The following is a 230686-nucleotide window of genomic DNA, read 5'->3' on the forward strand; positions in this document are numbered from 1 at the left end:
CTCATCACCTTACATCAATCTCAGCTAATAAAAAATTTAATTTCTCATTCGCAGTTATTAAGTTGTAAAAGAACTGATTATTTGCCTCAGCGAACCTATGTTTTTGAAGGAGAAGGTCTCCGTCTTTTGGACTCGCTTTAGCCTTGCCGGCGATCTCCCATACGGAAAAGGCCGTAAAAACCAATGTAGGGAATTGAGCCACCCGGTCAATGAAAAAGTAAAGAAAATCACTTTCATTTCTTGAAAATTTTACTGCCGAAACTTTTAAGCAAAGATAGTAATCTGCCCTTCTGCGAGCCTCTTATCGAATCGAATAACTCATCTGACTCGAATTTCTTTTTTCAAAAATTCCCCAGGCGTTACTTCGTATTGCTCCTGAAAAGCTCGTATAAAATGCGAAATATTTTCATAACCGATAGAGAGAGCAACATCCGTAACACTCGCTCCTCCGTTCTCCAACAGTTCTTTTGCTTTCTTCATCCGCTGAATGGTCAGCCATTTTTTAGGACTAAGTCCATAGATTTTTTTAAAGTCTCTCTGAAACGACGAAATGCTTCTGCCAGTAAGTATGGAATAATCTTCGATAGAGAGACGTTTATCGAAATTTTTTTCCATAAACGTTTTTAAATCCCTATGCTTGTTTTGAGTAACTTGAAAAAGCCAGTCGAAGAAGGTTCCAGTCTTATCGGAGCTTGATGCAATTTGCAAGGCCTCCAAGAGTTTGATTCTTAATAGGTCTTCTGTTCTCGGGGAAACGCTCTGAAACAACGGTTTTAAATTTTCTGCATAGAGTTTGAGCCCAGTCCCGTAATGCAGTCGAAAAATATCAGCAGGCTCTCCTGAAGAGAGACGAATTTTTTTAGTAGTTAGAAATTCCTCTATAATGGTATCCGGAAAAAAGAAAAGATAACTTTCAAAATCTCCTCCGCCTTTTACCGGAAGTAGATCCGAAATCATGTATAGATCTGGCGGCAAAAAAACCGCCTCCCCTTCTCGGATCTCGAAAAAATCTCCGTCGTAAGAAGTGACTCTTTTTGTTCCCCTACAGACGATAGTAAGCGAGGCGGCTCTAGAAAAGACCTCTTGGTCCGGCAACAGCTCTGTAACCTTTTTATATACAATTGCCGAATTACTTTTTTTCCCGAAAGCTATCGTTTCCACATTAGGCATGCTTAAAAGTATATTCGGGACGATCTTTAAAGAAGAAGGAGTCCGAGATTGAATTAAAGGTTTATCAATTTTCATTTTATCCAGACTCCCCGTTTTTCTTCCGTTACATCGAAGCGAATTGTTTTTCAATCTGTTTATGATCCTTCTTCCAAGCATCATAAACAGATTCAGACATAGGATCAGGAAAAACGTCTTCCTTTTCGGATTCCAATCCGGCGAGTATAGAATTTGCTACGTCTTTCGGACTCGTTTTTGCTATATCAACAGCTGATATCATATCCGTATCTACAGGCCCCGGAAAAACGTTCAACACTCGTATGCCTTTATCCTTTAAGGTAGCCCGCAGAGAAAGGCACATGGACCAAGCCGCGGCCTTAGATGCGTTATACACTGAAAATACGGGCATACTTGCAAAGGAAAGAATGCTTAGAATATTCACCATTGCACCACCCGTATTCTTTTCGATAATTGGTGCGAAGGCTTTGGCCATTTTCCACATTCCAAATAGATTCACCGAAAAGTTTCGCTGGAACTGTTCTTCGGACGCGTTAATAATGTCTACAAAGTCAACGACTCCTGCATTATTCACGAGTAAATTCACATCCCCTGCTTTTCCAACCAATGCATCGATTTGTTTTTGATCGGTTACATCCAATTCGACATGAATAACCCTATCGTTCATCGGTTTTTTCCCGTCCCAAGTCCGAGCAGCAGCGTAAACTTTTTTTGCACCGTTTGCCACTAGACTCTCTACGATCGCTTTTCCTATTCCTCGATTGGATCCAGTGACTAGCGCAACTGATTGATTTATTTTCATCTGTTCTCCTAATAGCAGTCGACTTATTCCTAAGAGTTAGAAAGTGAATAAGCACTACTAAATGTTCGAATAGAAATTAACTCTTATTTCTCCGTCTTGCTAACCGGAACAGGTATGAAATAGTCGAAATCGGTCAAAATAGAAAAAATATTACAAGAAAATAGGATCTCTGCGATTCACATCTCTTCTTCCGGATCAACCGAATAGTTTTCGCCGATCGAAAACGCACAAATGCGAGATAAGTGAGTATACGACAAGCCAGTCTCCTCGGCCCAAACATTGAATTGTTTTTGAATTGCGGATAGATCTTTTTTGGATTTTCCCGTGGAGGACAAAGGAAGACCTATATCACGCAAACATAATATAACATCTGAAGATAAAATAAAGGAATCCCTTCCGATAAAACGCAAGAAATACTGACCAGTGTTTCCACCCAATCTGGATCCATGTTTGGAAAGAAAATCCAAAAGCCCGATCTGATCTTGGATCGGCCAATCCGTCAGAAATTTTCCGAAACTACCATGTTCCCGGGCAATATCCACGACAAACTGTGCATTCTTTCTGACTGATGAAATCTTTTGCGCGTTGCGAATGATCTTCTCATCCGATTCTAAGGCGTCCCAAAACCGATTCGGCTGTTTAAGTAATTTTGCAGGGTCGAATCCTAAGAACGCCTCTTCGAATCCGGGCCATTTATTTTCCACAACCTTCCAAACAAAGCCGGCCGAAAAGATCCGCTTTGACATTTCGCTGAGCACTCGATCATCGGAGAGACGAGCGAGTTTGCTTTTAGGACTTACTTTGGGAAGAAGGGATTGTAGAACCTTCTCCCCGCCTTTTCTTTTGGCTGCTCGTTTTTGGATCTTGTCAAAAGAGATCATTCATACTCCTAAACACAAACGATACGTTCATAAAAGAAGATATCAGTGAAAAGAATGAATTTCCTTAGTAAAGGAAAAATCAAATTTGATCTGCCTTTCAAAGATGAACTTTAAGATTCTTCAATATTGCTGCCATTATGCTACTCACATACTTGCAAGAATGCTTGGCCGCCAAAAGTATAAGAATGAGAATATGAGTTCCTACAAGTTGACATGAGAAGTTCCTACAGGAACGGAGGAGGGAAAATTTTCCCCTTGCAAAGAATGTGATTTTGTGATATAGCAAGCGCTTGCTCCCACGGGCCACTCCCCCCACCCAAGCCCCGGGTGGGGGCGCCCTTTATCTCGCCTAACAAAGAGTTCCCACACTCTTTTGGAATTGACCTTCTCGCCGAGTCTTCTACTTTTTCATGTACTCGTATGCCGAAGAAAAAACTTTCGGGGTTCCTATTTCTCTTGGTCTTACTGAGTTGTAATACATCTCGGAGCGAACACCAAACCCCATCCGCAATAAACGGGACCTTAGACCTCAGAAACTGGGACTTCTCCAGCGAAAAGATCCCTTCGCTCTCTGGCGAATGGCGTTTCTATTGGAAAGAATTTCTGCCCAAAAATTCAGAAGAAGGCTCCGCCCCTATCTTAGTAAATGCACCGAGCGTTTGGAACTCCATCCAAGTAGAAGGACAAGAAATCGGCTCCCATGGATTCGCCACATATCGACTGCAAATCCTATTACCCGAATCGGCGGATCCATTTTACCTTAGAATCCCCGACCAAGGAACCGCATACGAACTCCATGCGAATGGAAAACTACTTACGAGTGCGGGCAAGGTAGGAAAAACCAAATCGGAAACAATCCCGAACTTCAAACATCATATCGCAGAGCTACCCAAATCCCAGGCCGTGGATATGATCCTATATATATCAAATTTTCATAATAGATGGGGAGGCTATTGGTATCCGATCCAGATCGGGACATTCGATACGATACTCTCGGCAAAAGAACGCGCCTCTATACTGACCTTCATATTAGCCACTGCGGAAGGGGTCATGGCTATCTTTAATTTTGTCTTATTCTCATTCAGAAAAAAAGACAGAAGTCCCCTCTTTTTAGGAATACATAGTGCCTTGATCTTTATCCGAACCCTGACATCGGACACTCGAGCCAGTTATGATCTATTTCCTTATTTGCCTTGGGAATTCCTATATAGATTAGAATATCTGTCTATTTATCTTACGAGCCCTTGTTTACTAGCGTTCATGAATGAGACGGTTCGTTCCGTTTTTTGGAAGAAATACGGTCAGTACATAATGCTGCCATATTATGCCTCTTCTTTACTTGTGATCTTTTCTCCGAATCAAATATTTACCCTGACCTTAGTTCCATTAGAGATCTATAATTTTCTAATCCCGGCCCCATTGTGGCTATTTCTTTTGGTCAAATCGGTTTGGTCGAAGACGGAAGATGCCGCTCTACTCCTCATCGGATTCGCAGGCGTAAACATCACCATAATAAACGATATATTATACCAGCACTATATAGTGAACACGGGTTATACGATCCCATACGGAGAATTAATCCTACTATTTACTTACTCAACTGTGGTCGCTAAAAAATCTTCTCTCTCCTTTGTCCGATCCGAAGGCTTATCTGAGAGATTGAAAATCCTGATCTCCTCCACACAAAGGATCATGTTATCTACTTCAGTTCAGTCTGCTTCTCAAGTTGCTTTAAATGATCTAAGCCTTTTTCTAGGATTTCTTCCTGATCATGCTTCTATGTATTTTCCGGAGAAGGACTCGTCCTCTTGGAAACGTTTTTTATTCCGGGAAGAAGCTGACCAAATAGAAGAAGGAAGATCAGAAGGTCCATTAAGTCCTCTATCAGAATCGGTTTTATCTTCTGTAGCATCGCCCAGCTTTATAGAGGATCGGATCATTCTTCCCATCAAAAGGGACGAGAGGACCTTCGCTCTCTTAGAGCTACCGATCCGAAATTCGGATTACTTAAGCAAAGAAGCGGATCTGATCGAAGGGATCTCCTATGCTTTAGCCTTATCCATCCAGAATTTGATCCGCTTAGACAGAGAAAAGTTAGCCGTAATCGGAGAACTTGCCGCTCAGATCGTGCACGATATAGGTCACCACACATTCCTACTTCAAAATCTTCTTAACAATATCATCCAAAACGCAGCCCAAAATCCAAGAGCAATGCTCGATCAGGCCAAAAGAGAAACGGATGCTTTGACGAATCTCTCGGTGGATATCCTAGAATTCGCAAAGAACAAGATCCTATTAGAATTGAAAGAAGTGAATTTGGAAGAATTCCTTTCCGAGATCAAGAAGGATCTAGAGTTATTCTTTCAAGAGAAGAATATAGATCTACTGATTCAATCCGATCCTATCGAGAAGATCTGGATCGATCCGATGAGGATCCGAAGAATGATCTTGAACCTCGCAAAGAATGCCGACGAGGCTATGGGAGGAAAAGGGATCTTTTCGATCCGAGTCGCAAAAGAATCCGGTTGTATCTACATGATCTTCGAAGATAACGGTCCCGGGATCAGCGAAGAAGCAAAACTTTCTCTATATGAACCATTGCTGAAAAGTAAAAAGCCGAAGGGAGCTGGCTTAGGTCTTTCTATCGTTCGAAAGATCGTGCTCGCGCATGGAGGAGAGATCCTAGTGGATTCGGAACCTGGAAAAGGCAGTAGGTTCACGGTCCTTCTACCCGAATAGGGATCAGTAGATTATGCCCTGGTTTATAGAAAGGCCACTCTCCCTTAAGCGAATAATGATCTGACCCAACTCCACTGCATTTTTGATCTGCAATTTTCTCATGATCTCACCTCGATGAGACTCTACAGTGCGAATGCTGATCCCAAACTCCTCGCCGATCTCTCGATTCATTTTTCCATTTGCGAGAAGTTCCAGGATCTCCAGTTCTCTTTTGGTCAGTAATTTTATCTTTCCATGCACATTTGCGAGAAAATCACTTTTAGGAACCAAAGGCTCGGCTTGATTCGGAAATACCTTCTCTCCATTTAATACTTTCTTAATGGACTCGAGAATATTCTGCATGGACTCGGATTTTAGGATATACCCTTCCGCTCCGGACTGAAACGCTTTTTGCAAGTAGGCCCAGTCACGATGCATGGTCAGAAAGATCACTTTTAATTCGGAAAACTTCCTCTTGATCGAATCTAATTCCTCAATCCCATTTTCGTCGGAGAGAGAAATATCGCAGACCATCAAGTCAGCCTTCTTAAAATCCATAGATCGTATAGCTGCTTGGATAGAACCTGCTTCGCCTACAAAAACCAAACTAGGATCGTTCTGGATCTCCACGCGGAGTCCAGTGCGGATCAAAGGATGATCGTCTACTATAAAGATCCTATTTTTCAACTCTTACTTCCGAATCGATATGTTTCGAATTTCAAATGATAAACAAACCTTGGACCTCTTAACCCAGAAAGGAAAGAAGAAAATCCTATCTTTCAATTATCCTGAAAGATTGCGTCTTCCACATTATAAGATCCGAAGCCAGGTAAAGTACAGGTCCCTTCTGCGTAGCCAACGTCGAAACCGAAGCCGGTTGAATCTATATAATAGCTTCTAGTAACAATCCCGCCGGAGGTTGGATACGTACAACGCCCCGTTCTAGTTCGATCAGGCACAGCATTATTCTGATCAAAACAATTATGATTACTAGGAGTGCTAGCTCCCGACATGAAATCATAACAACGATAATACGTCATTATCTCATTCGTCGTATGAACTCCGGCTATAATTCCGTCCGCTATCTGAATCACATTCTTCGTTCTCAAACCCGAAACATATCGGATCTCTATGATATGTTGCCCGGTAGAGGAAATGTTATATTTCTTAAATTCCGTATCCGAAGCGGAACTCTGCGCAATCGCAACAGGACTGGAGTTCGCATTGTCAAGGTAATATAAGTCTACGTTAGTAAACGAATATCCGAACACATTGAAAAGATGGTCTCCTGAAACACTAGAAGTAAACGAGTAGAAATTACTAATATCGGAAGAAGAGATAAAATTGCTATAACCATGAGGTTGCCCGATCGGGATCTCCACGAGAGAACGATACCGGACCGTCTTCGTCATAAAAGGTGTGCCGTTCTGTAATACGATCATGGTCGCATTCTTATTTTGGTTCACTCCTGGAAGTGTGGGCATCGTAAATTGCAAAGTAGTCGGATCGTTGAATGCTAAACCGGTAGCCGCTACGCCATCTATGCTGATCGAATAATCGGATGCAGTGCCAGTGAAATTGTCGTCCGTTATCGTATTTGCAGATCCCGGAAAACCTAACGTAAAGTACAGATCGGCAGGAGGATCCAACTGGGAAAGAGTCAGAGCAAACAGTATGCTATTGGAACTACTCCCTCCTCCGGTGCAAAAAGTGAGCGAGAGCACCATTGATACGAACAAAGTGAATATTTGCTTTTTCTGTTTCATATAATTTCAAATCCAAACTGCTTTAATTGGCGAATTATATGTGAAATAATCTTTCTTGTATATGAGCGGAAGTACGCGCAAATAGGAGCGAATTCCGTATTTATACGGATCGCCTTATTCGAATTGACCCTCATTAAAATCGTCAGAACGTTGGTCGTATGGCACTCTCGATCCTGAATCGGGTCTTTATTCTGGTCCTTACCCTTCTATTCGGTGCCCAATCTGTTCATTCTGCCTTCTTAGCTGTGGATCTGGAAAATATGATCTGCACTTGCAATCATGGTTCTACTCAGGAAAATCATTCAGCAAGTCCTGAAGATGCTTTTTTCAAGAAGGAGGGAGATTCTAAGTTAAGTCATTCTTCTTCTATTCATAAAGCTTCTAAACTGCCGAGTTGTCATTCTTCTACGGATAAAACGGATGTTCATACCTGCCCTTGCAAAAAACACGATAAATCCTCTCGCGCAAGGATCTCCAGCTCCACGTATATTAAAGAAATTGTATATTTGAGATTAAACCCGGATTATTCCGAGTCGGACCCATTTATAGATGCAAATTCCTCTTTAGCAAAAGGCTATCTTCCGAAATTCCTCAAACCACCCAAGACAAACTAACTCAGGCTAAAACTAGGATCCTTCCAAGATCCCAGTGAGGCTGGCGATTTACTTTCGCTTTTAGTTCCTTATGGATCCAGCCTCCGGCAAAGAATACCTACGGATCTTCGCTGAACCGACTGTTCCTTTGGGCCCGTTACAATAACGGACCGCTCTAGGTTCTTGCAAGTCCCCGATTCGATGCCTAGCCATATACCGGAACGAATTCGCAAAGAATGAAATACTCTGGTGAATATTATGTTAGTCAAACGGACGATTGTCTGTATTACATTTTTATTATTCATATCGAACTGCACCCTTTCCAAGGACGAAGGCTATAATCAAGGCGTAATGGCCTTGAATCTGTTTGCCGCGACACAAACCCAGGCAATCGCCTATGTCTCCAATGCGGGAAGCAGTTTCGGTGTAAATGCGTTAAGCACTACATTCGCAGGGGCGATGAATGTTTACGACCCTATCCAATCCTTAGGAATACCTACTGGTATACTCGCGACGGACGTGAGTTCGGGGCATATCCTTACTTCTATTCCCGGCAGCAATCGAGTGCAGGTCCTGGATGTTCGGAAATCGAACCCTATATTAAAAACCCTGAATGTAGGAACGAATCCTGGAATGCTTTTTGTAGATCCTGCGAATACCGACCACAACTGGTTGATGAACGACGGGGATGGGACGGGAGCAGATCCTATTCTCTGTCCAAGCCAGCCTACAAAAGGATCCTTTACCGTGATCCACGATAGTCCGGATCCTGTGATCCTAGCAAGCATCCATACTTCGATTTGCATCGGTTTGGGCCCCCACTCCGCGGCTTCTCAGACCAAGGCGCCATTTCTTGCAATGATCACGAACCAAGGTGATAACACGATCAGCGTTGTAGATAACGACGAAGATTCTCCTACATTCTTAAGTTCGAGCCTTCTGAATACGATCTCTCTCTCCAGCACCCCGAACGGTATCGTTTATTCCAAGTATACAAATAAGTTTTACACTTACTTAGCATCCGGTTCGGGTAGTATCGCAGTGATCGATCCGACAGGCAACGGGAATACCGGTGCATTGGGAACGAGCATAAGCAATGTAGGGACAAAGTATTCAGTACTTAAGATCGACTCTTCAGGACGTTATCTGCTCCTTTCCGGGACGGATACTTCCACATCTCCGAACAAGGGATTATTACTTGGGATCGATCTGCATACTGGGACTTTAGGGAATCCGATCTCGGTCTCGAACTCCGGGTTTTCAGATATCCAAGAGACTCCGGACGGCAAACGACTGTTAGTTGCTTCTGCTTCTACGGATCCAAGCACTACGACGGATCAACTTTATGTATATAGTATTCAGAACCTACCGGATCTAAATCTGGTCAAAAGCGTTTCGGTTGGGAGCACAAATCAGCCCTATCGTACCTTCTCTTTGAATTCTTCGGGAACTTCTCTATTAGGAGTCTTTGTCCCGAATTATACGGATGGTACGATTACTGTTCTAAGCCCAGGTTTGGATCCGATCCAAACCTTTACTGTGGGAGGAAATCCTACCTATACAACCGTATATTCGATGGGCGGTGGCTCTTCCATGGGCCACATGCATATGGGGGGAATGAATGGAATGTAGAAGATTCTTTCTAACATTCTTTCTTCTTCTCTGTATGCTCCAAACTCCACTCTTCTCTCAGGGAGGGATCTTCGATTCTCCTTCCGAGCCGGAAAAACCGAAAGAAGAAGAGAAGGATCACAAATCCCATAAGGGTTCTGACAAGGAAGCACATAAGGATGATCACTTACTGGAATCTCCCGCAGGTTTAATGGGAACCCATATTCACGAACCCGGGAAGATAATGGTAGAATATCGTTATATGCTAATGGGTATGCAGGGATTATACAACGGAGGCCAGACGATCAGTCCCATGCTTCCACTGAATGTCCCCCATACGACAGGAGTAAACGGCGGGACTGGAGGAATCTCCGGTTCCGGCACATACATGATGGTGCCTCAGAGAATGATGATGGAAATGCAAATGGCGAATGTAATGGCTTCTATCACCGAGAACCTTTCGGTGATGGTAATGATCCCTTATGTCCGCAATAGCATGGAAATGTTGAACGGAGGAACATACTTGAAGTCCTACATGAGTTCTAAAGGGATCGGAGATATACAAGGACAACTAACGTATAGATTCGTAAAAATGGAACATCATAATCTTTTGGTGAACTTCGGGCTTAGTCTTCCGACCGGTTCCGTTGACCAAAGGGATTCCATGGGATTGAGTATGGGAATGATCCAGGCCAAGGTTCCTTATAATATGCAGCCCGGAACTAGGACTTATAATCCGACTCCCGGACTCACTTATACCGGCAACTCGGGCGGATTCTTCTGGGGTTCGCAATTCTCGGCGAATCTTCGTTATGGAAAGAATGATAACGGATATAGATTCGGAAATCGATACGAGACATCTATCTGGGTTGGATTCAAGATCTTAGATTGGATGTCCCTTCTCGGAAGAATTCAATACCAGAAATGGGACAATATCACAGGCGTTGACAAGTCGTTGGATCAAACCATGGATCCTCAAAACGATCCGAACTTGCAAGGAGGAAGAAGAGGTCTCGCATTTGCGGGAATGAATATTAAACTTCCTTTTAGTTCAGGAACGGAAACTAGGATCAATTTGGAATACGGAACCCCGTTCTACCAACATCTGAACGGGCCTCAACTCGGAACAAAGTCCGTCTTTAATGTGACGGCCCAATTGGTCTTCTAATCAAGGAGAATATCGTGGAGGAAATAGCAAAGAAAATGAAGAAGAAAGATTTCGTTCGATATGCAATGATCGTATTGCTTCTATTTCAATCCTTCCTTTCCACGAACTGCGAGAACTCCGGTGCGGATCAAAAAAGGGATCCGCACCTTTTTAGCCTACTTGCCTCTTCTTCAGTGACGTACGTTTGTGCAGATCCTCAGCCAACGTTTGCCAGCCTAAACCAACAAGGGGCAATCGTCTCTAGTTGCGGAAGTTGTCATTCAGGCGGCACGATTAACGGTGGAGTGGATATCACTAGTTACTCCTCTGTCCGATCCCAGACTGTCTCCGGAAACGCAAGCATGAGCGTTCTTTATAGGGTATTACTTCCCGGCAATATAATGTCTGCTTATACTACCTCAGCTTTGAATCAAGCCGTGTATTGCTGGATCCAAGGAGGAAGCAATCCATGAGCTCCTTGACACATTCTTCGTTCCTCAAAACCAAAGATAGTTTTGATGGAAAAGCACACAGAAATGTAATATATACTGCGTTCATTTCCCAAAGGATATTACCCATTCTTACAACAACTTCCTACGGTAAATTCCATTGAAAGCTCCCAAACTTTGTTTCTTACTCAAAAGGCCCGCTTGCGGGCTTAAGGAGAATTACTGTCCTTCTCCGAGGACAGGAAACATGAAATGAACAGAAAATACTTTGGAACTCAATCCCTTCCCAAACAAGCAAGATACGGCATCTTCGCCTTACTATTGGCTTTTAGCTCTGCGTCATCTTTCTTCTGTGAGAATTCTAGTAAGAAACCGGACCCCGCTTTCAATTTGGTTACGGCAAATATGACGCTTCCGACTTACACTTGTACTTCAGTACCTTCGTTTGCGGATCTGACTTCCACTCCCGGCTTTAGCAGTTGCCAAGGTTGTCACGGCGCTTCAGCTCATGGAGGAGTGAATTTAACCGATTATAATTCCACCAAGGCAGATACGGTTCCCGGCCAACCTCATCAAAGTCGTCTCTTTCAAACTCTCTTCGGCATCATGGCAGGATACACAAATAACTCGGTGAAGCAAGCAGTGTATTGTTGGATACAAGGAGGTTCTTCTCCGTGAATAAAAGTTTTTATCTCTTTCCGATCGGGAGTCGAAGTGTTCTGCTTTGCTCGGTCATTCTACTCTTCTCCGGGCCGATACTTGCCGCTCCCTTGGAATTTCCTGGAACCAAACAAAGGATCATTCAAGGAAAGACGATTTTCAGAAGCGTTGCTCCTCAAGAAGAGATCTATGGAAGAGGAGATAACGTATCAGGAGAAGTAGACCCGGTCTCTAAATCTGTTCATGTTAGGATCGATCTAGGAGATCTTTCCACTGGGAACCGGCTCCGGGATTCCCATATGCATGATAATTATCTAGAGACAACTCTCTTCCCTTTTGCGTCCTTTACGGGAAAGATAGATTCTTATGATCCTGCTTCCGGTAAGACGAAACTTTCAGGGAGTCTCGTGTTACACGGACAAACTAAGGAAAATTTTATAATCGAAGGAACTCTTTCCTCCGAAGGGAATTCTCTTCGATTCGTATCCTCATTTGCGATTTTCTTAAAGGACTTTCACATCGAGATTCCAAGTCTTCTTATATTGAAACTAAACGAAAAAATTGAGATTAAAACGGACTTTCTCCTAGAAACCATTAAATGAAATCGGAACGAACACGCTTATTCACTCTTTTATCCTGTATCTTATTCTTACTGTCGGGATTTCGATCCGTCTTCCCTGTAGGCTCGACGTTCATGAGCCCTACCCTGATCAATATGCCCTCTACGGAAAATGTGGGCTATAAGAATCTGGACCTAAGGTTCAATCATAGATTCGGGGACGCGCAGAACGGTTTTAAGGATCTGTTCGGACTGGATTCGGGAGCAAACATCCTGATCGGAGGGGATTACGGGATCACCGAGAAGATCTCTGTAGGATTTGCCAGGATCTCCGACAATAAGACCTACGAATTCAGAACGAAGGCAAGGCTCTTTACACAATCGGAGAGCTTTCCTTTTACGGTTTCCTTTTGGGGAGTGGCTTCTCAGGATACTGATAGACAAGTGGTCCCACTTACTCCGAATATCCAAGTGCCAAGTACCGGAATGGCCGCAGTGGATTCCAAACTACAGCAAGACCTGAACCAATATGTTCTGAGCGACAATGATAAGCGAAGTTATATGGCGTCTCTACTCATCTCCAGAAAGGTAAACCAATACTTTTCCTTGCAGATCTCTCCTACTTTCGTTCATAGGAATTTCGTCAAATCCACTCTGGACAACGATCGCTGGGGAATAGATGTAGGGGGAAGACTGAAGCTATTCAGAAGAGTGGACTTCACATTCGAAGCGATCTTTACGAAACAAAGGGATTATATAGGAACAGATTACGCTTCCGCAGATAGACAATCTAAGATAGACGGATTCCAAACATTGACTGGGGACCAGATCAACTCGAATTATTCCTTACCGAAGGACCTTGCCGCAGTATATTTTCAAAACGTAATATTAGATAAACCCGTTCCACATTATTCCGTTCCTCTCAGCTTCGGCGTGGATTTTGAGACGGGAGGACATGTTTTCCAACTTTTCATCACGGACACCAGAACTCTTTCCCAAACCAAGCTACTGAACGGCGGCGACTTCGATTTCAACAAGAGACAATATTCCGTGGGATTCAATATCCACAGAAACTTCTCCTTTGATGAGGATAGCAAGAAGAGAGAGTGGGATAGCCCTAAAAAAGAAGAAGACACACAGAAGAAGGAACCTTCCCCTCCTATCCAAGAAAATCCGTCGGATAAAAAAGAGGAGAAGGAGCCTTAAATTCTAGATCTTATTCGCAGAGTTGCAAGGTGCCACCGGGATAATGAAAGCTAACGTCAGTACTACCACCGTCCGAAACCTCGTTTATCCATCCGTTGGCATCGTAAAACATAACGGAATCACTAAAGATCGCACTTGGTAAGGTAGGGCTATAATTATATTGGTAAGCAATACTTCCTCCACCACTGATATCCAGAGGGAACCCATTTATATCGTAATTTGAAAAAGTGATAGTTCCACCTCCCACTACATCCGTCGATGAAAGAAGCTGATGAAAAGAATCGTATGTAAATGTATAATCGTCATTCACAATCGAAGGATTTGCAGAAGGATGTGATTTGAGTTCTAGCAACCCCCTTTGCGCGACTTGAACGCCGAAACCAAAGGCCACGGAAGGAGGATCGATCACCCCCAAGCTTACTGCGCTTACCGATTCGTATGTTCTGCTCCACACTCGATCGTCATCAATATTGAGACAATTGTATTTAGTACCGGATACCGAACAATGAAATTCGTCAGTATCGTAACCCGATATTTCATCGTGATATATAATGATCCTCGGAACTGAGATACATTTCCTTGCAGCAAGTATGGCGAGGACTGAAGAGTTAGAATCTCCTCCGCCTTGGCAGTTTATCAAGATGGAAAGGGCAAGAAAGAGAGGCAGGGCATTGATTTTCATGATTGGTTTTCCTATATGAGCGAGAAAATTTTTTCGCTATGTAGGTGAATGCTATCATACGCACAAATTAGGGACAATATCGGGAAACACCTAAGCACCAATCCCCCTTCCGTAGAACTACGGAAGGATCAAAAATAAAAAACTTCTTCTCCGATACTGTAGGAACTCCCACATTCCGTCACAAACATTTCCGTTTCTGTCACAAACCAAATCCGCTCTCGTCTTCCTTTTAAAAGAGGAAATCAATGAGCACCAGATTTAACTATGCTAAAGTCTATCCACAAGTTCTAGAGAAAATGCTTGAGATGGAGAAATTCGCTAAGAGCACAGGGATCGAGCCTAAACTCTATGAGCTGATCAAGATCCGAGCCTCTCAGATCAACGGCTGCGCCTATTGCATAAATATGCACAGCGCGGACAGCAGAGCCTTAGGCGAAGAAGAAAGAAGGATCTATCTTCTAAATGCATGGAGAGAAACAACGTATTACACCGAGAAAGAAAAGGCCGCCTTGGAATTGACAGAGTATGTAACTCAGATCTCTAAAGCAGGAGTTCCGGATGAGGTATATGATCGGGTCCGAGCTCAATTCGACGAAAAGGAAACGATCGGACTCGTGATCGTGATCAATACGATCAATTCTTGGAATCGGATCGCAATCTCTACGAAGATGATGCCTCCGGCATAAAAAAGTTCGTCCCTGTTTGGGAACACATACGTACCTCTTTCAAACGACTTCAAAGTCGGAGGCAAGTATGAAAACGAAAACAATTCTAATTATAGTTTCTATCTCCATGATTCTTCCTTTCTTGGGAAATTGTGGAGGTGGATCCTCCAGCGGAAACTCTTCCACTGCTACCCTACTCTCTCTTGCAAGTTTGGAAAACGATCCGGTCGCTGACGCGTCCAGCTCCGGAATAGATTCCGTTATGGAATCAATGGAGACATTGACCATAGAGAATGCTCAAGTCGCAAAACTATATCATCCTCAACCCCCAAAACAACTCGCACTTTCGGACCGGATCGTCGAGTTTCTATTCCCTTCTTTGGAAGCATTGGATTCCACGATCTATTGCCTTGGTGGAGGAAGTTATACTCGCACGGTAACTTCGGGCACGGACTTTTATGATGGACCTTCCGCCAGCTTCTCCGTAACAAGATCCTTAAACTCCTGCAAATTCCTTCCTTTTGGAGCTTCGTATCACAACGGAGACACTCAAGTGTACTGGAATAATCTGTCGGCTAGCGCTCCTTATATCCAAGCGGGCACTCAATTGCGGATCGCACCCAATCGTTCCATCACAAATACGAGAAGGGTAAATAAGACTTTCACCATTATCGGGAACGGTTCCACAATTCCTTCTCCCGGAAACCAAGACATCGGGCTCTCAGTAGATTGGAGCTCCGCTTCTAGTTCAGGCTCTTCTTACACTCTTTCTATAAACGAGACTAGAGGAGTTAAGAATGATGAAGGCACCGATATAGTGCGCCATGTGGTCACAACTCCTAGCAGTCTCTCCATTACAACGGACAAGAATGCGGGAACAAGAGTAGTAGATGGAACCGTTAAGGTCGATCATCAGATTGCAGGATTCATAGTCACTCTTACATTCAATAGCGCTACTTGGAATTATACGAATTGTCTCCCAGTGTCCGGAGATATTTCTCTCACTGTGACCGGAACAAAGACTGCAACAGGAAGCATTGCTCTTAGCACAGGTTCTCTTTCCTATGAGTACAGCGGTCCGAGAAGAAATAGTTCAGGAACGATAGATCCCGGCGGATGCCAATGATTTAGGAAATAAAAAAAGGAGTCGGAGAAAATAAGATTGAATGGGTTTGGTAGTGCATCTTACAAAGAGAATCATTCCATTCTCCTTGTAAGATGCAAGAACCAGAACATATTTCTGAAATTTACGAAAAAAGTAAAAAGGCCCTATTCGTTTATTTCTATTCGTTAACCGGCGAAAAAGAAAAAGCAGAAGACCTGATCCAGGAAGTGTTCCTAGTCTATACCGACAACCCGTCCAAATACGATCCCCGAAAAGCTTCCTTTTATACTTGGGGATCCGTAGTCGGAAGAAATCTCTACTACGGCGAACTCAGGAAGAAAAAGAGAATGTCCGTCCAAGACTCTGCAGAGATAGAGACAGTGGCTTCCGCCAACCGGGATCCCGGGTCCGAAATCGTGGACCTTTGGGAAGAGGAGCATAGGCTAAATTCTCTCTCGAACTGTATGCAATTATTGCCCGAAGAAGATAGACAACTCGTAGGGGAAAAGTTCCGAAATCAGGCCACTCTAGAGGGAATCGGTAGCATATTAGGGATTACGAAACGTTCTGTCAGTCGCAGATACGCAGATATTTTAAAAAGACTGAAGCGTTGTTTGGAGGGGAAGGGGGTTCGTTTATGAGTTCGATACAAGACAAGATCCGAAAATTCGAAACAGACCCCGATAGCTTCGACGAACTCGTTGCAGAATTTCTAATAAGTGAAAAAGAGGAGCAGGCCCAAGAATTATATGAGCTAATCATAGGTTCTAAGATCCTTAGAGCGAGATTCGAATCCTTAACAAAAATCCATAGAGGGGTCGAAAGGATCCATCACCCGATCTCTATTACTAGTAATAAATCTGCAAAATACAAAACAATTTTATATTCTGCAGCGGCAATCCTACTCTTCTCTCTCGGAGCTTATTTCTACTCGGCAAATCTCTTCTCTCCTAGTCCTTGGGAATCCGTCAAAACTCTTTCCTTCGGGGATTGCAAAGAAGAATTTCATTCCGAAGTCAGATCTCTGCGTTCCGGGAGCCATTCTCTTTGCGAGTTTTATTTCCATAGCGAAGAAAAAGGAAAGAAATTCAAACTGAGACTATTACCAAATTCTAATGTTTCCGTTTCCAGAATGTCTGATGCCTGGGAGATCAGCTTCAGATCGGGAGAGATCCTGATCGATTCGCAATTCTCATCCTTTCTCTTCGGCAAGTATCCGAAAGATGTTCATTTGAACGTATACGGACATCAGATCAAATTCCTGGGCACAAGAGTGCGAGTATATTCTTCTGAAAATTCGGAAGTAAAAGTAGAAGTCCTGGAAGGAAAGCTACAGCTGGAATCGGAGAAGAATGTTCCGGAAATTCCGATCGCACAGGGCGAAAAGGCTCTGATCTTCCTGAATGCACCTACTCTGGTACAAAAACTAAAAGAAGAAGAAGAGAAAGACTTAGTCCGTGCCTTCTCCACAGTCTCGGTAGAGTCCGAGCAGAAAGAAGGATCTAAAAAAGAGATCCCAAGTCCTGCCAAGATACTCTATCCGGAAGCCACAGAAATCCCAGGAAATCGGATCATTCTTAAAAACGGAACTATTAAGAAAGGAACAAGTCTATTACAAAAAGGAGATATTTATATTTTGATCCAAGGAGACGACATGCAGGAATTCAAGGCTTCCGAGATCAAAAGGATAGAATTCGAATGAAGAAAAGAACCTATCTCATTATCATTTTTCTTTTTTTCTGTATATTTAAATCTTCTTATGTATTCTCAGACACTGTACGTCTGAAAGACGGACGTAGCCTTACGAACGTAAAGAGCAGAATAGAGGGAAAGGTAATCGTCGTCGAAAAAGCGGATGGCTCTAGCCAATCGTATCCGATCGAATCCTTAAAGGCGATCGAACCGGGAGAAGTGAAACCGAATCCTGCCACCCAACCCTCTAAAAAAGATGCTCCTCAAACGGTTGTGGAGAAAAAGAAACAAACCGAAATTCCAACTCCTTTAGAAGAGCCTAAACAAGAAGCCGCTCAACCTCCCCCTTATACTCCTCCAAAAAGAAATATTCTCTGGGCACCTGTTCCATTCTGGTCGGGATTAAATTCGGAGCCCCAGCAAAAATGGGGAGTTCCTATGTCTTTCTTCAAAGGGATTAGTTTCTTATTTGCGATTGCCTACATGAAGCAACCCGAATCAGCCAGAACTGAAAAGGAAAAGCTAGGACAACTATTACTACTTCGAAGAGCGAATCAAACGAGCGATGAGACCTTACTTGCCTTTACTTATCTTCGATATAAGAAATTCCAAGACGAAGTATATACTCCAAGCGGTGATAAAAGTATTACAAGAGAACAATACGCAAACAGAGCCCATTTCGTCCTAGGGCTCTTTGCGGCGGCGGTTTTAATCGATGGATTCCTAACTTGGAAATATTCCTCGAATTTAAGCATTCAAGGCACGCCTGGGTCCAGCGCCAGATTGAAAGTAACGCCGACAATCGAGTATTTCGGTAGTATGCACTCTTCCGGAATAAAAGCGGAAGCAAGCTTTCTCTTTTAGCGAATAAATGAAATAGTTTCCGTTATCATAATACTCTCATTGAAGATGAAATTTGACTTATAGTGAAAAATTACAGATTCAATATGTAAAAAATCTCACGCGATACCTCTCTCTCTTCCCAAAAGTTCTGCCAGGATCACTCCGGTCAGGATCAAGCCGCATCCAAGCAAACTTGTTCCCTCCAAGGTTTCTCCCAAAGTAAAGTAGGCAAGGATCGCGGAGAAGACAGGCTCCAAGGAAAAGATCAAACCCGCTCGGGTTGGGGAGATCCCTTGCTGGTACTTGGTTTGTAAGAACGTAGTTCCTACGGAGGAGATGATCCCATTGTAAAGAAGAGCGGGCATTACCTTCTCATTCAATTGAACGAACAAGGGTTCGAACCCGCTCGAATCCAAAAGAAAGGCCAGACCAAAAGAGAATATACTCGTAACCAAAGTCTGAGAGAGAAGAAGGACATCCAGAGGACAGGACCTACTTGCCTTATCCACATAAATAATGTACAAAGAGAAGAAGAAGGCCCCGCATAAGGTCAATACGTCGCCCAACCGGAAAGATATTATAAATTTATGATCTTCGGTCCATTCAGAGGAAAGGAAGAAAAGGCCGAGCATGACTACGATGACTCCCAATAGATTTCCCGAATTCGGCGTCTTCTTCCAGAAGATAGTCTGTAGGATGGGAGTGATAACTACCAGGGTCCCAGTCAAAAATCCGGACTTGGTTGCGCTCGTGAATCTAAGACCGACCGTCTCAAAGGCGAATCCTAGGAACATCCAGAAACCTAAGAGAAATGCCAAAAAGTACATTCCCTTGTTCTCTCTTAGGTTAGGGAATTTGGATTCCTCAGAACGTTGCTTTATAAAAATATAAATTAGAAAAATAAGAGACGCTATGGCAAACCTGATCCCGATGAACAAACAGGACGAAACGGAGATCAGGCTCATTTTGGTGGCGGAAAAGGTGCCACCCCAGATCATCGTGCAAAAGATAAGAGCGAATTCGTTCCTATAACGGTTCATTATTTCATTCTGCCGGATGGATCTTTTTTAAGACCAGATCCAAGGCAACCCAGGACTTCCAAGTATTTCCTTCCCAATACAAAGTCTCGTAACCATCCTTTTGGATCCGCATCCTTATTTTCTTTAAATGAGGGAAAGTCTGAAAATAGATCCCGTCCTCTTTTCTGGAGTTCCTGGTTTCCCCATGATAGAAATGCAAGTTTTCATAGATTACGTTTGCAGACAAAGGGTGGCCCGACTCGTCTTTGATCCTTAAATACAATTTATTCCCTTCTAAGATCTCTTCCAGTACCAGGCTCCAAGCGGGGCGTAAGGATTCCATGATCTTGGGAACATCCGCATACGGAGGATTCAAATGAGAAGACTCTAACAAATAAGCAAGCGTTCCATACTTAAAGAAATAATAATCCTGGTCTACTCCATCCACTCCGTAGATATTCTTTCTTGCGGAAAACTTTCGAACAGGGTTCTTACTCTCTACGGCGCTCGCAATCCTTTCCCCCAGATCCCAAACCAGATCCGGCTCGGGATTCACCGTTCCGTCGATCGTATAAGGAACGAGTAGACAATTCGCGAACGCATGATAACTGATGGAAGCGGCAAACCTTTCCTTCTCCGCCAATGCCATCATAGCCTGGGTCTCCGGCTCCGAGCCGGGAAAGGGTCCACGATAAAAAACGCTAGATGGAACAGAAGAAGTTTGGTTGGATTTTGTCTTTCCCCATTCGAAAGGATAATTGCGATTGATATCCACTCCCAAGTGTTCCTTTTCCGAAAGAGACCCTCTTCCGTTCTTTCTCCCCATCGCCAGATTCTCATGCCAGAAAATGCGGGAGCCGTCCGGATTTACGATGGGCACAACCCAGATCTTCAACTTAGAAAGAAGGCTCGAATTCTTCCTCTTAGCGGCTAATATCTCATAGATCACATCGTAGCAATGCTCTATGGAAACTACCTCGTTGGAATGATGAGCGCAATTGAATAAGACGGAAACTTTCTTCTCATCAGGGACATGAAGGTCCGTCAAGACAATTGCCGGGATCTCCCTTCCTCGACTGGATCTACCTATGATCCGAAAAGAAGAATGATCCGGAAACAACCGACTCACCCAAAATAGATAATGGGAATTTAATACGTTGTCCTTATAACCCTTACGTATATCGCCTAACGCGAATACCGACTCGGAGAGAGCGTCCTGGTAATTCCCAGAATAATATTTAAAAGGAAGGCTTTTGGAGAGACTGATCCCTTCTCTCGGAAATCCGTATTGCTTTACTTCTTCTTTCGAAAGGACCGCATACTGAATATCCTTTTCTATATAGGAGAAAGGTACCTTGCCTTCTGTGATCCTCAGAAACTCGTCCTTTGCACCTTTTTCGATCCGGATCAAAGAATGATAAGAAGGATCGTTTAAGGGTCTTGCAGGAATAGTCTCTCTCAAGGAGCAAGAGAGTAGAAATGCTGATAAAGAAGAGAAGAAGAGTAAGAACCGAACGAAACCGGACACTGTCGTAAAGTTTTAGAAGAAGATGGAAGAAGAAAAGAAAGAATTCTTTGTAGTCTTAGAATTTCACCGGATGAGATCCCCGTGGAATTCCATCCGATGCATCATAAGATCTATTTTTTGACCCAGAACTGAGAACGGCCAATGAGAGAGAAACCCACATATCCGCGGACTTCCAATTTCTTACCGCCCTCGACGGCTTTCAAATTGCATTTGTACCAAACTCCGTCGTTCGGATCCAGAATACGTCCACCGGACCACTTGTCTCCTTCCGGACCAAGGCCTTTGATAATCACCATGCCGAGCACAGGCTTATCTTTCTCCGCTCCGTCGCATTCCGTGCAACGAGCAGGCTTTCCGTCCTTATCGTTCGGATCCACAAGGGTCAATATCTTACCGAAGATCTTTCCGCCTTGCTCGTAGATCTCGACAGTGGATTCTTCTTTTCCGTTATCGCTGAATGTTCTCCAAACTCCAGTAACAGGAGCCGGATCGGCGGACAATCCTACATACGCGAAAAGAAATAAAATGGATAAAATAGACAGTCTGATTCTCTTCACGAATCACCTCTTATACATTGAAATGAAACGGGGAAGATCTCCCCGTTCGGATCGCATGATTATTTCTTCAGCCAGGTTTGGGTTCTTCCAATTAGGGCGAATCCGATAAACCCGCGAACGTTTAATTTCGCACCGCCGTCTACGGCTTTTAATTTACATTTATATGTTTTACCGTTGTTCGGATCCATGATGGTTCCTCCGGTATATTCGTCACCGTCAGCGCTCAAGCCTTTGATGATGACTAGACCGACAACAGGTTTGTCCTTATCTGCACCTTCACATTTGGTACAAACTTTAGGTTTACCGTCTTTGTCGTTTGGTTCTCTTAAGCTTGCGATCTTACCATAGATCTTTCCGCCTTGCTCATAGAGCTCCACTGTGGACTTCTCTTGCTTATCTTCGTCATCAATGGTCTTCCATTTTCCGACTACTGGAGCTGGATCTGCAAACGCCGATTCACCCACTAAGAAAGCCGCCAAAACGACAAATAGAACGAGTGATTTTCTCATCTTAGATTAACCTCTTAACGTTTCTGTTGAAATCGGTTATATTTCGCGCGAATTAGAAGCAAGCAAGCAACTTTCTAGAATAGGCTTTTTTTGCTAAAAAAACTAGGTTCTGGTGCATCTAAATTGGGATTTTCCGTAAAATAAAGCACGTCAGATAGGTTAATATAAGTAGAACTCCAGAGATTTTCTGTAATTTTGGACGTAACCCTATGCTTTCCAGGACCTATTTCCTTCCTATCTCCCTCATATTAGCGATCGGTTTATTGGCTCTGTCTTGCACGAATAAGAGCAAGAATTCCGATCAGGATAACAAACTTGCACTAGGCCTCTTAATCCAGAACGATAAGGTAGGAGAAGCATTGACCTCCGCATTCGATCCGGTCTCCGGTTCTATGGAAGGGTTAAGCGGGGAAGGAGCTTCTACCGCTCTCTACAGGACCAAGCCGGCATTCGGCGAAGAGGTCGCTTATACATTCTATAAACTTTGGCAGAAGGGACCGAGCCTAGGGGAATTACAGGCGTACAATATCTCTTTCGATTGCCTGGGTGGAGGAGATTACCAAAGACAGGTGTACTCCACCGATACGAACGCATACGATTTCATTGATTACTTCCTGAACGGAAATCATCCTTCTTCTTCTTTCTTCGCTTCTAAGGATTTTCAGAATTGCAAATTCCTACCGTTCACAAGTTGGAAAATCGACGGAGTCTCTGAGAATATTTGGAGCGGATTATCTTCTTCTTCTCCTTTCGTGCAGAACGGAACTGTCTTAAAGATCGGGATCAATAGGACCATAGAAAATTCTTCTAGGGGAATAAGTTACAAAGTCACAGGCTCCGGTTCCGCTCTCACCTACGGCGCGGGATCCCCTACTACAAATCTGGCTTACACTCTTACTTGGAATAATATACTTACGGGACAGATGTCCGGAATTTCTTCTTACTCTCAGGATGTCTCCGTCTTGAGAGAAGCTTACTCCGGCGCGGACCTAGTCTACTCTCATGCGATTACTACTCCAAGCTCCTTGCAGTACGGAGCGGATAAGAGCGACTCGAATCCTCTTTCCTGGTACAGACTCTGGAGTGCGGGCAGCATCCAAGTCCAACATGTCGAAGAGAATTTTACTCTCTTGGTATCGGTCACTTCTCCTGTGAAATGGAAATACGTGGATTGCCTTCCTAAGTCGGGAGAAGTTTCCTTTACTCTGAGCGGAAGTTTAACCGGCTCAGGGGTCATGAGTTTCAGCAACGGATCCGGGCATTATACATACAGTGTAACGGATGCGGACGGAAATTCTTCCTCAGGAAACGGATCAGTGGACTTTTCTTCCTGCGCTGTGCCACTCATTCTTCTTTAGTCCGAACGAAGAATTCAAAAAATAGAATGCATAACTCGCGAATTTTTCTCTTGCAGAAGTAAGAGTAGGCAAGAAATATCTGGAGAAGGTGCATTCTTTTCTCCGCCAAATGAATTCTTTTCGTCCGATTCATTTCACATTCCTAATCCTATCTCTCGCATTCTTACTCGCACCTCATCTATTAGGAGCCCCCGATCCTAAAAAGCCCTGTTTCGGAAAAAGGATCAAGGGAATGCAATGCATTCCCGCAGGAGAATTCATTCGCGGAAGCAATAAGCACGATGCGGACGAAATGCCGGAGCAGAAGATCTATATCAGCGACTTCTTCATGGATCTGTACGAGGTCACAAACGAGGACTTCAGCAAATGTATAGAAGACGGATCCTGTAAGGAATGTCTCTACAACGGGACCTGCGATACCATAGGTCCAGCGTACGGAGAAATTTATTTAAAACCGAAACAGCCTGTGCTCGGAGTGAGTTGGTATACTGCCAAAGAATATTGCGAATGGGCAGGCAAAAGACTCCCCACGGAAGCGGAATGGGAAAAGGCGGCCCGAGGTCCCAAAGGAAATCTGTACCCTTGGGGAAATAAGACCGCAAATTGCAGACTAGCAGTCATAGAGGAAGGCAATCGGAAAGGTTGCGTTTCCCGAAAATTAGATCCTCCTAATTTAATGCCCACCGCTCCTGTAGGTTCCCGACCGGCAGGAATGTACGGACTATTCGATATGGCGGGAAATTCCTGGGAATGGGTACAGGATTGGTATTCGGAAAGTTATGCGGCATGCGGAGATTCCTGTAGAGGAAAAGATCCAAAGGGGCCTTGCAATGGAGAAGAACCCTGTCCCGGTTTTACCAGAAAGATCCTAAAGGGGGGCTCTTGGTGGTGGCCTGCCGAATACGCAAGGGGTTCCAAAAGAAGGTCCCATGTCCCTCAGAATTTCCCGGAATACCACCATTTCGGATTTCGTTGCGCTAAAGATCCAGGCTAGTAAAAAGCTTTACCAACTCGAGGCAGTTTCGGAAAAAATTATGTAAGAGCTCAAAAGGGCTCATGCGAAATGAAAACGAAACTTAATTTGAAACGGACAGTTTCTGGACCGTTGCTATTCCTTTGTGGAATAGCGCTTTGCCTACGCATAGAGGCCCAGGAACCTAAAACACTTACCACAAAATGGGACCCCGCTCACGGGCCCTACGAACTCTCGGACTGGGTCTTTACCCAATTGCCAGTAGGTTCTCCTTTAACCAAGGCATTCGCCTTCGAAAAATTCCAAGACCCGGATCTAAACGAACTCGGATCAAGTTCGGCGAATATCCCGATCCTAAGTCCCTCGAGGATCGGAGACCTGGATCGCTTCGACAAGGATCTCACCTACGTATTCCTACATTCGGTCACAAAGAAGAAAGAAGACGAAGATATATTACTTTCCGCTTATATACCTTTTTGTCCCTCTAGATGTTTTTTTAGCGTACAATCCAAAGGACCTAATCAAACCATCGTTCCTTCCGAACTCAAAGAGTCCGCTAAACCAAGGATCGTACCGATCGCTTCTCAAAGCGAAGAGGTCATTCTCGCACTTTCCCTATTCGCCTTCGAAGGTCCGAGGAGCATTCTGGGAAATCCGATCATAGGGACGGTCTCGGAGATCCAAACAGTCTATCTATTAAAGGCCTTGCGTGTATTGCTCTTCAGCGTACTAGAGCTATTCTCTTTCGTATTCTTTGCCTTCATATACATACGAAGAAGAACAGATAAGTTCAATCTTTCCTTCGCTCTTCTCAATCTCTCTATGGCAATCTGGTATCCGTCCTATGAAGGATGGACCCAGTACTTGGTGGATTCTCCCTGGATCTGGGTCATTTTCGGTTACTCCTTAGGCGCCTTCTTGCCCATACTCTTTTACGAGTTCACGATCGGTATCTTCCAAGCCAAAGCAGGTAAACTCGGAAGATTTCTACAGTTCCTTTTTATCCTACTTACGATCTGGCCCACTTTAGAATATTCGATCATAGGAGGACATCCTTACTTCGGAAAATACGCATTTCAAACTTTTCTAATAGTGTTGGTCTTCTTTTATGGGAACACTCTCTATATTTTCTACAGATACAGGAGATCCAGTATCCTATCTTATCCCTGGGTTGTTTCCGGGCTTATTCTAGTTGCAGTGTCTTCTTTCTATACTGTCTTAAGTTTTGCGGGATTTAGCAAGTCCCAGCCTTGGGTAAACGAAAGCTTTCTTGGACTTACCTTATTATTCAGTCTGGCATTAGCCAAAAGATACGCCGAAGTATTCCGAGCTCTGGAAAAATCCCAACTCAAGTTGAAATTATTGAACGAATCCCTGGAATCCAAGGTAGTAGAGAGGACCAGGATCATAGAATTACAAAAAGCAGAGCTGGTACAGAAAGGAAGGATCCTAGAAAAGGATCTATCCATCGCTGGAAAAATACAAAATGCATTATTGCCTCGAGAACTTCCTGTCATTTCGAACGCAAGCATCTCCTATAGATACCTACCCATGATGGAAGTAGGAGGAGATCTGTTGGACGCATTGTACGATCCAAAAACGAATTGCCTGGGAATGTTTATCGGAGATGTAACCGGACACGGGGTATCCGCAGCCTTACTCGCTTCCATGCTCAAGATGACATTGGGCGAATGGTCAAAAAGATTAGCGGATCCTTCTTCCCTTCTGTTGCATATCAGAGAACAATTCGAAGGAAAGTTAGACGGTCATTTTATCACAGCGACCCTGGTCACGCTGGATCTGAATAGCGGACAGGCATTGATCGCAAACGCAGGCCATCCGGAATGTCTGATTCTAAGAAAGAAAGGAAAAGTCGAATTTTACAGACCGAAGGGAGTCGCGATCTACGAAGCATTCCCCACTACTTACCAAACGGAAGCAGTAGAACTTTTTCCGGGAGATAAGATCGTTCTTTATACGGATGGGATCCCAGATTCCAGAAATTCAGAAGGAGAATTTTTCGGAGAGGATCGACTGGCGAATATTCTCGAGAAAAATTCCGAAGCCTCTCCGGAAACACTTTGCGATTTCGTAATGAAGGGAGTGCAATCTTTTCAGGGAGAATCCCAACTGCAAGACGATATGGCCTTATTGGTGGTGGAGTTTTCAGGAAAATCGGAATAGAAAGTCGGAACCAAGCCCAGGATCGATCACTCGTTCCGACGCGACGATCTCAGGCGGGGCTTGGTTCGGAGATCATCAGAGACTTTAAGGATTCTGAATATTCTGTGAGATGCAATTCGTCGGCCATTCTCGCAGAATCGCTTAAGTAAGAATTTACTAGATCCGAGACCTGCTTTTCCAGTTGAATGTCTTGGAAGAAGCGGATAATCTCCTCTTTCTTTTCGCTTCCCCACTCCGATCGTTTGCCTTCGGGAAGAAAATAGGTCATGGAGGAAATCTCCTCATTCTCCAGATCTTCTTGCAGATCCTGATAATCGTCCAAAAGCCTCCAGGATATCCCGAAAGATTCATACATCTTTAGCACAACCTCGGCCTGGTCCTTGGAAAAATAAGAACGAGAGAGCAAGTACGGCTGCAGGGACCAGGTCGCCATTTGGGATCTAAATCTGGTTAGGTGAGCTTCTAAATTTTCCAAGAGAGAGGAATCATTGATCGTCTTGAAATACCTATCTATAAATTCATCTAAAATGGAGACTCCGCCATGGATCTCTTTACCGAATAATTTACTAGCTTGGGCGTACCTGGTCCAAGCTTCGGTTCTCAACTGCAGTATGGTATGATTGGCTTTCAAAGAACCGTCCGAAAGATGGTCGTCTAAAGAATGCAATAAGAGAGCACAAGAATGGGATTCTAGCAAAAGAGTCAGCCAAGAGTCCTCCCAAGGAAGCGCTTGGGCAGATTCGTTTATCCAATATAGGATAGAATAACTTGGCCCATAGTATCTCCTGAGAAAATCAAAGCCTCCAATCAGACTGCTTTCTGAGTATTTGTATAGAAAGAGTACAGCTTCCGTTCGTAAGGAAGTAGGCAACCCATAACAAAGGCTTAAAGTAGAACGATTCAATAGTTTACAGAAATCTTTTTCCTCATCCGAGGAATCCTTGCTTCCGAACTCTAGCCTTTGCATGACCACACTATGAACAAATTTCTTTTTTTTACCATTTCTTTCCACTTTTAAAGAAAATTTTTGTTATAAGTAAGTTGCAAAAAATGGAATATGAAAAATGGGAAAGATCCTATTTTGGAATTTTACATTCCGGCAATATGCTCGCATTCAAATCTCTGCATACGATCGTTTACGGAGCCGATATGCACATGATTATGTCCCGAAATAAGAGATCCAAGCCCATTAGAGAGAATTAGACCAATTTATACGTTATACACGCTCTATTGACAGCTCTCCTTCTAACAATCGAAGAACTCTCTTGCAATACAGCCCTTCCACATGATCCATATACGGCAAGGAAGGACGGGGATTTCTCGCCTCTCTGCATTTATTAAAAAAACTGCATGTGGGACAAACGGAATCGTCGTTCCGAGTTCTATACAGGTAGGTTTCCGACCTCAAGATCTCCTGAAATACTCCCGGCTTAAAATATCCGTATTCAGCCCTCGAAGAATGGGAATTTGTAATCTTTTCATCTACTAAGACCACGAACCGACCTTCCCCTTCTATATTGGGAGAATACGGAAGATGAGGAAGACCGATCTCTCGCGCCACCACATTCGATAAAGAATTATCTAATATATTCATGGGATATCCATAAAGAGACAAGAGAGAGGCGCTTCGAACCATCGTCACAAAGTCCTCCGGACTCAGCAGATCCTCACTTACATCATAATCGTCGTCCTCTACCCGATGCAATTGGATCAGGGTCAATCGATTCAATTTAGGAAAACGAGAAAAAAGAGAATGAGCGAACTCAGGCAAGAGGGGAAGGAGACGTTTGCCCACCACAGCGAATATCTCAACGGAAAGCCCGAATTCTTGAGCCGTTTGTAGGCCGAGGATCGCCGCTTGATAGCTCCCCTCTCCTCTGGAAGAATCATGGATCTCCTCGTTCCCATTCAAACTAATGGTAAGGCTGATCCTATCCCCATAAGAAGCGACCTTTGCACAAAACTCACGCGTTAGATGCCCTCCGTGAGTATTAAAGAAAAGACTTTTGTAGCCGATCCCAAATGCAAAATCAACCAGCGAAAAGAAATCCTTCCAGAGAGTGACCTCTCCTCCAGTCAAATGAAGCCTTTGGAAGCCTGCCAAAACACCTTCAGTAGCGATCAGTTTCGCTTTTTCTAGAGAGATGCTATACTTGCTCTCTAAGGCGGCTAACGCAAAGCAATGATCGCAACGAAGATCGCATTTTGTAGTCAGCTCTATGGTTAGCCATTGAAGGTTCAATTTTAATTTAAAAAGGTTCCCGGAATTTTGAATATCTGAAACTATATAAAAGAAATAGTTTAGAATTTAAAGGGTTATTAAAGTTAGTTTACCTTTGGCTTCAAGATAAAAATATGTCAAATATTCAATTTTTTCTTGATATGGTTTATCAAGAGAACATAATCTTTGGCTAATCTTTGTAAGGTGAAAGATTTGAGAACATTTATAGATTTCATTCAATCAGAACATGCAAACAATACCCAATTCATGAGCGTTGTTCAAAATTTAGACCCCGAATCCATGAAAGCATGGTTCGAGTATAACGGATATGAAGTCTCCAGTTGGGAATGTGCTCGGGTAATCGAAACGTATCAATCCGAGTCTGAATTCGCTGTCTGAAAGATCCTACCTACGAATAGTTTCATTAGGTCTATAATTTTAAAGTTTCCTAATATAATTTTAGATAGATCCGTATCGTATCTCTCCGATCTTTTTCCAAACAAGAAACCGAAGATCTGTTTTCTGAAAAAATAGTATTTCATTCCCTCCTTTCTCCTCAATTCCATTCGAATATTCTTCTCGCAAACTTCCTGATAATATTCGCCGAGGGACAGGTCCGCACGATTAGATCGAAAGGCTCGAATAATGTCTTCCGCTACGAGCGCTCCAGACTCCAATGCTAGATCGATCCCATCTCCGGTGATCGGATCCACCAAACCGGCGGCATCGCCGCATAGAAAGGCGCGATCCAAATACAAAGGACCCCTGCCGACTCTCATGGGGATATAATGACCTTTCGGTTCCGATTCCCAAATCCCACCCTGAAGCTCAGATCTCAATATGGGATTTTCCAAGAGAGAATTCCAAAACGTGAAAGGCTGAAATTCCCCTTTCGCTTCCAGACCGCAGGGAAAGCCAAATCCCACGTTTGCTCGACCCCCAGGCAAAGGAAAGATCCAGGCATAACCGGGAAATATATTTCTTTGGTAGATAAAATAATAACTATGAGGAAAAGAAAGATGCACATCTCGAATATAGGCCCGCATTGCAAATGACTTGCTTGCCTTCTCCCGTTTACGTCCAAAAACCGAAGAGGCAACCTGAGAATGGATCCCGTCCGCGCCGATCAATATACGAAACGTCTCCTCTCCCTTAGAGTGGATCGCTCGGAAGCCATGCGAAGTGGGAAGGATCTCCTGTACAGGTCTTCCTTCAACCACCTCAGCTCCAGCTTCTTTCGCTTTTTGTAAAAGAGTATGATCTAGATTCTTACGCGGGATCACTTGGAACGAATTCCCAAATAAGTTTGGTGGAAGAAGTAAATTTCTTTTTTCCCCGTTCCAATCGAAGAGTGCGATATCCGAAATCGACTGATGTTCCGGGAAAACGTCCCCTTCTTTGATCCCCATCCTGAAAAGAGTGTAGAATGCCTTGGCAGATACCGCGTCACCACAGGTTTTCTCCCTAGGAAAGAAGGCTTTGTCCCAAAGAGTGACCGACATACCTGCCTTTGCGAGGAAATAAGCGGCTGACGCACCGGCCGGACCACCACCTATGACTAAAATACGCTCTGAATTTTTCATAATGTTCTTTTTTTCAAAAATTTCAGTTGCATTTTGTCCTTCGAAGATTATTAACTTTTTCTCAATCTATTTATAGTGAAATCTAAGCAATTTTCGTAAATTAGAACATTACAAAAAAAGGACGTTCTCCATGGCCACATTCGTAAATTTCATTGCTGATGCCGCCGCAGACCCTGCTCTTGCAAAAGAGATAGTACAAGAGATCAACAACGGAACTCCTCAGAGTCTCCAAAGTTTATTCTCCAAGAAGGGTTATAATCTTTCGATCGAAGAATGCGAAACACTGATCAAAAACGCGCATCACATTGGACAAGAGAAGCTCACAGAAAACGTACGTTCTTATTAAATATCTAGCTTACCTGGCTCTGTTCTTTTTCTTCCTCCCCATCGCGAGTGAAGGAAAGAAAGAAGGGGCCAGTTTCGGAAGATACGAATTCACAGATCCTCAATTCCCGATCAAATTGCAGAAGGAGTGGAGATTTTCCTCTCAGGACGATCCCCAAAACTCTCAGCCTGGATTAGAAGATTCCTCCTGGTTCCCTCTCGCTACAAACGACGAATGGAACCGTCACCCGGAATTCGAAGAACATCATGGCATCGGTTGGTACCGTTCCAGTATACTTATCCCTGAAAATGCACTGCATTCGGGGTTAGGGCTACTCATGCCGGTCCGCGCATTCGGATACGAATTATTCGTAAACGGAAAGGAGATCTACTCATCCGAGTTTGATCCGAAGTCCAAAACATTCAGTAAGAATAATGCAAGGCCCATTTTGATCTCCGTTCCCGACGAGATCCTGAAACAGGGAGAAAACTCGATCTCTATCCGAGGTTATTCGGAAGACAATCTTTCTTCCTTCGAAGGAGATATCCTTTTCGGAAAGGTCTTGGATCTATCCCAGGAGCAGAATTCCAGGACGATCCGCGTCATTTCCATCACAGCAGTTCAGATCTTCCTTTTCATTTACGCCTTCGTTCTATTCTTGAATCGAAGAAATGAAGCCTATTACCTTCATTATAGTCTCTTAAATCTATTCCTTGCCTTTTGGCTTCTCGGTTTTAAAGGATATATCAGCCTGATCTCCGGATCGAAAACGTATTATATCTATTGCACATTCGTTTCTGCAATGTTGATCAACGTTTCTCTCCTGAGATTCGTATACGACTTCTTTTCGCAAAGAAGGGATAAGGTCCACGATGCAATAGTCGTCTTTTATGCTCTGATCGTATCGGAGATATTATTCGAATATTGGTTTAGCGGATCCATATTATATTTTATGAAGTATCTGTACGATCCTTTCATAGCTTCCGTTCCTCTCACTCTTCTATTTCTGATCTATAAATTGTCCCGCTTCTCCATTGCAAAGCTCCCTTTTGCATTCTCCTTACTTTTCGCATTCTTAGTTGTGTTCTCCTTTGTAGTGCATGGGGCCCTGATCTCCATAGACCTTATCGCGGATGATCCTTTAGTAAACGAAGGATTCTTCTTGATGAGCTTGATCTTCTCCTTCGTGCTCGCCAAAAGATATTCGAACACATTCCATGCACTCGAATCCGCTCAGGCTTCTTTGCGATCTTTGAACGAATCCTTAGAAACGAAAGTGATCGAAAGGACGCAGACAATCGCCGCTCAAAAAGAAGAGATAGAGCGAAAGACTCGGCTCTTGGAAAGAGATCTTGCGATCGCAGCTAAGATCCAATCTTCTCTTTTGCCTTCCGATCTACCAAAGATCCCGAATATAAAGCTAGCTTATAGATATGAACCGATGTTGGATGTGGGAGGAGACTTCGTGGATTCCGTTGTGGATCGGACAGGAAGAGCGATCGGGATCTTTATTTGCGATGTGACCGGACATGGAACGGGTGCCGCTATGGTCGCTTCTATGGTGAAAATGGCACTTGCTGATTGGACGGACTATCTAAGCGACCCGGGTCATATGCTCACTAAGATGAGGGCCCAATTGATCGGAAAGCTAAGCGGGAATTTCCTGACTGCTACGATCGCCACCTTCTTTCCGGAAACAGGAAGGCTACTGATCGCGAACGCCGGTCATCCGGAGACTGTGATCCTTCGCCGAAATTTCCCTAAGCCTGAATTGTTCCGACCTTCCGGAATGGCGATCACCGAACTCATGAAGTCCCCGTATCATACGGAAACGACCGTAATGGGTCCGGGAGATAAACTAGTATTGTATACGGATGGGCTTCCGGAAGCAAGGGAGCCTAACGGTGATTTTTACGGAGATGAGAAGTTTTTAGAATTATTAAGCGACTGTGCGAATTTGGAACCCGATCCGTTCTGCTCCACAGTCATACAGCAGATCCGCAGCTTCACACAAGAAGGAAACAACTCTCACGACGATATGGCAATGATCGTCTTGGAATATCTGGGTAAAACTGGAAATCCGACCGCTTAGACCGCTAGTCCGAATAGGATCTGCAATTGTGCCCCGTATGGATTCGAATGTTGTCTAGCTTCTTTTTCCGGTTCATTCCAATTCTTCTGCAATTCACGGGAATCCCAAGCAGCATTGCTATCATAAGCATCCCTTACGACACTCGTAGGTCGATTCGGATAGAACAGTAGATTCGCTCCCAAATGAATGAAGAATCCGGAAGGGAATATATATCTAAATCCTGAGCCCGCAGAGAAATACAATTTCTGCTGAGAAATACTCCAAGCGTAGTCCGTATACACTCCTGTAGGATATAGTGTTTCCGTTTTTCTTTGCTTCTCTAGATAGCTTTCGATCCCTACTCCTCCCGCAAAATAATACGGATTGGAAAACGGGAACCATTCCAGTTGTAGACTGGTTTGTCTCTGGATCTTTTCCGAATTTGTGAGAGTGAATGTCCCCGAAAGATTGGATTGCACTCCGCTTAGATCCAGATCGAACCTTTGGATATCTCTTTGCTCCTGCCATTGTAAGGAAAGAGCCAGCTTAGAAGAAAATTGGTATCCTGCCCCGAACCAACTCAATCCATTCGCAGTAAAACCTCCCGCAAAGATCTTTCGTTTCGCTCTTCGATCCGCTTGTTCCCATTCTCCCGGAATAGGAGCGAGTTCCTTTTCCTGAGAATAGGAGACTGTAGAAGCTAAAAGTAAAGCGACGATCCAAAATGTTTGCAGAAGGTTTTTCATATAAGTCCCAAATCCGAGCCAAGATCCGATCTTTTTACAGAAAGGTCAAGCTACTCGGAAGAAACATATACGCTAGCTCCTTTTCTCATGAATTCCTCGGATTTTTCCTTGAGACCTTCTTCCATTGCTTCGTCGCTGGAGATCCCTTTTTCTTCCGCATACTTTCTGAGTTCCTGGGTCAGATGCATGGAGCAGAAATGAGGTCCGCACATGGAACAAAAATGCGCTGTCTTCATTCTATCCTGGGGAAGGGTCTCGTCATGGAAGGACTGAGCCGTATCCGGATCCAGAGAGAGTGCAAATTGATCCTCCCATCTAAACTCGAAGCGAGCCTTGCTCAACAGATTATCTCTTTCTTTGGCTCCCGGATGTCCCTTAGCCAAGTCTGCGGCATGAGCCGCGATCTTATAAGCGATCACTCCTTGCTTCACATCTTCTCGATCCGGCAGGCCTAGATGTTCTTTAGGAGTAACATAGCAAAGCATTGCTGTACCATGCCAACCGATCATAGCGGCCCCGATCGCAGAAGTAATATGATCGTAACCGGGGGCTATATCGGTTACAAGAGGTCCTAACGTATAGAACGGAGCCTCCTTGCAGATCTCCATTTGCAGATCCACATTCTCCTTGATCTTGTCCATAGGCACATGCCCCGGACCTTCGATCATGACCTGGATGTCCTCTTTCCAAGCGATCTGGGTTAACTCGCCCAAAGTTCTCAACTCTGCGAACTGCGCCTCGTCGTTCGCATCCGCAATGCTGCCAGGACGAAGACCATCTCCTAAGGAGAAGGAGACTCCGTACTTTTTCATCACCTTGCAGATCTCTTCGAAACCTGTATAAAGAAAATTCTCCTGATGATGTGCCAGACACCATTTTGCAATGATGGAACCGCCTCTAGAAACAATGCCGGTCACCCTATTTGCAGTCAGAGGAATGTATCTCAGAAGGACTCCGGAATGAATCGTGAAATAATCCACTCCTTGCTCCGCTTGTTCTTCGAGAGTTTCCAGAAATACGGAAAGACTGAGATTCTCCGCCTTGCCCTTGACTTTTTCCAAAGCTTGGTAAATGGGAACCGTGCCGATCGGAACGGGAGAATTTCGGATGATCCATTCTCTTGTCTCATGGATATTCTTTCCGGTAGAAAGATCCATCACAGTATCCGCTCCCCACTTGGTCGCCCAACGCAGCTTCTCCACTTCTTCTTGTATGGAAGAAGAAAGAGCCGAATTCCCTATATTCGCGTTGATCTTGACCAGGAAATTCTTGCCGATGATCATCGGCTCCAATTCCAAATGTTTCTTGTTCGAAGGAATGATTGCCCTTCCCCTCGCGATCTCGCTCCTTACAAACTCAGGATCCATTCCTTCACGAAGAGCGACGTATCTCATCTCTTCGGTTATCAATCCTTGCTTTGCGAAGTGCATTTGGGAATGGTTTTCTACAGGCATTTGTCCCGTTTCTCGTGCGCGTACCCATTTTTCCCTGAGCTTGGGAATTCCCGCAGTCCAGTCGGAAGGATTCCACCCGTCCTTCCACGGACCCTCTGTACTATACGCGCTGTAAACGCTGCCGTTCGTTAATTTGATTTCTTTTTTGGGGATCTCGAACTCGGATGAGACCGTGCGTTGATTGGATTCCATAACATACTCCCTATGTTGAGGGGAAATTCCGGGATCCGACTAGGTGCAAAGGAAGAAGGAGACGAAAAAAGTTTATGCGAAAATTGTAATCTTCGGGATCCGTTCCGATCGAAAGACCGACTAGACTTTTTCTTTCCGTTTCCCTTCGCAGGCATTATCCTGATCAGGTTCCGGGGACTCTCTCAGAGACGAACTTCGTCCCACCCCCAACGGTTCCTTCCAGTAGATCCTAAGGTACTCAACTTGCAAGGAGTTTTCATATTTGAAAATTTGAATGAAAAAGACGAACTATCGTTCGTTAGTTTGTCACGATTCGATACAATCTAGTCACAAACTTTGTGTTGCGATGCTTAAATTCCGCTGCAATATTATTTTATCTAACTATTGTTCAAAATAAAATTCTAATCCAACAGACTTTTTTCCCTTACTGCGAATATCTGTTTGACACTCAGGTCCCGACCGTTAGAGTCCTGTCCTATGCTTGGGCCCAGTATAGACATAAATGGTTCAAGTGAAAATCTCTCTACAATACGAAAAGTTTAAGGAGCTATTTAAATGGTTCGTAACATTACGAAAGCTTTGCTAGTTTTCGCCGTCCTGTCATCTACTGCCGGCTTAAGCGCGAAAAGCTACATCACTGGAGGTTTGGGACTCCAATTCGACTTAGGAAGTTTGGGGCAAACAATTGCAACAGACGGTTTGGATGCTTCCAGCAATTACTCATCGACTGCAACTGACGGAACCCCAGGTATTTTGCAACGTCGTGCAATCATTCCTGAGAACAGATTGCTGACTCTGCAACACACTACCGACGGTTTGATCAAAACCAAAGCGAATGGTGCAATGTCCGGTCTTGTGATGTCCCTAGGATACGAGCAAGATTTCGGAAAGGCTTTCTTCTGGAGAGTGAACGCGCACTATACTCGTAAAGTAAGCGGCGGTCAGACCACTGCGAACTTCCTCGGATATCAATTCTATGATATTACTTGGGATTACAACGCTGTTCAGATCCCTGTGAACGTAGGTATTAAACTTTCCGCAACCGAAGATACTTCTTTCTATATCGGTGCAGGGGTTCACTACTTCAAAGGTGGATGGAGCTTAGCAGGAAGCAACAGAACAGAAGACGTTCACCAATTCTTGGCAACTGTTCCAGGTGCGACTCAGTTGAGTAACCTTGTAGCAGACGGAACTTCTCCAGTTGCAAACTGGGAAAACACTCGTTTCTCCGTTGCTGGATTCGCTCCAAACTGGGTGATCGGTGCTCAATCCAGAATTTCCGACAAAGGACATATTTACATGGAAGCTGAGACACTGTATTCCTTCAAATACGGTATCGCTCACCCATCTTCTTTGGGTGGTGCTTTAGGACTCGCTCCGAGCGTTGCTTATCCTATCGTATTGGGTGGAACTCAATACAGATTCGGATACAAGCACGAAATCTAATCATTAGATTTTCATAAAGTATGTAAAGGCTCTCCGAATGGAGGGCCTTTTTTATTTGTAGACCTTGGAACAAGGGTCCGTAATTCCAAAGGATTAATTTTTAGTTTTGTCTCCGGCCGTTGCACAGAGAAAGTAATACTGATTACGATCTTCCCGCTTGATCCAAGAGCTCACGGTTTGTTTGATGACGTATGATCCGAAACAAATGGGCCTCTCTTGCCCTTCTACTCTTAATACCGTTCGGCTACGCTGATGCAAAATCCTATGTCATGGGAAGCTTAGGTCTCCAGTTCGATTTGGGAAGCCTGGGAAACACCATCGCTACTGATGGATTGAATGCATCCAGTAACTACTCATCTACCGCATCCGATGGAACACCTGGGATCCTCCCTCGTAGAGTGATCATTCCCGAGGACAGGCTTTTGACCCTGCAACATACGACTGACGGTTTGATCAAGACCAAGGCGAGTGGCGCAATGTCCGGTATAGTCCTGTCCTTAGGATTTGAGCAGGATTTCGGAAAGGCATTCTTCTGGAGAGTCAACGCGCATTATACTCGCAAGGTAATGGGAGGAGATACTACTTCCTCATTTCTTGGATATCAATTCTACGATGTTACTTGGGATTACAACGCGGTTCAAATCCCCGTGAATGTGGGTATCAAACTTTCCGCAACTGAAAATACTTCTTTCTATATCGGCGCAGGTGCGCACTACTTCAAAGGCGGATGGACCTTAGAAGGAAGCAATAGAGCGGAAGACGTTCACCAATTCTTGGCGGCCGTGCCGGGTGCCACTCAAATCAGCGATCTTCTTGCTGATGGAACTTCTCCTGTAGCGAACTGGGAAAAAACCACTTTTACTGTGTCCGGATTCGCTCCGAACTGGTTGATCGGTGCCCAATCCAGGATTTCCGATAAGGGCCACATTTATATGGAAGCCGAGACTTTGTATTCTTTCAAATACGGGATCGCTCACCCATCCTCTTTGGGCGGCGCCTTAGGACTTGCTCCGAGCGTTGCTTATCCGATCGTATTGGGTGGAACTCAGTACAGATTCGGATATAAACACGAGATCTAAACATTCCATTTTTATAAAGCTACTTCTGGGCCTTCCGACGAAGGCCTGGGGAGTTTTTCTTTCTCTCGTAGATCGATCGTTCTAAAGATCAATGTTCGCTTTCTTATATTCGTTTACGAAAACCTAAAGAATTTCCGTCCTTCCTAGCAAAGGAACGAATTTCACGGAGAGTCGGTTCGTCTCGATGAGGCGGCCCTTCTCCTTTTTGAGCGTAAGTAGGAACTGGAAATTTTCCTTTAACTCCACCGGTAGGACTGCGATCCCATTCTCCTCTAAAGAATCGAAGAGTGGGCTTGTTTCAGAGGGAATTTTAGGAAAGCAAGCAGAGGAAACAAACTTGGTAAATCTCGTTTTTCCTTTGGTAAGCAGAAGAGCATCTCCTTCTAAGATGCGATTCCTGTTCGTGAATCCCGGAGACCAGGCTTCCAGTGCGGAGACTGCCCTTCTCCTTAACTCCGGAAAAATTTCCACGGAGAGGATCTTTGCCCCCATTGCATCCAGAATGGCGGAAAGATATCCGGAACCCGTCCCAATCTCTAACACAGTATCCGCCGAAGAAATCTGGAGCCGATCCACGATATACGCCACAATATAAGGCTGAGAGATACTCTGCTCTTCTCCGATCGGGATGGCTCTGTCCTCGTAGGAGAGATGTCGGACTTCTTCCGGAAGAAAGATATGTCTGGGAACTTTCAAAAAAGCGGCGAGTATTCTCTCGTCTCGGATCCCTCTTCCTGCGATCTGCTCCTGGACCATCTTCTCTCGTAAGAGGAGGGTCTCCGGAGTATCGAAGGAAGAGGAAGAGTCTAATTTAGGATTTTCCATTGACGCCTAGCCCCGACTCAGTAATTTGGTTCTGGGTTCGGCTCTGTAGCTCAGTCGGTAGAGCAGAGGACTGAAAATCCTTGTGTCGGCAGTTCGATTCTGCCCGGAGCCAAATCCAACTTATCCCTTCTTTCTTTCTTCTCCCAATTTCCATAGTTCCGTAAATACCAGATCCTCTACATGTTTGCAAAGCTCGGGCTTGTATAACTTCTTTACCGGTGGCTTGGGATAGACATGGATCTCGTCCGTGTCCGGAATATAAGTTAGCATTCTCAGAATCTGGTCCTCTCCTTCGATCTCGTACATCGTATAGGACATTCCTTTCGAAGGGATGATTTGAGAAGTTTCCAAGTATTTCATTCTTCGTATCTATCAAGCCGATCTCATTTGGAAAGAAGTAATTCTAAAATAGAAATCACGAAAAGGCTTGTACTAAAACAGCTTCTTCTATACGTTTTCCGAATGACTCGCTCTGCTTCCAGAACAGATGAGAGTTTTCTTGTCGGGATCACCGGCATGATCGGGGGTGGGAAGTCCACGGTTACCCGTATTTTCGAGGAGCTGGGAGCCTTTCGGATCAGTGCGGATGAAATAGCCCGAAAATTCACCGAACCGGACAGTCCGGTCCGAGAGGAATTGGTCCAAGCCTTGGGCAAGGAGATCCTAGATGATTCAGGTGCCCTGGATCGGAAGAGGATTGCCAAATTGGTCTTTGGGGATCCGGAGAAGCTAAAGGCGCTGAATGGGATCGTGCATCCCAGGATCCGCCAGGAATTCTCCGAGATACTCGCAAGGCAAACAAAGGACACTCTGGTTGCGTGGGAGGTTCCGCTCTTATTCGAGACGGACTCTTATACTCTTTGCGATGCTACCGTATGCGTGGTCTCGGATCTTGCCTCCTCCTTAAAAAGGGCTTCCGAAAGGGATGGGATCCGTCTGGAAGAAGTGGAAGCCAGGGCCAAAAACCAGCTTTCTCTTCAGGAAAAAGCCGAGAAAGCCGACTATACTCTTAAGAACCTAGGGGACTTGGGAGACCTTCGCAAAGAATGCGAACGATTGTACTCTGAATTGAGGGGAAGAATGAAATGAAAGAAAAAGTTTTCTACGTCATTAATCTAGATAATAAAAGGATCACTCTACTATCCCTATTCTTAGTGGGGCTTCTATTCTCCTTCTTCTTCTTAGGTGTTTCTGTGGGAAGAAAAAGAGGTCAGGTGCAGGATGATCTAACCCTGAACTCGAATCGAGAAAGCTTACAGGCGATGTCCTCTTCTTCTGTGACCCAAAACCTAGATGAGTCCGCAAAGCTCTCGGAAAGCAAACGAGAAGAAGAAGTGAAATTCAGAAATCTTCCGCCCGGAGCAGAAGTAGTAGATCTCAGAGCGGAGCCTTCTTCTCCTGCTAAGAAAGAAGAACCTTCCAAAATAGAGACTGAGGCTCCCGTTTCTTCTGAAAAAAAATTGGTTCGCAAGGAAAAGGAATCAAAAAAATCCGTTGGGACTCCGCATAAAAAACTTTCTCATAAAGTAGATAAGGACTTTTTCGTTCAGGTAGCGGCTTTCAAAACGAAAGAAAAAGCAGATGAACTCAAATCGTCCCTTGGTGGGAAGTCCTACGTGAAAAAAACCAAAAACGGTTATTTCACGGTTCGCTTAGGCAATTTCCCTTCTAAAGACGACGCGGAGAAATCGATGAAAAGACTTCCCGCAAATTTGAAAGAGAACGCTTTAGTCTCTAAGGAATAATCCGCTATCTCGGAGAACGTCTGTACATTTCTACGAGATAGAATTTCTTGAGCCCAAAGTCTTTCGTTTTTTCAATTGACCGACTAACCGGGGAACTTCAATTTCGTTGTTAATAGAAATGGATCAAAAAGAACTCGAACCAGTTCGTATAGCAGTTGTAAGATCCACCATTGATAGATTGCGTCACACGTATTCGGACTTGATCGGCTCGATCAAGGGATACGACGGAATCCCAGACTTCTTCGAAAATAATCTCTACGCCCCTAGCAATAAGGAAGAGAGAGACAGCGCTCTCGAAAATCTCTACGAGAAATTAAAGACGGTCGCCGGAAAATCCATGACGGACAATATCCATCAGATCATTCTTCTGAATCGGATCACCGACTCTTTGGATTTCGATACGGCAAAGGTCGTGGTAGAGAATAATCTGATCGAAGGCGGCATAATTCCTCAGGAAGGATTGTATGCCGCGTTAGGCGCTGTCGGCAGGTTCGACGACAGAAGGGAACAGGTCCGTATGGTAGGAGAGACCTTGAAATTCTTCTTCTCTCTTTCCAAACTTCCTATGGTTAAATTGATCATGGCTCCGATCAAGGTGGCGGCTTCGATGGTTGGCGCCACTTCTCTCGTGGATACTATGGAAGCAGGTTACAATCTATCCACAAGGATCAAGGATCTGCAACCGTTCATCGAATCTTTTGTCGACAGAGAGAACCGACTTTTGGGAAAACTAATGAACGGCGAAAAAATAGACGCCTGATCTTCCTTTCCTTCCCCCAACCCTTATTCCATTTCGAATCCCTCTTGCTATTTTTCCCGGACACTATCAAATCTTGTCCCGATCGGATCCTGGATCCGAGGAGGATGAATTCATGTTTATAGGACATTACAGCGTCGCGTTTGCGGCCAAGAAGGTGGAACCTAAGACCCCTCTTTGGACTACTTTCTTAGGGGTCCAATTCGTGGACATTTTGTTCATGATCTTCATTGTGTTCGGCATAGAAGGAGTTCGATTTGTTCCGGGGATCAACGAGGTCAATAGCTACGATCTCTATTTTATGCCGTATACCCATAGTCTCGTTGCCGGGATCGTTTGGGCGATTATCGTTGCGGTCTTCTTCAGATATACATTATTAAAATCTAAATCGTATTCCGATTCGAGTAAGAATAAAATAGCGGGGCTCATCGGCATCAGTGTTCTTTCTCATTATTTCTTGGATCTTCCCATGCATAATCAGGATTTACCTATCCTATTCGATTCCGGACCGAAAATCGGTTTCGGTCTTTGGAATCACAAGTTCTTGTCCATCGCTACCGAATTCGTTTTAACATTGATCGGGCTAGTTTTGTATTTTAAAGCGACCAAGCCTAGGCCCGGGTTCGCAGGTCAGTATGGAATGATATTGTTTTCGGGATTCCTATTTCTTTTAGTCTTTGTGACACCCTTTATGCCTCCTCCTCAAAGCATTGGAGAGTTTTCCACTTCTTCTTTAGTGGGATACATTCTTCTGATCGTTTTAGCCGGTTGGTTGGATAGTAAGAGAATTCCGGTTGGGGCTTAAATTGGAAGAAAGGAAAAAACATTTTCCAGGGGTAGCTGGTACGATCCCGCTACTATTACTCGTTTTAGTACTCAGTGTACTCATTCCTTATTCACTTTCTTTTCTCTCCGTAAGGTTAGAGCAAAAGATCCTAATGGGAATCACAAACTCTTTCGCCTTCGGGATTGCTATCCTGATCGGATTTAAACTGAGTAAAAGAAAGGCCTCCGAGGTGTTCCGTATGGATCCACCTCGTCCCTTGGAATCCTTGAGCTTCATCCTAACTGCGATCGGCCTTTCTATCCTCTTGTCGGAAGCGGATAATCTATTTTCCTTGGTCTATCCGAAGCCAAGATGGATCATCGATGCATTCGGCGGTTTATTCGACGGGGAGAATATGCTGCAGTCCTTTCTTCTTCTCTCGGTAGTAGCGCCAGTAACTGAGGAGCTTTTCTTTAGAGGGCTTTTGCTCGACGGATTCTTAAGGAATTATTCCGTGAAGACGGCCTTTTTGCTTTCAGCATTGTTGTTCGGTGCCATTCATCTCAACCCTTGGCAATTTGTAAGCGCTACCATGATCGGCGTGTATTTGGCCTGGATCCTGTATCATACCAACTCGATCTTTCAGACAATCCTCGTCCATGCGGTCTTCAATGGGATCCCTCTACTCGTGCTGCATGTTCTGAAATTGGAGATCGTAGGTTATACAACTATTTCGGAATTCGGAAGACCTCAGTCCTTACAGCCTGCCTGGCTAGATCTTTTGGGTTTACTCATTACTGGTTTTGGGTTATTCTCGACCCTGATTTTCTTTCGAAAAAGGAAAAGCGAAAGATCGGCTGAAATTTCCTATGCCGATTAACCTAACTCCGAAAAGTTTATTTTCCTAGTTAGGTTTGTGAAATTGTAAAATTAGAACGATTTCTTAAGTCCAAATCAATACGGCCGGAAACATATCCCTGTCCGTATTTTATCCAAAGAATTTTATTTAAAGAAAGGATCATAGTGATCATATGTCTTCCAGCTTAGTCCAGACTACTAATTTCTCCATCAAAGGAGCGATCAGCATCAACCGGATCCGGATCGGTTTTTCGATCGTAATGCTCTTCGTGAACCTGCTCTCCATTGTGTCGAATGCGCAAGGCGACGGTATCTCCCTAAGCACCATATTGAACTTACTCATCGAATTTACTATCCTAGGATACGGGATCGCTCAGATCGTAATGATCCGAAAAGATAAACTTTCTCCAGCCTTCGTGACGCTTTGCGTATTCCTGGATATCCTGATGTATTCCCTGATCTTCATCGTGGTTACAGTTACTGCAGCTTCTCTAGAGGCTATGGTGGGAACTCTGAAGATGCCTTTCTTCATTATGCTTTACTTTTTCGTAATGATCTACTCTGGGCTTCTTCTTTCGCCTAGAACCACCATGATCGTCGGGTATGTGGCCTTGATCGGGACCTTCTCCATGGATTACTTCGCTTGGCTAAATGGGGTCCAGTTCAAATACGCGACGGATAAGGCGGAAGAGATGTCCGTATTCTTCGAGGTGATCAAACTCGTATTCTTTATCTTGGGGATCCATATCCTTACTTCGGTAGTTAAATTCTTAGTGAACGTTTCCGATATTGCGGCTGCTTCTAGCAAAGAGGCAGAGCAGAAAACTGCAGAAGCGGAGAAGACAAAAGATAGGATCACCTCCGAAGCAGACGCCTTGAACAAGAGTACTTCCGAGATGAAGAATGAGATGGATACTCTAAACACGGAGATCCAGAGTCAGGTTTCCAGTATGGAACAGATCGGTGCTTCCTTAGAAGAATTAGCGGCTTCTACCGACAGTGCAGCGGAATTTGTTAAGGCTCAGTTCATCAAGATCGAAGAATTGAATAGGGAAAGCGATACTCTTCATTCTATCCTGAAAGAGGTCCGAGTTTCTACAGAATCTCTTTCCAAAACTACCGAAGAATCCAAAGTCTATAGCCGAGATGTATCTGCCGCTATGGAAGTGCTCGGAACGAATTTTAACGAAGTAAGTAAGTCCTTCCAAAAAGTGCAGGATGTAAACGATATTATGAGAGAGATCGCCGATCGCACAAACCTCTTAGCATTAAACGCATCTATCGAAGCAGCAAGAGCGGGAGATCACGGAAAAGGATTTGCTGTTGTTGCGCAAGAAGTAGCAAAATTAGCCGACAGCGCCTCCGAAAATGCTTCCACCATTTCTAAGATCATTGCAGAAGCCGCAAAGTTGATCACAAACGGAAACTCTGCTGCAGAAGAAACCAAGAGAAAGGTCTCCGTCCAAGAGTCCGGTTTTTCTTCTATCGTTACGAACCTGAACCAACTCCAGACTCGAGTGGAAAACCAAGGCCAGATCCACGATTCCTTCTTAAAATCGTTCCGTGAATTATTCGATCTCTCTAGACGGATTGAATCCGTCGCAAGCGAACAGAAGAATGGAACGAAGGAAGTGGTGCAGGCGCTTTCTTCTATTGAGCAGTCTTCGAACCTAATTTCTGAGGGCTCTTCCAGAATGAGATCGAATTTGGAAGAGCTTTCCGAGCAATCGCAGAGATTGGTTGGAAAGTAGGAACTCAGGGGATTTATAGTTCCCACATGCGTCAATTTGAGTTGCTTATTTGATGTTTTTCTGATATAGCGGCAATCGCGATCCCACGGGCCACTCCCCCCTATCCCGAGATGGGTGGGGGCCGCATTTTGCAGGCCTGGGGACAATTGGCGCTCCTGGAACAAAACAAATTCAATCTGCTTGACTGTAACTCGACTCACTACAAATTGTCCATAAGCCTCGCGAGTGTGGTGAAATTGGTAGACACGCCAGATTTAGGTTCTGGTGCAGTAATGTGTGGGGGTTCGAGTCCCTCCACTCGCAAAAATCCCATCCAACTTAATCATTCGTAATGTCCCTTTGCCTGGGTCAATATTCTCCAAGAATCTGAATAGAGCCTAACTTAAGGTCATCCAATAGTAATAATCCTTTTATCTAAACATCTCTTCCAGTCAGATCATATCTCAAAAAGGATATAACTTTTTCATTATTAGGAAAATTATGAAAAATGAATGTAAAATCTATTGCGCATTTTTTCTGTATTCATTCCTTTAAACAAAATTCCTTAAAGGAGATGAGATGAATATTTTTAGCAAGAGATTCACGTTACTTGCGCTTTCTTTAGTCGTGGCGATCGGATGTTCCACTACGCAAAGGGTTTCCGTACTTTCCTTCGGAAATCTGGAAGGAAAACAAATTCCAGACTCCACCGAGAAACTGACCGGAGGGGCAGTAGAAGGGGAGAATTGCGGTTTTGCCTATAGCCTGGCTCTAGCTGTCCATCAGGCTCTCCAAAAACTTCCCCAAGCAGACACTTTATTAAACGCGGATGTCACCCATAAGACGGGAATATTTGTTATAAGCAATTGCATTTCTGTTAAGGGATTCGCAACGAATAGCGCTAACTTAAAAGAGGAGAAAAAGAAATGAAGACGTTCAAACTTCTTTTGATTTTGGCATTATTTCTATCACTTGCCTGCCAAAGCGTTCAATATCCCGGTCCTTTAACGTACATTGCTGTCGATCAACCTGTAGGAAAAATCGATACCTCCCAGTCTCAAAAGGCCATTTTTAAAAAGTCGAGAGTCGGCTTTCTATATCGGAGCCCCGTTGGAGTCGCAGATTATCTGAAAGAAGCGGAGAGCAGAGGGGCAGGCCAAATCCAACGTAACGGGGATGTGGTAATGCGAGTTCCTTTTTGTATCCTTTTCTTCTGCATTGGATCTGACAGCATCACAGTGCGTGGAAAATAAGATCAGAAATATTCGGTTTTTCTAATTTTTTACGAGAGCTCGAAAAAGCGGTAAAATTGCCTCCGCTAATGCCAGATCCTCGGGCTGCGTGATTTTTAGATTGTACGGATGCGATTCCACAAGTTTGGACGGAATTCCCCGGAACTCCGTCCAAGTACATAGATCCGTGGGCTCGAAGCCTTGGATCTCTTTCGGCAACTTCTTCAGTATATCGCCTCGGATTGCCTGGGGTGTTTTCATGAACCAGATCTTCTCCCGATCCAGAAAATGAAAACTATCCTTTTGTTCCTCTAAGACTGTTTCGTAGTTTCGGGTCGCTAGCGTGGCCACTCCCTCAGTTTCGGCAGCGTGAGCGAGTCTATCCAGATCGTCCCCTAGAACGAAAGGCCTCGCGGCATCGTGAACCAGAATGATATCCTCGTTTGCGATCTGCAAACAGGAAAGACCGGCTAACGTAGAAGCGTGCCTCGTTTCTCCGCCTTCTACGATTCTGTCCCAGTCCCTCAGAAAAGGAGCACAGATCTTTTCAGTCTTTTCTATATAATCCCTATGAGATACCAAGATAATGCTCTTGGTCTTTCCCCACTCGAGCAAAGATTCTAAGCTATACAGTAATAGTGGCTTCCCTTGCAATTCCAAGAATTGCTTCGGCAAGGAACTTCCCATTCGGGAGCCTGTTCCTCCCGAGAGAAGCAGTACATGCACATTACCCGAGGGCAACCAGGACTTCATTTTGTAGGATCTGTTCCAGACTTTGTTTTTGGCGGATAAGCTTTAGGCTTCCGTCCGAATCGATGAGTACTTCAGGCGTTTCCGGATAAGAGTTATAGTTCTTCGTAGACATAGAAGAGCAGTAAGCGCCCGCCCCCTCCATCACGACCAGATCCCCGATCTCCGGAGTTTGGGTCGTTCTAAGTTGAGGCCCTCCTCCTTCTTCCTGAGTGATGAGATCTCCGCTCTCGCAACAATGTCCTACGTATACGAAATCCCCGGTTTCTGTTTTTGCTCCATCTTTCTGCGGAATAACAACTAACGGATGTTTGGCTGCATACAAGGCAGGCCTCGTATTTACATCCATTCCCATATCCAGTTTTACGAATGTAAATCCTCCATCTCCAGTGGTAACCTTATCGTCCACTTGGGCCAGGATGGCTCCATTATTCACCATTAAGTAAGAACCCGGCTCGATCTCCATTTTGAGTTGGATGCCTTTTTCTTTTGCGAAATTCTCGAATAGTTCTTTGACTGGCTTTCCGATCAATTGGGGATCCGTAGTCTTCTCCCCTTGCATCCTTCCTACTTTAAAGCCTCCGCCCAGGTTTACTGTTCTGCAATCCGGGAACTGAGAAGCGATCTCCAGAGTATAATGCGCCACTGCCTTCCAGACTTCCGGATCGGATCCGGAGCCTATATGAGTATGCACTCTTACGAGTTTCAATTTGTATTGAGAAAGTATTTCTTTGACCTTTCCGATCTCTTCATGCCAGATCCCGAAAGAAGAAGTATTTCCTCCCACATCCGTCTTCTTAGTAGCGCCTGAACCCAATCCCGGATTGAAGCGCACGCTCACTTCCCCGCCAGGAAATGCTTTTCCGTATTCTTCTAATTGTCGAAGGGAACAAGCGTTGAACTGCACTCCTTGGGGAATGAGTTCCTTTAAGGATTTCGCAAGCTGCTGAGAAGTGAGAAGGATATCGGAAGGTTTAAATCCCGCAAGAAGAGCCCTCTTCACTTCGTGTTCGGAAGAAGCGTCTATATGAATTCCTTTTTTTCTCAGGATCTCCAGGATCGTACGACCTGGATTTGCCTTCATCGCAAATCGGACGGTGATCCCGAAAGCGTTCGGGAATGCGAGCACGGAGTCGCAGCTGTTCTCGATTCCTTTTCGGCTATAAACAAAGATTGGAGTTCCGTACGTTGCGGCGATTTTTCTAGCTTCTTCCGGAGTCAAAAATTTAAGATTTTCTATTGATTGCATAGGGTTAGAGGGTTTTCTAGATAGTTCTAGGCCATCTTTCCGATCGGTCGGGGTTTTTTCAAAGGCAAAATTCCAATATGGCAGGCAAAATCACTCACCTCGAAGCTCTTTCTCAGGTCTGCAAACATTTGGACCATGGCACACCCGAACAAAGAAAGATCGCCAAATTGTTAAGAGAAGAAAGCACCCGCAAGTTTGCGAACATCGGCGCAATCGCTCCCGACATTTTTTATTTTTATCATGTTCTCTCTCCGGTCCGAACGAAAAAAGCCCTACCTTGGGGAGACCTAAGCCACCACGAAAATGTTTTGGAATTGGTCCTGAATTTTCTGGACCGAGTCCTGACTGTAGAAGAGGGAATTTATAGAGATAGATTCCTAGCTTTCACGTTAGGTTATATTATCCACTGCGCGGTAGACATCGTAACTCATCCGTATATCTTCTTCATTTCCGGGGATTATTATAGCGCGGACAAAGAGATCAGCGCCAAGGCGCAGTACAATCACATGAGGGTCGAGTTCGCACTGGATTCCTGGCTTTTGGATTTCCGCTGGGGAATGACTCCCAAGGCTTACGATTTCGTGCAACATGTGGACGTACTCTTCAAAGGCAAGGATCGAAAAGAAAAAATGGATCCTATGCTCTGGAACTTCTGGCTACGAGGATTGAAGGAAACCTTTCCGAACGAGTTCAAAACCAAATACATCGGCTCCGAAGAAAAGATCATACCGGGAGATATACTGAACGAATCTTTTTTAGGTTATCTATATTTTCATAAATACCTGGATTCCCGTAGTAAATTCATCCGTACCGCTCTCAGTCTCATAGACAAGATTACTTTTCATAGAGTGAAATCTTCCGTTCTAATGCTTCCTCTCAAAGAGCATATCGATAAGAGGATCATGAACGAAGAAAAAAGGGAATGGTCTTATCCTGCGGATCCAAGCATAATCCGTAATGATTCTTTCGTTGAATTGATCAATCGCTCCTGTGAGGCAGCCAAGGAAGCGGTCACAATGGCCTGGAACTATGTGCATGATAAGGCTTCCCGCTCGAATATGATCAAAGAATACCAAGGATATAATCTGGACACCGGCCTCAGATACCACGGTATAGATAAAATGCGTCAGTTTTCGCCTTTATAATTTGAAATACAAATCACTCAGATGAAACACGAACCAGTCGACTTTTTTACCAGATACTTTGTTGTATTATTCAGAGAAAGGATCCAGAGCCGCCTACATTCCTCAGATCCGATCCGAAACGTATTCTATTTAGTATTGATCCTTCTTTTCCTGAACGGATTCCTGTTCGTGTTCTCTATAAAAGATATTTGGAATGTTCCGAAGGCAGACCAATACGAAAAACCTTCTCTCTTATTTGGGATCAACTCCGAAGGGAATTACGAGCCGATCGCAGAGTTCTATCGTTTCTCTAGGATCGTGCTTACGGACGAAGACCTTCCCGGAGGCTGGGACAATAAAGTAATCCGTTGTTTCGAATCCACTGAGGATAATAATTTCAGATCTCACAAGGGCTTGGACCTGCGGGGAATTTTCAGAGCAGCCATGGTCAACCTTCTCGCAGGAAGAGTGAAAGAAGGTGCATCCACCATCACCCAACAGGTAGCTCGACTCAAATTCCTGAATACGGAAAGGTCCTTCGGACGAAAGATAAGAGAGGCCTGGCTCGCCCTTCTCTTAGAAGCTGTTTTTGACAAGAAGACATTGATGCATATCTATCTGAACGAGATCCCTCTCGGTCACGGGACCATAGGCGCTGGAGCTGCAGCTAGATTCTATTTTAGAAAGGATCTGAAGGATCTAAGCTGGGGAGAAGCGGCGCTACTCGCAAGTCTCACCACTCGTCCCAAGGAATTTTCTCCATTAGTAAATCCGAATACTTCCGCAAGTAAGGTGAGAGTAGTCTTTAAGAAGCTGGTGGAAAACGGGATCCTGGACGTGGATACCGCCGAAAAGGAATTTTCCGCCTTCTCGGAATATTATATAACCTTAAATCGTTCCCCTAACGATTCCGCGTTTTCGGATCGATTGAACCGATTTCCTTATTTTACGGAATATGTGCGTAAGAACCTTTCCCGTTATATTCCGCAGACCCAATTGTATGAGGGTGGACTCAAGATCTATTCTACCCTGAATATACAACACCAAACCCAAGCGGAGAAGGCGCTTATCTCCGGGTTGAAACAGCAAACCCAACTCTCGAACCAGAGGGCGTTTACTAAGATAGACGCATTTGAGGATTCTTACGGTCCGATATTCCAACTTCTTTCGGATCTGAACGATGTTCCTGAGTTCAAGTTCAAGATCTCCCGTTCTTATAGGACCTTCAATCGGGCCTGGCAAGAGGACCTAAGGGACGAATTGTCCGTATTGAATCTCATCTCCGGGACAGAAGGCTTGGGAGAAAGCATAGACCTGAACTATAAGACCCAGGCCACTCAGGATCACCTTCTCCCTGTAGAAGGAGCGCTCATCTCTATTCGACCGGATACGGGTTATATCACTTCTGTGGTGGGAGGATCCGGATTCCGCTCCGACAACCAACAGATCCGAGCCTTCCAAGCGTATAGGCAGCCTGGTTCCGCATTCAAACCGTTAGTCTATGCTTCTTCTATGGAATACTATCACCAACATCCGGATGATAAGAAGAATGTAACGGCGGCCTCCTTATTCGACGACTCCCCTCTTCAATATGTTTTGGAAGATGGAGACGAGTGGAACCCGAGCAATTATTCCGGAGAATATTCAGGATTTATAAGATTAAGACAGGCGCTCGAACTTTCCAGGAACAGCGTTGCCGTACGACTCTTGGAACATACAGGCTTGAATAATCTTCTTCCGAATTTGGAAAGAATATTACAAGTGGAGAACCGAAATCTACCTAGAGACTTTTCTATCGCATTAGGGAGTTTCGAAGTTTCTCCGTACGAACTCGCAAGAGCCTACTCCGTATTCGCTTCCGGAGGAAAGCAAGTCTTCCCTCTCAGCGTTCTCTATGTAGAAGACGAGAACGGGAATATGATCAAGGACTTCCGAACAGAATTCGAGACCAAGGAAAGAAAACGTTTAGTTTCTTCCGAGGTAAGCTATGTGATCACCTCCATGATGGAAGATGTGATCAAAAAAGGAACGGGCACAGGAGCTAGATCCTATGGGCTCACTCGACCTGCCGCCGGAAAAACAGGAACTACGAATAATTTTAGGGATGCTTGGTTTGCAGGCTACACTCCCGAACTCGTGGCAGTGGTCTGGGTAGGATACGATACGGGAACTCTTTCTTTGGGAAGAGGAATGTCCGGGGCTGTCGTCGCCGCTCCCATCTGGGGAAGGTTCATGGCAAACGCTCTTTCTAAAGAAAGATCCAAGCCCTTCGATTTCGGAGACGCCAAGATCGTCCGAAAAACGATCTGCTCTATCTCCGGAAAACTTCCGGGAAGCCATTGCTACCAAACGGAAGAAGAAGTCTTCGACTCCAAGACCGTTCCGAAAGAAGTCTGCGAGGACCATAAGGGGATGACAGGTCCGGAACCGAGTCACGAACCCAGCCCCCAAACTACTAAGAAAAAGAAACCGAATCTTTTCGAAGGCGACGAGGACGTAATTAGGTAAATTTTCAATGCAGCTTTCGCGATTCTAAGGTTGCCTAAGATTGCAAATTTGACTTTGCTTCGCTTCAGTCACCGATTCGCTTTCGCGGTCGTCTCCTCGTTCCCTACGGGTCGCTGCGGAGGGCGACGAGGACGTAATCAGGTAATCGTGTAGGATCTCCTACAAAAAGAGTTGTCGATTTCGGAAGCGCTCACCAAATAGATGAATCAGCAATCAGGAGTAACAGATGGCCATCGGTAAGGATAATAATAACAGCGTAATCGGCCCCGGTTCCATATTTGAGGGCAAATTCTATATCGCTGGTTCCCTACGTATCGACGGAAAGTTCGAAGGGGAAATTAAGACCGACGACGCATTATTCATAGGTGAAACAGGAAAGGTCCGCACCAATATCTCTGCGAGAGAAGTGATCGTAGCGGGAACCTTGATCGGGAACATTAAAGCGGAGAACGAGGTCAGACTCGAAGAAACCGGACGTCTCTTAGGGGACATCATCGCTCCTTCCCTTGCTTTAGCAAAAGGGGTCGTTGCCAAAGGAAACATTACTGTTACCGGCGGACAAAAGAAAGACGTGAAAAAGATCGTAGAAGAATCCTTCGGCGGGACCAGAACCCTGGACAACGGGAAGGAAGAGTAATTTTACGGCCAACCGTTCTTTTTCCCTCCTCTTAGGATTCGTCCCAATCAAAAACTCGGGTGGAAGCCCACCCCGTTGGCCGATACTGATACTATGATCTTCAAGAAGCCCAGGCAATTGACAGCCGGAAAGGAAATCCTCCGGACCGATAACTTCACTCTCATATACCTGGGCGCCTTTCACTTTCATTATTCCTTTTATTTTCGCGGCAACCTATACCACGGGAATCTCGACTTCAGAAGACGTAAGTTTCGCATCATTCCTGCAATCGCATCCGTTCTATTTGTATTATTATTCCTCGGACTCTGGATGAGTCCTTCTAACGCTTCTATGGAACAACATAACCATGGAGCAAGTACCGAAGTCACCGAAAACGACTCCGAAGACTTAAAGGCAAAAAAAGGCGACGAGAAGTTTTTAGAAGAATCCGAAAAGGCCAAGCTCACCATTCTGATGGCAAACGAGATCAGAAACTCTTCCGACAAGAAGAAGCAACTTAAAGTGGTTACTTATAAAGTAAAAAGGAATGAAACCCTCTCTGAGATCGCTACCAGATACAAGGTCTCCATGGAATCCATCGCAGGTTCTTCCAATATCAATATGGAAGACACCTTGTATCCGGGACAAATATTACAGATCCCGAATAAACAAGGACTTCTCTACAAAGTTAGGGTGGGTGACACTGTGGCCAAGATTGCGGTCCTTTACAAGGTTAACTTGGATGAGATCCTAGAAGAGAATAAACTCGACGATCTGGATATTCTTCGCCCAGGACAGAAAGTATTCCTACCGGGTGCCGTGATCCCGGATCCGACACCAAAATGGGTGGTGCCTGTCACTTCTCATGTGGTCACTTCCAATTACGGATGGAGAACCTTCCCTCAGCATAAATTCCATGAAGCTTTGGACTTAAAGGCCAACTACGAAGCGGTGATGGCGGCAAGGAACGGAAAGGTAATCTTTGCGGGATGGATGGGCGGTTACGGAAACGCGATCGTGATCGAGCATAATGACGAATTCAAGACATTATACGCACATAACTCCAGATTGAATGTGAAACGAGGAGACTACGTGGTTGCAGGAAAGAAGATCTCCACTTCCGGATGCACAGGTTACTGCTTCGGACCTCACCTTCATTTCGAGGTGATCCATAAGGGCAAATCGGTAAACCCCGGCAAATACCTGAAAGGCCTCGCGTATAAGAAAGGCTCCAAGCCGAACCATTAAGATCCTATTATGAAGAGACTCGCACTCTTTTGCCTACTTGCGGTTGCGCTCCTTTCTTTCGGATGCGGACCTTCTGTAGTCGAGTATTTGGAAAAGCGCACAGACCAGCAGTATTCCGCAACGCAAGGAATAGAAGTATTCTTTCTGACTTCCAGAGCGGTGAACCCAGGCTCTCAAGTCGCTTGCTCTAACGCGTATTTTTTGAATTTCGGAAATCACACCCAAAAGACAGGAAGCTGTCTAGTCAGCGTTCCTGCGGATCGGGAAGTAGGTGCGCTTCCCTTTGGCCTAGGAAATAAGGATAAATCCTTTCAATTCTTGGAACACAAGATCGGGAACCAAAGCCTGAATCCTGCAGAACAGGAAAGTCTTTGGTGGAAACGGATCGAAGAAGATCCGTTCGAAGAAGTGATCATATTCGTGCACGGGTTCAATGTAAACTTTGAAGAAGCAGTACTCCGTGCGGCCCAACTTAAGTATGATCTGAAATTCCCCGGTAAGGTCGCCCTATACAGTTGGCCTGCCGGAACCGATGGAAGCATGCTCGGTTCCCTCTTCTTAAAGAATACGTATGAAAAAAATCTAACTTCGGCAAGAAGCAGCCGAGATTCCTTTAAAGGTTTTATCAGAAGAATGTCCCAAACCAAGAAGAAGATCCATCTTCTTGTGCATTCCATGGGCCATCAGGTAGTACTGAATTCCATCGCAGAACTTTCCAAGGAAACCGGATCTCAGCCCTTCTTAAAGGAATTGGTATTAAACGCTCCCGACTATGATACAGGTGAGTTTATACTCATCCTCCAAAGTCTATTGAGATCCTCGGAAAGGATCACTCTCTATTGTTCCCCGGGAGATTCGGCATTATTCGCTTCGGCGCAGATCCACCAAGCTGGGCGCTTGGGTGCATGCTCTCGATTTCCTGGAGTAGACGTGGTAAACGTAAACCCGATCGATTCGTCCCTACTCTCGCTCGGACATGGATATTATTCTTCTAGACCGGTAATCACCGACCTGTACCAACTATTCTTAGGGCTCCATGCGGAGAAGAGATTGTTTATCCGAAGATCCTACGGAAACGAGAACTATATTCTCAGAAATTAGCCCTCCCTTCGCTTCCATCGTTTATCATTCGAAAGAAGAAAACACGTTAACCGATACACCGAAAGCCTCAGCATTCTAATCCGTTTGGATTAGATCCCGTTTCGCGGTTTGTAATCATCTTTATGTTAAGTTGTAAACGATATAATTACAATTCTCTGTTGTTTTTATCGATTTCCAGAAAGATTCTAAACAAAGAGCCCAAAGAAATCATTTTCGGAACAAAAAAATTCCCTTTTATCGATTTTACTTGCAACCATATAAAAAAAAATTCCGTGCCCATTCGCGCATCATTTTCGGAAATCATTTTATATTTATGTAGTTGAAACTAATAGTTTTCTTCGTAGATTAGAAGTATGCTTACGAAACCCAAGATCCTAGTGGTTGAGGATGAGATCATAGTCGCCGTTAACTTGGGACAGAAATTAAAAAAGTTAGGTTATGATCTTGTGGGCATTACTTCTTCCGGAGAAGAAGCCATCCAAAAGGCCGAAGAGAATCATCCGGATCTTGTCCTCATGGACATCAATATAGAAGGGAATTTAGACGGGATCCAAACCGCAGAATTACTCAGAAATCGATTTCAAACACCTGTTATCTATCTTACAGCATACGCGGATGAGAATACCTTAAACCGAGCCAAGAGGACCCAACCTTTAGGCTATATTGTGAAACCGTTCGAGTCGGACCAGCTTCGCTCCTCCATCGAGGTAGCTCTGTATAAGAATGAGTTAGAACATCGGAATCGTAAGAACGAAGAATCCCTCAAATCCACTTTGAACCAATTGGAGTCGGGGATCATTACAACTGACGAAAACGGACTCATCCTATTTTGCAATCCTATGGCCGAAAAGATCACCGGGGTCAGTTATGCCGAGTGCATCGGTCAATCCCTGAGCAAGATCCTGAAACTGGAAGAAGAGAGCTCCGCTTCCTACACGATCCCTATTTCCGAAGTACTGTCCGCAAATCATAGCGTAGAAAAGAACGGGATCTTTGCGATCGACGGCATCGGCAAGAAGACTCAGGTCTCACTGAATGTATCTCCTATTCTGAACTCTGACGGAAGAGCAAGCGGCACTATCACAGTCCTTCGCTCCGGAGAATCGGACGGGATCAATCAGTCGTATTTAAAAGAGATCCATCATCGAATTAAGAATAATCTCACGGTCATTTCTTCGCTCTTGAGCATGAATGCCTCTAATCTGAAGGATCAGGAGACTGTGGATATATTCAAGGACAGCCAACATAGGATACAGGCTGTAGCGTTATTACACGAAGTCTTGTATGAGAACCACGATCTTTCTTCCATCAGTTTCGACCTGTATGTAAAGAAGTTAACGGATCTTCTGTTCGAAGTGTATAAGGTGGACCGGGAGAAATTCAAACTCACTCTGGATATCAAATCTTCTCGCATTCCGAGCGAAACTGGAATGAACTGCGCGCTGATCATTAACGAACTTCTTACCAACTCATTTAAACACGGATTCAAAGGCAAGGACTCAGGTTCCATAGAGATCCATTTCCATAAGAATGAAGAGCATTACTTCTTAGAAGTGAAGGACGACGGGATCGGCCTACCGGATCCCCTTCCCCAAACCAGAGGCTCCAGTTCCTTAGGATTATCCTTAGTGGATTCCTTTGTAAAACTTTTGAGGGGCAAACTAATTCTGGAAAACTCGGACGGATGTAGGGTCACCCTGATCTTCCCCGTATAGATAGTTTTACAAAAAACGTTTTACTACTCTAGGGAATCGGGCAACCCTGATCCCGATGAAGACAAGTTTTGAGTTTTTTGAGATCGAAGAGAAAGAAGACGGAGTCGCCGTTGTCTTCTTAAACCGTCCTGATAAAAGGAACTCCATGAATTGGAGTTTCTGGAGAGACCTTCCGGATGTGGTCGATGAGATCAATAATAACTCTAAGATCAGAGCCTTCGTAGTCGCAGGCAGAGGTAAGTCCTTCTCCACTGGATTGGATCTGGATTCCTTCTTCCAAGAATTCGGAAGCGTGGTCCAAGGCCAATTCGGCGACGACAGAAGAAAATTCTACGAACTCATACTAAGAATGCAGAAAGGGATCAATGCAGTATATGATTCGCCCAAGCCTTCCGTTGCGGCAATCCAAAAGCATTGTATAGGCGGAGGCTTGGATCTGATCTCGGCCTGCGATATCCGTTATGCGACATACGATGCTTCCATTTCCTTAAGAGAGGCAAAAGTCGCCATCGTAGCAGATATGGGCTCTATCAATCGTCTTCCTTCGATCATAGGACAGGGACACACGAGAGAATTGGCTTATACCGGCAAAGACATAGACGGAGAAGAAGCTTACAGAATAGGACTTGTATCCAAACTCTTTAAGACCCAAGAGGAGCTATTAGCAGGAGCAATCCAAACTGCTACTGAGATCGCTGCGAATCCGCAAATTGTGGTGCAGGGGGTCAAAGAGGTTATGAATTTTGCCGAAGGAAAACCTCTTAGTGCAGGATTAAACTATGTCGCGGTTTGGAATTCTAGCTTCCTGGACTCCAAAGATTTCAGAGAAGTTCTGACTTCCTTCCGGGAAAGAAAAAGGCCAGAATACAATAAGGGCTGATCTATTACGCGTATAGATCCAAGAGCCGGGATTTACCTTCTGCAGCGCTTGCTTGCAATTGGGACTCTACGTTGAGCTTCAGCATTTTGGAGTTCAGATCGGACTGAGCCTGAAAGATCTCTCTCGGCAAATTGGCGATCCTTTCCAAAAGGAGAGATTGGCTGGTTTGGTTACTAATTTCCATTTCCTTTTCCTCTATTGAGATTCGGGTTTTTCTTTCTCTATTCCCCCAATTCAATCATCGGTTGATGCGAGGAAAACTTGATTATTTTAGCTTTTTTTTTAGCCTGTCCCAGTCGTGGGATTTAGGGAATTAATCGTTAGCGCAGTTCATAGGGAACGGCAAAGGGAATTTACGAAGGCATTCAACCTTTACAAGGAGTCCCTGAATTTTACCCAAAATCCGAAAACCATCCTGAAAGTGAAGAACCGACAGGCTTGGTGCCAGTATTATATTGGAAATACTAGAGAGACCTTAAATCTATTTCAGGAATTGCAGGATCGTTTTTCTTCCCATCCGGAGAGCCGCTTATACTACGCAAATTATCTGATCAAGGTCCATAATTATAAGCTGGCGAAAAAGATCCTTCTGAATGCGATCGAGCTATTTCAGGATCAGTTAGAACTATATCTTACTCTTGCAAGCTTGTTGAAAGACACGGACAGATCTAACGAGGCAATCACCATTCTAAAGCAGGCGCTCTCTCAGGAAAAACTTTCGAGAGGTAGAGGGATCAAACGCAAGGATATATGGGCGGAGCTTGGATATTTGTACTTTCAAAGAGGGGATTATAATTCGGCTCTCGCCTCCTTAAAGACTGCTATGAGAATGGATGAAGAGGAAACCTTCCTGCATTATGATATGATCGCGCAGTGCTACTTGAAAGTTGCAGATCATAAGAATGCTCTCAAGTTCATAGACCTATACATCAAGTATTTTGGGGAATCGGACGCGGACATCCTAGTGATCAAGGCGAGAGCGCATGCGCAACTGCAAGAAAGTCATCTCGCCTGCGCTTCTTTATTGCAGGCATATTCTATGGAGAATGGTCTTAAACTCTCCGCAGAAGATATGGTGGATTTCGGTCCCTTACTCCAAACAGGATTCTTTGATACGTTAGAGAACGTGGAAATAGACGAGGCCTGAAACCCCAAGCCTCTCCGGTTCTCGCGAATCCGAAATGATCCTTCTATTCTAAAAGCTATTCCTCTATTTCAAAAAGATGCAATCCTGATTTCCCAAGCTGGGAGATCGCGTCACTTTCCGGAACGGTTGCCCAAAGCCCATTGCTCGTAAAAACGGAGCCTCCCGGCTCCCAAGCCGCTTGGTTCGTTTGTAAGGAAGAGACAGGGATGGATTTCACGACCATCAAAGAAGGGACTGCCCTTACCTCGATCGCGCCTCCGTGAGAGAAAGCGAATAAGTATTTTCCAGTATTAGAAAATACTAAATAACGAGCCCCATGAATGGAATCCATGGTTTGCTGTTCCAATGTAGTTAAATTGGTTTTCACCAATTTTCCGGTTTCGTTACTGAGGATCAAAAAATACTGATTGTTCGGATCGAATGCGGCACCGTATGGGGACACTGGAATCGGAAAATCCACTACCTTTCCTTTCTTCAGATCCACTATATGTCCTTTTACGTGCTTCTTCAAAGAAAGTTCAGAATATTCTAATATTCCCAGCTTCGAGAAATCGGAGCTCGGGGCAAGTGTAGGCGAAAAATACTCGGAATCGGGGATCTTTTCTATCTGCAAGGAGACGATCTCATTCAAATCCTTGGACCCGATGGAAAATCCCATTATGGAAATGGAAGAGGGCCATCCCTTCTCTCCCCTCTCCTTTTCGATCATATAATAGAAGATCTGGCGATCCGAATCGATCCCGATCGGGATCATTAGATTCCGAAGAAACGATTTTGACTCGGTGACCCCTCCTCCCCTACTTATCTCTAGATTCTCGAATTGGTTCATTTCCGAGATTACCTTGTTCCAGGTAATCTGATTCGAACCGAGATCCCAATTCAAATAAATGATCCTTTCTTGGGTCCTTTTCTTATCCGAGTTGGAAATGTTTTTAAGAAGGATGCCTGCCTTATTCCCATCATAATAAACCAAGGAGGATCTGAATTGAATATAGGTCTTTCCGTTCGGATAGCTCACAACCGGATTTCCGTCAAAGAATATCTCGAGGTTCTTTTGAGCATAGTCTGCGATCGGAGGGACAACGGACTGCAGCTTCTTCTCTTTTACATCAAATATATGGAATGTGACCCTATGGCTTGCTAATACATCCCAGTTCTCATTCTTCTGGCCCACGAGAACATAACGGTTCGCATCCAATTTTACAAAGGAGCTCGCCCGGTTTTCGGTCTTAAAACTATCTATTTTCTTCAAAGATTGAGAAGAAAGACTAACGTTAAATACGGCAAAGCCAAGAATAAGAGAAATTATAAACTTACGTCTCATAGGAAACAGGTTCTCCGAAACTTCAACTTAAGAGACGAATTATATGTAAAAATCTTAAACTAACGGCTTAAATTAATTTCCATCCCGAATAGGTTTTATTGTTATGCGACCTATATTATACGCCCGTCCCATTGGCTTCTTTATATTAAAATAAAGAACATAAGAATACTTTATTCGGTTTCTTAAGAGGGTTCCAATTCTTTCACTCTTCTAACCGATTTCAATTTAGCATTTACTGTGAAGATACCGAAGATGACTAGAAAAGCCCCACCCAGATCGTATTTATTTGGGACATCTCCCAATACCCAGGAGGTCAACATGGCTATGACCGGAATGAGATTCCCAAAGATCACTGCCTTGTCAGGACCGACTGCTTGTATCCCATAATTCCAACAAAGATATCCGAGAAAGGTACTTAACACAGACATATACAAGATCGCTAGCAAAGCCGAACTTGGAATATCCCGGAATTCTATATTCCAATCTCCGTTGATCAGACTCAGGATGAGCAATCCTATCGTTCCGAAGAAGGCAGTGAAAGCAGTCGTTTGGATCGTAGATGCTTCCGGAATATATCTCTTCAATCCTACCGAATAGAAACTCCAACAAGTTGCCGCAAGGAAAATGAATAAGATCCCTTCTCCATGAAACGCATTCGTAAGAGCGTCGATACTTCCGTCGGAAATCACAAGTAAGACGCCTAAGAAAGAGATTAGGGTCCCCAGATAATGTTGGAACTTAAGCCTTGTCTTTAGTAAGAAATAAGAGAGAAAGATCGCGATAGCAGGACTGATGGCGACTACAATAGCTGCATTCATAGGAGAGGCCTTTTTCATTCCTATAAAAAAGAAAAAATTGAATCCGAAGACTCCTATGATCCCTAGAAAGATAAATGCAAGTAAACTTCTACGGTCTACTTTCAATAACTTCCTGTTCGTTATAAGCAGGAACAGGAACAAGAATAGTGTTGCTAGAACAAAACGCAAAGCTCCGGTGAGACTGGGCGAAAAGTAAGCTAACGCTTCCTTGGCCACATGGAATGTAACACCTGTAGTCAAAGAAAAATATAATAGAGAAAGATACGGTTTGATAGATTGCATTTTGATCCTTATTCTGTTCCTAAAAGAGTTTCGTATTCCTTTAATTTCGCTTTCGTGAGTTTGATCATGGCTTCCAGATCTTTTTTCTTTTGTTCCAAATTCACCAAATGAGTCCCTAAGATCCGGATCCTTTTGTTTAGAGGCGGCTTAAAGTTCTCCCCACTCTCTATCTTTTCCAAGATGCATCCTTCCAAAAAGAATCCTTTGATATCGTCCAAGGACATTCCGATCTCTTTCAACGTCTTGAGGACTTTTAGTTGTCGGAGTTCCTTTTCTGAATATTTGCGATCTTTTCCGTGTGCTCTTTCCGGTTTCGACAGAATCCCCACCTTCTCATAGTAACGAAGTGTATGAGGAGTGAAACTCGTTATCTGAGAGACTTCGGATATGCTTAGAAACTTACTCACTGATATTCCCCAGGCCCCTTTTAGACCTTATAGATCGGACTCACCTAGAGTTAGCTCTAAGTCTAAATTAATCGCATTCGCAGGAAAAAAAGGTACGAAGAAGCCGCTCAAACACGAATTTCGGTTATTCCACTATAGCCTTGGCGGATTTAGAAGTAGGTTATTGTCGAGTCGAAAGATTAGGCTGCGACCCTCTTATAGAGGATACCGCCGAGTATGACCACGAAAATCGAGGAAATCAGTAATATCGCAAAATCCAGAAGAATACCTAAACCGGAAGGAACTCCCAACATCAGGGATCTTAAGCCGTCTATCACGTATGTCAAAGGATTAATATGAGAAAGAAACTTTAGCCAGTCAGGCATCAGCTCGATCGGATAGATCGCGTTGCTCGCAAAGAACAAAGGCATAGTAAGTAATTGGCCGATCCCCATAAATCTCTCTCTCGTTTTCACTAAACAGGCAAGGATCAGAGAGAATGTAGAGAAGAAGATCGAACCAAGTATAACGAACACAAATACTCCAGCGATATGGAGTGCATCCCAATGAATGGAAACCCCGAGTATGATCGCAAGAAGATAGATAATGATCACGATCGGTATTGCTCGTGCTCCTGCCGAAAGCGCTTTTCCCAACACGATCGCTGTCCGAGGGGTGGGAGTAGTTAGGATCTTTTGTATCAGTCCAAGATCCCTTTCCCAAATAATGGCTATACCCGAGAATATGGAGACGAACAACACGCTTTGAGCCAAGATCCCCGGAGTCATGAAGGAAAGATAATCCGTATGGAAAGATTGGATCGGCATCTTAGCAAAAACCTGTCCGAAGATCAGAAGCCAGAGCGCAGGTTGAACGGATCGAGTGAAAACTTCTAGAGGATCGTGAATGATCTTTCGGATCTCCAATTCCAAGATCACCAAAGTTTTTCTTATAAAATCAAACATCTGAAAATTATCCTAGTCGCTTCGCTATCTTTCGCTCTCTACTCACGGAACTAAAGTCCTCGTCCGAACCTTTATTGTTTTCCTTAGCGTAATGGATAAAGACTTCTTCCAAAGTCTTTTTGGGTCCTCCCGCGGATTTTTTTAATTCTGCAGGAGATCCGATAGCAGCGAGCTTCCCTTGGGACATCAAAGCCATTTTGGAACAGAGTTTATCCACCTCATCCATAAGATGTGTGGTCATTATGATAGTCGTGGAGAATTCCTTTCTTAAAGCGGTGATGTGCTCCCAAACAACACTTCTTCCGATGGGATCCAAACCTACAGTAGGTTCGTCCAAGAAGAGTATCTTTGGACGATGGATCGTTGATTGAGCGATCTCCAATCTACGCACCATTCCTCCGGAATAATTTTGAACTAGAGTATCTCCGAAAGAACTCAATCCCATGAACTCTAACGCGTTCCTTACCCTTATTTCCCTTTCTCGCCTCGGAATATCGTAGAGCTTAGCGAATAACATTAGATTTTCATAACCTGTAAGGCTACCGTCCACAGAAAGCATTTGAGGAACATATCCTATGATCTTGCGGATCTCATTGGTTTGCGTAGCCAGATCGTGTCCGTCAATGATCGCCTCTCCGGAACTTGGCTCGAGAAGAGTAGTAAGCATCTTTATCGTCGTAGTCTTTCCCGCGCCGTTCGGCCCGATCAAGGCAAAGATCTCTCCCTGCTCCACGACCAGATCCAAAGAGTCCACGACCTTTCGGTCTCCGAAAGCCTTTGTTAATTTCTTCGTGACCAGGATATTCATTCTAGATTCACTTTGCCGTATTTAATTCATTCGTCTCCCATTCTTCTCGTTTTCGATCATAGAGGAGACTTTGACAATTATCAGTAGCTATCACTCCATTTCAATCAAAAGGGACAGCGGTAAGCCCGTGCTTCCAGCGTTGGTCGTTATAAATACGATGACGATACAACTGGGGAGACATTGATGGATCGAAATAGAACTTCTCTTTGAATTCATCGACGGCTTGCTCCAATTCGTCAAGCGAATCGGCGACGGTAAAACCGTACTGGACCAATAATTCTCTATCCTTATCAAAGTCTTCCGAATAAGATCGAGATATAAGGTAATCGGCGATACGAGTAGCAATAATCCTGTATTGCCCTTCCAGGTCCAATTCGACTACCGGAGCATTTGCAAGTTGTATGTTCGAAGGTCCGACCCAAAGTCCGATAAATCCCCCTACGTCCTTTCCGATCCAATAGATCAATCGATTTGTCTCGCTCATGGCAAATACGTTAGCCATAATATCCATATCCTGGCGATCGCTGTCATTTAAATAGCTCGTATCCGATGGGTCCTGCCAATTCAGATCGTTACATCTTTCAAATCCTATATCTTCCAAGAATTGAGCTAAATTCCCCTCAGCATTATTAAGAATTTGTAACTCGATAATAGCGTCTTTATTCATGATCATTAAGGCCCTTATAAAAATAACACATTCTGTCGTCTCGAATTGACTTACTTTTTAGAATGGGAATATTTACCTTTCGGAATTGGATCACTCCTATCTGTTTGTTTAAAATACGAACCTTGTAGAATATTCCGAAGAATTATCCTCTTATTCCTTAAATATTATTGTTCATTCCTGATCGAACGTACGTGCCACCGATAATGTTTTCAAATAAATCGAAAAGTCTGTGTTGAACTATCAGAACATAGAAACTGAATATTTCAGTCGAAGGAAGATAGAATGATCGAAAACGAATTTGAGCAAATAAATACAAGATCCAAATCAATTGCAAAATATGGGACCGGCTTTCTGGCAACTTTGCTAATCGCCTTCTTAAGCAATTGCGTCTCCACACAGATTAACGATGAATTTTACCGAGCTTATCTTACGAGGGATTTCAATTATCCAAAAGATAAAGTAATGCAAGCCACATTAGCGGCACTCAAGACCCAGAAGATCGGCGTAGAAAAAATAGATCTACAAAAAGGTGTGATCGTAACTGAAAGAGATGCGTTTTACAAGCAAACGACCATTTCAGGAAATCAGTATTATGCTACCGCTCAATCGCAAGTCGCAACTCACCAATATTATCTCTTGGTAACGGGAGACAAATCCAGAAGTACGGTCCAAGCTACAAGATACAGACTTTGGAATAACAATATCGAGCAGACGCATCTAAATGCGAACTGGGGCAAAACAAATATATGGGATCCGTTCTTTAAGGAAATCCAAGAAAAGTTAGAAGAATAAGCATTCTACGGAACGCGATTATGGAAATGTGAGCGACCAAAAGCGTCTCCGAATCAAAGCAGATCCCCATTGCCGGAACAACTTTGACAATTATCACTGGCAGATAACGTATCCCGGAACTTTGAGCGGATTGACTCTTTCCCAATCAAGGTGTTTAATCCAAATGGGTCTGATGGACCAAACATCGTTGGGGAGGCGAAAACGTATGTCGCATTGTATTCTATGGATCGACAGCTCGACTGCCAAAAGGATAACCTTTGATAAGACTTCTTCGGAGTCGCATGTCATATCGCATAAAACTAAACCGGAAAAGCACGATACGCATAAGGATCGTATAGGACAGATCAAGGCAGAAGATCTTAAACATTTTTTCGAGGACGTAGCCTCCGAACTTTCCGACCACCAGGATCTGTTAATAGTAGGTCCTGGTCTATGCAAGACCCTCTTCCGAAGACATCTAGAACAGCATCATCCCAATCTGGCAAAACTTGTGTTAACCGAGATTGGTGTGAATCACCCTTCTGATGCGGAAATCCTGAATATCGGGCGAACGTATCACAAACAGCACCCTCATAACATTTGAGATCAAACTATTGAATCGGATCGGAGTGCAACGCCGATCGAATGCTGTTCACCGAGAAAAACGGTCAGATCTTATAATTTCCAACGATATTTTGGGTTGTGAATTATAAGATCAGTCGAATATAATCTTCGTTTCGATTATTCTCGAAGCATGCTCAAAGAACATTTCGACGTCATCACTGTGGGTGCTGGACTTTCCGGGATCAGCGCCGGCTACCATTTGCAAAAATTCTGTCCTGGTAAGAAATACGCGATTTTAGAAGGCAGACCCGAGATTGGCGGGACCTGGAGTTTATTCCAATATCCTGGGATCCGTTCCGATTCCGATATGTTCACCCTTGGCTATTCATTTCGTCCTTGGAAAGAAGCAAAAGCGATCGCCGACGGTCCTTCTATCTTGAAGTATGTTCGGGATACTGCAAGCGAGTTCGGTATTGATAAGCATATTCGCTTCGAACATAAGGTATTGTCCGCGTCTTGGTCCGACAAGGATCTACAATGGACCATCGAAGTAGAAGTGGGTCCCAAGAAAGAGAAGCGCACTTATTCCGCGAGTTTTCTTTATATCTGCAGCGGATACTATAATTACGAGAAGGGATTTACTCCGAAATTCCCCGAGATCGAGAAGTTTAAGGGCAAGATCATTCATCCGCAATTTTGGCCTAAGGATCTTGATTATCGAGGAAAGAAGGTAGTGGTGATCGGAAGCGGAGCGACTGCAGTGACACTTGTACCTTCCATGGCAGATCAAGCCGCACATATCACGATGTTGCAAAGGTCGCCAACCTATATTACAAGTTTACCGTCCAAAGATATCGTAGCGGACATTCTAAGGTTCCTTCTTCCTGCGAAGCTCGCTCATCATATTACTCGGATCAAGAATATCCTGATACAAATTTGGTTTTACCAGCTTTGCAAAAGATCGCCTAACGTAGCGAAGTGGTTGATCCGAGCCAGATTGAAGGCCGCTCTTCCGAAGGGATACGACGTGGATACCCACTTTAAACCTAGCTACCAACCTTGGGACCAAAGGGTTTGCTTGGTTCCCGATTCGGATCTTTTCAAGGCAATCTCCAAAGGAAAGGCTTCTATCGAGACAGATCAGATCGATGGATTTACTGCTCACGGGATCAAGCTTCGATCCGGCAAAGAACTAGAAGCGGATATTGTAGTGACTGCCACCGGGCTGGATCTGGTTGCGGTCGGCGGAATTCGCCTCACCGTGAACGGTTCGCCTGTCGACATTTCCAAATTATATACCTTCAAGGGTTTGATGCTGAGCGATATTCCTAATTTTGCATTCTGCGTAGGATACACGAACGCATCTTGGACTCTAAGAGCGGATCTTACTTCTACCTATGTGGCTCGTCTGTTGAACCATATGGATTCCAACGGATATACCAAATGCGTTCCTCTTTGCGACGAATCAAAAATGGAGAGGGAGCCTATCTTGGACCTGAATTCCGGCTATATACAAAGAGCCATAGACAAATTCCCCGTGAGAGGAGCGAACAGACCCTGGAGATTCCATCAGAATTATCTAATGGATCTATTCGATATAAACTTTGCGAACATAAAGGATTCCAATCTTTCTTTCAGATAGATCGTAAATCCAATTCGTAAGAAGCAAAAAAGGAGAAGAGAATGAAAAGTTTTAAAAATAAAGTAGCCGCTATTACCGGAGCCGGTTCCGGAATGGGAAGGGAATTAGCGATCCAACTAGCAGAGCGAGGATGCGATCTCGCCTTATCCGACGTGAATGAATCCGGACTAGCGGAAACGATCCAGATCATCAAAAGCCAAAATAAGAATCATGTAACGATCACGAGTCAGAAACTGGACGTATCGGATCGATCCGCAGTGTTCCAATGGGCCGCTCAAGTTGCGAAGGATCACAATCGAGTTAATATGATCTTTAATAATGCGGGAATTGCATTCGGCTCTACGATAGAAGGTTTCGATGAGAAGGACTTTAAGAGAGTTATGGATATTAATTTCTGGGGAGTGGTTCATGGAACCCAGGCCTTTCTCCCCTTTCTGAAAGCAAGCGGAGAAGGACATGTGATCAATACCTCTAGCGTGTTCGGTATCATCGCAGTGCCTGGCACTTCCGCTTATAATTCCTCTAAGTTTGCTGTCAGAGGTTTTACGGAAACTCTCCGACAAGAACTGGATGTGATGAAATGCGGAGTTTCCGCCACAAGCGTTCATCCCGGAGGAATACAAACTGCTATCGCGAAGAGCTCTCAAACCAATGAAAGCGTGAGGTCCTTAGGTCTAGATCCGAATACGGCAAAGGAGAAAATGTCCGCTCAATTCATCACTACTCCTAAGAAAGCCGCTTCAGTGATCCTGAAAGGGGTTCGAAAGAATTCTCGTAGAGTTTTGATCGGACCGGATGCCACCTTTGTAGATCTTATGCAAAGGATCTTTCCGAGCTTTTACCAACTAGTCATTTCTAGTGTGCTACTTCGGCAAATGAAATGAATGCTGCCCATTCTTTCCAAGACGGAGAGAATGGACTGAACTCCCAATTCAGATCTATTGCATTACCTGTTTTATAATATCCAGGAATTGTGCTGGACGAAAAGGTTTCACGATCCATCCATTCGCTCCGGCCTCTGCCCCTTTTTGTTTCATGTTGTCCTCGGACTCTGTAGTGAGTGTCAGGATGGGGATATCGGAATTCTTCTTACGAACTTCTCGTATGAATGCAATCCCGTCCATTACTGGCATGTTGATGTCTGTAATCACCAGATCAAAAGGGGCCAATCCGAATTTCTCGATCCCTTCTTGACCGTCCGAAGCGAGAACCACGTCGTATCCTCCCATCCCTAAAGTTTGTTGAACGAGACTTCTCATCGTAGCGGAATCGTCTACAGCTAATATCCTTAAGCTTTCCATATATTATGCTCCTTTAATAAATAACGTAAAATTGGAAGGATTCAATTCGTAGAAACGGCATAGACCGAATTCACGAATAATAAAACTTTTCGAATATTCAGAGATGGATTCCGCAGATCCCAAGATCATGAAACTATCCTGGTTCAATGCCTTCTCAATCTTATTGAAAAGGTTCTTTCTTTCCTGATGATCGAAATAATAGGAAACGTTCCTGCATAAGATCACATCGAAGTTATCGGGATAAGGATCCGAGATCAGATTATGCTGCTTAAACTCTGTGATCGAACGTATCTCCTCGCTCACTCTATAAAGCCCGCCACCGATGGGATCAAAATATTTCTTGAGATGGGAATCCGTAAGTCCTCTACCTATTTCAAAAGTAGAATAGATTCCCGATCGTGCCTTCTCGATGGTTTCCTTTGCGATATCCGTGGCCAATATCCGAACATCCTTGAATAGATGCGGATATCTTTCGTGGATCGAGATAGCAATGGAATAAGGTTCCTGCCCTGTAGAACATGCAGCAGACCAGATCCGGATAGAAGGATTCTTGCCTCGTTTCCTTTCCAAGATCTCGGGTATGATCCTCTCCAAGAGTGCGCTGAAAATACTCTCATCCCGAAAGAAACGAGTCTCATGAGTGGTTACCCGATCGATAACCTTTTCCTTAAACTCCTCGTCCGGATCGTTCTTAAACTTCCTTGATAGCTCTCTGAAATCGGACAAACTGTAGTCGCTCATGATGTCCGACAATCTACTCTCTAAAAGATAGGTTTTTTCTGCCGTAAGGGAAAGTCCGGTCACCTGCTTAATCGCTTCCATCAATTCGAAAGTAGCGTCATCCATGTAAATCAACCTTTTGTAATATATATGCTATCTTATCCGCAATTCTTTCCACATCTAGGACTTCGTCTATTAAGCCTTCCTGGACCGGCCTGTTGGGCATTCCGAAGACGGTACATGATTCTCGGTTCTGAGCGATAAGATAGGACCCTTTCTTTTTCAGTTCCTTTAATCCTAAGTATCCGTCTTCACCCATGCCGGTCATTATGATCGCAACGGTTTCCTTGGCAAAATTGTCCGCCAGGGATTTGAAGAGTATATTAACCGAAGGCTTGCAAAGTTCCTCTTCCGGTCCTTGAAACACTCGAGTGCGAGGACCTTCGGGACCCGGGATTATTTCCAATTGCTTTCCTCCCGGCGCGATATATGCGACCCCCTTTTTCAGATCCTCTCCGTCTTCTGCCTCCTTGACCCTCATATTCGCCGCTTGGGAAAGACTCTCCGCAAGATAATTGGTAAATAAAGGAGGCATATGTTGAGCGATAACAATGCTCCCATTTAGATCGGAAGGGAGTCGCAGAAAAAGCTCTCGTAAAGCGATCGGACCTCCTGTAGATATTCCGATCGCGCAAAGAGAAAATTCTTTATCCTGCCTATTACGAAAAGGCAAGTAAGCGATAGGCTTCTTGTCCGGTAACGGCTTGCTATCCGATTTTTGCGATCGAATACTTTTAATCTTAGATGTTAAGGAATCTAACGTTTCGGACAACGCACCTTCTTGGGTACCGTCGGGCTTGGGAACGAAATCGATCGCTCCCATATCCAAGGCCTTCATTGTGATCTTTGCCCCTTCCTGAGTCCTCGAACTAAGCATAATTACCTGAGTTTCAGGGAATTGCGCCTTGATCTCTTCGAGGGTTTGGATCCCGTTCATCTGAGGCATTTCGACATCCAGGATCACGAAATCCGGTCTGAGCTGAGCAATTTTAGGTAAAGCGAATTTTCCATCGATTGCCGCTCCAAGGAATTCGATCTCCTCATCCTGGGTGAACATATTCCGCAAGAGATTCCGATACACTAGCGAATCATCCACGACGAAAACGGAAGTCTTGCGAGTCGCTTTACTTTTCTCTACAGGGACTTGCATAGGAATATCCTTCTATTTTCCCGTATTAGAGATCTTGAATTGGTTCACAAGCATGGTCAGACCGGCAGCCAGATCCTGCAAAGACTGAGACAACTTGGAAACACTGCTGGCATCCTTAGCCCCGTCGAGAGAAGCAGTGGAAATACCGTTGATATTCTTAGTTACATCGTTGGAAGTAAGAGATGTTTGACTTACGTTAGCCGCAATTTCTTTAGTAGTTATAGACTGTTCCTCTACCGCAGATGCGATGCTTCCACTGATCTCGTTCACTTCAGCGATCACGCTCGTGATCTTGCCAATCGATTCGATGACTTTCTCTGTACTCTTTTGGATAGCGGATATCTTGCTCTTGATCTCTTCGGAAGATTCTGCCGATTGACGAGCAAGCTCCTTCACCTCGGAGGCGACCACGGCAAAGCCTTTACCGGCCTCTCCCGCACCAGCTGCTTCAATTGCCGCATTCAAAGCCAATAGCTTGGTTTGAGCGGCGATATTGGAAATACTTTCGATCACATTCCCGATCTCGTTCGCATTCTCTCCGAGTTCCTTCACTACGCGGCTTGTCTCGATAGCAGTCGAATTTGCTTCTCTTGCGATCTTAGCGGAATCTGCGGCTTTCTTCGCAACTTCTCCTACGGATACGGACATCTCTTCTATAGAGCTGGATACAACGTTCAAATTCTGGTTCATCTGGGTTGCTGCCGCCGCGATCGTCTGAGATTGCTGGGACATCTCTTCGATCCCAGAAGAAAGATTTAAGCTCGCTCCGGAAAGATCTTGAGAAGATGCAAACAGTATATCCCCGTTTTCCTTCAGTCGGGAGATCAATGCAGCCGTATTGATCAGCATATTCAGGATCGCTTTACCTAATTCCCCAACTTCGTCGTTACGATTATGAGCGATATTGACCGAAAGATCACCAGTTGCAATTTTGTTCGTGATATCCGTTGCTTCTTTCAGAGGTTTTAGAATATAGGAAATGAAATAAAATCCTAAACCGACCTGTATCAATGCGAACGTACTAGCGATACCGATCGAAATAACCGGATCCATCTTGAATAGTTCCGAAACAGTGAGAAGCCCAAGTCCCAAGACGGTAAAAAGTACGAACGAAGTGAGCTTCATTCGAATGGATATTTTTCTCTTTCGCGTAGGCTCTAAAGTCCTCTTACCTGCAAGAATGTCCGTGTATAATTTTGAAGCGTCCTCTACCTGTTGGCGAGAAGGAGATCTCCGTACCGACATGAATCCTACGATATTCCCATTCTCCACCTTCGGCGCTACGTTTGCATCGACCCAATAGTGGTCCCCGTTTTTAGAGCGATTCTTTACTATACCTCTCCAAGGCTTACCGCTTTGGATGGTATCCCAAAAATCCTTGAATACGCTCCTTGGAATATCCGGGTGCCTAACAATATTGTGGGGCTTCCCGATGATCTCATCCTCTACGAGACCGGCAATATCCAGGAAATCCTTATTAGCATACGTTACTCTACCCTTAAGGTCCGTCATAGAAACGAGGGTAGTCCCCTCTTTCATGAGCCTTTCCTGGTCCGTTACGCTACCGGACATCTGCTTTCTCTCGCCTTCTTTTTCCTTGCTTTCAAAAATGAAACCTAACATATCGTCTCCTCACTCTTCTTCTAGTCGAAGCAATTCTTCCCTGTTCAAAATGATCATTGTTTTACTTTTTAAAATAGTTACGCTTTGTATAAACTTACCTTCTCTCTCGCTAATATGAGAAGGACAACTCTCGAGATCCCTATCCGCAATCTCGACGATATCCGCAATAGAATCGGAAAGGATCGCGAAAGACTCTTTCTTCCCCTTTAAACGAATGAGAGAATACTTCAGATCATTGTATCCTGCGGATCCTGTTTCTTTTCCCAAAAGGGATCGGAGATTCAGGATCGTTACTAGATCACCGCGAAGATTCACAATCCCTTCTATATAAGAAGGAGCATGTGGGATCCTTAATATTCTCTTATTGTGATCGACTTCCTTACATCCCTCCAAAGGAATACCAAAGGTTTCCGATCCGAGTAAAAAGGATAAGTACTGTCTTTTATCGCTCGATTCACTCATAGACTTGCTCCGAAGTAATTTCTCTCCTCGACGAAGTATTCTTTATTTCGTCGAGCATCCGTACTGGATCGATGACGATCACAGTTTGTCCGGAAACGATCCCGCTGCCGATCTCTCCCGAAGATTGATCCTCGTTCTTCGTGAAGGCGCCGATCTCCTCGATCACATTGTGGATTTCGTGAACTAGGATCCCTTTTTTACCTTTGCCAGTGTGAACCAGTATCATCGTACGTTCAGAAGCATGGTCTTTACACTGAATGCGGAAGTATCGATCCAATCTGCAAAGCTCTATCACTTCACCACGATATTGAATTAGCTCACGATCCAAGATCTTCTCGAAGTTCTGCGGATCGATTTGTTCGATACGGATCACTAAGCTGGAATCGGTCGCGAACAACTGAGGGCCAACGGAAAAAAGTAAGTAATGCGCTTTAGAGCTATCTTTTACTAACTGATTCGAACGAAGCTCATCCTTAATGTTGGCTTGCAACTTCAGGAATTTGCTAATTCCTGAAATATCAAGGATCAAAGCAACGTTCCCATCTCCCAGGATAGCTGCGCCCGTATAGAGATTTATCTTTGCGAGATCCTTAGATAGAGGTTTTACTACGATCTCTTCCGGGTTCTCTATCTCTTCTACGAGAAGTCCGAACCGATGCTTTTCGGTATGGACCACTACAACATATTTATTCTCAGTGACTTCGGAATCCGATGCGGACAATCCGAGTTCTTTCCCCATTTCGATTAAAGGAAGAAGATGGCCTCTGAGTTGATAGACTTGCTTATTCTCGACATAAGAGATCATCTTCCGATCCGTCAGGATCAGCTCGGAAATATTCTGTTGCGGGATAGCGAATAACATTCCCGATATGCGGACCATCTGACAGTTAATAATGGAAAGAGTCTGAGGAAGAGATGCGGTTACACAAGTGCCTCTTCCCTCTTGTGAAGTAATGGAAACAGTTCCACCAGCCTTCTGAAAATTCATCTTCACTACATCCATGCCGACTCCTCGACCGGATGTAGAAGAAACTGATTTTGCTGTGCTAAAACCGGGAGTAAAGATCAGCTCGGATAATTCTTCCTGAGATTTTCTCAGGATCTCCTCCTGGCTGAACAAGTTCTTTTCGAGTGCCTTGGCCTTGATCCTTTCGTAGCTCAAGCCTTTGCCATCATCTTCCACCTTGAGAATCACATTTCCTCCACGCAGCGATGCGGAGAGAAGCACCTTGCCCCTTCTAGATTTTCCTTCCGCCAAACGCTCCTTAGGAGATTCTATTCCATGATCTACGGCATTCCGGATCATATGAGTGATCGGGTCGGAAATGGAATCGATAATATTCTTATCCAGTTCTACTTCCCCACCCTCTAAGACTAAATCTATCTCTTTGCCTGTAGTATTTTCCAGATCGTGGATCAGCCTAGGAATTCTCTTATACAATGTCTCCAGCTTTTGCAACCGAGTTCGCATAACGCTTTCCTGAGAGGATGTGATCAATTGACTCAGGTTCCGTACGATAGAAAGCAAAGAAGGATCATCGTACGATTCGATCCTTTGCAGGAGTTGGTTCCGAACTATGATCGTCTCTCCCGCAAGATTGATCATATGGTCCAGTAGATGCAGCGGGATTTTTAGATATGTCTCCGCAGGCATTTCTTTTTGTTTAGACACGATGCTCGAAACAAGATTGGAAGCCGCCTCTTCCTTCTGGGTCGCCTGCACTGGAGAAGAAGAAGTTCGATCCTCCTTCTCTTCGAATTTAAAAATAGTAGAGGCTGATAAAAGGCGGATCGGAGAATTCTTTAAAAGGGTTTCTCTTTCTCCGGAATGCAATAGAAGCGCATAATCGACATTCTTATGAGAACCGTTAGAAGAATCTGAACTTGCGCTTCCGTTTACAAACGGTCCGTGACTTAGTATTTTTGCAAATTTTAGTAATGTGTCGACTGGAACAGAACCGTTTTTGCTTTCAGATCCCTTTGAGAGGAATTTCACCAGAAAAAGGCTTAAATGTTCCTGCTCCGCTATTTCTAGATAGCGTTTCGGGATTAATATCTTTCCATCCTTAAACGAAACATCCCCATTTTCGATGGGAGCGGTTTTTTTCTTTTTCGGAAGGGAGAAGAATCCGAATGCCGGTTTAGCATCTTCTTCTTTCTTTGTTTCCGGCGTTAGTAGAAATCCTTCTATCTTAGAGATCAATTCATCAACCTCTTTTGTATCTACGTTTCCTTGTTGCTCGTTCAATTCCTTAAGCATATCCAGACAACGCAAATACAGAGAGATCTCCTCCGACGAAGGTTTGGTTTCCGTCTTTCTCTTAATATTCAGTAGATTCTCGAAGGAATGAGCCAAGTTCGTGATAGAAGGTAAGTTAAAAATGGCCGAATTCCCTTTGATCGTGTGGATTGCCCTAAAAAGACTGTTCATTCGGTCAGGATGATATTCCTTCTCTAGCTCCAATACGGATTCTTCTGCGATATCCATAAGTTCTCTCGTCTCAACGAGATAATCTTTCAACAGATTTTCGTAATCAACTTCCATAACAATTTATCTACCGAATATAAATTCAAAAACAAAACTAACGTTAACTCTGCTTACTCAAGTCGCATCGGATAACGTATACCACTCTCAAGCACATTTTCGCAAATCGAACATTCCACACATCGCTTTCTATTTTCCAGACACAATTCCGCAGCTATTCGTTGGGAATTCCCGACATCCAATGATCTCACCTTCAAAAGCAAGAAGTATAGCGCTTCGGCTCTGGACATGAATGTTCTTTTCATGATCGAAGCCTCTTTCTCGGAATAGGCACTCTGATAGGAATCAGCCCATTCCGCTTCACCTATATTCCACCAATCCGGGACCGCATTCTGAATGTCATCGTAGAGCCGGTTATACCGATCCAGAAGGATAAGCACTGCATACTTTCTCAGCTTATCTTCCAAATCTCTGCTTCCTGAGGATCCAGACATAGGTTCTTAAACTTCCTTCTCGGACAGGACCGGTAGAAAGATCTCCGACATGACGCAAGGCTCTATGCAGGCCGAAGTATGGTCGGACACATTATGAATATTAAATATGCCCCTATGTTTGCTTACGATCAGTTCGACTGCCGTCAACCCCAGTCCCATTCCGTATTGCTCCAGGTCGGTAAATTCCTCTACAGGAGGAAGGAGCCGAAAGAAAGGACGAGTAACTAGTATTTCCTTGTGCTCCTCGTCGACAAGATGCTGATGGGTGATCACACCGTTTTTGACCGCTATGCAAAAATATCCGTCTATACGGCCGAAATAAATATCTACAAAAGTTCCTTTTTTAGAATATTTTAATGCATTTAAGATCAGTTCTTCAAAGGCGATCTGTATCCATTCCTCGTTTAATCTTAAGGATTCACAAGCCTTCGTGGATGAGAAACGCATCTTCAAGTCTTTCTTTTCAAGGTAGGGAAGAAATATCTGAGATCTTTTGCTTAAGGAGCTGATCAACTCGTTTATGCTAATGGTGTCCAGCTTAGGCTCTTCTGCGGCTAAGGTGAGGATCTTAGATAAGCCATCGATCTGTTTTCTCAGGACCTCTTGATTAGAATAGAGGAGATTGAGTATCTCATTATTTACAAGAGCCCCATTATCCGTAGTCTTATGGCCCATTTTCAAAAGATCAAGTAAGGAAAGAATGCTCCCAATACCGGATCCTTGAGAAAAAGAAGTGCTAAGGGATTTAATCGTGGAAATAGACAAAGCGCTCTGATCCGACTTTCGGATAGAATCTTTATACGTTAACCAATCCAACTGCTCCTTTAATACATCCCTGTTGGATCTTTCCACATTACTTTGGAAATCTCGTAAACCGTTGTATTGGTAAGCCAATGTAATAGCTCGATTAAATGATTCTCTATCCACCGGTTTGATCAAATAATCGAAAACTCCCAGCTTCATCACATCTATGATCTTGTCCGGCTCCTCCAGTGCGGATTGGACTACGATCACCGCATCCGGATCTGCTTCCTTTAAACTCTTGATGAAAGTAGCTCCGTCCTGCTCAGGCATAAACAGATCGATAAAATATATGGAGTAAGGCTCTTTTGCCGCCTGGACTTTTTCCATTCCGAGCTTTCCGTTCGAAACTATATCGAACTCCCAGTTCATCTTTCTACAATACTGATCGTAAAGTAACGCGATCTCGGACGAATCTTCGAGGATCAAAATTTTTCCCAAGCCCGAATGTCCGGAAACAACCTGCACATCTTCTACTTGATCTAACTCGCCGTTCATATTTTCTCTCTTTTGCAAACCCCACTCAATTTCTTCCGGAAGGAAGACCGGGATAGCGATTGAACAATTTTTACAGACTGGAGGTAAACCGAAAATATTACGGTTAGCTAATATTTTGTAATGAGCGAAAATCTCAACTCAATAGACCTGTGATTGAAGTGACACAAAGAGAACAGTGCTTGTGTAAAAAGTCATAAATTTAACTCCACTAGTAACGGATAAGTGGATAAAAATTGACAAAGATCAATATTTTACTTGGGAGACGAACCATTGAAAAAAGAGAAATTTTTTTCGATGGCTTATTACAATACGTTAGAACATATTATAAGATGATGTGGAGGTTATTTCATTTTTTCGTCGGACATTACTATATAGACTACGTTTGAGAAATCCAATGAGCGCCCGAAAAACACAAGGAAGAGAATACGATACTTTATCCGATCATTCCGTGATCTATAAGATCATAAAATCCTTCCTTTATATGGAAAAACTAGGGATTAAAGGCGGATCCAGCGCGGACAAATGCGAAATTATCAATATTTCCAACAATTCCGAAATGATAACCGTTCGTTTTTCGGACAACTTCCAACCGGCCTCAAACGAAAGGATCCTTCTGCAAAAGACCCTGAAAAAGCATATAGAGTTAAATTGCAGGACAATAAACCGTATCGCGAATAACGAATTCACACTCCAAATAGAATCTATTCATATAGCTAAAGAGAACCGAAAGGACGATCGTATCTTTATTAGAAACGATTCCGTATTCGCAACCAACGTAGTATATCATCCGAAACAATTCGAATTAAACCATCACACTTCTCCGAACCTTATGCGAACGATCTTGGAAACCTTTAGCCAGGACTTGAATCATCCGAAGTTCGGGGAAATAAAGATCGGGTCCTTCGAACGAGGCCAAGAACTAAAATTTAATATCGTTAGAAAGACCAAAAAGATCTTCTTCATTCCTGACACGAGCAAAACGAGTTCCTACACGGAGAACCTTCCTCAGTTCGTGAATTATATAACTTACTTCGGCAAGAATATATTGTCCGCCATCCGCAGATATAGGAACGAATCCATCACTTCCGAACTTATACTTCCTATCCTTTTCGATAAAAATGATAAGGATTCGTACCCGAAGGCATACCTGTGGGTACAAAGCAAGGTGGAGCCTATCTTAGCGGAAGATCTTCCCGAACTCTATGCCTTAGCCAATAAGGTCTCAGAAAAAATAGAAAGTTCCGATTCTGTCAAAGCAACCAATCGATTCGATATTCTGGACATTTCCGAATCGGGCGCCCGAATCAAGATAAGCGATAAAAATATAATATATTGTCTATATCCCTGTGAAACACTCAAGTTCGACTTAGTATTCAAAGGAAAGCCCCCGATCCCAATAAACGGAAAGATCTGCTGGCGCACGATGGACAGAAAGGGAAAATTATATCTTGGGCTCAAATTCGAACAGGAGAAAGAACTCCTACCTAGCTTAAGAAAACTAGAATATAATATCCAATCGCTTCGGAACAAAATGCACGCCAAGAGCGATCAGAACTCTTCGCTCGTTAAGATCTATCGGAGTCCGAACGCAAGAAAGAGAAAGTCAAAATAGGCGGTATTAGAAGAAGACATTCTTCCAGGAATGAACCTCGATGAATATGCAGATGGTGTGATCGCAGAGCTGCAAAAGAATAAATTGGAGAGCACTACGGAATTCTCCTCCAAAAATGGACAGGCATCCAGAGAGAAAAAAGATCAAATTTTTATACTGCCAAATTCTAGGAGATAGGGAAATATTTCTCCCGAATAATTGTATTTTTCTATTTGAGATAGCTGAAGCACACTGACATAAGAGCTTTATCTAGTTGCTTACATTAAGTCTCTGATTTTTTCATCGTCACCAATGTGATCAAAAAGAAAAAACCATCTCCTGCAGTAGCAATAATGCGGAATGAGATGGTTGTAGCAAGAGCAATCCCCGGATCAAATTGCAATCCCAAACCAGTTGCGAGAGCTGCATCCCTTACACCTAAACCAGCAGGTGCACCTGGAAGGAGATAGCCAATAATCCAAGACGATGCAAACACATACGTTAAGAATAAAATATCATTTGCAGGAACGTGAAATGCAAAGTTTATAATTAATGAAAGCAATAGCCCTGATATCAAGAACGTAAGTAAATCAAAGAAAACTACGAAGACTAATGCGTAGATCTTAGGAGCCTTAAGCGGGTTACCACCCGTAATTTTTAACAATAAGGGAATACGCATGCGATTTACTAAGGGAACGAAGAAAGGAAATAGAATTATTCCTAGTAATAGTAAAATTGGAATGATCTCTATTCTCATAGAAAAGGATCGTTCTTTCGAAAGGAGAAAGCCTAAAAAGCTAACAAAAAAACCTGTTCCGGTCAAGATAAGGGTTTCATAAAAGATAGTCTGCAAAGAAACAAACTTAGGCACCCCATGTTTTGCGGCCATATAAAGTCTTCCTAAATGATGGCCGACATTACCGGGCAAATATTTCCCGAACTGGGTCAAAAGACTGATTCGGATCGCATTGAAGGGTGAAAGAAAATCGCCGTATTCGTTAAGCAAAAGAGACCAGTTAAGTCCTGCGATAATCATATTTATACAGTATAAGAAAAAGCATACCGAGAAAATAAGCGCCGTCTTAACATTCCAATCAATAGACGGAAACCTTCCTATACTGCCTTTCAAATAATACGCAAAGTATAACACACTCGCGATCACAATAATCGACTTAATAATCGTTGTAAAAACTTTTGCTTTTGATCTTTCGCCGTTCTTTATACTATTACTTTCATTCATCTAACAATGTTTCCAATAAGACCATATTACATGCCTGCCAATATAATTGGTTGGCTTTTATTTTTTGCAGGATGTTTATATTCAAGTTCTCAGGCAACCTCTAAAAGCCAATCTATTTCGAATACTGGGGAAAACGATTGACCCAGAGATCTAACTCCACTTGAATTACAAATAAGATCATTCAAAAAGCTGGAAATTCTACGATAGATGGAAAACAATAGCTACCCGAGTAACGAAACCCCTCCTTTCGAGCAGTTGAATTTATTGCAAAAATTCATTCGATTATTCGAACCACTAGAAAATATAATACCTAGCTCTTATAGAATGCCCTTTCGATATTACGCGCAGTATTTCTTCAAAGCGTTAGAGCCCGAAATATTTATACTTTCCGATCTGATCCCTAAAAACGGTATTGCAATTGATATTGGCGCAAATCGTGGAATATACGCATACGCTCTATCGAAATTAGCGAGCAAAGTAGAATGTTTTGAACCAATTCCAAAATGTGTAAAATACCTACAGGACTACGGTTCAAATAAAATTACAGTACATAATGTTGCACTATCGGATCAATCAGGGTCAATGAAATTATATATTCCAATATTAAAAGGACGTACGACTCTAACTAGAGCATCTCTCAATAAACCTAATGGCCCGTATGTTGACCTTGAAGTGGAAATAAAAACACTAGACTCATTTAATTTTCCGAAGGTAGATTTTATCAAGATTGATGTAGAAGGATTAGAATCTAATGTAATCAAAGGCGCTTCCAAAACAATCTCACAGTACCGCCCTAAATTGTTAATTGAAATAGATCATCATAGAAATTCCGCGGAATCTTTCGGTTGGATTTTTTCCTTTTTTGAAAAATTAAAATACAAACCTTATTTACTTCGCAATGGAAAATTAGAGGAATGTAAAGACCCTAAACAAGAAGCTTTATTGCAATATAATTTTATTTTTCTTCCTACTTAAAGTAAAAGTAAATAACTTTATCTTAATATGCATAATTTTGGTTCCCTCTATTATTTTATTAAATGCATATTCATTCAATATAAAGCAAGTGTTCGATTCTATCTGTTTCTACTTAGGGAAAGGCATAACAGAGTTTTAAAGAATTTCATCAGCCTCTCACCTAACTGCTTAATTAAATCGTTCTACGAACGGTAAGAAGTATGGACGGCGCGGGCTAACACCGTTGGTCTCTTCCAATACTTGGTCACCGGAGCCACTTGTTTGTTGATCCCGAGCAAAGTATAAACAGCTAAGCGAGCGGCTCTAACGGAATATTCCTCGGTAAATACCATATCTTCTGGAATTTCCACAAACTGACTGATCAAGGCAAGATTCGTTGAGCCTGTAGGCACTACTGCGGGTCGATCGGACTTCTTTCTAGGCTGGAACAACGCATCAATATAAGGTAGCATAACGGGAATTACGTTAATGACACTCGATTTGATCTTAGATCCATGTTCTTCAAAATGAAGATGATGGATCAGCTCATCCAGAACCTCTTCGCCAGTACAATCGGACATCCGTTTTTTTACAAGATCCCCTATTTGATCCGGGAACAAACCGTAACCCCAAAGGATAGTAGTATCCTTATCTTGGGTCTTGAAGTGAGGTTGGGCAGCGACCACAATCGACATTCTCCAAGAAGAATCCTTAAATGTCATCAAGGCTCCACTGCCCGGCCTATTCTTCGTGAATTCTTCGATCAATCGTAAGAAAAATTGACCCTTAAAGGTTGCCGTAAAAGAAAACCATTTCGTTTCATCCGGCTTCTGGAAGAACGGGTTCGGGTTGCCTAACTTGCCAGGTTTTTTATCCGATATCTTGCGCCATAAAAGAAAACTCGGCGGATTTTCCGGTAAATATTTTGCCGGAGTATGATAGCTCCCGTTATTCGAGTTATCCGTAATGCAACCGTTCGTAAAGAAACAGAGATCTCCCTTGTCTAAACCAGTCTTTCCCGCCTTACCATTTTTATCTTCCCAATGGATATGGGTCACAGTGATCTCATCCGCATCCAGAAATTGAAGATCGATTACCGTCTTATCCAAATGATAATTCACACCCTTTTGATCTAAGTATGTTTTAATGGGTAGGATCACCGAATCAAATTGGTTATAAGGAGTTCTGGTCACTCCTTCGAGTGTATCAATTCTAGAAAATTCCAGAAGCATCCGCTTCATATATCGTTGGAATTCAAATAGGCTAGACCATTCCTGCCAAGCAAAAGTAGTCTGCCACATGTACCAAAAATTCGTGGTAAAGAAATGGTCGCCGAACCAATCTCGGATCGTCAAATCATCAAGATCGTTCTCATTCGCAAAGAATAGTCGGACTAATTTGGATCGGTCCTCCGAGTTGAATTGCATATCGGTGACTGAGAGTATATTTCCATCTTTATCGATCAGACGAGCAAGAGAATGCGTAGGATTCGCATGATCGAAGGTGAATATCTCTTCCTTCAAGGAAATACTAGGGTCTTCCAAAGAAGGGATTCTTTCCATAAGATCCCAAAAATTCTCGTATGTCTCTTCATTCAACATACGGCCTCCACGACATACGAAACCCTTAGACTCGGTCCCTGAGCCGTCGTTGCTTCCCCCAAGAATAGATAAAGATTCCATAATATGGATATTCTTCCCCTCGAAACCTGCGTCTTGGATCAGATAGACAGCAGCAGCTAAACTCGCGATCCCTCCTCCTACAAAGTAAGCTTGTCTTTCCGTATTCTTTTTTCTCATATTCGCATCCTCCGATCCTACAAATAAAGAACGAAGATCTTCGAGGTCCGTTCCTTCGTAATGCAATCTGGTTGACCTGCAGTCAGCTTGACCATCGAAATTCCGATCAGAGGACATATGATTAAAAGCAATTTGAATCGAAATGTCCTTCCAATAGGATCGGAACTAGTCACTCTCGAAAATGTTTGTAAGAGTTACAAAGAAAAGAAGGATTGACCTTTCATGCTTTCCACAATCCTGAATTGGTTTAAACCTTCTCCACCTATTAAACGGCTCCCACAAGAAAAGATACAAGATCTCTACCCAAGGTTAAGATGGAGGGTCTTAGAATCTACGTTCGTAGGATATGCGGTATTCTATCTAGTCAGAAATAACTTTCCCGTAGTCGCAAAAGAGTTTGCCCAAGATCTGCAATACTCACAGGAACAGATAGGCAATATCCTGGCCACTACGGCAATTTCATACGGGATCGGAAAGTTCCTTATGGGCGCGCTTTCGGATAGAAGCAATCCGAGAGTCTTTATGTCGGTCGGTCTCGTCTTCACCGCATTATGTAATATCGCCTTTGGAGCCAGCTCGAATTATGAAACGCACCTACTTCTGTGGGCAATCAATGGTCTTTTCCAAGGAATGGGATGGCCTCCTTGCGGAAGGTCACTGGGACATTGGTTTAGCGCAGAAGAAAGAGGACAAAAATTCGCGATCTGGAACATAGCGCATAACGTAGGAGGAGGCTTAGTCGGACTCATCGCAGCGGCGAGTGCTTCTCATTTCGGTTGGAGAAACGCATTCTATATACCGGCAGGCATTTCGATCGTTACAGCTATCTATCTTTATTTACGTTTATATGATACTCCTCAATCTGTAGGGCTCCCTCCGATCGAAGAATACAATTCCAAGACTCCTTTGGAGGGACAATCCGAAGAAGATAGGGAAAGAGAGCTCAGTTTCAAAGAGATCATTTTAGATTCCGTTCTTTTAAATAAATATGTTTGGGTCTTTGCCTTAGCGAATTTCTTCGTTTATATAGTGCGATATAGTCTCACAGATTGGGGTCCGTCCTATCTAAAGTTTGCCAAAGGAGCCAGCTTGGAAAAGGGAGGACTCAGTACTTTCATTTATGAATTCGCAGGGATCGGCTCTACTTTGTTAGTCGGGTGGTTCTCCGATAAAGTAGGAGGGAAAAGAGGCATGGTCAGTCTACTGTGTATCCTACCCATCTTGGCAGCCCTCTACGGGTTATTGTTCGTTCCCCAAGGTCATCTTTGGATCGATCTGACGCTTTTCGGAGTAGTAGGATTCTTTATATATCCTCCGGTTATGTTACTCGGAGTTGCCGGTCTTGACTTCACTTCCAAAAAGGCCGTAGGAACAGCTGCAGGCTTTATCGGATTGTTCGGCTATCTTGGCCGGACAACGCTCTCGAAAGCCGTTGGTTGGATGACAAGCCAAGAAGGCTTTCGATGGGAATATTCCATTTACCTTATATTATTCTCGGCGGTTGCCTCCATCCTTCTTCTGTCCTTCACATGGAAATGGAAGCCTAGATGACCGAGATCCGGATAAAAATGATATAGAATGCAAGGCGCTCTGTGAAATAAATCAGAAAACTTTCTAATTTGTCCGTTAGTCGGAATTTTTGGCTTGCAAATCCGATTTACATATCTATTAACAATAGATCAATAATTTTTATCCAATAAACAATTCTCCTTGTGAGAGAATGGATCGACTGAAAGGAGAATTTATGCTCACTTCCCTATATCGTTTTTTATTCATTATATTTTTATCATGCTGCGTCTTCTGTAGCATTCTTTGGCCAAATCAAATTTCGGCGGAGCAATCGAGTGCGAAACAATCCGCCGGCATACAGGTCATTCGACAATTCGGAGACTCAATTACTTACGGTTATGGTTTTGTCCAATGTGCCGGAATACCCGGATTTTGTATGACATACTGGAAATACAACAGCCAACTCTATCAATGTGCAAGCTGTGCAATCTATTCTTGGGGAGGAGGATATCGCGGATGGATGACCGAACTGGCCTTGCAACCTTCGAATCAATTTCTCTTTGCGACAGAGGGTTATCAATGTGGAGGATCCTATACCGCTCAATGGGAAACCAATTCCATGTCACACGACGGATACCCCGGCTTTCGCACCGATCAATTGGTACCGTTAGCTTTGCTCCCTAGTAATGCATCTATCACACTAGTTCATGCAGGAACGAATGATTTTGTGCAAGGCAAATCCGTCTCTTCAGCCGAGACCAATCTGACTCAGATCGTGCAAAATTTGATCTCTCAGAATGCAAACACTAAGATCTATGTAGCACAAATCGTCCGTTTTGTGAAACCTGCCTCCACCTGCACAGGGTGTGCAGACCATAGCGTCTTAAACCCGCTCGTCAAACAGTACAACGAATGGATCCAAAGCACACTGGCAAACAACTTCGCAAAACAAGTGGTAGTAGTGAACATGTATGATGCACTTCAAACGCAAACGGATTATTCACCGGATGGAGTTCATCCGGGCCCGGTCGGATACCAAAAAATGGCCTGTTCCTGGATTCGTGCGATCAAACAAATGCCTTCTTCACCTTCGGATCCTTGCAATGGGTTCTCCTTTGGCGAAACAAAAAAGCAGAAGATTCCTTCTGAACCTGAGCTACAAAAGTCTATGCCGCCCTCGGAACTCATGAACCAAATTATGCAGGGTAAATCGAAGAATGTCTTGGGTCCCTAATTAAAGCCAAACAATACGCATCTGAATGCCACCCCAAAAAAGAGAAACATCTTATGACTACGTTTGTTTCAGTGAACTAGTGTACGAATATGATAACTCGAAAGAAACGGAAAAGAAGATCAAGAGAAGGTTGAAATACTACGAGTTAGGAGACTATGACCAAAGCAGAATAGATACGATCCGGAACTTAAAGAACGATCTAGACGAAGAAATACAAAAGAATCAAGGATCAAAATATTATTTAGGATCGAAGGAAGAATATGCAGCCTTAGGCGATTTTGATTTCGATCTGTTACTTCGAGACTTTCAACTAAAGTATCAGAAGATTAACAAAGAGGATATGAATGCCATTCTACTTCTCGCAATTTACACTTTCTATCTTCGCTAATCTCTTAAATAAAAAACTTTTTATCCTCACTCATTCAGCGTTTCTTTTTGGAGCTTTTCAGACCTCTTATCCAATATAAATCCGATAGTACCCAATATCAGAACTAAAATCAAATGTCTCAGAGCGACGAAATAATAGAAGTCGCCTGCCGCACCAAACGCATCCCTAAAATCCATGCCGCGATCAGCTCTAGAGATTAACGATACTAACCCATACTCCACAAGCAATATTTCGATCCCCCAAATCGACGAGATTATTAAAGAAATCTTAAATACAGGGCGAGAAATCTCCTCTAAGATCCATGGGAGTAAAGCTCCCGCCACAGCAGGGACGAGGAAAAGTAGGGGAGCAAGTATTATTATATTCACTCCCATTGAGCAGCCACTTCCACGACTACAGTATAAGGCCGAAAGCAACACAACAAAGACAGTGACAATTGCAAGCACCCCAAACACAAAACCAAGTAACAGAACGGGAACAAGGATCTTTTTCATATCCTTACTCTGATCCTATTTGCGTTCATGTATATTGGAAAACTGAATCTCTTTAAGATTGTATCAACTATTGGTTTTCAATAGAAACAAAATCAAAGGGAATCGCGAAGATGTGATTTAAAAACGCTTTACGCATTTAGTATTTTAAGATCCTAAACTTTTGGACCTTCTAGAAATAATATTAGCCGCAACAAAAAAGACAACTCCGATTAAAGACGATAGAACGCAAAGGAAAGTAAACCAACGTCCTTTCAAAGTTCCCGTATGTTCTTTTAAGAATGCGAGGAAAGAAAGACCACCTGCCGTTAAAAAGAGAATCCGAGAAATAGAATCCAAAGATTTAGCAAATCGAGAGGAATTAGGAACCGAGGATGTGAACGAGAGCAAATTTAAAAAGGAAACGAATAGAATATAAATGTGATTCGCACGCATTTCCATTCTAGCGGTTGTCTCCGCAAGATGTTCTGGGCGAAAATAAAACTGCATGTAGAGTCCGGTAATCGGAAATGCGATCAAAAGAATAATACCCAGAGAAAAATTCAATTTACGTAACATTGTTTTTCCTTATTCATATATGGTTTCTTTTTTAACCTTGCACAAAGATCGATCAATTGGATCCCTCCATAAGAACAAGCGATCGACATAAGAATTGTAAAGGTTTTTAATTTTATATCCAAACGAAAAGGATAATCATTCCCCCAGTCTTGAATTAGGGTCTTTTTGAATTCATTGGGTTTGAGTTCGCTTCATAAAGGGAAGGAAGAAATCCTGCTAATATTCCCATTTCTTCCAAGCAATGAATTTGTAAATGCTCCGCAGTCGAACGACGCAAAGCTAAAAAGCGAAGAATGGGTAAGTTAGCTAGTAATGATAGATTGAATATTCCTATCGTAGCTCCGCGTGAACGGACATGTCCCAACCAAAAACGCGAGCGCATTTCCGCTCCTTCTGCGGTTTTCCGTACTGAATGACACAAAAAACCGAAATTTACTGGGTAATTAAGGTCACCTACAAATGCACAAACAACGAAGTGGTCTTTATTATTTGGATCGTATCCAAATAATATTTTAGGATCAATAAAATTGATCCTAAGCTTCATCAAAGTTGGACCTATGTATTCATGCACAAGATGACTCGCACCCACTAATATGCCTGGCTGTTTTGATTCCCAATCCATCCAAACATGAGCCCTAGGATGCCAGCGTTTATAATCTTCTGTAGTACGAAGATATTCCGAAAACCAGAGTCCTACCATTTCCGGCGACACTCCAGGCATGGGCGTTCGAACCGAGACTTGAAATGCTCCGTTTGAAAGTCTCTTAACGGAGGTTGTGAATTCCCCATCGAACAGATCGTCCAACCGACGAGGTTTTGAGAATATAAGTAACCCGAAATTCACTGCCAAGAATAGCGCTAGCAATGCAATAAGCCAGAATGATCCCATGGAGCGACTCTGACCGGCGGATTGGGAATTGTCAACAAATTAGATCATGTTCTAGTTTTAATTATCTGGCTCTTTCTAAAAAGGATTGAGCTTAGTCTCCATTTCTCGACGAGTAAAGATAAGGAATAACCTTCTCGGATTGGCCTGTTTCCTCTATATTATGCCGGATCCAGTTTTCGGCAGTTTGCTTCGAGTATATGAAAGGAAGGACCAACCAATTTATTACCCAACCTAGTAGAGGGATATTTATGCCGATTAATGTTTCCGCATAAAAATCGATCCCATCTTTAGATGGAGAGTAATAATGCTTTATATCTCCGACGGTCAGACCCCATTTTTTGATCAGAAAGGTAAACTCGGTTTCGTCTAACTTGGTAGTATATACTCTTGCGGAAATCCTTTCATGAAAATCGTTAAATTGCTCTTCGATCAGACTAAATGCGCCGACTGCAAAACCCTTATTTGTTTTGTTTTTCGGATTTGTTAACGGCGTTATTGCTATATGATCTCGATGGTGCCACAAATGATATAAGCTTACTTCCTCGCCATTCCAGGTTACTGTTTTTCCTAAATTCTCAAACCACCACTTCATCATCTCGGGCGTAACATCTTTTATTGTGTCGTGCTGGATCTGTATTCTTAAAGACCCGGTCCAATGTTTATAAATATCTACCCACTTAGCGGACGACTCCGCTTTGAATTCGGTCTTGCCTATCGATTCTAACATTAGCCGTGCCAAAAGCCTTTTTCTTCTCAATTCTAATTTTCTTCCAGGGCACCAAATTTCTCCCTTAAAGTTTAACTTTTTCGTTTTCGCCTTAAAGATACTTTTTAAAAATTCTAAGATCTTTCTCATTTCGTAATAAGCTCCCTGAAGCAAAGAGATTTATCAAAAACCATCGATCATTTCTCTTCAAACTTCTTCATCCAATCGAAAAAGTCGGCCTGCCATAAAGTAGGAGCTCCAAGTTGACAGTGTTCCGCACCTCCTGATTCTCGATCATAGGTGATTACTTTAACACTCCTTGCATTTGTTAAACTTTTCTTAAAGTCGTCTACTTGTGATATGGGAATAAAATGATCTTCAGCACCGGCAAAAATCAAAACATCTTGGTCTATTTTGTCTGCAACATCACTTAAGCTAAACTTCCTCATGGCTGAAAGAGTTTCATTCGTCGTTTTTGTTCCTAAAGTCCATCTGCCGTTCTTGATCCCCCAAGAAAATGTGGGAGAGAAAGAAGATTTAATCTTTACTAGAATTTCTATTAAACCGTAAAACTCATGCTTTTCCAGCCATAGCGCTATTCCCGGAGTTGCATTCTCCGCCACTTTTCCAAAATCATACATAACGTCATAAGCCACCAACCCGTCGAAACGCTTTTCAAAGGCCGCCGTTCTTGACGCAAGATACCCTCCCAAGCTGACTCCAACCAGGACCATCTTACCAGGCTTTGCGTGATTGGTTAGAAAAGTATCTAAGACCGCGGTATTCGGTTTTTCCCATTCAGGATTAAATGGTAAGTTTTGATTTCGTATGATAGAACCTTGACCAGGCCCTTCATAAGTAAGCACATTGAAGCCTCGCTCGTTCGCACTCTTTACCAGATCGAAATACAATTCTTCCATCGTTCCGTCGAAGCCATTCACCATAACAATAAGAGGTTTATTGTCTGAACCTTTGGGACCCGGGTAATAGATCGCATTCAGATAATATTTCCCGTACGGCACGTGGATCCTTTCGTATTTTATGGAAAGTGAATCTAACCCTAAAAGAAACGCTCTGACCTGTTTATCAAAAGCCTCTGGTCTCTTAGGGTCTTCCGGATCAAGGAAAAATTCGGCGGTTCTAAAGTAGTTATGCGCTCTCAGGTAAGCCTGACCTCGACTTATTGGATCGATGATACCTTCCGCCTTTTGGAAGATCCGGTCCCCGGTCTTCTCCCAAGCGTCAAACCAACTGCCTGCATTGCCTTCTTCAATATGGCTGATTGTCTCTAGGATCTCTCCCGTATCAGCACCATCGCTTCTTATATCGTTAAAGACTCTCAGAGTTTGGAAATGATACGCCTGATCATTGAAGAATCTTCCTTGTTTTACGCCCTTACAATTTTCGAAAGCCGTCAGGGCCAGTGCCAGCAAACAGAATACTTGTAATGCTCCGCTATAAACCTGTTTCTTAAATGAAAGGCTCTTCCGTATCCTTAGAAGTTCCATTTTCCCATCCCTCAATATTAAAATATGAACTTTGTTCATATTTATGAAACGCAGCGTTTTAAGAATGTAAATCAAAATTTACGTTTCCTTTGGATTTTCTATCTTAGGCAATTAGAGATGGGATGCGTTCCATTTTCGGTTCAATGCACCTGTGCGAGAGGAATTAATGGCCAATAAAAGGAAGAGTGTTAGAAATCCTGTCCAAGACCGTTCCATTGCCAGCAAGGAACGGATTATATCGGCAGCCTATCAACTCGTAAAAAAAAAGGGATATGCAAATACGGGAATTAGAGACATCGCAAGCCTTGCCGAAGTATCGGTGGGTACATTCTATATGTACTATAAAGATAAGAATGCGATCGGCTTCGAAGTATTGCGAAAATATGGAGAGGAATTCTACGGCAAGCTTGCTTCGGAAATTACCTCGCATCTTCCCAAAAAAGTGAATCTCACTCAGATCATTTTCGAGATATTGGTACGGATGAAAAAGGTAGCTTTAGAAAATACGAAGCTTCATAAAGAATTTATAATTTTATCTCTCAGCGACCGATCATTTGCAGCGGTTCTTAAACTGGCAGAACAAGAGCGCATACAAGCTGAATTACCGAAAATCATGGAGTATTTCGGGGATCAGATCATTCCCCGATCGAAACCTGCGGCAATATACTTAGCCCAACGCGTAATGGATGATATCACAACCTATATGGTCTTACAAGGCTTCTCCGTTTCCGATGATGAGATCTTGAAAGAAACGGCATTAATGATCTCTAGCTACCTTGAGAGAAAGGAATAGCTATCCAGGAGTACATCATTTCTTCTTCGAAGATAACCTGGATAAATATAGAAGCATTTTTAAAATCACTCAATCCTTGTCGCCTTATCCTAATTTCCGTAGCCTGGAAGCATCCCGAGCAGGGGACTCTCCGAAAAACCTGGAATATTCCCGATTGAATTGAGAGGGACTTTCGTAACCGACTTCATACGCAGCCTCTAAGACGGAAAATCCACTGTAGACCAGGAGTTTCCTTGCTTCTAACAACCGAAGTTGTTTTTGGAACTGAATAGGACTTATGCCGGTAATCTCCTTGAATTGTCTGTGAAAGGTTGTGACTGCGAGCCCTGATTTTCCTGCGATCCGTTTGATATCGAAAGGCTTCTTGAAATTCTCTCGGATCCAACGAATACTTTGGTGGATGCGCGGAGCCTTTCCATTCGCAAAACAGAGTTGCCTTAGTCTCCAACCCTGAGGTCCAAGAAGAGTGTGATAAAGGATTTCCCTTTCGTAGGCAGGGAAAAGCGCAGGGATATGTTCGGGAGTATTCAAAAGCCGTAACATACGAAGCCAGGCTTCCGCAAATTCCTGGTTAGCCTCGCAACCTATAAACTCTCCGTTAACCTTCTTTTCCCAATGATCATCGGGAACGTCACGAATCAATTGTAGAAGGGACTCTTGGTTCAGATATAAAGCAACGGATAGATATGGAAGACCATTCTTCCCCTGCTCCACTCTGCCTGCTGCCGGCATTTCCATAGGAATGAGAAAATAGGATGGAGACTTCATTTTCAAGGTCTGATCTCCGATCGAGATCGTTTTTCCCCCTTGAACAATGAAACCTATCATAGGTTCGTATACTGCGGAGAGTTGGTGTTGAGGAACTTCACCTTTAATGATCCATACTCCGGGTAGCTCCGTTTCCGTAGGTTGAGTGCTTGCGTGGTTAGCAAGTTCGGAAATCTCTCTTAAGATCTCTTCCATAGATCCTTTCTTATTAAGGCATTTTTAGGACTTTTAAAAGAACTAAATAGGTGAAAATTGAATTTTTTATAACTCCATAAGGTAGGATTAGGCAATTAAAAGGCAGTATCGAATCTTTACTCTTCCGGCAAATTCCCCCATAATCGACGCAGACATGATTCATTACAGGAGGATCAGCATATGAAAGTAGCGATAGTCACAGGCGGCAGCAATGGGATCGGCAAAAGCACAGCCCTCATTCTCAGCAAACGAGGGATAGGTGTAATCCTAACATATCTTTCTGACAAAAAGGGAGCAGAAGCAGTGGTTCGGGAAATCGAAGAGGAAGGTAAAGCGAGAGCGGTAGCCCTTCACTTGGACTTAAGTAAAAAATCCACCTTCCCAAGCTTTACTGAATCGGTGAGGAAAGTCCTGAAAGAGATCTGGAAGAGAGAGACTTTCGACTACCTTGTAAATAACGGAGGTGTCGGAGGGGGAATGCCGTTTGCGGAAATGAGTGAAGAATATTTCGATCAGATCCTGAATACGAACTTTAAGGGACCTTTTTTCTTAACACAATATTTAATCGGCTTATTGGAAGACGGAGGAAGGATCGTAAACACATCCAGTTCCTCTAGTAGAGGTTCGTTTCCGGGATACTCTGCTTACGGCGCTTCCAAGGCAGCGTTTACTTCTTGGACACGTTACTTAGCAAAGGAACTCTCTCCGAGAAGGATCCGAGTCAATGCGGTCTCCCCAGGTCCGGTTCACACGAATTTGGGCGGCGGAACCTTCGACAAACATCCGGAGTTCATTCAACCTCTCGCGGATCAGACCGCTCTCGGACGGATCGGCAGCCCGCAAGACATAGGAAATGTGATTGCGCAACTGCTTTCGGATGATATGGGCTGGATCACCGCGCAGGATATAGAAGTATCCGGGGGATTCCTACTTTAAAAAGACTCTGAAAGAAATTCCGGATCCGAGGAAGATTCCTGCAAAAGTAATTTATGAAAGGAGAATATACTCTCTTGCGGAGAATCTTCCTATTTTAACAAGTGAACGAAGTGAGAACGTCATGGTTATCGGAGAACTCCCGAAAAATAGAAGAAAAAGGAGTAAGGTCTTATAGTTTTCGATTTCAGATCACAAGATCAGTCAAGTGGATATTCTGCTTCCTATATTCTCGAAACAGAACCGAAGAGTATTTCGATGTTATCGCCGTGTTGATGCTTGGAATTTCGAGGTCGGTGTAGGTTATTTCCGAGAATTCTGTCCTGGCATGAACATACGCAGTATTGGCTCATCCATATTGCTCAGATTAAGAACACTCCAGATCCGACATTATTAGCTTTGGAAAAAATCGCCCTTCCTTCCCTGCAAGAGAAATAATTCCCTATAGAATGGCAATTCTAGGACATACAATGAACAATTTTAAGGCCAAATGAATAAAAATATTTACAATTAAAATAATTTAAAGAACTTCTGACTTCCATTACGTACGAATGCCAGGATTTAAACCGAGTGCCCAAAAGTACATATACCATTCTGGAAAGTAACGCCAGGCTATCGGAATCCAAAATATGGGAATATCAAAGAACATATTTTGAGCAAAGAGGGCACGGAGCTTGGCTAGAAGGCGAAGTCCCTTTTTATAGCACTTCAAATTCGTTTATCGCGGGTCGTTATGCGGAATTATTGCTCTCTATATTCGAGGACAAAGGGCATAAGAAACAGAAATTTAAAATAATAGAGATAGGGGGCGGAACCGGCAAATTTGCCCATCTAACCTTGTGTGCGCTGGAGCAGATCTGTCCTGAACTGCTAGCTGAAAAGAATATTCAATATATATTAACCGATCTTACTTCTACTAATGTGGGGGAATATGCGAAGCACTCTTCTCTCCAAAAATGGATCGAAGCTGAAATTTTAAGCTTAGCTATTTGTGACATAGAAAAAGACGAGAATATCAGACTAACAAACGGATCCATTCTACAAAATGAATCGGATTTTCTGCATATATTTATCGCCAACTATGTGTTTGATGGAGTTCCTCAGGACCTTTTCGAGATCGAGAATCAGGGTTTGAGAGAAGTCCGCATCACAACCGTTCATCAGGAATCCATTTGGAACGAGTTAGACGCTTACAACCTGGGAAGAATACAGATCCGATTGGATGAAAGGATCCAAAACGATGAACCATATTCCGATCCGAGTTGGAACAAGATCTTAAGAGAGTATCAAGAACAAATAAATAACCTGTTCCTTTCTTTTCCCACCACCGCAATACGTTGCTTGGATAGATTTTCCACTATATTCACTGATAGTATATTCTTTATTTGCGATAAAGGAACTCCCAAAATCGAAGATCTAACCTTGAGCGCCGCCCAAACGCCTGTCGAACATGGAAGCATTTCCATGCCGGTGAACTTCCACTGTTTAGGCCTTTGGGCAAGAGACAAATCGTGGATGGTTTTGGAGGATATTGAAGAAAGAGACTTTCTACGGCTTAATATATACACTCCTATTGGAAGCAAGTTATCCTTTCTGCCGAAAGAATACGCGAGATCCCAGCGTAACTTCTCTATAGATGATTTTATTCATCTCAGAAGAAGTTGGGAAAAATTGAACGAAGATATACCTCTTCAGGAAACGATTGCCTGCCTGAAAGTATGCAATTGGGATACTAAAGTCTTTCTGATGTTTTACGATAAAATCCTGCCTCAGTTCGATTCCTCACAGATTTCTTCCGTGCAGACCGAAATTCTCTCAGAAGGAATGCGAATTTTACGAAAGAAAAATTTCTTCGACACGGAAGAGGATCTATCTTTCTGCATCGGTATTTTGTTTGCTCGTTTAGGAAAATTATCTGAAGCGATCTCTTGTTTTCGGGAATCTATTGCCCACTACGGTGAAAATCCGTACACGCAATTTAATCTAGCGGTTTGTTTGTTCGATTCGGAACATAAAGAAGAAGCTTTCGAAATTTTACGAGAAGTTCGATCCAAACATCCAGATCTTCCCATTCCATTTCCATTACCTAAAGAAATGGATTTTGAAACATTCTCAAACGAACAAGTTATTCAGGGAAAATAAATATATGAGTTTTACAGTTTATCCTTATTACTTAGACCAAAATTATTTGCCTGTATATCTTTATACCGATACTGGGCGAATCGCTACCGACTTTATAGCTGCTTTCCCGGAATTAGATGGGGTCGGAGGGATGAGTGTCGCAAACCTCAAAACGGATTTAATCGATAAAGTCGCCGCAAATTTCCGCCCTTCGTACTTCCTGAGCGTCGCATTGAAATATTATAAGAATACTCAAAACATAGACGATCTACCGGCTGGGGATGATGCTTCTAAGTTGAATTTTGCCGATTTTAATGCGGAAGCGAATCCGTGCACGTTCACAATCAACTCAGGAGCAGCTCCTCTTACCGATCTGGAAAAGGCACAGTTGGACTATATATTCGGATTCACAGATCGACTGATGAATTTTTTCTCCTTCGAATTTTCATGCGATGATACGGAGATCCTGGATACGCAAGGAAATCAGGTCTTAGGAAACTTATCCATTCTGGGAATGCAAACTTCTTACAATCTTTTCCAATTACCAAATGCGGAAATAGCAAGTTTCAAAGATCGTTTAACACAATACGTCAACTTTGCGAATATGAAAGGGATAGTATTCGGGAACCAAATATATCGTAATCTATTCTATTCAGGAATAAGCCAAGGGATCTGGTATCCGATAGCAGGAAATAAAGTATTGGATAAATACAATATAAAAAACCTTATACGTTATAATAATCAGTCGGATGCCACCAAAGGACTATTGTTACTAAGATGGTTGTATGGAGCCGTTGCAGATTACGACACGTTACTTGCGATAGCCACTCAGATCCAACTATCTCCAAATCTAGATCCGAAAACCTTCATACCCGCCAACATAGACATAGGAACTCTATCTAAAAAAATATCCATTGATCTCGTAAACAAAACTCCCTATTACTGGGTAGATCAAAACAATGTTCTTGCTGCAGTTCTAGGGCGCTTTATTCCAAGCTTGGGAGGAGGAGGAGTCGGAGGAAGAGGAAGAGCGGATAATGTTGATGAAAATGATTTCATATGGTCGGGGAACGAAATTATAGGATATGCGATCGGATTACCTCTGAACAAACAAAACGCTATATTATTATTTTCTGATGATCATGGATTTTCCGCGGCGAATACGCCGTTCTTTGCCAGCAAGTCTCGCGAAAATCTGATCGATGCAGAAGATAAGAAACTCTATGGTGTTATCAAAAATAAGCCGACTCCGAATATAGATAAGCCCCTTTCGGCGCATCGACCTATTTTCTATTTCAAAAAATTCAAAGGGGGCGACACCAAAAGAAAGAACCTGCCAAGAGACGGGTATCCCCCTCCGAGGAATTTTAATAGTCCATTAAAGAATTTTAAATTTATTGAGGACGATAAAAACCCACTGCGTCTTCCAGATAAAAAGATGAAAGGGAGTGAAGTTAAGGCAGGCACTACCGGAGTTACTTTAAATCATCAGCAATCCATGGAAAGAGAGAATGCGGGAACTGTGATGGGAAAGTTCCTTTATAATAAAAAATTTAAAAAGGACGATAGCGGAGACAATGTAAAAACCGAATATAATGCATACTTTGCCGCAAATTATCAAACCGATCCGAGCAGTTCCCTACCGGCAACCGACTTCACAAATTATGTAGCCCAGAAAGATCCGAATTTAAAATCGAAAGTCCTAGATATATATCCGAAAGCCACACCCTATCTCAAACAAATGGTCGTTCCTAAAGGAGGAGCAAATGCGCTTCGAGTTGTAACGGATCAGGAATGGTGCCATCTTTACGGACACGGAGACGGCGGTCCGGATATCGCTGAAAACTTCGTGTCCGGAAGTAAGCATTGTAATACGGAACAGCTCGCTATAGAAACCGGCCAAAGAAAAAGAAAAATTGACGGTTTAACTGCTAAGATCACTGCATACATGCTTCCCGCTCGGACTGTATGGTATTCGGGATCCAGTTCCGAAGATTCTCAAGATGCAAAGGTAGACCCTGCGAATTTAAAAGAATTCCCGCTACCTTTGGCTCATGTAATACGCTACAAGGTTTACAAAGATAAAAATCTAGTATTTGAACATTGGTACGACGCTCAGAGCCAAAGTTTCGACTATAATGAATTTCTAATTTTAGAGGAATTCGTGGATTACACGACATCCGTCATGGGCGACCCCAGTAAATACGAATATAATGCTTCTCTAATATCTAGATTTTTAGAGAGACTATTCCGAGACTGTGCCAAAGTGGATCCTCCTATTGATTGCAGCAACGCTACATTTACTTCCTTTAAAGCGTTTCCTGCCGGATACAAAGCCGCTAAACAAGGTAAAAAAGCGGATCCAAATGCCATAAAAACGTACGTCACGACAGCTCCTGGAAAGACAATTTACGATCAGTTCAAGTTCGACGATAATGAAACCAAAATGATCCTTTCAGACAAAATTCCGGAACCTATTAACGCCACATTTCAGAAATTAATAAAAAAGCTTAATGCCTAAACCTATGCCAACAAGTTTTGCCTTACAATTATTAACCAGCTTATACAACCGAACCAAGAACGTTGCTGGAGATTTGCTCATAGACCAAACTCTGCTCGGACAAGACCATCTTACTTCGATGTGGAATATTATCTTTAGTGTAGATCATCTAAAACTAGGCAGCCCTCAGGTATCGGCTCAAGACAACGCTACCGGAAATTTTACGGTAAACGGAACGATAGATTTAATCCCATTTCAAAACAAAGGGATACAACTCCAAAACTTAGGAGCGCAGATCCAGTTTTTTGCCTCCAGTGATTCAACAGATCCGACTCAAATTAGCATAGAATGTATCATCGATTTCCAAGGTCTTCCGACTGAATGGGATATTATTTCCTTATATCCTTATCTTCCTTCTTACATGAACTACCAAACGGATATGTTGGCAGAAGGAGCCCAGGAATCTTTTTTACGAGAAATTTCCTTCCAGAACATCCAAACCCGTTTCAGCTCTTATGATTTTTGGCAGGTAGAAAATTTAGAAAAACAGACTCCAGGTCTGCAATTGCTTACTACTCTTTCTTCTCCTCCTCAATTGGGGTTGGAACTCCTACGTAGCGGATTCAACTTCTCCTCAACAATCCAAGCCGATGGGGATTTCTGGGATCAAGTCAAATTGATCCAACCTGATCTGAATACTCTCTCCGTCTTCGGAGCAATAGGAACAGATGACCAAGGAGAAGGTAACATTCTCATAGGACATAGCCTTCAAAATACAAGCACGCAACAATTCCCTTCCCTAAATGTCGGAGGGCTCAATATAGAATTAAGAAGACTCTGCATTTATTCCGGATTGAATAATATATCAGGATTACCTCCCGGATTCGCTTTCGAAGTCTATCTTGGACAAGAAGGGAACGGTTTAGATCTGATCGTTCAAACCGCAATCGGCTCCACTAGCGCTCGTATTTTAGGTATTTTTGATAAAGGAATTACTCTTTCCGATATGGAAAGTCTGCTTGGCCTTTCGGACCTGGCGAGTATGCTTCCAGCAGGACATGATCTTGGCCAATTAACTCTAAACTATATGGAGCTCGGAGTATCCATCTCTCCGATGAGGATGGATACTCTGGAGTTCCATATTACTACAGAAAAACCGATTTCGTTTTTCAATGATAAGGTAGAAGTTACTCCTACTCTGATTTGGAATCGAAGTTATTCCCAAGATTCAGATACTCCTACTACAGATCTAACTATCGCGGGGGATTGGATCTTAGGCGGAACGGAATTCTACACTTCTCTAGATCCTTCGTCTGGGGGATTTTTCGTTTCAATGAAGACCGGACAGTCCTTGGATGCTTCCGAGTTGATCAATCGCTTCTTCTCCACAAAGGCATTGCCCGAAATAGATATCGTAGATTTCGAATTAGATGGAAACTTCAAGGATTCTTCCTTTTCCTTCGAGATAGATTTCACGTCGGATTGGGAAATAGATTTTGGAGGAAATAATCCGGTCGTACTCACTCAGTTGGGCATCCAAGGAGAATATGGCCCGCCTAGTGATAATCCAAACGGCGAACCTACAAGCAGCGGTTCTATCTTAGGAGTACTTTTAATCGGTGATTGGAACTTAAATGTGGAAATCGATTGGGGAACCGAGTTAAGTATCGAGGCTCTAATTCCTAATATCAACGTATCTTGGTTAATAGATCAGCTTCTGCACGAAATACATATACCGATGGAATTGCCTGATTTTAATATCCAAGATCTGGATGTTAAAATCGTTCCGAAGACTAAAGAATTCTCAATCCAAGGAGGATCATCGGATACGATCGATTTCTTCTCCGGATTGGATCTTAAAATAGATTCTTTCCAAGCGGAACGTAAATTGATCGACCCAAACCAAGGACTCTACGAAAGCTCAGCTGCAATTCAATTGAGTATGGATGTGGGAGGAGTTGGACTGGCTCTCTCAGGAACTTATAACTCGAGCCCTTCTTCGCAAAGCGGAACTTCTACGACCGAATGGGACTTCAAAGTTCAACAGCAAGACACTCCGATTCCTTTCGGCAAGTTGATCGAAAAATTCGGAGCTTGGATCGGGTTGAATTTTCCGATGTTGGTAGGCGACCTTAATTTACAAAAATTTTATATGGAATTCAATGTCGGTTCGGCCAACAAGTATTTCATTCTATCTGGGTCGGTATACGATGGCACTACTCTCTTAGGAAGATTCAGCTTTTTTGCGGAAAAGAATGATCCTGCGGATACGTATATAGGCAGCGTTCAGGATTATCTTTCCGCAATGAATAATGGAACTTATCAGTCTCCTCCGGATACAAATTGGGATTACGTACTCGATTTGGAAGTGGATATTAATATCGATGCGGCAAATTTTCCGTTAGTCGGTTCCGAAATAAATTCAGTACAGTCGATGAAGCTTCAATCCATTTCCTGTGCAATCGCTTCTAGAAAATTCACGCAACAAGAAATGACCACATTAGTCAATCGACTGCCCCAAGGTGCGCTCATTCCGCCCGTAAAGGACATCGATCAAGGAAAGAACTTTTCCACCCAAGTACAGTTAGGCGGTTCGGCATTAACTCTTTCTATGCCTTTGGATGCTTCCCCCGGCGGAACAAATACCGGCGGGAATACGCCGATCGTTCCTGTGACACCACCTCCTCCCAATTATCCTGTTCCTACGACACAACCTAGCTCAGTAGATAAAACCAAATGGTTCGCTTTGAATCTACAATTCGGAGCGGTATCTCTGCCTAGGATCGGAGTTCGATTCGTAAATTCGAAAGTTACCTTCCTCCTAGACGCTTACTTAAATCTAGGCGGAATAGAGATCGGTTTAGCAGGCTTAGGCGTATCTAGTCCGTTCGACCATTTCCAACCTAGTTTTAGTTTGGACGGATTGAGCGTAACGTATTCGAATCCTCCGATCACTATCGGAGGAGGTTTCCTAAAAGCGGGAGAAGGTTTGTACGAAGGAGAAGCGATCTTGAGTCTGACTCAGTTCGAACTTTCCGCGATCGGTGCATATTCCAATCAGAACGGAACGATTTCCTTTTTCATTTATCTGGATTATTCCGAGCCTTTAGGAGGTCCTCCTTATTTCTACGTTATGGGTCTCGCTGGAGGATTCGGATACAATTTCTCTCTGAATATTCCGAGTGTAGATCAGATACGCAACTTCCCATTCGTTCAGATCGCGGAAGGATCGGAAACCTCCACGAATTCGGATCCGGTTGCAATGCTTCAATACTTGAGCGAACACAATATCACGGTGCCCCAATCCGGAGAATATTGGTTTGCAGCGGGCGTTCGGTTTCTCACCTTCCAGATGATAGATTCATTCGCTCTCGCCTCCGTTGAATTAGGCGACAATTTCGAAATAGATCTTGTCGGGTTATCTACTCTAAGTATCCCGCAGGGAGTTTCGAATCCGATCGCAGAAGCTCAGATGGCCTTAAAAGCTTCTTTCGATCCTCAAAACGGCTTCTTCGGGATCAGCGCTCAATTAACTCCTAGCTCCTACGTATTATCACAAGATTGTCATCTGACTGGTGGATTTGCGTACTATATATGGTTAGGTGGAGAACATGCCGGAGATTTCGTAGTAACTTTCGGTGGATACCATCCTAGCTTTCAACCTCCTTCTTATTATCCTAGTGTTCCGCGTTTGGGAATCTATTGGCAGATCGGCTCGAGCATTAGCATCCAAGGCTATTCCTATTTCGCATTAACTCCCGGATACCTTATGGCCGGCGGCGGATTGGAAGCGGTTTGGAGATGTGGAGATTTGAGCGCATGGTTCTCCGCTTATGTGGACTTTCTTCTTCGATGGAAACCATTTCATTATGATGCGGATTGCGGAGTGGACATTGGGGTCTCCTATAGATTTTCAATCGATCTTCTTTTCACCACAATTCATATTACTATTACAGTTCATATCGGTGCGGATATACATTTCTGGGGTCCTAACTTCAGCGGAATAGCGAGAATACATCTTTGGATCGTCTCCTTCTCCATAAGCTTCGGAGATAGCGGACAACATCCAGATCCGATTGCTTGGTCCGAATTTAAGACCTCCTTCCTTCCTCAAAGAGACGGGCAAACTCATGCTTGCGAAATTGCCGCGACATCGGGACTAGTAAAGGATCTGAGCAAAGACTCCTCATCCACATTGCAATGGGTAGTGAATCCACATACTCTGCGTCTTTCCATTAATACATCCGTTCCGCTTAGAACGACTTCTTTCGGAAATGACAGTTTATCCAGTACGAATCAGGTTTTCGGTGTAGCTCCGATGGATAGAAAAAGTTCGGATATTCAGAAATCGGATGCGAGTATTCAGATCACTCGGGATGGAGAAAGGGCTGAAGGCGATTTTATTTTGGATCCGGCCTATAAAAACGTCCCTGATTCTCTCTGGGGAGAAAGTATGAGCGCCGAATTGAATTCGGAAGCGGTTCGTTCCGGAATTCTAATGGGTTTTAATTTGCGTCCAAAGCCGATCAAAAATCCCGCCGTTACTGCAGAAATCTCTATTACAAAATTAGAATTTGCAGATGATCCGATCATTGGCGCATATGCCTGGGAAACCGTAACAGAACCTACAGAGGCAAATTTAACTCAGGAAGAGAGAAGACAAAAGATCCAGAGCACAATTTCCCAAACTGCAAACGCAAGAACGAATCTATTCTCCGCATTCGGTTTTAATGCGGGCGATTTCGATCTGACAAATCTTTCCCAAGGAACGGATAACGCATTTCTATCTGCTCCTAAAATATATTCTTAAAGAGACCAACCATGCCGGATGATAGAACAGTCGAGTTCATACAATACCATCGTCCCGATCTAAAATCGGGAGATTACACTTTGGAATTCCAACACCAGATCGACTTGGGATTCGGTGATAAAGAATCATTTTCGGAAACAAAAACATTTTCAGTACGCGGAGAAAGATTCAAGATCTCTGATGAAGAGATCGTGGCTTGTTTTCCTCCAGACGGAAGTTTCGGCGACTTCTCGAATTGTTTACCTCATATCGTTATCTCTAAAGCTACCTTGCCTTGGGAAAGATCCGCAGGAACCGAAACAAGTGGAACTCCGTGGCTTGGACTAATACTATTGGATTCCTCGGAATTCGGCCAAATAGTTGCAGAAACAACTCCGATAGGAAATTTAAGCATCCCGCTTGAATCTGGCGATTCCTCTTCCGATACTTGCAGGACACTTAGTTTGAACAAAACTTTCCTGGATTCTATGCTCCCTACTGAGAGCGAAATTAATCGTCTAACACATATTAGGCTGGTAGAAACCACAGACAAAGTGAATACGACCCAAGACGGAAAAGGAGAATTCGCAGTAGTAGTCGGGAACCGTTTGGGAAAAGCAGGATCTGCCAGCGCTGTGCATCTGATTTCTCTAGAAGGCTATTACGATCCGTCTATGAAAGATCGTTATACACCGGACTCTAACGGGAATATAAAGATCGTAGTCCTGAAATCATGGAGTTTCTTTGCAGAATCGGAACAGTTTACATTCAAACATTTGATCACTAACTTGGATCGCAATCCATCCACGGTTAGGTTACCGGATCTTCTGGGTTCTTCCTCAGTCGCGCAAAACAAAATCAATGCGGGCTACGTTCCTTTCCCTCATCATTTGCGGCAAGGAGATAAGACGGTTTCATGGTATCGGAGCCCTCTTGTTCCATATTCGACTCCTTCTACTACTTCCTTTCCAGTTTCGACTTCAGACGAATTGACCGCTTATGACTCGATCAACGGAGTATTCGATGTTTCTTATTCCTCGGCTTGGGAACTGGGACGCATGTTAGGACTTCAGAGTCTTTCTTTTTCTACAGCTTTATATAGATGGAAACTTACTCAAAAACGCCAAGACATTCTAACGCAAGAGAAGAATATGATCGCTCAACTACTAGGAGATCCATCCATAGTGGTTCAGGGCGGCGGGACAGGTACTGATTGGCTTGATACGATCAATAATTGGTTAGGACAACTCTCACTTTTGGTAGGAGTTCCTTTTTCCTATCTTATACCGGACGAAAAAATGCTTCCTCAAGAATCGGTACGGTTCTTCGAGTTGGATCAAAACTGGATAAATTCCCTAATAGACGGAGCATTCAGCTTAGGCAGATCCACAGCCGGAGATCTTGAGCACGATCAAAAAACTGCGAATTCGATCAGGAATTCCGCGACCCAAGCTTCCCTCTCTGTCAGAAATCCTTTGGACAATTCTAACACGTCACCCGACACTCCTAAAACGATAGCCGGATTGATACTAAGGTCTGCTGCAGTAGCAGGATGGCCAAACATGGAAATAAGAGCGTTTAACGTTCCTCAAGCGGATGCAAATAGCTTGCCGAGCGGGCAATTGACATTGTTGCGGATGGATCGTTTATCAAAAGACGTTCTTCTTTGTATTTTCTCTGGAGATGCACTTCAATTCGATATCCAACTTCCTTCGGAAGGAGTTCATTTCGGGCTGGATTTCGACCAAACTTTCAGCAAGGAACTCCGAGATCCGGATGGTGACTTGGAGAATAATGCGATACTGGATAATATTCCATTTCGGGATCTTTTTGGGGTATTAAACATAGACCTTCTATCTTCGAACATAGTGCAAAAACTAAATCTTCAACCGGAACAATTCACATCCGCGCAATTCGCACTGCAAATGGTAGAAGGCGTGGACAAGATCAGTTTTCTTAGGGTATAGGAGCAAAGCATTCGATGAGTCCGGCAATTAACAATTCTTCCTTTTTACTTGTTCCAATCGATCTAGATGCGATGTGTGTCGGCAAAAACGATTCGGAACAACGTACATCTCTTACCGCACCTGCCACGGCGAATTTTGTCACCTTACCATACGTAGGTGGTCCTCAAGGAGCGAATCTAAGTGATTTATTCGTAAACAAACCCTTCCAATCTGAGAGTCTTCCGTTAAAAATAGGCGTCCATCTTCATTGGGCTCTCCCTGATGCGTTAACCCAAGGACAGCAGACTAAGAACAACGATACCGGAAATGATTCGGTTCAGTTTCCGGAAGTACCGAATCGTTGGCTTGTAACCCGGATCCTAACCGATATAAGCGGCGAAGCCGGAACATCTCAAAAATCGTGGGTCGTTGAATCGGATTTTCTTTCCATGGATGCGAATACTTATTATGATCATACGAATATTCCGTTCAACAAGGGAGGAAATTACGCGTATTCCGAAAGTAATCCGCCGTTCAGATATATGGGACGGACAATCGAATTAGAAAAATGGACGGAAGATCCCGATCCGAATATAGAAAGGTTGTCTCCATTTACTGTAATAGGATATGGAGAACCGCGCTTTGCATCCTATTATCCGAATTGCAGGACCGTATTCGGTTTTCAAGATACGTTCGCAGATCTAGTCAATTTCGATCCGAAAAATTTCTCCATCAGCTATTCTGTCCTTGGTTGGTATAGCGATTTGAATAAGGACCCGATCTATTCTTCCGCCGATCTTTCAAAAAAGTTAGATGATTACAATTGGGATCTTCCTACGGGAACTTCTCCTTCTTCCCCTTCTCGTATGGTATGCACGGGAATGTTGGGAGACGTAAAATGGGATCCGTCCACGGATTATATTAGTACTAAAACTGATTTAAACGCTTCTCTAGTATCTCTTGCAAATACGAATTCGGAAGGCTTAGCTTCACTTCTCTCAGGCATCGTCCAAGTCTCAGGCATGGACCAAAGTCAATTGGAAAGATTCATTGAAGCTCTGCAGATAGGATACTTGGATAAACTATCCGATGCGGGAGCGATGGCGGAATTAGACAGGGTACTCCACAAAAGTTTTTTCAGTACGAAGGAAACTGAAACATTATGGACGATACTTCCGGCCGATCCTAAAAACCAAGACGCTACCGGATTATCCAAGCAAAATTCGGAAGATCTCAATCAATTGAATCAATATCAATTCGAATCGGATCGATATAACGCGCAGATCCTATCCTTAAGAAAACAGACATTCTCCGATTGGTACAAATTCATCACTTCCTTATACCCCGAGTCTGGAAGCACTGCCTCGGTAAATTCGAACGATATTAGAGAATTAATAGAATCTAATATGAGCGATCAATCTACCGCACAATCTCTTTCTAATTCTCTTAGTACTCTTTCTTCTCAGATCCTTTCTCTTTCTCAGAAAATTTCCAGCGATATTGGAAGCCAATATTCTTTAAAGTCTATCGAAGCTCCTCGATTCTATCAGCCTAACGATCCAATTGTACTCATATCCGGACCCGATCTGCAACCTTCCGGTCGATACGGATTCGACGGTGCATTTTCGGAAAGCGGAGGATTATTATGCAGAACAGATTCTCAAACTTCTTCCCAGTTCCAATTTGTTTCTTCCGGAACCACCTACTCTATCTTGGCAAGTGAGATGCCTAAATATCCCGACGTTTCCAACTTACCTTTGGGAAATATTCCGAACCAACTTCTTGCGGAGTTATATTACCTTGATCCCAGTCAATGGAGCGTTGTCTTAAAAGCCGGAGCAGTCACATCTATTCCGGCTGCATTAGAAGAACTTAAAATAGAATTCAACTCTTCCGGCTCGGATACGTTCTATAAGAATCATATTTCTTCCGGGATCGTCCCTTCTCCTTTACAATTCAAAACATGGGCCCAACCTTGGCATCCGATACTACTACAATGGAACTTCGCGTTTCGGCCTTACCAAACCATTCCGACTGTTTCAAGCGGAGTAGAACTTCCTAAATATTCTCCCGATTTTATTCAACAAAACTGTAAACTTCCAGATGGGGCGATGGACATTCAATATGCGGGAGAAAATTTAGGGAACGAACAAAATTACGTCGGAGCAACTATCTTAACTCCGCAAGCTATCAAGAGCTTGAAGGATCGTGTTCAGGATTATCTCAAATATTCTTCGAATTCTACCGTGGAAAAAATCCTAGATCAATCGGCGAATATTCCAGTTCTTTCGCAGGCGCTTTCCGGATTTAACGACGCTTTAGCAATGCAATCCGTAGAGATGCAGTTTTCAGTATATAATCCTTTAGCGCACGGCCTCGAAAAATCTTTCAATCAGAGGGTTCAGTCATTCGTTTCCAATGCGAACGAAAGTAATCCTCTACCGGATATCAATTTCAATCCGATCCGATGCGGACTCGGTCGTATTCAAAAACTAAGAGTTATTGATGCATTCGGCCAATACAGAGACTACGATATTCCTAAGACGGTAGCATCTAGAAGTCTTTACATACAAAACGATTCCTATCCAGCCTTCCTATCTCCTAGATTCGTCCAACCTGCTAGATTATTGTTTAGATGGCTTTCCGCATCGGAAGATACAGAGGAAATGAACAGTATCAATTCGCCGATCCATGGCTGGATCCTTCCGAACTATCTGGACGGAAGTCTGGAATTTTACGACGTCGCGGGGACTTCGATTGGAACGATAGCATCCTATAACGAAAGCGGAATTTTTTTCGAAAGCTCTCCCGGTGTGGATCCGTTGGTTACGATCCGGGCTCAAGATCCCGATTTCTCCGCAAAGATGAATACTGCATTTGCAAATTCCCATATTAGAGAATTTGCATCTAATATTTTGGGCAAGGATTCAGATTTTTTGGGAGCATTTATACGAACCTTAGATCGTTCCCTTCAATTTATCGAACCGCAGAATTTCGGCGAAACCACTAGTTTAGTACAGTTAGTCGGACGCCCGATCGCAGTAGTACGTGCAAAGCTAAAATTAGAGTTGAAAGGCAATCCAGTCCAGAATCAAAGCTGGTCTTCTCTGCAATATAATATCTCAAGCCAGAACGGACCGGATATCGCCGGATTCACCGACGTTTCATTCCCTCTTCGATTAGGGAGTGCTCTCCAGTACGAAGACGGATTAGTAGGCTTTTATTTGGAAGAGAAAGCAAAGACCGACTTCTCCAATTTTTATTCCTCCCATTCGGACGGTTCCGATCCTACAATCGTAGTTCCTTCCGAAACTACGATCACCTTAAAGCCTGATCCTGGAGCCGATCCAAGTACGGTCTTTCTTCTAATGGATCCTAGAGCTGCAATTCATGCGACGACTGGAATTCTGCCCAAAAAGAGGATAGATATTCCGAGATATCATTATGCTCCTGCACTTGAACAAATGAGCGTAACGTTCTTCGCCGCTCCTATATTGACCAGATCGGATAGACTCGAAATACCGCTTCCTAAAATAGCCGGATTCAATTGGTCTTGGGTAGAAAGAGAATCCGGATCATGGCAGAATATTTCTCCTATCCAAAAGGTCCGCACGGATACGAACTTTTCCGACTCATTGCTTCTGAGAGAAGGCTGGCTGAAATTAAAGTCCGCTGACCAAAACGAAAATCATAACGGTAATTAAAAACGATGCCTACTTCAATACACCCGCTTTCCATTTCCATTTCTCCCGTCGATACAAACCAAAATGCAATCCTGTATGTTCCAAATACGGACGGCACCCAAGTTCCTGCAAAAGATTATTTTACATTAAAAATTCTTAATAATGGAGATCACCCAGCTTCATTGAAAGGAGGAGATCCGGTTTCTGACAGCCAGACTTCCGGAGGCCCTGCCTTATTTATAATCTACCTGCCGGATAGTATATCTTTCGAATCCCTTTCTTCGGTACGATTGGATCCTGCATCCGGATGGAAATTAAAGTCTTTCTCGGACGACGGAGTTTATTTAGCAGTTTCTCCCGCAAGCGATACAATCGTGCCGGTTGGCGGAACGATTTCGATCTCTTTTATCGGCTTTACTTCCATACCCAGACAGATACCGCAAAGATTAAGCGTGAACGTTTTTAATGTGGATATTTCGATGATTGGAACAGGAGAATATGACTTTAACGTATTCGTACAACAAGTTCCCAAACAGGGAAACAAGGACTTGATACTGGAGTCCAGAACGACTGACAGCAATATAGTATACGTTACATCAGATAGCGATCCTGCCAACAGTGAAAACGATCTAAATTTCTACTTAGTAAGTTCAGGTCGTTCTTCGAACGCTATTCCGGCTAAAGCGAACCAAACTTATCTTCGCATCTCTTTCGACACCGGAAAAGAAATGGGAGATGTCGCAGAAGCTACAGATCTGGAAGCGATAATCTTGGGAATAGTAAGGGCATATAAGAATAACTTCTCCTCCAGTTTCGAAAGAATCGGTAAGATACCTTCCTGGAAGTTCACAGCTGCAACCGACATATTTCTAAACGGAGGAAGTGACGATCGGATCGAGTTCGGCATCGAGAAATTGGTCACCCATCTTTCTCCAGGCATCGCCAAGGTATATATAGAATATTATAATATACCAGGATATAACGACGGTTATTCGGATTTTACTCTGACCAAGGAATATCCGGAAGCGGTGATCAGCGGTTTTTTTTCATCCGATTACTCTATTATAGGGGGAAATTCCATTCTACTCCAATGGGAAACGGAAGGAACTTCGTATTGCACTCTCGAAGCTTCTACAGGGAATTTGTTGGATGAGAACGGTCAAACGATCCCCGCCTTTCAGTCCTTTCCAACATTTCAATCCGGAGTGAAAGTAACTCCCGTTCCAATAAGCCCTCCACCTGCCTCGGGAGGGATCATTTTTTCGATTTCTCTTCATGCGTTCAGCTTGGACGGAAGAAGCAGCAGTAGAGAAATCGGAATCCAAGTCCTTCCAGTTAGTTGTTCCTTATCCGCCTCCAACTTGGATCCGGTTCCTCCCGGAACGGCGGTCACATTAAGTTGGACTTCTCAAAATGCGAGATCTATCAGCCTGGATCAGGGGATCGGAGATGTAAAGCAACAAGGGCAGATTTCAGTATCTCCACGAAATACGACCAGATATACATTGACCGCTATCGGATTACAAACTGTTACTTCTTCCGTTGTAATCACCGTAGATGTGTTGTTTATCAACTACTTTCGCCCGGATGCTTCCGTGGTAGGAATAGGAGAGCCGGTTCAAATCAGTTGGGATATTGCATTTGCGGTTTCGGTAACTTTAAACGGATCGCCTGTCTCCGCTTCAGGCTCTATGAGCTTTTCGATCAACGTATATTGCCAAACGTTCACTCTGGTCTGTCAGGGTAAGAACGGGCAATCTCTTACGCAATCCTTCGATGTATACGGCTCGGGCGCGATGTAAATCTCAGACAAAGAGAAAATTAGATAAATATAATTAAGATACGTTAGGATTTACCGTATACGATTGAGAGACCGGACCACCGGGACCTTGGGCAGTCAAAACAAAGGTAACACTCTGAGGAGCATCCCCCGTCCCGGCATCGACAGAAACTGTCCCCGAAACGGCGTCTGAAACCACACCCCCGTTCGCAATCAGTTGACAGGAAACTGCAGCTGCGGTCTGCCAATCGAAATTTGCTTTGGCTGTCTCAAAATAGAATTTATTCATCTGCCAATAACCACTCATGCTAACGATCTGAACTCCGTCCGTCGTATTAATCGATATGGATTGAGAAACCGGACCGTTCCCACCGTTACATGTCAACGTAAATGTATTGAACGTATGAGTTAAAGGAAGCTGAATGCTACCTTTTGCAGAAGTGAGGACGGTTCCGTTAATATCAAGTGAGGATGCAAATTCGGTGTCCCATTGAAACGTTATCTGATCACCTAGTTTCCCGGAGGTCGCACTTGCGATAAAACTATTAATTTTCACGGTCTGCACATGAACGACAACGGAAGAATTAATCGGTCCATATAATCCTTGAGCGGTCAGAGTATATACCGTATCATGAGTGGGAGAAACTTCAAGAGAACCCGCGGAGGAAACGGAACCTAATCCTTGGTCTATCGAAAGAGAGTGCGCATATTGGGAACTCCAACTTAACATTACCTTACTACCGAATGAAATAGGATCGCTGACCGACGCCACCAATGAACAACTTACAGGCTCAATCAAGATCCCGATCTGCTTGGTATTACTTCTGCCATCCAGAGTAAAAGCCGTGAGTCCCACTGAAAATAAAACAGGTGCGCCGGAATTCTGCACATCTGGCAAAACCGGCGTTATCTTTAAACCAGACTCCATCTGAGAAAAAGTCTTATAAGTCGGAATAGTCTGACCTCCTATATCGGAAATGCTCCCTATATTCGAACTCAAAGTACAGTAGTCCGCGCCTTGGGTTTGCCACTGTAGAGTAATAGAATCTCCGTTCGCGATCTTGTTTGGAGATATGAAAAAAGCACTGATTACGGCCGCAGGTAATTCTTTTTGGAGGGAAAAGCTAGCATAACCGTCATTAAAACCGGGAATATCGAAAAATTCAAGGTATACGTTCGCAATCCCGGGCTGTATATGACTTATCAAATTCTGCAATTGAAATTCCAACCTGTCATTACTTCCGCCGTTTAAAAATACGTTGGTACTGGCGGTAAATTTCCAAGTCGGAACAGTTTGGATCCTCTCTACGGAAAGAGTGAATAAATTCTGATAGTTTCTCAAAAGAGAAATACTAGCCAATACCGCGTCGGCAGCACTAGTCAAATCCCCCAACCCATCGCCGGTATCAAAGGAAATCCTAATATATGAAAGATTCGCAATTGCGGGTATCGTAATTGCATTAGGATCGTTACTCATTAAATAAAAGTTAATATCGTTTTCGTTATTCGTAGCCGATCCGGAAGGGGTCAGGTAGATAGAGGAAGAATTTTCCGAACCCGCAAATAAAACCAGATCCTTATTACCCGCTTTAGGAACCTGTAAAATAACCGTATTAATCGAGTAGATGCCGTCACCGACGATCGAAGAGTCCAAATTGTACAAATTAAGGTTCAAACTTTGTGGAATTAAACGCGGAGTAGAAGTTTTGAAACCGGTGAATTTGATGGCGATGCTCCCATTTGCCGGAATGGAAGTATCCGCAATAGGAGAAAGCATCAAATATAGACCATCATCCGAAAAACTCTTAGCCTTCCATCCAGTCTGAGGATCTATTTGGATTGCTTCCAGATCCGAGGCCGTAAATGAAACGGGAAAAAAAACGCTGAGTAAAAAATTACCGGAAGGAATCGATTGGTCGGATACTGGAGTACCTTGTTTTAAAAGGATAGATTGCTGACCGTTATTCGAAAGTTGGATTTCGAAAATTTTATCCGACGGAACTGGATCCCCCGATTGATTAGGAACATAAATGATCGCATTTCCTTGCGAGTCCAATGGAGAAAATTTTACATTTAATGTTCGATCCATATTCCGATCCTGTAATGGTTCATTAAGAACTTATGCTTATAATATCCGAAAAGACGGGGCTTACCCTTTACTCCCGGAATTCCAAATAGAATAGATCATCATGTCAAATTCAAGTCAAAAAACACAATTTACTAAACTTATTAACGAAAGAACTTAATATCTGGGCCAAGTTATATTCGAATATGCTAAAATAAGAGAAGGAATGAAAAAGAAATAATTAGGCAGCCTCCTTTATCATCGATCGATTCACAGTCCGTCAGGTAAAACTTTACATTCGCAAGCAATAGATAGAAACATCGAGGCCTAAAAGCCCCCTTTGCATATTCACATACAGGGTCTTTAACTGGAAAAATTAACACGATTTCAGAGTTTCGATTTTTCCGATCTTCTTAACTTTTAAAAACAGTTTAACTTGAAATCGCGAATAAAAGTATGCATAATGTTATTCAATAAGATTGATCCCTATTCACATGGAACCAATCTCAAAGTTTCTGACATAGAAAGATGTCAGCGCTAGCCCTGCTTTTTCTTCCATTTTAAAGCATATTCTTTTTCCAACTATGAAAACCAAGTAGCAGAAGGAAACCATAGAGTTTTAAGGACTGCATTTGCGGCTTATGGATATATAAAGCCAAAGTATTCTCAATTGTATCTGAATGAGTTTAGCTTCATTAAGAATGCAAATGTATTTGGGTCGGATGTGTTAGTTGAGTCGGTTAGTGATGATTCTTGTTTGAGTGGGGATGCTGTTTCTGTCAATCCGAGAGCCGGGAAGAGGGAGAAGGCAGTTCGGATTGACAGCAAAAGATGATTACTCCGAAAGCACTTTCAGTTTCTTTTCGAAAATGTAGTTTTGCAGGAAGACCATGTCATCCGGATTGGAATCGAAGAAGTTTACTCCGAGATGGAACTTTCCGTCGGGCAACTCCAGGAAACGGACGACTTCTCCCCTAAGAACAAGCTCCCTTTCATGAATCGGCACAAACATTTTAATAATATTATGTTTTTTTAAATATTGAAAAGTCCTTTCGTCCTCTATTTCATAAAGGAGTCCATTCATACTGATGTCCAAGATGCGGGTTACGGCCTTCTCGTTTCGAAAATTGTCCTGGCGAATATATACCTTGGTTAAGGCATACGTCAGGATCTCACCTAATTCCTCGATATATAATGCCTGTTGTTGCACGATAGAGAATTTATCCATGGCGGTGGTATAAACCCGTATATACCCGATCGGATCATTAAACAGTCGTATCGGTGTTACTATATAGGAGATCATAAAGTCGCGGATCTCCTCTTTTTGCAGCTCTCTAAAAAACTCGTCCGCTTTCGCCTGGTTTTGGGTCTTAACAAGATGCAGATACTCGTCCCTGAAATTATCCAGGAAAGGATCCTTCTCCTCTCCTATATAGTTCATGATCAGGGAGCAATCAGGTACATATACGGATCGATTGTATTTGCGAATGAACCGAGTGAGAAAACTTTCTTCTTTCCCAGGACCGAAGAATACGATCTCAAAATCCTTGGAAACTCCCAGGATATAATCCGTAGCCATTAGATTGATCAGCTTCAGACTTGGATTGTCCTTCTTGATCTCCTTCATTAAATGAAAGAAACGTTGCTCCACACTTAGGTTCTTTCCAAGCTCTCTTTCTCCCCCGCTCAAGGAACGATAGAGGATCACATAATTCATGAATAGATCGTCTACTGCGACCCGGATATTCTTTCTAAAGGCGGCTGCTTGTAATTCCGAAGGGATCTTTATCCGTACATGATCCTCCCAAAAATCGAGGAGGACGACTTCGAATTGATAGAGTATATTCAAAATTTCGAAACTGATTTTTGCACGCAGAATTCCTTTGGGCTGAAGATATGGAACATAGAGTATGAGCGTATCCTCTCCGACTTCTTCTACAATGGAATTGAGCTTGTCCCCCTCATAATCGAAAGGGAATTCTCTCTGATCCGCCTTTAAGCTGTAAAAGAGATGTTTCACCAAATTGATATCTGAGCCGATGATTGTTTCCCCAAACATCGTTTCCAAAATCGTTATCAGTTCTTGGAGTGTATCCGATCGTCCTACAGCCATACGTTTAAAAGGAAAAGACTTCCCCTATCTATATTTCGACTCCGCGCTATCCTGAATTCAGTTTGTCTTTCAGGAAAGAAGACACCGAATCTTTTTTCTTCGAATGAGACATATATGCGGCATTTGAGGAAGGAAATTGTTCGGGGGAATTTTTATGCTTTTGCCGAAAAATAAACCATGGCAGAGAATAAATCCGAACTCAATCCAGAACTCTTCGATATGATGCGCCAGGGCAAACTTTCCGCGAGCAAGATCCTGAACCTGATCTCTCTGCGAGAGATCGTGGATAAATTCGCATCCAAGCCTTTCTTAGAAGAAGAAAAATTGGCCGAGATCAAACAACTCACTGGAGTCGAGCCGGATATTCTCACTTGGGGGGATTATTTCCAAACGGAGATCGCTTCCCGCTATTTCGATAAGACTGATTCCGATTTTACAAAGATCGTCGACACGATCCGTTTCGATATGATCTCCGCTCATCTTATCTTCTCCGATAAGCCGGATTACTTCACTGATTCTGTTAGAGGCCAAGCTATCGCTTCTCGCTCCATCGATAGTAGCTTCTGGAGCCTAGAAGACGAAGAAAATATCCATCTAGAGATCCTTCTGGATTATTTCGAACAGATGGGATTGGGCGAAAAACCTCTTGCCGTTTCCGATAGAGTTTGGTACGAAAGTTTCGAGCTCAAACAGGAAGCGGTTTAATGGCATTAGTCGAATCAGAAACAGTAGAACTATCCTCCGAATCTAGAATAGAGATCCTTTATTTAAATAATCCGGAAACCAAGAACTCCATGACCGTACCTATGGGTCTGGAGTTTAAGGCACAGATAGAGAGATTAAAAAAAAATCCTCCTCGCGCAGTAGTAATAACCGGTAAGAGCAATATTTTTTCCGCAGGGGGTAATTTTGAATTACTCAAATCCTTTGCGGAGAAGTCCTTCGAAACGAATAAGAAGGAAATGTTCGAATTCTATAATCTTTTTCTCACAGTACGGGACTTAAATGTGCCTGTGATCTGCGCTGCAAACGGTCATGCGATCGGCGCGGGCCTTTCTATCACTCTTGCCTGTGATCTAAGGGTCTTTGCCAACGATGGAAAATACCAATTCAATTTCGTAAAACTGGGCATCCATCCTGGAATGGGATCTAGCTTTCTAACTAAGGAGCTTTTCGGCCAGAGCCTTGCGAATCGTCTTCTATTCTTAGCGGAGTCCTTAAGCGGGCAAGAATGTCTTTCATTAGGAATTTGTTATGATTCCGTTCCGAAAGACGAAGTGTTGCAAAGAGCGATCGAGATCGCTATCTCCATTTCGGAAAGCGCCCCTATGGCGTTGAGCGAACTTAAAAAGAATTCATACGATAGAGAAAGCTTGAACGCAGCACTTCGCAAAGAAGCGGAATCTCAAGCATTGAATTTTATCTCCCAAGATTTCAAAGAAACGATCAAGTCCATAGAAGAAAAGAGAAAGCCCGTCTTTAAGGGATTCTAGGCTCGATCTTTCAATCGTTTAAGATTGAGGCGTTATTCGAAAGGATCACGGCAGGGCCTTACTCGAATATACTTAAAGATTCTTTAATAAAGGCTTTAAATCGATCAGTATCTGTTCTTCGGGAACTGTCAGATCCAGCTTTTCGACTTTCTTCGGGATCCTTCCGGAAGAAACGTCATCGGAGAGGGCTTTTATCTTTGTGAGTATCTGTTCTTCCGTGCAATTCGAGATAGAAATGATATTCGGGATATCCCTTCCCCAAGAGAATCTAAGACCGGGAGAATCCACAAAGAAAGACTCGGTAATTCCGTCCCCTTCTTTGTCTATCATCGTGTAAACGGTAGAATCTCCGGTAATTACGGTGACCTTCTTCCCTTTCAAATAACGTTCCACTTTGATCCGAGTATTGGTCATATCCCGGTTCCAAAGATAGTAATATAGTTTGTCTATCTGAGAATCGATAAGCTTGTCTACGGCGGCACGATAAAGCTGCCCGTATTTCTTTCCGACTTCTTCTTCTCCTCTCATCAAGCCGTCCACTTCTCTTGGAGTTGTAGAATGCAGATAAAAATCGGGAGCTCCGTTAGAAGCATTACTGTAGAAATTTTGGTCCCTTCTATCCCCAGGATAAGGATTCGAATCGGGAGAAGAATTATTCAAAAAACCTAATAGAAACCTTTTTCGCTCCTGCGTTTTCGCTTTCAATTCCTCGTAACGGGTCCTTAAGGAAGTCGTCTTAGGGGAATCCTTGCCGTAAATTCTCTCCGTCCTGGAAAACTCGGCGAAGCTAGCCTTCTCCGCTGCATACAGCTTCAAAAGCTCGTCGTCGTATTTTACAAGGAGATCGAATTCTTTATTTTTCTGCTCCGGCTCACTTGTTTGTACCGGAGCAGGGGCCGGGTTTGGTTTATCATGAGGATTAGTGCTTGCAGTTTTACTAATGGAGTACGATCTTTCCGATTCGGGAAGTTTAGAGTATTCCTGTTCTAATTCTCTCATTCGAGTGAATTTATAGATCTTACTTAAGTATTCCTTCTCCTTCTCCCGAACCTGAACCGGATCGTCGTAGCCATCCTTTAAGAGAGTAAGTTGCCCTCTTTCTATGATGAGAAGCGTGGACTCGGATGTATCCTTATTCAGGTTGCGATCCAGAAGAGGTTTTCCTTCCTTGTCGATCAATTGGATAGAATGAAATGCAAGTCTGTCTGTGCGAAAATCGCTGATATTACCGATATCAGGAGAGATTTGCAGATCGGGTGCGGCATAATCCGTAGAGATTGCAGTTATAAACAGCAAAACAATGCTAAGACGGAAAAGAATGGAACGAGAACCGGACATGACTGCTTTGAATATCGGTAAAGTCGAGGTCGAAAACAAGACCGGCTCGGGATTTTAATCAGCTTGGCCCCCACCCTCATCGGGTGGTGGAGGTGGGTCCCCAGTGGGAGAAGCTCGCCTCCCCTATATCAGAAAATCATTCTTTTTGCAAAGTTAAAATTTACTCGAAAATCCTGTGGGAACTCTTATCTCGAATGCGAACCCGAAAGTGAATATGTGAGTCCGTTAAGATCGGAAGTTTCTCCGCCTAATCTGTATTCGATGCGTTTAATCTCCGGAAAATTCTCGAATAAGGTCTTCTCTACGGCCAGAAAGGCGGAAGATAAAAGCAGCAGTTTTTTACGGCCAATCTCGGCGGACTTTTGCTCTTCTGTCAACTGACTTGCATACGTATAATCGATACGGAACTTAATCTCGCTTAAAAGATTTTCCAAAGTGGATTTGCGAAAGTCGAGAATAAGAAGGTCTCCTCTCTTCCAAATGGAGATGACCGAGTCTTGCAAGTTCGGTAACTTTTTTAGATTTCGAAATTGTGCAGTAGAATTTGGAACGCTTGGATCGAAATAATTGGACTCTCCCGTTTCTCCGATCAGAGTAAGAGCATCGTGTCTGAAATCTTCTCCAGTTAATAGAACTCTTCGTTTAACAGGATAGACCTGACCTTCTCCGTCCGATTCGAAAATGACCGCTTCTTTTCTTGGATCGATATTAGGAAGATCGTAGAGAGTAAAAGGCACGAGTAGTTTAAGCGGGTTCTTGCCCGCCAGAATGAAACCTGTCAGGAATAATAAGACCGTGATCCATGAATACGTTAGGAACAACATCCTCTTGGATTCGGGAGAATCGGAAGGTCGAGTCGCCAGGCCGAAAATCCAGGCATAAAAAGCTTCCCAACGAGCCAGGATCGCAGCCCAAATTTCCTTAATCTTTTGCAAGTTCATACGCTCTCACACCTTCTAAAATGCTCTTTGCCAATTTTACCTGTTGGGTCTTGTCAGCCAAGAGATCCGATTCTTTGGAATGGGTAAGGTAACCCATTTCCACCAGAATGGCAGGCATTAAACTCCCCCGAAGCACGGAAAAGTCGGCCTTCTTCACTCCTCTCGACAATATCTTGGGACCGAGGTTTTTTTTCATCTCGGATTCCACACTACGGGCGAGCAGGCGGCTCCTTCTTTGGATGAGAGAGGACATCATTCCTGCCTGGATCTTTCTATACGGAACCCCTCCCTTCTTGCCGGAGATCTTGTTTTCGAATAGGGAGATCTCTCTAGCTGCCTCCGTCGAGGGTGTTTGGGAAAGATAATAAACCTCGTAACCGTTTACATCGTCGGAGATGGAAGCATTACAATGTAAACTGACGAATAGGACGGAGCCTCCCTTTTGGAGTTCCGAGTTTGCGATCTCGGATCTTCTTTCCAGTTCTATGAAAGAATCCCCTGCCCGAGTCAGGATCACACGAACTTCAGGATACACTTTGTTCAGGAATTTCTTCAGGAATTTTGCAACCTGCAAAGAGACCATCTTCTCTTGGATCCCTTTCGGAGAAGAAGTTCCCGGATCCTTTCCTCCGTGTCCTGCATCCACTATGATCGCAGAAAGCCTGAGCCTCTCCGCCTTAGGTAGAAGATCGAAGACCAGTTCTCCATCCTTGAACTCGTAGCTTACATCTCCCGGCAATAATCTAACAAAGATCGCCTCGACCATATCAGGGGGAAGAAGAAAGTCCTTGTCCCTATAGATTACCGGTAAATTCGTTTTTTCTAAACTACCATTGATAGCATAAAAGGAAGCGCCTATTCGGAAACGGATCTCTCCTGTAGCATGAGAGATGGAGCCTACTAAAGTAGCAGACTCGAATTTTGGCTGGAGACCGGGAATGTGCTTTCGAATTTCTTCGAAAGGCACATATCCGTTCTTGCCTATCGTGGATATTCTAGTCTCGGCAGAGAGAGAAATATTCCAGAAAAGGAATATTCCTAACCCCCAAAGAAGGATTTGATCTTTTTCCAAATGGATTCCTTCTTTTTACCTGGGCCCTTACGGGATTCGTTGATATCGAAAAGATTCCGTTTCTTTCTATCGTATTCTTTGTTTTGGTTCTGTCTTTTATCCGGACGATGATTGGATGCTTGAGCCCCGCTTCTTTGCTGATCTTGGCGTGGTTTTCCCTTCTTTTTGTTCTTGAAGTTCTTGTCCTTTCTGTCGCCCGAGCTCCCGAATACGTTATCTGCCTTTTGCAGGAATTCCTGAGCCTCTTGGATGGCTGCCTCCGGTCTTTGTTTCCCGCCGGATCTTTGCTTGCCTGGTCGAGAATCTCTGCCTTGGCCCTCTCTACGATTGTCTCTGGAGTCTCTATTCCAATTCTTCTCGCCTCTTCCTCCGTTTTGGCTGAAGTCTTTCCGAGGTTTCTTGGAATTCCAATCCCTGCCCTGGCCTCTGTTCCCATTCCTTTCCACAGGAGCGTTATCGAAAGCGTCTCCTCCGACAAAGACCTGGAATTCTCCGGAAGGAAAGATGAGAGTCTCTTCTTCCACAGGGATCACATCTATTTTTTGTTTCAGATATTTTTCTATCTTTTCCAACTCTACGTAATCGGATTCGGAGCAGAAGCTGATGGATCTACCGACCCTTCCTGCTCTTGCAGTTCTGCCGATCCTATGCACATAGTTTTCCGTATCTTGAGGAAGATCGAAATTGAAAACTACTTCGATATTTTCTACGTCAATCCCACGGCTCGCCACATCCGTCGCCACCATGAACTTGAACTTGCCAGACTTAAAGTCTCGCATCAATCTAAGACGCTTCTTTTGGTCTAGATCGGAAGAGATCCCTGTGATCGGGATCCCGTATTTCCGGAGAGAATACACGATCTTAGGGATATTCGCTTTAAAATTTGTGAATATGATCCCTTGACCTTCCATCGCCTGGCCTAGGATGGAATTTACCATGTACGGCATCTTCTCCTCTCTACCCAAGTGAACCAGCTTCTGATCGATCCTTTCCGTGATCAGTTTATCCGGATTGATCTGTATCTCCACAGGCTCGTTCATGAACCTGTAAGCAAGGCGCATAACTTCGACGGAAAGAGTCGCGGAGAATAGAAGGGTTTGCTTTCTATTCTTGCACTTATGAAGAAGCCAACGTATATCGTTGATGAACCCCATGTCCAACATGCGATCCGCTTCGTCCAGAATGAAGAACTCTACTTTGTCCAGATTGGCAGTGCCGCTTCTTGCCAAGTCGATCAAACGTCCGGGCGTAGCAACGATCAGACCGTTCAGTCCTTCCAAGTCCCTGTTCTGGGTCTTGTAATCCGTTCCTCCGATAATGGAAACTACTCTATAGTCGGTATGCTTTAAAAGCTTCTCCGCTTCTTCCGAGATCTGGATCACTAACTCTCTTGTAGGAGCAAGGATCAAAGTGCTGATGCCTTGGATGCCTTTGCTTAGGATCGTGTGAATAGTTGGAACTAGGAACGCAACTGTCTTTCCAGTACCGGTTTGCGCAAGACCGGTTACATCTTTTCCCTCTATGCCAGGAGGGATTGCTTTTTCTTGTATTGGTGTGAGCTCAACAAAACCTGCTTCTTGGATTGCCTTTTGCAGGTTGGGCTCGAGATTTAATTCTTCGAATTTCATATTTTTTTAATCGCGATTGAATGGAATGTGTCGGCGTAGCAGGAGAGATTTGCATAGCGGACGAAAAGTCGATGTGTCAGGAATTTTCCCTTCCATCCCCTGTCTCTATTAGGGTGGTAGGACATAGGTTTCCTATATACCGTGACGAGACCGTACATTTTCAACATTTTTTTAAGAGAATCAGGTGAGTAATCCCAAAAATGGTCCCTTGGATGAGTGCGAAACCATCCCTCAGGGTCCGTTTGAAAAGAAGGTCCGTTCAAAGAGGGAAGTCCTAAGAACAACATGCCTCCCGGTTTGATCATGGAGGTAAGTTTCTCCAAAACGACTTCCGCATTAGGAAAATGCTCTATTACAAAAAAAGCACAGACCGCATCGAAGGTCTCTTCGGGAAGGATGCTTTCATCTAAGAAGGATCCGGTGATCACATCCAGACCTAATTTCTCTCTGGCGTATGCTGCTTCCGTTTTAGAAAGCTCCAAGCCCTTTACCTTATATCCTTTTTTCTCCGCCTCGGATAAGAAAAAACCAGCGGCACAACCCACTTCGAACAGTGTCTTGCCTTGGGGACTTTGAAAAGAACTCATCATCTCCAGACGACGTCTGGCAAGGTCCCTAAGTTGGACCTCGTCTTCGTAGTACGTCTTCTTGTATTGGTTCTTGTATTCTTCTTGGAAATACGAGTCTTCATATTTCCTTTCCTGGGCTAATCGATAGAAATGGACCCCCGTGCGACGACAGACCATATAGGCGTCGGGAAACTGAGGATGGGGTTCCAGTTCGAGTATAGAGGACATGCTTGCCTAACTGAAGCTTGTCATAGACTCATCCTTACGTAAAGGAAAATCCCCCTCTCTAAAAGAAATACACAGGGAAAAGAATCCTCCGAATCTGCTTGAAAAAACCCTTACCAATCCAGGAATAGAAGAGAAAGAAGAATAGGAACACCTGCCGAATGAGCATATTGGAAAAAATCAAATCCCTTGGGTTGGAGCTCCCGCCCACTCCTAAGGCAATCGCCGCATATATACCCGCTTCCCGATCCGGAAATCTCGTATTTACCTCGGGCCAACTGCCTATGAAAGATGGAAAGCTAATGCTCACAGGGACCCTTGGAGCAGGACTCGGGGTAGAGGACGTAAAGGCCGCTGCGGAACAAGCCGCACTGAACGGACTGGCCGCCATCAGCGGAGTGATCGGAGACTTGGATCAGATCAAGTCCATAGTCAAGATAGGGGTCTTCGTGGCTTCTTCTCCCGACTTTACGGAACAACATCTAGTCGCAAACCATGCCTCGAATCTATTACTCAGTATTTTCGGAGAGGCAGGACGTCATGCGCGCTTTGCAGTCGGAAATTCCTCCTTACCTTTAGGAGCTCCTGTAGAAGTGGAGATGACGGTTTCCTTATAATGATACGTTCCTTGTTGAGAGATCTAAGCCTTGCTGTTCCGGCCTTTCCTATCGTATTGAATGGCTGGAGCAAATTCCTCTCCCAGCTCCTCGGGAGATTCATAGAATTCTATTCCGAGAAAAGCGCTAAGGAAAAATTACTCTTCGTATTAGCATTATTGCAATTGCTATTTAGCTTAAGTAGTTGGATCAATTACTCCATCGATCTGGGAGTAGGATCTTCTTCGGATTTGACCTCTAGGATAGGGAACTTACTTGGCTTAGTGCCGGAGAGCAACGGAAAAGAAGAAGTGAATGTAAAAGTTGCCGCAAACATCTTCTTTATCCTCCCATGTTTCTTAACTTTTTTCTTTGGAGGATTTTGGACAAGTCCTTGGGTCAGCAAAACCATTCTAGCTCTCCAAGCTTTTAGCGGACTCTTATTATTATTGGGGATCTTATTTCCAGGCTTCTTCTTCGTAAGCTTCTTAAAAGAAGAAGATTACGTATACAATCTGAATTTCTTCGCTTTCTGCATCGCCTGGGCGCTTACCACACTGGTCTCTTTGGGTTCTGGGAATTCCAAAAACTAAGAGACGGCATTCATTAGAAAAATGGGATCTTTCAGCTGGGACTCCGTCCGATCTCCTCTGATCCTTACCTTACAAGTTACCTTGGTATCTACGGTCTTTGCGACTTTAGTAGGGATCCTATTCGCCTACCAAATGTCCAGAGCTCGCTTTATCGGGAAGGCTCTCTTGGACGCAGTGTTCACCTTGCCCATGGTACTCCCTCCCACAGTTTTAGGATATTATCTCTTAGTACTATTCGGAAAGAAAGGGATCCTGGGGTCCTTTCTATTGGAGCATTTCCATTATTCTATATTATTTAATCTGCATGGAGCAATCCTCGCTTCAGCAATCGTTTCCTTTCCCCTGGTTTATAGATCCGCAAAGGCCAGCTTCGAAGACTTGGACCCGGAATACGAAGAGGCCTCTTATACCTTAGGAAAATCCAAGTGGGCCACTTTCTTACTCGTGATCCTACCTCTTTCTTGGAGAGGGATCTTAGCAGGCTCGATGATGGCATACGCAAGAGGCATGGGGGAATTCGGGGCCACTCTTATGGTCGCAGGGAATATCCCGGAAAGGACTCAGACAATCGCATTAGCGATCTACGATTCGGTTCAGGCAGGAAACGATACTTTTTCCCTTTTGTTAGTAATTGTTGCTTCTATTACTTGCATCTTAGTATTAACCTTGGCAGGAACTCTACTAAAAAAACCTCACTGGTAAAGGCAATCGAATGAGGACAAAAAAACATTCATTAATTTTAATATTCTTCTTATTATTCAATGCTTCCGCATTCGCTCAAGAAAAGGAAAAAGAGGTCTTAGTCTCTGCGGCGTCCAGTCTTACCGATGTATTAAAGGAGATCGGTACCGTTTTCCAAGAAAAGACAAAGATCAAACCTATCTTCAATTTCGGTTCCTCCGGAAGTCTGTACCAACAGATCGAAAAGGGAGCACCCGTGGATCTATTCATCTCCGCAGACCAAGAAACTGTGGATAAGGGGATCGCAAACGGGGTCCTGGAATCGAACACCAAGACCGTTCTCTTAAAGAATACCCTGGTCTTGGTTCTCCCTAAAAGCAGTAAGGTTAGGATCGAGAAGATACAGGATCTGCAATCGGCCGAGATCAAAAGGATAGCGATCGGAAATCCAAGCTCCGTTCCCGCAGGCAGATATGCGGAAGAAGTCCTCTCAAAAGACGGATTGCAAAAGACTCTTAAGGATAAATTCATTCCCGCAGAAAATGTACGCCAGGTACTGGACTATGTAGGAAGAGAAGAAGTGGATGCCGGCTTTGTTTATAAGACGGATGCTTTAATCGCAGAATCCAAAGTAAAAGTCGCTCTCGAACTTGGCGGCCATAAACCGATTCTCTATCCAGGGATCGTAGTAAGTGGGACAAAGAACTCCGCGGATGCAAAGGCCTTCTTAAATTTCTTACATAAGTCTCCCGAAGCAAAAGCATTATTTACAAAATATAAATTTACTCTTCCTTAATGTCTCTATCAGTAGATATTCGAAAGAAACTCGCGGACGGGAAAAGGGAATTTCGCCTAGACGTTCAATTCGAACTCGAAGGAAACTTTCAAGTATTGTACGGACCTTCCGGTGCGGGGAAGAGCCTTACACTCAAGGCAATCGCCGGACTTTTAAAGCCCGACTCAGGAAGCATCCGATTCCAAGGGAAAACCTACTTCGATTCCGAGTCGGATACGCATATCCCGCCCGAAAAAAGAAACCTAGGATATCTCTCTCAAAATTATGGGTTATTCCCCCATCTAACCGTTAGGAAAAATATAGAGTTCGGTTTAAAAGGATTATTTCAGATCGGGCTCGGCAAATCGGATACTGGATCCGTAGCGAAACTAATGGAACTATTCGAGATCCAAGAAGCGGCCAATAGTTATCCTAGATTCCTATCCGGGGGACAAAAACAAAGAGTGGCTTTAGCGAGGGCCCTGGCCAGAAATCCGGAAATCTTACTTTTAGATGAGCCGTTTGCGGCCTTAAATCCCGACCTAAGGCAGAAAATGAGAGAAGAGCTAAAGAATCTCAGAGATAGGATACAGATCCCTATTCTTCTCATTTCTCATGATAAGATCGACTCCGATTTTTTTGGGGTTTCTCCACTTTATATGGAACACGGCAAGATCGCCTACGGACCAGTAGGAGAAAATTAAGTTTTTTTAATATACTTCGAAAAGGAAGAAGCTTAGTAATCGAAAATTCCCAGATCCATCTTCGCTTCTTCCGAAGCCATGGACCGAGGATCCCATTTCGGCGTCCAGACCACTTCCACCTCTACAGAATTGATCCCTTCTACCCGGAGTGCATTGTCCTGGATCTCTTGCTTCATCTGAGGTCCGGCTGGACAGGCCATGGAAGTATAGGTCATGTCGATCTTGGCCTTGTCCCCCTCTACCTGGATACGATAGATAAGTCCCAACTCCGCAACGGAGATCCCGATCTCAGGATCTTCTACCCTATGGATCTCCGCATAGATCCTTTTTTCTATCTCTTGAGTTGGTAGCTCTAATAATTGCATGTCTAGTAATTAGTCTATTCTCGTTGAGAATTTGTGTAAAGAATTTTATAGAAGAGAGAGGCTCGGACCCTCAACTTAAGAATGTGGAGAAGATCCCGACCAGAACGATGATCCAACTGGGCACCTGAAAGAAGAAGCTAAGAACGAATAGGACTAGGACTATCATCGAGTCCAATCCGGAACGGATCGTAGAAACGAGCACTGGATCGTATAAGGCAGCCAGTAAGATCCCGAGGACAGCGGGTTGGATCGTGGTCAATGCGGCCTCAACCCTAGGATGCATTCGGATCCTTTGCCAGAATGGAAAGACCCCGAATACCAAAAGAAAAGATGGAAGAAAAATAGAGATCGTTGCAAGGATCGCTCCTTTTCCGCCTTGTATCATTCCGCCTAAGAAAGTAGCGAACGTGAACATGGGTCCGGGAACGGCCTGCGCCGCACCATAGCCGACTAGAAAAACCTCGGAGGAAAGTATTCCTTTCTGTACTGTTTCACCTTCTAATAACGGAAGCACAACATGACCGCCACCGAAAACCAAGGCTCCCGACCTATAAAACCCGTCTGCAAGTTGCAACAAGGGATCCTTATATAAGAAATCCATAAAGGGAAGAAGAATCAGTAGAAAGAAGAACGTAAGCAAACAGACGAGAGCTTTCTGAGTTGGTATAAATCCCAAGGAAGAGGACGATTGTCCGGCCCCAAGATCTTTGGGATCTATCTTGCGTTCCATAAAAAAGAAACCCAGAAAAGCGGACACAAGGATGACCAAGATCTGAGAGTAAACATTCCGAAAAAAAACGGAAACAAAGGCCGCAGCAAGACAAAGCACGATCCCTTTAAGATCCTTCACGGAATTTCCCCACATGGAGCATACCGCCTGAGCGATCACTGCGCAAGCGACCAATTTCAATCCGTGCACCCACTTTAGATCCGGAATTGCATTCGATTTTACTAATATTGCAAAAACGAATAACAAAAGAGCGGAAGGAAGAGTGAATCCGATCCAAGCCAGGATCCCTCCCTTCCACCCGGCTCGGATGGTTCCGATACTGATACCCATCTGGCTACTTGCCGGCCCGGGAAGCATCTGACATACTGCGAGAAGTTCGTTGAACAGATCCTCTTTGATCCAGAGTTTCTTTTTAACGAACTCAGTGTGAAAGTAAGCGATATGAGCGATCGGTCCACCGAATGAGATCATTCCTAACTTTAAGAATGTTAGAAATACTTCCCAACTTCCGTGCATGAGAGGATCGATCTATAAACCTTAATTACTCTTTTATTTCTGCCAAGGGAATAGGGAACGCAACTTAGGATTTCTGAGATACAATCCTGCCCAAAGTATGATCCCCATGTACACTGGAAAAAGGATATGACTCCCCCAAGGATTCAGCACTCGCACATGAGTGGCGACCGCTCCGCCTAGATATCCGGTTAACAAGATCCCGCCTAGGATCGCAGTTCTCGGAAACGCATAGAGAAGAGTGGATACGATCAATGCGGTCCCAATCCCGGGCATGGTCGACATAGGGTATCCCAGTTTTTCCGAATCGGCTAAAGCCTCTTTCGGCATTTTATCCAGAAAGAATTTCATGACACCGTCTAAGAGCAAAAAGGCGACAATCAGTCCACTGAAGATCCGGCCCGTCCACAATTGTCCTTTTGAAACGTTTTCAGATTCCATAAAAGAATTCCTCCAATACAAAGCAATGGGTCGCCATTTTGCAGTTTTTCAGGAACGGTTCAAGCAATTTTAATATAGATCCTCACCCTTCTATCGGGATCCAGATCTCTATTTCTCCCAATCCGGTTTGAGGATTGAATTCCTTTCCGGGAATTATTTGATCCAATCACAATCGGAACATAAAGAAAACAAGAGCGATCAATGATTTTTCTTCAGGATCTTTTCCAGAGTATTCCAGGCCAGAGTGGCGCATTTAATACGGGCCGGGATCTTCTTCACAGCCTCTAAGGATTCCAGGTCTTCGTATTCTTCCGCAAAATTTGGTTCTTTATCTTCCAAAAGCATTTCTTTGAATTCGTGCAAAAGCGATTTGGCTTCGTCCAAAGTCTTTCCGTAAAGACTGTCGGTGAGCATGGATGCGGAAGCTTGCGAGATGGAGCAACCTTTTCCTAAAAAACTGATCTTGGAGATGGTATTTCCATCCAATTCCAAAAAAAGCTCTACCTCGTCTCCGCAAAGAGGATTCACTCCTTCTTCATGAAGATGGGCATGTTCCAGCCTTCCGTGATGCCGGGGATTTTGATAATGATCTAAAAGAACTTCCTGGTATAGACTATCGCTTAAGGACACGACCGAAAATCTCCTTCACCTTCTTTAGACCTACCAAAAGAGCATCTACGTCCTCTTTGGTATTATAAAGATAGAAGGAAGCTCTGCAAGTGCCAGCGATACCTTTGAATTCCATGAATGGTTGCGCACAATGATGACCGACTCGAATGGCGATCCCTTCCTCGTCCAGGATGGAACCTACGTCATGAGGATGAACTCCCGGAAAATTGAAGGAGATCACTCCTCCTCTTTTACTTAAGTCAGAGGTTCCGTACAATTCCAATCCGCCGAAATCTTCCAATCGATCCAACGCGTATTGTAGGAGCTCCAACTCATGGTTTCGGATCTCTTGCATTCCGACTGATTCCAAGTATTCCAGGGCCGCACCGAACCCGATCACCCCGGAAATATTCGGAGTACCGGCCTCTAGTCTAGCGGGAAGATCTGCATAGGTGGATTTTTCCTTCCAAACCCTGGAGATCATATCCCCTCCTCCCATCCATGGAGGCATTGTATCCAGGATCTCTTCCTTAGCGTATAAGATACCGACCCCGGTAGGACCTAACATCTTATGTGCGGAGAATGCATAGAAATCGAAATCCTGTTTTTGCACATTGGTAGGAAGATGGCAGATCCCTTGGGCTCCATCCACTAAAACCTTGGCGCCCACCTGTCTTGCTCTTTTGATGATTGCATCCAGATCGTGGATTGTCCCGGTCACATTGGACATCTGGGCCAGAGCCACCAATTTCACTCTTTCGGTGATAATCTCGTCTATATTACTTAAATCTAATGTAGAATCGGGATTGAGAGGGATGAATTTCAGGACGGCCTGTTTTTCCTGGGCAAGCATCTGCCAAGGAACCAAATTGGAATGATGCTCCAATTCGGTTAATACGATCTCATCGCCTTCATGGATATTCGTGCGTCCCCAAGACTGAGCGACTAGGTTGATGGACTCGGTAGTATTCCTAGTAAAGATCACCACTTTAGCACAGGCCGCCCCAATGAATCGGGAAGCCTTGATACGAGTCATTTCATATTTCTCGGTGGCCTTTTGAGAGAGAGAATACACTCCTCTATGGATATTCGCATTCTCTGCTTCATAATAATGACGGATCGTATCGATAACGGATTTGGGCTTTTGAGAACTCGCAGCGCTGTCCAGAAACACCAAGGGCTTGCCGTTCATCTCCGTAGAGAGAATCGGGAAATCATTGCGGATCTTTTCCAGGTTCCAACTCAAGGTTTCCTTCTCCTTAGTGTGCTCATGTCAATCCTCTAATTCCACTTCGACGTCGTCACCCACGATTCTTGTCTTATAGACTGGCAAATCCTCTACGGCGGGCATACATAAGACCTTTCCGGTCCGAATATTGAACTTAGCGGAATGTCTAGGGCAAACGATTACGTCCCCTTCCAAGTCTCCCTCTGTGATCTCTTCTCCGTCGTGGGTACATACATCTGCGAAGGCGCAGATCTCATCTCCAAGCTTGGTCAGACCGACCTTATGATAACGGGTTTCGGCTACGAATACCTTGCCTTCTTGCAGATCGGAAAGCTTTGCAAGTTTTTGGAATTCGCCCATTATTCCCCCAACATCCTGGATTCTATCATAGAACCCAGTTCTTCTCGAATGCTTTCGGAAGGAAATTCACGGACCACTTCCGCTAAGAAACCCTCTACGATCATTTTTCTGGCTTCGGATTCGTTGATCCCTCTGGAGGCAAGATAGAACAATTGCTCTTCGTCGATCTCTCCGACTGTGGCGCCGTGCTCACATTTCACGCTCTCCGCAAATACTTCTAGCTTAGGAATAGATTCGGCTCTCGCAGTTCGGTCCAGAAGAAGATTGTTATTGATCTGAACGGCGCCGACATCCTTGCAATGTGAAGGAATATGGAGATTGCCTGTAAATACATGATGGGCCTTTTCTCGGACTACCGTGCGATATAGAATGGAGCTCTGCGCATGGCTTTCGGAATGAAGAATGCGGACTTCCGTATCTTGAAACTCCCTTGCTTTGAGCGGAGAAAGTCCCGCATAACGTGTCCAACATCCTTTCCCTGCAACTACAGAATCGTAAAAGGATTTTCCTTTGTATCCACCCCAGGAAGCGATACTTGCATGGAATTTGGAATCGTTCCCTTGAACGGAATGAGTAGCGCGGAAATGAAAGGTAGAATCCCCCAAGTTCTCCACGCTAGAATATTGAAAATCCCCGTTAGAAGGAGTGATCAGCACCGTGACACCGCTCATCAGAACCAGGTCCTTTTGAGAAGGAGAGATCCATCTTTCCAGAAAAGATACTTTTGCATTAGAGGGAGCCTCAATGATCAATAAAGGAAGGATAATATTCCCTTGTTCGCAGTTGATCTTGATCTCAGGAACTCCATCGGAAGAAGATAACTGTATATAATACGCATGAGTGAAATTGGAAAATACGAAACTAGGAAACCATTCCTTGGAATAAAAGGAAAGACTAGCCTCCGCCTTCTTCAGGACTTCGGAAAGTTTTTCGGCAGGGAGTTCTTCCAGCTTAGAGATCTTTGCACCGGGCGAATCGGAGAATGAGACCGCAGAATCCGGGCAAACATTCGTATATTCTGAAATTTTAAAATTAGAAAGGGAGATCTTTCTCCAGGACTCTAAGGATGAATTCGGGAAAGTGATCTCGGAAAGGATCTTTTCCGCCTTGCTGCGAAATTCCTTTAGAGAAGAAGGTTCCTTCTTCTCCTTGATGAAATCAGAAATAGATCCTGTCAAAAGCATCCTTTTTTAGTTCGCTCCCGAGAGAATCCAATCGTATCCTTTTTCTTCCAATTCGAGAGCGAGTTCTCTCCCGCCTGTCTTTAAGATCTTTCCTTGAGCGAATACGTGTACGAAATCAGGAGTCACGTAATTCAACATGCGTTGGTAATGTGTGATGAGCAGAATAGAACGATCTGCGGATTTATTCTTAGTAATACCTTCGCTGATGATCCGAAGTGCGTCTATGTCCAGACCCGAATCGGTTTCGTCCAGAACGGAAAGCTTCGGTTTCAGAAGGGTCATCTGAAGGATCTCGTTCCTCTTCTTCTCCCCTCCGGAGAAGCCGTCATTGACGTATCTTCCGATCCAAGTATCGGGAACATCTAGGAGTGCTGTGGCCTCTTTCAATTCTTTGCGAAACTCTTTTACAGGAAGTTCCTTGCCTCGAACCGATTTGAGGATGGTGCGCAGAAAATTCCCGATAGTGACTCCGGGAATGCTAGTCGGATATTGGAAGCAAAGAAAGATACCTGCTCTCGCTCTTTCGTCGGTCGGCTTTTCCAATAAGGATTCGCCTCGAAAAAAAATCTCCCCGGAAAGCACTTTGTATTTTGGGTGCCCCATGATGACATTTGATAAGGTACTTTTTCCGGATCCGTTCGGACCCATGATGGCATGGACTTCTCCTTCTCCGATCGTTAGATCCACTCCTTTTAGGATTTCTTGGATCTCACCGGATTCGGTTTCAATTCCCGCGCGAAGATTCGAGATTTTTAGTAGTTCCGCCACGTCAGGACTCCTGCCTAGGACTATGTTTTTAATCCTAGGTCGGAGATCAATAGGAAAGATGTTCTAGGTCAGGAGGTTCAGTAGGATTCCCAGTCTAGACGAAGGATCAAAACATGATTTTCGCTTAGATTCAGAGTGAATAAGACATATTGACGCTTGGTTTCTATATCGTGAAATGCTTCCGTAAATCCGGAATTCCGGCTAGAATGATAGGTCTCGGCCTTATGGCGAATGAAGAACGGCTTCCAAGCATAATTATTCCCAATCTCGGTCAAAAGCCTGGTCCAAGGAAGATCATACGAATCCCGTTTAAAAGTGGGAGTTACCTGGTATCCGTGCATATCGCAGATCAAAATGGAAGTGGTCTCCAGAGGAAGGCGGTCCAAAATATTATTCAAGGATTCTGTCATCGCATTCTCGGAAGAAACATCCACCTGTTTGAATATATCCACGAATTGATCCAAGAAGGATTGCTCCCTTCTCAGATTTTCCAGGATCTCTAAGAATCGAAGACCGGAGAATTTTTCGAGAGAAGTCTTGAGAGTCTTATTGAATCTCTTCTTGTCCTGGAAATCCATCGTAGGTCTGGAGAAATAATAACCCTGCAGAAGATTGGCTCCCATAGAAAGGGCCAAATACAATTCTTCTTCGTTTTCCACTCCTTCGAAAAGAAGTTGGGAGCCCAGTCTTTGGGACATTTCGGAGATCGCTGAGAGAACATTCTTGAAAGAGCGACGATTCAAACTCTCTCTCATGATCTTAATATCCACCTTCATGATATCCGGATGGATATATCCGATCCTTTCCAGATTCGAGAAGCCTACTCCAAGATCGTCCACAGCGATCTTGATCCCGCGCTCTCGGAAAAGGCTTACGATATAAAGAAGTTTTTCGATATTTCCTTCGAACTTATCCTCTGTGATCTCCAGCACTAGATCGTTCGGATTAATATCGTATTTCTCGATCAGGTGCAAGATATGCAGACGTTTTACATCCAAAACTTCTCCCGTATAGACCATAGAGAGAAAGTTCGGCATCATGTTCAGGAAGATCTTGGTCTTGAGCCCGGTTTCCTTTACATGTTTGATCGCTTTTTCGCGAATAATACGATCGATATGGACGAGTCGGATGGTATCTGTGTCGGGATTGTGGAAATGATATCCAAGGGACCTATAATCGTTGGATTCAGGAGAAAATACTCTACCTAAAACCTCGTAACCTACAATATTACGATTCCCTACGTCTAAGATAGGTTGGTAATGCGGGGTGTAATAGCCTTCCCCAAGTGATAGAATTTGGTGTGACTCGTATTCGGCGAGCATGCAGAATTCCTTCACTACTAGAATTCGTAAGAACGGAACATACAAGCATATTTCCCGGAATCAGTACGAATAAACGAGAAGAAAGGAAGGAAAAATTCCCTCTTTTTTTCTATTCTTTTTGGTCCTTCTGGCAAATAATCTAAAATCGGAGAGTCCAATGGGGACTCTTTCCGCAAAAGAGAAATCGAAAATTTGATTTCGACTAACGGGAATTAGTTGTAATAAGTATGCGAGAATATTTGGGATCCATCCTACATCCTTCCACATTGGAACCTCTCTTTGGAAGTTATTTCGGGCCGGTTCATATTGACAATTCCAAGGAATACAATTCCGGCCTCTTCTCCAGATTACGCTCCGTCGATTCCGTGTTAGTGGATATTCTCTCCGAGAATGTTTTTTTAGAGCTTAGGATCTTTAGGACACAGTTCCGAGCGGGAGCAAGCCTTCTACTTTGGGATCGTAAGACCGGAAATCTCCAAGATCTGCAGATCCATGAAAGAGGAAATTCTTCCTTTTTAAAACAAGGCAGCTTTAAGGACGGATACTGGAGCTTTACTAAGTCGGACAAAAGATTCAATTTCCGTTTGGACGAAACGATCCGCCAAGGATATACCCATTCTGCGATCTGGGAGAAGGATCTGAACTTTCAGTTGGATGCCCTGGTCCATACGGGAGACAAGATGAAGAACCAATGGTTTACTAAGATCCATCCTTCCGGAAAGGATTGGTTGTTCTTACATCATTCTCCGATCCTAAATGCGGAAGGCCAATTGGCTTGGAACGATGTCTCCTTTCCTTTGCAAGATGATATCCTGGCATATACTGTGAACAAAGGCTTTGGAACGGACGCCTTCCCTTTGGAGAATCGGATCTATTTACAGTTCGCTAACAAGAAGAGGATCCATCTCTATCCGGAGGAAAAAACCGTACTTTGGCAGAGTGGAGAAGCCCAATCCTTAGATTCACTTTCTATCCAAAAGCAAGGCAAGACAAGACTCTTAAGTGATCCGAGCTCAAAACTCGAATTGGTTTTGGAACCGGAGTTGGAAGCAAGTTTCACCCGACCAAAAACCTTCGGAACGGAACGATTTATAAAAACATTATATTCCGTATCCGGCTGGGTGAAGCTTAAGAATAAGAAGGAAAAAGTAAAGAGCGGATTTGCGATCTTAGAGGATCTCGAATAGGCAGAACGGAGCTTCCGTTCTTTTAAGCGCCGATCACTAAATCCAGAACTGTTTTACCGTCCATTTCTCCTGTGATCGGATTCATGGCTCTTTCTGGGTGAGGCATCATCCCAGACACTTTGAAATCCGGAGAGCAAATCCCGGCAATATTATCCAGACTTCCGTTCGGATTCTCATCCGCATACAGGAATAGGATCCTTCCCTCGTCTTTCAGTTGTTTGCGAATATCTTCGGATGCGAAATAGCAACCGTCTCCGTGAGCAACTGGAACCCGGAGAACTTGGTCCTTACCGAGCTTGCCGGAGATCTTGTTGGAATCGGAAGCTTTCTTAAGACCTACAGTCTTACAGACATACTTTAGATTTCTATTACGTATCAGAGCTCCAGGAAGATATCCTGCCTCCGCAAGGATCTGAAAACCATTGCAGATCCCGAATAGTTTTCCTCCTCGATCCGTATGCTCTTTTACGGACTTCATCACAGGAGAGAAAGGAGCCATGGCTCCGGAGCGAAGATAATCCCCATAAGAAAATCCGCCGGGCAAGATCACTAAATCGTATTTTTCTGAGAACTGATCCTTGTGCCAGACCCGATCCACTTTCGCAGAATAGAAATCGGAAAGCACTCTTGCAATATCACTATCGCAGTTGGAACCAGGAAAGGTAATGACCGCTGCTTTCATCCAGGGATAATCTCCGAACGATAGGTTTCGATCACATGATTGACCAATAATTTTTCACAAAGACTTGTTACTGTTTTCTGAGCGGTTTCCAGATCGGGAGAATCCAATTTGACTTCGATATACTTGCCCACTCTTACATCTTGCACCGAGTTTTCGCCCAATTCATGAAGCGTGGATTTGACCGTACTTCCCTGAGGATCGAGTACGGATTCTTTCAGAGTTACGTTAATTCTCGCGATAAACATTTTAATAGCCGATCCTGTATTTCCTTATACGCTTCCTGGAGTTCGACAATCAGACTCTCCGGAAGATCCGGAGGAGGAGGAAGTTTGTTCCAACCCGATCTTTCCAAATAATTTCTAAGGATCTGTTTGTCCATACTAGGCGGGGTGGTCCCGACAGTATAGGTTTCTTCCGCCCAGTAGCGGGAAGAATCCGGAGTCAGGATCTCATCGATCAAGATGACCTTTCCGTCCGAGATACCAAATTCGAACTTAGTATCGCAGAGCAAAATCCCGGCCCCTGCTACCAGTTCAGCCGCACGGGTATAGAGGGAAATCGATTTTTCCTTCAGAATCGAGAAGAGTTCGGAACCTATCTCGTTTTTCATTCTTTCTTCCGAAACGTTTTCGTCGTGACCAGTATCGTTCTTGATCGCAGGAGTAAAGGCAGGCTCCGGTAATTTATCGGATTCTCTTAAACCGGCTGGAAGTTTCTTGAAGGCAAGTGTTCCATCCTGCTTATATTCCTTCCAACCGGAACCGGAAAGATAACCTCGAACCACACATTCGAAATCCACTCTTTGGCATTTCTTCACGAGCACGGATCTATCTTTCAGATCGGGATGATCCTTGTATGGAGAAGGAAACTTGGAAACATCAGTCTCCAGAATATGATTGGGAATATCCTTAAAATAGGAAAACCATTCGGCAGAGATCCTATTTAAGACCTTGCCCTTGCCGGGAACAAGCTGACGAAACACAACATCAAAAGCGGAAACCCGATCCGTGGAACAAAGGATCAGGGAATCTCCTAGATCATAAACATCTCTAACTTTGCCAATATAAGAAGGATCAGGAAGTTTGCTCATCCTTGGATAACCATGAGAGCTATATCATCGTCGTGAGTCATTTTTCCGGAATGGGCGAGTATTCTTTCCAAAGAAAAATTCAGGATATCGGCCTTGGATTCCACCGCTTCTTTTAGGATCCTCTTCAGAGTTTCTTCGCCCAGAATATTATAGTTCTCGTCCGTTATTTCAGTAGCTCCATCGGTGTAAAGCAATAGGGAAGATCCAAGAGGCAATTTCACACTTCTGAATTCATCCTCTGCTCCGAGCTCGATAGGAATGATCAGAGGGCCCATTCCTGGAAGTTCTTCGACTTGTCCATCCTTGTATAGAAGCGGAGGCGGATGTCCTCCATTCGCGTATTCGAAATTTCGATCCTTGTCCAATATCCCATAGAAGAAAGTGATGGAGAAATCTTCAGGCAGTATCTTTTCCAATTGAAGACGAAGCGTCTTTACCTTCTCCTCAAGAGTATTACTTCTTCCTAAATTACTCACCTGCATCTTTACCATGGCAGAAAGAAGCGCCGCAGAAGGGCCATGACCGGAACAATCGGCGATAAACACATGTAGTTTATCTTCTTCGATCCAAGCGTCTATGAAGTCCCCTCCGATCTGCATCAAAGGATGGAATACGGAGGCGATATTGAACCCATTCCATTGCAGTTGTTTTTCGGGGACAAGCTCTTGCTGTACTCTTCTCGCCATCACCAGTTCTTTTTCGTATTTCTTCTTTTGTTGCATCAACTCGTCTTGGAGATTCTTGATGCGGATGAATGCACGGATCTTGGCGACTAGTTCTTTCGGCTGGAAAGGCTTATGAAGAAAATCGTCCCCGCCATGAGTGATTGCTTCGTCGAATCCCAATTCCCTATTATAAGCCGTGATAAAAAGAATGGGCAGAAGATTGAACCGATCTATCTCTCTCAACTCTTTACAAAAAGAGAAGCCGTCCTGGCCAGGCATACTTACATCCAGTAGAAGTATATCTACAGGATTAGTCGCAAGGATTGCTCGAGCCTCTTCCGTATTCATTGCGGTCAACACCTGAAATCCCAAAGGCTTGAGAGTGTGTACTAAAAGCTTGAGATTGATATCCGAATCATCGACCGCAAGGATCGAATAATCGGAATAATTCAGATGGGCCTCAGACTTTTCTCTATCCACGTGCGTTCACCATTCTTAGTCGGATTCGTATATTAGATCTTTTTAAATTGAATACTTTTTAGTCTTGCAGCTCGTCTTTGATCGCCTGCATCTTATCCAATCTATAGACTACCCTATATAGAATTAGAAAGAGCAAATGATAGGCGAGAACTCCCGCCCAAAACGAAAGTCTCATATCAGGATCCATTCCCTTCTTCCCCAAAACGGAAGAAGGGTGATTGCCGGGATTATCCACCCAACGGATGGCTCCCCAGGTCAGGATCGCATTCACAGTACAGAATAAACTTAAAAACGCGGAGAAGATATACTTCTTATTATGATCTACGATCAAAAAGCGAAGAAGGAAATAGGCCACGAGGCTTAGCACTAAAACGAAGAAAGAATTCAGACGCGCATCCGTACTGTCCCAAGGAGTTCCCCAGGCAAGATACGCCCAGATCGGTCCCGAAAACAGAACACCGATTGCAAACAGAAGAGAGATCTTATTCGCAGAAAGAGAAAGAGTATCCCAAATCCGGTCCTTAGTGATCAGATAGATCACGGCGCATACCGCAGAGATCCCGGGACCATATAAGGCCACCCAAGCGACGGGAACGTGAAAGTAAAAGATCCGATGCGAGATCCCTTGTTCCAAGATCACATTCGGATAATACAAACCGAGTAAGACAGCAAAAGGAAAAAATAGAAAGAATAAGAGAGCCAGGATCCAATCCCAAACCGGATGCGCGAGGCGAATATTCATTATGCTTGGAAGTCTGTCCGTATCCTTTCCTCCGATCAAGAAGAATCCTATTCGTCGGAAGTCATTTCTACCAGAAGTGCACCCATGGAGCCGTAAAAAAGAGAGAAGGCTAGGAGTAAACAGAAGGAACCCGCCAGAGCGGAAAAAGGTTGCGTGGCAAATTTTCTCTCCGCCTCCATTCCGTACAAAAAGACGGGGATAGAAAGTGGCACGAGCAGTAATGGAAGTAGGATCTCTTTCAAGCGAGAAGACAAACTAATATGGGAAAGGCAAACTCCTAAAAAAGAAAGGCAGAGCAATCCAGGCAAAAAGAAAACCAATTGTCTTCCGATCTCGGCCCATTCTGCGGGAAAGGCGGAGAAAAAAAGAGCGAATAAACCCAACAGATACACGCTCGTTCCGGACAAGGCGATAAAAACCAGAATAGATTTGGAGAGAAACAAGATCCAAGGAGAAATAAATAAACGACTCGCGGTCCCGCCCCCGGCCTCTCTTTCTTCCCAAGTGAACTGACCGACTAACACGAAGGAGGCGACAAATAGAATGGACCATTTCAATCCGATGAGTGCGACTCCGTCCATGGCCCCATTCCTTTCCAAAGCATAATGGAATAAGAACACCATTGCGGAAACAAGTACAAGCAAAGAGAGGATCCCGTTACTCGCCCTTCCTAACAAACGGAATTCCTTTCGGATCAGAGCCAGGATCGCTTTCATTTGGAGGATTCCCCCAATTCCAGGATCCGACTCGGCGCGGAAAATTGCAGATCAGGATCATGGGTCACAAGCACGATCGCAGAAGTTGGGAGCACGGATTCCAGAACGAGTCTCGCTTTCGCTTCTCCTTCCGTATCCAAGGCAGTGAAAGGTTCGTCTAAAAGATACAATTCCACGTTAGGCAAAAGAGCACGGACTAACGCTGCCTTTTGTTTCATTCCCCTGGAAAAAGAAGAGACCGGATCCTTTCTTCTTTGCCAAAGGCGGAAGTCCTTGAGCCAAGAAATAACTTGGTCTTCCGGACGACAATCCCCCGCAATCCCTCTGAAATATTCCAGATTTTCTTCCAGACTCAATGTGGTATACAGTCCCAGCTCATGGCCCAAGTAGGAAAGTCTAGGGAAAGGAGAAGAAGGAAAGCGGATCTCCTTCTTGTATTTATCGTGTTGCAAAACGGATTTCAAGAGAGTAGTCTTGCCTGAACCGTTCATTCCCCTCACGAAAAGGACTTCTCCCCGAAAAACGGAGAAGGAGACGTTCTTTAAAACGGACTTTCGTCCGATACTATAAGATAGACCGGAACATTCCAATATGGGAATTGATGTTTGAGTCGAGACCAATGAGGACAATCTTCCTTCTAAAACAGTATTTACAAGGCTTTAATTTCCGGCTTTGCATTTCCTTGCTCTGTCTCTTCTCCTCTTCTCTCCAAGCTCAATTCAAGATAGGCGGGATCGAGTATGCAGGTATTCTTTGGGGAGAGAATGAATTCTTAGATCCTGAGTTTTATCAAGACGGAAGCCTCGCTCGTTCGGAGCAGGATTTTATCGTCGCAGCAGGTAGACATTGGAAAGGTCCCCCTCCTCCCTCCAAAGCAAGCTTCGAATACCAAGGAAAGAAGATCGATAATTGCGGGAATTTTAATAATGAAGCGGTAGCTCTATTGCAGACTGCGGATCCCGCCAAACGGGCGACTGCGATCTCCATGCTGGAGGCAGGCGTAAGATTCGATCCTTCCTTCTTCGCATTTCGTTATAACTTGGGAAGAGCCTATCATATAGAGAAGAATTACCAAAAGGCAGTACTCCAATTCGAATATGCGATCGCGGAAGTTCCTCAATATTACAGAACTTATATACATCTGGGCGTTCTGTACGAGCTATTGAACGAGCAGATCCAAGCAGTGATCTATTATAAAAAAGCGGTGGAAAGGAACCAATTCCAGACGGAGGCATTGGTGCTTCTCGCGGAACATTATATCAAAACGGATCTCAAGAATAGGGCCAATATCTATATTAAGAAAGCCTTGTCCATAGACCAGAATAGCCCGGATGCGAAACTGGGACTAGCCAGATTGGAGATCATGGGTGGTCGGGATTACTACGCGTACAAGATCCTGAGGAACACGGACCTCTACGACGACCAAGGGAAGAAGAGGCCGTACAATAAAAAATTCCATTTCTTCTTTGCAGAGACTGCGAGTAAGATCGGCGATTATGTCACGGCTGCTAAAGAATATGAAGAACTGCTAAAATACCCCAACGACCCTTTCTTCTCGGAATTCTCCCTGAAGATCATTGAAAGAAGAAGGGACCTAGCCAGAAGATTCGCCGAGATCAAGGCCGCAGACGAGGAAGCGGAGAAGGAGCAACAATAACCTAAGCCAGCAGAAAATCGAAAAAGACTTGGCAAGAGGACCGAAACCGCCTACCTTTGGGGGTGGAGGATCCAATGAAAAACCAAACCAGGCTTTTCGCGTTGGCGGCCCTCTTCTTCTTCGTTCCTTTGCTGGCCCAAGAGAAACAAAAGGTCAATCAATCGGACGTATTTCAGGACGAGACTAGCGAGTACACCAAGTCACTGAAAAAGATCATCGTTGGGTTGGAAGCTACCATCAACGAGAGATTGAAAGACTTGGAACGCAAGCACGATATTCTCGTGGTCTTGATGCCGAAGTATGAGAAACGCCAAACCATTGTCACGGAAGACATTCCTTTCCAAGTTCAGGACGGTTATGAGAGTAACTTATTCAAGTACATAACCTTCCAATTCAACGGCGGAAAGGTTTCCGATATCACCCTTGCATCCGAAAGCAAAAGGATCTATTACGAGGTGATGTTCGAGAACAAGAAAATCGTCTTTAAACCGGCTGACTTAAAATCGAGCGAAGTAACCCACGAGGTCTTTGAAAAGACGGAAGTGACCCGCTTGAGTGAGATGTCTCTCGAAAACCAGATCAAAGCTTTAAGATTATTAGAAGCAAGCCTTCGTTCGTCCATCTATCGGATAGACGTTCTCTTAGCTTTGTATAAGGACAAAAAAGACCGCAAGAACTTGTATCATATCGAGTTCTGATCCAAAACGGATTTCGATCTTTTTCGAGACCCCGTGGCGAAGGCCCCGGGGTTTTTTATTATACAGGTAAGCCCTCTGCAGTCTTGTCATCCCGAACAAGGATCTTACTACAGAAGCGTTTCAGATTTTTATCGAGCTTATCGTTTTTCCGCAAAATCCAGGATCTTTTTCTGCACTTTCTCATCGTTTAGGAGCGCAGAATGCTCCGCTTCGGAAACAAAGATCTCATAAGGAATCCCGTCCGGAGGAAGAGAACTTTCCGCAGTCACTCTTCCATCGCCCGGAACTCTTTTTCCTTTTTCGAAATCCCAGATCCAGTCTTCTCCTTTTTTCTCGCCAGGAAGAGTCCTCAAAGTGGGACGATTCACTGCATGCACTACTAAGACCGGAGGAAGATTTCCCTTCTTCTTGGGTTCGAGAGAATTACGAAAAGAAAGAGCCTTGTCTAGATTGGACTGATAGGATTCCAGACTAGGCTCCGATCGGCAGCCGGATGCTTTATTATAAATACCTAATTGAAAACGCTTCCAATCCTTCGCTTGGAAGAATTGCACTTGGATTGGCTCTCCCGTCGGAGTCGTGAGAACATCTTTTGTGTCGAAGCTTTGGTTCCTAGGAAAGAAGGTAAGCACGGAAACAAAAGTTGATACGACGCAGGCTCCTGCGATCTTCCCATTCAGACCGGTAGAAACTCCAGGAATCAGATCTTCCATAAAACCGATGCCGGAATGAAAAGGAGTTCCTACAAACACCGCTTTTCCGATCAGATCCGGTCTGCGGTTCAGAACGGAAAGCGTAAGATTCCCTCCATTGCTATGGCCCACAACAACCGGAGCGATATTCCCATTCTCCGACTTTACTTTCTCTAAAAATGATTCCAGATGCTTAGAGATCTCACCGTTGTCCCTTCTCCAGTCATACGGAAAAACGTACGGCTTTCTATTAGAAGAGCGAAGAGCCGCAAGCCATGGAGAATACACTTGGACATCGATGACTTTCGGGATCAATGTCACGGATCCAAGAACATTTCCCTCTTGGATCCCATCCCCTTCCCGATAACTCAGATCCGGATGAGAAAAGCCGAGTGCCTGGCTTGGAGTCAGCCAAACTTTTCTCCAAGAATCCTCTCCTGTATTTTGAACGAGCTCGGAACCTTTATATCCGGGCACGAACACGATAGAGGGACCAGGACTCACTTGGACCTTACTGTCTTTTAAGAGAGCCGGACCAAAAGGACCCTTTGCATCACAGGAAGCAAAGAAGAATACGAATGAAACTGCCAGTAAGACGAATTGGATTTTCTGCTTGGACATAGGCCTTAGACTTGGAATTCTCCTTTAGTCGAAAATTTTATGATCACTCTTAAACAGTGCGTATGAGAGTTTCGGAAATAGAACCAGAGATCACTTTGAGTCGATCCATCCCCAAATACATCTATTTCACACCCTGATCAGCCCGGCTCAAAATTTCAAAAGTTCGGGAGCAAAACTTTTTGGCAGATCTCACGTTATGCGTCACCCAAAGAATGGTTGTGCCTTCCTTTCGATTCAGATCGGACAATGCCTCTAAGACCTGCTCATTTAGCAGCGGGTCCAATGCGGAAGTAGCCTCATCCAAGAGCAGGATCTTGGGCTCGCAAAGTAGTGCTCTCAATAAGGAAAATCTTTGCAATTCCCCACCTGAAAAAGAAGCCGGCAGACGATCCCTATTCTTTCCGTCCAAGTCCAAAATCGGATTCCATTTTTCTAATAGAGATGCAAATCGTTCTTCTTCTTTGAATAATCGCAGAGGTTCTCGTAAGCTTTTCTCTACTGTCCAAGTCGGATTGAAACCAAGGACCGGATCTTGGAATACCGGCTGGATCCATCTAGCAGGGATCTCCTTCTTCTCCTTTCCGAAAAAAAGGACCCTACCCGTTTTTTTCCAAGAAGAAGGGAATGGAAGGTCTAATATATAGCGTAAGAGCGTGGATTTGCCTGAACCAGACCGACCTAGAATTCCTAAGAATTCTCCTGAACTTACTTTAAGATCGATCTTAGAAAGATAGGTTCTCTCCGCTGAAAAGAGGGAGACATCTTCTAAGACCAAGATCGGTTCTTCTTTCCGGATCATCGATACCGGTTTAGTGCTTGCCCAGAATTCTTACAACCAATCCCCTAAATCATGGCTTTGAAAATCACGGAAGTTGGCCCAAGAGACGGGCTCCAAAATGAGAAATCGGAAGTTCCTACTCGGGACAAATTCGAGTTCATCCAAAAACTGATCCAAGCCGGTCTGACCCATATAGAAGCCACTTCCTTCGTGAGAAAGGAAAATATTCCTCAGTTAGGGGATGCAAACGAACTCTCTTCCCTTCTAGACTTGAAGGGCAAGGTACAATTCAGCGCTCTTACTCCGAACCTAAAAGGATATCAGGCGGCTCTTGCCGCAGGTTATAAGGAAGTCGCCGTGTTTACCGCCGCTTCCGAGAGTTTCGTAAAGAAGAATATCAATCGGACTATCCAAGAGTCCATCGAAGGTTTTAAGGAGATCTTTCAAGAAGCGAAGAAAGATGGGATCAAAGTGAGAGGCTACGTCTCCACGGTGATTGATTGTCCTTATGAAGGGAGGATAGATCCCCAAAAAGCATTAGAAGTTTCTAAAATACTTTTGGACCAGGGCGCCTATGAGATCTCCCTCGGCGAAACGATCGGCACTGCAGTTCCCGCTGAAGTAGAGACCCTGCTAAACGTAATCTTAAAGGAAATCCCTTCCGACAAACTAGCCGGTCATTTTCACGACACGTATGGAATGGCGATCTCCAACGTGCAAAAATCCTATGAGATGGGGATCCGATCTTTCGATTCTTCTTCCGGAGGATTAGGCGGATGCCCGTACGCAAAAGGAGCCTCAGGGAACCTGGCCACGGAAGACCTAGTATATTATTTCCATAAATCCGGAATAGAAACCGGCATAGATCTCTCTAAATTATTGGAAGCTTCTTCCTTTATGGAAAGTATCCTTCAGAGAAAACTCGCATCCCGTTCCTATATTGCCCTGAAAGCAAAAGCCGCTTCTTAATTTTTCTTGAATGAAGCCTCATCCTCGCAGGTCCGATCAAGAGCTAAAGAAAAGCTTCGATCAATTGTACCTTTCTTATACCAAACCTGAATTCTTGGATTCGGACCCTCTCTTTCTTTGTTATCTGTATGATTCTCCGGAAGACAAAGAACTCGTAGGACTTCTCTCCGCGTTATTCGCCTATGGGAACGTGACCGCGATCCGAGGCTTTCTCTCTCGGCTTTTGGAACCCATGGGAAAGCATCCCAAAAGATATCTCTTAAGCCAAGGAACTAAGATCTGGAAAAGCAAGTTGGGCGCCTATCGTTTCCAAAAGGAAAAGGATATATTACTCTTCTTACAAGCCCTTCGTTTGGCCTATTTGGAATTAGAGAAGAAGGGAGAAAGATTTTTGGAGTCCTGGTTTTCTCCAGTTCATAAAGAAGAATCCGGATTGGAGAAAAGGATCACTGGATTTCAATCCAGATTCTCCCAAATCCTTTCTTCCTTGGATCCGAATTGGAGAACCTATGGGCTTGGATTTTTGATCGGGATGGGAAATCCCAAGTCAGCTCACAAGCGATACTGTATGTTCTTGCGCTGGATGGTCCGAAAAGACGCGCCCGATCTAGGGCTATATAAAAGTATTTCGGCATCCGAACTATTATTTCCTTTAGACACCCATATCAATCGTCTCGCAAATATCTTAGGGGTCACGAACCGTAAGACTTCCGATCTAAAAAAATCAAGGGAGATCACGGACTTCTTCCAAAGATTCTATCCGAAAGATCCGTTGAGAATGGACTTTGCTTTGTGCAGATTGGGAATTTTAAGGAAATGTAAATCTCAATACGTCCGGGAACTCTGCGAATCTTGCGAACTCAATACCGTTTGCATGGTCTATGCAAAAAAGAGATTGAAACTTACTAAGACTTCTTCCTGATGATAACTTATCTTTGCCCTAATAAATATTAGAGAGAATCGGAACAGATGAAACATATTCGGATCGAAGAGAAAGAAAACCTGGCCTGGATCTGGTTGGATAACCAACCCGCAAACGAAATGACCGAAGAACTGATGGATGAATTGATAGAGGCCCATCGCATTCTTGCAGATAAAAAAAGTGTCCGAGCTGTTCTCATCGGATCCAAATCCGACAAATTCTTCTCTAACGGATTGGATCCGAGCTATATGTTAGAAAGGAACGCTGAAGGAAGGATCAAAGTCTTTGCCAAGCTCTTCGAGATGATGAGAGTCATTTATTCTTTTCCCAAGCCGGAAGCGTCCGTGATCAACGGGCACGCAATGGCAGGAGGAGCTGTCCTTGCAATACTCACAGACTTCAGGTTCATGTCCGAAGGAAAGGCTCGTTATTGTTTTTCAGAAGTTTTAGTAGGACTGACGATTCCTCCTACTCTCTTGCGGATCATAGAGTCTGTTGTAGGAAGACCGAATCTGAGAGAGGTCGCCATGCTCGGCAAAGCATTCAAGCCGGAAGAAGCAAGATCCATAGGACTGGTAGACTCCCTTTATGCACCAGACGATCTGCATAAAAAAGCCGAGAGCTATATGTTAGGGTTCATGGACCTTCCGCAAGCAAGCGTTCAATCTATTAAGAAAGGGATCCGCATAGATATGATCTCCGAATTAAATTCTCCTGTCGAAAATCAGATCAGCGAATTCAAACCTTTCGTGGTTGGTAATTTCGAAGAAGGGCTGAAAGCAGTCTTAGAAAAGAGAAGACCTAAATTTAGTAACGACTGATTGCGAAGGAAAAGTAAGAAGAAGAGAAGTGGTACCGCCACGGAGAATTGAACTCCGGTTACCAGGATGAAAACCTGGTGTCCTAACCACTAGACGATGGCGGCGTTTATTCGATTTGATTTAATTGTGTTCTTGAGTCGTTTGGGACTCGAACCCAAGACCCTCTCATTAAAAGTGAGATGCTCTACCAACTGAGCTAACGACTCGAACGTAAGAACACGATATTTTTCGACCCTCGCCGGTCAAACGAATTTCGAAGGATTTTTACAAGTTTCCGAAATCAAAATCCGGAAGCGATCGTATCCTTTCGATCCGGTCCGGTAGAGATCAAGTCGATGCGAACTCCGATCAATTTTTCCAAGGCACGGATATAATCCTTACATGCGGATGGCAGTTTATCGAATTCGTTGATGCCTGTGATATCAGTCTTCCAACCAGGAAATTCTTCATAGATCACTTTGACTTGCTCCAAGCCTTGGGAAGGGAAACAATCCAATTTCTTTCCGTTCCTTTCGTAAGCGACTGCAACAGGGATCTTATCGTATGCGGAAAGAACATCTATCTTGGTCAAGGAAATGGAAGTAAGACCATTGATCCTCACTGCATGACGAAGCACTTCCGTATCGAACCAACCACAACGTCTTGGTCTTCCGGTAGTGGCTCCGTATTCGGCGCCGAGGGTTCTGAGTTTTTCCCCTTCTTCTCCGTGTAATTCGGTGGGGAATGGACCTTCACCTACACGAGTGGTGTACGCCTTTGTGATCCCGATCACATTCTTCAAATGATGGAATGCGATCCCGGAACCGATGAATGCTCCTCCCGTAGTAGGATTCGAGCTAGTCACGTACGGATACGTACCGAAATCCACATCCAGGCCAGTTCCCTGTGCGCCTTCTAAAAGGATCTTCTTGCCTGCCTTCAGTTGGCTTTCCAAATAATATGGAGTATTTATAATATTCTTTTGGATCTTGGAATAGAACCTCTTGACCCCGTCCAGGATCTCTTTCGTAGAGATCTCTTTTTCGCCGTACAGCTTAACGAGTTCGTTGTTCTTCTCATCCACCAGATGTTGGAGTCTAGTCTCGAAATCGCTCTCTAGAAGATCGCCTACTCGGAGGCCTATCCTCATCATCTTATCCGCGTAGCAGATCCCGATCCCTTTCTTAGTGGTTCCGATCTTACGATCCGGAGCGCAGGTATTCTCTCTAGCAGAATCGATGAGTCCATGAAATGGGAAGAGAAGATGACAAGCATCGCTGATCAGGAGTTTTTCATAGACCGGAAAGCCTTCCGCTTGTAGCTTATCGCACTCTTCAATGAAGAAGATCGGGTCCAAGACCACTCCGTTCCCGATCACGCAAACGGTTTGGTCGTAAATGACCCCGGAAGGGACCAAATGAAATACGTATTTCTTTCCGTGAACCACCACGGTATGACCGGCGTTGGCTCCGCCTTGGTATCTAACTATAATATCTGTGTCTTTGGAAAGGTAGTCGATTACCTTGGCTTTCCCCTCGTCACCCCATTGGGTTCCGACCACTAATGTTGCGGGCATAGGATTTCCTTAATTTCTTTCTCTTTAATCTTTAAATGATCTTTTAATAGGTTCAATTTTTGCTTTGTATTCTATACGATCTAGAACGATAACCAACCATCATTTCGACGGTCCAATCTCCGGATTTTCGATCTTCTTTCTTCTGATTCTCAAAGAATGCTCTCCAAGGAGTCAATATGGATGGCAAATCCACAGGCGTCTTTTTGGGTCCCGGAGAAGAGTTCGTAGAGATGATCATAAGAGCCTCCGGTCAGTATCGGCTCCGAGCTTCCGGAAACATATCCCTGGAAAACGAATCCTGTATAATACTCCAGGTCCGGGATCAGAGTATAATCCACACAGAATTCCACGCCTGGAACCTGTCCTAGGGACTTGAGTATCTCTCCCGTTTCAGAGACGATCTTTTGGAAGGAATTCGAGAGTCCCGCAGAAGAAAGTTTAGAGGCCAGATCTTGCGCGTTCGAATAGAATCCGAGGCAGAGAGCTTCCAAGATCGGGAAGATCTTTAGGCCATTCTTCTTCTCCAAGAAGTGGCGGATCTCAGGAAGGTTCTTTCTATATAATAAAAACGATAACTGCCTCTTCTCGCTTCTGGAAAGCTCCAAGGACTCCAACACAGAATGGAACACATTCACATTCCCTAAAACGATGGTAAGCGGGGACTTTAAGGAAAGTTGGGAGAATAAAGAAGAAATCTCTTTCAAGATCCCTAATATGGCAGAAGTCCCGCTGCCTCCGATATGCTCGGCTCCGATCTGCAGGACTTCCTTGCGAGATCCGCTCTTTCTACCGTAGTCTCTAAAGATCTTTCCCTGGTAAAAGATACGTTGGTTTTCTTTGCGGTGCGCAAAACCGGCCATTCCCTTGACAGCTTGGACGGTAAGATCGGCGCTCGGAGAGATCTCATTCCCATCCGAATCTCTAAAACGATAGAGAGCGCTGGAATCTTCGGCAGAAACGGTAAGAAGAAAGGAAGAAGAGTAGTCGAAGGAGGGCAAAAAGACCTCGGAGTAACCGAAACCTTTCAGACCGGAGCTTAAAGAATCTAGGAGTTTGCGTCTCTCCGAGCTTTCATTCGGACCGAGAAAATGGAAGCCGTCCGGTATCCATTTTTTCTCGCTAAACTCTGGAGGATTATGTGTCATCTGCTCTTTGCGAAAGCCCCAAAGAACAGTTCGTTTTGCCTAGGGTAGAATTCAAATCGTTTTTCCCAAAAAATAGAATGACAATACGCCTTCTAAGGATAGAAAGTATTCTCCGGAAATCTCGTAACGAACCGTAAGTTCGATCTTACTCCAACCGAAAACCGGAACCACCGCTAGATCAAAAACAGAGACGTACCATGGCAGAAAAAGAGCAATCCGTCGGTAGATGGCAAAAGGAATTCTTCGAGAACATTCACCTATTCAAAAGATCGGGAATGAGCGAAGAAGAGGCTAAGAAGATACTTCAGAAATTTCTGTACCTTTGCTCAGTCACTCCGATGCCTCCGGTGATGGACGTTTTCAAGGATCCTTCCGCCCTGGAAAAGATCGGAGTATACACTCCTCCTGAGAAAAAAGCCCGAGAATTCATGATCGAGTTCCTTTCGCCTATCATGAAATTCTTTACTGTGGAAGGAATCGAGAACCTAGCAGCGGTCAAGCCTCTGATCGGGAAATATCCTGTTACTCTGATCTCCAACCACCTGAGCCATTTAGACGCTCCTGCAATCTTTCATCTTTTGTACCATGCTTCCCCGGAAGGAAGAGAAGTGGCCGAACAATTGGTCTTTATCGCCGGTCGTTTGGCCTATGAGCCGGATTTTACGAGACTTGGTCTCTACATGTTCGGGACGCTTCTGGTCTGCTCCAAGAGAGACATGGCGGATAACCCAAGCCTTTCCGATCTTATGACCAAGATCAATATGAGGGCCTTCCGTCATTCCCAAAAGCTGCAAAGCGAAGGAAAGATCGCGGCCATCTTCCCGGAAGGAACTCGTTCCCGAGATGGAAGGCTTATGCCTTTCGTGGATACCGTATATCACTATGTGGCGAATAAGGTCATTCTTCCTATCTCCTTAGAGAAGACGGACAAGATCCTTCCGACGACTAGCCTTCTATTCAATCAGGTAGCTGGAAAGTTGACCATCGGCAAACCGGTATTAGTCGGTGATCTTTCCAAAAAGGAAATGGCAACATTTCCGAAAGATATAGAGCATCTACCTTTCCCGGAACATGGGGATAAGAAGCAATTCCTGATCGATAACCTGGCTCTACTTGTAGGGCAAAACCTGAACAAGCACCAACATGGGATCTATCGGAATCTATACAGTGCGGATTCGAGAGACCAGAACAAGCTCATCAAGGTACCGAAAGAGCCGAATGAGAAAGTGGTCGTTATCGGGAACAGCAGCATGGGGATCGCGATCGCAACGGTTCTCGCAAACAAGGATATCGAAGTAAAAGTATATCATCCGGACCAAAGCTATACTTCCCAATCCAATATAGAGAGAAGGGACCTGAGGACGTATGCGCTATACAAACTTCCTCCAAACCTGACATTCACTTCCGATCCGGAAGAATTAAAGACGGCTACCTTATTCATCCAAGGTACCAATCCTTGGGAATTGCATACTATCTATCCGGATCTACAGCCTTACTTAAGTAAGAACAAGGCTCCTTTCTTCAATATCATCAAAGGATTCACAAGTGCCGGTTTGATCTTGGACGATCTACAACAAGGTCTCGGATTAGAAGACGATAGGATCGGAGTAGTCTCCGGGGCTTCCTACCCGGATCAGATCATGGAGAGAAAGATCTCCGGATTCGAGATCGCGGCGGTGAACGAGAGCTTGATCCCTCGCATTCAAAAATTGTTAACTACAGGTTATATCTTCCCGAGACCTGCCATCATTCCTAGCGATGTGAAGGGAGTGCAGCTGGGAGGAGCCCTCAAGACGATCTACGCCCTTGTAATGGGAATTGTAGAAGGACATTTTGAGCAGACTCTCGGAGGGAATGTGGACAATTCCCTCTTCCATCTTTCCAATCGTTTCTTTAACGAAATGGTAAAGGTAGGAGTGCAGATGGGAGGAAAACAGGAAACCTTCCAGGGACTATCCGGACTCACCGACTTCATGCTTTCTTGCTTTGGAACCGATGCGAAGGATAGAAAGACCGGTTACGATATAGCGAACGGACGTCCTTCCGAAAAGATGTCCAACGGATTCTACGGTTTGAAAGTAATGCCGAACCTGATGAAGATCGATCCTACCGAAGTTCCTATTATGTATGCTGCTTACGAAGTGGTCATTAATAAGAAAGATGTCCGTAAAGTAGCCGAGGGAATGGAAGAAAGACTTTCGCGGGTTTAAGTTCGTATCTAGTAAAATCGCCCGAGATCATCTCGGGCCGTTTACGAAGATCTCCAGCAATCCTTCCGCCAAGGCTTCAATCTCGCTGGCTCTTTCTTGCAGAAGACGGAAAGTCTTTTGTAGAGCGAGTTCTGCTTCTTCCTTAGGCACCCCGAAAGTAGCAAGGCCCAATTCGATGACTGTGGCCATCATTCGGACCCGATCCACCTGCCCGGAATACACCATCTCTTCCAATAAACTCTGGAAGACCCCTCTAAATGCAAGAGTGCGTATTAGATAATCCTGATGATCGAACTGAGGATTGTATTTCTCGAATAGGAGCTTGCTTCTGTGAGCTCCTCTCTTACCGATCATCTCCGTGACCCCTTGGGTCCGATAGGCCGCCAAATATGTTTCGGCTATCGAGAGCTTTTTTTGGCAGAGATAGAACTGGAGCCCTATCTCTAGGGCAAATACCAAGGGAGGATCCATTTCCCCCACGAGCCTTTCAGCGGTATCCCCCGCCTCATTAAACACTTCTCCCGCTATCGCGAGGAGTATTTCTTCCTTATTCTTAAAGAAATGATACAGGCTGCCTGTCGTGATATCCGCTTCTTCGATGATCCTGCGGATGGTCGCCTTCTCATATCCTTCGCTTACGAATAACTTTCTCGAGACTTCTAATATCTTTGCTCGAACTCGATTCGATTGTTCCTCTCTCTTCATTGGTTAACACCCTTGCCTTAACCGTGTTCGGTATGGGATCTTGGAACAGGATCCTACCGAAATATCCAATAGCCTTCTTCGCACTTCCAAAAAGTAATGCGTTAGGAGTATTTATCATAAGCAATCCCTTATGGGATATAACACCGGTTAGATTTATATATGTATGTTTAAAGTTGCATAATGCTCTTTGTTTGTTTCGTAAAGTGTTTTAAATACCGAAAAGTTTCGATCGTATATTTTTTGATTCGCAAGGTTCGGAGTCCAACTCTCTTTGCTCGGGATCAAATTCCGTATTTCTCCGAAAGATCGGATCTTACCCAGTCCAAGAGCGGCTATCGCGGCCGCACCGGTGGCTCCCGCATTCTGAGGATGATCTATCGTTTCTATCGTTTTGCCTGTAATATCCGCCAAGATCTGACAAATGATCGGCGAACGTGCCACTCCTCCCACAAATCGTATGGTAGAAGAAGCGGGGATCTTTACTTCAGATAATTCTAATATCCATCTTTTATGAAATGCGATCCCCTCTATCACTGCACGGATAAGTTTTCTTTTTCCAGTATCTAGACCTATATTGAAGAACATCCCCCTTGCGGCAGGATCCTCGAATGGACAACGATTTCCATGCATCCAAGGAGTGAAGATCACCCCGTCGCTTCCTGCAGGAGTATCCTTTATGGATTCGAATAAGAATGCGAATAAGCTATCGTACATCGCATCCTGGCCTTCGGTTACATTTCTCTTTTCTAAGTACACATCTATCTCGTCCAAGGCGAGATGATCTTTTACCCATTGCAGACATTTACCGGAGGTTTCCTGTTCTCCAAAATAACTATAATAACCAGCTCTCGCACCCACGATTGACGCAATTCTCGCGTTGATATCTACAGTCCTCTTTTTAGTGACTGTGGAAACCCAACCGGAGGTCCCCGCATAAATATGGGTGTCCCCTTCTTCCACCGCACCGGCCCCAATCCCGATCAGAGAAGCGTCCCCTCCTCCTCCAAAAACTGCAGTTCCTACTTGTAATCCTAACTCTCTAGCCGAGTTTTCCGTTAGGCCTCCGATCTTTTCCGTCGACTGTACTAATTCGGGGAGATGCTCTATTCGGACTCCGAACATCCTGCAGAGTCCCTTATGCCAATGTCCTTTGCCAGGACGAGAATCATATAAGAAGGTGGCGAATGCGGAATCCAGGGTCATGGTCGCTCGCCCTGTGCATCGAGTAGTCAGATAATCTTTTACATCCAACCATTTAGATACCTTGGAAAATTTTTCGGGCTCCTTCGACTCCACCCATTTATATTTCCATAATGGATCCTTTACGCTTCCTGCTACTGCACCTGTGATCTGCAAGGATCTCAAGAGTTTGAAAGCATTCAGGCCTTCTATCTTGATCCCATGCTCTATGCCCTTCTTCATTTCCTCTCGGGCTCTCTGGTCCATATAGCTCATCGCGGGACGGACCGGTTTCAGGTCTTTGTCGACCAAGACCAATCCCTGCATTTGGGAGCAGAAGGATATGCCCGCGATCTGGGCCGGATCCAATCCGGTTTCTTTGAGAAGAACGGAGGTGGTTTCCTTCATTGCATTCCACCAATCCTCTGGGTCTTGCTCTACTCCTCCTCCTTCTAAAAGGGTCAGTCCATATTCTAAGGAAGAAGAATGTACGAGTGTGAGTTTGTCTCCGATCTCGAAGAGGCAGGTCTTGGTCCCTGTAGTTCCAATATCATAGGCTAGAACAAATACTTTAGATTTCATGAATGCAACCCTCCGGAACTTCGGCTTTATTTCTCTGAACCGATAATGAGTGAGTGCTCACTCATCAGGAGATTGAAAAAGGAGTCCAAAAGGGCAATCATTTTTCCGGATCGATCAAAGGGAATCTGCAAGGTACTATAAAGCCGGCAGAGAAGAGATAGGGATCTGCCCGAAAAAGTCACTCAGAAAAAACCGATGACCAGCGAATCGCAGTAATACCGCCGACCTTTGCGCCGGCGGACCATCTATCCTGACAGTTCCTATCTGCTTTATCTACCTAAGATCCCTTCCGCTTCCGGTTTGAATCTATAGATATAATAAGGTCCCTTGCTTAGGATCGTAAGGTCGGTTTGCAAGAACACATCGTTCAATGCACTGCAAGTCAGATACATGTATCCGTCAGGAGCATACGAGAATCCATCCGGCCACCGAAGTTTCGTATCTTTGTATAGAGTGGTGATCTTCTTGGAAGGATCGATGAAATTGATCGCGGAATGTTCCGGATCGGTCACATAGATATTTCCGTTCTTGTCGATACTGATCCCATCACTCATAGACTTCAAAGAATACTGTTCTACCTGAGCCGACAATTGGGCCGCAGTTAGTGTCGTATCTCTTAGTGCGCTTGTCTTAGCTCTATATAATTCTCCGGAAGTAAAAGGAGCAAAATACAACCATTCTAGATTTTGGTCCAACGCGATCGAATCCGCATTGAAGATGATCGGTACTCCTGCTACTTCGAAAGGAGTTCCGTTTACAACGATCTCGTTTTTCTCTCCCGTAACGGAAGTACTGCCTTTTAGAAGACGTCTTGCCTTCTTAGATGCGATATCGTACACAACCAAGCCAGGATCGGGAATGATCGGGCTTGTATCCGTGATATAAATAGTCTCGGTAACAGTGTCCACTTGCATATCGTTGAAGAGCGAATCCTTAGGAGCTATGTCGGAAGGAAATTGATAATGATGCAATACCGCTCCGGTCTCTATGTCGAAAGCGTATATACCGGGAGGAGTTCCGATCCCTAGATTGCCATAGTCCAAGGTCCATAGTCTTCCCTTATCGTCCACACGAACGGAGATAACGGTGTTGAAATTACTTTGAAAGGCTTGGCTGGGGAAAGGGATCACCTGTCCATTTTTCAATTCTGCAATTTTGATCGGAGGAGTCCCTTGTGGGAAGAAGGAAAAGAAAATCCTTCCGGAAGCAGAGACACTGATATTCCCAGGAGGACGATCCAACTGGATGACCGTCTCCATAGAAGAGCTAGAATATTTCGGGGCAGTCGTTCTATCCTCTAGATTGCCTGTTTCGCATTTTAGGAAGGCCGATACGAGTATCGAAACCATGATCCAATTCTTTAACATAGGATTTTCTCCACTTGCTTTATCTTAGCAAAGAAGATCCGAAAGGTCGTCCGCCTTATCAAAGTCGAACGTCCGAATTTAAGAACCGCTCTTATGTGAAAAAATGCGCTCTTATAACTTTCTTATTTATTAAAATACCGGAACGATCGTTTACCTCGACTTGGCAGGTATAAAATTATAAAATAAAGAGAGAATTACCCTCCACTTATATGTTCCTTACATTTCTCAAAATCGATTTCACAAATGATATTGGGATCGTTATAATAAAAGTAGGAAGAGAAGAAGAGTACTCATTCCAAAATCATAATTTGCTTGGAAGCCCAGCTAATCTGCTTTATACTGTCAAAGTAACTTCCTAATTCGCATCCACTGCGTTTGTTACGGGAAGGTTAAGCGAAACCATTTCGATTAACGATCAAAATATAAATGGGGCTTTCTATGCGTGAAAACCAAGTAAAGGTATACGGCTACAGATGGGTGATTCTTGGTCTATACGCTCTAATCACGGCAATAATCCAAATCCAATGGCTGAGTCTTGCGTCTGTTGCAAGGGAGGCCAAATTATTTTATGGCGTAACCGGTCTTCAGATCGATCTTCTTTCCCTGATTTTCTTGGGAGTGTTCGTATTCTTAGCGATCCCGGCTTCCTATATCATCGACACCTACGGGATCCGTATCGGGGTCGGAATAGGAGCCTTCTTAACAGGTATCTTCTCCCTACTCAAGGGATTCTACGCTCATGATTTTAATATAGTCATCGTATCTCAGATCGGCTTAGCAATCGCTCAACCTTTCATTCTAAACGCAGTCACCAAGGTAAGCGTGCAATGGTTCCCTATTACAGAAAGAGCCACCGCAGTTGCTTTAGGTACCTTGGCTCAGTTTATAGGGATCATCATTGTGATGCTCTTAACTCCAAGACTCTTAGGAGAAGCGGAACCGAATCCTGCCGCCATTCCTGGAATTCTATTGAATTACGGGATCGCGTCTTTTGTAGGTGCCGTTCTCTTTCTAGCATTTTTCAGGGAGAAGCCGCCTACTTCCCCGAGCACTCATGGAGAGGATGCAAGGATCAAGGTATTCGAGGGACTGAAGCATATCCTGAAGCAGAAAGACATGCAAAAGGCTCTCTTCCTATTCCTGATCGGGCTGGGGATCTTTAATGCGATCAGCACTTGCATAGACCAGATCTGCGAGTCCAAAGGATTGAATATGACCCAATCCGGAGAGATCGCGGGCATGATGCTCATGTCCGGGATCATCGGCGGGATTTTTGTGCCTCTTATCTCCGACAAACTAGGAAGAAGACAACCATTTATCCTACTCGCAATGGCAGGTTTCTTGCCTGGGATCTTTTTGCTTTCTTTCGCTCACGATTACTTTTTCGTTTTGGCAGGAGCATTCCTGATCGGCTTCTTCGTATTGGGGATCGGAGCTCCCATCGGATTCCAGTACTGCGCAGAAATTACTTCTCCTGCTCCGGAATCTTCTTCTCAAGGACTGTTGCTTTGGATCGGACAGATCTCGGGGATCGCATTCATTGTAGGATTGAACACTCTTGGATCGGATCTATTCCTGAAGATCTTCATAGGCTTAGGAGCCGTCAATCTCGGGATCGCATTCCTATTAAAGGAATCCCCTATGATGGATTGGAATAACGAAAAACTAAAAGAGAATTCCCTAACTCATAAATAATAAAAAAAAGTCCGTCGGGTTTTCCGACGGACAGTTAAGGTTTGCTATTCTACAGATGAATTCTTCTTTCTTAATTCGCGCCATCCATTAAGAATTTCTTATATCTTTTGGCGTTCCTTCTGCCTCGGATCTGATCCAAGATCAGATTGAATATTAAGGATCTAGGCAATTTCGGTTCTTTTCCTTCTCCCATTCTACGAAATTGCAAACGGATTGCCGACATCCTTGCAATTGAATTGATTGCAGGATTGGATAGTTTAGGGATATCCGTGGAGACCTTCTCTATCTTCCCTTCTGCTAATGCGTGCACAAATTCAGGATGGAATGCGAATGGGGTCGCGATCCCGATCATATCCGCTTCTTCCGAGGAAATCGCCTCTTGCATTACGGATCTGGTCCTAAAACCTCCCGTTACTAAAAGAGGGATCTTAGTGATCTCTCTCGCTTTCTTTGCGAATTCCAGGAAATAAGCCTCTCTCTTTCCGCTTCCACCTTGCATTGCAGGAGATTCGTAATTCCCTCCGGAAATTTCCAAAAGATCCACACCCAAAGGCTCCAACATCTGGATGACACGAATGGAATCTTCCTCTTGGAAACCTCCTCCTTGGAAGTCTGCGGAGTTTAATTTGACTCCTAAGCAAAATCCAGGTTTTACTGCAGCGCGAATTCCTTTGACCACTTCTACCAAAAAACGTGCCCGATTTTCTAGGGAACCGCCCCATTCATCTTCTCTAATATTGGTGATAGGAGATAAAAACTGATTGATCAGGTATCCGTGAGCGGAGTGAACTTCTACACCATCGAAACCTGCTTCTTCTGCGAGAAGCGCGGCATTCACGAATTTTTGGATCAGATCCCGGATCTCCTCTCCTCGGAGAGCCCTTGGAACTCCGAAAACCTTTTCAAACATTCTTCCTGGGATCTTTACTTTGATGGGAGAAGGAGCCACCGGGGTTTCCGTAACGAAACTGAAGGTCTGCCTTCCGGGATGATTGATCTGCAGTAGGATCTTAGAACCTTCCGACTTTGCGATCTTGGCCCATTTTTTGAGGCCGCTAAGATCCATTCCCTTTCTTAGGATCACATTTCCTGGACCGGTGAGTCCGTTCGGATCCACCATAACATTTCCAGTAATCAAAAGCCCCGCTCCGCTCTTGGCCCAACGAGAATAGAGTTGGAATATCTTTTCTCCGGGAAGAAATTTCCGATCCGAAATCCCTTCTTCCATCGCTGCCTTAGCGATCCTGTTCGAAATCACTACTCCGTTCGGGAGCGTAAGCGGCTCCAGCAATGGATTTTTCTCTAGAACTGAAACCATTTCCCATTCCTCTCTTCTCGGAAATCTCCTACCATTCGGTATTTATTTAGACAGGCTGGTCAATAAAAATTCCTACCAGTTGGTATTTATTTTTAGACCGGAGTCAGAATTCATTTGACGAAGGCGCCCAAAGCGAGGGAAATAGAGGCCTGATGAAATTGGCAAAGTCCAAGCCCGGCTGGAAGAAAATGCCCGAGGAGATCCGCAGAACCTCGATCCTGCAAGCGGCGATGAGATGTTTCTTTAGCAAGGGGTTCGAACGTACCTCGGTCCAGGATATTGCGGAAGCTGCGGGACTCACAAAGGGCGGAATCTATTTCCATTTCGAAAGCAAGGAAGAGATCAGAGACACTCTCATTCGGAACTTTCTCTCCTGGGAAAGATTCGGATTCGAGGACTCCGAGGTTTTGGCCCTTCCTCCTCATCTTAGATTAGTGGAATACTTAGAGAGATTGGCAAAACGTCTGTCCATTGAAGGGAATTGTAGCCCTCGCCTTTTCGCAGAAGCCACCGCCTGCGGTGCTATGGAACCGGAAATATTAAATTTTTATAATTCTTTAGAGAAACTTTTTGCAAGAACGATAGAAGAGGCGCAAACGAACGGAAAGATCAAGGCAACTCTTTCGCCGGAGCTGTTAGCCCGCACCCTTCTTGCATTGTTCGACGGATTGCAGATCCAATCCGATATTTCCAGCGAGCGGGATTTGCAAAGTAAGGGAAGAGAAGTCCTGAAATCATTCTTCAAGAACATCCTATTCATTCCCTCGGACGATTGCCAAATTTAGACTCTGTTATGGGATCTAGAACCGATCGACCTCAGAGTCGGATCGGAAGATATAACATCAAAAGCAAAAACAATAAGGAAAGCAAGATCGCCATGAATGGGCGAAACATCCGATAGGATTTCCAGATCCGAAGTTTGAGATTTTTTCCGGTGCGCATTGTTATCTGATTTAAATAACAATAAAGCCGTTTCCTTCTTTCATTCTCCGGAAATTTTTTATTATCCCTTAAGTTAGTAGCTCAAACAAATCATTCTTTGCGTTTATGTCTTTTCTTGATCCAGAGCCCGTAGAGTATTCCTACGCAGAATCCGGAAACGATGATTAGGATCAAAATTGGATCTATGCTTTCTCTCATGCCTATCTCAAGGTTCTAATTTATAATCGGGCTCTAAGATCCTAGGACAAAAACGAAAGATAGTGCCGAGATAGTGTCTAGCTAAAGAATGAAAGATCCACTCTCCGGCATTCTTCTGCACATCGATGGAGTTCATATTGGTGAATCCTTTTCTTAAGAAGAAGGAGTCTAGATTCCAATCTTCCTCTCCCGGGATCATTTGTACTCGAAGCATCGCATAGAAGGAGCCTGTATCCGGATCGAATCGGAACGCAAGAGATCTTCCACCAAGAGGATTTCGGATCGTGAATGTGGCCCATCTTGCCTTTGGCCCGGATCCTTCGGACTTGATATCGTATAATTCGTACTGTAATTCTTTCTCGTCTCCGAAGAATTCCCGGAACGCAGAATGGAATGCGTCCGAAAATTCCAGCTTTGTATGAAGAGAGGGATCTTCCGAAGAATCCATAGACTGATTCTTAGACGAAGCTTCTCCCGAGCAAGATTTTTAGAAAAAGCTCCCGAACACTTAAGTCATTTAAATCCTGAAAAATAAAAGAAGGAGGATTGCGGTCCTAGACGAATGCGCCGAAATTAGGAATATGAGCCGAAAGGGATTTTTCCATTTTCAGAAGAAGTTTCCGATCGGAATTCTTTTGCTCATCCATTGCCTTCCCTTCTTCTCGGATCATGCTGTGGATCTTTCCGGAATTTACAAAGAAGTCCTAGTACAAGACTTCGAAACGGAATCCTTCGGCGAAGAGAATGTAAAGGCGAAGCTTGGTCCCGACTTTACACCCGAAGTACGGATCTCTACCGTATTCAGGACTCCGGAGAGAGATTCCGAAAAATCTCTGTATGTGGAAGTCAGCGCGGAGAAGAACCAGTCCTTTCAGATCCTATTCAAGAAGCCTTGGACTTCTCAGGATTTCGTAAAAGAGTTTAAGTTCCATGTGTATGCAAACGAAGGAGGGGGATCCCTTTTTATTTTGGTTCGGGATTCCACTCTGGAGATCAAAAAGCTTTTGCTGACCCATTTTAATTTTACCGGTTGGAAGACCCTAAAAGTCGATATCACTCGAAAGGTCCGTCAAGACGATCTGGTCACTCACAAAAGTTCCGAGTTAGTATTTCTAGGTTTTTTATATGAGGCTCCCTTCGAGAGAAAAAGAGGAACGAGAGAAGTATTCGTGATAGACGATATTCTCGCAAGAGTCCGGCCTAAATACATGATCTTTCCGGGCGAAAAGACATTAGTAAAATAAGATTTTCTAATATAGTTCCGCGAGTCCCATATCCTTTCGAATAGGATATGAATTCCTTCTTCTTTCGAAATATTCCCAGTCCTTCTTTTTCCAAGCCTCTCTCAGTAGAGAATCCTCTTCTTTCAGGAAAGTGGCAGTTTCTATAGGAGGATGTTTCACTAAAAAATTTTGCAAGGGAGGAAGCGGACCATCCTTGTATAGAATGCATAACTTCTCCGCAAGCCTATAGGTTCCCAAAAGCCTACCGAGCTGGCTATATCCCGCGATATGAGGAGTGAGAATGGAATGAGAAAGTTCGCTTAACTGCAATGCCAATTCTTCTTTCGGAGGTTCAGGCTGAAACACGTCCAACACCTTCAGTAAGTCGCTTCGATCTAAAATCGTTTGAAATGCTTCCGCACTCCAAATCTCTCCCCTACTCGTATTCAATACCAAGGTCCCCGGTCTTAAAGAAGCAACCATCTGCTTCGTAAGCAGATCTTGGGTTGGATACGGCCCTGTCGATGTAAGTGGAATATGAAAACTTACGATCGGAAATTCCAAGATCTCCTGAAGAGGGATCGATCCTTCCTTATGAAATGGATCGTTATAGGAAAAAGAGACTCCCTTTTCTTCTAGGATCTTTGCAAATGCACGACCCGTGTTCCCATAACCGATGAGCCCAACCTTCTTCTGTCTTAACTCTTGTTCCGAAAAGAAATGAAGAAGCGAGACCCAGCAATATTCTGCGACGGACCCTGCATTGCATCCGGGGGAATTCAGAAAGACCCTGGATTCTTGTTTTAGATCCGAGAAATTCACATGATCCGTTCCGGAACTTACGGTAGCGAACACCTTCACACTCGGAAATCTTTTGCAGGTCTCTCGATCGACCTTCAGTCTTGTATTTGCGATCAGGATCTCCGGCTTCTCCTGTTCCACAGACTGCGGATCCTTTACAGGATAGGGTCTGACCTCCAGATTCCGGAAATGAGAAAAGATTTCCGAGGCTCCGGTCGTTCCTTCCGGATAGTACAGAATAGGAAGAGGCATATGATACTTCTTTCATGTCGGGTAGAAGGCGCCATTTATTTTTCTTCGAAAAACATCTTGCCTTCTTGCACCTGGAAGATAGTTTCAACGCTTCTTATTGGTAAATAGTGAAGATGTTAGAACGTTTAAAAGAAATCCCCCTGAAAGTTTGGCTTTTTTCCGTAGGTTTCCTTGTATTCCTGGCCATAGTTATATTTCTACTCTGGGAGCCAAGCTCCTCCGGCAAAGACTTCGGCTTCGATGGTACCGACTCCGACGGTTATAGAGTCACCCAAAACGAAGCGGGTGAATGGGTCATCAATCCGGAGATTGTCGCAACCTCTCACGATCTCTACAAGGATGGAGAATGGCTCACCTATGACGAGATCATCAAGAATGCATCCAACGGAGAATTGGATCTGGTTTCTTCTCTTTGGGAATTGAGAAGGAAATGTCCTGCAGATTATAGTCCGGACCAATGTAATGAGATCGTAAAAGCATTCATCCTAGAACACTATCCGGGCGCAGACGGAGAAAGACTGGTCGGTCTTTTTAGAAAATATTTATCTTATGAGATCGTATTACGGGAATTTGAACAACCTAGAGGAAAATCCCCCGAAGAGATCTACGACTTGGTCAAGAAGAAGAGAAGAGAGATCTTCTCCGACCAAGACGCGAAACTGATCTTCGGCTTGGAAGAATCCGAGAAGGAATTCCAGTTCGGATACGATCATTTCTTAGGTGAGATCAAGGGTTTACCCGGAGATAAAAAACTCGCGAGATACGAAGAGTATCGAAAGGGAGTTTATGGGAACTATTATAACGCGATCAACAAGAGAGAGCCAAAGTTCACAAAGTACGAAACAGAGTTATACTTTAAGGAATCCGATCTAGACAAGCTTCCTTCTGCTCAAAAAGATCCTCAGGTAAGAGCCATCCGAGAAAAATACTTCGGTAAGGACGGAGCAGACAGGATCGAAAAAGTCTATAAAGAGATCGAAGCAAGTAAACAAAAAGAGACCCAGACAGACCAGGAAGAACAGGCCTGGCTCAAGTCTCATCCAACTGCTCGTCCCGATGAAAGAGACAAGGCCCTAAAAGATATCCGGGTCAAGAACCTAGGCCAAGAAGAAGCGGACGCATATGCGAGACGTAAAGCGTTAGAAGAAGACCAAAGACGTTTACAAGGTAAATGATCCGATTCTCTAGAAATCCGATCCGTCCTCTCCTTTATTCGTTTGGGCTTGCATTCGGCATCTTGTTCGGAATGGAACCCTTCGAGTTCTTTCCCGCGGGAGGACTTGGAGCAGCCTGCGCGTATCTTCTTTTCTGGGAGCTAAGGGAGTGGAGCATTAGATCGACGATCTATTGGCTCCTTCTTCTCTCTCAGATCATCAATCTGGTGGTTTTCTTTTGGATCCCATCTTCCATCACGGCGATCTCAGGAGCGGGGCCGCTTGTCTCTTGGGTCGTTTTTCTAGTCTATGGACTCTTCTCCCATATAAAATTATTCCTATTCTTCTTCGGATGGAATATCAGTTTAAAAGTATATTCCAAATATAGAAAGTCCTCTAAAGAGAAGGAAGTATTTGCTTGGGCAATCTTTCCTATCTGGGGAGTGTTTACCGACATGATCACTCCGCAATTATTCCCATGGTTCTGGGGAAATCTAGGAGAAGGGAACCTATCCTTCTCCCAGATCGCTTCCTTTGCGGGAGTTTATGGAGTGGGATTCTTTCTTCTCTTGGGGACCTCTAGTCTGGTTTTATGGAAGAATCTCTCTATTCGAAAATTTGCATATTCTGGAATACTGATCTTCGGATTGGTATGGACCCTGGGCGGGCTCAGGCTATATCTCGCTCCGAATTATGAGGTTCCGAACAGCACTCCCAAAGTGGAGAACGACGTTTTAAAACTTTCTGCGGTACTTTTGCAACCGAACACTTCTCCCGGAAAGAGAGAATTGGCGGAGAATCCTGAATTCGTGGGACAAACTATCAGTACTTCTTTGGAACTAGGGCTTAGATCTTCTCTGGAGACTTCTCCTCCTCCAGATATTCTTTTTATTCCCGAATCTGCCATCCCCTTTCATGGGACCATTCCGAGTGATCCTGCAAGTCCTTCCGTTTATTCTTCTACATTCCATGGAGCTGTAACGTATCTAACCTACAAAACCGGCGCGGATGTTCTATACAATGAATTGAACCAATTTCCAGAAGGATTGAAAAACCAGGTTACGTTGCTGTCTTCGAATACGGGCGAATTCCAGCGCTACGACAAGAGAAGATTATTGGCTTTCGGGGAATATATTCCATTCGAGTCCGTATTTCCTTTCTTGAGAAGTTTGTTCAAGGAAACCTCCCGTTACGTGACCGGAGGAGATCCAAAACCCCTGCAAGGAGAAAGATTCTTGCAGAGACAGAGATGGCCTTCTCCTCCTACGGAGGCGGAAATTTCTCTTATTCAAAATCCGGAAAATTTTCGTCCTATTTCTGCCGAGATGAGAAAAGAAGAAAAAGTGCAGTATCAGATCCTTCCTCTGATCTGCTATGAGGCCATGTTCCCTGCGTTGACCCAGGATTCGGTCAAAAGCGCGTCTAACGATACATACACCTTCTTAGCAAACCCGACTAACGATTCCTGGTTTTCTTCTCGGATCGAGGCTTGGCAGCATGCAGGCGCAGCCAGATTCAGAGCCATAGAATACGGACTAAGCTTTGTGAGACCCGCAGTGACAGGGATTTCCTTTGCAGTGGACCCTTACGGCAGGAGCCTAAACCATCCTACTCAATATGGGGAGAAGGTAACGGATTCCTTCCTTTTACCGATTACTAAGTTGAAAGCCGGCGGGAACACTTTTTTCGCGAAATGGGGAAATATACCCTTCTTGCTTTATTCTATTTTGATCGCCTCATTATTCCCGCTCATGGGAAAACGGTTCTTGGCGGAAACGTCAAATTAAGATCCGAGAGGAACATGTTAGAACATACCTTCTGCCATCTCCCTGGGATAGATGTAATCGAAGAAGCAAAACTCTGGGAAAGAGGGATTTTGCATTGGAGCGAATTCAGGGAAGAGCTGAAAGAAAAAGTAAAATCTCCGGAGGATATGTATTCCAGATTGCTTTTGGATTCCTTGGATTTTTCTCGCAAGGAGATCGACAGAAAGAACTGGGACTATTTTTTCTTCGCACTCCCCAACCAGCAAAAATGGAGACTCTTCCCGTATATTAGAGAAAGCTTATTGTACCTCGACATTGAGACTTCCGGTTTAGGAGATGGGGATTTCGTGACTGTGGTTGGGACCTACGACGGAAAGGATTTCCAAAGCTTTCTTCGAGGTCGGAACATGGACGATTTCCCGGAAAGCGTTTCCAGCTCCAATGTATTCGTAACATACAACGGGGCTGCCTTCGATGTTCCGTTTTTGGAGAGAGAGTTCGGACGCAAATTCAAGAACAGACATTTGGATCTAATGTACATTCTACGAAGCTTAGGCTTCAAAGGAGGATTGAAAGGCTGCGAAAAAGCTCTCGGGATCAAACGGGATCTTCCTTATGAGATCAATGGAGCGGAAGCTGTCCGCCTTTGGTGGCAATATGTGCAGTACGACGATCAAGACGCCCTGGATCTGTTATTGAAATACAACAAGGAAGATGTGATCAATCTGGAGCTCTTATTTATCAAAGCCTATAATCTGAAGATCAAGGCGACCCGCTTTTTTGGAGAGGTCATTCCGGAAGGATGAACTTGGCCCCCACCCAATTTCGCGACCCGTAGGGAGCGAGATTCCCACAGGGTTGCCGAGCGAAGCGAAGCAAAATTTAAGTCGCGTAGATTTTGCTTGGCCCCCACCCTCATCGGGTGGTGGAGGTAATCGTGTTGATTTGAGCTGAGTCTGTCCGATTAGATTTAACTTCGCTTTGCTCAGTTACCTTTCAGGAATCTCCTTCCCTATGGGTCAGGAGATTGGCCCTCAGTGGGAGAAGCTCGCCTCCCCTATATCAGAAAACCCTTCTTTCTGCAAATCGAAAATTTACTCGAAAATCCTGTGGGAACTATTCCTTAGCCCCAATCCACCGGTATGTCTCATATGGTGGCTCCGTTTCCAAAATCTCCACCCAGCCCTTATCAATGAATTTTCTCACCATGGAATGAAGAATAGCCATTGCAGTATTATAATATCCTGAATTAGCAACCTTTTCCCCCATCGCTTCTAGAGTGAGCGCAGAAAGATCGTATTCTTTTTCCTTCAATCTTCGAATGATCCCTCTTTCCAAGATCTGCAGTGTTTTATGAAGAAGTTTGATCGCCTTCTGAGGAGATTCCGGTTCCGGCCCGTGAGCGGGTAATAGCCTACGAATGCTCATCTTCGCGATCCTTTCCAGAGAACGATAATAATCCTCAAGATTGCCGTCTACTTCCGCATAGATAGAAGAGATGTTTTGCAGCACCAGATCACCGGTGAAGAATATATTCTCTTCTAAGATGTAAGGCGTTAAGTGCCATAGGTTATGGCCAGGAGTATGCAGGAATCCGATATCCCTTCCCCCGGCATGGATCACATCGCCCTCGACCAATTCTATGTCGAAGCGAAGTTCAGGTTGGATGCGAGAACCTCTACTTAATGTATTCTTTAAGTTTAGATTCCCTTCTTCTATCCTTATTAATTCCTTTTTTCTATCTTCCGGATTTCTATGTCCTTTGTAGACCAAACGACGAGACGCGCGGTTGAACATTTCAATATGCTCTAGATAATTACCGATCCCGGAAGCCATTCCCTTCATCGCATATAGTTTTGCATCCGTATAATAGCGAATCGTAAGAACAGCACTCAAATGATCCAAATGATTGTGAGTATAAAAGATATGCTTGATCTTGCCTAGGCTTAGATCGATCTTACGAAGCGCTCTTTGGAGCATTCCTAAATTCGCAAGGTAGCCCGAATCGATCAGAGCGGGCTCGCCTTGGGGAAGTATATATATATTATTAGGAGCATAAAACGGCTGAGGGATTTCCGTCTTAAAGATCCCATCCCCTATTTCGACTACGTCGGGAATAGAATCATAATGGTGAATTTTCAAGATAGGCCTCGCTCGTGAAATTCTAGGGTTCGTCCCTGGGACGCCTTCTCCTCTAGGAAAACAAGCCTGTCCTTTCCAGGCAAGCTTCTAAATTCACATCAACGATTTGGGATACGAAGTAGTCCATCGACATAATCCGGAAATGCGAATCGTGTTAGGTTCCCGAAATCCAAAAAGGATCAGAAGAAATGGCAGATCTTTTCCTCTCCTAAAATGGAGATTCTTCGGTTTCACTCTTCTTCAATGGGAACCTTTTAGAGGGAATCCGGTTCTTATCCTTAATGCCTGTGAGTTTTGTCTCTGGGCGATTTCATTCTTGACCCTGACTTTCCGAAGATAGATAGTAGAATTATGGCATCTAAGAAGATGGTTTTTTCCAAATTATTACCGGTAACGGCTGCGGTTCTGATCGCTGCTTCTTTCCTGATTTCCTGCAATAATAATAATATCAACAAAGTAGACCTGACTGCTACCGGAGCGGACGGGAGCCAGTTCGAGATCACCGGCGATATAGATAAGACGAACACGTCCAACTGCGGAACTGCGAGCCCTTATTCTGCATCTTCTACCACCACGACGACTACTACGACCACTACTGGTGGGTCCAGCACCAACCTGTTCACTATCAACTCCAGGCTTTATTTCACCACTGGAGCGTTTATAACTCTGAAATTCTTATACGATTCCACCCAAAACCAAGGCTCTGTGGATTCCCAACAAGGATTCTCTTATTCTGGACTTCCCCTTTTGAACCAATCCCCGGTAGTTGCAAACTTCGGAAAGATCTTCTGGGGAGGAAGCGGGGTCCCGGTCGATACGGGAACTTCCAGCACTCAGGCACTCTCTTATCTCACAGTAACGTTAAACCTAGTAGGAAATAAGGTAACCAGCGGTTCTGCCGGTCTTGCTTTGACTCAGTGTTACACGACTGACTTCATTCATTGTACATCAGCGACTTCTTCCAGTATGTGTTATACGCAAGACGGGGTGAACTGTTATAATACAAATACTGCGACTGGGCCTTCCGTTACGATCAAAGGCGATATCAATTGCACAAGTAACTCTATCCCTGCAGGGTCTTCTACTACTACTTCTCAATAAGATCCTCTAAGATCTGGAGAAGAAAAAGCCGCAAGGACTCTTGCGGCTTTTTAAACTTCCGTAAGCTTTCTGAATTGTTCCTGAACCAATTTGCCTTCGTTCGATTCCGGATAGGATTTCAAGAATCCAAGAAGTTCTTCCACATCCGCAACGAACTCTTCGTTTAAGCTCTTACGAATATTATAACGATTTAATAAGGAAAGAATAACCAAATCGTCCTGCGAATTCCTTTCGTCTTTTGCAAAAAGCGAATGGGCCAGTTTCTTATCGTTCTTGTCCGCAACTGCGAGAAGTCTTAGAACCGGATATGTATAAAGCCCGTTCCTGAAATCCTTGAGTGGGATCTTTCCTGTCTGGTCTCCTGCTTGGAAGTAATCGATTGCATCGTCCTGCTTCTGGAATAAGAACCCGAGACGGATCCCAAACTCATGCAGTTTTTTGCGGGTCTTCTTTGGCATTTCGGCAAGGATGCCGGCCCCTTCCGAAACGGCACCGAACAAAGAGGCAGTCTTCCCATAGACGACTTTATTATAGATATCTAAAGTAATTTTCGGGTTCTTCTCCCATTCCATCTGAATGAGCTCACTCACCGAAAGATCCTTGATCACCGTGGTAAAAAGATCCATTAGATCCGGAGATCCGAGTCCGTTCAGATGATCGATCCCGCAGGCGAGTAGATAGTCCCCTGCCAGAATAGAGGTCTTATTCCCGAACTGAGAAGGAACGCTAGGCATTCCTCTTCTGGTCTGAGCCTCGTCCACCACGTCGTCGTGCAAAAGGCTCGCGGAATGAATTAACTCCGCAATGGCTCCCACATCCGCATATTTTTCCCCAGTATAGCCCAAGATCCTGCACAAACAATAATGCAGGATCGGACGGATCCTTTTGCCTCCGGACCGGATCGTATATTCTTTGATCTCGGTCAGGATCTTTAGATCTTCGTCTATGATCTCTTTTAATTTCTTATCGAACTTACGGACTAAGAGATCCTTCAATCCTTTCGTTTTCACTCGGTTTTCCTGTTTCGACAGTATTTAGAAAGGAATTTCGGACTCAAGCAGGAAAGAGAAGAAGAAGCACCCTTTCGAAGGTGTAAAATCTCAAGGTTTCCACTTATTGTCCAAGGCGAGAAGGTGGCGAGAAAGGACCTTCTCCATATCCCGATCTTCCTTTTTGCGATAGATATGGATCAGATTTCGGAACATTCTCTTTAGGATGGTAAGACTGCTTGCGTGGGTAAAATATCTTTCGTGGGCTTGAAATCCGTTGGCCTTTAAAAAGCGAATGCAAGTGGACCTGTCCAACATAACCCCACCGTGATAGGAATCTATATAGGTTTGGAACTCGGAAGATTCAAAATGCAATAGAAAGTGAAGAGGCATATTGACCCCATAGAGAGGAAGCTGGAGTCTATGAGCCACTAAAAGATATATTACGGAAAGAGAGATCGGGATCCCCTTCTTGCTTACAAAGACTTTATGCAAATAAGAATTGTTCGGGTCCTCATACTGATCGTGATTCCCACCGAACCCTTCTTCCTGAGAAAGAACTCTAGTAAGAAAATGCACTTTGACTTCGTCAGAAGCGAGGTCTTCGTTCAGATCCACCAGTTCTTCCACGCGAAGAGCGACCCGATCTAAGTACGTCCTGAACTCAAGATACGAAAGATCCGGATCTATCACAGAAGAAAGAAGGAATACTCCCTCTTCTAGATCGTCGTAATGATTCGGGTGTCCCTTTTCCGCTAGTAATGAATAACGATAGCTGATCCTTTCAGAATGAACAGCGGGACTTACGGAACGAGCAAAGACCCTAAGAGTAGGATCTTTTAACTCATCTGCAACTTCCTGAATACGAAGTTGCCAAGGTATCATTCCTGCGATCTCTTTGATGATACGAGACTTTTCCTCTAAAGAGGAAAACTCGAGTTGGTAGAATTTATCCTCTATCTTATCCGGAGGGAAGGGAACAGTACCGAAAGAAGAATCCGAGGATTGCATAACAATAAAATCGGCTCAACGAAAGTGAAAGTCAATTCGGATCTGTTTGTTACTACAAAAAAAGGATGTGCGTAATAAACTTACTATGTCTTACTTTTTTTCGAACAATCTTGTTCGAGTGAAGAACAAAACTTTTTGTTAAGATCTCATCGAAAGAGTAAGATCAGTTAGAGACAAAAATAATTTATGACTCTAACCGAAAAGTGTTATAGAACGAGCTGCTCCAACTCTTCGAGAGCTTTCTTTTCTTGCTCGGCATTCGGAGGAGTTCCATGCCATCCAGGATTATTCTCCATGAAAGAGACGCCTTTTCCAAGAACAGTTTCAAAAAGAATAATGGTTGGAGAACCTTTGTGCGATTTTGCCTTCTCAAAAGCTGTAAGGATCGCATCCACATCATGACCGTTCGCTTCGATCACATTCCAACCGAATGCTGCGAACTTTTTGTTCAAAGGTTCCAGATTCATTACATCTTTAGTGAATCCGTCGATCTGGATTCCGTTCTTATCCATAAATGCGACTAAATTATCCGTCTTGTAGTGAGCCGCGGATTGAGCGGCTTCCCAGGTCATCCCTTCTCCGCATTCTCCGTCTGAAATACAAGCGTAGACCTTATAATTCTTCTTGGATAGTCTCGCTCCTAAAGCGATGCCCACTGCAACGGAAAGTCCTTGGCCCAAAGAGCCGGAAGAACTTTCGATCCCTTTCAAATATCGAGTAGAAGGGTGACCTTGGAGCTTAGAGTTGATATTCCTAAAAGTCAAAAGCTCGGACTCTGGAAAGAAACCCGCTTGTGCCATGGCCGCATAACGTACTGCGCATACGTGTCCGTTGGAGAGAATGAGTCTGTCCCTATCTTCCCAATCCGGATCGGAAGGCTTGTGATTTAGGACCTTTTTATAGAGAACGGCATAAATATCCGCAAGACCGAGAGGACCACCCGGGTGCCCGGATTTGGCTGCAGTGACCATTTTGATCACATTCTTACGAATATTATTGGCGAATACTTTTATGTCCTTAATGTCTTCCATGAGTGCAGAGGCCCCGAATCCTAATTGCTCGAACGGAACAGAAAGAGTCCCGAGATATAAACGAGAGTGTATAATGGTAGAAAAATAAAGTGAAGCTTCCTATGGAACCTTTTTTTTCCCGTGTAGCCAGACCAACCCATGAGAAGCATTAAAATTAAAGTAAGAGCAGCGATCGCTCTATGTATATCGATGTATAGCCTTTCCACATTCGGGATCACGCCAGCCTGTTCTATTCCGCCGCCTAAATATTTCAGCGCGAGAAGATAAACCGCCGTTGCCAAATTAAAAAGAATGCCTGTCGAATTGAAGAGCCTATGCAGACGATTGTTGCGGAACCGAAACCAGTAACCTGCATAGAAAAGAAGAATGGAGATCGTCATTCCGGAGTTGATCAGAAAAAGAGGCATCTGTCCAATTAGCACGAAGAGCCAACACGAGAAAATCCTTTTTAATCGATTGACCCAGCAAAATAGAATCTAAAACTGTCTCTGAACGCTGCCTTAGCTCAATTGGTAGAGCAGCTGATTTGTAATCAGCCGGTTGTGGGTTCGATTCCTATAGGCAGCTCGTTCCTCTTTTCCGAATAAGATTGACCGACCACCCTAAGCAAAAATAATGGCTTTGAACAACGGGTAGGTACTCAAGCGGTCAACGAGGGCAGACTGTAAATCTGCTGGCCAAGCCTTCGAAGGTTCGAATCCTTCCCTGCCCAGTAAGTTCTCCTTACCTAAAACAAAATCCTAATATACTGAAGAATCCGGAAGGGTTCGAAGCTTTCGAGCGAGAGCATTCGTAGCGATCCATAGAGAGCGCAAACGAATGCGACTCGAGCCATGGATGGCGAAAAGCGTGAGAAAGACGCCTCGGAGCCCAGTTGAGCAGGATGTGAAACTGCGTAGAGGCGAATCCTTCCCTGCCCAGTAAGTTCTTCCCTTCTTTATAAAGAAATCATATATAACGAAAATTTACAAAAGTGCGGCCCCCGCCCATCTCGGGATTGGGGGGAGTGGCTCGTGGGTTTGCGAGATTTTCCCTATCATAAAAATTGCGAACTCGCAAGCGAAATCTGCGCATGTGGGAACTCTTTTCTTCCTCACTTTGTAGTGGACTTTGTCCAAAGACGAAATCGCAAATCCATTCTTTTCCATTAACCTTCCGATACCCGCTTGATCTTTTGGGAACCTTCTCCCCAAGTATGGTCTCATTCAGGCAAGAGCAGTCTATCTATGAAAATCAAAAAAGAACTCGTTATGCCTTATCTAGCATTCATTTTTCTGAAAACGATCGTTGCTGCCGCGATAGTATCAGGCTTCTTCTTAATTGAATGTAAAAGATCTACAGCATCGGAAGATCAGACGATCGCGATCACGAATGCGAATATCTTTGATGGAGAAGAGCTGATCCAAGCTCGGACAGTAGTTATCAAAGGGAATCAGGTCCAGTCTATCGGTGGAAATATTCCGGAAGGCGCCAAGATCTTAGATGCAAAAGGCGGAATGTTGCTGCCTGGTCTAATAGACTCCCATGTTCATACGGATATTGACGGTTTACGTGATGCGCTCTTATTCGGAGTAACGACGGAACTGGAAATGACAGGCCAATGGATGTTTTGGGAACGTTGGCAAATTGCAAATCGGAATGATATTGCGGATATGCGTTCTGCGGGAATGGGGATCACTCCTCCCGGTGGACATCCTACTCAGTACATACAACTGAGCAGCAACTGGTTCTTAAAATTATTCTATCGTTATCCGTTCGTTTCCACTCCGGAAGAAGCGATCCAATTTGTAGACAAACAAGTAAAAGAAGGTTCCGACTTCATTAAGATCATTATAGAAGATGGTAATACAGTCGGCACTCCTGGACTTCCCGTACTTGATGATGCGACTTTAGTGGCATCTGTGAATGAGGCACATCATCTTGGCAAGATGGCGATCGCTCATGTTACCTCTGTTCAAGGTGGACGAAGAGCGATCTCCGCAGGAGTAGATGGGTTGGCCCACTTGTTCTTTGATGAAAAACCGGACAAAGAACTGATCTCTTCCATTCGAGTTTCCGGCGCATTCGTTGTGCCTACACTGACTACTCTCTCCACCGCTTTCGGCAATAGTCCCCTCACATTAGTCGCAGATAAACGAGTTAGTTCTAAGTTGAGTAAAGAATGGTTAGAAGCTCTTTCAAAGAATATGAACGTCTATCCGAAAGGAAAACTAGAAGATTCTTTCGAAAGTGTAATGGCTCTGCATAAGGCAGGTGTGGATATACTCGCCGGCAGCGACGTCTCCGAACCGATCGCAGATCTTGGAGGACTTGCTCATGGTGCTAGTCTTCATCATGAATTGCAGTTATTGGTTGCCGCCGGATTCAAACCTATCGAAGCATTACGCGCTGCTACTTCCGTTCCAGCAAGAAGGTTTAGCCTAAATGATCGCGGCAGGATCTTTCCGGGAGCTCGAGCTGATTTGCTGTTGGTGGATGGAGATCCGCTTCGGAATATTTCGGATACTTTATCTATTCGCGCAGTCTGGCGCGCTGGTGTTCAGCAGTAAATTAGAAGATCGCTTCCTAATGCTTGCTCCAGATCACATACGAAGGTTTCACCGATACAACATAATACTGATCTTTACCAAGCCGGATCTCCGCATAGGCGCGGTTCAATACTTTGCGATAAACGATATATTCTAAGCTCCATGGCCCGGCTTCTGCATAAGGTCCCTTGGTTGGCTTGGCAGGAATTCCCTCAGGATTAGCATCTCCGTTTGAGATGTCCTTCCATAACCATTTTACGGAAAGAGGAAGATAAGCGGGATCCGCAAAGGCAAAGCTTGTTTCTTCTTCCTCTTCTCCTACAATCGAGAGAAGTGTTTCCAAACTTCCCGGTGAGACTTCTTTGCAGAATTGGGGTTGGATAGAAGGAGTTCCGAAGAATGGCCTACGGATCACCTTGCATAAGTACTTGGCTCGGTCTGGCACGAGCAGATCCGCTTCCTTGTCTCTTGCATCCCAAAATGGGAATTTCAATCTACTATCCGGAGGGACTAATTTTGCAAGGATCTCTGTAGATTCGGAATCTTCTTCTCCATCGTCGTCCTTGTCGGAGGATTTCGATCCGACTTGTTTCAAAAAGAAATCCTGTGCTTCTCTTCCTCCACCTTCTAATGCATATACAAATACAGGATCCGGATTTTCTCTTAATAGAATCTTAATAGAGGGAACATATGCAGTAAGCCAATCTCCTGAGCCGGACTGGCAGATCTTCTTGAGCAAGATCTCTGACTCGTCACCGGAGTAGAAAGAGTCTCCTACATAAGTGCAGGCCTCCTTCTTTCTATCCATGAGAAGAAGGTTCTTTGCAGTTTCCCATCTTGCTCTCTTGGCAGATGAATAGTTCCCACTCATCAAAAAGTATCGCGTGCTAGATTCGAATCTTCCTTTGTGACGGAGAAATTTAGCATACAAGAATAATAGGTCCGCTTTGGAATCGTTACTCAGTTCTTTGAACCTTCCCGACAAAAAGATCCTACGATACGGTGTTCCCTTTCCGGATTGGATAGAAGAACCCACCCAAAGAGGAAGAGCGCTATCCCTAGTGATCAATTCCTTATCGAATAAATAAAAGAATATATGGTCCCAACCTTCATAGTCCCTGTATTTCATTTTCAAGGAATAACAGAATCGGACCAAAGGAAAGTTTTCCTTCTTGGACAGGATCCGATATGGTTCCGGGGGGATTGGCTGGATCAATTCTCCTGTATCTGGGTTCACTGTAGGCTCGGGAGGGATCCATGCAGAAGTTTCCTTGGAACAAGCATTCAAGATCCCTAATAAAGAAAACGCGCTTACTCCTAAACCCTCGGCCAGATTGCGGACCAAAGGAGACCATTCTCCTTTCTTATTCTTTAAAGTACCGGCCCTGATCTGGTATTGCAATGCGGGAACGTACTTATTGAATTTTTCGTACAAGAAATAAAGGCGAGAGGAAGCAGTCTTTCTTACGTCCGCTGTCGGAGCGGTTCGCACTACTTCTTCGTAAAGAGGAATAGCGAAGATAGGAGCTTCCTTCTCTAACTCGTAGGCTTCTTCGTAGGAAACTGCGTCGAGCTTTGAGAACCCGAATATAAACAGAAGAAGGCAAAGTCCTGCTTGCCCCTTAGAAAACATTCTTCAGAAGCTCCTGCTTTGCGTCCGATTTATGAGTGAGAGGGCAAACTTCCGTCGGCACATGAGAAGGATGGAATAGTTCATTTTCTTTCTTAGGACAATCCGGCCCTGGGAGTTTTCCAGATTCCGGACAGATAGCAAGAGTTACCGCTCTCTGGGAGAACTGATATCTTCTTTTCTCGTCCTTGTCTCCTGCTTCCGCAGAATCGAATAGTTTGGCGACGGTTCCCCAGAGAGGAGCTGCCACTGTTCCGCCTAACGCGGACGTTCCCATCCCGAAGCTGGGAGAATCGTAACCCAACCAAACCGCCATGGAGATACCTGGTCGAACTCCTACGAACCAAGCATCCCGATGATCGTTCGTGGTCCCAGTCTTTCCGGCCACTTCTCCCCTATATCCCGTATTACGGACCCCTGCATGATTCGCACTTCCATGCAAAAGATCCACCATAATCTCAGCGGTAGGAGGAGAGATTACCTTACGAGTCGCAGGCCATTTTAGATTGAATTCGTCCTGGTCCTTTCTTTGGAATACTACGTTACCCGCTCTATCAACTACTTTTTCAATAAGATGAGGACGAACCACATTTCCATCGTTTGCAAACGCAGAATAGGCTGAGGCCATTTCCAATGGAGAAAGTTCTAAGGAGCCCAATGCCAAAGAAAGATCCCTTCTGAATCTAGTCTTTAGAACCTTGTCTTCCGGAAAGAAGAATCTTTGGAACGCATCCGAGATCTCGCCTAACCCAAGTTTTTCGGCAATTTGGACTGCAGCAGTGTTCTTTGATTTAGCGAGTGCAACCCTCAGAGAAATGTCTCCGTCATACTGGTTTCCTATATTCTCAGGCATCCAATTCGAGACGGCATTTCTATAGATCAAAGGAGCGTCCAATATATGGGTCGCAGGAGTCGCGATCCCCGAATCGATCGCTTCCGAATATAAGATAGGCTTGATCGTAGAACCAGTTTGACGATACATCGCAGTTGCACGAGAAAACTGATTGTCTGCCTTGAACTCAGTTCCCCCATGAAGAAGAAGTATATCTCCGGACTGAGGATCTACTGCGACCACGGCCGCCTGCAAACCACTGTCTCCAGTCGTCGCAAATCGATCCGTATCTATGAATAATTCCAGGGCAGGAGAAAGATCCGCCATCAGATTCCGGAAAGGATTTACATCCGAGTTCTTTCCCGGATCCGTCAATCGATTTCGTCTAACTTGTCCGCTTCGAAGCAGATTCTCCACATGAGACTTGACCACTCTCTGCAACTCGGCCTGAACCGGCTGAGAGATGGTAGTATAAACGGAAAATCCACCGCTTTCATAGATATTCGAATCAGGGTATAAGGTCTGGAGGAACTTTCTTACATGCTCCGTAACGTAAGGAGAATCATCCTTTCGATTCCCATATACGGTCTCCCCCGGCGAACGAGTATTAAATGCCTGATAGATATCCATCATGGAAGGACGAAGATCTTCTTTCAAGGCCCCGTCATTTTCCAGTGATTTTAAAATAGCTTCTACCCTGCCAAGAGAAAGATCCGGATTCTTTAAAGGGGAATATCTGTTAGGTGCCGAGGCCAAAGACGCCAAAACGATCATCTCGGGAATATTCAGGTCCTTTGGCTTCTTTCCGAAATAGAACTCGGAGGCACTCGCGAATCCGAAAGCGCCATGGCCGAGATACACATTGTTCATATAATGAAGAAGTATCTTTTCCTTGTCCAAGGCGGATTCTAAGGCATAAGCCAGCTGAGCTTCCTTCCATTTTCTACCCAGGCTCTTTTCGCGATCATTCATCATGATCCGAGCCAACTGTTGCGTGATCGTGGAAGCTCCTTGCTTAAAACGGAAACTGATGATATTCACGAAGAAGGCTCTCAGCACGGAAGAATAATGGATCCCTCCGTGAGAAAAGAAGCTTCTGTCTTCTACAAGAAGGACCATCTTTTTCAGATTTTCGGGATAAGCGTCCCATTCCAGATTGCTCGTTTTCTTTCCGAAGATCTCTGAGACCTTCTTTCCGTCTCTGTCGTAAATGACTGTGGGCTGATGAATATAAAAAATACTTAATAAACCTTCGACCTCTCCTTCTTTTTGGATAACTCCCAACCAGAAAAAGATCAGAAAAACCAAGGCCAAAGGAAGAGGAAGGACCCAAAACCAAAAATTCATTTTGATCTTAGGGAACTTGAACTTTCTACTTCTATCTAATAATCTTTCCGCAAGGGTCTTGACCGGACGATGAAATGCAGTCGGCCCTTCGGTAGCAGTACGTATCTTTTGGAACCAAGGTCTCTCTTCTACAGAACCGTTGGCCCAGTCCTTTTTCCAATCCGTAAATTTAGTCTTAAGAGTATCTAAGATGCCGGGAGTCTGGATCTTCTTCTCTTCTTTTTTAGGGACCGAAAAAGAAGGAGAAGGAGAAGGTTGCTGAGGCGAAGTAAAGGAAACCGGCTGTTTGGGAGGAGTTAGGATCGGAAGTTCGGACTGTCGATTAGGCCGATCCGTTTCAGTTTCCTGAAAGGTGGATACATATTTAACTAAGGCCTTGTTCCCGCATCGATAACAAGTAAGCTTGAAGACTGTTCCTGTAGGAACTCCTTCCGGCAGCCTGGAAATCGTTCCACAAGAAAGGCATTCAAACTTGGTTTCAGTAAGAGTGCGGACCTTAGTCTCCAACATCCCTATTAATGTCGGAGGATTCGATTTCTCCTACAAGCACGAAAGTATCAAGGCACAGGTTTTCTTTCCGTAATCACAAGGAAATCGGCTAAACCCCAATCTGGATCGGAGATGGATTTACCCTCTTCCAAAGGAAAAATACTTAGAACCAAAACTTTCAGCCCCATTTGTCTAAGTCTATAGGTCAGACCGAGGCCCTTATCCGAATGAAACCTTCCATTCACCTGCACTACTTTTCGTTTTAACAAATAATGAGCTTCGACAATAGAGTCTGCCATGCTGGAATCCCAAACATGCTGAGCATCGATAAACTTTTGTTTGTCTTGATCCGTGCCATGCTCCCCTAGAACAGCGGCAACGGCTTCTTCGTATTCCTTTTGTCTATGCAAATTATATAAATATCTTGGAGGAAGATATGGAGAACGAATTCTATACAATGCTTCCAGCCCTTGGTTCGAAACTAGGTTTACATATTTCCTAGGAGCGTTAGCGGCGAGTACCGAGATCGACTTCTCCTTTGCATATACGACTAACGGATGATAATCGTTCTGGTAATTCGGCCAAAACTTTCCTGAATTCAAGAAGCCCTTCTCAGTGATCTCGCCTCTCATATACTCGTCTACGGATCTCTGTTGGTCCCTTTCTAGCATTTCCAAGGAAAGAGTTAATGCGAATTTGCGAGATAGATCCTTTAAGGCTTCCAGCTTCCAAGCATGGCCCAACTTATCGTTATGCTCTTCTCCAAAGATGATCACATCCGCATCTTTCGCTTTTTCTTCGATCATGGCCCAGGAAACCTTCTCTTTTGTCTTGGTGTCATAGATCTCCGGAGAAGCATTCGATTCCGCGAATAGGAACGTGGGAAGAAAGAGGATCACCCCTAGGTATTTATAAAAAGACATTTTTCCAATATAAGAAAAAAGAATAAAAAGAAAAGAATTTAATCGGATATAAAAATTCGAGGAAAGACTGGACAAAAGTCAATAAATTTCCATATTTCTAATTCACCGGTTAGAAATGTATGTCCCAAAATCATAATACAGCGAAGACAGAGACAATTCAGATCGACACGGCTCACGGAACCATGCAGGCCTTCGTTGCATATCCGGACTCTTCTCCTTCTCCTTGTATTTTAGTCCTACAAGAGGCCTTCGGGGTGAACGATCATATTAAGGATATTGCAATTCGCTTTTCCAAACAAGGCTATGTTGCGATCGCTCCCGAATTGTTCTATAGAACGGCTCCTCCCGGTTTCGTAGGATCCTATGACGACTTTCAATCCTTGCAGATCCATTTCGGCCAACTCACTCCGGAGAATCTAGGCTCAGATCTTAAATCAGTCTTCGAATGGATCCACTCCAATCCCAAGATAGAACCGGATCGGATCGCAAGCATAGGATATTGTTTGGGGGGAAGGGTTTCCTTTCTTGCAAACGCAATGTTCTCTCTCAAGGCGGCGATCTCTTATTACGGAACTCGGATCATTCAAAGCACGGATTATTCGGCCCTACAAAGAGCACCTTTGTTACTCGTCTGGGCAGGAAAGGATAAGGGAACAAAGCCGGATCAGATCCGAGCAGTTGCGGATTCTCTAAGAGCTGCGGACAAGAATTTTACGGAACTGGTCTTTTCGGAAGCGGAGCATGGTTTCTTTTGTGATGCGAGAGGAGCCTATCACAAATCATCCGCGGACCAAGCTTGGGCGATCACATTAGCATTTTTGAAAGAATATGTATAAAGGGGGAAGCCGCGGTCTTTCCATCAACACTCGCGGCTTCGCTATATTTAAAAAACGAAAAAGTATTACTTTAAGTTTTTCTCAATCTCTTCCATGACTTCTTTACTATCCGGTTCCGTTCCGGATCTGTAACGAGCAACGATCTTTCCTGCAGGAGAGATCAGGAACTTTTCGAAATTCCATTTGATATCTCCAGTTTCCGGAGCGCTGGCAGTCAGGTAGGTATAGATGGGAGCTTGGTCGTCCCCTTTTACGGAGATCTTAGACATCATATCGAAGGTCGCTCCCTTCTTCACTCTACAGAACTGTTCTATTTCTTCGTTAGAACCGGGCTCTTGGTACAGGAAATTATTCGCCGGGAAGCCTACGATCTGAAAGCCTTTATCCTTGTACTTGCGATATACTTTTTCCAAATTTTCATATTGGTAGGTATATCCGCATTTAGAAGCGACATTCACGATGAGAAGTGTCTTTCCCTTATATTTGGACATGGAGATATCCTTGCCCTTGATATCTTTCACAGTGAAATCATAGATCCCTTTCGGCTGGGAAAGCACCATAGAGAGAGGAAGCAATAAGAGAAGAAGAGAAACGGAAACAGATTTGAGAACCATAGAAGGAATCATACGCAAAACCCGGAAACAGGTCCACCTGTTTCCGGGAGAATTGCAATGAATGGGATCCGTTTTTTTCTTTGAACCGCGAACGTTTCGGTTTTATTGTAAAACGAATTCCTTCGATATTCCTGTGAACTTGGCATACGTCCAGAAGAAGACCCAGAATTGTTTCGCCAAACCGTTGTATACGACTCTATATGTCCCAGGTTGTTGGTTACGGATCAACCAAGTGATCGTAACTTCCGAAGTAGGAGACAGGTCTCCACCAGTCCTTACCCAATCATATGCAGTATAAGGATCGTTATCGGTAGCGACGGTAGTCCAAGAACTTCCATTCTTCTTTTGGATCTCGAGATAGGTATATGTATTCGGATCATAGTAAGAAGATAGGCTTCCGTCCAGTTTCTTGTCTTGGACTACTCTTGGATGAGAACCTTGGAATCTTACGGAAACGGTATCCTTAGCTTTGTTATAAGAAGCATTTGCATCCGTAAGAACTGTACCGAAATTCCCTCCGTCGTTCACGATCCCATTTTGAGAAAGCCAAGTCTGGATAAACTGTTGGCTGGAAAGATCGGGCGGAGTAGGTCCGGCATTCGTAGATCTACCTGCAACTAGATCGCCTGCTATCCGATCGAATTCTTGGATCAATGCCGCATTCGACCAAGGACCATAGGCCGTGAAACCACCTTCGAAGTTTTGCGCGGAATATTCCTCTCGAGTAGCTAAATACTGAGCATACGCATTTGCCATTCCCGCAATCACCATATTCGAATAACCACCATTAGCCAACGTAGTTCCGACTTTTGCTCTCAATCTTCTACTAGCCATGGTAGTCAACTCGAATGGGAAGGTTAAGATAGCAGTGTTCCCGATCGAAAGGATCTGCAAAGGAAGTACTACTGGAACGAAAGGAACCTGAGGGTTCGGGAACCAGAAGCTGTCCACTTCACCCACTGGAAGAAGAGTGAATTTTTCCTTATCGCAACCTTCATATTTGCTGGAATTCAATGCGATCTGAGCCAAAGGCCAGAGATAGCCCAGGATCTGCGCGGCACCGCTTGCATTGGTCAGACTATAATTTTGTTTTACCCAAACTCCGTTTTGGAGCACGAAATTGTTTCGGATATCTCCTTCTTTCGCGAAATCGACCGGAGCACCTTCTTCGTCTCCTGCAAGGAACCCACCACCGATCGTAGCGACACAGGTAGTGTTTCCGCTATTCGTATCCCAAGGCATGGAATATGTGCCGATATAGTTTTGGTCTACTGCGATCTTATTATTCCAAACCACATGAGAATGTCTGTAACCGATACTTCCCGTCAATACAGAAGAAGCAGAATCATAGATCTCTAATGCTTTTGCTCCTTGCTTGGTTCCGTGAACGATCGGATTCTCCAAAGGATCCAGGCTCGGATCTATATCATTCGGTCTCAAGAAAGCCTTAGTAATATCAGTAGGATTCGGTTGGTTCGGGCTCACATCTCCTACAGCAGTCTGCGGGAAGGCAGCAATAAATCCGTTCCCCTTGGTGGATTCCACTAAATAAGAAGCATAACCCTTATTGTCTCCGTGAGCGCGGCGGTTTGTGATCCCCAGAGAAGTTCCGTGGACCCCGAACCAGTTGATCAAACCGATAGGAGACCCGTCAGTTCCCTCGAATCGAAGAAGGCTTACGGTTTCATCCGTATTCTTGGCGAAATTATCCTTATCGATATTCCAGTTATACGCAGCGGAAGATCTGTTATTTGTAGCTCCCGACAGGGTGCCGGTGGCGAATTTGATCCGGGCTTGCTTTCTTGCATTATAAGCCGACTCGATGGCTGCCGCAGTTCCGTTGACCACGATATTATAGTGAACCTTATCGAAACCGATCACACCGTTGAATAAGTTGAACAAGGTATACCAGGAAATATTGGAAGGAGCGGAGTGGTCGTGAGTCGCAAAGATCACTACGTTATCGTTATTAAATGCAGAACCGTATCCGTCGGCTTGCAACTTCTTAACCACGCCGACCTTAACGCTTTGGTACATGTGAAGCATATCATTCGTCACGATAGCCACTCTGGAACCTCCAGGACGCTCCACTACAAAAGCTCGAGAGAAAAGCCTCATTGCCAATCCGGACATTTGGTCTCCCGGGCTATTATAACCCGTGCTGGATTGAACGAATGGACCGGTAATATCCGTCTTTGCGGCGCCTACTAAAAAGACATCCGACGGAGTAGAAGTCGGCAAAGCTGCCAGACTGTTCATAGAAGAACCTTGGCTGGAAGCCGAATTCGAGGACGAGTTTACAAGAGCGAGTAAGTTATCACTCTCCGATTTTTCCGAAGACTTGTCGGAACAACCTAAAATAACAAGGATCAAGGCAAAAGCATATGCGAGATTCCAGTTCAACTTTTTCATTTTCTCTCCACCACCTACTGGTTGTAGCACACTTGCTTATCCGAAATTCAAGGAAGGTCAAACAATTTTTGAAAAAGCCGACTGCAAGCGAAGTCGTTCGAAATAAACATTACAACTTTTGAATTTATTTCGAACGACGATGAAGAGAGAAAAGGAGAGTTTTATAATCGGAATATAAGTGGAAGATTACTTTATGTAAGTATTGTCGAACAGGCATCTACAAAAAGACCGCTTCATCTTATAAGATAGGCCTCACGGTCTTTTTGAGTAAGAGGATTGAATCGTTCTTATTTCTTAGCAATGAACCAATCGAAACTGAAGCTTGCTACGTTCGCATTTGTCTCGTCGAACAACTCGACTCCGACAGTAAGTCCGGCTCTTCCTTTCTTATCGAGTTGAGCGAGGAATGCGGACCATTCTTCGTCGTTAATGATCCCTTGGGAGATCACTCTTCCTTGTGCAGGCTTCTTATACTTCACTTCAGATTTGCGCACCACAGGGACGATCTCATACGGCAAAGAGGAAATACGTGAAAGAAGGAATTCCCCACCGCTTCCTTCAGCAAGAGCGAATAACGCAGCAGCATGTCCTGTCCCTACGTGATTCTTGTAAATGGGCTTGTCTTCCATCACAAGAAGAGCGTCTTCTCCTGTCTTGGGTCTGGAGAGTTGGATATGTACGTTGAAAGGAATGGATAGAACGTCGAATTTCTCTGTCATATCTCCAAGATGCAAATTCAATCCGTTTTATATCAAATGAAAAAGGGATCAGCGCATCGATTTATTCCTTGATTCGTTTGAAACTCGAACTTTCAGATATGGAAATTGCTAAATAAAGAAGTTCTTTTACTAATCCAACATTCCGTTTTTCTATTTGCGAAGGATCTATAAAAGAAAAAGCCTCGGAAGAGATCCTTCCGAGGCTGGTAAATAAGGTGCTATCAGTTACTAAGCCGTATATCTTTCGATCAACATGGAGCCTGCGATCCCTCCGTGAGCACATGCAGTAATTAGGATCTTATTCGCATTCGTATCTTCCTGCAGGTCCATGATCGCATTGTTCACCAAGCGAACTCCTGTGGCCCCAAAAGGATGTCCGATCGCAACGGATCCTCCGTTCGGATTGATCTTCTTCTCATCGAACATCTTCTCCCAATCCCAACCTGTATCCATTTTCAACTGTTCCATGGCGGCAACCGCAGTCGCTCCATAGGCCTCATGGATCTCCACATAGTCCATATCTTGGATCTTCAGATTTAGATCTTGTAGTAAGCCCTCTGTTGCGACCGCTTGTCCGATGCCCATTAGATTGGGATGCACTCCTTTCATCCTCCATCCGGAAAGGAGTCCTTCAATTTTCAGACCCAGAGCCTTGGCTTTTGCTACTGTGGTTACGATCACTCCCGCTGCCCCATCGGAACGAGGGCTTGCATTAAAAATAGAAACAGTAGGTCCGTGAGATCTAGTGATATACTTTCCATACTTCTTCAGGAAATCCTCGAATTTGCTTTGAGGATTATCGAATAGAAGCATGGCTCTACTCATTCGGCTTGGATTCTCAACGAGGCCCTTACGAAGGATTACCGCCTCGTCGATAGTCAAATCGTTACCTTCATCATCTTTCATCGGAATGATGAACGGTTCGTATCTACCTGCCATAGAAGCATCGTACGTTCGTTTAAAAGATTCGAAAGCGACCTTGTCAGTGATCTCTCTGGAAAGATTATAATTCTGGGCGAGTATTTCAGCGGTCACTTGCATTCCGTAAGAAGTCTCTCCGTCGTCCAACCCATCTTCTAAAGTGTCTCGGAGTTCCACTCCATCAGGAAGATTATCCGGAAGGAGTTTTTTCAGTTTCTCCAGAGAACCTGCCTTCTTATTCATGCGAGCATTCTTTACGATGAACGGCATATCTGTTTGGGACTCTTCTCCGATCACTAAGAATAGGTCCCCTTCTCCCAAAATGATGCGACGAGCTGCTTCCGAAACAGCCTCAAGACCGGAGACGCAGTTATTGGATAGTGTGATCGAAGGAACCTCGTCTCTTAAGCCGATCAGGTTTGCGATCACTCTTGCCGGATTAGGAGTGCTAGGAAATCCCTCCCCTACTACGATCCCATCTATATTCTCTTTCTTGATCCCACTATGGGAGATAATGTCTTCGGCTACGATCTGACCCAAATGATGAGCGGGATAAGCTCCCAAGCCTTTTGCAATTTGTGCGAATGGAGTTCTGCGAGGCGTGCATATCGCCAATTTTTGTTCGAGTTTCATTTTCTTACTCTCCCTCGGCCCCTTCCCCACTTACTTGAGTTCCAAGCCTTTGGGAGAAGTCGTCGAACCTACACCAAATAGTGCATATACACATATTAGACCCACCCGATACAGGAAGGAAAGAAATATTTTAGTTCGCATTTGGATTTTTAAAAAGAAAGAAAAAGAAGGTCAAACCCCGAGATCCGATCCTATAAGGACTTTTAGAAGTGAATGCCTTAAAGCCACTATTAAGATCTCAATAAAAAACCCCGGGAGTTTCCCCCCGAGGTTTGTCACAAAAGATAAAAGTTAAATCTTAGATTAACCTTCGAATCTTTCGATAAGCATAGCTCCTGCGATACCGCCGTGAGCACAAGCAGTGATCACAACTTTCTTCGCTTTAGGATCTTCGTGCAAGTCCATGATCGCGTTGTTCACGAGACGGATACCGGTTGCTCCGAATGGGTGTCCGATCGCGATAGATCCTCCGTTAGGATTGATCTTCTTCTCATCGAATTTTTGTTCCCATTTCCAGCCGGTATCTTTCTCGATCTGAACAAGAGCAGCCACTGCAGTCGCAGCAAATGCCTCGTGGATCTCAACATAGTCTACGTCCTCGATCTTCACTCCGGTGTCTTGGAGAAGAGATTCTGTAGCGTAAGCTTGTCCGATACCCATAAGGTTTGGATCCACTCCTTTCATTCTCCATCCGGAAAGAACTGCTTCGATTTTCAGACCGAGTTCTTTTGCTTTTTCTACGGTGGTAAGGATCACACCGGCAGCACCATCAGAACGAGGGCTCGCGTTGAAGATAGAAACGGTTGGTCCGTGAGTTTTTTCCAGGTACTTAGCGTACTTAGTTTTGAACTCATCGAATTTCATTTGAGGGTTGTCGAAAAGAAGCATCGCTCTTCCCATACGGCTTGGGTTTTCCACCAAACCTTCACGAAGTCCTACTGCCTCGTCGATGGTCAGTTCGGTTCCGTCCTCGTCTTTCATAGGAATGATGAATGGAGCGTATTTTCCAGCTTTAGAAGCTTCTAATGCTCTTTTGAAGGATTCGAATGCGAGTTTGTCAGTGATCTCACGGGAAAGCTCGTAGTTTTGAGCGAGGATTTCCGCAGTCACTTGCATTCCGTAAGAAGTCTCTCCGTCACCTAGTCCGTCCTCAAGAGTGTCTCTCAACTCGACTCCTTCAGGAAGATTGTCTGGAAGAAGTTTTTTGAGTTTGTCCAAGGATCCCGCTTTCTTGTTCAAGCGAGCGTTCTTAACTACGAAAGGCATAGAAGTCTGGGACTCCTCACCGATCACTAGGAACAATTCTCCTTCTCCTAAAACGATGCGACGAGCTGCTTCGGAAAGAGCTTCGATCCCGGATACACAGTTGTTGGAAACAGTGATCGAAGGAACTTCGTCTCTGAGGCCGATCAGATTGGCGATTACACGAGCCGAGTTAGGAGCGTTAGAGAAACCTTCTCCGACTACGATCCCGTCGATTTGTTCTTTTTTCACTCCGCTTTTTGCGAGAATATCTTCAGCAACTATACGACCTAGATGATGGCCGGGATAGGGTCCTAAAGCTTTCGCAATCTGAGCGAAGGGAGTTCTACGTGGCGTACATATTGCCAGTTTCTTTTCGAGTTTCATTGTCTTTCTCCAGACCTTTGTTTTGGTTCGTTTATCAAGGTAAGATAATACTTCATTTTTCACCTTCTCCTTCGGGGAACTCGGTGATCCTTGAGAAGATCTTTAACATATCTTCTCCCGCTTTTTTAGGACGAGACTTGGATACAGAAACAACCAAGAGATCGTCCAGGGACTCGGCGAGCACTTCTCCCGTTTCGAAATCGATGATCTCTTGGCGCATCCGGCTCCATATTTTTTCGAAGCTGCGGATCCAAGTCTTAACGGTCGCCTTCTTTCCTGCGACCAGAGGTTTATGATAACGTATCTTTCCACCCATATAGAATAAGGTTGTGTCCATTGCGACCAAATCGTCCAGACTCAACCCGCATTCGTCGGTAAAATTCCATCTTCCTTCTTCCAGGAGTCTCCAGTAATGAGATGGATTGTATTCCCCAAAGGGATTTCTCTCACAGAAGAATAGGTCACGGTCTACGCTCGCGCGTTCGCATCGTCCCGAAAATGGGGCCACGGACTCGAAGGAGGATACAAGCGCTTCTGCGCTTTCTTCTACAGGAAAGATCTGGAAGGGTTTTCCCTCTTTCTCCGTTCTAGCTAAAGTCCGGATCTCGGCAGCGACCTTCCCGCTCGGATCCACCACCTCTTGGATAAAGGAAAGAAAACCTTCGTCCCCCGAGCTAACGGATGTATTGACGGACAAATTCGTATTTTCCATTTGTTGGGCTAGAAAACGAATATCTGCTCCAATAGTTTGAAGGCGAACCGATTCCTCTATCATTCTTTTCCAGGAATAGCCGGCTGCTTCCAATATCTTATATCTCTCGCCTAGACAAGAGTCCTCATACGTCCTGCTCGTGGTATGTCTCTGCGTATCTAGATCCGAAAATCTGGTTCTTACATGCTGTTCTTCTGTAACCGACATTTTGAACCTTCCTGACACTAGCTTAGACACCAGGGAAATCGGAGCAATAAAAAAATACAGAACGTTCGTTCTGGTTTTTCTTAAGCTAAACCCAAATTCTATTGACGAAACGGTGTTTTAAGGCGCATACTGGAAAAATAACGTATTAATTCAAATGACTGCGCAGAGAAAAAAAAGAGATTCTGGGGCCAGCGTTCGGGAGAGAATCCTCGATACTGCCACCGAACTTTTCTACAAACAAGGCTTTTCCAATACCGGAATGAGACAAATTATCCAAGAATCCGGTTCGGTCGCAGCTAGCCTTTACGATCACTTCCCTTCTAAAAAAGAATTGGGCATCGCTTATCTTGCCCGACAAGAGGAGAAGACTCTCTCCGATCTAGGTTCCTTGATGGAAAGATATCCTGAGGTTCAGGAATTCTTGAGAGCCTGGGTCATCTTAAAGGAAAGACAGATCCGGCATTATGAATTCTTTGGAGATCCGTTTGCTGGTTTCGCGAATCAGGTCATGGACTCGGATCCGGAATATACCGAGTTCCTCAAGGGGATCGCGGAAAAATGGATGAAGATGATCCGTGACTATCTGAGTAGAGCGGTAGCTTCCGGGCAATTCACCCGCAATATGGATATCCAATACGTTTCCAGAAGAGTACTCATGGCCTATCACGGATCCATCACTCTTTGGAGAATGACCAAGGATCTGCGTTATATTAGAGAAATGGAAGATAGTCTCCGAGAGATATTCGAAGACTATACCGCCAGATAATCTTTATCTTCTCCTTCTGCTGCTACCGTACCTTGTTTTAGAAACGGTACGTCTCGATTTGGAAGAAATCTGGGATGGATCCTTGAATTCAGATTCTTCGGATCTATGAAAAGACCTTAACGGAGTCCGAACGGTCACCTTGCATTCTTGCGGATGTGTGATGGAATAATTCGTAACCGCAAGCATCATCTCTGTCCATGCGGTCATTGCGGCCCTATCCCTTTTATTTCCTTGCAAACCGCTCAAGATAGGAGTGCCTAATCTCTCCAATAGATTGCATGGAGGAAAATAAGTCTTCTCTGTACGCTTAACCAGTTTTGATATCGGAATAAAAAGAAAATTTCGGACATGGCTGGGCTTTCCTTTAGCGACTTCTGCAAATTTCAGATAGAGAGCCAGATTCTCGTTTGCGATGCTTTCTGCTTCCTGGATCGAAGCGGCATCCTTCCTTACGATCAGACCTGATCTATAAAACCCTCTTTCGATCTCATGACGGATATGCCTCGCACATAGATGCTGGATCATTTCCCAGCCTCCGATCACAACAGTCTTAGGCTTATAATAAGTAACTAGATCATCCGGATCCAAGAAGAAATGCCTTCCTTCTCTTGCGGCAAGGTCGTAATACAGGTCCCCGATAACAACGCTATTCGAGGCATGGTCTTCAGCAGAATGCTTTAGTTCATCTAAGGTATTATGATCTTTAAGTTGCACATAAGAATCTTCTCCCGCAAGGAAATTCAAACAACTAGGTATGAATTCGGAATGATCGTTATGCTCTTGGTAGGTGGAGAGCTGAGGAGAGCTACATCCGTACCATCCCAAAAGTAACAGGAAATAAATTGCACTTCTCTTAACAGATAAGAGAGATTTAGAAAAAAAGATATTATAGGCCGAGGATGCTTCCATAAAGATGGGAGAGTCTCTCACATTCCTGGAAAGAATTCAAGAATCTTACCGTTTCTTCTTGGATTTTGCTTTCTTAGGTGCCGCTTTTTTCTTAGGAGAAGGTCCCGATTTCTTTTTCGGAGCGGCAGTCTTTTTCTTAGCACTTGCGCTTGTTTTAGAAGAAGGAGCCGAAACTTCTTTTTTAATCTCTTCTTTTGGAGCAGCAGGCTTTTGTTTGATAGGAAGCGGATCCTTCTTCTCCTCCGAGGTGACAAGAGAACCCATGCACTCTACCCCTAAAGCACCCAGATATAGATTCAGATGTCCGTATTCCGGGATCTCCACATCGTCGAAATGTCCCAGACGGGAATTTTCCCAAGGACGAACGATCCCGTCTCCTTTGGTAAAGACGGCTTGCACATTATGGAATTTAGAATACGTCTCCACCACTTCCTGAGTGAGCTTGGAGCCAGGCATCATCTGCCAGGTGCAAGGAAAGATCGGAGCAAGATAAGCCATGTAAGTCCCACGCAAAGGAGTTCCGATCACGAAGATCTTACGAACCCTATCCCTTCCTTTATAGCTAAGTCCTGCAGCGATCAGACCGCCCATGGAATGACAGAAAAGATAACAGTCTTTGATATCGTTCTCTATCAGGAAGTTTTCTAGGATCTTGCTTTTCTTTCTGATATTCCCGACTTGGAATCCGAGAGGAACTACGTACACAGGATGTCCAAGCGAAATGAGATGCTTGCGCATCGCAGCCCAAGTCAAACTTCTCCCCAAGAATCCGGAAACGCAAACGATAGGTCTCTTGTACCCCTCGGTATGATGAGGAAGATCTATGAAAATCCCCAATACATGACAGATAAAATAATAGATATGATGATAGATCTCGAAGAGATGTTGAACGAATACGGGACGAATATCGCCTTTTTCAGGAAGGTAGGTAAGATGATCTTTCTTCATTCGGATGCTGCCGCGAGCGGAAATCCCGCCCTACGGTAGAATCCATTCTTAGCTTCGAGGCGCAAACAGAATTTTATCCGTTACACCTGTTCGGTATCTCAGTCTTTTTTGAATTTGAGAGAAACCGAATTAATACAATAGCGTAACCCTGTGGGAGCAGGTCCGTCCGGGAACACATGTCCCAAATGCCCGCCGCATTTGGCGCAAACCACTTCCGTTCTGTTCATTCCATGACTTGTATCCGTTTCGGAATGAATTGCCTTGTCGGAAGCCGGTTTAAAGAAAGAAGGCCATCCACTTCCGGATTCGTACTTCGTATTGGAATCGAATAGTTCCGCTCCGCAGGCAGCGCAATAATACTTACCTTTTTCTTTGTTATAATAATACTCTCCGGTAAAAGCCCTTTCCGTTCCCTTTTCTCTTAAGATACGGTACTGCTCCGGATTGAGAGTCTTCTTCCAATCGTCTTCCGACTTTTGCACTTCAAAATTCATTTTTCCTCCTGGCTTATCCTTCGGAGCGCCCATATAATCCGTACAGTTCGAGATCAGGCTCGTTAGGAAAAGCGCCGATCCGAATAGAATGCTGAAGTTTTTCATACCTCTTGGTCCTCCGATATTGTTTCGACCCGAACGGAAGAAGGTTACGCATTCTATTTTACATTTCGACCCGAGTTTAGTCGAACTTAGCGCCATTTGCCGAACGCTAGTTCGGCCGTTCCAGTGTTCGTATAACAAACGAAAGTATACAAGTCAACGCTATATCTTCGGGTAAGACTTGACACTTTCTTTTGGAAGAAGTACATCTATAAGCCTCAAGCGACAGGGAGAAACGCCAATGATCCAAGGCAACTATTTCCAAGATAATTCCGACCTACAAACCCATTTCGATCATATCATCGATTGGAATGAACTAGTCACTGCATACGAAAACAAATTCGAGGATTCCGTAAAATACAAGGAAACCAACGACGAAAGATACGCTTATGCTCCTTCTAACGCACAGGAAGCTGTGGATTATTATAAATCCATTGTGGATTCTTTAGGAGAGATCATGGGAGACTTCGTGGCTCCTAGAAGTAAGGAGATGGACCAGATCGGCTTAAAATACGAGAACGGCAAGGTCACATTCCCCAAGGCCCAAGAAGAATGTTATAAAACTTTAAAGGACTCCGGCCTCATGCCGATCTCACTTGCTAGAAAATACGGAGGATTAGGTCTGCCTGCGACTGTCCAGTCCGTAATGTGCGAGATCGCGGCTAGAGCAGATGCGGCATTCTGTCTTGCATACGGAAATATTAATATAGTCGAGATCATGGAAAGATTCGCTTCGGAAGAAATGTGCAACGAATGGTTGCCTCAGATCGCTTCCGGAAAATTCAGCGCAGCGATGGCTTTGACGGAACCGAATTACGGATCCGACTTACCGAACGTGCAAACTAGAGCGACCCAAGATGCGGACGGGACCTGGAAGATCAACGGAGCGAAAAGATTCATCACTCACGCTTGCGGTTATATAGATTCTCCTTCTATCATCTTGACCTTAGCGAGAACGGGAAGTCCGGAAAGCGGAGCGAGAGGCCTTTCCTTCTTCTTAGTGCAAGGAAAAGATGTGCATGTTGCAGGGATCGAACATAAACTCGGTCTACATTGTTCTCCTACTTGCGAAGTGGTCTTCGAGAATTCGCCCGGACTATTGATCGGAAAGACAGGTTACGGCCTCGTGAAATATTCTATGGGAATGATGAACGCCGCGAGACTCACTATCGCTACCCAATCTTTGGGGATCGGGACTGCGGCTTATTTCGAAGCAAAGAAGTATGCTTCGGAACGGATCCAATTCGGAAAACCGATAGAACAGATCCCTGCTGTACGTAAGATCCTGGATAAAATGGAAAGAGAGATACTCGCTACAAGATGCCTTGTTACCGAAACCGGAAGAGCAATCGATCTGTATCATTGGAGAAAGGAAAGAATGCTCAAAGAAGAAGGAAAGAGCGAAAGAGATGTGAGCCAAGACGAAGGAATTCGTCGCTGGGAAAAACTCGCGGATCTTTTCACTCCTATGAGCAAGTATTATGCTTCCGAGGGTTGCGTTGCGATCGCTTCGGATGCGTTACAGATCCATGGTGGAAGCGGCTATACCGAAGATTACGATGTGGCAAGGATCTATCGAGACAGCAGGATCACTACCATTTACGAAGGAACCACTCAATTGCAAGTAGTGGCCGCCATCGGAGGAGTAGTAGCAGGAATGTCTCCTTCCGGTCACTTGAGAGCGTATGCAGAAGAAGAGATGTCCAAATTCTCCCCTTCAGCCGATCTGAAAGGCCTTTGGGAAAAATTGGAACAGGCAGTCCAACTCTACAAAGGGATCGGGGACGGACGCACCAAGGATGAGTTCGCATTCGAAACTGTGGAGATCGCAGCTCGTTTCGTGGCCGGAATGCTTTTGGAAAAATCCCTGACTCGAGTGGATGCTGCCCAAAAAGCTTCCAGAGCCGAACATTCAATAGCGTATAACGTTGATTCTCTCGCGATCGCAGAAGGAAACCTTCTTCGATTAGAAAGAGCTTCTCGCCAAGCGGCAGCAGTCTAACAACACAAAGCAGTCGGCGAAAGCCGGCTGCTTCTTCTCTTAATCCTTTTCTTTTTTCTCTCCGGGCAAATGAGGGAGTTCTCCTATCGAGACTCCGAGCGCCACTCGATTCAAAGCATGCTGGTGGAACATTCTTCTGTAGATCATCTCCGCATTGATCATTCCTATCCGAGAAGCAATGGCTTCAATCCTACTATTCCTTCCTGAGCGATATCCGCTGGTTTGACTTTGAGAAGTTTCTCTCGCAGAAACGAATGCTTTCTGGTAGATGGAGAGAATGTTTTCAGAGTTCTTGTAACTTTCGAAGGCGTTTCGGATCTCTTGGGTTGCCGTTCTTCTGGTCTGAGAAGCGGTTAGCTTTGCCTGCTTTCTCGCAGACTCGGCTGTTTTCAGATCCGCCATCTGTGAGAAAGGTGTTAGAGGCATCGTGATCTGCAACTGCGCGGTTATGTCCTTGCTCGTTGTGGTACCAGGATACGGAAGAGAATAATAATTATTTAATGCGATCGTAGGAGCGAATCCGACCCAGGCCTTACTCTTCTGGGCTTCGGCCACCTTTACACTTTGGTTCGCAGCTAGAATATCGTATCTCTTGGAAAGATACTCGTCCACTCCCACACCTGTCGGGACCTGAGGAAGTTCCGCAAGAAATCCCGAGATAGAGATCGGCTTGTCTATTCCTACCATTGTGGAAAGAGTGATCCTTACTTGTTCCAATTGGAATTTCGCATCCGCTAGTACTGCTTCTGCATTGGAAAGACTGGTCTCCGAATTCAGCAGATCGGATCTCATGATCCTTCCGACTGCATACATCCTTCTGCGTTCGTCTACTGCATCCTTGTTCAGATCGTAGGACTCCTGGGAATATTTCACGCTTTCTTGCAATTGAAGAAAATTGAAGTATGCCTGGGCTAGTTCTAGATACATCCTTCCTGCCTCGTGCTTGGCTTCCAATCTTCTTTGTTCCGCTAGATTCTTTCCTGCCTTATAGTCCTGATAAGAAGAGAAAGCCGCAGTGATCGGCACCGAGAGCAATAGACGAGAACCCGCACCGACCGTAGGAGGCAAGCTGCTCGAACTACTGGAAGGAATGAGGGAAGTCAAATCCCCGTTTTGGATCGCTTGATACGTTTTATAATTCTGTAATAGAGTGGGTTGGGTCGTATGACCTGGAACCGCATAGAACTTGTTGAACACGTAGGACAAGGTAGGAAGAAATCCTGCGAATGCCTTGTCCTTCTGTGCTAAGGCTTGCTCCGTAGCCTCGTTCTTTAAGGCGATCCTTTCCGTTCTTTCCACAGCGAGAACATAAAGGTCGTCCAGATCGTAAGATTCCTTTGAAGTGACCTTTTCCACATCCTGGGTGGTAACCCCGGTGATGGTCTTGAGACTATCCTCGACCACTCCGTCCGCCACCTTTACCTCAGGTGTGGAGGAGCAGTAAGAAAGCGAAAGGAATGTGAAAAGAGTAAAAATTAAGTATTTATAATATTTATTTTGAAAGTATAGATGATTCATTCGTTTCTTTTTCCATCAAATAATAGGCGGCAGGAACGACTACTAAAGTAATCAGTGTGGAAACCACGAGTCCGCCCAAAATGGTGATCGCCATCGGGATCCTTGTCTCCGCACCCGGGCCCAAGGCCAGAGCGGGAGGGATAGCCGCCGCAATCGAAGAGAAGGTGGTCATGAGCACGGGTCTCAAGCGCACCGGACATCCCAATCGGATCGCGTCCGGTATACTCTTTCCTTCCTTCCTCACATGATTCACGAATTCTACAAGAAGGATGGAGTTCTTCTTAACGAGTCCCAAGAGAAGGATGAGCCCGATAAAGCTGTACATATTGAAGGATTGTCCTGCGATATATAAGGCGATCAGGGCTCCCGAAAAACTGAAAGGCATGGAAAGAAGGATATAGAAGGGCTGCTTCAAGCTATTGAACTGGCTTGCAAGGATCATAAAGGACATCACGATTCCAAGTGCAAGCGCCCAACCTAAACTAGAACCGGATTCCGCAGCAGTCTTAGCGGAACCGGTAACTTCCATATGATATCCTTCCGGAAGCATTTCCCTTCCGATCTTCAAAGCTTGGTCTGTGGCCCAGTTCTGCCCCTTCTCCTTAGGAGGATTTCCAAAGATTTTAATGGACCTATCTCGGTTCACTCGAGTGATATTTTTGAGAGTATTCGTTGCCTGCAAGACGAGCACATCTTTCAGTCTTACGATCTCTCCATATGTATTCCGAACTCCGATATTCGGGATGATATCCGGACTCTCTCCCTTATCCTTGTCAATCTTGACCCGAACATCGAAACTTCTTCCGTTCTCTGTGAAGCGGCTCACATAACGTCCTCCCATGAGAGGACCGATCGTATTCCCTATATTCGCCATACTCACACCGCGAAGAGCTGCCGCTTCCCGATTCGGAAGGATCTTCACTTCCGGTTGTCCGGATACATAGTCAGTATCGATGTCCAGGATCGTCTTGGTAGAATCCAACTTCTCTCGGATACCATCCGAAAGTTTTGCGAGTGTAGCCCAATCCGGGCCGGTGAGGACCAACTCCACAGGATATCCGCGACCGGCACTGAATCCTCTTTGAGAAAGGTCTTGAACGGAGAACTTAGCTTCCGGGACCAACTCCTTGAGCTCTTTACGAAGTTCCGCAAATACTTCGAATTGAGTGATCTCTCTTCCGGTCTTCTTGCTCTTAGGACGACTTCCCATGTCCTTCATCGTGACAAAGAACATAGCAGTGTTCGATTCCGTTCCACCGAAGCCGCCGATATTGCTCATGTATTTTTCCACGATCGGCTTGGCGGTCAGATAATTTTCCACCTTCTTCATCGCTTCGTCCGTTCGAATGATAGAAGAGCCGATCGGCATCTTGGCTCTCAGTATAAATCTTCCCATGTCTTGGGGAGGAATGAACTCCTTCTTCAATAAGCCTAGAAAAGCCAGAGAGAATAGGAAGAACAAAGTAGAAGCAACGAGCACAAATGCAGGCCTACGAAGCACAAACTCCAAGGCTCTTCCATATACCCTTTCCGAGAATTGGAGGAAGTTCTCTATGACGGGATCCATTCTTTTAAAGAAAGAATAACGTTCTGTTGCGGTTTTGAATCTGGAGAAGAGGACTTGGAACCTTCCCTCCTGAGCCGGGATCGGAAAGACCGGTGCCTTGCCCTTCTTCTTATTCGCCTGGGCTGCGATCTTCTCCCTGTAGCGAGAGGCTCTCATCGGAGTAAAGCTCAACGCCTCAAAAAGGGAAAGCGCAACTGCTACGGAAACGGTCACTCCGAATTCCAAGAAATAGCGACCTATGATCCCGGACATGAATGCCACAGGTAAAAAGATCGCTATGATCGCAAGAGTAGCAGCTAACGCAGCAAAGCGGATCTCGGAGGCCCCGTCCAAGGCGGCATTGAACCAGGTCTTGCCGGATTCCCTATGCCTACTGATATTCTCCAAGACCATGATGGCGTCATCCACTACGATCCCCGTAGCAAGAGACAGACCCAAGAGAGTGAATGTGTTCAGAGTGAATCCTGCGAAATACAGAATGAGGAAGGTCCCCATCACGGAAGTAGGAATGGCAAGTAAAACGTTCCAAGTACTACTCCAGTTCCCAAGAAATAGCCTACAGACTAGCCCGGTCAAGAGTGCAGAGAGTACAAGAGTGAATACCAACTCATGAACGGAGTCCTTAATGAAAGTGGTATTGTCATTGGAAACATTCAGTTCGAATCCGGGAGGAAGAGAAGGACGCAATTCAACTACCTTCTGTTTGATCAGGTCTCCCACTTGCACAGCATTGGAACCCTTGATCTTCTTGATCCCCAAACCGACAGCGGAGACTCCGTTGAACCGGGAGATCCTTCGGATCTCGTCCAGTCCGTCTTCTACCTTTGCGACTTCTCTTAAGCGGATCGGACGGAACATCGCCGCACCGCTCCTGGAGTTAAGATATATATTAGAAAATTGTTCTACAGTTGGAACGTCTCCTACGGCACGAAGGGAAACCTCGGACATCCTATTCTGCACTCTTCCGGAAGGAACCTCTATGTTCTGCTCTGTAAGCGTATTGATGATATCGGTTACGGTAAATTCAGTGCGAAGCAAACGGATCGGATCCAAGAAAACGTTGATCGTCCGATCCACGTAACCGCCTAGAATAATCTCTCCTACTCCGGAGATCTCTTGGAACTTATCCTTAAGATGCGTCTTTACATAGACCATCTTTTCCTGATCCGTTCGATTCGGGGCAGTCAAGGCGACCCAAACGATAGGCTGATCGTCCGGATTGGATTTCATGATGATGGCAGGATCTAGATCGTCCGGAAGTTTATTACTGACCTGAGCGATCTTTGTTTGGATCTCTTGGACGGCCACATCCACGTCTCTCTTGAGTTCCAACTCTACGGTGATCGTTGCGGAACCGTCCGTGGAAACGGAGCGAACTTCTACGACTCCTTGCACGGTCATTAGTACTTCTTCGATCGGATCGACAACGTCCGTCTCCATTACCTGAGCGTTTGCTCCGGTCAAGTTGAGAGTAACGTTAACAACGGGAAAGTCCACGTCGGGCATTTGGGAAAGCCCCATACGGGAGAAGCCGATACTACCCAGCAAGATAATGGCCAGCATCATCATCCAGGCGAATATCGGATTGCGAATAGAAACCTCGGAAAGCTTCAAGGGAAACCTCTTTATGCTCTTTATATTTTTATGAGGGGAAGAATATCAAACCGCTTCTTAGGACCTTGCTTTTTCCGCCGGGTGCCAGAATTTTTCTTGTCCGACGAAAATGAGCGGATACTAAAAGCCCATGTCTTTTCGACTCCTTGAACCCGATAGAGGGATCATTCTCTCAGAAGCAAATTCCACAAATACCCTCCTAAAAGGAAAAGAATATCCCCCAGGTACCTGGGTGCTCGCAGAATTTCAATCCGCAGGCAGGGGCAGGAAGGGTAGAACCTGGTCAATCTTAGGAGAGGAGCCTTTTATCTTCTCGGGCAAGTTCCGATCTACAGAGGCAGTTTCTTCTCCCAGTCTATTCTCCTTGTTCATCGGGACAGCCGTACTTAAGACAATACTAAACGTTTATCCCTCTGTAAGCAAGAGAGAGGCTAAGATCAAATGGCCCAACGATATTTATATAGATGGGAAGAAGGTCTGCGGCATCCTGATCGAGACCGAAAAAGAAGGAAACGATTGGGATTGGATCGTAGGAATAGGCATCAATCTTTTCGGAAAAGAAGTCCCCGACTATCTTACCGAAGCAGGATTCGTAACGGGCGATCCTTCTGAACAAGGAAGAAGGAAAAAATTCTTAGAAGCATTACTTCCGAACCTAAACGATTCCGCACTCGCCTTATCCGATGGAGAAGATCGGATCAAGTTCATTAACGAAAGACTTTTATGGAAAGGAGAGAGCATCTCCTGGAATGAAAACGGTTCCCAACAAACGGGGACCCTACTAGGCATCAATGAAGAAGGAAAATTATTGGTTCGAACACCGGTCGGAAATACGATCGAATTCATTGACAGTCCTGAGGATTTCAAGTCCCTGGGATAGGAATGATTTTAGTAATCGACGTAGGGAATACGAACACCGTTTTCGGGATCTACAAGAACGGTTCCAAAGAACCTATCTTTCACAGACGAACAGTTACCAGAAGAGATAGGACCTCGGACGAAATGGGTCTGTATCTGAAAGGATTCTTAAGAGAGTTCGAGATAGACAGTTCTCAGATCGTAGGCGGGATCTATTCTTCCGTTGTTCCTCAATTGAATCCGATCCTAGAAAGAATGATCCACGACTGGTTCCGGATAGAACCGATCCGAGTTCAGTACCAAATGAAACTCCCGTTTGGCATCGTGTATCCCAGACCCTTTGAGATCGGAGCGGATAGATTGGTAAACGCGGCTGCCGCAGTAAAAGATCATCCGGGAAAAGCAATCATCATCGATCTAGGAACAGCAACCACCTTCTGCGTGGTAGACGATACTCCGAATTATTTAGGTGGAGTGATCGCTCCTGGATTAAAAGGATCCATGGATGCATTGACCAGAAATACGGCGCAACTTCCTCCTATCGTATTCCAAGCTCCCTCTAAGATCCTTGGCGATTCCACAATAGAATCCATCCAGGCAGGCTTCTTCTTTGGATGGATCGGACTCTTGGAAGGAATTATCCGAGAGATACGCGCAGCTTACGGAAAGGATTATGCGGTCATCGGGACCGGTGGGCTTGTCACCACGATCCACGCCGCAAATCCAAAGATATTCGACAAGATAGAGCCTCTTCTTACTCTAAGAGGATTGCAGATCCTGTACGAAGAAAACGCAAAATGAATTTAGTGTATGTAGGCTTAGGCGGATTTTTGGGTTCTGTTGCCCGTTACCTGATCCATCTATGGCTTCCAAGGGAATCAGGATCCTTTCCAATTTCCACATTGTTAGTCAATGTTTTGGGCTCTTTGGCTATAGGATTACTATATGGATTCGGCCAAAACAAGATAGAAGATGAGCTTCGGCTTTTTGCCACTGTCGGATTCTGCGGAGGATTCACTACCTTCTCCTCATTCGCTTTAGAAAACCTAAAAGCACTCGAATCCGCAAACTATATTCTATTTATATTATATACTGCGTCGAGCCTGGTCCTCTGTATGGGCTCCGTATTCTTAGGCGCTTACTTAGCTAAATAGGATTGGGCGGCCCTCCCGCAAGCGGGAGTCGCGCTGCTACGCGTTCGCTTCGCTCATCCGGGCAAAGCCCGGACTAAAGCGCTGCGCATCGCTGCCGCATAGATAGCCAAGATCCTGCATTCGCAGGGAAAGATCTTATGGAAGTCTTATTGCTTTTTTCGAGTCTCCTTGGATCACTTCGACCGAACTCGTATTCGGATCCACATCGGAAATAGAATCGTATTCCACAGGGAGGACTACCTTACCTGTTCTGTCGATCAGTCCGTATTTTCCACCTTGGATCCGGGAATGTTCTTCTTCTTTTACTAGAGAACAACCGTTACAAACAATAGCAAAGCCTTGCTGGACAGGATAAGCAAAATCGTAAGAAGCGGGGATTACCTTCTTGCAAGAAGGATCAAAAAACCCGAATTTTTTCCCTTCTACGAATCGAGCCAAGCCTTCAATAAAATCGTCCGGTCCATTGTCGAAAGGGAAAGGATGCAGCAATACATTGTTTTGTGGATCGATACAAACCCATCCTTCCTTACCGAAGGCGAATCCTACTCCATTCTCGTTAAAATCATAGGCTTGCACATATTGAGCGGCAATCTTGGTCTTACCATGTTTGTCTTTGTATCCGTATAGATCGTTTTCCTGGAAGGAAACTAGCGGTTGGCTTTTAGAGCAAGCTCCCAAGATCAAGGAGAGGAATAGGATCGCAGCTACAGAAAATTTCATACTCATACAATATACCCGCAGAAGACAATCTGCAATCTTTTCGAGTTTGTCCAGATCATTATAATATAATGATCTTGGAAAATGCAGACTCGATCTTCTGCCGGATTTTGGACTTATCTTTTTCCGAAAGAACCACTCATGGCAAAACCAACATAGGCAGAAGCGATCGCATCCCAGGAATCGTCATGGCCTGTTAGATCTGCGAGCCCCAGAAGCAACTTCAAAGCCGACTTGATATCCTTCTTATCCGCAGTGCCGCTCCCTGTAGTTCCCTTTTTGATCTGAGAGGCCGTAGGCTCCACAACAGGAACATTATGTTCTCCTAATGTAAGAAGGACCACTCCCCTGGATTCGTAGACCTTGGCGGCAGTGGTTCGATTCTTCGCAAAGAACAATTCCTCAACGGAAGCCAGATCAGGATGATATTCATCCAGGATCGCATCCAATTGTCTGCGAATTGCAATGAGATTGACCGGGCTCTTCGTGCCAGGAGGGACCTCGATGGTCCCATAGGTCAAGACCTTGATATGGGATTTTTCCTTTTGGAGAACGGCATAACCTAAACGATGAGAGCCTGGATCTATGCCTAAAATTTTCATTCAGAGGAGCCTAATGTGGGAACTCTTGGGATCAGCGAAACGGCGCCCCCACCCTGCACTTGGGTGGGGGGAGTGGCTCGTGGGACGCATGCGCCCCTATACCACAAACTCAGCATACTTTCAAGTGAGAATTTCCGAAGTTCCCACCATGTAGGAACTCTTAACCGAACTCCTTCTCCAACTCAGGAGAAAGTTCGAAGTTGGAGTTCACGCTTTGCACATCGTCGTGAGCTTCCAAGTTATCTAGGAGTTTCATGATCTTCTCCGCAGTTTCCTTATCCGAAACCTCGGTACCGGAAAGAGCCACGAATTTGATCTCAGATTCGTCCGCTTTTACTTCTTTCTCGTTCAAAGCGGTCTGCACAGCTTCGTAATCGTCCGGAGAAGTTACGATCCTAAAGACATCTTCTTCATTCTGCACATCTTCTGCGCCCGCACCCACAGCCAATTCGAAGAGAGCTTCTTCTGAGATTTGTCCTGCCGGGATCACGATCACACCTTTTCTCTCAAAAAGGCGACTAACGCTACCGGTAGTTGCAAGAGAACCGCCTAATTTGGTCAAAATGCTTTTGATCTCCGGAGTCGTCCGGGATTTTTTGTCGGTCACTGCTTCTACCATAATGGCGGTTCCACCGGGGCCGAAGCATTCGTATAAACATTCCTCGTAAACGACGCCTTCTAATTCACCGGTCCCTTTCTTGATCGCCCTTTCGATATTATCTTTGGGCATATTCGAAGCTTTTCCTTTTAGGACCGCGAGTCGGAGTCTTGGGTTCGTATTCACGTCCCCTCCACCCATACGCGCCGCTACAGTGATTTCTTTGACTACCTTGGTGAAGATCGCGCCTCTTTTGGAATCGATCGCGTCTTTTTTGCGTTTAATCGTTGCCCATTTACTATGACCGGACATCGGATTTCCCCTCTATTCTTGCATTCAATTGGATTCTAGGAAGTATGAGATCGAAAGCAGGAATTGTTCCCGCTTTTTCAACAAAACCCTGTTTTTCCTAGCTGTCCAATCCTTTTTGAGCTCGGTCCAGCCCATCCAATTGGCAGAAGGAGCCAGTCCTCCTGCTTCGCTTATTGTACTTCTCTCTTGCAAGAGGAGAAAACTTTTGCACAGATCCTTCTCTGTTCGTCTGCTCTCCCTAAAATAATAAATTTCCAATGTAAAAGAGACATCTGTTACGGAATAGATTCGGATCGTAAAATGACGGATTTGACGTTTTAGTCATTTTATTTATAGAAAACGCCGAATGGATAGATTTAAATATTTCGCATAACGTTCTTTGGAACGATTAAAAGATCTTTAACAAATAGTTTATAAAAATCGCATGTGTTATTAATAACACCTGTTTTACATAAAACCATCCATTCGTCCCTTGTATTTTTCTCTCTGTCCCTAGTTCGTTGACGACTATCTTCCATTAGGTTACACTTCTCTGCCATGCGGATCCTAATCGTAGAAGACGACCTTTTGTCTGCCCGTTGTTTGGAAATTTTAGCCAAAGAATTTCTAGGAGAACGAAATCATTCTATCTCTTACATCCAAGATCTAGAGTCCGCTCAGTCTTTTATCCGAGAGAACAATTTGGACCTTCTGTTTCTGGATATCAATCTACAAGGGAAGACAGGCTTCCGATTACTGGAATCCGAAAGCAAAAGTTTCTTTCAGACCATCATCGTTTCCTCCGAGAGAGACAATGCAGTCAAGGCGTTCGAATTCTCCGCTTTGGATTTTTTGCCCAAACCGATCACAAGAGAAAGATTTAGAGTGGCTATGGAAAGATTCTTATCCTTCCCCTCGAGCTCCTTTTTACCGAAAGGGATCGTTTTAAAAAAAGAAGAAGGGATCGATCTCATTGAACCCGAAGAGATCCTATTTGCGAGATCCGAAAGGAACTATGCCAGGATCTTTACCAAGAACGGAAAAGTGGAGAAGGTCAGAAAGACCTTGGACCAACTCCAGAAAGAATTGGAAGTCCACGGATTCTATCGAGCCCACCGAAGCTATCTAGTCCGTTTAGAAGAAGTAAGAAAGATACTATTCAATGGTCCTTCGTCGTATCGTCTATTGTTAGCAGCGGATCATAACATTCCCGTAAGTAGATCCCAAGGTCCGAAACTTCTTTCTATATTCAAAAACTCGAATACTAAGGTTCTCGGTTTACCATGAAGAACCTATGCGTCACATTCAGAGCCAGATCCAAGAGTTTTCTCTTATTCATGAGGAAACATTTTCAGATCTTAGAAGAACTTAAGCGAAACGAAGAGTTCATCCGCTCCGCATACTTCGAAGTATATTTGATATTCAGATATCTTTTCCCGTTCTTATGTATCGCTTATATTCCGTTTGCGATCCTGGATTGGAGGGATTTTTCGAGAGATTATACAAATCTTCCTTTGGTAATCTATAATTCCATCTTTCTTCCCGGATGTTTACTTTTTACGATCCTTCTGAATTTTCCCATTCTTAGGCACGATTTTAAGACCAGAAAATGGATCACGATAGCAGCAACGACCTTCTTGACATTCAGCGGAACTGCAATGAACCTGATCATCTTCAAGTTCGGCACGGATCTTTCCTTATTCGCATTCACCCAACTCGGGATCGCAGTGCTTCTTCGTTATCCTGATAAGACAAAAACCCTGATCTACATGCTGAACTATGCAGTCTTCTTGTTTTGTATGTTCTATCTGGATCTGGCTTCTTCTTTCTTGGTCCAGAATTTTTCTTTCATGCTCATTATGACGGTTCTTATGGATAGGATCAGTTTTTTAACCAAGGTGAATTCTTTTCATAAGGAACAATCCATCCGAGAGCTGAACAGAAAACTGGTCATGGAATCCGCAAAAAAATCGGAGATCCTAAGAATTGCGATCCATGATCTAAAAAGCCCCGTTACAGGGATCCTAAGCTTAGTGGGTTTATATACAAGAGAACCGAGCCCCGTATTATCTTCGAATCGCCCGAGTAAATCCTATGTGGAACCACCCGAAGTATTGGATCATATCGATCGGACTTCTAGAAAGATCCTGGAGTCTATCGAGGATATACTGTATCTGGCTTCTTCTTCTCTCGAAAGCGAAACGATAGAAGGAGGAAATCAAACTCTTAATCCTGAGCTCCTGCTTCGTTCCGTAGCTTCTAATCTGGAATTCCTTTTCTCCTCGAAGCATATACGGATAGAAGACGAACTTTCCGGTTATCCGTTTTCCTTCTACGCAAACCCTCAGATGTTATATCGGGTGTTCGACAATATACTCAGTAATGCGGCCAAATTCTCCCCTTTAGGCTCTCGCATCCTTCTTTCCAGCAAACTCATGGAAACGAAAGAAGATAATGTTTTACTAATATATATAGAAGATTCCGGCCCAGGATTCCAACCCCAAGACGAAAAAGATATGTTCAGAGAATTTTCCATTCTCTCGGCGAAGCCCACCGGCTCCGAATCCTCCAGCGGGATCGGATTGGCTCTCGCCAAAAAACTTTTGGATCGGATGGGGATCCGGATCCGACTGAGCAATTCCGATCGCACGGAAGGCGCTCAGGTTCTTTTAGAATTCCCGCAATCAAAAGCGAAATAGGGATTTAAAACTGGAGGCAAATAGAATGAAAGATGTGAAGAGAATTTGGATCCGAGCATCGGTCTTAGCGCTATTGTGTATCGCTTGGGCCTGTGCGCCGGATGGCAAAACGAATAATAACGAAGAGCTGGCATTATTGTCCGGCTTAGTCGACGAGAAGCAACCTAATTTCTCTACGGCAAATAAAGCCGGAGAAATGCAATCGCAAAACGCGTTAGACGATCTCACTGGTCTAGTCTACGGTTCTTACGATGTGATCTATATTCCTGGTGCGGTTTGCAGCGACGGATCTCCTTATAAGATCTTCGTAGATCGTGCGGATGGCATCCTGGATTGGATCTTGGGAAATTCCAGTAGATTGCTGGTCTACTTCGAGCCTGGAGGAGCCTGCTGGGATTACGCAAGCTGCACCGGCCAGACCGGGATCAGAGGAGCCGCAAATCCGAACGGTATTCCCGATAATTATATGAACTTCGGGGACTTTATCGATCCGAACAAACCGGGAGGAAGTCCGAACGCAGCTATTTCGCCTATTGTTCTTAAGAACAACCCTACCGGACAGAATGTGAAGACTTCTTCTTGGAATAAGGTGTTTATTCCGTATTGCACTGGAGATGTATACGCAGGAAATAAGGTCGTCACATATACGGATCCTACCGGGCAAAACCCGCCTGTCACGTACAGACATGTGGGCGCTACTAATATGGAATTGGTTGTGAATTGGCTAAAGGCGAACTTCAACAAGCCGAAAGAGATGATGGTATCCGGTTGCAGCGCCGGAGGGACAGGCTCTCTGATCAACTATCACTTCATTAGAAAAGCTTTAACTCCTAGCATGAGCTATCTACTGAACGACTCAGGCCCTATCTTTCCTGCTCCGGGATATGGTAACCAGTGGCCTCTGCAACAAAAGATCAGAGATGCTTGGAATACGGACTATTTTGTGAACAAGGCTCAGGCGGATTTTTCCGGTATCGATATCAAGTCGGATTATGGAAAGATCAGCGAAGCGCTAGCTCAGAAATATCCTAAGGATAAATTGGCGATCACGCTCTTCCGTAGGGACGCGAATTATTCCATGTATTCCTATGCCAGATTCTACGGCTTGGATGAGAATAATCCCGCAGACAAGGAATATATCATCTCAACCTTATGGGCCCAGGATATTGAGAATTTGAAGGCTCAGTATGATCGATATTCCAACCTGGAGTATTTCATTCCATATTATAGAAGCATTAATGAAAGCCATTGTACTTCTATCGTGGAATTTACAGGAACGGAGATCGGAAATACGGGGATAGACCTAGGCACGTTCATCACGAACTACCTATTGGGAAGCTCCACCTTCCAAAGCTTCTTCGAAGCTGTGAACCCAGACGATGCAAATGTGACCGATTTCTGGTTCGCATTAGTTAACCTTCTTCTCTAATTAAAAGGGCGGCCTAACCAGCCGCCCTTCTTTTCTAAGATAGAATATAATAGAAATCTGATATTCTTAGGCTGTCTTTTCTTCCCGAAGAGGCAATACCCTGGACCATACCAATGCCATGATGAGTCCGGTGATGTACATCCAGATACTGAAGATCGCAGAAGGCAAAGCCACCTTGGGCCCGAAGAATTGGATCGCAAGAGTCATTCCCAAAGTCGTATTCTGGATCGCAACCTCGATGGAGATCGTGCGAGATTGCCTCTCTCCCAAACGAAGAAGCTTAGGCACCAAATATCCCACGACGAACCCGAATGTATTATGCAGGATCACCGCAAATCCTACAAGAGCCACCATATTCCAGAATTCTTCTCTATTCTTATAAGTAACGAATACCACTACAAAGACCAAGAATAGGATGGAAAAGATCTTGTACGGTTTTTCTATTTGCTTCGCAAAATTCGGAAATCTATGCTTCACACTCATTCCTATTGTGATGGGGACAACTATGATCACGATCACAGTCTTCAACATCTCTAAGAAAGAGATCTCCATCACCTTCCCTCCGGAAGAATCCAAAAGAGAACCGAAAAAAGTCACGATGATCGGGGTCAGGATCGGACAAAGCAAAGTAGAAAGAGAAGTGATCACAACTGCAAGAGCCACATCTCCTTTTGCCAGATAGTTGATCAGATTCGAAGTAGTACCACTCGGACAAGAACCGACGAGGATCACTCCCAATGCCAACTCATACTCGAGCCCAAGCAGAAGGACCACTACATATGCTGCCAAGGGCATAATCACAAAATGCCCCAAAGTCCCAACTAACGTTTGTAAGGGGGTTGTGAAGATCCTCCTGAAATCGGAGATTGCCAGGCCGAATCCCATTCCCAGCATAACGATGGCTAAGAGAGTAGGTAATAATGCTTTTTCTACTACGCCGAACTGCATTTGCTTCTCCTTAATATAACACCTGTTTTATAATTTATCCCGAAATTTGTTAGGACAAGAAAGGAATCCAAGTCCTTTCGATCCGAGCTAAAATTTCGCAGAGTAATATGTGAGAAGCTTTTGGAATGCAAAGCACTTTTTATAAAAGGCTCGGATTGTTTTTATGAAACCTTAGAAAGAAGCTTATTACAAAATAGGAATCTAGATAAGAAGAAGGAGTTAATCCTTCTTCTTCCAAAGTTTTAGTACGATCCATCCGGAAGCGACGGAGACGAGCAGATAAACCGACCCACGCCCAATATCCAAACGCAGAAGATATCCCGTTCCGAAGAGTGCCGCATATAAGGAAACAATGGATAAAAGCCAGATCTTGACTCTTTGGTAAAAAGCGCGTCTTGCTCCTTCTCCGCCCCATTTTCCCCAGAAGCCGAACGGATGTAGTCTTTTTACGAAGGAATCCAGAACGTTATCCGACACCGGAGGAGTCAGAAAAGTAACTGCGATAGAAACGATGACACTTCCCATAGCCGTCCAGAAAAGAAGATAATCGGATCGAACCTCCGGAAAGCTCGGATACAAAACCAAGGAAAGAATAAGAGCGGTTGCCATTCCGGACAATTCCGTCCAAGCATTGGCTCTCCACCAGATCCATCTTAGGATCTGTGGCAATCCGAGTCCGGATGCCATAGCCAAGAAGAACTTCCAGGCAGAGCCTATGGATTGCATCTGCGCCGCAACAAGTACCGCGATTGCCGCCATGAGAACGACAGCGATCCTACCTGCAAGAACTGTCTCTTTATTCTCCGCATTCGGTTTTACGAATCTAAGATAGAGATCATTCACCAAGTAACTGGCTCCCCAGTTGATATGAGTATCCGCGGTGGACATGAATGCCGCCATCAGGCTCACGAACACGAGTCCCAATACTCCCGCAGGAAGCACCACTTTCATTAAGACGGGATAGGCGGCCTCTCTATCAGATTGTACTAATATACCTTCGGGACGGAATTGATCCGCCTGATCCAAAGGAAAGACCACCAAACAAACAAGACCCGTCAGGACCCAAGGCCAAGTGCGTAAAATAAAATTAGCTATATTGAACCAAAGAGAACCCAACTCTGCATCCTTGGGAGTCTTGGCGGTATGCAATCTTTGAGCGAGATAACCGGAACCGTCGGAATGATATTGGATCCACCACTGCACTCCTATGAATATTAGAAAAACTTGAATTGGAAGTCCTTGCTCCCCTTCGCCGAATCTGGGCCAAAAAGATACGATAGATTCCGATCTTCCCGGATAGATGGATTCCAATTTGGAATACAATCCCTGTAGTCCTCCTACATACTCCACAGCGAATATCGCAAACACAACTGCGCCGATAATTCCCAATGCGAATTGGAATAGATCCGTGAGAATGACTCCCTGGATCCCTCCCATACTACTATAGAAAACTACTACGGAGAATAATACTAGAACCGTGAGAGTAGTATTCAAATCCCCTAATAGAAGAAAGCCCGGCCAAACCGATTGTATGGATGCGAATGTATCTCGTCCTAGAATAACACTCCAATCCAAGAAGGGAGCGGTAATCTTGGACATCGCCTTGAATACCCAGCCCAAGATAATGGAATTGAATAAGATACTTAAGAAGAATGCTTTGGAGGCACGAAGCACTGCCGCTCCGCGGCCAGAATATCTCAGCTCCACGAACTCTACATCCGTGAGAACTTCTGCCCTTCTCCAAGAAGCAGCGAAGAACACAGTGATGATCAAGTATCCGATGGCCCAACTCCACCAGAGCCAGTTCCCGCTCACACCGTCCAAGGCCACCATTCCTGTGATCACCAGAGGAGTGTCTGCGGCGAACGTGGTCGCCACCATAGAAGTCCCAAGCCACCACCAGGGAAGTTTTCTATCCGCAACGAAATAGGAACTTAGGCTTTCTCCCGCCTTTGAGGAAAGGAGGATCCCTATAGAGAATGCGAACAGAATATAAGCGAGGATGAGTATCCAATCGATGAGAGAAAAAATGGCGGCCCCCTTCTCCTCTTGGGAGAACTTTCCATAAAGATCGGCCTGCTTGGCCTGAAAACAAGGATTCTTTCCTTCTACCTGTTTTGATTTCTCTTGATCCCCGATCTCACCGCAGAAAGATGGTTGCGAGGCATGGCAAACATAATCGTCCAAAAGTACGGCGGTACGTCCGTAGGAACTCCCGAGCGCATTCAAAACGTTGCCCGCAGGATCAAACGTTATCATGACCAAGGAAATCATGTGGTCGTCGTTGTGTCCGCAATGGGCCATACGACCGACGAACTAGTGGATCTTGCAGACAAGATCACGAAAAATCCTCCCAAGAGAGAAATGGACATGCTTCTTTCTACCGGAGAACAGGTTTCTATTTCATTACTCGCAATGGCACTTTGGGACATCGGGGTCCCAGCCAAGTCCTTCACGGGATCCCAGGTCCGAATGATCACGGACGGGAACTTCTCCAATGCAAAGATCCAAAGCGTGGATCGGGACAGGATCGATAGGGCCCTAAACGACAATAATGTAGTCATCGTTGCCGGCTTCCAAGGGATAGACCAGGACGAGAATATCACTACTTTGGGAAGAGGTGGTTCGGATACTTCCGCAGTAGCGTTAGCTGCCGTTCTAGGCGCAAAAGAATGCGAGATCTATACCGATGTAGATGGCGTTTATACTGCGGACCCAAGAGTAGTTCCCCAAGCTAGCAAACATGCTCAAATCACTTATGAAGAAATGTTGGAACTCGCAAGCCTAGGCGCCGGAGTACTTCATTCAAGAAGCGTGGAATTAGGAATGAATTACGATGTGGTGATCCATGTCCGTTCCAGCTTCAACGATAATCCCGGAACATTGGTTGTGAACGAGGAAAAGATCATGGAAAAATTAAAAGTAAGCGGAGTCACCGCAAAGAACGACCAAGCTCGTATCACGATCGCGGATGTTCCGGACAAACCGGGCCTAGCTGCCGTCCTTTTCGGAGAATTAAGTTCCAAAGATATTCTTGTGGATGTGATCGTTCAATCTTCTCCTTATAATGGAAGGAACACCATCTCCTTTACCGTTCCTAAAAAAGATCTGGTCCAAGCACTTCCAATCCTGGAGTCATTCTCCCAGTCCCAAGGAGCAAAGAAGCCGGATATCAACGAAGAGATCTCCATCGTTTCTGCGGTAGGGATCGGGATGAAATCCCACGTTGGAGTTGCGGCTCAAATGTTCCAGGCTCTTGCAGAAAAGGAGATCAATATAGAGATGATCTCCACTTCCGAGATCAAGATCTCCTGTGTGATCCAAAGATCTCATGCGGAAACTGCAGTAAACCGCATCCACGAGACCTTCGGACTCTCGAAAAACGGTTGAACTAGGGACCTTAGCGGGGAAGACTTTCCTTGTGTTCGGAATTTTCCACCGCTCGAGACCATTTGGACTTTTGTCTAGACTTCTACTGATTGCAAGCGCAGTCTTTCTAGGGATCGTTTCTGCGCCTCGCTCCGCATACTCCGCTGAAAGCATCAATCGGATCATCGCCACTGTCGGGAGCCAATCCATCAGCGAATTGGATTACGACGACGCCCAAGAGAAATATTCAAAACTCTCACGCTTCCTAAAGAACGAAGACATGAGAAAAACACTGCGTACCCGGATCATAGACTTTCTGATCGATCGCGCGGTTGTAGACTCCATCTCGGAAGAAGAGTCCATCCAAGTAAACGAGAAGCGTTTAGATAGCGAGATCGACAAGAGAATGGAAATGATGGGCGTGAGTTCCCGCAAGCAATTCGAAAAGGCGATCGAAGGAAGTTCCGGAATGACCTATGATCTTTGGTATTCCGAGCTCCCATATCAGATCAAGAGAACCCAGCTCATGCAGTACAAGGTTCCGAATATTCCTCCCACCGAAAAGGATATCCGAGCCTGGTACAACCAAAACAGGGACAAGGTGGGATTCGAGATCCAGTTCAGACAGATCGTAGTGGCTCCTGCAAACGATTCCATCTCGGAAGAATCCAGAATTCATAAAGAAGCCGCGGATATTCGCAAATCAGTGCAAGCAGATCCCTCGTCTTTCAGTTTAGTGGCAGGTTCTGCCAGAAATAATGATCCTACATTGAGAGCCAGAAAGGGGCTCGTAGATTGGGTTTCTTCCTTCGAATTATTCAAGACCAGTCGATCCGTGGCCGCCGCCGCCTCTGCCGTTCAAGTAGGCGGGATCTCGGACGTATTCCGGGATGAAAGAAAGAGATACTGTATCATAAAAGTAGAAGGCAAAAGGCCAACCCCCATAGACAACGTAAGACAGGGGATCGGCAACCTTCTCATGAGAGAAAAAGAAGAAGATAATTTCCATAAATGGGTGAAAGACCAAAGATCTCATGTTCCGATCCAGATTTTTGACGATGCTTATAAAAAGGAAAATAAGATCCCGGAATACCACGAGACCTTTATCCTAGATTAAGCCCTTCCTAAGAAAGTGAAATCCTCATAATGAAATTCCCTCCCCAAGCAGTCGTTTTCTATCTGAAAGAAAATCAAGTATCGGAGACTGGGTTCCTAACTCATCAAGAATTCTTAATATACTTTGCGAATACTCTTAGAAAACTATCGGGAGTAATCAAGGGCATTCCTGTTTATTCCAATCTTTGGCTTGGTTCAAAAGAAGAAGGAGAAAAGATCTCCCGAGAAGAAGGCTACACTTCGCTTAAGATCCTAAAGGCAAGCTCCGAGCCGGATCTTTTCTCAAAGATTGCAGAAGAATTGCCGGCCTCTAGAACAGGAGATGCGGAATGGGATGAGACCAGTTTTCTGGTTTTTGACGGATTGGCTCCGCTTTTGGATCCTTCCCTTACCGCAGAACTAGTTCGTCGTCATGATAAATATTTAGCTCAGTATTCTTATTCCGAGAATCTTCCTCCGGGTATCGTGCCCAGAATTCTATCCAGAGAGTTTGTAAGGAGTCTTCCTCAGAACTACGAGGGAGGGACACAGGAATTCTTGGCCAAGAATATCAATCATTATGATACCGAGATCTTTTATTCTTCTCCGGATCTAAGACAATGGAGATTGGATTTTTCCTTATCCGATCTTCGTTCTAAGAGATTCGTTTCTTCCTTCTTACAGGAAAAACAGGATTGGAAGTACGAGGAATTCCAATCCTTCCTGGTATCTCATCCGGAAGTATTTCGATCCGCGCCCAGCTATTATGAAATAGAACTGCACCGAGGCTGCGAATACCAATGCGTGTTCTGCCCGAGACAAAACTTAAAACCGGAAGAAGACAATCAGTCTTTAGATCCCGAGATCTTAGATTCCATTCTTTCACAAGCGGAGAAGGAGTTTGGATCCTCCTACAGTGTTTGCTTCGGAGGATTGGGAGAACCTACTCTTCATCCAAAGTTTGCCGAAATATTGCAGAGAACGATCTCTTCTCCCCATCTGAAAGAACTGTTTATCGAATCCGCACTCTATGGGAACCTGGACGGTTTAAAAAAAGGGATCCTTTCTATCTCGGAAGAAGATCGCAAGAAGATCAGCTTGGTTGTGAACCTGACTACAAGAGACAAACGGAATTACGCAAAACTCTACGGAAAAGACAACTTAGAAGAAGTCCTGAAAAACCTGGAAGCAATCTCTCAAATCCTGCCTAAGTCCTCCATTTATCTGCAATTCCTGAAGATCCAAGAAGTGGATCCGGAACTGGATTCCTGGTATGAGGAAACCCAAAAAGCAGGATATGAAATTATATTACAAAAATATAATTCCTACTCCGGCAAATTGGCCCAACGAAGGGCCTCAGACCTCACACCTTTAGGTCGGGACTTTTGCTGGCATATTGCCAGAGACATGTATATAAACGCAAACGGAGAAGTTTCCATATGCAAACAAACTCCTGCTTCCTCTCCGAATAGCTTAGGAAACCTAAGGTCCGAGTCCTTGGTTGCCATATGGAAAAAAGGAAATCCTCTCTTCTCCTTATCCGCCGAAGGAAAACACGGAGAGATCCCCGCACCCTGCCTTTCCTGCGATGAGTGGTATACATTCAACGCATAGGCAAAAGATCCGTTCCTTATTTGCATTCGTGCAAGCAAGGACTGGTTCTACACGTTTTCCGAAGAAAGTAATCACAGAGCTTCCTCCTAGATCCGGATATACAATTCTAGATCATATCCATTTTAGAATGCAGAAGATACTACCCGCTTCCAGGATCGTTTATCTGATCCCGGAAGGGGACCAAGAATTAGAGGACTATCTTTCTCACAAGGGAATGCTCTCTTTTGCGGGTCCTTTAGAAGACGTACGACAAAGATATATCTTAGCCGCAGAGAAATTCGGAGCGGACGCCATTCTTCGTTTAACGGGAGACAATCCGTTTTACGATACGACACACCTGGATCTTCTGCTTCAATCCTTCATACAAGAAGAAGCCGACCTTGCCTATTTCAAGGGACTTCCCCTCGGAATGGGCGGAGAAGTATTTCGGACTTCTTCTCTTTTGGATCTTTCGGATCTCCAACAAGTAGAAAGGCACAAAGAACATGTAAGCCTTCATATAAAAGAAAATCCGAATATATATAAGATCGTAGCGATCGACAGTCTGCTCACAAAAGAAGAATCTTCCCGAGTCGTAAACTTCAGACTGACTGTCGATACTCCTCAAGATTTCGACACGATCTCGGATTTGCTAATGGAAAGATTCTTTAGATCTACCTCGGATCCGATCTTTCATGCCTCTTCCGAGTCTGCTTCAGATTCGCTTTCTCATACCTCTTCTGAGTCTGCTTCGGATTCACTTTCCCATACCTCTGCTGAGTCCGTTGTAGATCTACCTTCTCCATCTATTTTTCGACATGCTTTTGAGCACGCTTCCGGTCCTTCGGCCCAGAAATTCTTTGCCTCCGTTTCCGAACTTGGGGCAAAAGAATTCTTAGAATGGGAGAAGGTCTCTCCTTCTCTATTCCAGAAGAACCTGGATGTTCCTCAAGTGAGGTTTCCTCTGCCTCCTCCCAGTACTTTCTCCAAAGGGAAGATCGGAGTGCTGGTTGCTCCCGCAAAAGAATTCGGTTCCGGTCATTTTTCTAGGACTTCTATTTTATACTCCTTACTTCCGTATAGGAATTGGGAAGCAGAATGGATCTCTGCATTTCCGAAAGACGGAGAATACGATATTCTTATACTAGATTATCGTGATATAGATCTGCCCCAAACCTACCAAAAGACCAAGGTGCTGCTTTTAGATCATTTCGGAGAAGATAAGAAGAAATACGATTTTTGGGACCTTCTTCCTCATCCTAAAAACGATGAGCAATTCGATTGGGAACAAATACTGATCCCACCCAATCTACTCTACTCTGCTACAAGAGAAGAAAAAGATCCCGCAAAAGAATATGGAATTTTTTGTTATGCAGGGAACCTAGGAGAAGAAGAGTCCAAGAACCTGGACCGATTCCTGAGCTCCTATCCTTCTTCTAAAAAAAGGATCCGGATCGGAGGGAGTACTCCTATGGAAAAAGGGATCGAATACTTTCCTAGACTGTCGAGGATTAGATACTTGCAAATGCTTAGATCCGCCGAGACCTTCCTAGGATATTTCGGCCAGAGTCTATTCGAGGCATTGTATCTAAGAATACCTTCCGCTAGCTTCTCCATTTCTCCCATACATAGGGAACTCTCCTCTATTTTAGAAAAATATGATATTCCATTCACCGACCTGAGCCGGCAGACTAGTTTTTCTTTGGGAACAAGAAAGGTGGGAGAGAACGGATACAAGCTGCTTCTGGATAAAATAGATTCCCTTCTCTAAAAGCATTTTCCCTAGGTCGATCGCATAACAAACCGAAAAGAAGCAATTGCGTATCAAAGAAAGACTAACGTTCCAGAGCCTGGTCCCCGTTTTTCGGAAATGCTGCAAAACCTGTCCATTCGTCGCGACCAGGATCCAAATTCGGCTCTCGACCGACCGTCGGATTTTCCGCCAGAAAGTCAGGAAACATTTTTCATTTTATTTGTTTCCTTTGTTGATTTTTTTTCCGTTTGTTTTGAAATTAGTTTGACCGAGACTCAATCGGCGTGAACATAAAACCGACTATTGGTCTATACCGACCGTCGGTTTAAGCAGGAGGAATCTAATGATCCCAGCGAAAATCTCAACAAAAGAAAGAATTCTAAACGAATCCAGAAGGCTATTCTTCGAAAAGGGGTACGAAACTACCTCAATCCAAGACATCTTATCTGCTTTGGACATAGCCAAAGGAACGTTTTATCACCATTTTCAATCCAAAGAAGAACTATTAGAGGAAATCGCAGTTCAATTCGCGAAAGAAGCTCACGCCGCAATGCTCAATGAGATCGGAGACCTCGGAAACGAAGGCACCGGTTTAGAGAAGATCCGCAAGGCCATGATCGTGGCTCACAATTGGAAGAAGGGAAAATCCGATGAGATCCGATTCCTATTGGAATCCCTCTTCTCCGCAAGCAATCTGCAGCTGAGAGACAAGATCCGTCGCAAATCGGTCGGTCTGAGCTTTCCTCTATTCGCTTCTTTGATCGTAGAAGGACAAAAAGACGGTTCTCTTAAAAGCATTTTGAGAGCGGACCATTTGACTTCTATCATCTTCGATCTAAGCGACGCATTGGGCGAGAAAGTTGCCTTTCATCTCTTAGGCAGAAGCAAGGATTCCGAAGGAGAGATCTACGAGCTCATGGTTTCTTATCATAGAACGATCGAAGATCTATTGGGAAGCCCTGCAGGCGGATTGGATTACTTCAGCAGAGAAGAATGGAGCGAACTTGCCCGCCTATTCAAAGGCGAGAAGGCAGCTTCTACCATCGAAGAACCTCTGCAATTGGTTGCGAACGCAGGTTAACGTAAAGGGCCCTGCCCTAAGGTAAAAACTCTATGCTACTTTATGCTTTGGTCCCCACATTGCCGAGATTGGAATGCGAATCCGATCCGGATGTGGAGAACTATATAAACCAAGCTCCTATCTCTAGAAGAGAGAATATCCGGGGTTTAGTTGAATCTCTTAAGGACGAATTCCCGGACTTGAGAGAAGGTTTGAAATATGGAATGCCTACTTTCGAAAGGAATGGGCGATGGATCGCATTCTCTAATCATAGGAATCATCTGTCCGTCTATTTCTGCGAAGAGTCCTTTGTGAGGGCCTTTCGATCCAAGTTCCCGGAGGCAGAAACAGGTAAGAACTGCATCTTCCTCAGAGACAAAGAGAAATTTCCGACCGCTTATCTAAGGACCTTATTAAAGAAGACATTACAGCAAAGAGCAAAGGCCCGATAAGCCTTTCTCCTTCTTATGACTCGTATTGGGGAAGGCCGTATCATACGGCCTTTTTTGTTTTATTCCTTCAGATCCGCCCGAATACCGAGATCAGTACGACTTGACCTCTTCCTTTCTCGGAAAATTCTATCCGAACGAAGGCCATGAAGAAGCAAATCAGCGATCGTTACGAACCTACAAGCGTTGAACCCAAATGGATCTCTCTCTGGGAGACTAAGAAAAGTTTCGAACCCGACTTGAACGCGAAGGAATCCTATTCGATCGTGATCCCTCCTCCGAATGTAACCGGAAGCCTTCATATCGGTCACGCACTCAATCATACCATCCAAGACATTCTGATCCGGATCGAACGTAAAAAAGGAAAGTCCGCTCTTTGGGTTCCGGGCACAGACCATGCCGGTATCGCCACTCAGATGGTGGTAGAAAGGGAACTCTTAAAAGAAGGAAAGAAAAGAACCGATTTCACTCGAGAAGGTTTCGAAGCCAAGGTCTGGGAATGGAAGGAACACTCCGGTGGATTGATCCAAAACCAACAGAGGCTCTTGGGCGAATCCGTGGATTGGTCTCGTTCCAGATTCACCATGGACGAGGGACTCTCCAAGGCAGTATTCAAAGTCTTTAAAACTCTTTACGACGAAGGACTGATCTACAGGGGAGAAAGGATCATCAACTGGTGCCCTAAGACCCTGACTGCGATCTCCGATCTCGAAGTAGAATACAGAGAAGTTAAAGGAAAGTTATATCATCTCCGTTATCCGATCGCCGGACAAAAAGGCAAATACGTAGTCGTAGCGACTACAAGACCCGAGACAATGTTTGGGGACGTTGCCGTTGCAGCTCATCCGGACGATGAAAGATATAGATCCTTCCAAGGTGCGGAACTGGAACTGCCTCTTACCGGTAGAAAGATTCCCTTATTATTCGATTCTTTTGTGGATAAGGAATTCGGATCCGGACTTGTAAAGATCACACCGGCTCACGATCCGAACGACTTCGAAGCTGGACAACGTCTAGGACTCAAGCCACTTCTGGTAATGAACCCGAATGCCACTTTGAACGAGAATGCAGGCAAGTATGCCGGCATGGAAAGATTCGTAGCACGTAAAAAGGTGATAGAAGATCTACAGGCATTGGATCTAGTCGAGAAGATAGAAGAGCATACTCATTCCATAGGTCATAACTCACGAGGCGGAGAGATCATTGAGCCGTATCTATCTACTCAATGGTTTTGTAAAATGAGATCTCTCGCAGATCTCGCAGTAGAAGCAGTGCAGTCCGGTGAAACCGAATTCGTTCCCAAACTCTGGGAGAAGACATTCTTCGAATGGATGAATAATATTCGGGACTGGTGCATCTCTAGACAATTATGGTGGGGACATAGAATTCCTGCATACCATTGCAAGTCCTGTAAACATATAGAAGTTTCCGAAACTGCGGTGACCACTTGTCCGAAATGCGGTTCCAAAGAAGTGGAACAAGACACAGACGTTTTAGATACTTGGTTCTCTTCCCAACTTTGGCCTTTCTCTACCTTAGGATGGCCGGAGAATACTCCTGACTTACAAAAGTTCTATCCTACATCAGTGCTCGTAACCGGATTCGATATCATCTTCTTCTGGGTCGCAAGAATGATCATGATGGGGAAGAAGTTCACAGGCAAGGCCCCGTTCTCTAAAGTGATCATCCACGGTCTCGTTCGAGATAAGGAAGGAAAGAAGTTCTCTAAGTCTGTCGGAAACGTTGTGGATCCTTTGGACATGATGAGCAAGTACGGAACGGATTCTTTCCGTTTCTTCTTAGCGGCCACTCTTCCGGAAGCGAGAGACGTTCTGTTCGATGAAAGCCGCTTGGACGGATATCGTTCCTTTTGCAACAAGATCTGGAACTCCAGTCGTTTCATCCTAATGAACTTAGAAGAGAACTGGAAGCTCGAAGACTTAGAATCAAAGTACGCTTCTAAATTAGAGCCCATGGACAAATGGATCCTTCATAAATTCAATGAGACTTTGGCGAATTACGAAAAAGCATATTCCAAATTTCTGTTTTTCGAAATGGCATCCCAGATCTACGACTTCGTATGGGGAGATTTCTGCGACTGGTACATAGAACTAGTTAAGCCTCGTATTTACGGCAAACTGGGAGAAGAATCCCAAACAGTTGCAAAGCAAGTATTGGCAAGCATCCTGATCAAAGCATTAGGATTATTGCATCCTTTCATGCCTTTCTTAACGGAAGAGATCTACGAAGTGTTCAGCGAGGGAGATTTCCTGATACAGTCCCCCTTCCCCACGTCTTATTCGGTTTCCGGAGAAGATGAGGGAGTTCTCAAAACGATCATATTACAAGAAGCTGTTACACAAATCCGGGTCCAAAGAGCGGAGAACGGAGTCCCTCTGGACAAGAAATGTAAGGTGATCCTGAAATCTTCCCATCCTTTGGTAAAATCCGCAGTGCAAGACTTCGAATTCTCCATTCTTCAATTGGCTCGTTTGGAAAGCATAGAAGTCGCAGCAGAATATACCGGCGAAAAAACAGACTCCGTCGGAGCATTCCGTCTAGGAGAAGTCATTCTTCCTTTGGCGGGAATGATAGACTTCGAGAAGGAAAAGGCAAGGATCACAAAAGAACTCGAAAAAGTCAGACAAGAAGAAGAGAAACTGGCTTCTAAACTCGGGAATGAGAACTTCTTAGCCAAAGCCAATCCGGACGTGGTAGAGAAGGAGAAGGAAAAACTCAAACTTCTACAAGAGAAGAAAGACGTTCTCCAAAAAGGTCTGGAAAAACTAGGATAAACAAAAGTAATATTATGTCTAAGATCCTTTTAATCGGCTCCGGGGGAAGGGAGAGTGCGATCGCATTTAAACTTCGCCAATCTCCCAAATTGACCGCTTTACATGTATTTCCCGGGAACGGAGGATTTCCGGATCCGGAGATCCTTCCTGCTAATTCTTTCGATCTGAAGGATAAGTCCTCGGTCCAGAACTTCATCAAAAAAAATGAATACGATCTAGTAGTCGTCGGCCCGGAAGATCCGCTTGTAGACGGGATAAGCGACTGGTTGGCGGAGATCGGAGTACCCGTATTCGGTCCTTCCGGCTATTGCGCTCAGATCGAAGGCTCCAAAGAATTTGCAAAATCCTTAATGTTAGAAGCGGGAGTACCGACCGCAAAGTACGCATCCTTTACCGATTACGATTCTTCTCTTGCCTACGTAAGAAAAGAAGGAGCACCCATCGTAGTCAAGGCGGACGGACTCGCAGCAGGCAAAGGAGTTACCGTCTGCACGGAACTTTCTCAAGCAGAACAGGCATTAAAGGAGATCTTCTTAGATCATAAATTCGGCAAGAGCGGATCCAGAGCAGTCATCGAAGAATTCATGGAAGGACAAGAGGCTTCTATCTTCGCGATCAGCGATGGAGAGACTTATTTCACTCTTCCCGCAGCACAAGACCATAAAAGAGCGTATGACGGGGACCAAGGGCCGAACACAGGCGGCATGGGAGCCTACTGCCCGGCGCCCATCGCTAGTGAAGAAGTATTACAAAAAGTGAATACTCTGGTCTTTCAGCCTATGTTCGAGGCATTTCGCAAGAAAGGCCACCCTTACAAGGGTCTTCTATATGCAGGATTAATGATCGATACGAAAGGCGAACCCAAGGTAGTGGAGTTCAATTGCAGGTTCGGTGATCCGGAAACCCAATGCGTACTACCAATGTTAGAGGGAGATCTGATAGAGATCTTTATGGCGTCTGCCAAAGGGGCATTGAAAGGAGTAAAAACAGGTTTGCGCTCCGGAGCTTCCACCGTAGTAGTTTTGGCCGCGGAAGGTTACCCCGATTCTTACGCAAAGAATATTCCCTTGGATCTTCCTAAATCCGAAAATAAAGATCTAGTAGTTTTTCATGCAGGCACTTCAAAAAAGGATGGAAACTTGGTATCTACGGGTGGCAGAATTCTAGGAATCTCTTCTTACGGTAAGGACTTACAGGATTCTGTGGATAAAGCATATGCTTATCTCAACAGTTTCCGGATCTCTAAGACCTTCTTCCGTAAGGACATTGCAAAAAAAGCCCTGTAGTCATGCCCTTTTTAGTTTCCGGAAATATTGATTTAGTAGATCGACCTAGTCTTCGCAAGTTGGAGAAACATCTAGGCATCATCTTATCTTCTCATCAATATCCTTTAGAACAGTACAATTTAATTCGCAATTCCTTAAAGCAGAGATTGGATTCGGATACGTTAGTCCGAGCAATGACCAGAAAAGAACTATTATCTTTTATTTATATTCTTACTCAATTCGGAGATGTGGTCCAAGGAGAGACTCCGCAAGAGTATCTGGATGTGGAAAACGTTCCTGTCATCATCGAATGGCAAAAGGGTCACTTCATGATACCTTACGAAGTATTGGATTATCTGGCTCAATCCAGAGTGTTCAGGAACCAAAACTACCTATTTGCATTGATCCCCGCACTTCCCAGTAAAGAGAAAAAGGCTTGGTTGGAATGGATCGGAGCAGGTTACGGAAGGACCTTCCCGAGAGAGATCAATCACGAGTTATACTACCAGTGCAGACATCTGCAGAAACCCTTCCAAGGCAAGAGCTTAGTCCAAGAGGAATCCATTCGATTGGAACAACTCTGGGCCCCTGGCAAGCATGAGACCGTAGACTGGTTCTATAAAGGGATCCTTCCCTTCTATTCCTGCATGAAGGAACTCCAACGCGTGGAAAGGGATCCCTTCCTTCTGCATGTTTTGGATCTGATCCGTTCGGGAAAACTTGTCCTAAAACGACTCCCGGAAGAATTTGGTAAAAAGGAAGATTACCAGCTCGTATCGACTGTCGAAGGAAACACTCCTCAACTCAGGGATACGATTTTCAGCTGGGAAGAAGCAAGAGAACAGAGCGAAGACTTTCTCTTTCGATAAAGATCTTCCCTTACAAACTTAATACGCGCCGCATTTACCTCCGTTAGATCGCGACCCGACTCGGCGCATTCCGAATTTAGTAACAAAAGGATTTTATAATATATCCAGCTATGGAAGTCAGAAACGCAAAAGAACTAAAGCGCCTCTCCAAGGAACTGCAAGAAAACTTTTTAAATCGATGGAAACTTCTCAACCTGGACAAGGACCAGGATCAGCTCAAATCCTTCAACGATCGAATTGCAGAGCCTAGTTTCTGGGATAATCCGGATCAGGCAAAATCGATCAGCCAAAGAAAGACCGAGTTAGAAAGAAAGCTTAATCCTTGGATCTCCATTCGCAGGGATATATTAGATTTTCCCGATCTAGTAGAACTCACCTTCGAAGAGAAAGGAGAGGATGGAGTAGACGAACTCAGTTCCGATTACCAAAGACTGAAAACCGAATTCGAAAGACTCGAATTGCTGGGTGCGTTGAACGAACCGGAAGACATGAAACCTGCTTTCTTGAATATACATCCGGGCGCTGGTGGGACCGAAAGCCAGGACTGGGCGGAGATGCTCTTTCGGATGTATTTGAAATACTTCGATAAGAAAGGATATCAGTACAGCGTCGTTGATTTTCAAGAAGGTGACGGTGCAGGAATCAAGAACGCGACCATCCATGTGATCGGCGATTTTGCTTACGGATTCCTAAAATGCGAGAATGGGGTCCATCGGTTAGTCCGTATTTCTCCGTTCGATGCAAATAAGCGCAGACACACTTCCTTCGTATCCGTACACGTAAGTCCCGAGTTAGACGATGACATTGATATCAAGATAGAAGACAAGGATATCAGAGTGGATGTGTATCGTTCCTCCGGAGCAGGTGGTCAGCACGTTAACACCACAGACTCCGCGGTCCGTATCACTCATATTCCCAGTGGCATCGTGGTTGCTTGTCAAAACGAAAGATCCCAGATCAAGAACAGGGACACTGCCTTTAAAATGCTGAAAGCTAGATTGTACGAACTGGAGCAAGAAAGACTCAAGGACGACTTAGAAAAGAAATCCGGAGAAAAGAAGGACATTGCCTGGGGAAACCAGATCCGTTCTTACGTATTCCATCCTTATAATATGGTCAAGGATCATCGTACGGATCATGAGACTGGGAATGTGCAAGCCGTAATGGACGGGGACATAGAACCATTCATCATGGCTTACTTAAAAACTCTATAATGTTTCTGTAAAACCTCAATGGTCGGCTCAGGACCGTTTTTTTCTGGCCGATCCTTTTCTCTCTTGAACACCTTCTAAGAAAATGTTTACTATCGCTTCGAAGGCTGTCGTATTCGAATAAGGGCTTTGGAATAAATAGGTCGGATTCAATACCCCGTCCACTGCGGCGATCAGGATATCGATGGTCAACTCAGGAGTGATATCCTTACGGATCTGACCGGCCTTCTGTCCTTCTCGCAGTAGATCGGAAAGACTGAGTATCCTTTGTTTTCTAAATTCCTTCATGGTATCGAAAAGATCGGGACGAGCGGTCTCCAAATCCTTTGCAAATGTCTTAGACATCTTAGAGCCCAAGTCGGAGATAAAAAACAGGATTTCCTTGAGTCTGTCTATCGGGTCCCTATTTCGATCCGCCAATACTGCGTTGAATTTTGCCTGTACCTTAGATCTCATCAGTTCGAACACGGAATCGATCAGCTTCTCTTTAGTATCATAATATTTATATAATGTTCTTTTGCTGATCCCTATATGTTTAGCGATCTGATCCGTATTTGTCTTAGCAAATCCGGAAGACAGAAAAAGAAGAAAGGTTCTTTCTAGTATCCTATCAATCATTTTTCTCTTCCGTTGGAGATCTTGCCATCCACCAGTCTTATCTGTCTCTTGGCAGACTTGGCGAAGTCGGGATCGTGGGTCACCATGATCACCGTAGTTCCATCCGAATGATTGATATCCTTAAAGATATCCATTACGACCTTTGCATTTTTCGAATCCAGCGCTCCTGTCGGTTCATCCGCAAAAAGATATCTAGGCCTCATCACTAAGGCTCGAGCGATAGAAACCCTTTGCATCTGTCCTCCGGAAAGTTGAGAAGGGAGATAGTTCAACTTATCTCCCAGATCGAATCTCTTCAGTAATCGGATGGCCTCTTCTCTTTTTTCCGGAAGCTTTCCCGCTTTGAGTGCAGGCATTAATACATTCTCTAAAGCGGTAAACTCAGGAAGAAGGTAATGGAATTGGAAAACGAAACCCATATGACGATTCCTGAATGCATGCAATTCCTTCTGATCAAGAGAATGTATATCTTTTCCATCTATGCTAACTCTACCGCCACTAGGATCGTCGAGACTGCTGATCAAATACAGGAGGGTACTCTTTCCCGAACCGGACTTTCCGGTTAGGGAAACGAATTCTCCCGCACGTATCTCCAGGCTGATCCCCTTAATGACCTCGGTAGGAGGCTTGCCGAAACTCTTTCGTATTTCTTCGATCAATATACTCATCATTCCCCCCTGATGATCTCGATCGGGGATAATTTACTCGCGGATCTGGCGGGAAAAATGCTAGCGATCAGGGTAGCGATGAACGCCAATAAAAATGCCTGAAAATAAATGGGGAACTCGAAGGAGACCATCATCATTCCCGACTTGGTTTGCATGAGTGGGTTTGAAAAAGATACATGCTCTAACCTTCTGCAAATCAGATAGCCCAAGAGCATTCCGCAAATTCCTCCTGTAACCCCCAGCAGCAACCCTTGTATTAAAAAGATCGTAAGGATATCGGAAGACTCGAAACCCATAGATCGGAGAATAGCGATCTCCCTTCTCTTCTGCCCTATAACGATGTTTAGAATATTATAAATCCCGAATCCTGCGACTAGTAGGATTGTTCCTACGAGAGCGTATCGGATCGCGTCTTGCATCTTAAAGAGAGAAATAAATGTGGCGTTTACATCTTCCCAACTCTGCACTTTCACGTCTCCTTCTCTCTCCCATTCCCTTGCTTTAGGAGTGGCTCTGGAAACATCCTTCAATCGGACTGCGATATCGCTGATCCGATTCGGGGTCTGGTTTAGATTTTGGACGTCCGCGAGATTCGCATAGGCAGAAGTGTCGTCTATCGCCTTGTTTCCCATTTGAAATGCGGCGACAATCTTGAAAGGGATCGGTTCCGACTTGCCTGTGCTTATGTATACGGTATCAGAGATCCTCGCTCCCAAAAGAAGTCGTAAGCCTTCTCCGATCACGAGTTTGTTTCCGCTTTCCATGATATCCAAGAAATCACCTTGGATGATATTCTCTTTGATCCGAGCCACCTTAGATTGAGCTTCCGGCTTGACGCCGATGATCCTACCCGCCTCCGAGATCTTTCCCTTTCGATAGATTACCTTGGTCTGCAATTGGGAAGAACTCGCCTCCACTTCGGGATCCGAACTGACTTTCTTTTGCCAACCTGCCTGGTTCTCTATCTCTTCGCTATCCCTTCTCCCGGAAGGAGGAACAGACCAGAAAGGGATTTCCTTAGAGCGGAACAAAACATTATCCAGATCCTTCTCTCCGATGATCTTCACCTGAGAAGAGATCCGGATATGAGCATCGTTGTTCACAAGCTGATCGATCAGATACTCTCGTAAACCTAATAGGATCCCTGAGATCACTATATAAGCGGTAGCTCCCAAAACGATCCCGAGCAATGTCAGAAAGGTTTGGCTTTTACGAGCGGACATTTGCCGAAGAGCGATGAAGAGCATTAGTTATCCCCCAGCAATAGAACCTTGTCCCCTAGTTTTACTTCTCCTGAGATAAGTTCCGCGTATTCCGAGTTTACGAGCCCAGTTCGGATCTCTTTGGTATTTACTTTACCATTTTCTAATATATTGATCTTTCCTGAGCTGATCCCTTTGATCGGCACAAGGATCACATTCTCTTTTGCAGAGGTCTGGATCGCAACATCCGCAGTCATACCAGGAAGGATCTGCGGGGGAATATTTTCCGGCGTGATATGTACTTGAAATTGTCCGTCTGCAGGATAAACGGATCTTACCTCTCCGTTAAAGTTTTGCTCCCCTAAAGCCTCGAAACGGATCCTCACTTTTTGTCCTTTCTGGATCTTGACCGCCCCCTTCTCTTCCAAAGAAACGATCAGATATCTTTTTCTAAGATCCATAACGGTTACAACCGGAGTTTGCGGGACCACAGTTTCTTTCGTTTCGTACGCAACCTTGGTGACCACTCCATCCAAAGGAGAGCGCATGGTCCCGAAGCTATCGAACTCTACGAGAGGAGTTCCTTCTTTTACTTGATCCCCTTCTTCCACAAAGATCTTACGAATGGAAGAAGGAACTGCCACTCTCAGATGATACACATCGGAAGAAGTCACCGTTGCAAGACCATAAACGGATTCGATAATGGAACCTTGTATGATCTCGGAGACATCCTTGTGGGAATTCCTAGTTCTCCAAAACAAAACAATTAAGATGAGAAGAATAGGAACTAAGGCAAAAACTAAGAACCTTGGTTTGGCTCGGACCAATTCGTTCCATTTCGTAAGCTTCTCCGGAAAATCCATACGCACCGTCCTTCTTCCATTCAGACGAAGCCGGTAATACAAAGTAAACTATTTTATTGTATTTTAGTTTACTTTCGAAAATGACAGATTGGCATAAATTTAGAAGTGGGAACTCTTTTAGATCGACTTGGACCTTCTCCCAAGCTTTCGGATCAGAACGAAGTCTAATTCAACTTATACGGAAAAAGACTGTAACGCAGACCTTTAAGTTCATACTCGACATTTATCAACTAACAGATCGAATCTGGAAAAAGAGGACTCTATGAGCAAAAAAACAAATCAGATACTGTATTGGGTGATCACCGCTCCGATCATTCTTGGAAATTTATTCGGCGCTTATGCGTATACTAGCCAGAACCCTCAGGTCTTGGAAGGACTTGCACATCTAGGTTACCCAGGCTATATCACTTATATCTTAGGGCCAGCAAAAGGCTTAAGTGCACTTGCACTTCTTTATCCTAAATTCCCAAGACTAAAAGAATGGGCGTATGCTGGGATCACATTTAACGTGTTAGGTGCAGGGTTTTCGCATCTATTGGCAAAAGATCCGAACTATCCAACTCCGTTTATTATGTTGATCCTTACTACGGCTTCTTATGTTCTTTGGAGAAGACTAGAAGCAGCGAAAGCTTAATTATTAGGTCAATGCCTAAGAAAGTCGATCATTTAGCCAGAGTCCGAAAGATCTGTCTTGCTCTTCCCGAAGTCACCGAGGTGGATGCTTGGGACGCTCCTACATTTCGGATCAGATCCAAAATGTTTGCGATGTATCGGGTCAACCATCATGGAGACGGTAGGTTGGGACTTTGGTTAAAATCGACTTTCGATCAGCAAGAAGCTCTATTGGAATTTGATCCGATCCGATTCTTCAAGCCTGCATACGTAGGACCAAGGGGTTGGATCGGACTCCACCTCGACAAGAACTCCGACGAAGAGATTCGCTTTCACGTAATCGAAGCTTACAAATTGGTCGCTCCTAAAAAATTATTAGAAAAATTTAATATATAGAAACTGGCTCCCGTCTCCCGAACCTCTTTCCATATTCTTCCCAGAACTTTGCATTCGGATTGCGAGGATTCCGTTTATCCCTATATTCCTTTTTTAATCCGAGCAAGAAGAACATAGCGGTCTTTTCCTTGTTCTTGACAGGAAGTTTCCCTCTGGACTTGAACTGAAAGAAATCTTTCGTCAGATCCACAACGGATTGCGTTACGTTTACTTTTCCTGGCTCACTATTGGATTCCATTCGACTTGCTAGGTTGACCGTATCCCCCCATACGTCGTAAGAGAATTTTCTGGCACCGATCACTCCCGCCACCAAGGGTCCCGAGTGAACTCCAATCCTTGCCTTCCAATTCGGTCCCTTCTTCTTTAATTCGGATAGTTCGTCCAAACGTTCGAGCATTTCGAGAGCTGCCAATAAACTATCGATCGCATGAGAGGATCGATAAGAAGGAACCCCTGCCACGCACATATATGCGTCCCCGATCGTTTTCAATTTCTCTAAATGATGGGTTTCGCTGACAGAATCGAAATGACGAAAACAGAAATCCAGTTCTTTGACCAGGTCGTTGGGAGTCAGCTTCTCCGCAATGGAAGTAAATCCATAAAAATCGGTGAATAGTACTGTGGCCTGAGAAATAAACTTAGGTTCAGCGCTACCGTTCTTCTTTAACTCCTCCGCGGTTTCCCTAGGAAGAATATTCAATAAGAGTAATTCTGTTTTTTCTTTTTCTTCCTTGAGAGATTGATCGGCACTCCATGCAGCTTGGGCAAGCTCCTTGCCTATAAAGGAAAACCAGGCTACCACCAACACCAAGCTCGTGAAATAGAAATAAACCTGGTACTTCGGGTCCAAATGAAAGATAGGTTCGTAAAAGTAAGGAATGATATGAACAGATACGAATAATAAGGCCAAGGCTCCTTCCATCACATAGATGAACTTTTTTTCTTCGGGAGGGAAAATATAAAAGGGAAGAGTAAAACTCGCGAGTATATATAGATCCAAACCCGCACTCTGAGGAAGAATACGGGAGATCATAAAAAGCTGCACTGTACCAACGACGGAAAGTAGGATCCTTGCAGTCTTATGGAACCCATTCATATTAAAGAAGAGAACCAAGATATAACCGAGAGCGTTCAGAGACCAAAAAGAATAGAACCAGATCGGGAACATTAGTCCCAAGAACGTAAAGAGAATATAATATAGTATAGAGAAGACAGCGCTGATCAAGACGACCGCATTCGTAGCTACAACGTATTTGGCTCCGGGTCCTGTCCCAGCACCAAGATTCAAGAGCCGTTTCCAGATCCTTTCCGGGACACGGCAATAATAGAACCAGGTTCGTAAAACGCGCATAGGCGACAATCAGCTCTGACTTTTCGGAAATTGAAAATCCCTATTTATCCGAACAAACAAAATTCGAATGGAACTTTTAGAACTTTCTCCTTGGAACCCAAGATCCTGGATGCCCGCAGAAACTCCTTCTTCGGGAATTCAATCCAAAGAGAAAAGATATTTGGAAGTCTTTTCTACCTTAGGTTCGTAGATCTCCATGGAAGACTTTCCCTCCATACTGCAACCTCTGTCCATACAAGCCTTTGTCAGCGCAGGATAGACCTTAAAGATCCCCAAAAAGATAGAAACAAAACTCTTGAGAGGAAAATCCGCAGTAATGTATTTCTTTCTCTCGATAGTTCTATATTTTAAAGGCAAGGAAAATCCGGAAGGGATCTCAGTGAGAGGCTCCGAGAAGAGAGCACCTACTTCGCATCTGAGTTTTTCCTCGGGGACAGTATTCGGATTATCCTTATAGATCCCGAAAAGTTTATAATTCTTGATCCCCTTTGCCGGGAATTCCTTTTGAATAACATCGAAGGTCTCACTTACATTTCTATAATTCCCTACTCGATCATGAGATAGAACATAGAAAGGCCCTAAGGTTTCTTCCTTCACTTGAACCGGATCGAACGCACCCAAATGATAAAAATAGCCGAGCCCAGAAAGGAGAAGAAGGGCAATCACACCGAGGAATATCTTTAACTTCATAGTAAACTCCGGAATGGAATTCTAAGCGAAGTCTGATATCGATTGCAAGAAAGATTTTGACTGAGTTCCGAAGGTTTTCAGTAGTAAAAGAAAGGGAAGGGAGTTCTATTTCAGGCTGGGTTCTAAAAGACCGTACTTTTCTTTTACCTTTTTGATCTTGGTTTCCATGTCCTTCCACAGAGATTCTTTTTGAGGATGGAAGGTAGAATACACTCCTTGACGGATCAGATCCACGATCTCATCCAAGGAGAAGTCCAAGAATCTCCAGAGTTTAAAATACTCATACGTAAGGTTTACATTGAATATTTCAGGATCGTCCGTATTGATACAAAGAGGAAGGCCTTGGTCGTAATAATAACGAACAGGGTGATTCTGCTCCTTACGCACATACTTTCCGGTAAACACGTTAGATGTCACACAAATCTCTATCGGGATCTTATGTTCTCTCAGATAATTCACGAGTTCCGGGTCTTGGATAGCGGAAGTTCCATGACCGATCCTTTCGGCCTTGCATAATTCCACTGCTTCCCAGATTGCCCAAGGCCCATCATCCTCTCCGGAGTGAGCCACAGTCCTGAGTCCTGCTTCTCTCGCCTTTCTAAAGACTTCTGCGTAGTCTCTGGCCGGTCCCATCAATTCGGCGCCGCCAAGACCGATCCCTATAATTTCCTTTTGCTTGAGCTTCAGAACACGATTCAAATTGTTCATCGCGTTCTCCGGACCGAAGGAACGGGAAACATCTACTAGGATCTTGATCTCTATTCCGTCCTTGGCCTTCTCTTCTTTGATCCCTTCAACAAGTTGATGGATCATCTCTTCGAAATCGAGACCGTTCTGAATGAACTTAGAAGGAGCGAAGAATACTTCGGTGTATAGGATATTGTTTGCGCGCATGTACTCCGCGAGACTTCCTACAAAGTAGTATAGATCTCCCGCTTCCTTGACCAAACTTTGGATAAAGAAAAATACTTGGATGAAGCCGTTCAGATCCTTGAAATTGAATTTGGCCTCGAAATCCTCTTCGCTGAGTTGGATGCCGTTCTTTACCATCAACTTCTTCATCGTCTCCTTGTTCACACAGGCTTCGAGATGAAGATGGATCTCCGTCTTAGGCAATTCCCGAATAAGATTAATAACATCCTGATCCTGGAGCTTCTTGGAAGAAAGGTCTGCAGGTTCTAAAAGAGAGGAAGCTGTCTGACGGCCCGCCTCGTACGCATCCGTATCACCTAAGAGCCAGCGAGGAGGATCGGTGATCTCCAGATCCAAGAGACGGATCCGTTCGTTGAGTAGGTTATTGATCTGTTTGTCGAAAGAAATTTGAAGAGAAGAGGAATACGGCCTGTCGGCAGGCAGCCTGCTCTTGAGACGGTTTAATTCCGAGACATCCCGATCCAGGATCCGAATTCTATCTAAAATTTCCGCGAAGGATAAACCCACGGGAGCAGGGTAAGTAAAACCCCTTCGGATTTCAATTCCTAAAAAGATTCCGACGGTTTTCCCCTTATCTTTTCCGAAATTCCGCCGATCCTAAAAGAAGCGTCGGAGGATTTTGTCGCATGATCACAGCAAGAAAAACGTTTTTACCATTCGCACTCCCCTTAATTTCCGAAAAGGCGATAGAAGAAGTGGCGGCGGTACTGCGTTCAGGTTGGATCACGGCAGGACCAAAGGTAAAAGAATTCGAAGAAGAGTTCGCAAGATATTGCGGAGCGGATTTCGCTCTTGCCATGAACTCTGCGACTGCCGGTCTGCATTTGGCATTAGAATCCATAGGGCTCTGCTCGGAAGACGCAGTCCTTGTTCCTGCAGTAACATTTACGGCTACCGCAGAGACAGTTTGCTATTTTGGTGCTGAACCCATTCTCACCGATGTGGATCCGATCTACAACCTGATGACCCCGGAGACCCTGAAGGCTACGATCGAAAGAGAGTGTGTCTTCTCCAAGGGGAACCTGATCCATAAGAAAACCGGAAAAACAGTAAGAGCATTGATGCCAGTGCACCTGGCAGGAGCGGTCTGTGATATGGACGAGCTCAATTCTCTCGCAAGGGAATATCATCTTTACGTAATAGAAGATTCCGCTCATGCATTCCCCGCAACACATAAGGGAAGAAAGATAGGAACTCACGGAGACTTTACGGTTTTCAGTTTCTACGCGACTAAAGGCATTACTACCGGAGAAGGCGGGATGGTCACCACCCGACATGCACACTTCGCGGAAAGAATGAAATTGATGAGACTGCACGGGATCAACCGAGAGACTTACGGACGTCCCGGCTGGTATTACGAAGTGGTTTCTCCCGGCTTCAAATACAATATGAACGATATCGCAGCTGCCATCGGGATCGTGCAATTATCTGAAGCGGATGAGCTCTGGAGAAGAAGGACCCAGATCGCAGAGATCTATCGTTCCGAATTCACACAATTACCATTTTTACATTTGCCCTTACCCGCAACCGACGGAGATCATTCTTGGCATTTATTCAGAGTTGAAGTAGACACCGTACCAGAAAAGATCAATAGGGATATCCTGAGCGCAGAATTACATAAAAGGAATATAGGCTCTAGCCTACATTTCATTCCTCTGTACGAGCATCCGTTCTACCAAAGATTCGGATTCGATCGGAAGAATTATCCGAACGCGGATGCAATGTATAAAAAGACCCTTTCTCTTCCCTTATTTGCAGGAATGACGGATTCGGATATTGAGGATGTTGTGTCTGCAGTAAAAGAGATCTTTACGGATCTGTAAGAGCAGATCTCTACTTAAAGAAAATATAAAATAGAAAGATCTTAACGAATAAGACGAGAAATCCGTCTTCCAGATCGGAGGCTTCTTCTGCCTTTTCGAAAGAAGAAAGAGCGATGGTCCATTCTTCCACTTCTTCCGCGATCTCGGAGTCGTCGAATTTGGAAAGATCGATCTTTTTATATCCGGCCTTCGGGATCTCCACGCCGCAGGCAGTGCAGAGATCCGAGATAATATCCAAGGATTCTTCCTTGATCAATGAGGAAAATTCTCCCATCTCTCTGGTTTCCATAAGAACAGTTTGGCCCAGTTCCAAAACGTCCTCCATGACTGCCTCGGATCCTTCTTCGTCTGCAAGATCTCTCCATGCACGCAATGAATCTAAGATAAGATCTGCAAGTTCCAAGACTTTCTCGGAAGCCTCTTTCTTCTTCTCCTCCGAAAGATCTTCAGGTAAACCCTGGAGCCAGGCTTTTTGAACTGCCTGTATGGCTCCTTCCCCGCTACTCAAGAATCGCAATAAAAGATACACCAGGGCCCAGGAGTTTTCTTTATGATCCAAAGATTGGTAGAAGGACTGAATGGATTTGAATTCTTTTAACGCGAAGGACATGTCTTACAAAAATTTCCGCGTAAAACGACAAGACAAGCAGAATGCGGCCAATAATTCATTTTGCAATTTCCTTCCGAATCTGAGAGACTTTACTTATGCCACGTTTTCGCGCTGCCCTCATTCAGTTAAATAGCGATTCCGACCTGGATCATAATCTAAATCGTTGCGAAACTCTTATCCGAGAAGCTTCTCAGGGAGGGGCCAAGTTGATCGGCCTTCCGGAAAATTTCTCTTATTTCGGTCCTGAAAAGGAGAAGTTGGAAAGAGCTCATGAGATTGAGGAGAAGACTAGAGAATTACTACATAGACTTTCTAAAAAGTACGAGGTGTATATTTTAGCGGGAGGTTATCCGAATCCTTCCATCAACGGAAAAGTATACAATACTGCCTCTCTCTATAGTCCGGACGGTTCGGAAAAGTTTCGCTATCATAAGATCCATCTATTCGACACAAACCCCGGAGACGGGATCGAATACAGAGAATCTAAAACCGTAGAAGCGGGAGATTCTCCTGCAGAGGTATATCACAGCCTGGAGTTAGGAAATATCTCTAGCGTTATCTGCTATGATCTTCGATTTCCGGAATTGTTCCGGAAGTTGGCAGATCAAAATGCGGAGATCATCTTTGTTCCTTCCGCATTTACGAAGGTCACCGGCCAGGCTCACTGGGAGATTTTGCTGAGAGCAAGAGCCATTGAAAACCAATGTTTCATCCTAGCCCCTGCCCAAACAGGAACGCATAGCAAAGGAAGAGAAACCTTCGGTCATTCTTTAGTGATCAATCCTTGGGGAGAGATTCTCGCTGATGGAAAAGAAGGAGAGAAGGTGGTCTTCGCAGAGATCGACTTGGAAGAATTAGAGAAGGTAAGAAAGAAGATCCCAGCGTTAAAACATAGAAGGACTTCGGTTCTATAAGAGTTCCCACAGAAATTGGCCGGATTTTTTTTACTGGAAAAACTGAGGCTTTTGTGATATAGCAACCGCGAGCTCCCACGAGCCACTCCCCCCACCCAAAGCTCAGGGTGGGGGCGCCCTTTACCTCATTCAACGCGCGGAACCGAACTTCCGTTCCGCCTTCATTCCACCCAGGTTGGGAACATTCCGATCGTATCGATTACTTTTCCAAAATGCTATCCAGTAACTCCCTGACTTCAACGATCAGTTCTTGACGAAGCTTTTTCTTGATCGTATCGATTTTCTCCTCGTACTTCAATTTTTCTCCCATGAGTCGGTAACTTATTTCTCCCAACTCCCTAAAGATCCCACTCAATATTCCGCCATTCATTCCCACAAAGAATGCAAGCCTACGATACCATGGAAACGTATGAGCTAGACAACTATAGCCTAGTGTCTTGAAATCTTCCTCAGCTCCCGGATCAGAGATAAGCGAAAGAAGTTTGTCCTTATTTTTGAACAAAAGAAGTAAAAAGCTCAAGCTAGTAAGATTATTAAAGGAATATTTAAGCGCTAACTCCCGAAGTATACTTTTAACCAAAGCACGGTCCCAAGGGCAGAGGAAAAGTTCGGGTCCTTCGGGACCGTAATATACATAGCTTAATAAGGAAGGATCCTGTTGGATCGACTTGGCCACATCGGAATCCAAGGGCAGATCCCTTCCTATTGACAATGACATATAACGTTCCAGAGTTCCTTTTCCTTCTAACACGACTTTTTTTAGGCCGTTCTCTACGGACCTTTCCCGCGCTCCCTTGATAAAAAGATCGCTCTCCAGTGATTTTTCGGTGATCACCCTTGCTAGTCTGAAAAAATCCGGATACGGACCTTCATCACCGGAGAGATGGGTCAGTTTTGCAAATTCCTCCGAAAAGATAGACTTTCGGATCATCATAGGATCCATATTTGGAATAGCTGTCTCTCCGGAAAGCACGGCCTCTCTCAATGATATCAATTGCTCCGCCAATTTAGGGTTTTCTAATACAAGCTTTGGAACCACTCTCTTTTCGTAAAGTTCCGCAACCTGTTTGAATAGAGTATCCGCGTCCTGGTCTGGAACATGAATATATCCGCAGGTAAATGTTTTCGTCAGGATCGCTTCTTCTTGTATGAAGGAATGTATCAAATTATAGTAGTCGTCGATCAATTCTCTAGAAACGAGATTTCTATGCTGGATCTTATTTAATAACTGTCTGGAAATATCG

General features: G+C 44.4%; 205 protein-coding genes, 6 tRNA genes, 1 pseudogene and 1 riboswitch (1 of these 213 cut by a window edge). Of the genes and pseudogenes, 103 read left to right on the top strand and 109 right to left on the bottom strand.

Annotated elements, in window-relative coordinates; translation table 11 throughout:
- Nucleotides 1–318: 318 nt before the first annotated feature.
- The 4 genes and pseudogenes from EHO57_RS18905 to EHO57_RS04185 all read right to left on the bottom strand — a co-directional run bounded on the left by EHO57_RS18905 (nucleotide 319) and on the right by EHO57_RS04185 (nucleotide 2868).
- On the bottom strand, nucleotides 319–615 hold the full coding sequence (locus tag EHO57_RS18905; RefSeq protein WP_246050522.1) for a helix-turn-helix domain-containing protein: 297 nt from the start codon (nucleotides 613–615) through the stop codon (nucleotides 319–321).
- Between the two features lie 63 nt (nucleotides 616–678).
- Nucleotides 679–1329: pseudogene (locus EHO57_RS19050) on the bottom strand (hypothetical protein); the annotation flags it as partial.
- On the bottom strand, nucleotides 1274–1987 hold the full coding sequence (locus tag EHO57_RS04180) for an SDR family oxidoreductase (protein WP_135646374.1): 714 nt from the start codon (nucleotides 1985–1987) through the stop codon (nucleotides 1274–1276). The pseudogene EHO57_RS19050 and the gene EHO57_RS04180, both read right to left, overlap by 56 nt.
- Before the next feature lie 176 nt (nucleotides 1988–2163).
- Nucleotides 2164–2868 carry a DNA-3-methyladenine glycosylase I gene (locus EHO57_RS04185; RefSeq protein WP_135646373.1) on the bottom strand — a complete coding sequence of 235 codons (705 nt, stop codon included), beginning with the start codon at nucleotides 2866–2868 and terminating at the stop codon, nucleotides 2164–2166.
- A gap of 420 nt (nucleotides 2869–3288) precedes the next feature.
- On the opposite strand from EHO57_RS04185, the gene EHO57_RS04190 reads away from it, so the two are divergent.
- Nucleotides 3289–5607, top strand: a complete 2319-nt coding sequence (locus EHO57_RS04190; protein WP_135646372.1) for a sensor histidine kinase — start codon at nucleotides 3289–3291, stop codon at nucleotides 5605–5607.
- Between the two features lie 3 nt (nucleotides 5608–5610).
- Here the strand turns inward: EHO57_RS04190 and EHO57_RS04195 are convergent, their stop codons facing one another.
- Together EHO57_RS04195 and EHO57_RS04200 are read right to left on the bottom strand one after the other, a co-directional pair.
- The gene (locus tag EHO57_RS04195) at nucleotides 5611–6273 is read right to left on the bottom strand and encodes a response regulator (protein WP_135646371.1); all 663 of its coding nucleotides are present in this window, start codon (nucleotides 6271–6273) and stop codon (nucleotides 5611–5613) included.
- Between the two features lie 92 nt (nucleotides 6274–6365).
- Nucleotides 6366–7352 carry a hypothetical protein gene (locus EHO57_RS04200; RefSeq protein WP_135646370.1) on the bottom strand — a complete coding sequence of 329 codons (987 nt, stop codon included), beginning with the start codon at nucleotides 7350–7352 and terminating at the stop codon, nucleotides 6366–6368.
- A 158-nt stretch (nucleotides 7353–7510) separates the two neighbouring features.
- Between EHO57_RS04200 and EHO57_RS04205 the strand changes: the two genes are divergently transcribed.
- The 7 genes from EHO57_RS04205 to EHO57_RS04235 all read left to right on the top strand — a co-directional run bounded on the left by EHO57_RS04205 (nucleotide 7511) and on the right by EHO57_RS04235 (nucleotide 13577).
- On the top strand, nucleotides 7511–7966 hold the full coding sequence (locus tag EHO57_RS04205; RefSeq protein ID WP_135646369.1) for an LIC_11090 family protein: 456 nt from the start codon (nucleotides 7511–7513) through the stop codon (nucleotides 7964–7966).
- Nucleotides 7967–8203: 237 nt separating this feature from the next.
- Complete coding sequence (locus EHO57_RS04210; protein WP_135646368.1) at nucleotides 8204–9577, top strand: YncE family protein; 1374 nt, start codon at nucleotides 8204–8206, stop codon at nucleotides 9575–9577.
- Nucleotides 9567–10724 (top strand): transporter family protein, encoded by a 1158-nt coding sequence (locus EHO57_RS04215; protein ID WP_135646367.1) that lies wholly within the window; start codon nucleotides 9567–9569, stop codon nucleotides 10722–10724. The genes EHO57_RS04210 and EHO57_RS04215 overlap by 11 nt, the downstream gene beginning before the upstream one ends.
- Nucleotides 10725–10759: 35 nt before the next feature.
- Nucleotides 10760–11176 (top strand): LIC11213 family lipoprotein, encoded by a 417-nt coding sequence (locus EHO57_RS04220; protein WP_135646366.1) that lies wholly within the window; start codon nucleotides 10760–10762, stop codon nucleotides 11174–11176.
- Between the two features lie 228 nt (nucleotides 11177–11404).
- Entirely contained in the window at nucleotides 11405–11830 is a 426-nt protein-coding gene (locus tag EHO57_RS04225) for an LIC11213 family lipoprotein (RefSeq protein WP_135646365.1), read from the top strand.
- Nucleotides 11827–12414 (top strand): YceI family protein, encoded by a 588-nt coding sequence (locus EHO57_RS04230; RefSeq protein ID WP_167882299.1) that lies wholly within the window; start codon nucleotides 11827–11829, stop codon nucleotides 12412–12414. The genes EHO57_RS04225 and EHO57_RS04230 overlap by 4 nt, the downstream gene beginning before the upstream one ends.
- Nucleotides 12411–13577 (top strand): DUF5777 family beta-barrel protein, encoded by a 1167-nt coding sequence (locus EHO57_RS04235; RefSeq protein ID WP_246050524.1) that lies wholly within the window; start codon nucleotides 12411–12413, stop codon nucleotides 13575–13577. Before EHO57_RS04230 ends, EHO57_RS04235 begins: the two co-directional genes overlap by 4 nt.
- Before the next feature lie 10 nt (nucleotides 13578–13587).
- Here the strand turns inward: EHO57_RS04235 and EHO57_RS04240 are convergent, their stop codons facing one another.
- On the bottom strand, nucleotides 13588–14259 hold the full coding sequence (locus tag EHO57_RS04240) for a hypothetical protein (RefSeq protein WP_135646363.1): 672 nt from the start codon (nucleotides 14257–14259) through the stop codon (nucleotides 13588–13590).
- A gap of 245 nt (nucleotides 14260–14504) precedes the next feature.
- Between EHO57_RS04240 and EHO57_RS04245 the strand changes: the two genes are divergently transcribed.
- The 5 genes from EHO57_RS04245 to EHO57_RS04265 all read left to right on the top strand — a co-directional run bounded on the left by EHO57_RS04245 (nucleotide 14505) and on the right by EHO57_RS04265 (nucleotide 18585).
- Nucleotides 14505–14945 carry a carboxymuconolactone decarboxylase family protein gene (locus EHO57_RS04245; protein ID WP_135646362.1) on the top strand — a complete coding sequence of 147 codons (441 nt, stop codon included), beginning with the start codon at nucleotides 14505–14507 and terminating at the stop codon, nucleotides 14943–14945.
- 67 nt (nucleotides 14946–15012) lie between these two features.
- Nucleotides 15013–16050, top strand: a complete 1038-nt coding sequence (locus EHO57_RS04250) for a hypothetical protein (protein ID WP_135646361.1) — start codon at nucleotides 15013–15015, stop codon at nucleotides 16048–16050.
- Between the two features lie 92 nt (nucleotides 16051–16142).
- Nucleotides 16143–16670, top strand: a complete 528-nt coding sequence (locus EHO57_RS04255; protein WP_135646360.1) for an RNA polymerase sigma factor — start codon at nucleotides 16143–16145, stop codon at nucleotides 16668–16670.
- The gene (gene rsx, locus EHO57_RS04260; protein WP_135646359.1) at nucleotides 16667–17731 is read left to right on the top strand and encodes an LIMLP_03685 family anti-sigma factor; all 1065 of its coding nucleotides are present in this window, start codon (nucleotides 16667–16669) and stop codon (nucleotides 17729–17731) included. Before EHO57_RS04255 ends, rsx begins: the two co-directional genes overlap by 4 nt.
- Complete coding sequence (locus tag EHO57_RS04265) at nucleotides 17728–18585, top strand: hypothetical protein (protein WP_135646358.1); 858 nt, start codon at nucleotides 17728–17730, stop codon at nucleotides 18583–18585. The genes rsx and EHO57_RS04265 overlap by 4 nt, the downstream gene beginning before the upstream one ends.
- 95 nt (nucleotides 18586–18680) lie before the next feature.
- On the opposite strand, the gene EHO57_RS04270 is transcribed toward EHO57_RS04265, so the two are convergent.
- The 4 genes from EHO57_RS04270 to EHO57_RS04285 all read right to left on the bottom strand — a co-directional run bounded on the left by EHO57_RS04270 (nucleotide 18681) and on the right by EHO57_RS04285 (nucleotide 22177).
- On the bottom strand, nucleotides 18681–19604 hold the full coding sequence (locus EHO57_RS04270; protein ID WP_135646357.1) for a DMT family transporter: 924 nt from the start codon (nucleotides 19602–19604) through the stop codon (nucleotides 18681–18683).
- A gap of 4 nt (nucleotides 19605–19608) precedes the next feature.
- The gene (locus EHO57_RS04275) at nucleotides 19609–21111 is read right to left on the bottom strand and encodes a M14 family zinc carboxypeptidase (protein WP_135646356.1); all 1503 of its coding nucleotides are present in this window, start codon (nucleotides 21109–21111) and stop codon (nucleotides 19609–19611) included.
- Nucleotides 21112–21221: 110 nt separating this feature from the next.
- Nucleotides 21222–21668: a DUF2147 domain-containing protein gene (locus tag EHO57_RS04280; protein ID WP_210410049.1), complete on the bottom strand. Its 447-nt coding sequence runs from the start codon at nucleotides 21666–21668 to the stop codon at nucleotides 21222–21224.
- 59 nt (nucleotides 21669–21727) lie between these two features.
- Nucleotides 21728–22177 carry a DUF2147 domain-containing protein gene (locus EHO57_RS04285; RefSeq protein ID WP_135646355.1) on the bottom strand — a complete coding sequence of 150 codons (450 nt, stop codon included), beginning with the start codon at nucleotides 22175–22177 and terminating at the stop codon, nucleotides 21728–21730.
- 209 nt (nucleotides 22178–22386) lie between these two features.
- Here EHO57_RS04285 and EHO57_RS04290 point away from each other — a divergent pair, with 209 nt between their 5' ends.
- From EHO57_RS04290 to EHO57_RS04300, 3 genes are all read left to right on the top strand, one after another.
- Complete coding sequence (locus EHO57_RS04290) at nucleotides 22387–23535, top strand: hypothetical protein (RefSeq protein ID WP_135646354.1); 1149 nt, start codon at nucleotides 22387–22389, stop codon at nucleotides 23533–23535.
- 232 nt (nucleotides 23536–23767) lie between these two features.
- On the top strand, nucleotides 23768–24529 hold the full coding sequence (locus EHO57_RS04295; RefSeq protein ID WP_246050583.1) for a formylglycine-generating enzyme family protein: 762 nt from the start codon (nucleotides 23768–23770) through the stop codon (nucleotides 24527–24529).
- 69 nt (nucleotides 24530–24598) lie between these two features.
- Nucleotides 24599–26692, top strand: a complete 2094-nt coding sequence (locus tag EHO57_RS04300; RefSeq protein WP_135646352.1) for a PP2C family protein-serine/threonine phosphatase — start codon at nucleotides 24599–24601, stop codon at nucleotides 26690–26692.
- Nucleotides 26693–26741: 49 nt separating this feature from the next.
- Here the strand turns inward: EHO57_RS04300 and EHO57_RS04305 are convergent, their stop codons facing one another.
- A complete protein-coding gene (locus EHO57_RS04305; RefSeq protein ID WP_210410048.1) occupies nucleotides 26742–27659 on the bottom strand; it encodes a hypothetical protein in 918 nt (305 codons plus the stop codon).
- A 249-nt stretch (nucleotides 27660–27908) separates the two neighbouring features.
- Entirely contained in the window at nucleotides 27909–28934 is a 1026-nt protein-coding gene (locus tag EHO57_RS04310; protein WP_167882298.1) for a radical SAM protein, read from the bottom strand.
- Nucleotides 28935–29126: 192 nt separating this feature from the next.
- Here EHO57_RS04310 and EHO57_RS04315 point away from each other — a divergent pair, with 192 nt between their 5' ends.
- The gene (locus EHO57_RS04315; RefSeq protein ID WP_135646349.1) at nucleotides 29127–29312 is read left to right on the top strand and encodes a hypothetical protein; all 186 of its coding nucleotides are present in this window, start codon (nucleotides 29127–29129) and stop codon (nucleotides 29310–29312) included.
- Here the strand turns inward: EHO57_RS04315 and EHO57_RS04320 are convergent.
- Entirely contained in the window at nucleotides 29285–30496 is a 1212-nt protein-coding gene (locus tag EHO57_RS04320; RefSeq protein WP_135646348.1) for an NAD(P)/FAD-dependent oxidoreductase, read from the bottom strand. The genes EHO57_RS04315 and EHO57_RS04320 overlap by 28 nt on opposite strands.
- Nucleotides 30497–30626: 130 nt before the next feature.
- On the opposite strand from EHO57_RS04320, the gene EHO57_RS04325 reads away from it, so the two are divergent.
- Complete coding sequence (locus EHO57_RS04325; protein ID WP_135646347.1) at nucleotides 30627–30842, top strand: hypothetical protein; 216 nt, start codon at nucleotides 30627–30629, stop codon at nucleotides 30840–30842.
- Nucleotides 30802–32913, top strand: coding sequence for a PP2C family protein-serine/threonine phosphatase (locus EHO57_RS04330; protein WP_135646346.1), 2112 nt, complete (start codon nucleotides 30802–30804; stop codon nucleotides 32911–32913). The genes EHO57_RS04325 and EHO57_RS04330 overlap by 41 nt, the downstream gene beginning before the upstream one ends.
- On the opposite strand, the gene EHO57_RS04335 is transcribed toward EHO57_RS04330, so the two are convergent.
- Both EHO57_RS04335 and thiC read right to left on the bottom strand, forming a co-directional pair.
- Nucleotides 32910–33638, bottom strand: a complete 729-nt coding sequence (locus tag EHO57_RS04335) for a hypothetical protein (protein ID WP_135646345.1) — start codon at nucleotides 33636–33638, stop codon at nucleotides 32910–32912. The two genes, EHO57_RS04330 and EHO57_RS04335, sit on opposite strands and share 4 nt — an antisense overlap.
- Before the next feature lie 50 nt (nucleotides 33639–33688).
- On the bottom strand, nucleotides 33689–35284 hold the full coding sequence (thiC, locus tag EHO57_RS04340) for a phosphomethylpyrimidine synthase ThiC (protein WP_135646344.1): 1596 nt from the start codon (nucleotides 35282–35284) through the stop codon (nucleotides 33689–33691).
- Nucleotides 35285–35407: 123 nt separating this feature from the next.
- Nucleotides 35408–35502: riboswitch (TPP riboswitch) on the bottom strand.
- Nucleotides 35503–35839: 337 nt separating this feature from the next.
- On the opposite strand from thiC, the gene EHO57_RS04345 reads away from it, so the two are divergent.
- Together EHO57_RS04345 and EHO57_RS04350 are read left to right on the top strand one after the other, a co-directional pair.
- Entirely contained in the window at nucleotides 35840–36730 is an 891-nt protein-coding gene (locus EHO57_RS04345; protein ID WP_135646343.1) for a porin OmpL1, read from the top strand.
- A 191-nt stretch (nucleotides 36731–36921) separates the two neighbouring features.
- Nucleotides 36922–37809 carry a porin OmpL1 gene (locus EHO57_RS04350; protein WP_135646342.1) on the top strand — a complete coding sequence of 296 codons (888 nt, stop codon included), beginning with the start codon at nucleotides 36922–36924 and terminating at the stop codon, nucleotides 37807–37809.
- 123 nt (nucleotides 37810–37932) lie between these two features.
- Here EHO57_RS04350 and EHO57_RS04355 read toward each other — a convergent pair whose 3' ends face one another.
- Entirely contained in the window at nucleotides 37933–38634 is a 702-nt protein-coding gene (locus tag EHO57_RS04355) for a protein-L-isoaspartate O-methyltransferase family protein (RefSeq protein ID WP_135646341.1), read from the bottom strand.
- A gap of 39 nt (nucleotides 38635–38673) precedes the next feature.
- Between EHO57_RS04355 and EHO57_RS04360 the strand changes: the two genes are divergently transcribed.
- Nucleotides 38674–38746 (top strand) — tRNA-Phe (locus tag EHO57_RS04360).
- Nucleotides 38747–38754: 8 nt separating this feature from the next.
- On the opposite strand, the gene EHO57_RS04365 is transcribed toward EHO57_RS04360, so the two are convergent.
- A complete protein-coding gene (locus EHO57_RS04365) occupies nucleotides 38755–38994 on the bottom strand; it encodes a hypothetical protein (protein WP_135646340.1) in 240 nt (79 codons plus the stop codon).
- A 102-nt stretch (nucleotides 38995–39096) separates the two neighbouring features.
- On the opposite strand from EHO57_RS04365, the gene coaE reads away from it, so the two are divergent.
- The 9 genes from coaE (at nucleotide 39097) to EHO57_RS04410 (ending at nucleotide 45743) form a co-directional block, all read left to right on the top strand.
- Nucleotides 39097–39723, top strand: a complete 627-nt coding sequence (gene coaE / locus EHO57_RS04370) for a dephospho-CoA kinase (protein ID WP_135646339.1) — start codon at nucleotides 39097–39099, stop codon at nucleotides 39721–39723.
- Nucleotides 39720–40379, top strand: a complete 660-nt coding sequence (locus EHO57_RS04375) for an SPOR domain-containing protein (protein WP_135646338.1) — start codon at nucleotides 39720–39722, stop codon at nucleotides 40377–40379. Before coaE ends, EHO57_RS04375 begins: the two co-directional genes overlap by 4 nt.
- A 118-nt stretch (nucleotides 40380–40497) precedes the next feature.
- Nucleotides 40498–41139 (top strand): FFLEELY motif protein, encoded by a 642-nt coding sequence (locus EHO57_RS04380; protein WP_135646337.1) that lies wholly within the window; start codon nucleotides 40498–40500, stop codon nucleotides 41137–41139.
- Between the two features lie 112 nt (nucleotides 41140–41251).
- Nucleotides 41252–41941, top strand: a complete 690-nt coding sequence (locus EHO57_RS04385; protein ID WP_135646336.1) for a hypothetical protein — start codon at nucleotides 41252–41254, stop codon at nucleotides 41939–41941.
- A gap of 1 nt (nucleotide 41942) precedes the next feature.
- Nucleotides 41943–42782: a CPBP family intramembrane glutamic endopeptidase gene (locus EHO57_RS04390; RefSeq protein ID WP_135646335.1), complete on the top strand. Its 840-nt coding sequence runs from the start codon at nucleotides 41943–41945 to the stop codon at nucleotides 42780–42782.
- Between the two features lie 151 nt (nucleotides 42783–42933).
- The gene (locus EHO57_RS04395; RefSeq protein ID WP_135646334.1) at nucleotides 42934–44511 is read left to right on the top strand and encodes a methyl-accepting chemotaxis protein; all 1578 of its coding nucleotides are present in this window, start codon (nucleotides 42934–42936) and stop codon (nucleotides 44509–44511) included.
- A gap of 221 nt (nucleotides 44512–44732) precedes the next feature.
- Nucleotides 44733–44814, top strand: a tRNA-Leu gene (locus tag EHO57_RS04400).
- A gap of 255 nt (nucleotides 44815–45069) precedes the next feature.
- On the top strand, nucleotides 45070–45420 hold the full coding sequence (locus tag EHO57_RS04405) for a hypothetical protein (RefSeq protein ID WP_135646333.1): 351 nt from the start codon (nucleotides 45070–45072) through the stop codon (nucleotides 45418–45420).
- A complete protein-coding gene (locus EHO57_RS04410; protein ID WP_135646332.1) occupies nucleotides 45417–45743 on the top strand; it encodes an LIC10260 family lipoprotein in 327 nt (108 codons plus the stop codon). Before EHO57_RS04405 ends, EHO57_RS04410 begins: the two co-directional genes overlap by 4 nt.
- Nucleotides 45744–45764: 21 nt before the next feature.
- Here EHO57_RS04410 and EHO57_RS04415 read toward each other — a convergent pair whose 3' ends face one another.
- On the bottom strand, nucleotides 45765–46475 hold the full coding sequence (locus EHO57_RS04415; protein WP_135646331.1) for an IspD/TarI family cytidylyltransferase: 711 nt from the start codon (nucleotides 46473–46475) through the stop codon (nucleotides 45765–45767).
- On the bottom strand, nucleotides 46450–47721 hold the full coding sequence (locus tag EHO57_RS04420) for a diaminopimelate decarboxylase (RefSeq protein WP_135646330.1): 1272 nt from the start codon (nucleotides 47719–47721) through the stop codon (nucleotides 46450–46452). Before EHO57_RS04420 ends, EHO57_RS04415 begins: the two co-directional genes overlap by 26 nt.
- 77 nt (nucleotides 47722–47798) lie before the next feature.
- Between EHO57_RS04420 and EHO57_RS04425 the strand changes: the two genes are divergently transcribed.
- The 7 genes from EHO57_RS04425 to EHO57_RS04455 all read left to right on the top strand — a co-directional run bounded on the left by EHO57_RS04425 (nucleotide 47799) and on the right by EHO57_RS04455 (nucleotide 56913).
- A complete protein-coding gene (locus EHO57_RS04425; RefSeq protein WP_135646329.1) occupies nucleotides 47799–48866 on the top strand; it encodes a zinc dependent phospholipase C family protein in 1068 nt (355 codons plus the stop codon).
- A gap of 21 nt (nucleotides 48867–48887) precedes the next feature.
- A complete protein-coding gene (locus tag EHO57_RS04430; protein WP_135646328.1) occupies nucleotides 48888–51353 on the top strand; it encodes a penicillin-binding protein 1A in 2466 nt (821 codons plus the stop codon).
- Nucleotides 51354–51579: 226 nt separating this feature from the next.
- Nucleotides 51580–51990, top strand: a complete 411-nt coding sequence (locus EHO57_RS04435; RefSeq protein WP_135646327.1) for a bactofilin family protein — start codon at nucleotides 51580–51582, stop codon at nucleotides 51988–51990.
- A gap of 93 nt (nucleotides 51991–52083) precedes the next feature.
- Nucleotides 52084–53217: a peptidoglycan DD-metalloendopeptidase family protein gene (locus EHO57_RS04440; RefSeq protein ID WP_135646395.1), complete on the top strand. Its 1134-nt coding sequence runs from the start codon at nucleotides 52084–52086 to the stop codon at nucleotides 53215–53217.
- A gap of 9 nt (nucleotides 53218–53226) precedes the next feature.
- A complete protein-coding gene (locus EHO57_RS04445; protein WP_135646326.1) occupies nucleotides 53227–54318 on the top strand; it encodes an alpha/beta hydrolase in 1092 nt (363 codons plus the stop codon).
- 353 nt (nucleotides 54319–54671) lie between these two features.
- Entirely contained in the window at nucleotides 54672–56033 is a 1362-nt protein-coding gene (locus EHO57_RS04450; protein WP_135646325.1) for a histidine kinase dimerization/phosphoacceptor domain -containing protein, read from the top strand.
- Nucleotides 56034–56088: 55 nt separating this feature from the next.
- Entirely contained in the window at nucleotides 56089–56913 is an 825-nt protein-coding gene (locus EHO57_RS04455) for a crotonase/enoyl-CoA hydratase family protein (RefSeq protein WP_135646324.1), read from the top strand.
- A 4-nt stretch (nucleotides 56914–56917) separates the two neighbouring features.
- Here EHO57_RS04455 and EHO57_RS04460 read toward each other — a convergent pair whose 3' ends face one another.
- Nucleotides 56918–57097, bottom strand: a complete 180-nt coding sequence (locus EHO57_RS04460; RefSeq protein WP_135646323.1) for a hypothetical protein — start codon at nucleotides 57095–57097, stop codon at nucleotides 56918–56920.
- Nucleotides 57098–57211: 114 nt separating this feature from the next.
- On the opposite strand from EHO57_RS04460, the gene EHO57_RS04465 reads away from it, so the two are divergent.
- Nucleotides 57212–58060, top strand: coding sequence for a tetratricopeptide repeat protein (locus EHO57_RS04465; RefSeq protein WP_135646322.1), 849 nt, complete (start codon nucleotides 57212–57214; stop codon nucleotides 58058–58060).
- Between the two features lie 55 nt (nucleotides 58061–58115).
- Here the strand turns inward: EHO57_RS04465 and EHO57_RS04470 are convergent, their stop codons facing one another.
- The 6 genes from EHO57_RS04470 to EHO57_RS04495 all read right to left on the bottom strand — a co-directional run bounded on the left by EHO57_RS04470 (nucleotide 58116) and on the right by EHO57_RS04495 (nucleotide 63316).
- Entirely contained in the window at nucleotides 58116–59384 is a 1269-nt protein-coding gene (locus EHO57_RS04470; protein WP_135646321.1) for a YncE family protein, read from the bottom strand.
- Between the two features lie 182 nt (nucleotides 59385–59566).
- Nucleotides 59567–60484, bottom strand: a complete 918-nt coding sequence (locus EHO57_RS04475) for a DMT family transporter (RefSeq protein WP_135646320.1) — start codon at nucleotides 60482–60484, stop codon at nucleotides 59567–59569.
- An 8-nt stretch (nucleotides 60485–60492) separates the two neighbouring features.
- The gene (locus tag EHO57_RS04480) at nucleotides 60493–60891 is read right to left on the bottom strand and encodes a MerR family transcriptional regulator (RefSeq protein WP_167882297.1); all 399 of its coding nucleotides are present in this window, start codon (nucleotides 60889–60891) and stop codon (nucleotides 60493–60495) included.
- A gap of 179 nt (nucleotides 60892–61070) precedes the next feature.
- A complete protein-coding gene (locus EHO57_RS04485; RefSeq protein WP_135646318.1) occupies nucleotides 61071–61835 on the bottom strand; it encodes an ABC transporter permease in 765 nt (254 codons plus the stop codon).
- Between the two features lie 7 nt (nucleotides 61836–61842).
- On the bottom strand, nucleotides 61843–62643 hold the full coding sequence (locus tag EHO57_RS04490; RefSeq protein WP_135646317.1) for an ABC transporter ATP-binding protein: 801 nt from the start codon (nucleotides 62641–62643) through the stop codon (nucleotides 61843–61845).
- Nucleotides 62644–62743: 100 nt separating this feature from the next.
- Complete coding sequence (locus EHO57_RS04495; RefSeq protein WP_135646316.1) at nucleotides 62744–63316, bottom strand: hypothetical protein; 573 nt, start codon at nucleotides 63314–63316, stop codon at nucleotides 62744–62746.
- A 276-nt stretch (nucleotides 63317–63592) separates the two neighbouring features.
- On the opposite strand from EHO57_RS04495, the gene EHO57_RS04500 reads away from it, so the two are divergent.
- From EHO57_RS04500 to EHO57_RS04515, 4 genes are all read left to right on the top strand, one after another.
- Nucleotides 63593–64102, top strand: a complete 510-nt coding sequence (locus EHO57_RS04500) for a hypothetical protein (RefSeq protein WP_135646315.1) — start codon at nucleotides 63593–63595, stop codon at nucleotides 64100–64102.
- A gap of 205 nt (nucleotides 64103–64307) precedes the next feature.
- Nucleotides 64308–64685, top strand: a complete 378-nt coding sequence (locus tag EHO57_RS04505; protein ID WP_135646314.1) for an eRF1 domain 2 — start codon at nucleotides 64308–64310, stop codon at nucleotides 64683–64685.
- A 150-nt stretch (nucleotides 64686–64835) separates the two neighbouring features.
- A complete protein-coding gene (locus EHO57_RS04510) occupies nucleotides 64836–66287 on the top strand; it encodes a flavin-containing monooxygenase (RefSeq protein ID WP_135646313.1) in 1452 nt (483 codons plus the stop codon).
- Nucleotides 66288–66328: 41 nt separating this feature from the next.
- On the top strand, nucleotides 66329–67171 hold the full coding sequence (locus EHO57_RS04515; protein ID WP_135646312.1) for an SDR family NAD(P)-dependent oxidoreductase: 843 nt from the start codon (nucleotides 66329–66331) through the stop codon (nucleotides 67169–67171).
- Between the two features lie 54 nt (nucleotides 67172–67225).
- On the opposite strand, the gene EHO57_RS04520 is transcribed toward EHO57_RS04515, so the two are convergent.
- The 7 genes from EHO57_RS04520 to EHO57_RS04550 all read right to left on the bottom strand — a co-directional run bounded on the left by EHO57_RS04520 (nucleotide 67226) and on the right by EHO57_RS04550 (nucleotide 75881).
- Nucleotides 67226–67588 (bottom strand): response regulator, encoded by a 363-nt coding sequence (locus EHO57_RS04520; RefSeq protein WP_135646311.1) that lies wholly within the window; start codon nucleotides 67586–67588, stop codon nucleotides 67226–67228.
- A gap of 3 nt (nucleotides 67589–67591) precedes the next feature.
- Entirely contained in the window at nucleotides 67592–68434 is an 843-nt protein-coding gene (locus EHO57_RS04525) for a CheR family methyltransferase (protein ID WP_135646310.1), read from the bottom strand.
- Entirely contained in the window at nucleotides 68427–69518 is a 1092-nt protein-coding gene (locus EHO57_RS04530) for a protein-glutamate methylesterase/protein-glutamine glutaminase (RefSeq protein WP_135646309.1), read from the bottom strand. The genes EHO57_RS04525 and EHO57_RS04530 overlap by 8 nt, the downstream gene beginning before the upstream one ends.
- Nucleotides 69519–69530: 12 nt before the next feature.
- A complete protein-coding gene (locus tag EHO57_RS04535; RefSeq protein ID WP_135646308.1) occupies nucleotides 69531–71141 on the bottom strand; it encodes a methyl-accepting chemotaxis protein in 1611 nt (536 codons plus the stop codon).
- A gap of 9 nt (nucleotides 71142–71150) precedes the next feature.
- Nucleotides 71151–71603, bottom strand: coding sequence for a chemotaxis protein CheW (locus EHO57_RS04540; protein WP_135646307.1), 453 nt, complete (start codon nucleotides 71601–71603; stop codon nucleotides 71151–71153).
- Nucleotides 71596–74148 carry a chemotaxis protein CheW gene (locus tag EHO57_RS04545; RefSeq protein WP_135646306.1) on the bottom strand — a complete coding sequence of 851 codons (2553 nt, stop codon included), beginning with the start codon at nucleotides 74146–74148 and terminating at the stop codon, nucleotides 71596–71598. Before EHO57_RS04545 ends, EHO57_RS04540 begins: the two co-directional genes overlap by 8 nt.
- Nucleotides 74149–74588: 440 nt before the next feature.
- The gene (locus tag EHO57_RS04550) at nucleotides 74589–75881 is read right to left on the bottom strand and encodes a hybrid sensor histidine kinase/response regulator (RefSeq protein WP_135646305.1); all 1293 of its coding nucleotides are present in this window, start codon (nucleotides 75879–75881) and stop codon (nucleotides 74589–74591) included.
- Nucleotides 75882–76275: 394 nt separating this feature from the next.
- Between EHO57_RS04550 and EHO57_RS04555 the strand changes: the two genes are divergently transcribed.
- Nucleotides 76276–77493, top strand: a complete 1218-nt coding sequence (locus EHO57_RS04555) for a PilZ domain-containing protein (RefSeq protein WP_135646304.1) — start codon at nucleotides 76276–76278, stop codon at nucleotides 77491–77493.
- Between the two features lie 262 nt (nucleotides 77494–77755).
- Here EHO57_RS04555 and EHO57_RS04560 read toward each other — a convergent pair whose 3' ends face one another.
- Nucleotides 77756–78712 carry a lysylphosphatidylglycerol synthase domain-containing protein gene (locus tag EHO57_RS04560; RefSeq protein WP_135646303.1) on the bottom strand — a complete coding sequence of 319 codons (957 nt, stop codon included), beginning with the start codon at nucleotides 78710–78712 and terminating at the stop codon, nucleotides 77756–77758.
- A gap of 207 nt (nucleotides 78713–78919) precedes the next feature.
- On the opposite strand from EHO57_RS04560, the gene EHO57_RS04565 reads away from it, so the two are divergent.
- On the top strand, nucleotides 78920–79687 hold the full coding sequence (locus EHO57_RS04565) for an FkbM family methyltransferase (protein WP_135646302.1): 768 nt from the start codon (nucleotides 78920–78922) through the stop codon (nucleotides 79685–79687).
- Nucleotides 79688–79869: 182 nt separating this feature from the next.
- Here the strand turns inward: EHO57_RS04565 and EHO57_RS04570 are convergent, their stop codons facing one another.
- Complete coding sequence (locus EHO57_RS04570; protein WP_135646301.1) at nucleotides 79870–81465, bottom strand: oleate hydratase; 1596 nt, start codon at nucleotides 81463–81465, stop codon at nucleotides 79870–79872.
- A gap of 222 nt (nucleotides 81466–81687) precedes the next feature.
- On the opposite strand from EHO57_RS04570, the gene EHO57_RS04575 reads away from it, so the two are divergent.
- The 3 genes from EHO57_RS04575 (at nucleotide 81688) to EHO57_RS04585 (ending at nucleotide 84596) form a co-directional block, all read left to right on the top strand.
- Nucleotides 81688–83016 carry an MFS transporter gene (locus EHO57_RS04575; RefSeq protein WP_135646300.1) on the top strand — a complete coding sequence of 443 codons (1329 nt, stop codon included), beginning with the start codon at nucleotides 81688–81690 and terminating at the stop codon, nucleotides 83014–83016.
- Nucleotides 83017–83209: 193 nt separating this feature from the next.
- On the top strand, nucleotides 83210–84208 hold the full coding sequence (locus EHO57_RS04580; RefSeq protein ID WP_135646299.1) for a GDSL-type esterase/lipase family protein: 999 nt from the start codon (nucleotides 83210–83212) through the stop codon (nucleotides 84206–84208).
- A gap of 25 nt (nucleotides 84209–84233) precedes the next feature.
- A complete protein-coding gene (locus EHO57_RS04585; protein ID WP_135646298.1) occupies nucleotides 84234–84596 on the top strand; it encodes a hypothetical protein in 363 nt (120 codons plus the stop codon).
- 26 nt (nucleotides 84597–84622) lie between these two features.
- On the opposite strand, the gene EHO57_RS04590 is transcribed toward EHO57_RS04585, so the two are convergent.
- From EHO57_RS04590 to EHO57_RS04605, 4 genes are all read right to left on the bottom strand, one after another.
- Nucleotides 84623–85090 carry a hypothetical protein gene (locus EHO57_RS04590; RefSeq protein ID WP_135646297.1) on the bottom strand — a complete coding sequence of 156 codons (468 nt, stop codon included), beginning with the start codon at nucleotides 85088–85090 and terminating at the stop codon, nucleotides 84623–84625.
- Between the two features lie 709 nt (nucleotides 85091–85799).
- Nucleotides 85800–86534: a DAPG hydrolase family protein gene (locus EHO57_RS04595; protein WP_135646296.1), complete on the bottom strand. Its 735-nt coding sequence runs from the start codon at nucleotides 86532–86534 to the stop codon at nucleotides 85800–85802.
- A gap of 91 nt (nucleotides 86535–86625) precedes the next feature.
- Nucleotides 86626–87261, bottom strand: a complete 636-nt coding sequence (locus tag EHO57_RS04600) for a DAPG hydrolase family protein (protein ID WP_135646295.1) — start codon at nucleotides 87259–87261, stop codon at nucleotides 86626–86628.
- Between the two features lie 176 nt (nucleotides 87262–87437).
- A complete protein-coding gene (locus EHO57_RS04605) occupies nucleotides 87438–88823 on the bottom strand; it encodes an alpha/beta hydrolase family protein (RefSeq protein ID WP_246050526.1) in 1386 nt (461 codons plus the stop codon).
- Between the two features lie 91 nt (nucleotides 88824–88914).
- On the opposite strand from EHO57_RS04605, the gene EHO57_RS04610 reads away from it, so the two are divergent.
- On the top strand, nucleotides 88915–89541 hold the full coding sequence (locus tag EHO57_RS04610) for a TetR/AcrR family transcriptional regulator (protein ID WP_135646294.1): 627 nt from the start codon (nucleotides 88915–88917) through the stop codon (nucleotides 89539–89541).
- 84 nt (nucleotides 89542–89625) lie between these two features.
- On the opposite strand, the gene EHO57_RS04615 is transcribed toward EHO57_RS04610, so the two are convergent.
- Nucleotides 89626–90504 (bottom strand): AraC family transcriptional regulator, encoded by an 879-nt coding sequence (locus EHO57_RS04615; RefSeq protein ID WP_135646293.1) that lies wholly within the window; start codon nucleotides 90502–90504, stop codon nucleotides 89626–89628.
- 180 nt (nucleotides 90505–90684) lie between these two features.
- Between EHO57_RS04615 and EHO57_RS04620 the strand changes: the two genes are divergently transcribed.
- The 7 genes from EHO57_RS04620 to EHO57_RS04650 all read left to right on the top strand — a co-directional run bounded on the left by EHO57_RS04620 (nucleotide 90685) and on the right by EHO57_RS04650 (nucleotide 108278).
- Nucleotides 90685–91440 carry an SDR family NAD(P)-dependent oxidoreductase gene (locus tag EHO57_RS04620; RefSeq protein ID WP_135646292.1) on the top strand — a complete coding sequence of 252 codons (756 nt, stop codon included), beginning with the start codon at nucleotides 90685–90687 and terminating at the stop codon, nucleotides 91438–91440.
- Between the two features lie 567 nt (nucleotides 91441–92007).
- Nucleotides 92008–93579 (top strand): SAM-dependent methyltransferase, encoded by a 1572-nt coding sequence (locus EHO57_RS04625; RefSeq protein ID WP_135646291.1) that lies wholly within the window; start codon nucleotides 92008–92010, stop codon nucleotides 93577–93579.
- Between the two features lie 4 nt (nucleotides 93580–93583).
- A complete protein-coding gene (locus EHO57_RS04630; protein ID WP_135646290.1) occupies nucleotides 93584–96079 on the top strand; it encodes a hypothetical protein in 2496 nt (831 codons plus the stop codon).
- Nucleotides 96072–100868 carry a DUF6603 domain-containing protein gene (locus EHO57_RS04635; RefSeq protein ID WP_135646289.1) on the top strand — a complete coding sequence of 1599 codons (4797 nt, stop codon included), beginning with the start codon at nucleotides 96072–96074 and terminating at the stop codon, nucleotides 100866–100868. Before EHO57_RS04630 ends, EHO57_RS04635 begins: the two co-directional genes overlap by 8 nt.
- Before the next feature lie 11 nt (nucleotides 100869–100879).
- Nucleotides 100880–102814 carry a hypothetical protein gene (locus tag EHO57_RS04640; protein ID WP_135646288.1) on the top strand — a complete coding sequence of 645 codons (1935 nt, stop codon included), beginning with the start codon at nucleotides 100880–100882 and terminating at the stop codon, nucleotides 102812–102814.
- A 14-nt stretch (nucleotides 102815–102828) separates the two neighbouring features.
- Nucleotides 102829–106497 (top strand): hypothetical protein, encoded by a 3669-nt coding sequence (locus EHO57_RS04645; RefSeq protein WP_135646287.1) that lies wholly within the window; start codon nucleotides 102829–102831, stop codon nucleotides 106495–106497.
- Between the two features lie 5 nt (nucleotides 106498–106502).
- A complete protein-coding gene (locus tag EHO57_RS04650; RefSeq protein ID WP_135646286.1) occupies nucleotides 106503–108278 on the top strand; it encodes a serine/threonine protein kinase in 1776 nt (591 codons plus the stop codon).
- Nucleotides 108279–108311: 33 nt separating this feature from the next.
- Here the strand turns inward: EHO57_RS04650 and EHO57_RS04655 are convergent, their stop codons facing one another.
- Both EHO57_RS04655 and EHO57_RS04665 read right to left on the bottom strand, forming a co-directional pair.
- Nucleotides 108312–110345 (bottom strand): serine/threonine protein kinase, encoded by a 2034-nt coding sequence (locus tag EHO57_RS04655; RefSeq protein WP_135646285.1) that lies wholly within the window; start codon nucleotides 110343–110345, stop codon nucleotides 108312–108314.
- 811 nt (nucleotides 110346–111156) lie between these two features.
- Entirely contained in the window at nucleotides 111157–112434 is a 1278-nt protein-coding gene (locus tag EHO57_RS04665) for a PilZ domain-containing protein (protein WP_135646284.1), read from the bottom strand.
- A 177-nt stretch (nucleotides 112435–112611) separates the two neighbouring features.
- On the opposite strand from EHO57_RS04665, the gene EHO57_RS04670 reads away from it, so the two are divergent.
- The gene (locus EHO57_RS04670; RefSeq protein WP_135646283.1) at nucleotides 112612–113139 is read left to right on the top strand and encodes a hypothetical protein; all 528 of its coding nucleotides are present in this window, start codon (nucleotides 112612–112614) and stop codon (nucleotides 113137–113139) included.
- A complete protein-coding gene (locus tag EHO57_RS04675; RefSeq protein WP_135646282.1) occupies nucleotides 113139–113927 on the top strand; it encodes an enoyl-CoA hydratase/isomerase family protein in 789 nt (262 codons plus the stop codon). The genes EHO57_RS04670 and EHO57_RS04675 overlap by 1 nt, the downstream gene beginning before the upstream one ends.
- 72 nt (nucleotides 113928–113999) lie before the next feature.
- On the opposite strand, the gene EHO57_RS04680 is transcribed toward EHO57_RS04675, so the two are convergent.
- From EHO57_RS04680 to EHO57_RS04700, 5 genes are all read right to left on the bottom strand, one after another.
- On the bottom strand, nucleotides 114000–115265 hold the full coding sequence (locus tag EHO57_RS04680; protein ID WP_135646281.1) for a hypothetical protein: 1266 nt from the start codon (nucleotides 115263–115265) through the stop codon (nucleotides 114000–114002).
- Nucleotides 115266–115450: 185 nt separating this feature from the next.
- Nucleotides 115451–116206: an LIC_10740 family protein gene (locus EHO57_RS04685; RefSeq protein ID WP_135646280.1), complete on the bottom strand. Its 756-nt coding sequence runs from the start codon at nucleotides 116204–116206 to the stop codon at nucleotides 115451–115453.
- Nucleotides 116187–117278, bottom strand: a complete 1092-nt coding sequence (locus EHO57_RS04690; RefSeq protein WP_135646279.1) for an N-acetylmuramoyl-L-alanine amidase family protein — start codon at nucleotides 117276–117278, stop codon at nucleotides 116187–116189. Before EHO57_RS04690 ends, EHO57_RS04685 begins: the two co-directional genes overlap by 20 nt.
- Nucleotides 117245–118906, bottom strand: coding sequence for a DEAD/DEAH box helicase (locus EHO57_RS04695; RefSeq protein ID WP_135646278.1), 1662 nt, complete (start codon nucleotides 118904–118906; stop codon nucleotides 117245–117247). Before EHO57_RS04695 ends, EHO57_RS04690 begins: the two co-directional genes overlap by 34 nt.
- Nucleotides 118903–119703 (bottom strand): class I SAM-dependent methyltransferase, encoded by an 801-nt coding sequence (locus tag EHO57_RS04700; RefSeq protein WP_135646277.1) that lies wholly within the window; start codon nucleotides 119701–119703, stop codon nucleotides 118903–118905. Before EHO57_RS04700 ends, EHO57_RS04695 begins: the two co-directional genes overlap by 4 nt.
- Before the next feature lie 158 nt (nucleotides 119704–119861).
- Between EHO57_RS04700 and EHO57_RS04705 the strand changes: the two genes are divergently transcribed.
- From EHO57_RS04705 to EHO57_RS04725, 5 genes are read left to right on the top strand one after another with little or no spacing between them, the layout of a single operon-like run.
- Nucleotides 119862–120317 (top strand): RidA family protein, encoded by a 456-nt coding sequence (locus tag EHO57_RS04705; RefSeq protein ID WP_135646276.1) that lies wholly within the window; start codon nucleotides 119862–119864, stop codon nucleotides 120315–120317.
- The gene (locus EHO57_RS04710) at nucleotides 120317–120889 is read left to right on the top strand and encodes a hypothetical protein (RefSeq protein WP_135646275.1); all 573 of its coding nucleotides are present in this window, start codon (nucleotides 120317–120319) and stop codon (nucleotides 120887–120889) included. Before EHO57_RS04705 ends, EHO57_RS04710 begins: the two co-directional genes overlap by 1 nt.
- A 21-nt stretch (nucleotides 120890–120910) precedes the next feature.
- Nucleotides 120911–121591, top strand: a complete 681-nt coding sequence (gene modB / locus EHO57_RS04715) for a molybdate ABC transporter permease subunit (protein ID WP_135646274.1) — start codon at nucleotides 120911–120913, stop codon at nucleotides 121589–121591.
- Nucleotides 121592–121601: 10 nt separating this feature from the next.
- Nucleotides 121602–122366 carry a molybdate ABC transporter substrate-binding protein gene (gene modA, locus EHO57_RS04720; RefSeq protein ID WP_135646273.1) on the top strand — a complete coding sequence of 255 codons (765 nt, stop codon included), beginning with the start codon at nucleotides 121602–121604 and terminating at the stop codon, nucleotides 122364–122366.
- On the top strand, nucleotides 122366–123049 hold the full coding sequence (locus EHO57_RS04725) for an ATP-binding cassette domain-containing protein (RefSeq protein ID WP_135646272.1): 684 nt from the start codon (nucleotides 122366–122368) through the stop codon (nucleotides 123047–123049). Before modA ends, EHO57_RS04725 begins: the two co-directional genes overlap by 1 nt.
- A gap of 32 nt (nucleotides 123050–123081) precedes the next feature.
- Here the strand turns inward: EHO57_RS04725 and EHO57_RS04730 are convergent, their stop codons facing one another.
- From EHO57_RS04730 to EHO57_RS04770, 9 genes are all read right to left on the bottom strand, one after another.
- Nucleotides 123082–123414, bottom strand: coding sequence for a metal-sulfur cluster assembly factor (locus tag EHO57_RS04730; RefSeq protein WP_135646271.1), 333 nt, complete (start codon nucleotides 123412–123414; stop codon nucleotides 123082–123084).
- A 70-nt stretch (nucleotides 123415–123484) separates the two neighbouring features.
- Nucleotides 123485–124660: a chromate efflux transporter gene (chrA, locus tag EHO57_RS04735; RefSeq protein WP_135646270.1), complete on the bottom strand. Its 1176-nt coding sequence runs from the start codon at nucleotides 124658–124660 to the stop codon at nucleotides 123485–123487.
- Between the two features lie 33 nt (nucleotides 124661–124693).
- A complete protein-coding gene (locus tag EHO57_RS04740; RefSeq protein WP_135646269.1) occupies nucleotides 124694–125098 on the bottom strand; it encodes a DoxX family protein in 405 nt (134 codons plus the stop codon).
- A 198-nt stretch (nucleotides 125099–125296) separates the two neighbouring features.
- Complete coding sequence (sufU, locus tag EHO57_RS04745; RefSeq protein ID WP_135646268.1) at nucleotides 125297–125728, bottom strand: Fe-S cluster assembly sulfur transfer protein SufU; 432 nt, start codon at nucleotides 125726–125728, stop codon at nucleotides 125297–125299.
- A complete protein-coding gene (locus EHO57_RS04750; RefSeq protein WP_425460771.1) occupies nucleotides 125712–126899 on the bottom strand; it encodes a cysteine desulfurase in 1188 nt (395 codons plus the stop codon). Before EHO57_RS04750 ends, sufU begins: the two co-directional genes overlap by 17 nt.
- A gap of 81 nt (nucleotides 126900–126980) precedes the next feature.
- Complete coding sequence (locus tag EHO57_RS04755) at nucleotides 126981–127295, bottom strand: non-heme iron oxygenase ferredoxin subunit (RefSeq protein ID WP_135646266.1); 315 nt, start codon at nucleotides 127293–127295, stop codon at nucleotides 126981–126983.
- Nucleotides 127295–128479 carry a SufD family Fe-S cluster assembly protein gene (locus tag EHO57_RS04760; RefSeq protein WP_135646265.1) on the bottom strand — a complete coding sequence of 395 codons (1185 nt, stop codon included), beginning with the start codon at nucleotides 128477–128479 and terminating at the stop codon, nucleotides 127295–127297. Before EHO57_RS04760 ends, EHO57_RS04755 begins: the two co-directional genes overlap by 1 nt.
- 6 nt (nucleotides 128480–128485) lie before the next feature.
- Nucleotides 128486–129247, bottom strand: coding sequence for a Fe-S cluster assembly ATPase SufC (gene sufC, locus EHO57_RS04765; protein ID WP_135646264.1), 762 nt, complete (start codon nucleotides 129245–129247; stop codon nucleotides 128486–128488).
- 77 nt (nucleotides 129248–129324) lie between these two features.
- On the bottom strand, nucleotides 129325–130569 hold the full coding sequence (locus EHO57_RS04770) for an EAL domain-containing protein (protein ID WP_135646263.1): 1245 nt from the start codon (nucleotides 130567–130569) through the stop codon (nucleotides 129325–129327).
- A 227-nt stretch (nucleotides 130570–130796) separates the two neighbouring features.
- Here EHO57_RS04770 and EHO57_RS04775 point away from each other — a divergent pair, with 227 nt between their 5' ends.
- A complete protein-coding gene (locus EHO57_RS04775) occupies nucleotides 130797–131756 on the top strand; it encodes a DUF2804 domain-containing protein (protein ID WP_135646262.1) in 960 nt (319 codons plus the stop codon).
- Between the two features lie 22 nt (nucleotides 131757–131778).
- Here the strand turns inward: EHO57_RS04775 and purQ are convergent, their stop codons facing one another.
- From purQ to EHO57_RS04810, 7 genes are read right to left on the bottom strand one after another with little or no spacing between them, the layout of a single operon-like run.
- The gene (purQ, locus tag EHO57_RS04780; protein WP_135646261.1) at nucleotides 131779–132438 is read right to left on the bottom strand and encodes a phosphoribosylformylglycinamidine synthase subunit PurQ; all 660 of its coding nucleotides are present in this window, start codon (nucleotides 132436–132438) and stop codon (nucleotides 131779–131781) included.
- Complete coding sequence (gene purS, locus EHO57_RS04785) at nucleotides 132435–132683, bottom strand: phosphoribosylformylglycinamidine synthase subunit PurS (RefSeq protein ID WP_135646260.1); 249 nt, start codon at nucleotides 132681–132683, stop codon at nucleotides 132435–132437. The genes purQ and purS overlap by 4 nt, the downstream gene beginning before the upstream one ends.
- On the bottom strand, nucleotides 132659–133528 hold the full coding sequence (locus EHO57_RS04790) for a phosphoribosylaminoimidazolesuccinocarboxamide synthase (protein WP_135646259.1): 870 nt from the start codon (nucleotides 133526–133528) through the stop codon (nucleotides 132659–132661). Before EHO57_RS04790 ends, purS begins: the two co-directional genes overlap by 25 nt.
- Nucleotides 133525–134673, bottom strand: coding sequence for a PP2C family protein-serine/threonine phosphatase (locus EHO57_RS04795; RefSeq protein WP_135646258.1), 1149 nt, complete (start codon nucleotides 134671–134673; stop codon nucleotides 133525–133527). Before EHO57_RS04795 ends, EHO57_RS04790 begins: the two co-directional genes overlap by 4 nt.
- A gap of 58 nt (nucleotides 134674–134731) precedes the next feature.
- Nucleotides 134732–135415, bottom strand: a complete 684-nt coding sequence (gene ccsA / locus EHO57_RS04800; protein WP_135646393.1) for a cytochrome c biogenesis protein CcsA — start codon at nucleotides 135413–135415, stop codon at nucleotides 134732–134734.
- A 47-nt stretch (nucleotides 135416–135462) separates the two neighbouring features.
- The gene (locus EHO57_RS04805; RefSeq protein WP_135646257.1) at nucleotides 135463–136131 is read right to left on the bottom strand and encodes a heme exporter protein CcmB; all 669 of its coding nucleotides are present in this window, start codon (nucleotides 136129–136131) and stop codon (nucleotides 135463–135465) included.
- Nucleotides 136128–136751, bottom strand: coding sequence for an ABC transporter ATP-binding protein (locus EHO57_RS04810; protein ID WP_135646256.1), 624 nt, complete (start codon nucleotides 136749–136751; stop codon nucleotides 136128–136130). Before EHO57_RS04810 ends, EHO57_RS04805 begins: the two co-directional genes overlap by 4 nt.
- Here EHO57_RS04810 and EHO57_RS04815 point away from each other — a divergent pair.
- Together EHO57_RS04815 and EHO57_RS04820 are read left to right on the top strand one after the other, a co-directional pair.
- On the top strand, nucleotides 136751–137788 hold the full coding sequence (locus EHO57_RS04815) for a tetratricopeptide repeat protein (RefSeq protein WP_135646255.1): 1038 nt from the start codon (nucleotides 136751–136753) through the stop codon (nucleotides 137786–137788). The genes EHO57_RS04810 and EHO57_RS04815 overlap by 1 nt on opposite strands.
- Before the next feature lie 74 nt (nucleotides 137789–137862).
- Entirely contained in the window at nucleotides 137863–138486 is a 624-nt protein-coding gene (locus EHO57_RS04820; protein WP_135646254.1) for a hypothetical protein, read from the top strand.
- Nucleotides 138487–138623: 137 nt separating this feature from the next.
- Here EHO57_RS04820 and EHO57_RS04825 read toward each other — a convergent pair whose 3' ends face one another.
- Together EHO57_RS04825 and EHO57_RS04830 are read right to left on the bottom strand one after the other, a co-directional pair.
- A complete protein-coding gene (locus EHO57_RS04825) occupies nucleotides 138624–139799 on the bottom strand; it encodes a lipase/acyltransferase domain-containing protein (RefSeq protein WP_135646253.1) in 1176 nt (391 codons plus the stop codon).
- A gap of 121 nt (nucleotides 139800–139920) precedes the next feature.
- Complete coding sequence (locus tag EHO57_RS04830) at nucleotides 139921–140598, bottom strand: ABC transporter ATP-binding protein (RefSeq protein WP_135646252.1); 678 nt, start codon at nucleotides 140596–140598, stop codon at nucleotides 139921–139923.
- Nucleotides 140599–140649: 51 nt separating this feature from the next.
- On the opposite strand from EHO57_RS04830, the gene EHO57_RS04835 reads away from it, so the two are divergent.
- Genes EHO57_RS04835 through EHO57_RS04845 form a run of 3 tightly spaced genes read left to right on the top strand, consistent with a single transcriptional unit; the run spans nucleotide 140650 to nucleotide 143289 of the window.
- A complete protein-coding gene (locus EHO57_RS04835) occupies nucleotides 140650–141546 on the top strand; it encodes a hydroxymethylglutaryl-CoA lyase (RefSeq protein WP_167882296.1) in 897 nt (298 codons plus the stop codon).
- Nucleotides 141547–141556: 10 nt separating this feature from the next.
- Complete coding sequence (locus EHO57_RS04840) at nucleotides 141557–142468, top strand: TIGR02757 family protein (RefSeq protein ID WP_135646251.1); 912 nt, start codon at nucleotides 141557–141559, stop codon at nucleotides 142466–142468.
- A 47-nt stretch (nucleotides 142469–142515) separates the two neighbouring features.
- The gene (locus EHO57_RS04845; protein WP_135646250.1) at nucleotides 142516–143289 is read left to right on the top strand and encodes an enoyl-CoA hydratase/isomerase family protein; all 774 of its coding nucleotides are present in this window, start codon (nucleotides 142516–142518) and stop codon (nucleotides 143287–143289) included.
- Nucleotides 143290–143318: 29 nt separating this feature from the next.
- Here EHO57_RS04845 and EHO57_RS04850 read toward each other — a convergent pair.
- The 4 genes from EHO57_RS04850 to EHO57_RS04865 form a co-directional block, all read right to left on the bottom strand.
- Nucleotides 143319–143393: transfer RNA gene (locus tag EHO57_RS04850), tRNA-Glu, on the bottom strand.
- 29 nt (nucleotides 143394–143422) lie between these two features.
- Nucleotides 143423–143495 (bottom strand) — tRNA-Lys (locus EHO57_RS04855).
- Between the two features lie 74 nt (nucleotides 143496–143569).
- Nucleotides 143570–144844: an adenylosuccinate synthase gene (locus tag EHO57_RS04860; protein WP_135646249.1), complete on the bottom strand. Its 1275-nt coding sequence runs from the start codon at nucleotides 144842–144844 to the stop codon at nucleotides 143570–143572.
- A gap of 149 nt (nucleotides 144845–144993) precedes the next feature.
- The gene (locus EHO57_RS04865) at nucleotides 144994–145989 is read right to left on the bottom strand and encodes an ATP phosphoribosyltransferase regulatory subunit (protein WP_135646248.1); all 996 of its coding nucleotides are present in this window, start codon (nucleotides 145987–145989) and stop codon (nucleotides 144994–144996) included.
- Nucleotides 145990–146186: 197 nt separating this feature from the next.
- Here EHO57_RS04865 and EHO57_RS04870 point away from each other — a divergent pair, with 197 nt between their 5' ends.
- Complete coding sequence (locus tag EHO57_RS04870) at nucleotides 146187–148199, top strand: 1-acyl-sn-glycerol-3-phosphate acyltransferase (RefSeq protein ID WP_135646247.1); 2013 nt, start codon at nucleotides 146187–146189, stop codon at nucleotides 148197–148199.
- A gap of 27 nt (nucleotides 148200–148226) precedes the next feature.
- Here the strand turns inward: EHO57_RS04870 and EHO57_RS04875 are convergent, their stop codons facing one another.
- The 3 genes from EHO57_RS04875 to EHO57_RS04885 form a co-directional block, all read right to left on the bottom strand.
- The gene (locus tag EHO57_RS04875; RefSeq protein WP_135646246.1) at nucleotides 148227–148904 is read right to left on the bottom strand and encodes a TetR/AcrR family transcriptional regulator; all 678 of its coding nucleotides are present in this window, start codon (nucleotides 148902–148904) and stop codon (nucleotides 148227–148229) included.
- A gap of 153 nt (nucleotides 148905–149057) precedes the next feature.
- A complete protein-coding gene (locus EHO57_RS04880; RefSeq protein WP_135646245.1) occupies nucleotides 149058–150665 on the bottom strand; it encodes a xylulokinase in 1608 nt (535 codons plus the stop codon).
- 269 nt (nucleotides 150666–150934) lie between these two features.
- Complete coding sequence (locus tag EHO57_RS04885) at nucleotides 150935–152032, bottom strand: L-dopachrome tautomerase-related protein (RefSeq protein ID WP_135646244.1); 1098 nt, start codon at nucleotides 152030–152032, stop codon at nucleotides 150935–150937.
- Nucleotides 152033–152470: 438 nt separating this feature from the next.
- Between EHO57_RS04885 and EHO57_RS04890 the strand changes: the two genes are divergently transcribed.
- Nucleotides 152471–153727: an MFS transporter gene (locus tag EHO57_RS04890; protein WP_135646243.1), complete on the top strand. Its 1257-nt coding sequence runs from the start codon at nucleotides 152471–152473 to the stop codon at nucleotides 153725–153727.
- 70 nt (nucleotides 153728–153797) lie between these two features.
- Here the strand turns inward: EHO57_RS04890 and EHO57_RS04895 are convergent, their stop codons facing one another.
- A complete protein-coding gene (locus tag EHO57_RS04895) occupies nucleotides 153798–155045 on the bottom strand; it encodes an NADH:flavin oxidoreductase/NADH oxidase family protein (RefSeq protein ID WP_135646242.1) in 1248 nt (415 codons plus the stop codon).
- A 152-nt stretch (nucleotides 155046–155197) separates the two neighbouring features.
- Between EHO57_RS04895 and EHO57_RS04900 the strand changes: the two genes are divergently transcribed.
- Entirely contained in the window at nucleotides 155198–155830 is a 633-nt protein-coding gene (locus tag EHO57_RS04900) for a TetR/AcrR family transcriptional regulator (RefSeq protein ID WP_135646241.1), read from the top strand.
- Between the two features lie 362 nt (nucleotides 155831–156192).
- Here the strand turns inward: EHO57_RS04900 and EHO57_RS04905 are convergent, their stop codons facing one another.
- Nucleotides 156193–156633, bottom strand: a complete 441-nt coding sequence (locus EHO57_RS04905) for a hypothetical protein (RefSeq protein WP_135646240.1) — start codon at nucleotides 156631–156633, stop codon at nucleotides 156193–156195.
- Nucleotides 156634–156766: 133 nt separating this feature from the next.
- Between EHO57_RS04905 and EHO57_RS04910 the strand changes: the two genes are divergently transcribed.
- On the top strand, nucleotides 156767–157429 hold the full coding sequence (locus EHO57_RS04910) for a flagellar assembly protein FlaA (RefSeq protein ID WP_135646239.1): 663 nt from the start codon (nucleotides 156767–156769) through the stop codon (nucleotides 157427–157429).
- Between the two features lie 6 nt (nucleotides 157430–157435).
- Here EHO57_RS04910 and EHO57_RS04915 read toward each other — a convergent pair whose 3' ends face one another.
- Entirely contained in the window at nucleotides 157436–158461 is a 1026-nt protein-coding gene (locus tag EHO57_RS04915; protein WP_135646238.1) for an NAD(P)-dependent oxidoreductase, read from the bottom strand.
- Nucleotides 158462–158574: 113 nt separating this feature from the next.
- Here EHO57_RS04915 and EHO57_RS04920 point away from each other — a divergent pair, with 113 nt between their 5' ends.
- From EHO57_RS04920 to EHO57_RS04930, 3 genes are read left to right on the top strand one after another with little or no spacing between them, the layout of a single operon-like run.
- Entirely contained in the window at nucleotides 158575–159636 is a 1062-nt protein-coding gene (locus EHO57_RS04920; RefSeq protein WP_135646237.1) for a lipase secretion chaperone, read from the top strand.
- Nucleotides 159633–161402 (top strand): apolipoprotein N-acyltransferase, encoded by a 1770-nt coding sequence (locus EHO57_RS04925; protein WP_135646236.1) that lies wholly within the window; start codon nucleotides 159633–159635, stop codon nucleotides 161400–161402. The genes EHO57_RS04920 and EHO57_RS04925 overlap by 4 nt, the downstream gene beginning before the upstream one ends.
- A gap of 14 nt (nucleotides 161403–161416) precedes the next feature.
- Nucleotides 161417–162187, top strand: coding sequence for a ribonuclease H-like domain-containing protein (locus EHO57_RS04930; RefSeq protein WP_135646235.1), 771 nt, complete (start codon nucleotides 161417–161419; stop codon nucleotides 162185–162187).
- Nucleotides 162188–162497: 310 nt separating this feature from the next.
- Here EHO57_RS04930 and EHO57_RS04935 read toward each other — a convergent pair whose 3' ends face one another.
- Nucleotides 162498–163523: an MBL fold metallo-hydrolase gene (locus EHO57_RS04935; RefSeq protein WP_135646234.1), complete on the bottom strand. Its 1026-nt coding sequence runs from the start codon at nucleotides 163521–163523 to the stop codon at nucleotides 162498–162500.
- A 351-nt stretch (nucleotides 163524–163874) separates the two neighbouring features.
- Here EHO57_RS04935 and EHO57_RS04940 point away from each other — a divergent pair, with 351 nt between their 5' ends.
- Complete coding sequence (locus EHO57_RS04940; protein ID WP_135646233.1) at nucleotides 163875–164624, top strand: LIC10920 family plasminogen-binding lipoprotein; 750 nt, start codon at nucleotides 163875–163877, stop codon at nucleotides 164622–164624.
- Between the two features lie 50 nt (nucleotides 164625–164674).
- Here the strand turns inward: EHO57_RS04940 and EHO57_RS04945 are convergent, their stop codons facing one another.
- From EHO57_RS04945 to EHO57_RS04960, 4 genes are all read right to left on the bottom strand, one after another.
- Complete coding sequence (locus tag EHO57_RS04945; RefSeq protein ID WP_135646232.1) at nucleotides 164675–165634, bottom strand: polyprenyl synthetase family protein; 960 nt, start codon at nucleotides 165632–165634, stop codon at nucleotides 164675–164677.
- Between the two features lie 90 nt (nucleotides 165635–165724).
- Entirely contained in the window at nucleotides 165725–166624 is a 900-nt protein-coding gene (locus tag EHO57_RS04950; protein ID WP_135646231.1) for a transglutaminase-like domain-containing protein, read from the bottom strand.
- Nucleotides 166625–166830: 206 nt separating this feature from the next.
- Nucleotides 166831–167655 (bottom strand): transketolase, encoded by an 825-nt coding sequence (locus EHO57_RS04955; protein ID WP_135646230.1) that lies wholly within the window; start codon nucleotides 167653–167655, stop codon nucleotides 166831–166833.
- Between the two features lie 20 nt (nucleotides 167656–167675).
- Nucleotides 167676–168062: a hypothetical protein gene (locus EHO57_RS04960; RefSeq protein WP_135646229.1), complete on the bottom strand. Its 387-nt coding sequence runs from the start codon at nucleotides 168060–168062 to the stop codon at nucleotides 167676–167678.
- An 87-nt stretch (nucleotides 168063–168149) separates the two neighbouring features.
- Between EHO57_RS04960 and EHO57_RS04965 the strand changes: the two genes are divergently transcribed.
- The 3 genes from EHO57_RS04965 to EHO57_RS04975 all read left to right on the top strand — a co-directional run bounded on the left by EHO57_RS04965 (nucleotide 168150) and on the right by EHO57_RS04975 (nucleotide 170204).
- A tRNA-Thr gene (locus tag EHO57_RS04965) sits at nucleotides 168150–168222 on the top strand.
- A gap of 63 nt (nucleotides 168223–168285) precedes the next feature.
- Nucleotides 168286–168367: transfer RNA gene (locus EHO57_RS04970), tRNA-Tyr, on the top strand.
- Nucleotides 168368–168881: 514 nt separating this feature from the next.
- A complete protein-coding gene (locus tag EHO57_RS04975; RefSeq protein WP_246050528.1) occupies nucleotides 168882–170204 on the top strand; it encodes an amidohydrolase family protein in 1323 nt (440 codons plus the stop codon).
- Nucleotides 170205–170220: 16 nt separating this feature from the next.
- Here EHO57_RS04975 and EHO57_RS04980 read toward each other — a convergent pair whose 3' ends face one another.
- Genes EHO57_RS04980 through EHO57_RS04990 form a run of 3 tightly spaced genes read right to left on the bottom strand, consistent with a single transcriptional unit; the run spans nucleotide 170221 to nucleotide 175404 of the window.
- A complete protein-coding gene (locus EHO57_RS04980) occupies nucleotides 170221–171816 on the bottom strand; it encodes a hypothetical protein (RefSeq protein WP_246050529.1) in 1596 nt (531 codons plus the stop codon).
- On the bottom strand, nucleotides 171806–174502 hold the full coding sequence (locus EHO57_RS04985) for a transglycosylase domain-containing protein (RefSeq protein WP_135646228.1): 2697 nt from the start codon (nucleotides 174500–174502) through the stop codon (nucleotides 171806–171808). The genes EHO57_RS04980 and EHO57_RS04985 overlap by 11 nt, the downstream gene beginning before the upstream one ends.
- A 47-nt stretch (nucleotides 174503–174549) precedes the next feature.
- Nucleotides 174550–175404 carry a ChaN family lipoprotein gene (locus EHO57_RS04990; RefSeq protein ID WP_135646227.1) on the bottom strand — a complete coding sequence of 285 codons (855 nt, stop codon included), beginning with the start codon at nucleotides 175402–175404 and terminating at the stop codon, nucleotides 174550–174552.
- A gap of 119 nt (nucleotides 175405–175523) precedes the next feature.
- Here EHO57_RS04990 and EHO57_RS04995 point away from each other — a divergent pair, with 119 nt between their 5' ends.
- Nucleotides 175524–176240, top strand: coding sequence for a dienelactone hydrolase family protein (locus EHO57_RS04995; RefSeq protein WP_135646226.1), 717 nt, complete (start codon nucleotides 175524–175526; stop codon nucleotides 176238–176240).
- 65 nt (nucleotides 176241–176305) lie between these two features.
- On the opposite strand, the gene EHO57_RS05000 is transcribed toward EHO57_RS04995, so the two are convergent.
- The 6 genes from EHO57_RS05000 to EHO57_RS05025 all read right to left on the bottom strand — a co-directional run bounded on the left by EHO57_RS05000 (nucleotide 176306) and on the right by EHO57_RS05025 (nucleotide 184087).
- Nucleotides 176306–176854, bottom strand: coding sequence for a glutathione peroxidase (locus EHO57_RS05000; protein ID WP_135646225.1), 549 nt, complete (start codon nucleotides 176852–176854; stop codon nucleotides 176306–176308).
- A 102-nt stretch (nucleotides 176855–176956) separates the two neighbouring features.
- A complete protein-coding gene (locus EHO57_RS05005) occupies nucleotides 176957–179266 on the bottom strand; it encodes a neutral/alkaline non-lysosomal ceramidase N-terminal domain-containing protein (RefSeq protein ID WP_135646389.1) in 2310 nt (769 codons plus the stop codon).
- A 287-nt stretch (nucleotides 179267–179553) separates the two neighbouring features.
- A complete protein-coding gene (locus tag EHO57_RS05010) occupies nucleotides 179554–179985 on the bottom strand; it encodes a YiiD C-terminal domain-containing protein (protein ID WP_135646224.1) in 432 nt (143 codons plus the stop codon).
- Between the two features lie 228 nt (nucleotides 179986–180213).
- A complete protein-coding gene (locus EHO57_RS05015) occupies nucleotides 180214–181539 on the bottom strand; it encodes a thiolase family protein (RefSeq protein WP_135646223.1) in 1326 nt (441 codons plus the stop codon).
- Nucleotides 181540–181842: 303 nt separating this feature from the next.
- Complete coding sequence (locus EHO57_RS05020) at nucleotides 181843–183168, bottom strand: thiolase family protein (RefSeq protein WP_135646222.1); 1326 nt, start codon at nucleotides 183166–183168, stop codon at nucleotides 181843–181845.
- A 52-nt stretch (nucleotides 183169–183220) separates the two neighbouring features.
- On the bottom strand, nucleotides 183221–184087 hold the full coding sequence (locus EHO57_RS05025; RefSeq protein ID WP_135646221.1) for a thioesterase family protein: 867 nt from the start codon (nucleotides 184085–184087) through the stop codon (nucleotides 183221–183223).
- A gap of 154 nt (nucleotides 184088–184241) precedes the next feature.
- Between EHO57_RS05025 and EHO57_RS05030 the strand changes: the two genes are divergently transcribed.
- On the top strand, nucleotides 184242–184853 hold the full coding sequence (locus tag EHO57_RS05030; RefSeq protein ID WP_135583796.1) for a TetR/AcrR family transcriptional regulator: 612 nt from the start codon (nucleotides 184242–184244) through the stop codon (nucleotides 184851–184853).
- Between the two features lie 3 nt (nucleotides 184854–184856).
- Here EHO57_RS05030 and EHO57_RS05035 read toward each other — a convergent pair whose 3' ends face one another.
- The 3 genes from EHO57_RS05035 to msrB all read right to left on the bottom strand — a co-directional run bounded on the left by EHO57_RS05035 (nucleotide 184857) and on the right by msrB (nucleotide 187204).
- Nucleotides 184857–185762, bottom strand: a complete 906-nt coding sequence (locus EHO57_RS05035) for a hypothetical protein (RefSeq protein ID WP_135646220.1) — start codon at nucleotides 185760–185762, stop codon at nucleotides 184857–184859.
- A gap of 45 nt (nucleotides 185763–185807) precedes the next feature.
- The gene (locus tag EHO57_RS05040; RefSeq protein WP_135646219.1) at nucleotides 185808–186710 is read right to left on the bottom strand and encodes an esterase/lipase family protein; all 903 of its coding nucleotides are present in this window, start codon (nucleotides 186708–186710) and stop codon (nucleotides 185808–185810) included.
- 98 nt (nucleotides 186711–186808) lie between these two features.
- The gene (msrB, locus tag EHO57_RS05045; protein ID WP_210410052.1) at nucleotides 186809–187204 is read right to left on the bottom strand and encodes a peptide-methionine (R)-S-oxide reductase MsrB; all 396 of its coding nucleotides are present in this window, start codon (nucleotides 187202–187204) and stop codon (nucleotides 186809–186811) included.
- A 343-nt stretch (nucleotides 187205–187547) separates the two neighbouring features.
- On the opposite strand from msrB, the gene EHO57_RS05050 reads away from it, so the two are divergent.
- Nucleotides 187548–189308 carry an acyl-CoA dehydrogenase family protein gene (locus tag EHO57_RS05050; protein WP_135646217.1) on the top strand — a complete coding sequence of 587 codons (1761 nt, stop codon included), beginning with the start codon at nucleotides 187548–187550 and terminating at the stop codon, nucleotides 189306–189308.
- Nucleotides 189309–189347: 39 nt separating this feature from the next.
- Here EHO57_RS05050 and EHO57_RS05055 read toward each other — a convergent pair whose 3' ends face one another.
- Nucleotides 189348–190826 (bottom strand): TolC family protein, encoded by a 1479-nt coding sequence (locus tag EHO57_RS05055; protein ID WP_135646216.1) that lies wholly within the window; start codon nucleotides 190824–190826, stop codon nucleotides 189348–189350.
- Complete coding sequence (locus EHO57_RS05060; protein ID WP_246050587.1) at nucleotides 190801–193962, bottom strand: efflux RND transporter permease subunit; 3162 nt, start codon at nucleotides 193960–193962, stop codon at nucleotides 190801–190803. The genes EHO57_RS05055 and EHO57_RS05060 overlap by 26 nt, the downstream gene beginning before the upstream one ends.
- Before the next feature lie 175 nt (nucleotides 193963–194137).
- On the opposite strand from EHO57_RS05060, the gene EHO57_RS05065 reads away from it, so the two are divergent.
- Genes EHO57_RS05065 through crcB form a run of 3 tightly spaced genes read left to right on the top strand, consistent with a single transcriptional unit; the run spans nucleotide 194138 to nucleotide 196019 of the window.
- The gene (locus EHO57_RS05065; protein ID WP_135646214.1) at nucleotides 194138–194887 is read left to right on the top strand and encodes a biotin--[acetyl-CoA-carboxylase] ligase; all 750 of its coding nucleotides are present in this window, start codon (nucleotides 194138–194140) and stop codon (nucleotides 194885–194887) included.
- A 2-nt stretch (nucleotides 194888–194889) separates the two neighbouring features.
- Nucleotides 194890–195666, top strand: a complete 777-nt coding sequence (locus EHO57_RS05070) for a type III pantothenate kinase (RefSeq protein ID WP_135646213.1) — start codon at nucleotides 194890–194892, stop codon at nucleotides 195664–195666.
- Complete coding sequence (gene crcB / locus EHO57_RS05075; protein WP_135646212.1) at nucleotides 195663–196019, top strand: fluoride efflux transporter CrcB; 357 nt, start codon at nucleotides 195663–195665, stop codon at nucleotides 196017–196019. The genes EHO57_RS05070 and crcB overlap by 4 nt, the downstream gene beginning before the upstream one ends.
- 135 nt (nucleotides 196020–196154) lie before the next feature.
- Here the strand turns inward: crcB and EHO57_RS05080 are convergent, their stop codons facing one another.
- The 3 genes from EHO57_RS05080 to EHO57_RS05090 form a co-directional block, all read right to left on the bottom strand.
- The gene (locus EHO57_RS05080) at nucleotides 196155–196739 is read right to left on the bottom strand and encodes a WG repeat-containing protein (protein ID WP_246050530.1); all 585 of its coding nucleotides are present in this window, start codon (nucleotides 196737–196739) and stop codon (nucleotides 196155–196157) included.
- A 113-nt stretch (nucleotides 196740–196852) separates the two neighbouring features.
- On the bottom strand, nucleotides 196853–197338 hold the full coding sequence (locus EHO57_RS05085) for a crossover junction endodeoxyribonuclease RuvC (RefSeq protein ID WP_135646210.1): 486 nt from the start codon (nucleotides 197336–197338) through the stop codon (nucleotides 196853–196855).
- Nucleotides 197339–197498: 160 nt separating this feature from the next.
- Nucleotides 197499–198248, bottom strand: a complete 750-nt coding sequence (locus EHO57_RS05090; protein ID WP_135646209.1) for a YebC/PmpR family DNA-binding transcriptional regulator — start codon at nucleotides 198246–198248, stop codon at nucleotides 197499–197501.
- A 537-nt stretch (nucleotides 198249–198785) separates the two neighbouring features.
- Here EHO57_RS05090 and EHO57_RS05095 point away from each other — a divergent pair.
- From EHO57_RS05095 to EHO57_RS05105, 3 genes are read left to right on the top strand one after another with little or no spacing between them, the layout of a single operon-like run.
- Nucleotides 198786–199514 (top strand): LytR/AlgR family response regulator transcription factor, encoded by a 729-nt coding sequence (locus tag EHO57_RS05095; protein WP_135646208.1) that lies wholly within the window; start codon nucleotides 198786–198788, stop codon nucleotides 199512–199514.
- On the top strand, nucleotides 199511–200926 hold the full coding sequence (locus tag EHO57_RS05100) for a sensor histidine kinase (protein WP_135646207.1): 1416 nt from the start codon (nucleotides 199511–199513) through the stop codon (nucleotides 200924–200926). Before EHO57_RS05095 ends, EHO57_RS05100 begins: the two co-directional genes overlap by 4 nt.
- A 25-nt stretch (nucleotides 200927–200951) precedes the next feature.
- On the top strand, nucleotides 200952–202355 hold the full coding sequence (locus EHO57_RS05105; protein WP_135646206.1) for a pectin acetylesterase-family hydrolase: 1404 nt from the start codon (nucleotides 200952–200954) through the stop codon (nucleotides 202353–202355).
- 66 nt (nucleotides 202356–202421) lie between these two features.
- Here EHO57_RS05105 and EHO57_RS05110 read toward each other — a convergent pair whose 3' ends face one another.
- Complete coding sequence (locus EHO57_RS05110; protein WP_135646205.1) at nucleotides 202422–203303, bottom strand: bile acid:sodium symporter family protein; 882 nt, start codon at nucleotides 203301–203303, stop codon at nucleotides 202422–202424.
- Between the two features lie 219 nt (nucleotides 203304–203522).
- Complete coding sequence (locus EHO57_RS05115) at nucleotides 203523–205334, bottom strand: sodium:solute symporter family protein (RefSeq protein WP_167882301.1); 1812 nt, start codon at nucleotides 205332–205334, stop codon at nucleotides 203523–203525.
- A 135-nt stretch (nucleotides 205335–205469) separates the two neighbouring features.
- On the opposite strand from EHO57_RS05115, the gene EHO57_RS05120 reads away from it, so the two are divergent.
- From EHO57_RS05120 to prfB, 10 genes are all read left to right on the top strand, one after another.
- The gene (locus EHO57_RS05120) at nucleotides 205470–206693 is read left to right on the top strand and encodes an aspartate kinase (RefSeq protein WP_135646204.1); all 1224 of its coding nucleotides are present in this window, start codon (nucleotides 205470–205472) and stop codon (nucleotides 206691–206693) included.
- A gap of 85 nt (nucleotides 206694–206778) precedes the next feature.
- A complete protein-coding gene (locus tag EHO57_RS05125; protein ID WP_246050589.1) occupies nucleotides 206779–207789 on the top strand; it encodes a putative peptidyl-prolyl cis-trans isomerase in 1011 nt (336 codons plus the stop codon).
- Between the two features lie 29 nt (nucleotides 207790–207818).
- Nucleotides 207819–209381: a spiro-SPASM protein gene (locus EHO57_RS05130; RefSeq protein ID WP_135646203.1), complete on the top strand. Its 1563-nt coding sequence runs from the start codon at nucleotides 207819–207821 to the stop codon at nucleotides 209379–209381.
- Nucleotides 209356–211131, top strand: a complete 1776-nt coding sequence (locus EHO57_RS18915; protein ID WP_246050532.1) for a cytidylyltransferase domain-containing protein — start codon at nucleotides 209356–209358, stop codon at nucleotides 211129–211131. Before EHO57_RS05130 ends, EHO57_RS18915 begins: the two co-directional genes overlap by 26 nt.
- 325 nt (nucleotides 211132–211456) lie before the next feature.
- Nucleotides 211457–212194, top strand: a complete 738-nt coding sequence (locus EHO57_RS05145; RefSeq protein ID WP_135646202.1) for a TetR/AcrR family transcriptional regulator — start codon at nucleotides 211457–211459, stop codon at nucleotides 212192–212194.
- 32 nt (nucleotides 212195–212226) lie between these two features.
- Complete coding sequence (locus EHO57_RS05150) at nucleotides 212227–212625, top strand: iron chaperone (RefSeq protein ID WP_135646201.1); 399 nt, start codon at nucleotides 212227–212229, stop codon at nucleotides 212623–212625.
- Nucleotides 212626–212768: 143 nt separating this feature from the next.
- Entirely contained in the window at nucleotides 212769–215417 is a 2649-nt protein-coding gene (locus EHO57_RS05155; protein WP_135646200.1) for a valine--tRNA ligase, read from the top strand.
- A gap of 14 nt (nucleotides 215418–215431) precedes the next feature.
- Nucleotides 215432–216703, top strand: coding sequence for a phosphoribosylamine--glycine ligase (purD, locus tag EHO57_RS05160; protein WP_135646199.1), 1272 nt, complete (start codon nucleotides 215432–215434; stop codon nucleotides 216701–216703).
- A 2-nt stretch (nucleotides 216704–216705) separates the two neighbouring features.
- Nucleotides 216706–217551, top strand: coding sequence for a hypothetical protein (locus EHO57_RS05165; RefSeq protein WP_135646198.1), 846 nt, complete (start codon nucleotides 216706–216708; stop codon nucleotides 217549–217551).
- A 110-nt stretch (nucleotides 217552–217661) separates the two neighbouring features.
- Entirely contained in the window at nucleotides 217662–218765 is a 1104-nt protein-coding gene (gene prfB, locus EHO57_RS05170) for a peptide chain release factor 2 (protein WP_135646197.1), read from the top strand.
- Nucleotides 218766–218792: 27 nt separating this feature from the next.
- On the opposite strand, the gene EHO57_RS05175 is transcribed toward prfB, so the two are convergent.
- From EHO57_RS05175 to EHO57_RS05190, 4 genes are read right to left on the bottom strand one after another with little or no spacing between them, the layout of a single operon-like run.
- On the bottom strand, nucleotides 218793–219380 hold the full coding sequence (locus tag EHO57_RS05175; RefSeq protein WP_135646196.1) for a TetR/AcrR family transcriptional regulator: 588 nt from the start codon (nucleotides 219378–219380) through the stop codon (nucleotides 218793–218795).
- Nucleotides 219377–220048: an ABC transporter ATP-binding protein gene (locus EHO57_RS05180; RefSeq protein WP_135646387.1), complete on the bottom strand. Its 672-nt coding sequence runs from the start codon at nucleotides 220046–220048 to the stop codon at nucleotides 219377–219379. Before EHO57_RS05180 ends, EHO57_RS05175 begins: the two co-directional genes overlap by 4 nt.
- Nucleotides 220048–221295 (bottom strand): ABC transporter permease, encoded by a 1248-nt coding sequence (locus EHO57_RS05185; protein ID WP_135646195.1) that lies wholly within the window; start codon nucleotides 221293–221295, stop codon nucleotides 220048–220050. The genes EHO57_RS05180 and EHO57_RS05185 overlap by 1 nt, the downstream gene beginning before the upstream one ends.
- On the bottom strand, nucleotides 221295–222113 hold the full coding sequence (locus EHO57_RS05190; RefSeq protein ID WP_135646194.1) for an efflux RND transporter periplasmic adaptor subunit: 819 nt from the start codon (nucleotides 222111–222113) through the stop codon (nucleotides 221295–221297). The genes EHO57_RS05185 and EHO57_RS05190 overlap by 1 nt, the downstream gene beginning before the upstream one ends.
- Nucleotides 222114–222375: 262 nt before the next feature.
- On the opposite strand from EHO57_RS05190, the gene EHO57_RS05195 reads away from it, so the two are divergent.
- Complete coding sequence (locus tag EHO57_RS05195; RefSeq protein ID WP_135646193.1) at nucleotides 222376–222747, top strand: DoxX family protein; 372 nt, start codon at nucleotides 222376–222378, stop codon at nucleotides 222745–222747.
- Between the two features lie 11 nt (nucleotides 222748–222758).
- Entirely contained in the window at nucleotides 222759–223121 is a 363-nt protein-coding gene (locus EHO57_RS05200; RefSeq protein ID WP_135646192.1) for an MmcQ/YjbR family DNA-binding protein, read from the top strand.
- Here the strand turns inward: EHO57_RS05200 and EHO57_RS05205 are convergent.
- The 3 genes from EHO57_RS05205 to add all read right to left on the bottom strand — a co-directional run bounded on the left by EHO57_RS05205 (nucleotide 223111) and on the right by add (nucleotide 226602).
- Entirely contained in the window at nucleotides 223111–224472 is a 1362-nt protein-coding gene (locus tag EHO57_RS05205; RefSeq protein ID WP_135646191.1) for an adenylate/guanylate cyclase domain-containing protein, read from the bottom strand. The two genes, EHO57_RS05200 and EHO57_RS05205, sit on opposite strands and share 11 nt — an antisense overlap.
- A gap of 138 nt (nucleotides 224473–224610) precedes the next feature.
- On the bottom strand, nucleotides 224611–225162 hold the full coding sequence (locus tag EHO57_RS05210; protein WP_135646190.1) for a GyrI-like domain-containing protein: 552 nt from the start codon (nucleotides 225160–225162) through the stop codon (nucleotides 224611–224613).
- A gap of 105 nt (nucleotides 225163–225267) precedes the next feature.
- Nucleotides 225268–226602, bottom strand: a complete 1335-nt coding sequence (add, locus tag EHO57_RS05215; RefSeq protein ID WP_135646189.1) for an adenosine deaminase — start codon at nucleotides 226600–226602, stop codon at nucleotides 225268–225270.
- Between the two features lie 119 nt (nucleotides 226603–226721).
- Between add and EHO57_RS05220 the strand changes: the two genes are divergently transcribed.
- A complete protein-coding gene (locus tag EHO57_RS05220) occupies nucleotides 226722–227918 on the top strand; it encodes a DegT/DnrJ/EryC1/StrS family aminotransferase (protein ID WP_135646188.1) in 1197 nt (398 codons plus the stop codon).
- Between the two features lie 10 nt (nucleotides 227919–227928).
- Here EHO57_RS05220 and EHO57_RS05225 read toward each other — a convergent pair whose 3' ends face one another.
- Nucleotides 227929–228528, bottom strand: a complete 600-nt coding sequence (locus EHO57_RS05225; protein ID WP_135646187.1) for a hypothetical protein — start codon at nucleotides 228526–228528, stop codon at nucleotides 227929–227931.
- A 95-nt stretch (nucleotides 228529–228623) separates the two neighbouring features.
- Between EHO57_RS05225 and EHO57_RS05230 the strand changes: the two genes are divergently transcribed.
- Nucleotides 228624–229442 carry a carbon-nitrogen hydrolase family protein gene (locus tag EHO57_RS05230; protein WP_135646186.1) on the top strand — a complete coding sequence of 273 codons (819 nt, stop codon included), beginning with the start codon at nucleotides 228624–228626 and terminating at the stop codon, nucleotides 229440–229442.
- A 199-nt stretch (nucleotides 229443–229641) separates the two neighbouring features.
- Here the strand turns inward: EHO57_RS05230 and EHO57_RS05235 are convergent, their stop codons facing one another.
- Nucleotides 229642–230686: the 3' portion of an exonuclease gene (locus EHO57_RS05235; RefSeq protein WP_135646185.1), read on the bottom strand. It continues 524 nt past the right edge of the window; 1045 of the gene's 1569 nt are visible here — the last part of the coding sequence; its start codon lies beyond the right edge, outside the window; the stop codon is at nucleotides 229642–229644.

Origin of the sequence: Leptospira langatensis, assembly GCF_004770615.1 — a bacterium.
GTDB classification, from domain to species: domain Bacteria; phylum Spirochaetota; class Leptospiria; order Leptospirales; family Leptospiraceae; genus Leptospira_B; species Leptospira_B langatensis.

Excerpts from the sequence above, each read along its gene's own strand:
- EHO57_RS04405 (WP_135646333.1), top strand. The coding sequence starts at position 45,070 with ATGAATATTTTTAGCAAGAGATTCACGTTACTTGCGCTTTCTTTAGTC.
- EHO57_RS04730 (WP_135646271.1), bottom strand. The coding sequence starts at position 123,414 with ATGCAATTATTAGAGCTACCAACTCAAGAGATAGAAAAAAGGATCTAT.
- EHO57_RS04235 (WP_246050524.1), top strand. The coding sequence starts at position 12,411 with ATGAAATCGGAACGAACACGCTTATTCACTCTTTTATCCTGTATCTTA.
- EHO57_RS04515 (WP_135646312.1), top strand. The coding sequence starts at position 66,329 with ATGAAAAGTTTTAAAAATAAAGTAGCCGCTATTACCGGAGCCGGTTCC.
- EHO57_RS05060 (WP_246050587.1), bottom strand. The coding sequence starts at position 193,962 with ATGATGATGCTGGCCATTATCTTGCTGGGTAGTATCGGCTTCTCCCGT.
- EHO57_RS04600 (WP_135646295.1), bottom strand. The coding sequence starts at position 87,261 with ATGTTAGAATCGATAGGCAAGACCGAATTCAAAGCGGAGTCGTCCGCT.
- EHO57_RS04920 (WP_135646237.1), top strand. The coding sequence starts at position 158,575 with ATGTTAGAACGTTTAAAAGAAATCCCCCTGAAAGTTTGGCTTTTTTCC.
- EHO57_RS05085 (WP_135646210.1), bottom strand. The coding sequence starts at position 197,338 with ATGAAAATTTTAGGCATAGATCCAGGCTCTCATCGTTTAGGTTATGCC.
- EHO57_RS04345 (WP_135646343.1), top strand. The coding sequence starts at position 35,840 with ATGGTTCGTAACATTACGAAAGCTTTGCTAGTTTTCGCCGTCCTGTCA.
- EHO57_RS05205 (WP_135646191.1), bottom strand. The coding sequence starts at position 224,472 with ATGCGCGTTTTACGAACCTGGTTCTATTATTGCCGTGTCCCGGAAAGG.
- EHO57_RS04925 (WP_135646236.1), top strand. The coding sequence starts at position 159,633 with ATGATCCGATTCTCTAGAAATCCGATCCGTCCTCTCCTTTATTCGTTT.
- EHO57_RS04840 (WP_135646251.1), top strand. The coding sequence starts at position 141,557 with ATGAAGCCTCATCCTCGCAGGTCCGATCAAGAGCTAAAGAAAAGCTTC.
- EHO57_RS04880 (WP_135646245.1), bottom strand. The coding sequence starts at position 150,665 with ATGAAATCTAAAGTATTTGTTCTAGCCTATGATATTGGAACTACAGGG.
- EHO57_RS04285 (WP_135646355.1), bottom strand. The coding sequence starts at position 22,177 with ATGAGAAAATCACTCGTTCTATTTGTCGTTTTGGCGGCTTTCTTAGTG.
- EHO57_RS04580 (WP_135646299.1), top strand. The coding sequence starts at position 83,210 with ATGCTCACTTCCCTATATCGTTTTTTATTCATTATATTTTTATCATGC.
- EHO57_RS04355 (WP_135646341.1), bottom strand. The coding sequence starts at position 38,634 with ATGGAAAATCCTAAATTAGACTCTTCCTCTTCCTTCGATACTCCGGAG.
- EHO57_RS04910 (WP_135646239.1), top strand. The coding sequence starts at position 156,767 with ATGAGCCGAAAGGGATTTTTCCATTTTCAGAAGAAGTTTCCGATCGGA.
- EHO57_RS04820 (WP_135646254.1), top strand. The coding sequence starts at position 137,863 with ATGAAAAACCAAACCAGGCTTTTCGCGTTGGCGGCCCTCTTCTTCTTC.
- EHO57_RS05150 (WP_135646201.1), top strand. The coding sequence starts at position 212,227 with ATGCTACTTTATGCTTTGGTCCCCACATTGCCGAGATTGGAATGCGAA.
- EHO57_RS05230 (WP_135646186.1), top strand. The coding sequence starts at position 228,624 with ATGCCACGTTTTCGCGCTGCCCTCATTCAGTTAAATAGCGATTCCGAC.
- EHO57_RS04710 (WP_135646275.1), top strand. The coding sequence starts at position 120,317 with ATGATACGTTCCTTGTTGAGAGATCTAAGCCTTGCTGTTCCGGCCTTT.
- EHO57_RS04560 (WP_135646303.1), bottom strand. The coding sequence starts at position 78,712 with ATGAATGAAAGTAATAGTATAAAGAACGGCGAAAGATCAAAAGCAAAA.
- EHO57_RS05210 (WP_135646190.1), bottom strand. The coding sequence starts at position 225,162 with ATGAAGTTAAAGATATTCCTCGGTGTGATTGCCCTTCTTCTCCTTTCT.
- purQ (WP_135646261.1), bottom strand. The coding sequence starts at position 132,438 with ATGAAAGCAGCGGTCATTACCTTTCCTGGTTCCAACTGCGATAGTGAT.
- EHO57_RS04670 (WP_135646283.1), top strand. The coding sequence starts at position 112,612 with ATGGCAGAGAATAAATCCGAACTCAATCCAGAACTCTTCGATATGATG.
- EHO57_RS05055 (WP_135646216.1), bottom strand. The coding sequence starts at position 190,826 with ATGAATCATCTATACTTTCAAAATAAATATTATAAATACTTAATTTTT.
- EHO57_RS04905 (WP_135646240.1), bottom strand. The coding sequence starts at position 156,633 with ATGGATTCTTCGGAAGATCCCTCTCTTCATACAAAGCTGGAATTTTCG.
- EHO57_RS04470 (WP_135646321.1), bottom strand. The coding sequence starts at position 59,384 with ATGAGACGTAAGTTTATAATTTCTCTTATTCTTGGCTTTGCCGTATTT.
- EHO57_RS04200 (WP_135646370.1), bottom strand. The coding sequence starts at position 7,352 with ATGAAACAGAAAAAGCAAATATTCACTTTGTTCGTATCAATGGTGCTC.
- EHO57_RS04725 (WP_135646272.1), top strand. The coding sequence starts at position 122,366 with ATGTCTCTATCAGTAGATATTCGAAAGAAACTCGCGGACGGGAAAAGG.
- EHO57_RS04500 (WP_135646315.1), top strand. The coding sequence starts at position 63,593 with ATGATCGAAAACGAATTTGAGCAAATAAATACAAGATCCAAATCAATT.
- EHO57_RS04875 (WP_135646246.1), bottom strand. The coding sequence starts at position 148,904 with ATGAAGAGAGAGGAACAATCGAATCGAGTTCGAGCAAAGATATTAGAA.
- EHO57_RS04575 (WP_135646300.1), top strand. The coding sequence starts at position 81,688 with ATGCTTTCCACAATCCTGAATTGGTTTAAACCTTCTCCACCTATTAAA.
- EHO57_RS05020 (WP_135646222.1), bottom strand. The coding sequence starts at position 183,168 with ATGAAACTCGAAAAGAAACTGGCAATATGTACGCCACGTAGAACTCCC.
- EHO57_RS04335 (WP_135646345.1), bottom strand. The coding sequence starts at position 33,638 with ATGAAAAACCTTCTGCAAACATTTTGGATCGTCGCTTTACTTTTAGCT.
- EHO57_RS04210 (WP_135646368.1), top strand. The coding sequence starts at position 8,204 with ATGTTAGTCAAACGGACGATTGTCTGTATTACATTTTTATTATTCATA.
- EHO57_RS18905 (WP_246050522.1), bottom strand. The coding sequence starts at position 615 with ATGGAAAAAAATTTCGATAAACGTCTCTCTATCGAAGATTATTCCATA.
- EHO57_RS05105 (WP_135646206.1), top strand. The coding sequence starts at position 200,952 with ATGAAAGATGTGAAGAGAATTTGGATCCGAGCATCGGTCTTAGCGCTA.
- EHO57_RS04190 (WP_135646372.1), top strand. The coding sequence starts at position 3,289 with ATGCCGAAGAAAAAACTTTCGGGGTTCCTATTTCTCTTGGTCTTACTG.
- EHO57_RS04980 (WP_246050529.1), bottom strand. The coding sequence starts at position 171,816 with ATGTTTTCTAAGGGGCAAGCAGGACTTTGCCTTCTTCTGTTTATATTC.
- EHO57_RS04540 (WP_135646307.1), bottom strand. The coding sequence starts at position 71,603 with ATGAGTGAATCGAGCGATAAAAGACAGTACTTATCCTTTTTACTCGGA.
- EHO57_RS04845 (WP_135646250.1), top strand. The coding sequence starts at position 142,516 with ATGAAACATATTCGGATCGAAGAGAAAGAAAACCTGGCCTGGATCTGG.
- EHO57_RS05015 (WP_135646223.1), bottom strand. The coding sequence starts at position 181,539 with ATGAAACTCGAACAAAAATTGGCGATATGCACGCCTCGCAGAACTCCA.
- EHO57_RS04535 (WP_135646308.1), bottom strand. The coding sequence starts at position 71,141 with ATGTTAGGTTTCATTTTTGAAAGCAAGGAAAAAGAAGGCGAGAGAAAG.
- EHO57_RS04220 (WP_135646366.1), top strand. The coding sequence starts at position 10,760 with ATGAAGAAGAAAGATTTCGTTCGATATGCAATGATCGTATTGCTTCTA.
- EHO57_RS05025 (WP_135646221.1), bottom strand. The coding sequence starts at position 184,087 with ATGTCGGTTACAGAAGAACAGCATGTAAGAACCAGATTTTCGGATCTA.
- purS (WP_135646260.1), bottom strand. The coding sequence starts at position 132,683 with ATGTTTATCGCGAGAATTAACGTAACTCTGAAAGAATCCGTACTCGAT.
- EHO57_RS04740 (WP_135646269.1), bottom strand. The coding sequence starts at position 125,098 with ATGGAATCTGAAAACGTTTCAAAAGGACAATTGTGGACGGGCCGGATC.
- EHO57_RS04825 (WP_135646253.1), bottom strand. The coding sequence starts at position 139,799 with ATGTCCAAGCAGAAAATCCAATTCGTCTTACTGGCAGTTTCATTCGTA.
- EHO57_RS04585 (WP_135646298.1), top strand. The coding sequence starts at position 84,234 with ATGCCACCCCAAAAAAGAGAAACATCTTATGACTACGTTTGTTTCAGT.
- EHO57_RS04255 (WP_135646360.1), top strand. The coding sequence starts at position 16,143 with ATGCAAGAACCAGAACATATTTCTGAAATTTACGAAAAAAGTAAAAAG.
- EHO57_RS04645 (WP_135646287.1), top strand. The coding sequence starts at position 102,829 with ATGAGTCCGGCAATTAACAATTCTTCCTTTTTACTTGTTCCAATCGAT.
- EHO57_RS04640 (WP_135646288.1), top strand. The coding sequence starts at position 100,880 with ATGCCGGATGATAGAACAGTCGAGTTCATACAATACCATCGTCCCGAT.
- EHO57_RS04635 (WP_135646289.1), top strand. The coding sequence starts at position 96,072 with ATGCCTAAACCTATGCCAACAAGTTTTGCCTTACAATTATTAACCAGC.
- EHO57_RS05050 (WP_135646217.1), top strand. The coding sequence starts at position 187,548 with ATGATCCAAGGCAACTATTTCCAAGATAATTCCGACCTACAAACCCAT.
- EHO57_RS04900 (WP_135646241.1), top strand. The coding sequence starts at position 155,198 with ATGAAATTGGCAAAGTCCAAGCCCGGCTGGAAGAAAATGCCCGAGGAG.
- EHO57_RS05175 (WP_135646196.1), bottom strand. The coding sequence starts at position 219,380 with ATGATTGATAGGATACTAGAAAGAACCTTTCTTCTTTTTCTGTCTTCC.
- EHO57_RS04395 (WP_135646334.1), top strand. The coding sequence starts at position 42,934 with ATGTCTTCCAGCTTAGTCCAGACTACTAATTTCTCCATCAAAGGAGCG.
- EHO57_RS04495 (WP_135646316.1), bottom strand. The coding sequence starts at position 63,316 with ATGATCATGAATAAAGACGCTATTATCGAGTTACAAATTCTTAATAAT.
- EHO57_RS04375 (WP_135646338.1), top strand. The coding sequence starts at position 39,720 with ATGAAAGAAAAAGTTTTCTACGTCATTAATCTAGATAATAAAAGGATC.
- EHO57_RS04325 (WP_135646347.1), top strand. The coding sequence starts at position 30,627 with ATGGCCACATTCGTAAATTTCATTGCTGATGCCGCCGCAGACCCTGCT.
- chrA (WP_135646270.1), bottom strand. The coding sequence starts at position 124,660 with ATGCACGGAAGTTGGGAAGTATTTCTAACATTCTTAAAGTTAGGAATG.
- EHO57_RS04755 (WP_135646266.1), bottom strand. The coding sequence starts at position 127,295 with ATGGGCGAATTCCAAAAACTTGCAAAGCTTTCCGATCTGCAAGAAGGC.
- EHO57_RS04775 (WP_135646262.1), top strand. The coding sequence starts at position 130,797 with ATGCGAGAATATTTGGGATCCATCCTACATCCTTCCACATTGGAACCT.
- coaE (WP_135646339.1), top strand. The coding sequence starts at position 39,097 with ATGACTCGCTCTGCTTCCAGAACAGATGAGAGTTTTCTTGTCGGGATC.
- EHO57_RS04915 (WP_135646238.1), bottom strand. The coding sequence starts at position 158,461 with ATGCCTCTTCCTATTCTGTACTATCCGGAAGGAACGACCGGAGCCTCG.
- EHO57_RS04675 (WP_135646282.1), top strand. The coding sequence starts at position 113,139 with ATGGCATTAGTCGAATCAGAAACAGTAGAACTATCCTCCGAATCTAGA.
- thiC (WP_135646344.1), bottom strand. The coding sequence starts at position 35,284 with ATGGAATCCAATCAACGCACGGTCTCATCCGAGTTCGAGATCCCCAAA.
- EHO57_RS04750 (WP_425460771.1), bottom strand. The coding sequence starts at position 126,899 with ATGAACGGCAAGCCCTTGGTGTTTCTGGACAGCGCTGCGAGTTCTCAA.
- purD (WP_135646199.1), top strand. The coding sequence starts at position 215,432 with ATGTCTAAGATCCTTTTAATCGGCTCCGGGGGAAGGGAGAGTGCGATC.
- EHO57_RS04695 (WP_135646278.1), bottom strand. The coding sequence starts at position 118,906 with ATGAAATTCGAAGAATTAAATCTCGAGCCCAACCTGCAAAAGGCAATC.
- EHO57_RS04830 (WP_135646252.1), bottom strand. The coding sequence starts at position 140,598 with ATGATCCGGAAAGAAGAACCGATCTTGGTCTTAGAAGATGTCTCCCTC.
- EHO57_RS04995 (WP_135646226.1), top strand. The coding sequence starts at position 175,524 with ATGTCCCAAAATCATAATACAGCGAAGACAGAGACAATTCAGATCGAC.
- EHO57_RS05035 (WP_135646220.1), bottom strand. The coding sequence starts at position 185,762 with ATGGAAGCATCCTCGGCCTATAATATCTTTTTTTCTAAATCTCTCTTA.
- EHO57_RS04350 (WP_135646342.1), top strand. The coding sequence starts at position 36,922 with ATGATCCGAAACAAATGGGCCTCTCTTGCCCTTCTACTCTTAATACCG.
- EHO57_RS04610 (WP_135646294.1), top strand. The coding sequence starts at position 88,915 with ATGGCCAATAAAAGGAAGAGTGTTAGAAATCCTGTCCAAGACCGTTCC.
- EHO57_RS04185 (WP_135646373.1), bottom strand. The coding sequence starts at position 2,868 with ATGATCTCTTTTGACAAGATCCAAAAACGAGCAGCCAAAAGAAAAGGC.
- EHO57_RS04655 (WP_135646285.1), bottom strand. The coding sequence starts at position 110,345 with ATGGATCGAACATTAAATGTAAAATTTTCTCCATTGGACTCGCAAGGA.
- EHO57_RS04490 (WP_135646317.1), bottom strand. The coding sequence starts at position 62,643 with ATGAATATCCTGGTCACGAAGAAATTAACAAAGGCTTTCGGAGACCGA.
- EHO57_RS04865 (WP_135646248.1), bottom strand. The coding sequence starts at position 145,989 with ATGACACATAATCCTCCAGAGTTTAGCGAGAAAAAATGGATACCGGAC.
- EHO57_RS04295 (WP_246050583.1), top strand. The coding sequence starts at position 23,768 with ATGCAATGCATTCCCGCAGGAGAATTCATTCGCGGAAGCAATAAGCAC.
- EHO57_RS04620 (WP_135646292.1), top strand. The coding sequence starts at position 90,685 with ATGAAAGTAGCGATAGTCACAGGCGGCAGCAATGGGATCGGCAAAAGC.
- EHO57_RS04870 (WP_135646247.1), top strand. The coding sequence starts at position 146,187 with ATGGCAGAAAAAGAGCAATCCGTCGGTAGATGGCAAAAGGAATTCTTC.
- EHO57_RS05065 (WP_135646214.1), top strand. The coding sequence starts at position 194,138 with ATGTCTTTTCGACTCCTTGAACCCGATAGAGGGATCATTCTCTCAGAA.
- EHO57_RS04300 (WP_135646352.1), top strand. The coding sequence starts at position 24,599 with ATGAAAACGAAACTTAATTTGAAACGGACAGTTTCTGGACCGTTGCTA.
- EHO57_RS04955 (WP_135646230.1), bottom strand. The coding sequence starts at position 167,655 with ATGGAAGACATTAAGGACATAAAAGTATTCGCCAATAATATTCGTAAG.
- EHO57_RS04960 (WP_135646229.1), bottom strand. The coding sequence starts at position 168,062 with ATGCCTCTTTTTCTGATCAACTCCGGAATGACGATCTCCATTCTTCTT.
- EHO57_RS04510 (WP_135646313.1), top strand. The coding sequence starts at position 64,836 with ATGCTCAAAGAACATTTCGACGTCATCACTGTGGGTGCTGGACTTTCC.
- EHO57_RS05120 (WP_135646204.1), top strand. The coding sequence starts at position 205,470 with ATGGCAAACATAATCGTCCAAAAGTACGGCGGTACGTCCGTAGGAACT.
- EHO57_RS04650 (WP_135646286.1), top strand. The coding sequence starts at position 106,503 with ATGCCTACTTCAATACACCCGCTTTCCATTTCCATTTCTCCCGTCGAT.
- EHO57_RS04570 (WP_135646301.1), bottom strand. The coding sequence starts at position 81,465 with ATGAGAAAAAAGAATACGGAAAGACAAGCTTACTTTGTAGGAGGAGGG.
- EHO57_RS04415 (WP_135646331.1), bottom strand. The coding sequence starts at position 46,475 with ATGAAGTCCTGGTTGCCCTCGGGTAATGTGCATGTACTGCTTCTCTCG.
- EHO57_RS04460 (WP_135646323.1), bottom strand. The coding sequence starts at position 57,097 with ATGGAAATTAGTAACCAAACCAGCCAATCTCTCCTTTTGGAAAGGATC.
- EHO57_RS04305 (WP_210410048.1), bottom strand. The coding sequence starts at position 27,659 with ATGCAAAGGCTAGAGTTCGGAAGCAAGGATTCCTCGGATGAGGAAAAA.
- ccsA (WP_135646393.1), bottom strand. The coding sequence starts at position 135,415 with ATGAATATTCGCCTCGCGCATCCGGTTTGGGATTGGATCCTGGCTCTC.
- EHO57_RS04890 (WP_135646243.1), top strand. The coding sequence starts at position 152,471 with ATGCGTGAAAACCAAGTAAAGGTATACGGCTACAGATGGGTGATTCTT.
- EHO57_RS05180 (WP_135646387.1), bottom strand. The coding sequence starts at position 220,048 with ATGAGTATATTGATCGAAGAAATACGAAAGAGTTTCGGCAAGCCTCCT.
- EHO57_RS04290 (WP_135646354.1), top strand. The coding sequence starts at position 22,387 with ATGCTTTCCAGGACCTATTTCCTTCCTATCTCCCTCATATTAGCGATC.
- EHO57_RS04615 (WP_135646293.1), bottom strand. The coding sequence starts at position 90,504 with ATGGAAGAGATCTTAAGAGAGATTTCCGAACTTGCTAACCACGCAAGC.
- EHO57_RS04435 (WP_135646327.1), top strand. The coding sequence starts at position 51,580 with ATGGCCATCGGTAAGGATAATAATAACAGCGTAATCGGCCCCGGTTCC.
- EHO57_RS04940 (WP_135646233.1), top strand. The coding sequence starts at position 163,875 with ATGGCATCTAAGAAGATGGTTTTTTCCAAATTATTACCGGTAACGGCT.
- EHO57_RS05155 (WP_135646200.1), top strand. The coding sequence starts at position 212,769 with ATGAAGAAGCAAATCAGCGATCGTTACGAACCTACAAGCGTTGAACCC.
- EHO57_RS04265 (WP_135646358.1), top strand. The coding sequence starts at position 17,728 with ATGAAGAAAAGAACCTATCTCATTATCATTTTTCTTTTTTTCTGTATA.
- EHO57_RS04805 (WP_135646257.1), bottom strand. The coding sequence starts at position 136,131 with ATGAAAGCGATCCTGGCTCTGATCCGAAAGGAATTCCGTTTGTTAGGA.
- EHO57_RS04895 (WP_135646242.1), bottom strand. The coding sequence starts at position 155,045 with ATGGTTTCAGTTCTAGAGAAAAATCCATTGCTGGAGCCGCTTACGCTC.
- EHO57_RS05080 (WP_246050530.1), bottom strand. The coding sequence starts at position 196,739 with ATGAAATTTTCTGTAGCTGCGATCCTATTCCTCTCCTTGATCTTGGGA.
- EHO57_RS04485 (WP_135646318.1), bottom strand. The coding sequence starts at position 61,835 with ATGTTTGATTTTATAAGAAAAACTTTGGTGATCTTGGAATTGGAGATC.
- EHO57_RS04410 (WP_135646332.1), top strand. The coding sequence starts at position 45,417 with ATGAAGACGTTCAAACTTCTTTTGATTTTGGCATTATTTCTATCACTT.
- EHO57_RS04475 (WP_135646320.1), bottom strand. The coding sequence starts at position 60,484 with ATGCAATCTATCAAACCGTATCTTTCTCTATTATATTTTTCTTTGACT.
- EHO57_RS04205 (WP_135646369.1), top strand. The coding sequence starts at position 7,511 with ATGGCACTCTCGATCCTGAATCGGGTCTTTATTCTGGTCCTTACCCTT.
- EHO57_RS04770 (WP_135646263.1), bottom strand. The coding sequence starts at position 130,569 with ATGCTCGCCGAATACGAGTCACACCAAATTCTATCACTTGGGGAAGGC.
- prfB (WP_135646197.1), top strand. The coding sequence starts at position 217,662 with ATGGAAGTCAGAAACGCAAAAGAACTAAAGCGCCTCTCCAAGGAACTG.
- EHO57_RS05010 (WP_135646224.1), bottom strand. The coding sequence starts at position 179,985 with ATGACAGAGAAATTCGACGTTCTATCCATTCCTTTCAACGTACATATC.
- EHO57_RS05000 (WP_135646225.1), bottom strand. The coding sequence starts at position 176,854 with ATGGTTCTCAAATCTGTTTCCGTTTCTCTTCTTCTCTTATTGCTTCCT.
- EHO57_RS04630 (WP_135646290.1), top strand. The coding sequence starts at position 93,584 with ATGAGTTTTACAGTTTATCCTTATTACTTAGACCAAAATTATTTGCCT.
- EHO57_RS05110 (WP_135646205.1), bottom strand. The coding sequence starts at position 203,303 with ATGCAGTTCGGCGTAGTAGAAAAAGCATTATTACCTACTCTCTTAGCC.
- EHO57_RS04545 (WP_135646306.1), bottom strand. The coding sequence starts at position 74,148 with ATGGAAGTTGATTACGAAAATCTGTTGAAAGATTATCTCGTTGAGACG.
- EHO57_RS04930 (WP_135646235.1), top strand. The coding sequence starts at position 161,417 with ATGTTAGAACATACCTTCTGCCATCTCCCTGGGATAGATGTAATCGAA.
- modA (WP_135646273.1), top strand. The coding sequence starts at position 121,602 with ATGAGGACAAAAAAACATTCATTAATTTTAATATTCTTCTTATTATTC.
- EHO57_RS04520 (WP_135646311.1), bottom strand. The coding sequence starts at position 67,588 with ATGGAAAGCTTAAGGATATTAGCTGTAGACGATTCCGCTACGATGAGA.
- EHO57_RS04445 (WP_135646326.1), top strand. The coding sequence starts at position 53,227 with ATGAAGAGACTCGCACTCTTTTGCCTACTTGCGGTTGCGCTCCTTTCT.
- EHO57_RS04990 (WP_135646227.1), bottom strand. The coding sequence starts at position 175,404 with ATGTCTTTTTATAAATACCTAGGGGTGATCCTCTTTCTTCCCACGTTC.
- EHO57_RS04430 (WP_135646328.1), top strand. The coding sequence starts at position 48,888 with ATGAAACACGAACCAGTCGACTTTTTTACCAGATACTTTGTTGTATTA.
- msrB (WP_210410052.1), bottom strand. The coding sequence starts at position 187,204 with ATGAATTTTGAAGTGCAAAAGTCGGAAGACGATTGGAAGAAGACTCTC.
- EHO57_RS05190 (WP_135646194.1), bottom strand. The coding sequence starts at position 222,113 with ATGGATTTTCCGGAGAAGCTTACGAAATGGAACGAATTGGTCCGAGCC.
- EHO57_RS04705 (WP_135646276.1), top strand. The coding sequence starts at position 119,862 with ATGAGCATATTGGAAAAAATCAAATCCCTTGGGTTGGAGCTCCCGCCC.
- EHO57_RS05220 (WP_135646188.1), top strand. The coding sequence starts at position 226,722 with ATGATCACAGCAAGAAAAACGTTTTTACCATTCGCACTCCCCTTAATT.
- rsx (WP_135646359.1), top strand. The coding sequence starts at position 16,667 with ATGAGTTCGATACAAGACAAGATCCGAAAATTCGAAACAGACCCCGAT.
- EHO57_RS04245 (WP_135646362.1), top strand. The coding sequence starts at position 14,505 with ATGAGCACCAGATTTAACTATGCTAAAGTCTATCCACAAGTTCTAGAG.
- EHO57_RS04680 (WP_135646281.1), bottom strand. The coding sequence starts at position 115,265 with ATGTCCGGTTCTCGTTCCATTCTTTTCCGTCTTAGCATTGTTTTGCTG.
- EHO57_RS05095 (WP_135646208.1), top strand. The coding sequence starts at position 198,786 with ATGCGGATCCTAATCGTAGAAGACGACCTTTTGTCTGCCCGTTGTTTG.
- EHO57_RS05090 (WP_135646209.1), bottom strand. The coding sequence starts at position 198,248 with ATGTCCGGTCATAGTAAATGGGCAACGATTAAACGCAAAAAAGACGCG.
- EHO57_RS04595 (WP_135646296.1), bottom strand. The coding sequence starts at position 86,534 with ATGGGATCATTCTGGCTTATTGCATTGCTAGCGCTATTCTTGGCAGTG.
- EHO57_RS04180 (WP_135646374.1), bottom strand. The coding sequence starts at position 1,987 with ATGAAAATAAATCAATCAGTTGCGCTAGTCACTGGATCCAATCGAGGA.
- EHO57_RS04555 (WP_135646304.1), top strand. The coding sequence starts at position 76,276 with ATGAGCGCCCGAAAAACACAAGGAAGAGAATACGATACTTTATCCGAT.
- EHO57_RS04685 (WP_135646280.1), bottom strand. The coding sequence starts at position 116,206 with ATGAACTTGCAAAAGATTAAGGAAATTTGGGCTGCGATCCTGGCTCGT.
- EHO57_RS04860 (WP_135646249.1), bottom strand. The coding sequence starts at position 144,844 with ATGCCCGCAACATTAGTGGTCGGAACCCAATGGGGTGACGAGGGGAAA.
- EHO57_RS04665 (WP_135646284.1), bottom strand. The coding sequence starts at position 112,434 with ATGGCTGTAGGACGATCGGATACACTCCAAGAACTGATAACGATTTTG.
- EHO57_RS04270 (WP_135646357.1), bottom strand. The coding sequence starts at position 19,604 with ATGAACCGTTATAGGAACGAATTCGCTCTTATCTTTTGCACGATGATC.
- EHO57_RS05130 (WP_135646203.1), top strand. The coding sequence starts at position 207,819 with ATGAAATTCCCTCCCCAAGCAGTCGTTTTCTATCTGAAAGAAAATCAA.
- EHO57_RS05225 (WP_135646187.1), bottom strand. The coding sequence starts at position 228,528 with ATGTCCTTCGCGTTAAAAGAATTCAAATCCATTCAGTCCTTCTACCAA.
- EHO57_RS04455 (WP_135646324.1), top strand. The coding sequence starts at position 56,089 with ATGAAGACAAGTTTTGAGTTTTTTGAGATCGAAGAGAAAGAAGACGGA.
- EHO57_RS18915 (WP_246050532.1), top strand. The coding sequence starts at position 209,356 with ATGAGTGGTATACATTCAACGCATAGGCAAAAGATCCGTTCCTTATTT.
- EHO57_RS04835 (WP_167882296.1), top strand. The coding sequence starts at position 140,650 with ATGGCTTTGAAAATCACGGAAGTTGGCCCAAGAGACGGGCTCCAAAAT.
- EHO57_RS04215 (WP_135646367.1), top strand. The coding sequence starts at position 9,567 with ATGGAATGTAGAAGATTCTTTCTAACATTCTTTCTTCTTCTCTGTATG.
- EHO57_RS05040 (WP_135646219.1), bottom strand. The coding sequence starts at position 186,710 with ATGAAGAAAGATCATCTTACCTACCTTCCTGAAAAAGGCGATATTCGT.
- EHO57_RS04440 (WP_135646395.1), top strand. The coding sequence starts at position 52,084 with ATGATCTTCAAGAAGCCCAGGCAATTGACAGCCGGAAAGGAAATCCTC.
- EHO57_RS04700 (WP_135646277.1), bottom strand. The coding sequence starts at position 119,703 with ATGTCCTCTATACTCGAACTGGAACCCCATCCTCAGTTTCCCGACGCC.
- EHO57_RS04505 (WP_135646314.1), top strand. The coding sequence starts at position 64,308 with ATGTCGCATTGTATTCTATGGATCGACAGCTCGACTGCCAAAAGGATA.
- EHO57_RS05165 (WP_135646198.1), top strand. The coding sequence starts at position 216,706 with ATGCCCTTTTTAGTTTCCGGAAATATTGATTTAGTAGATCGACCTAGT.
- EHO57_RS04885 (WP_135646244.1), bottom strand. The coding sequence starts at position 152,032 with ATGTTAAAGAATTGGATCATGGTTTCGATACTCGTATCGGCCTTCCTA.
- EHO57_RS04225 (WP_135646365.1), top strand. The coding sequence starts at position 11,405 with ATGAACAGAAAATACTTTGGAACTCAATCCCTTCCCAAACAAGCAAGA.
- EHO57_RS05200 (WP_135646192.1), top strand. The coding sequence starts at position 222,759 with ATGCCTAAGAAAGTCGATCATTTAGCCAGAGTCCGAAAGATCTGTCTT.
- EHO57_RS04250 (WP_135646361.1), top strand. The coding sequence starts at position 15,013 with ATGAAAACGAAAACAATTCTAATTATAGTTTCTATCTCCATGATTCTT.
- crcB (WP_135646212.1), top strand. The coding sequence starts at position 195,663 with ATGAATTTAGTGTATGTAGGCTTAGGCGGATTTTTGGGTTCTGTTGCC.
- EHO57_RS04590 (WP_135646297.1), bottom strand. The coding sequence starts at position 85,090 with ATGAAAAAGATCCTTGTTCCCGTTCTGTTACTTGGTTTTGTGTTTGGG.
- EHO57_RS04985 (WP_135646228.1), bottom strand. The coding sequence starts at position 174,502 with ATGTTGGAGACTAAGGTCCGCACTCTTACTGAAACCAAGTTTGAATGC.
- EHO57_RS05195 (WP_135646193.1), top strand. The coding sequence starts at position 222,376 with ATGAGCAAAAAAACAAATCAGATACTGTATTGGGTGATCACCGCTCCG.
- EHO57_RS04320 (WP_135646348.1), bottom strand. The coding sequence starts at position 30,496 with ATGAAAAATTCAGAGCGTATTTTAGTCATAGGTGGTGGTCCGGCCGGT.
- EHO57_RS04525 (WP_135646310.1), bottom strand. The coding sequence starts at position 68,434 with ATGGATGACGCTACTTTCGAATTGATGGAAGCGATTAAGCAGGTGACC.
- EHO57_RS05145 (WP_135646202.1), top strand. The coding sequence starts at position 211,457 with ATGATCCCAGCGAAAATCTCAACAAAAGAAAGAATTCTAAACGAATCC.
- EHO57_RS04240 (WP_135646363.1), bottom strand. The coding sequence starts at position 14,259 with ATGAAAATCAATGCCCTGCCTCTCTTTCTTGCCCTTTCCATCTTGATA.
- EHO57_RS04365 (WP_135646340.1), bottom strand. The coding sequence starts at position 38,994 with ATGAAATACTTGGAAACTTCTCAAATCATCCCTTCGAAAGGAATGTCC.
- EHO57_RS04950 (WP_135646231.1), bottom strand. The coding sequence starts at position 166,624 with ATGCAATCCTCGGATTCTTCTTTCGGTACTGTTCCCTTCCCTCCGGAT.
- EHO57_RS04450 (WP_135646325.1), top strand. The coding sequence starts at position 54,672 with ATGCTTACGAAACCCAAGATCCTAGTGGTTGAGGATGAGATCATAGTC.
- EHO57_RS04975 (WP_246050528.1), top strand. The coding sequence starts at position 168,882 with ATGAAAATCAAAAAAGAACTCGTTATGCCTTATCTAGCATTCATTTTT.
- EHO57_RS04420 (WP_135646330.1), bottom strand. The coding sequence starts at position 47,721 with ATGCAATCAATAGAAAATCTTAAATTTTTGACTCCGGAAGAAGCTAGA.
- EHO57_RS05005 (WP_135646389.1), bottom strand. The coding sequence starts at position 179,266 with ATGAAAAAGTTGAACTGGAATCTCGCATATGCTTTTGCCTTGATCCTT.
- EHO57_RS04385 (WP_135646336.1), top strand. The coding sequence starts at position 41,252 with ATGTTTATAGGACATTACAGCGTCGCGTTTGCGGCCAAGAAGGTGGAA.
- EHO57_RS05070 (WP_135646213.1), top strand. The coding sequence starts at position 194,890 with ATGATTTTAGTAATCGACGTAGGGAATACGAACACCGTTTTCGGGATC.
- EHO57_RS05100 (WP_135646207.1), top strand. The coding sequence starts at position 199,511 with ATGAAGAACCTATGCGTCACATTCAGAGCCAGATCCAAGAGTTTTCTC.
- modB (WP_135646274.1), top strand. The coding sequence starts at position 120,911 with ATGGGATCTTTCAGCTGGGACTCCGTCCGATCTCCTCTGATCCTTACC.
- EHO57_RS04425 (WP_135646329.1), top strand. The coding sequence starts at position 47,799 with ATGGCAGGCAAAATCACTCACCTCGAAGCTCTTTCTCAGGTCTGCAAA.
- EHO57_RS04790 (WP_135646259.1), bottom strand. The coding sequence starts at position 133,528 with ATGAGCAAACTTCCTGATCCTTCTTATATTGGCAAAGTTAGAGATGTT.
- EHO57_RS04380 (WP_135646337.1), top strand. The coding sequence starts at position 40,498 with ATGGATCAAAAAGAACTCGAACCAGTTCGTATAGCAGTTGTAAGATCC.
- EHO57_RS04815 (WP_135646255.1), top strand. The coding sequence starts at position 136,751 with ATGAGGACAATCTTCCTTCTAAAACAGTATTTACAAGGCTTTAATTTC.
- EHO57_RS04550 (WP_135646305.1), bottom strand. The coding sequence starts at position 75,881 with ATGAACGGCGAGTTAGATCAAGTAGAAGATGTGCAGGTTGTTTCCGGA.
- EHO57_RS04760 (WP_135646265.1), bottom strand. The coding sequence starts at position 128,479 with ATGCTTTTGACAGGATCTATTTCTGATTTCATCAAGGAGAAGAAGGAA.
- EHO57_RS05185 (WP_135646195.1), bottom strand. The coding sequence starts at position 221,295 with ATGCTCTTCATCGCTCTTCGGCAAATGTCCGCTCGTAAAAGCCAAACC.
- EHO57_RS04565 (WP_135646302.1), top strand. The coding sequence starts at position 78,920 with ATGGAAAACAATAGCTACCCGAGTAACGAAACCCCTCCTTTCGAGCAG.
- EHO57_RS04530 (WP_135646309.1), bottom strand. The coding sequence starts at position 69,518 with ATGCAAGTCCCTGTAGAGAAAAGTAAAGCGACTCGCAAGACTTCCGTT.
- EHO57_RS05030 (WP_135583796.1), top strand. The coding sequence starts at position 184,242 with ATGACTGCGCAGAGAAAAAAAAGAGATTCTGGGGCCAGCGTTCGGGAG.